Source organism: Streptomyces sp. NPDC018019 (assembly GCF_044327805.1).
Classification (GTDB): domain Bacteria; phylum Actinomycetota; class Actinomycetes; order Streptomycetales; family Streptomycetaceae; genus Streptomyces.
Map to the genome: position 1 here is coordinate 222,393 of NZ_JBIRGD010000003.1, position 229,046 is coordinate 451,438.

Sequence of the window (229,046 nt, forward strand, 5' to 3'; positions counted from 1 at the left end):
CGCGACCGGGTCCTGACGGCTCTCCGGGACCGCGACGGTCAGCCGCAGGATCTCGTACGCCAGGACGCCTTGGCGGTGCTCCGGGAGATGCACACCGACCGGCTGCACACCGCCGACCTGCTGGCCGGGCTCATCCGCTTGAACTCGGCCCGCTACGGCGACTTCACCCCCGAACGCCTCGCCGCCGAACTCAAGGCCGCCGGCGTCCGGCGCACCGTCCGTCAGATCTCCATCGGCGGCATCAACCGCTCCGGCTACCACCTGGCCGACCTGGACCCCGATGGCCCGCGGGCCCGTCCCGGGCGGCGCCACCTCAAAGCCCCGTTCTGACGCGGAGGAACCCCATGACCGAATCTCAGTACGGCTACGCCCTGGACACCGTCGTCCGGACCCGTAGTGACCGACTCACCGCCCGCCGGGCCGCCGACGGCCACGCCGCACGGAAGGCGTCATGAACCGGTTCCTGCGCGGCCCGGACGGCCGCCACTGGCAAGAGGCCGTCGGCCGCTTCGATGAAGAGTCCAAGCAGCGGGTGGCCGAACTGACGGCGGCGGTGCAGGACCCGGCCACCGGCCGCTGGACGGCCGACCGCCGCGGTGAGCGCATCACGGTGACCGGGATTCCGGACCGGGCCGGGTACACCGAGGTCTCCGCCGACCCGTTCCACGAGCCGTGCATCGCTCACCTGTACCGCCTCGCGGCCGAGGTGACGGCCGACTTCGAGCAGCAGACCGGCGCCCCGCACCCTCTCGCCGTTGACCTGGCCAATGCCCTGGAAGACGTGGCCATGCGCACGGAGCAACTGCGGCGGCGGCCCCGGCATCCGCCGCCGCGCCGCGGTCGTCGCTGACGACGGCGCGCAGTTCCAGAACCTTCGCACACACGAGGGCGGCCCCTCTCACGCCAATGAAGCGGGCCGCCCTCTCGCTCCCCAGCACAACTCAACAGAGCACTGGAGGTCTCCAGCATGACCCAACCCACCCCGATCCGGCGAGCCGTATCCCGGCCGCGGCTGCTGGATGCGTTCTGCTGCCAAGGCGGCGCCGGCATGGGCTACTACCGTGCCGCGTTCGACGTGACCGGCGTCGATATCGCCGCCCAGCCCCGCTACCCGCTCAGCTTCCACCAGGCGGACGCGATCGAGTTCATCCGCGAGTTCGGCGCGGACTTCACCCTCACCCCGCCCCCGCACCCGCCGCACACCGCCCCCCAGGCCAAGATGGGCCGCCCCGTCCCGCCCGGCCACTTCGGGCAGTACGTCGGCAACTTCTCCGGCGTCAACCGCGCGCGGCAGGTGATGGGTGTGCCGTGGATGAACCGCGACGGCATCCGCGAATGCATCCCCCCGGCCTACGCCCGCTGGATCGGCGAACGGTTCCTCGCCCTCGAAGGGAGGGCCGCCGCATGAGCGCACCTCTGGCCGTGGATCTTCCGCACGTGCCGCTGCTGGCCGCGGCGCTGGCCGCCGCCGACCGCGGCTGGCACGTCCACCCGCTTCGGCCCGGTGACAAGCGCCCGGCGCTGCACGGTGAGTCCCAGTGCCCCCGCACCGGCGAGTGCGCCGGCGGGCACCGCAAGTGGGAGCAGCGCGCCACCACCGTCCCCGACCGCGTCGAACGCGCGTGGGCCCACGCCCCGTACAACGTCGGCGTGGCCACTGGCCCGTCCGGGTTGCTCGTGGTGGACCTGGACGTTCCGAAGGACAAGGGCAAGAGGGACGCGCCTGACGGCGCGGCGAGCTTTGCGGCGCTCTGCGAGCGCGCCGGGCAGCCCGTCCCCGACACCTACCGGGTGCGGACCGCGAGCGGCGGGACGCACCTGTACTTCGCCGCGCCGGACGGGGTGCGGCTGGGCAACACGGCGGGCAGCCTCGCGCCGCTGGTCGATACCCGTGCGTGGGGCGGTTACGTCGTCGGCGCGGGCAGCAGCACGGCGGCGGGCGCGTACGAAGTCCTGGCCGATGCGCCGGTGGCTCCGCTGCCGGGCTGGCTGCTCGGTGCTCTCACGCCCGCGCAGCGGCCCGTACAGGCGCCTACGCCGGTCCTGGTGCCGCGCGGCGCGGCCCGCTGCGCCCAAGTAGCCCTGGAACGCGAGACGGCCGCCGTCGCCGCGGCAGTCGAGGGCGAGCGGGAAGCGACGTTGTTCACCAGCGCCCGCAAGGTGGGGCGCTTCGTGGCGTGGGGCGACATCCCCCGGCACGTGGTCGAAGCGGCATTTCAGTCGGCGGCGGAGTCCACCGGCCTGCCGCCGCACCAGTGCCGCTCGACGCTGCGCAGCGCCCTGAACTGGTCGATCCGCACCGCCCGGCCCCGGGAGACGGCATGACCCCCACCCCCTCCCACACTGAAATGCCCACTCGCACCGCCACCGGTCCCGGCCCCGCCAGGACGACCCCGGCCCCCGCCGGCCGTGGCGCGCCGAAGGGCGCCGCCCGTCAGGGCGCCGATTCAGCTTGTCGCCCTGACCGGCACACGCCCGCTCCGAGCAGCCCGGAACATCCCCCGTTCTACGGGCTGCACATCAGCGCCCCGCCGCATCCCCGCGCCCTGTGGGTGCCGCGCCGCTGGGCCACCACGCCCGCCGCCGCGGCCCGCTGCTCCTGCGGCGGCTTCCAGGCCACGGCCGCCGGCCCGGACCAGGTCCGGCGCCTGGTCGCCGCCTGGACCGAGCACCGCGAGACGGCGTGCCCCCGCATGCCGTCCGAGACGGCCGCCCTGGTGGCGCAGCGGCGCGAGGCCGCAGAGCAGGCGGAGCAGTGGGCACGAAAGAGGAAAGCAGCATGAGCGCACCCCCCGAAGAACAGCTTCCCCCGCCCTCCAACCCGCGGGCCGTTGCCCGCCGACTCCTGCCCGACTGGAAGACCGGCGACGGGCACCTGGTGTGCCGCCGCTGGCGCGGCTCGTGGATGCGCTGGACCGGTACCTGCTGGCGGGAGCTGGACGAAGAGCAGATGAGCGCGGCCATGTACGCCCGTCTGGAACACGCCCTCTACAGCGCCCCCGGCCCCGGCGGGCAGCCGGAACTGCGGGACTGGGCACCGACCAGACAGAAGATCGGCAACCTGCTGGACGCCCTTGGCGCTCTCATCCTGGTGCCTGCCGACGTGGACACTCCCGCCTGGATCGCCCCGGACGGCACGACGGAACCGGGCGGCAGCCCGATCGTGGCGTGCGCCAACGGACTGCTGCGCATCCAGGACCGGGCACTGCTGCCGCACACCCCCGGCTTCTTCAACATCGCATCCGTCCCGTTCACCTACGATCCCGCCGCGACCGCGCCCACCTGGGCGCGGTTCCTGGCACAGATCTGGCCGGACAACCCGGAAGCCATCGCCGCACTTCAGGAATGGTTCGGCTACGTCCTGTCCGGCCGCACCGACCAGCAGAAGATCCTGCTGATGGTCGGCCCCTCCCGATCCGGCAAGGGCACCATCGCCCGCGTGCTGAAGATGCTGGTCGGCAAAGAGAACCTGGCCGGCCCGACACTGGCCGGGCTGGGCACCAACTTCGGGCTGTCCACGCTGGTCGGCAAGCCGCTGGCGGTCATCTCCGACGCCCGGCTGTCCGGCAACGACAACAGTCAGGTCGTCGAACGGCTGCTGACCATCTCCGGTGAAGACACCATCGACGTGGACCGCAAGTACCGGCAGGTATGGACCGGCAAGCTACCCACCCGACTGATGATCCTGTCCAACGAACTGCCCTACTTCGGCGACTCCTCCGGAGTCATCGCCCGCCGCTTCATCGTGCTGAACATGACGGTGTCCTGGCTGGGCAAGGAAGACCCCGCCCTCACCGACAAGCTCGCCGCGGAGATGCCCGGGATCATCAACTGGGCACTGGACGGACTGGCCCGCCTGGAAAAAACGGGCCGGATCACGGAGCCGTCCTCCAGCCGGGAAGCGGTCACCACCATGCAGGACACCGCCTCGCCCACCTCCGCCTTCCTGCGCGAGCGCTGCACCACCGGACCCGCGTGCAGCGTGCCCGTGGACACCCTGTGGGCCGTCTGGCGCGACTGGGCCGAGGACAACGGCGTCCGCGCCGGCACCAAGCAGGTCTTCGGCCGCAACCTGCTCTCCGTCGTTCCCCAGCTCAACCGCACCCGGCCCCGCGACGCCTACGGCCAGCAGGTGGCCACCTACAACGGGATCACCCTCAACAAGGAGTCCCGCCCACATTGCCGTGAGTCGTGACTCATCGCGACTCAAAACCGGAATCCGAGGCTCTGAGTCGCGGTGAGTCGCGACTCAGAGCAATGTGCCCCCAACCTGCCGCGCCCGGCCGCCCCCCTGCCGGCCAGCCACGAAGGAGACCGCAGTGCCCGCCCCGAAGATGCTCAAACTCTCCGAAGTCCTCGAAGAGCTCGGCATGAGCCGCGCCGCCTACTACCGCATGCGCGCCCGCGGCCACGCGCCACGTCTCATCAAGCTCCCCAACGGTCAGGTCCGCGTCCGCCGGGCTGACCTGGATGCCTGGTGGAAGCAGCACGAGCAGCAGCACGCCGCCTGACCACTCACCCACCGTCTCACCGGGGCCCGCCGACACCGTTCGACGGGCCCCTTGCCGTACGGAGAATCATGCTGACCTTCGACGTAGAGATTTGGTCCATCCGCGCCCGAAAGGGCCGCCCGAAGCCGTTCGAACTCCGCTGGCGCGTGGGCTCAAGACCACACTCGAAGAGTTATAAGACCAAGTCTCAAGCGGATGGCCGGCGCGCAGAACTACTCACCGCGCTCCAAAACCGTCAGCAATTCGACGTAGAAACCGGACTGCCTGCGGCCGAGCTGGAAGCGCTCAACTGCCCGACATGGTACGACCATGCCGTTGCTTACGCGCTCATGAAATGGCCGAAGGCGGCAGCGAAGCAGCGGGCCAATATTGCAGAGACTCTTGCTGGGGCAACACCGGCTTTCATGTCGACCAGACGCGGCATGCCCGAATCCCGGGTGGTGCGCCGCGCGCTGCATTCGTGGGCCTTCCGTGCCGTCCGTACGAGCGACGGCACCCTGGTCAGCAGAGCCTCTGCCGAGGAGCCGCCTGCCGACGTTGCCGCGGCGTTGACCTGGCTCGCCAAGCACTCGTTGACGGTCACCGAGGCAGCTAACCCCGTTCACCTGCGGGCCGCGCTGGAAGCTTTGTCCCTCAAGCTCGACGGCACGCAGGCCGCAGAGACCACCATTCACCGTAAAGTCATGGTGCTGAGCAATGCATGGCGCTATGCCATGGAGACTGGCGCCATCACGTATCACCCCATGAAGCGAATCGACTGGTCGGCCCCACAGCTAGAGGATGAGATCGATTTCGAGTACGTGCCCGACCCACAGCAGGTGAAAAATCTTCTCAAAGCGGTGAAGGGTCAGGGTATTCGAGGAGAACACCTCTACGCTTTCTTCGGATGCCTGTATTACGCGGCCATGCGTCCATCCGAGATCGCGAACCTCAAGAAGCGCCACTGCACGCTGCCGGAAAGCGGCTGGGGGGAACTGGTGCTGCGAGGAAACCGGCCGGAGGTCGGCGGGGGCTGGACGGACGACGGCAAGCCGTACGAGGAGCGGGCGCTGAAGCGCCGGGCGCGCCGTACTACCCGCTCGGTCCCGATCCCGCCGGTTCTCGTAACGATGCTGCGCGCCCATATCGACCGCTTCGGCACTACCCCGGATGGGCGCCTTTTCTGGGCGGCTCGGGGCGGACGGGTGCGGTCCACGGAGTACACCGAAGTCTGGCAGGAGGCCCGGCGGCTGGCCCTCACCCCGGAGGAGGTGGAGGAAGGATTGGCGGAAAAGGCGTACTGCCTCCGCGCTGCCATCATCATGCTTTGGATCTTGTCGGGGGTGCATCCCGTAGAGGCTGCCCGTCGGGCAGGCCACAGCGTCGCCGTGCTGTACCGCTTCTACGCGAAGATCCTGCGAGGCTCACAGGTACAGGCCAACAAGCTCATCGAGCAGCGGCTGAGCGAAGCGGTGACCGAGCCGTCCGGCCCGGCGGGATGACGCGCCTCCGCGGAATCCTGGCCCGCGGCTGGCCCGCACACCCTGGTCAAAGGTGGGATACCGGCGAGTCAGGGTGAGACAGCCTCAACGCAGAAGGGGCACCCGATTCGCTCGGGTACCCCTTCTGACCAGCTAGTTTGCTGACCTCGGCGGAGGCTGTGGGATTTGAACCCACGGTGGCGTTGCCGCCACGACAGTTTTCAAGACTGTTCCCTTAGGCCGCTCGGGCAAGCCTCCCCGCGCACCGGTGGACGGTGCGCGGGGATCAGACTAGCGCGTCACTTGTCGCCCGTGCGCTGGCCCAGGGTGACCTGGGCGGTGTGCTCCTTGCCGCCGCGCTTGTAGGTGAGGGTCACCTTGTCGCCCGGCTTGTGCTGGTAGATGGTGCTGATCAGGGTGGGGCCGCTGTCGATGATGGTGTTGTCGAGCTTGGTGATCGTGTCGCCGGGCTTCAGGCCGGCCTTGTCGGCGGGGCCGTTCGGGGTGACCGAGGCGGAGCCGTCGGTGCCGCCGTCCTGGGCGATGGTCGCGCCGTCGCCGGTGTCGCGCATCAGGACGTGCGCGCCGATCTGCGGGTAGACCGGCTGGCCCTTCTTGATCAGGTCGTCGGCGACCCGCTTGGCCTGGTCGATCGGGATGGCGAAGCCCAGGCCGATGCTGCCGGACTGGCTCTCGCCGCCGAAACCGCCGCCGCCGTTGCCGGCGGACTGGATGGCCGAGTTGATCCCGATGACGCTGCCGGTGGCGTCCATCAGGGGGCCGCCGGAGTTGCCCGGGTTGATCGAGGCGTCCGTCTGGAGGGCGCTCATGTACGAGGGGCTGGTGCCGCCGCCGTCGCTGGAGGCCACCGGGCGGTTCTTGGCGCTGATGATGCCGGTGGTGACCGTGCCGGAGAGGCCGAAGGGCGCGCCGATGGCGATCGTCGCGTCACCCACCTGGACGTTGGCGGACTTGCCGAGCGGGAGCGGGACGAGATTGGCGTCGGAGGGGTTCTTCAGCTTGATGACGGCGACGTCGTAGCCCTGGGCCCGGCCGATGACCTCGGCGTCGTACTTCTTGCCGTTGGAGAACGTGGCGGTCAGCCTGCCGCCCTGGGCGGCGCTCGCGACGACGTGGTTGTTGGTGAGGATGTGGCCCTGCTTGTCGTAGACGAAGCCGGTGCCGGTGCCGCCCTCGCCGGTCGCGCCCTGCGCCTCGATCGTCACGACGCTGGGCAGCGCCTTCTGCGCTATCCCGGAGACGGAGGTGGGCTTGCGGTTGAGCGCCTCCGGGTCGCCGGAGGCGGAGACCGTGGTGGAGGCGGTGTCGCTGCGGTTCGCAGCCCAGAAGCCGATGCCGCCGCCGATGCCGCCGGCCACCAGCGCGGCGACCAGTACGGCAGCGATCAGGCCGCCGTTGCGGCGCTTCTTGGGCGCGGGCGCGCCCGGCGCTCCCCACACGTCGCCCGGGCCGCCGCCTCCGTAACCGGGCGGCGTGGGGCCGCCCCAGCCGCCGTCGGAGGCGCCGTGCGCCGTCGCGTACGCGGGCGGCGGCGCCTGGTGTGCGGCGGGTGCGCCCTCGCCGCCGGACTGGGGATGGGCGCCCATGTACGGGCCGCCCGCCTGGGGGTGCCCCTGCGGGTCGGCCGGCTTCGCGAACTGCTGCGTACGGTCCGGGGCGCCGTGCTCCGCACCCGTCCGGCCTGCGGTCGGCGCGAACTCGGGCGGCGGGGGCGCGGAGGGCGGGGTGGAGGCGGCGGGGGTGGGAGCCGCGGGCCGACCGCCTTCGGCGTGGGCCGAGGGCGCGGAGGGGGCCGTCTCCGGGGTGCCGGAAGCAGCCGGCGCGCCCGGCGCACCCTGCGCACCCGCCGTGCTCCCGGCCGCCGGCGCGTCCTGCGCCGTCTCCCGCGCACCTGGGCCGTCCGAAGTACGCGCACCGGACTCGGGTGCGCTGTCCGACGCCTGGGGCGCCGACGGCGGCTGGGCCTCCGGCGGTACGGCGGCGCCCTCGTTCTCGGTGCTCACGGCTCTCTCCTCAGCTTCGCGACGGTGCCGGGCCACGGCCCGGCCTCTCCTTCAGGATGCGGTGCGGTCTCCATGACGCGGCGCGGGGCCCTGGCGTACGGGCGACGGGCAGGCGGTACCGGCGGCCGGCCCGGGGGCAAGCCTTTCCCACCACGCGTCAGGGCGCCGTAAGCCGAGGCTGTGACTGTCTCCCCATCCTTTATCCCGGACAAAACGAACGCATCCGATGTTATGCGGATCAGGTAGTGCACAAGACGTCCCTCCCGCGAGCGATGGCACGATAACCCGGTGACCACCGCGTACCCGCTCCGGGACCGCACCCCGGGCCCTTCCCGCATTTCCGTCGTAGCCCATCGTGGCGCCTCCGAGGACGCCCCGGAACACACCCTGGCCGCCTACCGCCGCGCCATCGAGGACGGCGCCGACGCGCTGGAGTGCGATGTGCGGCTGACCGCCGACGGGCACCTCGTCTGCGTGCACGACCGCCGGGTCAACCGCACCTCCAACGGGCGCGGCGCGGTCTCCGCCCTGGAGCTGGCCGATCTGACGGCCCTGGACTTCGGCTCCTGGAAGGAGGACGAGGACGCGGCCGGCGAGGCGCCGGACCGCCAGCACGAGGACCCGGAGCGCACGTCCGTCCTCACTCTGGAGCGACTTCTCGAACTCGTCGCGGACGCGGGCCGCCGTGTCGAGCTGGCCATCGAGACCAAGCATCCGACCCGTTGGGCCGGCCAGGTGGAGGAGCGGCTCGTCGCACTACTGGAGAGATTCGGCCACACCAAGGCGTCGGCCGCGGGCCCGCCCGCAGTCCGTGTGATGAGTTTCTCGGCCCGGTCGCTGCACCGGGTACAGGCCGCGGCCCCCGACATCCCAGGCGTCTACCTGATGCAGTTCCTGACACCGCGCCACCGCGACGGGCGGCTCCCGCCCGGCGTGGGCATCGCCGGACCGGGTGTCCGCATCCTGCGCGCGCACCCGGAGTACGTCGCCAAGGCGCACCGCGCGGGCCATCAGGTGCACGTGTGGACCGTCAACGATGAGGCGGATGTAGAGCTGTGTGAACGCCTGGGAGTCGACGCAATCATCACCAACCGCCCCAAACAGGTACGGACCCAACTGGGCCTGGACTAGCGGCCGTCACAGGGAGTGCACCGGCGCATTCGACCCGTATACGGCCGTGGCGAGTGCGTCACCGCACCGCGCTTGGCCGGTTTCCGGTCCAGGCCATTGGGGCATTCATCCCGTGGCGTGGGGCGAAGGAGGTCTCGGGGGTGGCGTTGATGGTGGCACAAGAGGTGCCGACGGCGTCGGTCATGGCCGTACCCCATGGTCCGGCGGGGGTCGGGGCGGCCAGGCGGCGCATGCGGGAGGAGCTGCTGGCCAGCGGCGTTCAGGACACCGTCGTCGATGACGCGGTTCTCATCCTTTCGGAACTGCTGAGCAATTCGTGTCGGTATGCCCGTCCGATATGCGTGCAGGAGACGGCGGGTTCCGTACGGGTCCCCGCCCACGACATGACACCGGACGCGATACGGGCCGCGTGGCGCATCGACGCGCACGGCCAGCTGACCATCTCGGTCACGGACGGCGGTGGCCCGACCCGGCCACAACCGGCCACCCCTTCGGTCACCGCCAAGGGCGGCCGCGGGCTCGCCATCATCCGCTCCCTCGCCAAGGAATGGGGCGTGGAGGACGCGGGCGGCGAGGTGACGGTCTGGGCCCTGCTCGCCCTCCACGGGCTGCGCACTGCGTTCGCTACGCGCGTTGACCTCCCCGCCGAGCTGTCCGCCGACTTCACCGGCGGGCCGCGGAGCGGACGGACGAACCCCGTGGTCCCGGGGCTCGCTTCCGGCCTGCCGCGGACCGACCGCCTGCCGGAACCGGCCGGTGAGCAGACCGCCCGTCGCGGCGAGCCGGTTCCCGTACCGGAACCGGCCTCGGCCGGCGGGCGGGAGACGGGCGGCGGCCGGCCGGAGCTGGCCCTGGTGGAGTTCGACCGGCCGGGCAACTGAGGCGGGCGGCCCGCACCGCACGGGGCCGCGCGCAGTTCCGCCCACGTCCGCCCGGTGAGGTCCGGGACGTCCGGTGACGTCCGTACGGGATACGCGCCCGGCGGTCGGCCCGTGCTCACCGCAGCCGTAACAGCGCCGGGCGGGGCGGCGACGCGGCCGTACGGCGACGGGCGGGCGTACGGCACCAATTCCCTTGACCGGCGCGCTCACGGGCCGTGGACGGGCCGGCCCGGCGACGCGCGGCGGGCAGCCGCGCCCGCTCTCCCGGGCACCACGCGCCCGAGGTCCACAGCGCTCGGCGCGGTGCGCAGCCCCGTCGTCTAGGCTCGCGCCGGAACGCGTCCGTACGCCCAGGATCGACCAGGAGAACAGCTCGCCATGGCCAAGAAGCGCCGTCCCCAGACCAAGGCCGCAGCACCGCAGATCAAGGACGGCGAGGTGCCCGTCGTCGGGGCACGCGAGCCCTGCCCCTGCGGCTCGGGCCGCCGTTACAAGGCGTGCCACGGCCGGACCGCGGCGCACGCCGCGACCGAGCTGGTGCAGCGCCCCTTCGAGGGCCTCAAGGGCGAGTGCGACTGGGTGGCGCTGCGCGAGCTGGTGCCCGCCGCCACCGTCGAACTGACGCTCAAGGACGGGCTGCCGGAGGGCGTCCCGTCGGTGACGCTGGCGACCGTCCTGCCGATGGCCTGGCCCGCGCTGCGCCGGGACAACGGCGCCGTCCTGCTCGGCCTGCAGAACGACACCGCCTCGGGCGACCTCAGCCGCGACCTCGCCGACACGCTGCGGCGCTCGCTGGCCGCCGAGCCGGGTACGCCGGTCGCCGCCGAGCGTGCCGCGGCGGACGGCCCGCGCCTCCAGGACCTGCTGGACCCGGCCGCCCCGTTCGAGCCGCAGGTGCACAGCGGCTTCGAGTTCTGGGTGGAGGACGCCGAGAACGCGACGGGCGAGGTCGCCGCCTCTCTGGAGCGGGCGAACGCCGCGGCCATCCCGACCGAGCGGCTGGCCGGCCTGGAGGGCGCGTACTGGTGCGAGACGCCCGAGAAGAACCACCTGCGCTGGGTGATGGCCCACCCGGAGGAGAAGCTGCTGGACGCGCTGGCCCGGCTGCACGCCGCCGGCACCTCCTCGCTCGGCGAAGGCACCCGTCTGGTCGGGTCGTTCCGGGCGCACGGACTCGTCGTACCGGTCTGGGACCTGCCCTCCGGGATGGGCGCCGACGACGTGACCAAGCCGGCCGCGGCCTTCGCCGAGCGGCTCGCCGACGCGCTGGCCTCGGACGCCCCGCTGACGCCGGAGGAGCGCCGCGCCCGCGGTGGCCTCACCAACCGCCAGGTGACGCTGAGCTGATCGCGGTCCGCGGGGCGCGGAGCGGGCCCGCGGGCGTGACTCTGGTCACAGCCGTCCGTGCCGACCGGTAAATACGCGTCCGGAATTCCACGATCGAATTTGCGAACCGCGGATCTCTTGTTACCGTTCTAGGAGCCCGGTCGCTGGTGCATCCCCCGTCGCCAGCGACCGGGCGCTTCCATGTCCGCGTCCGGAGGACCGCAGGACACCGGCCGGCGGACTGCCGGACGCCCGGCCCGTCCCGCCGACGCGGACGCCACGGGCCCTCGAAGTCTCCGCGAAGGACTCCCCCGGACCTCACGCCTCCGCAGGTCACCGCCCGGCCGCGCAGCCGCCGCCCGATACCGCTGCCGCCCCGCCCAGGCATCGCCCCCGTACCGTCATTGGTCCGAACCACCGTCGTCCGGCGCCGCATTGCTGCCGGAGCGCAGCAGCTTGCGCTCGCCCTGCGCGTCGGCGACCTCCGCCACCGCGCTGTACGGCGCCGCCCCGCCGCCGGCCGTCGGCTCACGCGGGGTTTCGCAGGTCCCGGGCTCGTCACCGGCCGAAACATCGCAGTACGCCTGCACGGTCCGGCCGTCCGGCCGCAGCAGCGTGAGGACGACCCGCAGGGGCGCGCCCGAGGTGTTGCGGTAGTACGTACGCGCCCAGGACCGGCCACCTTCGGTGAGAACGCATGTCTGGGCTTCCACTCCTTCGGGTGAAGCCAGTTCCGGCCCGCAGCGGGCGGTCCGGCGGCCTTCGGCCGCATCCACCGGTCCGGGCCCCGGGAGTGCCGCACCGGAGCCCGCACGTGGGGCCGTGACGGGCCGCTCACCGCCCGGACCGGCCCCGGGAGCGGGCCGCTGCCCGCCGCCCGTACGCGGGGCCATGGGCGGCCCGGGGGACGGGCCCGGCGCCCCGGACGCGCCGGGACGTACCGGATCGCGCTCGTCCGTTTGTGGAGCAGTTGCGGAGCCGCCCGGGGCCGACCGGTCAGTTTCAGCCGGACCCGCGGTCGCCGCGGCCAGCGGCAGCGCGACGGCGAGCGCGACCGTGCTCGCCAGCGCGATCATGCGGAGGTTCGGCGCACGCTCCATGGGACCCACCTGCGGTTGTCAGGGCGACGGATTGACCGCCGGATTGACGGTGCGCCGAACATATCGGGCCGGAACGGGCACATAACGGGCCCGCACCCCCGAATCCCCGCCAACACCGGGCAGCTCACACCCGTACGAGTGAACCGCCCGCGCGTTCTTCATTCGCCGCGAGCGGTTCGGGAGGCCGTGATCTGCGGTGTCGCGGTCCGGGGTGCCGTGACCCGGGTGCCGGGAACCGGAATGCCGTGAACCGGGATGCCGGAGCCCCGGGCCCGGTGGCTCAAGGCGCCGGTGTTCGGTGGTGGGGGTTTCCGGGGGGGGAGCGGTGCGGATTGCCGGTGAAGAGAGCGAATCACCCGGGAAGGAAAACGCCGGGGAGCACGCGGGCCACCCGGCCCGCCGCCTCAGTACGCGAGGCGGCTGCCCCCGTCCGGAGCGCTCGTACTGGCGGTGACCAGCGCGTCCACAATGGTCTCCACCTGCGGCAGCCAGGGGGCGGCCGGGCCGGTGCCCGGTGAGCGCTCCCAGCGGACCTTGCCCGCGCCGATCTGCGAGGGCGGCAGGACCACGTAACCGCCCTCGCCGTGAAAGCGCAGCGAACTGGGCACCCAGTCCCGGGAGTGCAGCAACTCGCCCAGTTCCGCGAGGGAGTACGGGGCGACCAGCAACGACCAGCGGGTGGGTGTGGCGACGACCGGGCCGACCCGGACGCCGAAGTGGTCGAGGGCGGCCAGCGCCTGCGCCCCGGCGACGGCCGGCAGGCTCAGCGCGCAGGGCGCGCGACCGCCGGTGGCCAGGAGGACGGGCGCGGTCGGCCGGTTGGTCCACCACCAACGCACCATGCGGGCATCGGTGGTGGCCGCGAACAGTCCGGGGTCGAAGGGGTGCGCGCCGGGCACCACGCAGTCCGGGTCCGGGCAACTGCACGGGCGCGTCCCGCGCTCGGCGCGGTTCTGCCGCCCGCCGGACGGTTTGCCGCCCGCCTGTTTCCCGCCGGTCCGCAGCCCGACGCCTGGGAGTACGGGCCACTGCCACTCGGTGGCACAGTGGAGTGCCGCACCGAGCAGTGCCGACCTTCCGCCGCGCCGGAGCTGGAGCTTGCGTCGCCTTCCGAGGATCTCGCGCATGAGCGCTCGTTCCTTTCCGTTAACGCCGAGGGCTATGTCCATCGCACTACATGCCGGTTCATGCCGCTGCGTGGCGCGCCACGGCTCCTGCGAACCCCTGAACGCCACATGGATCTCTGGTCACTGCGTGTACGGAGCAGCGCATCACGCCATACGCCGAGCGTGGAACGTGGCGGAGGGTGGCGCACGCATGGCGCTTGCTTGTCCCGTGGAGCAGATCCGCCACTTGGGGGTGCGGTGCGGCGCGGTCGTCGACGTGTTAGACGCTCGTGCCCGTCGGAGAGTTCCGGCGCGGCTCCAACTGACCCCGCACCTTTCCGAGTACGTACCCGCCATGGTGGTGATGACGCACTGTCGAACGCCGCCAGTCGACCTCAAATTGACGTTCGGGGGGACATTTTCCAGCCAACTTCCCCGTCCCGTTGACACCACAAACCCCACGGGGACAATGCTGGACATCGTGTCACCAGGGCGTGTACATGTGGAGGCATTGATAGCGGAGCAGCATGACATGGGGGTTTGCGATGCTATTGAGGAAATTGAGCGGTTCGCAACACCACTCAACACCACTCAACAAAATGCCGCACTTCATCCCATCAAGTGGTCTGACCTGGGGTTTCACCCGGCACTACGTTAGCCGTCGGCCATGACCGCCCCCCACGTTCCGAAAGTGGCTGGAATCGAACCAGCACTTCCCGCTCCCACGCACACTGCCGAGTCCGCAACCGCACCCGCACCTGCGGACACCCCTCCCGAAGCCCGCCTCGCGGCCGTCCAGGGCCACCTCACCGACTGGATCTCCGACCTCACCACGCTGCACGGCCTCACGGAGCAGCTGGCCCGTACGCAGACCCTCGAAGCCGCTCTCCAGGAGCTGCTGCGCGCCGGCGCCTCGCTGGTGGGGGCCCGGCGCGGGCTGGTGGTCCTCGAACCGCGCGACGGCCGGGGCCCGGACACCACCATCGGCCTCGGACTCGGACCGGCGGACATCGGCCACATCGAGACCGTGCCGCGCAGCGCGCTGTCCTTCGGCCGGATCCTCGACGGGCCGCCCGAGCCCGACGGGCCCGGCCCCGAGCCGGCCCACGGGCGGCCCGAGGCGCCCGCGAACAACGGGCCCGCGGGCGGCGTTCCTCCGGCCGGCAGCCCCACGGGTGGCACCCGTGCGGACGGCTCCGGCTGTGTGGCCCGCGGCCGGGGCCACATCGCCCAGCCCGACATCCCCGGCGAGCCCGGCCTCGACCCCCGGCTGCGCGAGGTCGCCGCCCGCCTCGGATACGCGGCCAGCTACGCCGTCCCGCTGGACGCCGAACCGGTCGGCCGGTTCGGCGCCGCGGTCTGGCTGTACGACGAACCCGCCGAGCCCGGCGAGCGGCAGCGCCATCTCGTCGGCCGCTACCTCGGATACGCCACCGCGCACCTGGCCCGCCTTCTCGAACTGCACCGTCAGCGGCGGACCGTGGCGACGCTGCGCGAGGAACTGCTGCCCAGCAGGCTGCCCCGGGTCCCCGGCGTACGGCTCGCGGTGCGGCACAGCGCCGGGCCGCTCGGCGGCGGCGACTGGTACGACGCGCTGCCGCTGCCGGACGGCGCGCTGGGCCTGGCGGTCGGTTCCGTCACCGGCTCCGGTCCGGGCGCGGTGGCCGCCATGGGACGGCTGCGTGCCTCCTTGCGGGCGTACGCGGTCATGGAAGGCGAGGACCCGGTCGCGGTCCTCTCCGACCTCGAACTGCTGCTGCGGCTGACCGAGCCGGCCCGCAGCGCCACGGCCCTGTTCGCCTTCGCCGAGGCACCGGCGGGCGGGGTGGGCGGACAGGTCGGGCCGGTCGGGCCGGGAGCGGCGCCCGGAGCCGGTACGGGGCCGGCCAGGCCCCCGGGGACGGCGGCCGGATCGGCGGGCCCCGGCGCGTACGGAGCAGGCCACGGCGCGTACGGAGGTCCCGCCGGTGGCCCGTACGGCGGGACCGCCGGAGGTGGCACGGCCGGGCGCCGGATCGTGCTGGCCGGAGCGGGCCACTGCCCGCCGCTGATCATCGGTGACCGGCGCACCGAGTACGTGGAGACCACGCTGTCCGCGCCGCTGGGCATGCTGGCGTGCTGGGAAGCGCCGAGCGTGGAGCTGGCACCGGCGCCAGGAGAAACCCTTCTGCTGTACAGCGACGGACTGCTGCGCCGCACCGGCGAGCCGATGGACCGCGCCTTCGCCCGGCTGCACTCCGCCGCCGCGGGCGTCCCCCGGGCCGTACGCCACGATCCCGAGGCGCTCGTGGACCACCTGCTGCGCACGCAGCTGCCGGACGGGACCGACGACCCGGAGTCCCCGGAGGACGTGGTGCTGCTCGCGGCGTACTTCGAGTGAGGAGCCGCACCGGCCCCCGGGCTCCCGCCGGCCCCGCCCGGACTGTCTGATACCTCACCGCTTCCGACCCCTGGACCCCGTTCCCTTCGCACTTACGATGGAACGTGCAGTCTTAAAAGGAGGCATAGTGACCGACGAGCTCACGCCGGAGACCCCGGACAAGGACGAGCAGCCGATCAAGCAGCGCAAGAACGGCCTTTACCCGGGCGTATCGGAGGAGCTCGCCGCGAACATGAAGTCGGGCTGGGCCGACACCGAGCTGCGCGACCTGGCGCCGATCGAGCAGGCGCCGAACGCGGCCCGGCGGCGCGCGGCGCTGTCCCGCCGCTTCCCCGGTGAGCGCCTGGTGATCCCGGCGGGCAACCTGAAGACCCGCTCCAACGACACCGAGTACGACTTCCGCGCCTCCACCGAGTACGTCTACCTCACGGGCGACCAGACCGAGGACAGCGTGCTCGTCCTGGAACCGCGCGAGAACGGCGAGGGCCACGACGCGACGGTCCACCGGCTGCCCCGCTCCAACCGGGAGAACGGCGAGTTCTGGCTGGACGGCATGGGCGAGCTGTGGGTCGGCCGCCGCAACAGCCTGACCGAGGCCGAGGCGCTGCTCGGCGTGCCCTGCGCGGACGTTCGCGAGCTGGCCGACACGCTGCGCGAGGCGACCGGCCCGGTCCGCGTCGTACGCGGCCACGACGCCGGCATGGAGGCGGCGCTGACCGACAAGGTCACCGCCGAGCGCGACGAAGAGCTGCGGGTGTACCTCTCCGAGGCCCGCCTGGTGAAGGACGACTTCGAGATCGGCGAGCTGCAGAAGGCGGTCGACTCGACCGTGCGCGGCTTCGAGGACGTCGTGAAGGTCCTCGACAAGGCCGAGGCGACCAGCGAGCGCTACATCGAAGGAACGTTCTTCCTGCGCGCCCGCGTGGAGGGCAACGACGTCGGTTACGGCTCGATCTGCGCCGCCGGGCCGCACGCCACCACGCTGCACTGGGTCCGCAACAACGGCCGGGTCCGCTCCGGCGACCTGCTCCTGCTGGACGCGGGTGTGGAGACGAACACCCTCTACACCGCGGACGTCACCCGTACGCTGCCGGTCAACGGCACGTACAACGACCTTCAGCGCAAGATCTACGACGCGGTGTACGAGGCCCAGGAGGCGGGCATCGCGGCGGTCAAGCCGGGTGCCGCGTTCCGCGACTTCCACGACGCGGCGCAGCGCGTGCTCGCCGAGAAGCTGGTGGAGTGGGGCCTGGTCGAGGGCCCGGCCGACCGGGTGCTGGAGCTGGGCCTGCAGCGCCGCTGGACGCTGCACGGCACCGGCCACATGCTCGGCCTGGACGTCCACGACTGCGCCGCCGCGCGTACCGAGACGTACGTCAACGGGACGCTGGAGCCCGGCATGGTGCTGACCGTCGAGCCCGGCCTGTACTTCCAGGCGGACGACCTGTCCGTCCCGGAGGAGTACCGCGGCATCGGCGTCCGCATCGAGGACGACATCCTCGTCACCGAGGACGGCAACCGGAACCTGTCCGCCGCGCTGCCGCGCCGCTCGGACGAGGTCGAGGCGTGGATGGCCGGGCTGACCGGTCACCGGGCCTGATCAGGGCGGTGCCGGGACACCGGTAGCGCAGCCGCGGAGAGGCGGTCGGCGGCCCCCAGGGGGTCACCGGCCGTCTTCGCCGTTTCCGGGGCCCTCGCCGCCCGTGAAGACACCGGCCCGGGCCGCCGTCCAGGCGGCCTCGGCGGCGCGGTCTGCCAGGCGGAGGTCGATGGGCCGACGGGCGATCAGCAGGCGGTAGTAGAAGGGCGCGCCCAAGGCGGCCATGATCCCGTCCGGGTCGGTGTCGGCGGGCAGTTCGCCGCGTTCCACGGCGCGGTGCACCATGCGGCCGGCCAGCCGCAGCCGCTCGTCGAAGAACTGCCGCAGCACATCGGCGGCAGCGGGTTCGCGGGCGGCGGCGGAGACCACCGCCTCCAGCAGCCCGCGGTAGCGCGGTTCCGCGTAGAAGGCCGCGATCGCGCGGGCCAGCGCGCGCAGATCGTCCGCGAGCGCCCCGGTGTCCGGGAGCGGCACCCCGGCGCTGAGGTCGCCCATCAGCTCACAGACGAGCCGTTCGGTGGAGCGCCAGCGCCGGTAGATCGTCGCGGCGTGCACACCGGAGCGCTGCGCGATCCGCTCCACGGTGAGCGCGGCGTACCCGCCCTCCCCCAGCTCCTCGAAGACCGCGTCCAGTACGGCTTGTCTCGTACGCGCGGTACGTCCCCCCGGCCGGGCAGCGCCGGGAGGTGGCTGCGCTGTGTTCACGACGGCTCCGTATTGCAGTGCGAGTTCCGGCCACGTATCGTCCAGAACACGCTAACGCGAGTCACCTCGCGTTAGAGCTGGCGTGTGCGCGGGTTCCGCGGCAGTCGGGGACGCGGCGGGGGACGTCCTTCCCCTGCGGAACCGCGCCACCCGCCGTCCGCCGGGGCCGATGGGTGCCGACAGGTGTCGGCCGGCCGCCAGGCCGGACACAGACCGGACGCCGGTTCCCCGTACTTCTTCGGCACGTCGAGCCTTTCACGCACATCGAGCGTCCACGCACGCAGAAACGTCCCACGCACGCCGGACATCTCCCGTACGCCGGACCGTCTCCCGTCCGCCGAGGCCCCGGGCCGTCGGGCCGCCCCTCACGACGCCATCAACGGCACCTCCTCCTTCCACTTGAGGATCTTGTCGAAGCTGACCACCGCGCCGCGCCGGCCGGTGCGGTTGCGGTAGCGGACGTGATCGGTGAGGGCCTCGATCAGAAACAGCCCCCGTCCGTGTTCGGCCTGGGCCGGGGCGGGAGCTGTCAGGGGTGGGGGCGGCGCGGCGGTATCGGGCATGCCGCTCCGTCCGGGGCGCTTGGACCTGCGGGCCCGCTCCCGGAACCCGGGGCCGGAGTCGGTGACTTCGATACGGCAGGTGTCGCCGTGGATGAAGGCGGTGACCCGGTAGTCCTCCGTAGCGGCGTCGCCACCATGTTCGACGGCGTTCGCACACGCTTCGGAGAGGGCGACGGACAGGTCGTGGGACACGTCCGGGTCCACCCCGGCCGTCTCCATCGTGCCCAGCAGGAGCCGCCGGGCGAGCGGTACGCTCGCGGGCTCGCGCCGCAGATGCAGGGACCACCAGATGCTCATCGCTGCAGCCTCCTGGTCGCGGCTCGACATACCGATACGTATTGCCTGGGTGCATGGTCCGTAAGCGTGCGCGGGACGTGACTCCGCTCATTCGGCGGATGTACCGGCGACGGCCGCCGGTGTAACGGACCCGGGTGTGCGCCCGCGTGCGCCCCCGCGCCGGTGGTGACCGCGCCGGCGCCGCCCCCGGCGGGCCCCCGCCCCTGACCTGCCGGAACCGGAATGGCGTGATCCGCCGGGTACGGAGCGGCGGACCTGCCGTATGGGGACGGCCGGCGCAGTGGGATGATGGCGCGGCCATGACTGCTCCGTCCGACCCCGAAGAGCGCGCCGCCGCGGACCTGCGGCTGCTGAGGGCCGCGGTGTTCACCGCGGTCTGTGTCGCGCTGTCCGCGGCCGGGCACATGATCGGGTCCTGCGCCGCGGTGCCCGTGTGGACGCTGGGCGTCGGCTGTGCGGCGGTGTTCGCCGTCGCGGCGCCGCTGGCCGGACGGGAACGCTCGCTGCCGGGCATCGCCGTGGCGCTGGCCGCCGGGCAGCTCGCGCTGCACACCGTCTTCGCGCTGGGCCAGCACCGTATGGCCATGGCACCGGCGGCCGTACCGGCCTCCGGCGGCGGACTCTCCGACCAGGCCGCGATCACCCTCGCGCGGCACGTCACCTGCGGTCTCGGCGCCGGGCGGCTGGACGGCACCGAGGCGCGCCGCATCCTGCACACCTCGGCGATCGGCCCGGCGGGCCCCGGTGGCGCCGGGCACGTCATGGACCAGGCGGCCACCTCCGCCCCGACGGCGCACGGGCTGCTGCCCTCGCTGCCGATGCTGCTGGCGCACCTGCTCGCGGCGCTCGCCGCCGGCTGGCTGCTGCGCCGCGGCGAAGCGGCCCTGTGGCGGCTCGTACGCCTCTCCGCGCCCGCGGCGCGCGAAGCGGCGGCCCTGGCGGAAGCATGCCTGGGCGCACTGCGCGGCGCGCTCGCGCTCGTACGCGCCCTCTGCGCCGGGCTCCTGGGGGCGGCGGACGCCCGCCCCGTGGCTCGTTTTTCGTACGGGGACGACCAACCCCGCCCGAAGGAACTCGCACTCCAGCACAGTGTCGTCAGGCGGGGCCCGCCCGCCCCGGCCCTCGCGGCCTGACGACCACCCACCGCACGTCCCGCAGCAGGACCGGGCACGCCCCGGCGCACGGGAGGGACCGGTGTGCGCCGTCATCGCCGCACGCGCGCCGGCCGTTCCCTTCCTTCTTCCCTCCTGCCACTGGAGTGCTTTCCGCCATGTCCGAGAACACTGCCGTACCGTCACAGCCCACCACCGCCGCGTCACCGTCCGCCGCACCGGCCGGGAACGCCGGCCGCCGCGGCCGGCTCGCCCGCCGGCTGCCCGTCGCCGGCGCTCTCGCCGCGGGCAGCGTGCTGCTGCTCGCCGGTCCCGCCTTCGCCCACGTCAGCGTGCAGCCGGGCCAGGCCGAGCAGGGCGGCTACGCGACGATCAACTTCAAGGTCCCCAACGAGCGCGACAACGCCTCGACCGTGAAGCTCGAAGTGTCGCTGCCCACCGACCACCCGCTGGCGTCCGCGATGCCGCAGCCGGTGCCGGGCTGGAAGATCGACGTCACCAAGGCCAAGCTCGACAAGCCCATCGAGACGCACGGCAAGAAGCTCACCGAGGCCGTCTCGAAGATCACCTGGACCGCGGACGGCGGCAAGATCGAGCCGGGCCAGTTCCAGCAGTTCCCGGTCTCGGTGGGGCAGCTGCCCAAGGCCGACCAGCTCGTTTTCAAGGCCCTCCAGACGTACGACAACAAGGAGGTCGTACGTTGGATCGAGCCGGCCAAGGAGGGCGGGCCGGAGCCGGACAACCCGGCGCCGGTGCTCAAGCTGACCCCCGCGTCCGGTGACGGCCACGGCTCCGGCGCGGCCGGCGCGAAGAACACCGGCGGTGACGCGGACGACGCACAGCAGGCCGCCGCGGACGGCAGCGACACGACGGCGCGCGTCCTGGGCGGCGCCGGCATCGTCGTCGGCATCATCGGTGTCGCGTTCGGCGTGCTCGCCGGCCGGCGCCGCGGCGCCTGACCCGACCCCGTGCCCGTACCCGGCGCCCATCCGGCGCCGGGTCGGCACCCCCTTTGACACCACGGGACATATTGCAATGCGCAGCAGAAATCTGATCGCCGCCGCCGTCGCGCTGGCCTCGGCGCTGGCCCTGGCCGCCTGCGACGGCGGGGACGGCGCCGACAAGCCCGCCGCCAGCGTCTCCGGGGGCACCCGCTCCCAGCCGATCGTCACGCTCGATCAGCCCATGGAGAAGCCGGACCTGGTCCTGACCGACACCGAGGGCAAGAAGTACGACCTGATCGAGCAGACCAAGGGCCACCCGACCCTGGTCTACTTCGGCTACACCCACTGCCCGGACGTCTGCCCGCTGACGATGAACAACATCGACGTCGCGATGCGGCAGCTGCCCAAGGCCGAACAGGACGACCTGCGCGTCGTCTTCGTCACCTCGGACCCCGAGCGCGACACGCCGGAGGCCCTCAAGAAGTGGCTCGGCGGCATCAACAAGAAGTTCATCGGCCTGACCGGCTCGTTCGACACCATCCAGGCCGGTGCGCGCAGCGTGAACATCGGCATCGAGAAGCCCGTCAAGAAGAAGAACGGCGACGTGGTCTCCACGCACGGCGCCCAGGTGCTGCTCAGCTCCCCCAAGGACGACAAGATCCACTGGATGGGGATGCAGGACGCCGGCGTCGACCACTACTCCAAGGCACTTCCGAAGATCATCAAGGGGCAGAACCCGTGAACCGCCGCACCACCCTCGCCGCCGCCCTCGCCCTGACCGCCGGATTCGCCCTCGCGGGCTGCGGCGGGGACAGCGCGCCCCAGCTCTCGGTCTCCGGCGCCTATATGCCGCAGCCGGTCGACCGGAACATGGCCGGCGGCTTCCTTGTCGTCAAGAACTCCGGCGGTACGGCCGACAAGCTCACCTCCGTCACCAGCGACGTGGCCGAGAGCGTCACCCTCCATACGACCAAGGACAACAAGATGGAGGAGGTCAAGTCGCTGGACATACCCGCCAACGGCGAGCTGGAACTCGCCCGCGGGGGCAACCACCTGATGTTCATGGGCCTGAAGAAGAAGCCTGCCGAGGGCCAGCAGGTCACCATCGAGCTGCACTTCGACAAGTCGAAGCCGCTCAAGGTCGAGGTCCCGGTGAAGTCCGGCACCTACACCCCGAAGAACGGCGGGTCGACGACGGGCTCCGGCGGCGGGGGCGGGATGGACCACGGCTCGATGGACCACGGGTCGATGCAGCACGACGGGTCGGCGAAGCAGGACGGCTCGCAGCACGAGGGATCCACGAACGGCCACGCGCAGCACGACGCCGAGAAGTAGGGGGCGCCTCGCCATGTCCACCACCGTCCTCTGTGCACCGGGCTCCGGCGCCCGCCCCCCGGGCACGCGCCGCAACAGCGCCCCGCGCGCCCGCCGGTCGTCCGCACTGCGCCTCCTGGTGCTCGCGGCGGCGCTGCTCGGCGTGCTCCTCGGAGGCGCCGCGCCGGCCGCCGCGCACGCCGCGCTGACCGGCAGCACCCCCGCGCAGGGGTCGGTGGTGCAGAGCGCGCCCGAACAGGTCACGCTGACCTTCTCCGAGGGCGTCGCGATGGGCGACGACTCGATCCGGGTCCTGGACCCGCAGGGCAAGCGGGTCGACCGCGGCAAGCTGCGCGACCTGTGCAGCGGCGAGACGGTCAAGTACGGCGCGGGGCTGCCGCCGGGGCTGCCGGACGGCACGTACACGGTCGCCTGGCAGGCGGTCTCCGCCGACAGCCACCCGGTCTCCGGCGCCTTCACCTTCTCGGTGGGCGCGCCGTCCAGGACGAGCGCCCCGCTGCCCCAGCAGGAGGCCGGCGGCGGTGTGGTCGGCGCGCTGTACGGCATCGCCCGCTACGTCGCGTACGCGGGCTTCGTGGTCCTGGTGGGCGGCGCAGCGTTCGTCCTGATCTGCCGCCCGGCCGCCGCGCGCGTACGGTCGGTACAGCGCCTGGTCGCCCGGGGCTGGGCCGCGCTGACCGCCGCGACACTCGCGATGCTGCTGCTGCGCACCCCGTACACGACGTCCGGGGACCTCGGTGACGTCTTCGACCTCGGCGGGCTCCGGCAGGTCCTGGAGACCAAGCCGGGAGCCGCGCTGCTCTCCAGGCTGCTGCTGCTCGCCGCCGCGGCCCTGTTCGTGGCCGTCCTCTTCGGCGCGTACGCCCGCGCGCAGCAGGACGGGGGGCGTACGGGAGCGGAGCCCGCGGGTGACGCACCGCCGGGCGCCCCTGTGGGTGCGAAGTCCGCCGAAGGGGACCGGAAGGGCGACGGGGCCGGGCAGGCCGGCCAGGGCGAGCGGGCCGCGGGGCCGGCCGCTCCGGCCGACGCCGCCCCGGCCGCCGCCACCACTCCCGACGCCAAGCGGCGCAACGACCTCACCTTCGGCCTCGCCGTCGGCGGCACCATCGTGGCCGTGGGCCTCGCCGCCACCTGGGCGATGGCCGAGCACGCCTCGACCGGTCTCCAGACCGCCGTCGCCATGCCCGTGGACGTCCTGCACCTGCTGGCCGTCGCCACCTGGCTCGGCGGGCTGGCCGCGCTGCTGGTCTCCCTCTACCGGGGCCCGGTCGTGGCCCGTGCCGGTGTCCGGCGCTTCTCGCGGCTCGCGTTCGGTGCCGTCCTGGTGGTGGTAGCGACCGGTGTCTACCAGTCGTGGCGGCAGGTCGGCACATGGCAGGCGCTGACCGACACCTCGTACGGGCGGCTGCTGCTGATCAAGGTCACGCTGGTCGTCGTCCTCGTCGGCGCCGCCTGGTTCTCGCGGCGCTGGACGGCCCGGCTGGGCGAGGGCCCGGCGCCCGAGGCGGAGGCCGCCGCCGTACTGGAAAGCGTGGCGGCGCGCGCGGAATCGGCGCGGGAAGCGGGAACGGAACGGGCCACCGTGGCCGCGGGAACGGAAACCGACACCGTGACCGCGGGCAGCGGCGAACCGGCGCGCGGGACCGAGCCCACTCGCAAGGCCGCGCCTACGCCCGAGACCGATCCCACGCCCGAGACCGATCCCACGCGGGCCGCACAACTGGCCCGGCAGCGCGCGGCGCTGGCCACCGCCCGTACCAAGCGCATCCGCGACGCCGACCCGGAGCGCTCCGGACTGCGCCGCTCCGTCCTCACCGAGGCGTCGGTCGCCGTGGTCCTGCTGGCCGTCACCACCGTGCTCACCTCCACCGAACCGGCCCGTACGGAGGCGGCCGTGAAGGCGGTCGGCGAGGCCGGACGGTCGGCCGACGCCAACCAGCCGCAGGTGCTGAACATCCCCTTCGACACCGGCGGCCCGCGCGGCAAGGGCACCGCGCGCGTCGACCTGGACCCCGGCCGCAGCGGCAGCGGCAACGCCCTGCACCTGCGGATCGCCGACCCGGACGGCCGGACGCAGGACGTGCCGGAGGTGAAGGTCTCCTTCACCCTCAAGGACAAGAACCTCGGGCCGCTGCCGGTCACCCTCGACCACGTCAGCGAAGGCCACTGGAGCGCGCGCGACGTCCAGTTGCCGGTGCCCGGACAGTGGCAGCTCTCCCTGGTCGTGCGGACGTCCGACATCGACCAGGTCACCGAGACCAGGAACGTGAAGATCAACTGATGACGACCACCGCTTCTCCCTCCGGCGGCAACGCCGGTTCCGGCGACCGCACCGACTCCGGCTCCGGGCCCGACCGCCCCGAGTCCCTCGAACTGTCCCGCCGCCGTCTGCTCGGCACCGTCGGGGCCGCCGGCGCCGCGGGCCTGGTCGCCGGTGCCGCGGGCGGCGCGATCGGCGTCGCCGCCGCCCAGGACGACCCGCCCACCGCGCTGAGCAGCGTCGGCGCCACCTCGGTCGCCTTCCGCGACGAGCGCGCCAAGCACCAGGCGGGCATCACCACGCCCCTCCAGGCGCGCGGCCACCTCGTCGCCTTCGACCTGGCGCCGGGCGCCGACCGCAAGGCCGCGGCGGCCCTGATGCGCCGCTGGTCCCGTACGGCCGAGGAGCTGATGGCCGGGCGCACCCCGGCCGCGGACACCGGAGTCGCGCTGGACGCGGGCCCGTCCTCGCTCACCGTCACCTTCGGCTTCGGCCGCACCTTCTTCGACCGTACGGGGCTGGCCGCGCGGCGTCCGGTCCAGCTCGAACCGCTGCCGGACTTCTCCTCGGACGCGCTGGACGCCGGGCGCAGCAACGGCGACCTGTGGATCCAGATCGGCTCCGACGACGCGCTGGTCGCCTTCCACGCGTTGCGCGCCCTCCAGAAGGAGGCCGGGGACACCGCGCGGCTGCGCTGGCAGATGAACGGCTTCAACCGCACGCCCGGTGCCACCGCGCACCCGATGACCGCCCGCAACCTGATGGGCCAGGTGGACGGCACCAACAACCCCAAGCCCGCCGACCCGGACTTCGACGAGCGGATCTTCGTCGGCCGGGACGCCGGCAGCGGCCCGCACGCCTGGATGCGCGGCGGTTCGTACGCCGTCGTCCGCCGTATCCGGATGCTGCTGGACGACTGGGAGAGGCAGCCGCTGGCCAGGCAGGAGAAGGTGATAGGCCGCCGCAAGGCCGACGGCGCGCCGCTGACCGGCGGCGATGAGCACACGAAGATGGACCTGGACAAGAACGGCCCGGACGGGCTGCCGGTCATCCCGGCCGACGCGCACGCGCGGATCGCGGCGCCGGAGTCCAACCAGGGCGCGGCCATGCTGCGGCGGCCGTTCTCCTTCCACGACGGGTTCCGGGACGACGGGGCCCCGGACGCCGGGCTGCTGTTCGTCTGCTGGCAGGCCGATCCGCTGCGCTCCTTCATCCCCATCCAGCGCAAGCTGGACCGCGGGGACGCGCTCTCGCCGTTCCTGCGGCACGAGGCCAGCGGGCTGTTCGCGGTGCCGCCGGCGGCGGTGGCGGGCGGGTACGTGGGGCAGCCGCTGCTGGAGGGGTGACCGCGGCGACCGGTCACGACACCGGTCGCGGGGACGGACTGCTCACGGAGACGGACCGGTCACGAGGACCGCACCCGGAGGAGGACCGGTCACGAGGACCGCGCCCGGAGGAGGACCGGTCACGAGAGCCGCGCCCGGAGGTGTGCCGGCCGCCGGCTTCCGGTCGGGCCGGGCGGCCGGGCCGGGTAACGTGGCGAGCGGGTGATCGGTCGGGCGGTCCCCACCGGAGCGTGAGGGAGTCAGAGGGAATGTCGGTCAGCCGCTACACGTATCTGGGGCCCGCGGGCACGTTCACCGAGGCGGCGCTGCGCACGCTCCCGGAGTCCGCCACCCGGGAACTGGTCCCGATGGTGTCCGTACCGGCCGCGCTGGACGCGGTGCGGGCCGGTGAAGCGGCGGCCGCGCTGGTGCCGATCGAGAACTCGGTCGAGGGCGGGGTGACCACGACGCTGGACGAACTGGCCGCCGGCGAACCGCTGATGATCTACCGCGAGGTGCTGCTGCCGATCGCGTTCGCGCTGCTCGTACGGCCCGGCACGGACCTGTCGGACATCAAGACGGTCACCGGGCACCCGGTCGCCCAGCCGCAGGTGCGCAAGTGGCTCGCGGAGCACCTGCCGGAGGCGGTGTGGGAGTCGGCGGCCTCCAACGCGGACGGCGCGCGGCTGGTCCAGGAGGGCCGGTACGACGGCGCCTTCGCCGGGGAGTTCGCGGCGGCGACGTACGGGCTGGAACCGCTGGTCACCGACATCCACGACGCGCAGAACGCGGCCACCCGCTTCGTGCTGGTGGGCCGGCCCGCCCGGCCGGCGGCACGCACCGGCGCCGACAAGACCTCGGTCGTGCTGTGGCTGCGCGAGGACCACCCCGGTGCGCTGCTGGAGCTGCTCCAGGAGTACGCCGCCCGTGGCGTCAGCATGATGCGCATCGAGTCCCGGCCGACCGGTGAGGGCATCGGCCGTTACTGCTTCTCGGTGGACTGCGAGGGGCATCTCACGGACCGCCGGGTCGGCGAGGTGCTCATGGCGCTCAAGCGGGTCTGCCGGGAGGTGCGGTTCCTCGGGTCGTACCCGCGGGCGGACCGGGTGCGGGCGAACGTGCGCCCGGACACGGTGGACGAGGCGTTCACGGACGCGGCGGACTGGCTGACGCGCTGCCTGGACGGGCGGGCCTGACGGTTCGGTGCCCACCGGGCCCGACGGCTGGGCCGGTGTCGCGGTGGTGGCCGGGAACGCACGGGTGAAACGGTCCGGGCGGGCGTGAGCGGGCCGCGGGGCGGCTGTCACGGGGTTGCGCGGCGACCGCGCGGGGCCTGGGCTGGGGTGTTGAGGTTGTCCACAAAGTTATCCACAGGCCCGGTTCTCGACCTGGGGATAAGTCGACACGACGGCCACTCCAACTCGGGCAGAGTCGACATATTGCTCTACCGACCCACAGAGATCTCCACAGCGCCGCAGGCCGTCCGCGTCAGCGCAATTCACGCGAACAATCCTTTAGGGCGAGGAAATCCCACACGAAAGAGCGTCGACAAGGGGTTTGTTCGGTGAATCCACGGCAACGGATTCTTGATACGGAACCAGACCTTCCGACTTCCACAGTTCCCACACACAGCCTGTGGATAAGATTTCGGAACTCCCCCACCCCTGTGGACAACCCTGGGTACAACCGCCGTCGCGCTCCGCCCCGGCCCACCCCGTCAACTCCGGCCGTCCACAAGGGAAGCCGGTCCGCACAAGCGGTGCAAATACCCCCGTACCGGCGACGGCGCAAGATTTCCTTGACGATTTTTTCCGCCACTTTCCGGCCGCCCGTACCGCACCCGCACACTCCCTTCCACGCACCGCCCCGCCCCGCCCGCTTCCCGCACGCCCCTTATGCTCCCCTTACGCCCCGGCGTCACGCCGCCTTACCGGGCCGCATCGCCCGGAATTCTCAAAAAGAGATCAATACCCCCAAACCGGACAAAGCGCCACGCGGGAAATATGGCGTCGATCGTCGGTGCCGCACCCCGGTAGCCTGGTGGGGTGATTGACCTTCGCCTGCTCCGTGAGGACCCCGACCGTGTGCGCGCGTCCCAGCGCGCCCGTGGAGAGGACGTCGCGCTCGTCGACGCACTGCTCTCCGCCGACGAGCGGCGCCGGACCTCCAGCGTCCGCTTCGACGAGCTGCGCGCCGAGCAGAAGTCGCTCGGCAAGCTCATCCCCAAGGCCACCGGCGACGAGAAGGCCGCGCTGCTGAAGAAGGCCGGGGAGCTGTCCGCCGCCGTCAAGGCCGCGGACACCGAGCAGGACGAGGCCAAGGCGGAGACCCAGCAGCTGCTGCTCAGGCTGGGCAACCTGGTCCACCCCGACGTGCCCGTCGGCGGCGAGGAGGACTTCACGGTCCTGGAGACCGTCGGCACCCCCCGCGACTTCGCGGCCGAGGGCTTCGAGCCCAAGGACCACCTGGAGCTCGGCCAGGCGCTCGGCGCCATCGACGTCGAGCGCGCCGCCAAGGTCTCCGGCTCGCGCTTCTACTACCTGACCGGCATCGGCGCGCTCCTGGAGCTCGCGCTGGTCAACGCCGCCATCGCGCAGGCCACCGAGGCCGGTTTCACACCGATGCTCACCCCTGCGCTGGTGCGCCCGCACGCCATGGAGGGCACCGGCTTCCTCGGCCAGGCCGCGGAGAACGTGTACCACCTGGAGAAGGACGACTACTACCTCGTCGGCACCTCCGAGGTCCCGCTCGCCGCGTACCACATGGACGAGATCATCGACGCGGACCGGCTGCCGCTGCGCTACGCGGGCTTCTCGCCGTGCTTCCGCCGCGAGGCCGGTACGTACGGCAAGGACACCCGCGGCATCTTCCGCGTCCACCAGTTCGACAAGGTCGAGATGTTCTCGTACGTCGACCCCGAGGACGCCCAGGCCGAGCACCAGCGCCTGCTGGACTGGGAGAAGCAGTGGCTGACCGGCCTGGAGCTGCCCTTCCAGGTGATCGACGTGGCCACCGGCGACCTGGGCGCCTCCGCCTCGCGCAAGTACGACTGCGAGGCGTGGATCCCCACCCAGGGCAAGTACCGCGAGCTGACCAGCGCCTCGAACTGCGACGAGTTCCAGGCCCGCCGCCTGTCGGTCCGGATGCGTACGAACAAGGACGGCAAGCAGCAGGTCAAGCCGCTCGCCACGCTCAACGGCACGCTCTGCGCGGTGCCCCGCACCATCGTGGCGATCTTCGAGAACCACCAGCAGGCGGACGGCTCCGTGCGCGTGCCCGAGATGCTGCGCCCGTACCTGGGCGGCCGGGAGATCCTGGAGCCCGTCAACCGGTGACCACCGCCCCCGAGCCCGCCCACCGGCCCACGCCGGCCCGTCCGCTGCCGTACCGGCTCGTCGCGACCGACCTCGACGGCACGCTGCTGCGGCACGACGACACGATCTCCGCGCGCACCCGCGCCGCCCTGGCCACGGCCACGGCGGCCGGGGCCGCGCACATCGTCGTCACGGGCCGCGCCGTGCCGTGGACCCGGCACATCCTCGACGCGCTGGACTACGACGGCATAGCGGTGTGCGGGCAGGGCGCGCAGGTCTACCACGCCGGTGAGCACCGGCTGCTGACCTCGGTCACGCTGGACCGGCAGCTCGCCGGGCTGGCCCTGGCCAAGATCGAGGCGGAGGTCGGCCCGCTGTTCCTGGCCGCGAGCCGGGACGGCCTGGACGGCGAGGTGCTGGTCACCCCCGGCTACCGCATCCAGGAAGGCCCGCTGCCGCACCTGATGATCGACGGGCCCGGCGACCTGTGGGCGGCCCCCATCAACAAGATCTACATCCAGCACCCGACGCTGGGCGACGACGAGCTGGCCCGCGCCGCGCGGCAGGCCGCCGGCGACCTGGTCGGCGTGATCATGGCCGGCGAGGGCGTCGTCGAACTCCTCCCGCTCGGCCTCTCCAAGGCCACCGGCCTCTCCCTCGCCGCCCGCCGACTGGGCGTGAAGGCCGCGGACACGATCGCCTTCGGCGACATGCCGAACGACATCCCGATGTTCGGCTGGGCCGCGCACGGCGTGGCGATGGCCAACGCCCACGAGGAACTGAAGGCCGTCGCGGACGAGATCACGGCCGCCAACGACGAAGACGGCATCGCCGTCGTCCTGGAGCGGCTGTACGGCGCCTGAGGCGCCTGCGACGCCCCGGCCCGTTCGCGTCGGTCCTCTTTTCGGAACGTACGCGCGACCTCATGCCCGAGACGGGGTAACTGTACGTTTATCGACTCGTTGTCCCCTGTGCGTGGAGGCAACTGGAGTTCGAGGCGTCGAGAGACCGTGAAGTGCTGGGGTTTGCCGGTGACGGCCGTGAAGCGGTGCAACCGTACGGCTGAGATCCGGACATAGAGGTAGTGGCATCCGTGAGCAGCCTCCGCTCCTGAGCCCTGGATACGGGCGTTCAGTCCAGGGGGACGGCGTGTCCCTCTGGAACCGTTCCGGTTTGAGTGGAGGGCATTCCCATGCCACCCGAAGCTGTACTGCTGGAGTCGCGGGCGATGCGCGACAGTGTGATGGGCCGCACCGAGGTCCTCGACAAGGTGAAGGCGCTTGTGCTGCTGCCCGACGGGCTGCATGTCACGACGCGGATGGTCGCCGAGTACTTCGAGGTGGGCGACCGCGCCGTCAACAGCCTGATGCGAAGGCATCGGGCGGAGCTGTCCGAGAACGGGATGCACGTTCTCAAGGGCTCTGACCTGCGGGTTTTTGAAAGCTCCAACTTGAAGCTTTCAGCCGGGAGTTATCCACAGGGCCGCGCCCACCTCACCCTCTACACCCGCCGAACCATCCTCAACATCGCCATGCTCCTCCGCGACAGCGAGGTCGCGCGGACGGTGCGTACGTATCTCCTCGACGTCGAGGAGAGCGCGCGGGGGCGGGCCGAGGAGCCCCGGCAGGCCGAGCCGGCGCCGACCCTGGAGTCCCTCGACCACCGCCTCACCCGCGTCGAGTCCTCCCTCGCGGACGTCGGGCCCGTGCTCCGGGACCTCGGCCCGGTGATCGGGCGTATCTCCGTGCGGCTCGACCGGCTGGACCGGCGGCTGGACGCCACGAACCGGGTCGTGTGCGCGATGAGTGAGCGGCTCAGTGATCTGGCGGAGGATGTCCGGGAGTTGCGTTCCGGTCCGCGTCCGCTGCCCCGGCCGCACCGGCACCCGGGGTCAAGGGCCAGGCGGCGAGACCAAGGGTGAGCGCGATGGCGTGTCCGAAGTCGGTGAAGGTGGCGCCGGACAGGAGCGGGACGCCGAAGAAGCCGAGGACGGACGCGAGATAGAGGTGGCGCCAGGGCGGCGGCAGCCGGTAGGTGATCAGGCCGGCTGCCGCCGCCAGGCCGTACGAGACGCCGATGTCGACGACGTGCGTCATGGAGCGCGGCAGCCGGTGGCCCTCGATGGCGAGCAGGACCAGCTCCTGGCCGGCGAGGGTGGCGGTGATGTGGGCGACGCCGACGGTCAGCAGCCAGCGCCAGGTGCCCAGCCAGCGCTCGACGTTGGCGTGCACCAGCTCGAAGAGGACCGCGTACAGGAGGAAGGAGGCCGGGTTTTCGATCCAGAAGCCGCTGATGAGCAGGGAGGAGAGGGGGTGCCGGTTGAGTTCGTGGATGTTGCTGCTGGTGCGGTGGAGGAGGAAGTCGCCCAGCCCTTCGGTGGCGCCGGCGACGACGAGACTGGTGACGCCGATGACCAGCAGCCAGATGTGGGTGCCGGGCGCGGACCGTACCCAGGCCGCCACCCGGGCGGCCGGTGCGGAGGGCAGGACGGGCTTCATCGCGCGCGGGCCGGCGGTGGGGCGGCGGTGAACGGACCGGAGACGATCCGGCCCCTGCCGTGCGGGCCGGCTCCCTTGACGCGGCGGATCAGCGGTGACGACTCCATGTGCCGGACGCCGGGCAGCGCCGCGATCCGGGTGGTCAGGTACGTGTACAGGGCGCGCACGTCGGGGCACAGGACCGACGCGAAGAGGTTGTGCGGGCCGGTGGTCGCGCAGGCGAAGGCCACCTCGGGGTGCTGCGCCAACGCCTCCCCGGTATCGGCCAGTTCACTGGGGGCGACGGAGAGCCAGAGGGAGACCATGACGCCGAAGCCGAAGTGCCGGGCGTCGTAGTCGACGTCGTAGTAGAGGATGCCGTCGGCGCGCAGTTCGGCCAGCCGGCGGCGGACGGTGGACTGGGACCAGCCGGTGGCCGTGGCCAGGTCGGCGAGGCCGGTGCGGCCGTCCTCGGCGAGCGCGTCCAGGAGGCGCCGGTCGGCCGCGGTGAGTGTGACGGGCGACGTGCTCGCGGGCGGCGCGCCGGTCCGCCGGTCGGCCGCGGCGGACGCCGGGTGGCGCAGCCGCGCCGCCTGTTCCTCGGTCAGCGCGCCGGACTTGTTGACCAGGCCCAGCGGGCCGCCGAAGAACTCGTGCAGCATGCAGTGCGCGGTGACGCCGACGACGCTCGGGGTACGCGGCAGTTTCTGGAGGAGGAGCGCGTCGCTGTCCCGGCTGCCGGCGGCGCGGCAGACGGCGCCGATCTCGGTGCCGCCGGACATCAGGCTCACCCACGACGTGTCGGGGCGCCGGGCCAGCGCCTCGGCGACCGCGACCGCCGCGTCGGGCGTGCACTGGACCCGTACGAGCCACTCGGTCTCGCCGAGGGCGGGCGGGTCGGTGAGCCCCAGCACCTTGATCATGCCCGCGCCGCGCAGCCGGCCGTAGCGGCGGGCGACGGTCTGGTCGGAGACGCCGAGGACCTCGGCGATACGGCTGAAGGGCGCCCGGCCGTCGAGCTGGAGAGCGTGGACCAGACCGCGGTCCAGATCGTCGAAGCCGTCGGTTTTCACCAGGAAAGGCTAACCCGTGTCGGATTACGCCGCACAGGACGCCGTGGCTGGGAGCGACGGGGGCGCGGACCGGACTCTGGTGCGGGGGAACGGAACGAACGACGACACAGGTTTCAGCGAAACCTCACCGACCACAGAGGATCTCGATGCACAACGGGCGGAACAGATGGTGGCCCCTGGTCGCCATCACCCTGGGCAACTTCATGTTGCTCGTGGACGTGACGATCGTGAACACGGCGCTGCCACGGATAGCCGACGGCCTGCACGCCTCCTTCACCTCCTTGCAGTGGGTGATGGACATCTATGCGCTGGCGCTGGCCGCACTCCTGATGGTGGCCGGTTCGGCGGCCGACCTGTTCGGGCGCCGCAAGCTGTACCTGGCGGGGTTCGCGGTGTTCGCGCTGGCCTCGCTGGCCTGCGGCCTGGCGCCCGACGAGGGCGTGCTGATCGCCGCACGGGCGGTGCAGGGCCTGGGGGCGGCGGCGATGTTCGCCACCAACACGCCGCTGCTGATGGCCGCGTACCAGGGCCGGGACCGCGGGGTGGCCTTCGGCGTCTGGGGCGGTACGGGCGGCGCCGCGGCGGCCGTCGGCCCGGTGCTGGGCGGGGTGCTGACCCAGTACGTGGACTGGCGGGCGATCTTCCTGGTCAACCTGCCGCTGACGGCGGTGGCCGTGTGGATCACCCTGCGGTCGGTGCCCGAGTCGCACGGCGACCGCACGGGGCGCATCGACTGGCCGGGCGCTGGTGCGTTCACCCTCTGCGCGGGCGCACTGACGTACGGACTGATGCGCGGCGGCGAGGAGGGCTGGACGGAGTCCGGCACGCTGCTGTCGCTGGCGGTGGCCCTGCTGGCGCTGGTCGTCTTCGTGGCCGTGGAACGCCGTACGGACCAGCCGCTGCTGGACCTCAAGCTGCTGCGGCGCCCGGCCTTCGCCGTGCTGATGGCGGCGGCGCTGCTGCTCCAGGCCGCGGCGTTCCCGTACCTGACCTACGTGGGCCTGTGGGTGCAGAACATCCTGGGCCTGAGCCCGGTGATGGGCGGTGTCGCGGTGCTGCCGATGGCGGCGGCGTCGATGGCCGTGGGCATGTTCGGCGGCCGGTTCCTGCACCGCCTGGCGCCGCAGCTGCCCATCGGCATCGGGCTGCTGCTGATCGGCGCCGGTCCGCTGCTGCACGTCCTGCTGCTGGACGACGGCTCCGGCTGGGGGGTCCTGGTGCCGGGGCTGCTCATCAGCGGCGTCGGCATCGGCGTGGCCATGCCGGTGCTGGTCTCGGCGGCGCTGGGAGCGGCCCCGCCGCAGCGCGCCGGTATGGCCAGCGGCGCGGTGAACACCTTCCGCCAGCTCGGCTACGCGTTCGGCATCGCGATCCTCGGCACGGTCTTCACACAGGGCGTGCGGTCCGCGGGCGCCCACGCCGACTCCGGTGCCGGGTACGTCGCGGGCCTGTCCCGGGTGTCCCTGGTCGCGGGCATCGTGGCGGTGCTGACCGGCCTGCTGGTCCTGGCCGTCGTCCGCAACCGGCCCGCGGACCGGCCGGCTCCGGTCACCGCGGATACGACGGACAGCGGCGCGGCCCCGAAGGCCCCCGCCGGAACGGCCGGTGCCGAGCCGCCGGTCGGCGCGCACCGGGGGTGACGGCAGTAACGGACGGCCGCCCCCGGACGGCCGTCCGGGGGCGGCAGCGGCGAACCGCCAACCAGGGTGACGGCGGCACCGCACGACGGCGTCCCGCCGGGGCCGGTCCGGGCAGGCCCGGCCCGGCGGGGCGGCCCCCCGTCAGGCCGGCCCGCGGCGGTCGGTCCCCGGCAGACCGGCCCCCGGCGGGTCGGCCCCCGGAACCGTTCGGCGCCGAAGCCGGTTCCAGGTGGCCGCCCTGGCCGTACTCCGATCCTCCTCGCGCCCACGCACCCAAGTCAATCCGCGGGTTTTCTTCCAAACCTCTTAGCTGTAGCTTGGGTTGGTGACCCTTGACGACCTCCGTGTCTTCGTCGCCGTCTGCGACGCGGGCAGTCTCAGCGCCGTCGCCCGCGACCTGGGATGTACGCAGTCGGCGGTGAGCCAGCGCGTCAAGCGGCTCGAACGGGAGGCGGGCATCGGCCTGGTGGAGCGGCGGCCGCGCGGTGTGGCCCCCACCCAGGCCGGCCGCATCCTGCACCGCGCCGCGAGCGGTTCCCTCGGCGAACTCGACCTGGCGCTGCGCCGGCTGGCCGACCTGCGCCGGGGTGACGGCGGCACGCTCCGGATCACCACCGGAGCGACGACCGTACGGCACTTCATGTCGGCGGCGGTGGTCGCCTTCCGTGCCCGTCACCCGCACGTCGACCTGGAGTTCCAGACCGAGAACTCCGGCCGCCGCTGCTGCGAGGCGGTGGCCGACGGCACCGCCGAACTGGCCTGGATCACCATCGGCCCGCCCGTCCGCGGCATCGAGCAGCACCCGGTGCTGGAACTGCCGTGGGTGCTGGCCGTCCGCCGCGACGACCCGCTCGCCGCGCGCGACCACATCGAGCCGGGGGAACTGGCCGGCGGCCTGTCCGGAATCCGGCACATCCGGCTGCCGGAGAACTCCGTTTCCCGGATGCGGCTCGACGGGCACCTGGGACGGCCGGGGACCGGGCCGGGCGCCGCCGCCGCGCCCGCCAGCGTGGCCGACTGGGACACCGCGATGCTGCTCGCCGAACTGGGCGTCGGGCACGCGGTGGTGCCGGACCTGCCCGGCCGGCGCGGCGCCGACCACCCGGACCTGCGGCTGATCCCGGTCCCGGGACTGCCGCCGCTGGCGACCGGCTGGGCGGTACGGCGGTGGGCCGCGCTGAGCCCGGTGGCGGTGGAGTTCGCCGAAACGGTGAACGCCTCACTCGGCGGCTCCGGGCCGGTGCGCAAGAGCGGACACAGCCCCGTTCACGCACACTGAAGCACGCGCGCTTCCATGCGCCCCCTCGCGCTCCGGCGCACAGGAGGCGCACGGACCGCCCGCAGCCGGCGCTCACCGCGCGACGATCGGCTCCTGCAACTCGGTCACCCACCGCTCCCGGTCCGCCGGGCAATCGAGCGTCAGCTCCCGCGGGTACCCCGCGGAGCGGTAGGGACTGCCGGCGAGCCAGCGGGCCAGCGTCTGCGCGGTGGGCAGCACCCGTTCCATCGGGCCGCGGTGCACCACCGTGGCCGCCTGCTCGACGGCCGGCAGGACCACGACCTCGACGTCGCGGGGCGGCGGCACGGTGGCCGGGACCGTGACCGCCGCGTGCACCGTGATCCGGTCCCCGCCCTCCGGCGCGTCCTCGTAGTACGCGACGGCCGGCCCCGACGGCTCGACGCCCGCCGCGGCCAGCCGCCGGAACAGCTCGGCGTACAGCGGCTGGACGACCGGGCCGATGTCCTCGGGCCCGAAGCTCGCCGCGGTGCCGGTCAGTTCGGCGACCCGTACCGCCTCGATCCGCTTGACCACCACCTCCTCCTCGGCCGGCCGCCCCTCGTCCTCGATCGTCCGGAGCCTGGCCTCGACCCGGGCCAGCCGGGCGCCCGCCGCGGTGACCGCCGCCGCCAGCTCGGCCCGGCGCAGCCGCAGCATGCCGCGCAGTTCCGCCGCGCTCACCTGCTCGTCCAGGATGACCGCGATCTGCTGGAGGCTGAAGCCGAGGTCCTTGAGGGCGATGATGCGGTTGAGGCGGGCGAGCTGCCCGGCCTCGTAGGAGCGGTAGCCGGTGACCGGGTCCGTACGGGCCGGGCGCAGCAGGCCGATGGCGTCGTAGTGCCGCAGCATGCGGGCCGACACCCGGCCGTGGCCGGCGAAGTCTCCGATGGTGAACATGACGTCTCCAGTGCAGGGCTTGCCACGATGTGAAGGTCGAGGGGCGGGCCGGCGGACGGAACGATCCTCGTGGAAGACCGGCGGGAACGCGCCGCGAACGGGCCGATGCCGGGGCGTGGGCACGGGCCTGCGCCGGGTCGTGCGTCCTCGCCGTGCACCGGAGCGTGCGCCGGGGCACCAGCATCGCGTCAAGGGGCGTCCACGGGCCGTCAACGATGCGTCAGTACGCCGCCGAGCGCATGCCGGTACGGGCATAGCGTCGAGGAGGAGCCCCGGCACTTCTTCCCACCGGTCCGGGGCCAGTCCTGTGCGAGGAGCGACACCGTGTCCCAGCAGCACCTGTACGCGGAAGATCCCGAACCTGCCGAACGCGTCCCGGCCGGGCTGCTGTTCGTCCCCGTCCGGCCGGGCCCCGCGGGCTGTACGGCCCGCCTGTTCCGCACCCCGCTCGGCGGCCGTACCGCCGTCGGCTTCACCTCCCCGCAACGGCTCGCCGCGGCGCTCGGCGCCGACCAGCCGTGGATCAGGCTCGCCGAGCCCGCGCTGCGCGCCCTCGCCGAACCGCTCGGCGCCGGCGTCCTGACCGTGGACCCGCGCCTCGCCCCGGGTGCCTCCCGCACGCCGCTGCTGCGGGCCGTCTGAGAAGGGGCGTACGACCACCATGACCGTGACGACCACGACACCGCAGCAGCCCGTGGGACAGCGGACCGCGCCGCCCGGCGCCCGCGCCGCCGGCCTCTCCGTCTGGCCCGCCTCGGCGGCCGAGCTGCCCGACGCCGACCTCACCGTCGGCGGTGTCCGCCTCACCGAACTCGCCGCCCGCTTCGGGACCCCCGCCTACGTCCTGGACGAGGCCGAGGTCCGCGCCCGCTGCCGCGCCTACCTGCGCGCCTTCCCCGACGCGGACGTCCTGTACGCGGCCAAGGCGTTCCTGTGCCGGGCCATGGCCCACTGGGTGCGGGAGGAGGGCCTGGGCCTGGACGTCTGCTCCGCCGGCGAGCTGGAACTCGCCGTCACCACCGGCTTCCCGCCCGACCGGATCGTGCTGCACGGCAACGCCAAGAGCCCCGACGACCTGCGCGCCGCGCTGCGCCTGGGCGTCGGCCGGATCGTCATCGACAGCACCTCCGAGATCGCCCGGCTCGCCGCCGCGGTCCCCGCGGGCACCCGGCAGCAGGTCCTCGTACGGGTGGTGCCGGGCATCGCCGCCGGCGGGCACGCCAAGATCCGTACCGGCACCGACGACCAGAAGTTCGGCCTCTCCCTGGCCGACGGCTCGGCGCAGCACGCCGTCACCCGCATCCTGGGCCAGCCGCGGCTGCACCTGGTGGGGCTGCACTGCCACCTGGGCTCGCAGATCACCACCGTGAAGCCGTATCTGTCGGCCGTACGGCGGCTCGTCGGCCTGCTGGCCCGTATCCACGAGCAGCACGGCGTCACGCTGCCGCAGCTGGACATCGGGGGCGGCCACGGCGTCGCCTACCGGCCCGGCGAGGCAGATCTGGACATCGCGGCGCTGGGCGCCAAGGTACGGGCCGAGCTGGCCGGCGGCTGCGCCGCGGCCGGGCTGCCGGTGCCCCGCCTGACCGTCGAGCCGGGCCGCGCCATCGCGGGCCCGTCCGGCGTCGCCCTGTACCGGGTGCTGTCCGTCAAGCGGACCGGTGAGCGCACCTTCGTGGCCGTCGACGGCGGGATGAGCGACAACCCGCGGCCCGCGCTGTACGGGGTGCGGTACGCGCCCCGGCTGGTCGGACGCCGGTCGTCGGCCGCGCCGGCGCCGGTGAGCGTGGTGGGCCGGCACTGCGAGGCGGGCGACGTGCTCGCGGCCGACGTACCGCTGCCGGGTGACATCCGGCCCGGCGACCTGATCGCCGTGCCGGTGGCGGGCGCGTACCACCTGTCCATGGCCTCGGGTTACAACCTCGTGGGCCGCCCGCCGGTGGTCGCGGTCGCGGACGGGCACGCCCGGATCCTGGTACGGCGCGAGTCCCTGGCGGACATCCAGGAGCGCGACATCGGGCTGTGATCCGCAGGGGCGGGGCCCCGTCCGGACGGTGTGACATGCACGGAGCGACGAACTCCGTGCATGTTGCATCGATCGGTTGTAGGATGACAGGGCAACCGGCCGGCCGCCGGTTGTCCGCACTGTCGGCCAGGACCGGGTGGGAACGGGTTCGGACCGGATGAGACCGGATCGGATCAGCCCGCTCCGGACCGGCCCGTACCGGATCGAGGAGACGCGCATGGCGTTGCAGGCAGCGGGGCGGCAGTCCCTCGTGGACACCGTCGTCGACACCCTGCGCGCCCAGCTGGCCGCCGGCACCTGGCCGGTGGGCGAGCGCATCCCCACCGAACACGCGCTGGCCGAGCAGCTCCAGGTGGGACGGAACACCGTCCGCGAGGCCGTACGGGTCCTCGTGCACGCCGGCATGCTGCGCTCCCGGCAGGGCGAGGGCACCTTCGTCCGCTCCCAGGCCGATCCGGGCGACATCATGCGCGGCGTCCAGCGGGCCGGGGTCCGGGACGTGCTGGAGCTGCGCATCGCCCTGGAGGCCGAGGCCGCCCGCCTGGCGGCCCGGCGGCACCGGCCGGAGGACCTGGAGCGGATGCGGGCCGCGCTGAACGCACAGGCCGCGCTGGAGGCCGCCGACGGGCAGCCCTTCGGCGGCGACCTGGAGCTGTACGCCGACCACGACGTGGCCTTCCACCGGGCCGTCGTGGAGGCCGCGCACAACACCGCCCTGACCGCCACGTACGGCTGGTTCAGCAGCTCCGTACGCGAGGCCCTGGTCTCCTCGCTCGGCGACGAGCAGATGCCGCGCATGGTGCACGGCGATCACCGGGCCGTCCTGGACGCCATCGCGTCCGGCGATCCGGAGGCGGCGGAGAAGGCCGCCCGCGCGCTGCTGGAGCCGCCGAAACGGGCGGTGGAGAAGCTGCTCGCGGAGCGGTGAGCGGGGCCGGGAGGCCGGTGCGTACGGGCGGGGACGCGTTCCGCCGTGCGGAGCGGCGGCCACGCCCGCGGAGGCGTCCCCTCCCGTATCCCTCGCAGAAACGTTCCTTCGCCCTCACCCCACGGCCCCGGGCCGCCCCCGTACGACCGCCGCACCACCGCACGACCCACGCAAGGAGAGGTACGCACCCATGTCAGGGACCCGGTCCGAAGCACCACTGATCGACGCCGAGGAGGACCTGACCCCGGCGCCGCCGGTCGCCGCGGCCCGCCGCCGGCTGCGCGCACACCCGGCCCTGGTCCTGCTCGGCATCGTGCTCGCCTCACTGAACATGCGCGCCGCGCTGGCCGGTGTCTCGCCCCTGGTGAGCGAGATCGGCGAGCACTACCACCTGGCCGCCACCGCGAGCAGCCTCGTGACGACCATCCCGCTGGTCTTCATGGGGCTCGGTTCGATCGCCGCGCCGAAGCTGGCCCGCCGCTGGGGCACCGAGGCGGTGCTGTGCGGCGCGCTGGTCCTGCTGTGCGGCGGCATCCTGCTGCGCATCGCGCCGCCGGTGGTCGCGCTGTTCGTGGGCTGCGCGGTGGTCGGTACGTCCATCGCCCTGCTGAACGTCCTGATGCCCGGCCTGATCAAGCGGGACTTCCCGGAGAAGGCCGCGGGCATGACCGCCCTGTACTCGACGGCGATGATCCTCGGCGCCACCGTCTCGGCCGCCTCCGCCGTGCCGCTGGAGAACGCGCTGGGCGGCTGGCAGGGCTCGCTGGCCTCGTGGGCGCTGCTGGCCGCGGTCGCCGCCGTCGTCTGGATCCCGCAGGCGGTGCTCGCCCGGCGCGGTACGCGGCACGGGCAGGCCGCCGCGACGCCCGCGCACACCACCGAGGACGGGCCGAGGCTGAGCCGTTCCCCGCTGGCCTGGCAGGTCACGCTCTTCATGGGCTCGCAGTCGCTGATCGCGTACGTGATGATCGCCTGGATGCCGACGGTCTTCACCGACCACGGCATGAGCAAGGCCACGGCCGGGCTGGTCTTCGCCTTCAGCACGCTGGTGCAGATGGCCGGTTCGTTCGTGGTGCCCATGCTCGCCGGCCGGATGCGGCGGCAGCGGCTGCTGGCCGTCGCCGTCACCGCCCTGATGGCCTGCGGCATCGTCGGCCTGCTGGTGGCGCCGGTGGCCGGCGCCTGGGTCTGGGCCGTACTCCTGGGCATCGGGCAGGGCGGCGCGCTCGGGCTGGCGCTGACGATGATGGTGCTGCGCTCCGGCGACGCGCACACCGCCGCCCGCCTCTCGGGCATGGCCCAGACCTGGGGCTATCTGCTCGCCGCCGCCGGACCGCTGGTGCTCGGCGCGGTGCACCAGGCGACCCGTGGCTGGACGGTGCCGATCGTGCTGCTGCTGGTCGTCTGCGCGGGGCTGGTCATGCTGGGGATGGGCGCGGGGCGCGACCGGCGGATCGGCGCCTGACGCCCTGCCGTTGACGAAGGCCCCGGGGCCCCGCTCACCGTTTTCGCGGTGAGCGGGGCCGCTTCCGTAGTGGTCCGGCTTGACCTTCACGCCGACGTCAAGGTCGAGAGTGCCGTCATGGACAGTTCGGACCACCTCACCTTCAACCAGCGCGTCATCGCGGAGTTCCGGGCCAACCAGGGCCGCGTGGGCGGCGAGTTCGCCGGTCAGCCGCTGCTCCTCTTGACCACCACCGGGGCGCGGTCCGGTCTGCCGCGTACCACTCCGGCCCTCTACCTGCCGGACGGCGCGGACCGGCTCGCCGTCTTCGCCTCCAACGGAGGCTCGCCCACCGCGCCGGCCTGGTTCCACAACCTGACCGCCCACCCTCTGGCGACGGTCGAGGTCGGCACCCGTACCCACCAGGCGCGCGCCGCCGTAGCCGCAGGTGAGGAGAGGGACCGGCTGTGGGGCCGGCAGGTGGCGGCCCACCCGCAGTTCGCCGCCTTCCAGGAGCGCGCCGGGCGACGCATCCCGGTCGTGGTGCTCACTCCCTGGGAGGCCCGCGCCTGACTTTCACATCTGCGGCAGTGGATGCGACGGGGATTACGCTCCCTCCCGTAAGCGCTCGTCGGAAGGGAGCACCATGCGCATCGGGGAGCTGGCCCGCGCGACCGGTACGACGACCCGGGCCCTGCGCTACTACGAGGAGCAGGGCCTGCTGCGCCCCGACCGGTCGTCGAACGGCTACCGGCACTACGGAGACGGCGCGGTGCGCACCGTGGAGAACATCCGGCTGCTGCTGGCCTCCGGCCTCACCACCGACGACCTGCGCCGCATCGACGGCTGCCTGAGCGACGAGCCGACCGGGGGCCACGCCTGCACGGACCCCGCCCCCAAGGCCGAGGTCTTCGAACAGCGGCTCTTCCTGATCCAGCAGCGCATCAACGACCTCAGCGCCGTACGCGACCAGCTCCTCGACCGGCTCTCCGAGCTGCGCCGGCCGCCCGGCGCGAGCGGTCCGGCGCCCTCAAGGGCGGAGTCCGCGGCGCGTTGAGCGGCCGGCGCTTCCGGTGAACCCGTGATTCCCGGTGCCACCCGCCACGTGCCGCCGCCTGCCGGGCGGGGTGCTGCCTTACCGTGCCCCCATGAGCGATGTGCAGTACACGGGCCACAGGTCCCGCTCGCGGCTCACCCGCCGGGGCCGGCTCCTCCTGGCCGCCGGCCTCTGCGCCCTCCTGGCGCTCATCGTCGTCCTCGTGACGCGCCTGCTCGGCGGTCCCGGCCGTCCGCCCCTCACCATCCCGGAGGGCAGGCGCGCCACCCAGGTGTACGCGGCGGTCGACAAGGCCCTCGATGTCGCGCCCGGCACCACGGAGAAGGCCGCGAGGAGCGCCCGCCTGAAGCTGCCCGAGGAGGCCGGTGGCAATCCGGAAGGGTTCCTCTACCCCGCGACGTATCCGGTGGACGACGACACCACGCCCGAGTCGCTGCTCTCGTTCATGACCGACACCGCGGCCGACAAGCACGCCGCCGACGGCATCCGTACGTACCGCACGGTGATCATCGCCTCCGTCGTGCAGGCCGAGGCCGACCGGCCCGCCGACATGGGCAAGGTCGCCCGGGTCATCGAGAACCGGCTCGACCGGGGCATGCCCCTCCAGATGGACTCGACCATCAACTACGCCCTCGGCCGCAGCTCGCTCAACACCAGCCACGCGGACACCAGGCTCAACAGCCCGTACAACACCTACCGGCACAAGGGCCTGCCGCCGACCCCGATCGGCAACCCCGGCCAGGACGCGCTCCGGGCCGCGGCCCGGCCGCCCGCCGGTGACTGGCTGTACTTCGTGACGGTCGCGCCGGGCGACACCCGGTTCACCGCCGACTACGTGCAGCACCGCGCGAACGTACGGGAGTTCAACCGGCGGCAGGGGCGGTAGCCCCGCCGGACCGCCTCCCGCGGCCGGTCCGGGCCCGGTGTCAGTGGCGGCAGGTATAACTCCTGCCATGGCACTGACGTGGAAACTTGTCATCGACAGCACGGACGCGGCGGTCCTCGCGGACTTCTGGGCAGCGGCCCTGGAGTACGAGGTCGAGGACCCCAGCGCCCTCATCGGACAGCTGCTGGCCGCCGGTCACCTCGGCGAGAAGGCGGTGGCCGAGCACGGCGGCCGCAAGACCTTCCGCGGTTACGCCGCCATCCGCCACCCCGACGACCCGTACGACGAGACCAGCGGCGTCGGCCGCGGGAGACGCCTGCTCTTCCAGGACGTACCGGAAGGCAAGACGGTCAAGAACCGCCTGCACATCGACATCCACAGCGGCCCCGAAGGCCTGGAGGGACTGGTGTCCCGGTTGGAGGGTTTGGGAGCGACCCGCGTCCGCGAGGTGAACCAGGGCCCCGCCGGCCACTGGTGGCTCATGCAGGACCCGGAGGGCAACGAGTTCTGCGCGGCGTAGGGCGGGCGGTGGTGTTCGCGCGAGTGAACAGCGGCATCAGAACGCGCGAGATGCCTCGTCACGGCCCCTGAGACCTCGACGTGTGCGGACGCCGGGCGAGGCCGCACACGCACGGCGCCCGGCCGGGAACTCCCAGCCGAGCGCCTGCTTTTCGTGGACGTCGCCGCGCCTACTCCTCCCCCGCCAGCGTCAGCGCCCGCAGCTTGCGGGACGCGTACCAGGTCGCCAGGCCCGTGACGGCCACCAGGAGGACGACCGCCAGGGGCAGGCCCACCTCGGAGGTGACCGCCCCTTCCGCGCCGATCTTCTGGCCCACCGCGAGCGCCCACTGCTGCACGCTCAGCGTCCGCGCGCCCGGCACCAGGTTGCCGAACAGCGTCTCCCACACCAGGGCGTAGACCAGGCCGAAGACGACCGCGTGCCGGCTGACCGTGCCGAAGAAGAGGAACAGCGCGCTGTACGCGACGGAGGCGACGGCCGCGGCGACCGCGTACGCCACCGCGATCTGCTGGCTGTTGCCGTTCAGGATGAACCCGGCGATCAGCACCGGGATCGCCGAGAAGGCCGCCGTCACACCGATCGCCACCACCAGCTTGGTGATGATGATCGAGGACCGGCGCAACGGCTTGGCCAGCAGGTAGACGACCGAGCCGTCGTCGATCTCCGGGCCGATCGCGCCCGTACCGGCGATGACGCCGATCAGCGGCACCATCGTGGCGAGCGCGAACGTGCCCAGGACGCCGTTTGCGGTGGAGTCGTCGGCGCCGGTCAGGGCCCGTACGGCGACGGCGATGACGATCAGGAGGGCGGGCAGCGCGAACAGGATGAGCGCGCGGCGCCGGCCGAGCAGGGCCCGGTAGGTGAGCCGGGCGACGGTGGGGTTGAAGACCGCCGGGGCCGCCGAGGGGCCCGCGGCGGGCGCCGGGGACGGGTCCGGCCGGACCGATGAGGTCGCTGACATCGCTTCCAGGCTCCTTTCAGGCCGCGACGAGGTAGGAGAAGACCGATTCCAGGGACTCGTCGGAGGGCGAGACCGTCAGGAGGCGGATGCCGTGCTCGCGGGCGACCCGCGGCAGCAGGGCGGTGAACCGCGGGAAGTCGACGGCCTGGACGCGCAGGGCGCCTTCCTTCAGGTCGACTTCGATGCCGGCCGTGGACGGGTCGGCGATCAGGGCCGCGGCGAGCGCCCGGTCGTCGTCGGAGCGGACGAGGTAGCGGTGCGGCCGGTCCGTCATCAGGCGGCGGATCTTGCGGAAGTCGCCGGACGCCGCGTGCCGCCCGGCCACCACGACCTCGATGTGCGAGGCCAGCTGTTCGACCTCTTCGAGGATGTGGGACGAGAACAGGACCGTACGGCCCTGCTCGCCCATCCGCCGCAGCAGGTCCATCAGCTGCATCCGCTGCCGCGGGTCCATGCCGTTGAACGGTTCGTCCAGCAGCAGCACGGACGGGTCGTGGACCAGCGCCGACGCCATCTTCACGCGCTGGCGCATGCCCTTGCTGTACGTGGCGATCTTGCGGTCCTGCGCGTACTCCATCTCCACGGTGGCCAGCGCCCGCTGTGCGGCGGACTTCCCCAGACCGTGCAGTTCGGCGTTGGCGACGACGAACTCGCGGCCGGTGAGGAAGTCGTACATCGCCTCGCGCTCCGGGACGATGCCGATGTCGCGGTAGATGCCCTCGTTGCGCCAGACGGTGCGGCCGTCGAGGGTGACGGTCCCGCCGGACGGCGCGAGGAAGCCGCCCAGCATGTTGATCAGCGTGGACTTGCCCGCCCCGTTGGGGCCGAGGAGGCCGGTGACGCCGGGACCGATGGTCATGGTGATGTCGTTGACGGCAACGACGTTGCCGAACCAGCGGGAGACGTGGTCGATCTGGATGGTCGTCATGGGCGCGGCCCGTTCCTTCGGGGGGTTCGGAGGGCGGTGGCGGGCGTCGGGCGGGCCTTCGCGGGCCTCGGGGCTTCCGGGTCTTTCAGGGCCGAGGGGCGCGTACGGGCGGCCGTGCGCCGCGTGCGGGCGCTCACAGGCCCGCCTTCCGGTAGCGGCGCATCAGCAGCGCGTACGAGCCCGCGACGGCGCACAGGGTGACCAGGAGCGCCACCAGCCCCGCGGCGGTGGACGGCTGGACCCCGTCGGGGAACGACGCGGTGCCGCCGAGGAACGTCGCCTGCACGCTGTCCACGAGCGTGATGGGCGAGCACAGGGCGAGCCAGCCGACGACCTGCTCCTGGCCCTGGACGGCGGCGATGCCCTGGACGGCGCTCACCGCGGCGTACGGGATCGTCAGCGCGGCGATGACGGCGGCGACGCCGAAGCCGCGGCGCGGGGTCAGCGCGGAGATCACCAGGCCGAGGCCGGCGAACAGCAGCGAGAGCAGCGCCACCGATACCAGACCCTGGGCCAGTCCCTTGGTCTGGTCGGCGAAGTCCAGCTTGGCCAGCAGCGCGCCCACGTAGAGGATCAGCAGCGGCGCGGCGGTCAGGATGAACAGGGCGCTCGCCATCGCGGCGAACTTCGCCACCACGTAGTCGGCCCGCTCGATGGGGCGCGAGAAGTACAGCGGCACCGTCTTGAAGCGCAGGTCGCGGGAGACGGACTGGGGCGCCTGGGCGGCCAGGTAGAGGCCGATGACCGCTTGGAGGTAGATCGCGTACCTGGTGTACGCCACCGGCAGGTCGTTCATCTTCGTGAACACCGCGACCGCCACCATGATGGCCGCCGGCAGGCACATCACGGCGAACAGCAGCATCGGCAGGACCTTCGACTTGGCGGAGCGGCCCAGGCCGTAGGCGCCGCGCAGGCTCTGCGAGAACAGCGACCGGCGGGCGTAGGCGCGGCCGAGGCGGGGGCCGTCGAAGTGGCGGTAGCCGATGTCGTGGATGACGTCCTGCGCCGCGCCGGCGGTCGCGGGGGTCCGGGTCTCAGGCGGCATCGGGGGCGCCTCCGTCCTTGGGGGCTCGGTGGGCGGTCGTCGCGGAGGCGGCCGGGCGGGCCGCCGCGGGCCGCGCGCCGTCCGGGCTCCGGGGGTCCCCGACCGCCGGCGCGGACGCCGCGTCGTCGCTCTGGAAGACCTCGGATATGCGGTGCCGGCGCTGTTCCATCCGGACCAGGCCGAGCCCCAAGTCCGCGACGGTGTCGCGCAGCAGGTCGTACGTCTCCTCGCCGGTGGCCTCCACGTACAGCAGGTGGGCGGCGGAGGCCACGCCCTGCGAGCCGGGGGACGCGGTGGTCACCGCGACGCCCGCGCGGGCCAGTGCGGCACGCAGCGCCGCAGTGCCGTCCGGGTGTTCGTCGGTGTCCGTGACCTCGACGGCCAGGGAGGTGGTGAGCTGGGTGAAGTCGTCGGTGGCGGAGGAGCGCAGCAGCTTGCCGCCGTCGATGACGACGACGTGGTCGCAGGTGCGCTCCAGCTCGCCCAGGAGGTGTGAGGTGACCAGGACCGATATGCCGAACTCGGTGTACACGCGGCGGATCAGGCCGAGCATCTCGTCGCGGCCGACCGGGTCCAGACCGTTGGTCGGCTCGTCCAGGAAGACCAGCTGCGGGTCGTGGACGAGCGCCTGGGCCAGCTTGACCCGCTGCTTCATGCCCGTCGAGTAGCCCCCGATGGGGCGGTAGCGCTCCTCGTAGAGGCCGACGTGCCGCAGCGTGTCGGCGGTGCGCTCGCGGGCGGCGGTCGGCGGCAGGCCCGACATGCGCGCCATGTGGACGACGAACTCGGTGGCCGAGACGTCCGGCGGCAGGCAGTCGTGCTCCGGCATGTAGCCGACGCGCTCCCGGATGGCGCCGCCCTCCCCGGCCACGTCCAGGCCGAGGACGGTCGCGGTCCCCCCACTGGCCGGGGCGAGCCCCAGCAGCAGCTTGATCAGGGTGGACTTTCCGGCGCCGTTGGCACCCACCAGGCCGGTCACCCCGGGGCCGATGTCAACGGTGAGCCGGTCCAGCGCGGTCACCCGCGGGTACCGCTTGCTCAGGCTTTCGGTCACGATCACAGTCACGCCATCGACGGTAGTGGCGCGGGCCACACCGGTCGTCAGACCTGGCGGCTGGATCGGCGTCCGACCACAGGTGTAGGGGCCCGTAGGGGAGGTCGTGCTCCGGGACCCCTCCGTGTGGGTGGCGCAGCGACGTGGCGGGTCCGGCCCCGGGGCATGCGGCGGTGGGTTTTCCACAGGCGCGACCGACCCCTTGACGTCGCCGCCGGGCATTGTCACATTCATCAGTGTCAAGTTACGGGCACGTACCGCGATGATCGGCTCACGGACGGGACGGACGGTTGGCGATGACCTCAGCAACAGGGGTGGCAGCGGCCCGAAGGGGCGGCGGGACGCGCGAACTCGCCGCCGGGCTGCGGGGGTTCAAAGAGGTGCAGCGGCTGGCGTACGCCTGCGCCGAGGCGGTCGCGGCGCAGCTCCGGCCGGGGGTGACGGAGCGGGAGGCGGCGCGGATGCAGCGCCGGTGGCTGCGCGAGCGCGGGGTGCGGGACTGGTTCCACCTCCCCTTCGCCTGGTTCGGCGACCGTACGGCGTTCACGGGCTTCCGCATACCGTTGCAGTTCTTCCCCACCGACCGGCGCCTGGAGCCCGGGATGGCCTTCATCCTCGACATGGCACCGGTCCACCAGGGCTTCACGGCCGACATCGGCTACTCCGGCTGCCTGGGGCTCAACCCGGTCCACGACCGGCTGCTCGCCGATCTCGAAGCGCACCGCGAGCTGATCCTGCGCGAGGTGCGCGAGCGCCGCCCCCTGCGCGAGATCTACGAGGACGTCGAACGGCTCATGATCCGCCAGGGGTATGTGAACCGCCACCGCGCCTACCCCTTCGGCGTCATCGCCCACAAGGTCGACAGGGTGAAGGAGCGCCGCTGGTCGCCGACGCTCTTCGGGTTCGGCACCCAGTCGCTCAAGGGCCTGGCCTCGGATGCGCTGCACGGCCACCGCGACGGCTGGTCGCCGCTGTGGAGCCCGTACAAGTTCTCCGACCACCCGCCGCAGCCGGGCCTGTGGGCGGTCGAACCCCACCTCGGCTTCCGGGGCACGGGCGCGAAGTTCGAGGAGATCCTCGTCGTGACGGACTCCGCGGACCCGGAGGAGAGCGCCTTTTGGCTGGACGACGATCTGCCGCACGTGCGGCGCTGGCAGGAGGAGAGGGCCGCATGAGCGAGCAGACGCAGCCGGGGCTGGAAGGCGCGCGGGAGCGCTGGGTCCGTACGGGCGGCGTGGAACTGTGCGTCGCCGAGCTGGGCGACGCCACCCGCCCCACGGTGGTGCTGGTGCACGGCTATCCGGACAGCAAGGAGGTGTGGTCGGAAGTGGCCCGCGGTCTGGCCGACCGCTTCCACGTGGTGCTGTACGACGTGCGCGGCTGCGGCCGGTCCACCGCCCCCAAGCCGCTGCGCGGCGGTTTCACGCTGGAGAAGCTGACCGACGACTTCCTGGCGGTCGCGGACGCGGTCAGCCCGGATCGCCCGGTCCACGTGGTCGGCCACGACTGGGGCTCGGTGCAGGCGTGGGAGTTCGCCACGGTCCGGCACACGGAAGGCCGGATCGCCTCCTTCACCTCGATGTCCGGGCCGTCGCTGGACCACTTCGGCCACTGGATCAAGAAGCGCGCGTCCCGGCCCACCCCGCGCCGCGCCGCTCAGCTCCTCTCCCAGGGCGCCAAGTCGTGGTACGTCTACGTGCTGCACACCCCGGTCCTGCCGGAGCTGGCCTGGAAGGGTCCGCTGGGCAAGCGCTGGCCGAAGATCCTGCAACGGGTGGAGAAGGTGCCGCCGGGCAGCTACCCGACGCGGTCCTTGCCCACGGACGCGGCGCACGGCGCCTGGCTCTACCGCGACAACGTCCGGGCCCGGCTGCGCCGCCCGCGCGCCGACGCCTACGCCCACTGCCCGGTCCAGCTGATCACTCCGACCGGTGACGCCTTCCTGTCCCAGCGGCTCTACGACGACCTCGACCACTGGGCGCCCCAGCTGGTGCGGCGCACCCTTCCGGCCAAGCACTGGGTGCCACGGACGAGGCCGGACCAACTGGTCTCCTGGATCGGCGAGTTCGTGACGTCCAAGGAGGAGGGCGACCCGGCCAGGGAGATCGTCGCCGCCGGCCCGTACGCCGACCGGTTCGGCGGGCAGCTGGTGCTGATCACCGGCGCGGCCAGCGGCATCGGGCGCGCCACCGCCTTCGCCTTCGCCGAGGCCGGTGCCCGCGTCGTCGCGGTGGACCGGGACGCCGAGGGGGTGGCCCGTACGGCCGACCTCGCGCGGCTGGTCGGCGCCCCGCAGGCGTGGGCCGAGACGGTGGACGTGGCGGACGAGGCCGCCATGGAGAAACTGGCCGACAAGGTCGCCGCCGAGTACGGCACCGTCGACGTGCTGGTCAACAACGCCGGCATCGGCGTGACCGGTTCCTTCCTGAGCACCACCACCGAGGACTGGAAGAAGGTCCTGGACGTCAATCTGTGGGGCGTCATCCACGGCTGCCGCCTCTTCGGGAAGCAGATGGCGGAGCGCGGCCAGGGCGGCCACATCGTCAACACCGCGTCGGCCGCCGCCTTCCAGCCGTCCAAGGTCCTGCCCGCCTACAGCGCTTCGAAGGCGGCGGTGCTCATGCTCAGCGAGTGCCTGCGGGCGGAACTGGCCGGACAGGGCATCGGCGTCACAGCCGTCTGCCCCGGCATCGTCAACACGAACATCACCACGACGGCCCGCTTCACCGGAGTCTCCGCGGACGAGGAGAAGCGCCGCCGGGCCAAGGTGTCCCGGCTGTACGGGCTGCGCAACTATCCGCCGGAGAAGGTCGCCGACGCGATCCTGCGAGCCGTGGCGCGCAACGCGGCGGTCGTCCCCGTCACGCCCGAGGCCCGCGGCGCCCACCTGATGTCCCGCTTCGCGCCGCGCGCCCTGCGTGCCCTCGCCCGTATCGAACCGCCCGTGTGAGTGCGCTCGACGCGGTGCGGGCAGGCCGGGGCGGGGTGGGTGCGCCACCCCGCCCCGGCCCCTCCTTCCCTCCCTCACGTCATATGTCAGGAGCCCCAGCGTGAGCACGAACCCCACCGGACCGGAGGAGCACCACCCGATCGCCCCCCGCCGGGTCTCGTTCGACTGGCGCGAGACCCCGCTGCACTGGATACCGGACGAACCCACCGCCACCCACGTCATCAACGTGCTGCACCTGCTGCTCCCCGCGGGCGAGCGGTGGTTCGTCAAGGTCTTCAAGGAAGCCCTGCCACTGGTCCGCGACCCGGCCCTGCTCAAGGACGTCAAGGGCTTCATGGGCCAGGAGGCCACCCACAGCGTCCAGCACGCCTACGTGCTGGAACACCTCGCCCACCAGGGCCTGGACACCGCCCCGTACACCAAGCACGTCGACTTCCTCTTCGAGTACCTCCTGGGCGAGCGGCCACCGTTCGCCGCCCCCGTGCCCACCCAGGAGTGGCTGCGCTTCCGGCTGTCCCTCATAGCCGCCATCGAGCAGTTCACGGCCGTCCTCGGCAACTGGGTGCTGCACGCCGACGGGCTGGACCGGGCCGGCTCCGACCCGGTCATGCTCGACCTGCTGCGCTGGCACGGCGCGGAGGAGGTCGAACACCGCGCGGTGGCCTTCGACATGTATCAGCACACCGGCGGTCAGGGCCTGCCCCGCTACGCCCGCCGCATCCTGGGCATGGCCGTCACCGCCCCGGTGCTCCTGTACCTGTGGGCCTGGGGCGCGGCCTACCTCATCCGGCACGACCCGCAGCTGGCAGGCCGCCTGCGCTACTCCCTGCGTGAGCACAACAAAGCCGTACGCAAACAGCTCCTGCCCACCTGGCGCGAGCTGGGCGCCGCCGTACCGCGCTACCTCAAGCGGTCGTACCATCCCTCGCAGGAAGGGTCGCTGCGCAAGGCCGTCGCATATCTGGCGTCCTCACCGGCAGCCCGCTCCGCGGCGGGTGCGGTGGGCCGCGCGGCCATCTCGTAAGGAGCACCGCATTGACCGACCAGTCGCCGCCGCCGGCCGAGTACCGCATCGAAGACCTGGCCCACATCAGCGGCACCTCGGTCCGCACGATCCGCGCCTACCAGGACCGCGGACTCCTCCCCAAGCCGGAGCGCCGCGGCCGGGCCAACGTCTACGGCGACGAGCACCTGGAACGGCTGCGCCGCACCGCGGACCTGCTCGACCGCGGCTACACCCTCGCCAGCATCAAGGAACTCCTCGAAGCCTGGGACACCGGCCGCGGCCTCGGCGGCGTGCTGGGCCTGGTCGCCGAGATCGACGGGCCCTGGAGCGACGAGGAGGCGGCCCGCATCACGCGCGCCGAACTGGACGCCGCGTTCGGCGGCACACCGGACGAGGAGGCCCTGGCGGACGCCGTCGAGCTGGGCGTCCTGGAGCGCCTGCCCGGAAGCGACGACGCCTTCCGTGTCCCCAGCCCCCAGGAGCTGGCCGTCGCCGCCGAGCTGCACGCCGCGGGCGTCCCCCTCACCGCCATCTCCGGCCATCTGCGCGAGCTGCGCGGTCAGGTCGAGCACATCGCGGCCCGTTTCCTCGACTTCACCACCGAGTACGTCTTCCACCCCTACCTGGACCACCAGCCCACCGAAGCCGAAGCCACCGAGGCCGCCGGTCTGGTACGCCGCCTCCGCCCCCTGGCCCAGCAGACCGTCGACGCCGAACTGGCCCGCGCGATGCGCACCTTGGCCACCCGCTACATCCACCACCACCTGAGCGGCTTGAGCGGGAGGGGCGGGAGTGGGGGCGAGACCCGGGCTTCGGGGACGGAGCGGGAGGCACAGAAGGCAGGGGACGCGCCGGGCGTGGGAGCGACCGGCTCTCACCCCGTTGCGGTCAGCCCCGGCGCCACCAGCGGCGCCCGAGAAGTCGCGGCCACCGAGGTGTTCTGCGACGCCGCGCCCGGCACCATCTCGCCCACCGGTGCTGGTACCGGCGCCGACACCGGTACGGGGGCCACCGCGGGTCCAGGCGCAGGCGCAAACGCAGATGCAGCTCCAAACGCAGGCCCAGGCGCAGATGCGAGCGCCGAGCCGGTCATGATCGCGCTCCCCGCCGAGACCGTCCGGGCCGTACACGACCTGGTCGGCCGGGAGAACGCGGCGGCCTTCATCGCCGCGGCCACCCAACGCGAGGTCCACGCCCGCACCATGGACGAGCTAACCACCCGCCGTACGCCACCCCGCTGACCGCCCGACGGCCTGCCGCGCGGGGACGAGGCGCGCCAGCGGGGCCAGGGCGAGGAGGAACAGCAGCCCGGCGACCGGCAGCAGGTCGAGCGTGACGTTCACGGCCAGCGTGCCCACCACGATGGCCACGGGACGCCAGGCGCTGACCATCCGCAGCACGGCCAGTTGGGCCGTCAGCAGGATCAGGCCGACGTAGAAGAGCACCGGCACCACCGTGTAGACCACGGGCAGCACCCCGGGAACGCTCTGGACCTTGGCGAACAGCTCGCTCATCGCCTCGTGATCCGCCGAGCTGTAGGCGACGAGCAGGTCGATCCCCGCCTGCACCGCCACGGCCGCCGCCCCGACCACCCCCAACCCGGCCAACACGGTGCCCACTCTCCGCTGCGTCCCGCCCTGCCGCGCCACCAGGCGCCACAGCCCCAGCAGCACCGGCACGAAGAGCAGGACCCCCGCCAGCAGGAAGAGGTGCCCGATCGACCAGGCCGGCCCCGGCCCCCGTTCCGTGTCCATCAGCCGGACCAGCCCGTACGCCGCCATGCACCCCGGTCCGGCCACGAACGCCGATCGCCCCCGCGTCATCGTTGTCATGTACCGAGCCTCGGGGAGCGACGGACTCTCCGGCTTCCGGGAACACCCGGACACTTCCCTGAGCAGCCCCCGATGCTTCCCCCGGTCCCCCCTGGCCGCCCCCGGGGCGGCGGTTCGTCAGTCAAGGATCATGTCGCCGAAGACGACTTTGCTGTTCCAGTTCCCTCCTCCCCAGTTGTGCGAAGCGGCGGACGATGCGGAATGCTTCCGGTCATCGGCAGCCCCCACGCCCCGGCCATGGCGGCCAGGGTGTTCAGCGAAAACCAACTTCCCGGGCAGACCGAGCTGGATCACACGACCGGGCCTGCCGTCCCTGTCCGCCTTGCCGACACGGCTGTCGGCGGCGGCCGTACCGGCCGTGGACAGGGCGGCCGTGGCGACCATGGTGAGAATGCCGAGTGCGGCGCCGGTGCCTCTGCGCATCAGACTTCTTCCCTCATCAGGAGCCGTCCGGAGTGGACTCCCTCATCCGACACCGGCGCGCCACCGGCCGCCATTCGGTCGCGTGCACTCGGGGGACCAGGGGCGACCCCACATCTCCCCTTACTGGCCGGGCTCCGGGTCCGGCAGCCAGTTCCCGTGGAAGCCGTAGGGCACCCGCTGCGGCAGATGGATCGTGGCCACCGGGGCCTTGGATATGTCCTCCGCGTCGAGGATGACCAGATCGCTGGTGTCCGTGGCGGCGTCGTAGACGTACGTGAGCAGCCAGCCCGGCCCGTCCGGCCGGTCGTCCGCCGGGGCGAAGGACGCCTCGGCCGGAGTGCGGCCGGGCCCGAAGTCGTGCCGGGTACTGGTGCCGGCGTGCAGGTCGTAGCGGATCAGTGCGCCCGGAAGGGGGCCCTCACCGGGGCCTGCGGCCCGCGTGATGTGCCCGAACCGGGCGTCCAGCCCCGCCATCCGGTCGTCGATGCGCGGGAACTCGCCCACCTGGTCGTCCACTTGCTCCTCGGCGACCCGGCCCGAGGCGAGGTCGATGGTCCACTTCCAGAGGGTGGGCTGCGACCCGAACGCGAACGTCGGGTAGCGGGACACATGGAGCACGATGCGCCCTTGCCCGTCGTCGAACGCGTTGAGCGAGTGGAACACGTAGCAGGGGTCGATGGGGAACCAGCGGACCGCGCCGTACGGATCGTCGCGCCGGAGGACACCGAGCCGGGCGCCGTACTCCGGGTCCCACACGAACGGCATGCCCGCCGCCCGGTGGTCGAAGACCATCGGCAGGTCCATGAAGACGACGTGCTCAGCCGTCAGGTGGAAGTCGTGCATCATCGTGGGCGCCGGCACGTCGATGGGGCGACTCACCACCAAGGCCCCGGAGGCGTCGGCGCGGTGATAGGTCAGGTAGGGCGAGGCTTTGGCGGCGTAACCGAAGAAGTGCAGTTCGCCCGTGGTGGGGCAGGTCTTCGGGTGCGCCGTCATGGCCGTGGCCAGCCGGCCGTCGAAGTCGTACGGCCCGACGGTTTCCAGCTCGTGCCCCGGCCGGCAGTCGATCTCGTACGGGTAGGACGACTCGACCAGGGCGAAGGTGCGGCCGGCGTGACGGACCACGTGGGTGTTGGCGACACCGGCGGCCAGGCCGTGGGCGCCTCGCTCGTCACCGGGCCGTATGCCGTCGGTGAAGGTCACCGTGCGCACCCAGCGGTTGCGGTACGAGACGGCCTTGCCGCCCTCCAGCCGGACGCCGTGCACCATGCCGTCACCGAAGAACCAGTGCGCCGAAGCCGCATCGCGCGGGTTGGGGCCGTTGCGCAGGTACCAGCCGGTCAGCTCGGGTGGGATCGCGCCGGTGACGGGCAGTTCGTACGCGGTCAGCTCCTCCGTCACCGGGGCGAAGTTGCCCGCGAGGTGGGGGGCCGGCTCGGCAGCGGAGCCGGGAGCGTCTGTCGTTGTCATGCGGGACGAGCCTCCTGAACGTAGGAGCGTTCGCCGACCTTCTCCAAGAAGCGCGCTCGGGCGCGCTCCGGGTAGGTGGCGGTGAAACGCAGCGGGATGACGAAGGCGGCGACGTGGACGGCGATCAGAGCGGCCGGCCCCAGCCCGTAGGCCGTGACCAGGACCTGCCCCATCGCGGCGAGCGTGAAGGACGCCGCCCACGCCGCACTGAGCACATAGTTGATCCGCAGGAAGAGCGAGGTCTTCCAGACCTCGGGCGGGGCCTTGTGGCGGGCTATGGCGAGGGTGAACGGGTGGCGGACCGCCATCGAGCCCCACGTGATCAACGCCAGCCAGCCCGAGGACAGAGCGCCGTCGTAAGCCCGCAGTCCGCTGTCCGGGCGCAGGAACGCGAGCGCGGTGACACCCGCGAAGAACGCGAGAGTGCCGTACTCAAGGATCCGGAGCGAGGGGGACAACCCCTCGGCGCGGTCCAGATAGAGCAGGACGACACCGATCAGCAGCGCCGCCAGCGCACCCCACTGCCATGACACCCAGGCCACGGCTCCGTAAGCGATCCACGGGACGAATCCCCGCAAGTACGTCATGACGCTCGTCTCCCCCGTCATCGACATTCCAACTTCGACATGTCGAAGGTAGAAGGTCCGTCGTTGACGTGTCAAGACTGGAAGGTAAAGTGATGACCATGAGCCTCCGCCATGCCGTTCTGGGCCTGCTGGCCGAAGCACCCGCCAGCGGGTACGACTTGATGAAGACGTTCGACGCGTCGCTCGCGCACGTCTGGCCGGCCACCCAGAGTCAGGTCTACGGCGAGCTGAACAAACTCACCGAGGCACAGCTCATCGAGGTGGTGTCGCACGGGCCCCGCGGCCGCAAGGAATACGCCATCACCAAGGCGGGCCGGGCCGAACTGCAACGCTGGCTGATCGAGGTGGAACCCGTCGGCCCGCAGCGCCACGACGGCTTGCTGCGCGTCTTCTTCCTCGGCGTCCTCACGCCACTGGAAGCCCGCACGTTCCTCCTGCAACAGGCCGAGCGGGCGGCCCGCGCACACGCCGTCTACCAGGAGATCGCCGACAGCGGCCACTGGGACCAGGAAATGGTCGCCGTGTACGGGCGGATCGCCCTGGAATTCGGCCTGCGGCAGACCGCCATGATGGAGGACTGGGCCAAGTGGGCCGCCGACGAGATCAATTCGGACCGGGCACGCCGGGCCCGGGAGGCGGTCCTGGAGCAGGAAGAGAAGGCAGAGGAAAAGGGATAGGCAGCAGGAGTAGCCGGGACAAGAGCCGGTGAAGGCGGCCACGGAGAGGCGTTGAGGGCCGTCACGGCCTTCGGCTCAGCCCGTTCCCGCCCTCAGCCCTCGCGCTCCCCGCGCTCCCCGTCGAACACTCCGTACAAGAAGAGGTCCACCAACTCCCGGCCGCAACAGCATCTTTCCCCTGCGGAGCGCTCCCTTCGCCCGATGCCGTCGCCCGGCTCAGCGCCAGGAACACGTCGGCCAGCGTCTCCGGCGCCATCCGCAGCCGGTCCCGCTCGGGCTCGAACAGGCCGGGCGCGCCGCGCCTACAGCCCCGGCGCGCCCCACACCGGGAACCACCGGCTCAGATCCGGCTCGATCTGCAGATCGTCGGCGAGCAGCGCGCGGATCTCCAGTTCCAGGGCGTTGTCCCGCTTCTCGGTCGTCGCACCGTCCGGACCGGTTTGCGGGGCGAAGGGGTAGAACGTGCCGCGCTTGTAGAGGTAGACCAGCGCGAGGGAACGTTCCCGGTCGTCGCGGAAGCCCATCAGGGAACACAGCAGTTGGGGGCCGAAACCCGCGCCCTCCAGGGAGCTGTTGACCGCGTGCAGGTCGTTCACCAGGGCCGCGGTGTCGTCGGTGGGGTGCCGCGCGAGCATCCAGGTGTAGCCGTACCCGTCCTGGCTGAACTCGGCCGGGCTGCCCAGGAGGCCGCGTACCTCCTCCTGGATGCCGCGGAACGCGCCGCCCTCGACACTCGCGAAGCACACCGAGCCGAGGCCGGTGGGCCGGAAGCCGGCCGCGGCCTGGAGGGTGACGGCCGCGGCCGGGAGCGCGAAGAGCCGGTCGAGATCGGGGCGTACCGGCTTGCTGCGTCCGAGGATGGCATCCAGGAAACCCATGCGGTGCACTCTCCTTGATCACTCGTGTCACGGCCGCCCCAGCTGGGCCGAGATCCGTCCCAGCTGCTCCAGCCGCTGTTCCAGCGTCGGGTGAGAGGACAGCAGCTGTCCGAAGCTCTCCTTGGAGAACGCCGGCACGAAGAAGAACGCGTTGAACGGTTCGGCCTTGCGCAGGTCCCGCGTCGGGATGCGCGCCATCTGCCCGGTGACCTTGGTCAGCGCGGCGGCCAGCGCGGACGGCCGCCCGGTCAGGAGCGCGGCGGCCCGGTCGGCGGACAGCTCGCGGTAGCGCGACAGCAGCCGGGTCAGCAGGAAGCTGACGGCGTAGACGACGGCGCTGACCAGGGTGACGACCAGTACGGCGATCGCCGCGTTGTTGTCACGGTTGTTGCGGCCGACGCCGCTCCACAGGGCCGCCCGCGTGATGATCCCGGCCAGGACGCCCAGGAACGACGCGATCGTCATGACCGCGACATCGCGGTGCGCGACGTGCGACAGCTCGTGTGCGAGGACGCCTTCCAGCTCCTCCGGCTCCAGCCGCCGCAGCAGGCCGGTCGTCGCGCACACCATCGCGTTCTTCTGGTTGCGGCCGGTCGCGAAGGCGTTCGGTACGTCCGACTCGGCGACCGCCACGCGCGGCTTGGGCATGTCGGCCAGCGCACACAGCCGGTCGACGGCGCCGTGCAGTTCGGGCGCCTGCTCGGGGGAGACCTCGCGTGCGCCCATGCTGAAGGCCGCGATCCGGTCGCTGAACCAGAACTGCGCGATGAACATGGCGCCCGAGATGAGCAGCACCACCATCCACGCGCCCTTGAGGAGCACCACCAGCGCACCCACCACGACCACGTACAGCAGGCCGATGAAGAACATTGTCGTGACCATGCGGGAGGTCAGGCCGCGGTCGGGGGCGAATCGGGTTCGTGCCATGCCTCTCAGTCCTCCAAACCGCAGAGTCCGTAGAGCTCACCCGAGGAACCGCGCAGGTGCCTCTGACCCGATTCTCCCTCTTGCCGGCTTTTTACGGCGTAAAGCGCAGGCCATGGATGCGGCGGGGCGGGGGATCGGCGGGCTGGAGGACTGCCGTACCAGCACCTCCGTCGCTGGAGCGGCCCCCTACCGCTGGGCCTGCACCGTCCCCTCCGCGGCGTTCCGGCCGAGCTGTGCGAGCCCCTCCGTGGCGATCCGCTCGAACACCGCGAGGTCGGCCTCGAAGATCGAGCCAGCGATCGGCCAGTGCAGCACGATCTCGTCGATGCCCGCCTCGGCGTGTGCGCCGGCGAAGTCCACGAAGGCGTCCACGGAATCGAGCGGGCGGTCCGGCGAGAATCCGGTGAGCATGATCTTCGTCAGCTGCCCGGCATCCCGCCCGGCCTCGGCACACGCCTTCCCCAGACGTCCGACCTGCCCGCGTACCGCCTGCAGCGAGTCGGCCGCGGTGCCGGTCGCGGAGACCTTCGGGTCGCCGGTCGTCACCCACGCCTGCCCGTACCCGGCCGCCAGCTTCATCCCGCGTGGCCCGGTCGCCGCGACCGCGAACGGCAATCGGGGCCGCTGCACACAGCCGGGGATGTTGCGCACCTCGTGGGCGCGGTAGTGCACGCCCTCGTAGGAGACCACGTCGTTGGTCAGCAGCCGGTCCAGCAGCGGCACGAACTCGCCGAAGTGGTCGGCCCGTTCGCGGGGCGTCCACGGCTCCTGGCCGAGTGCGGTGGCGTCGAACCCGGAGCCGCCGGCGCCGATGCCCAGGGTGATCCGCCCGTCGCTGATGTCGTCGAGCGAGATCAGTTCCTTGGCGAGGGTCACCGGGTGCCGGAAGTTCGGGGAGGTCACGAGCGTGCCCAGACGCATCCGGGACGTCGCGGCGGCGGCCGCGGTCAGCGTCGGCACCGCGCCGAACCACGGACCGTCGCGAAAGCTCCGCCAGGACAGGTGGTCGTAGGTGTACGCGGTGTGGAAGCCCAGTTCCTCGGCGCGCTGCCACACCTCCCGGCCACCTTCGGACCAGCGGCGGACGGGGAGGATCACGGTGCTCAGTCGCATGCGTACGAGCCTAAGGCGGCACACGAACGGCCCTGCGAGCCGGATGGCGCTCCAACGCGCGGGGCGGGCACGCCCGGGCTCGGACGCGGGCCTGGTCCCCTCTGCACGGCTCATGCGCGCGACCCGCCGCACGCCTGTGCGCGCATATGCGCGAAGATGGACTCCGTGACTGATGCCTCCGCCGAGCCGACACCGGCTCCCCGGCCCGTCGAAAAAACGATCCGGCTGATTGCCACGGATCTCGACGGCACGTTGCTGCGTGACGACAAGACGGTATCCGGTCGGACGATCGCCGCGCTGGCCGCGGCCGAGCGGGCGGGCATCGAGGTCTTCTTCGTGACCGGGCGGCCGGCCCGCTGGATGGACGTGGTCAGCGATCACGTACACGGGCACGGCCTGGCCATCTGCGCGAACGGGGCGGCCGTCGTCGATCTCCACCGGGGGCGCCGCATCGTGGAGATCAGTCCGCTGGAGCGGCCCGAAGCGCTCGCGGTGGTGCACGCGCTGCGTGCCGCCGCTCCCGGCACCTCGTTCGCGGTCGAGCGGACCGGCGGCATCAACTACGAGCCTGAGTACCCGCCCTTCCACCTCGACCCGGCCGCCGTCATCGCCCCCGCGGAAAAGCTCCTCGCCGAGCAGAGCCCGGAGGAGGTCCGGTCCCCTCTGGACCGGGAGGCCACGCGTTCCGGGGAGAACGCACGGTACGTCGAGAGCCCGGAGGCCGGGGACGTCGCACGGTCCGGTGAGGACGCCGGGCCCCCACCGGCCTCCGAGGACATCGGCGCCGACCAGCCCGTACTGAAGCTCCTCGCCCACCACCCCGACCTGGATCCGGACGCCTTCCTGGACCTGGCCCGCGCGCGGGCGGGCGCGTACGCCTCCTTCACCCGGTCCAGCCCGACCGCGCTCCTGGAGATCAGCGGGCTGGGCGTGAGCAAGGCCGGCACTCTGGCGCGCTGCTGTGCCCAGCGCGGCATCGATCCGGACCAGGTCGTCGCCTTCGGTGACATGCCCAACGACCTCGAAATGCTGGCCTGGGCCGGCACCGCGTACGCCATGGCCAACGCCCACCCCGACGTGCTCGCGGCGACCCACCTGCACACGTACGGGAACAACGAGGACGGCGTCGCGGCCGTCATCGAGCGCATCCTCGAAGACCGCTGACCGCTGACCGCTGCGGCCCGGGTCTTGCCCGGCCGGGGCCTGGTCCGAGCCGGGCGGAAGGCCCCGGACGGACGAAAGAGCCCCGGTCGGGCGAGCCCCGCCGGGCAGTCGGCCGGCACTGCCCCGCCCGTCACAGCCGCACCCCGTGCCGCACCAGCCACGGCACCGGATCGACCCCCGTCCCCATCTGCGGCGTGCGGCGCACCTCGAAGTGCAGATGCGGCCCGGTGGAATTGCCGGTCGACCCCGACAGCGCGATCTGCTGGCCCGCCCGTACCTGCTGTCCCGGGTGGACGACCGCCGCCGACAGGTGCGCGTACTGCGAAAACGTTCCGGCACCATGCTGGACGACCATGCTGATCCCGAAGCTGTCGCCGCAGGTGAGGCTGGTGACCCGGCCCCGGCCCACGGACCGTACGGGCGTACCGACCGGCACCGCGAAGTCCTGGCCCGTATGGGCGTGCGCCCAGTGGCGGCCCGAGCCGCCGAAACCGGCGGACAGCCGGTAGCGCTCCACCGGCCGGGTCCACCTCCCGTCGGGCACCGGCGCCGGTGGTGGCCCCGGAGCGGAACGTTTCGCCGCCGCGGTCACCGCGCCCGGCAACCCGCCGCACCGGCCGCTCCGGGCCGCCTGCCGGGACACTTCGTGCAGCAGCCCGCGGGCCACGCCCAGGCGGCGGCTGATGCGTCGGCGCTCCGCGTCGAGCCGGGCCCGGCGGGCGTCGAGTGCGGCGGTGCGGGCGTCGGCGGCCACGCTGTCCACCGCCAGGGAGCGGCTTGTCCGCAGCGCGTCCCGCGTCTGCGCGGCCAGGAGGCGCTGGCGGCCCGCGGCGTCCCGGTAGGCGCTCAGCACCGCTTCAGGGCGGCCGTGCGGCCGGGCACTCAGCGCGAGCGGGAGCCGGCGGCCCGAGCGGTACTGCGCGGCGGCGATCCGCCCCGCCAGTCGGCGCAGCTCGGCCGACCTGCGCCGTTCCCGTTGCAGCGCCGTACGCAGCCGGGTGATCCGGGCGTGGCCGATCCGTGCCGCGCGCAGGGTCGCCGCGTACGACCGGCCGGCCCGGCTCGCGTCCCGGCCCAGCCGGATCACTTCAAGGCTCGCGGCGGCCAGCCGGTCCAGGCCCTGGTCACGCGCCCCAGAGGGCCGAAGGGGGGCGGGGAGCGGCGGTAAGTGCTCGACGGCACCCGGTTCGGCAGCGGCCGATACGGCGGCCGGGGGCCCGGCGGTGGCCGCTCCGGTGGCGACCGGCGCTGTCCCGGCCGTCGCCGACAACGCCACCACCAGCGTCAATGTCATCCGTGTGGTGCGCAGCACGGCTCCGCGGCGCCGGTGAGCCGGTCGTGCGGCCCGCGCGCCGGCACGCCGGCCGGGGCCCTGCCGCCCCCGGACCATCTTGCGCAACCAATCCGGCATACCTGGACACATGGGCAGATAATTGCCCGCATCACATCCACCGTCACGGAAACGTTTCTCCCAGCCCGCTCGCAACGCGCCGAACGGAGCAACCCGGCACCCGCGGAATGGCCGGAATCAGCCGGTCCAGCAACCACGACAGATCACTCGAATACCGGCTGAACCGTATGGACGCACCGCCACCGGCTGAAGCATATGGACGTACCGCGTCCGGAAGCCCGGCTTCGGACCGCGCGAGCAGAACCCGAACCGCTCGGACGCCTCCCGCCCCACGCCCCTCACTACGCAGCCCGGACCCGCCCGTCCGGCCACCCGCCCCTCAGAGCGGCGCTTCCCAGGACACCATCGTCCCGCCCCCGTCCTCGCCCAGCCCCGGCCCGTACGTGCTGGACCCGCCCAGCGACTCGGCGCGCTTGGCGAGGTTGCGCAGGCCGCTGCGCCGGCCGCCGTCCGGGATGCCCACACCGTCGTCGGCGACCGTCAGCCGTACGCCGTCCCGGCCGTCCGGCAGCGTGACCGTCGAATCGACGACGACCTCGATGCGCGAGGCGTCGGCGTGCCGGAAGGCGTTGGACAGCGCCTCGCGCAGCGCGGCGATCAGGTTCTTGCCGGTCAGCTCGCCGACACGGGCGTCCACCGGACCGACGAAGGTGGCGGACGGCTGGAAGCCGAGCGGTACGGCGGCCGTGCCGATCTCCCGCAGGACCCGGGTCCGCAGGCCGGACGGCGCCTCGGCCGGTCCCTGTTGCAGCGCGAAGATCGCGGTGCGGATCTCCTGGATGGTGACGTCGAGTTCGTCGACGGCCTTGCCGATGCCCTCCTGCACCTCGGGGACGACGGACCGGCGTTGGGCACTTTCCAGCATCATCCCGGTCGCGAACAGTCGCTGGATGACAAGGTCGTGCAGATCGCGGGCGATCCGGTCGCGGTCCTCGTAGACGGCCAGCCGTTCGCGGTCGCGCTGGGCGTCGGCCAGCACGAGCGCCAGGGCGGCCTGCGCCGCGAACTGGGTGGCCAGCGTCCGTTCGGCGGTGCTGAAGGGCCGCGCGCCGCGGTCCCGCGGTGTCGCCAGTGTGCCCAGCACCCGGCCGCCGCTCTTGAGGGGCAGCATCATGCTGGGGCCGAAGCGCGGCGCGACATCCGTGACCATGCGGGGGTCGGTGGCCGAGTCCTCGACGAAGACCGGCTCACCGGCGAGCAGTTGCGCGGCCACCGGGCTCTCGGGCGGCATGTGGGTGCCGATGAGGCCGGTGGGGTCGTCGGCCGACGCCGCGACGATCTCCAGCCCGCCGTCGTCCGTGGGCAGCAGGACGATTCCGGCCGCGGACTCCGCGAGCTTGCGGGCCTGTTCCGCGACGACCGCGAGCGCGTCGTCCACGTCGCTGCCGGCCAGCAGCGCGGTGGTCACCGCGACCGAGCCGTCGATCCACCGTTCGCGCTGCCGGGTCGCCGCGTACATCCGCGCGTTGCCGATCGCGATGCCCGCCTCGGTGGCGAGCACCCGCACCATGTGCAGGTCGCCCTCGCTGAACTCGCCGCCGCCGCGCTTCTCGGTCAGGTAGAGGTTTCCGAAGATCTCCCCCTGGACGCGGATCGGCACCCCGAGGAACGTCCGCATCGGCGGATGGCCCGGTGGGAAGCCCGCCGACCGCACGTCCTGGGTCAGATCGGCCAGCCGCAGCGCCTTCGGGTCGTGGATGAGCGCGCCGAGCAGGCCCTTGTGCCCGTCCGGCAGTGCACCGATCCGCGCCCGGTCCTCGGCGGTGACCCCGTACGTCACGAAGTCCGACAGGCCCTCGCGCGACTCGTCGATGATCCCGATCGCGGCGTAGCGGGCGTCGGCCAGCTCGGCCGCGGTCTCCACGATCCGGTCCAGCGTGATGTGCAGGTCGAGACCGGCGCCGACGGTACGCATCGCCTCCAGCAGCTGCGGAACGCGCGCGGTCAGCTCGGTCGACAGGCCCTGGAGGCTGCGGGTCGCCTCGGTGGCCGCCTCCATGGGGTCGGACGCGGCGGCGGACGCGCCGCCACCGGTACGCGCCCCGGTGCCCATGGGGTCTGAGGGTCCTGTCGTGACTGCCATGGGACGAGCCTAATGGCCACTTTTTCTGCTGAATGCCTTCTATACGGCAATTCGGACGCCGGACCGGACCACCCCGGACCGCCCCGGGCTGCCACGTCACCCCGGTCCGGGCGTCCGCCGCAACGGTACGCAGCGGTCACCCGCACCCGTCGTTCTTCAGCCGTTCACCGGACCGGCCCGCCCGGCCCGTTCACCGTCCCGCTCCCACGCCCGCCAGGCAGCCGTCCGCCGCGTGCTCCTCCACGGACCGCGCGCCCACCGCCCGCTCGCGCTCCAGCATGCGCCGGAACGGACCGTCGGCCGCCGCCAGCTCCGCGTACGTACCGCGCTGGACGGGCCGGCCCTCGCCCAGGACCAGCACCTCGTCGACCGCGGCCAGCCCCTCCAGCCGGTGCGTGATCAGCACGGTCGTCCGCCCCTCGGTCGCGGCCAGCAGGTCCGCGGTCAGCGCGTCCGCCGTGGCCAGGTCGAGGTGTTCGGCGGGTTCGTCCAGCACCAGGACGGGGAAGTCGGCGAGCAGCGCGCGCGCCAGCGCCAGGCGTTGCCGCTGGCCGCCGGAGAGCCGCGCACCGTGTTCGCCGACCATCGTGTCCAGCCCTTCGGGCAGCGACCGCACCCAGCCGTCCAGCCGCGCCTGCGCGAGCGCGGCCCACAGTGCGTCCTCGTCCGCGTCGGTGCGGGCGAGCCGCAAGTTCTCCCGTACGGAGCTGTCGAAGATGTGGGCATCCTGCGCACACAGCCCGACCTGCCGCCGCACGCCGTCGCCGTCCGCTGCCGCGGCATCCACACCGTTCAGCGTGTACGCACCCGACGCGCGGTCCATGAAGCGCAGCAGCACCTGGGCGAGCGTCGTCTTCCCGGAGCCGGACGGGCCGACCACCGCCAGGCGCCGCCCGGCGGTCAGGGTGAACCCGACACCGTCCAGCGCGGGCACCCGCTGACCCGGGTAGCGGGCCGTCAGATCCGCCACCACCAGCGGGAACGGCGTGTCCGGCACCTCCGCGACCGCCGCCCCGGCCGGTTCGCGGACCGGTTCCGGAGCGTCCAGCACCTCGAAGACCCGCTCGGCCGCCCGGCGCGTGCGCTGCCGGTACTGCACGGCGAGCGGCAGTCCCGCGACGGCTTCGAACGCGGCCAGCGGAACGAGCACCACCACCGCCAGGCACACGCCCGTCAGCCGTCCGGCGTGCACGGCCTGGACGCCGACGACAGCCGCTGCGGCCACCGTCAGGCCGCACACCAGCGCCGACAGCCCGGCACCGGCACCGGCCGCGGCCGCCGAGCGGGACGCGATCCGGGTCAAGTCGTGGTCGGCCCGCCGAGTCCGGTCGACACGGGAGGCGAGCGCACCCGACACCGTCAGTTCGGCCGCCCCGGTGAGCAGATCGACGACGTGGGCGGAGAGCACACCCCGCGCGGGGGCCAGCTGCCGCTCGGCACGCCGGGCCAGTACGGCGGAGAGCGCCGGCACCCCCACGCCCGCCAGCAGCAGCCCGGCGGCGAGGACGGCGCCCGCCTCCGGCAGCAGCCAGGCGGTGAAACCGACGGAGCCCAGGCCGACCACCACGGCCGCCCCGACCGGCAGCAGCCACCGCAGGAAGTAGTCCTGCACGGCGTCGACATCCGCCACCAGCCGCGACAGCAGGTCACCGCGGCTGCGTCGCCGCAGCCCCGCAGGTGCCAGCCGCTCAAGGCGCCGGAAGACGGCCACCCGGACGTCCGCGAGCATCCGGAACACGGCGTCGTGCGCCACCAGTCGCTCCGCGTACCGGAACACCGCCCGGCCGATGCCGAAGGCCCGGGTCGCGGTGACCGCCACCATCAGGTACAGCACCGGCGGGTGCTCCGCCGCCCGGGAGATGAGCCACCCGGACGTGGCCATGAGGCCCACGGCGCTGCCCAGCGCCAGACTGCCCAGCAGCAGCGCCAGTCCGAGCCGGCCCCACCGGGCCCGCGCCAGCCCCCGGAGCCGCGCCAACGCGGAGCCCCGGCTGCCGGGCACGACGCCCGGCTCCTCGTCCGACACGGCGTCCGGCCCATCAGCCGGCCCGGCCTCCGGTCCATCAACCGGTCCGGTCGAGGCAACACCGTCCCGTACGGCTGCCGCCGCATCCGCCTGTACGGCCGGCACGCCCCCGCTCCCGGCTTGCACGGCGCCTTCCGGCACCGGCCCCGCCGCGGCGGCACTTCCCGCGCCGACCGGCGGGGCCAGCCGCACCACCCGGTCCGCCACCGCCAGCAGCGCCGGCCGGTGGACGACCAGCAGCACCGTCCGCCCGGCCGCCAGGCGGCGTACCGCCTCGACGATGCCGGCCTCCGTCTCGCCGTCCAGGTTCGCGGTCGGCTCGTCGAGCAGCAGGACAGGGCGGTCGGCGAGGAACGCGCGGGCCAGGGCCAGGCGTTGGCGCTGGCCCGCCGACAGACCGGAACCGCCCTCGCCGAGCTGGGTCTCCGCCCCGTCGGGCAGTGCGGAGACGAAGTCCAGCGCGCCGGCGTTGTGGAGCGCGGCGCGGACCGCCGCGTCGTCGGCGTCGGGACGGGCCAGCCGTACGTTCTCGGCGATGGTGCCCGCGAAGAGGTACGGGCGCTGGGCCACCCAGGCGATCCGCCGCCGCCAGTCCTCCGGATCGATGCCGGCCAGGTCCCGGCCGCCGACCCGCACCCGTCCGGCCGCGGGCGCCGTGAAGCCGAGCAGGACGTTGAGCAAGGTCGACTTGCCCGCCCCGGAGGGTCCGACGAGCGCCACCGTCTCACCCGGCGCCACCTCGAACGAGGTCTCGGGCAAGGAGGGATCGGGGCGGCCCGGGTGGCGTACGACCAGTCCCTCGACGGACAGGTCCGTGCTCTCGGGGGCCGGTTCGTTCCCCGTCGTACGCGGCGGTGTCTCCAGCACCGCGAAGATCTCCTCGGCCGCCGCCAGCCCCTCCGCCGCGGCGTGGTACTGCGCACCGACCTGCCGCAGCGGCAGATACGCCTCGGGGGCCAGGATCAGCACCAGCAGGCCCGTGTAGAGGTCCAGGTCGCCGTGGACGAGCCGCATGCCGATGCCGACCGCGACGAGCGCGACCGAGAGCGTGGCGAGCAGTTCCAGGGCGAAGGAGGACAGGAAGGCGATCCGCAGGGTGCGCAGCGTGGCCCTGCGGTAGGCGCCGGTGATGGCGCGGATGGACGCCGCCTGCGCCTTGGCCCGGCCGAAGACCTTCAGCGTGGGCAGCCCGGCGACGACGTCCAGGAAGTGTCCCGACAGCCGTGCCAGCAGCTGCCACTGGCGTTCCATGCGCTTCTGGGTGGTCCAGCCGATGAGGATCATGAACAGCGGGATCAGCGGCAGTGTCACGACGATCGTCGCGGCCGAGATCCAGTCGCCGGTGACGATGCGCGCCAGCACCGCGACGGGGACGACGACCGCCAGGCCCAGTTGCGGCAGATAGCGCGCGAAGTAGTCGTCGAGGGCATCGATGCCGCGGGTGGCGAGGGTGGTCAGCTCGCCGGAACGCTGGGTGCTCAGCCATCCCGGGCCGAGACCGGCGGCAGCCTGTGTCAGCAGCCGCGTACGCAGCTCGGACTTGACCGCCGCGCTCGCCCGGTGCGCGGCCAGCTCGGTCAGCCAGGACACCAGGCCCCGGCCGACGGAGACCAGCGCGAGCAGCAGCACCGGTGTGCCCAGGTCGCCGAGTCCGAGGTCGTGCTGGAAGGCGCCGACGACGACTTCGGCGATGAGCATGGCCTGACCGATGACCAGGCCGGCGCCGGCCAGTCCGAGCACCACGACGGCGGCGAGGAAGAAGCGGGTGGCACGGGCGTAACGAAGCAGGCGCGGGTCGACCGGTTTCACGTGAAACAGCCCTTCCTCGGCGGAAGTTGATCAGTGGGGCCCCGGCCGGGGCCCCACCGGGTGGAGCCGCCCTAGTGGGCGTCGGCGATGTGCTGCGTACCGATCCGCTTGCGGAAGACCCAGTAGGTCCAGCCCTGGTACAGCAGGACGATCGGGGTGGCGATACCGGCACACCACGTCATGATCTTCAGCGTGTACGCACTGGACGAGGCGTTGCTGACCGTGAGGCTCCAGCTCTCGTTCAGCGAGGACGGCATCACGTTCGGGAAGAGCGTCAGGAACAGCATCGCGACCGTGGCCACGATGGCGACGCCGGAGAACGCGAACGACCAGCCCTCCCGCCCGAGCCGGTTCATCACCAGTCCCGCGGCCAGCGCCAGCACCACGACGATCAACGCGATCAGGCTGCTGGTGTCGCCCTTGTCGAGCTGGGTCCAGCCCAGGAAGCCGGCCGCGAGCACCACGGTGACCAGACCGAGCACGGTGGCCGTGCGGCGGGCCCGCTCCCGGATGTCCCCCAGCGTCTTGAGCGAGGCGAACACCGCGCCGTGGAAGGTGAACAGGCTGAGCGTGACCAGGCCGCCGAGCAGGGCGTACGGGTTCAGCAGGTCCACGACGCTGCCGACGTACTCCTTGTGCGCGTCGATCCGCACCCCGCGCACGATGTTGCCGAAGGCCACGCCCCACAGGAACGCGGGCAGCAGCGAACACCAGAAGATCGCGTGCTCCCAGTTGCGCTGCCAGCGCTCCTCGTTCCGCTTGGCGCGGTACTCGAACGCGACCCCGCGCACGATCAGGCAGAGCAGGATGACCAGCAGAGGCAGGTAGAAGCCGGAGAAGAGGGTGGCGTACCACTCGGGGAAGGCGGCGAAGGTCGCGCCGGCCGCGCTGAGCAGCCACACCTCGTTGCCGTCCCAGACCGGGCCGATCGTGTTGATCAGGACCCGCCGTTCCCCGCGGTCGCGGGCGAGCAGCTTGGTCAGGACGCCGATGCCGAAGTCGAATCCTTCGAGGAAGAAGTACCCGGTCCACAGCACGGCGATGAGTACGAACCAGATGTCATGCAGTTCCACGGTCGCCTCCTAGTACGAGAAGGCCATCGGCCGGTCGGCGTCCGTGTGGTCGCCGCCGATCTTGGTGGGCGGGTTGAGGTCGTCGTCCGTCAGCTCCGGCGGCCCGGCCTTGACGTACTTGACCAGCAGGCGGACCTCGACGACCGCGAGGACCGCGTACAGCAGCGTGAAGATCGTCATCGACGTGAGCACCTCGCCCTGCGAGACGCCGGGGGAGACCGCGGAGGACGTCTTCAGGACGCCGTAGACGACCCAGGGCTGGCGGCCCATCTCGGTGAAGATCCAGCCCCAGGAGTTGGCGATGAGCGGGAAGCCGAGGGTGACGAAGGCCAGCGACCAGTACGCCTTGGTCAACCGGGTGCCGAGCACCTTGTTCTTGGTGAGGGCCAGGTGGGGTGGTTCCTCGTCCCCCGTACGCAGGCCCGGGGCCAGCCAGAACTTCTTGCGGGTGAGCCAGAGGCCGGCCAGGCCGATGGCGAACGAGGCCATGCCGAAGCCGATCATCCAGCGGAAGCCCCAGTAGGCGACGGGGATGTTGGGCCGGTAGTCACCGGGCCCGTACTTCTGCTGCTCGGACTTGTTGACGTCGTTGATGCCGGGGACCGGCGAGGAGAAGTCGTCGTGGGCGAGGAAGGACAGCAGGCCGGGAATCTCGATGGCGACCTTGTTGTGCCCCTTGTCCACGTCCCCGTAGGCGAAGACGGAGAACGGGGCGGGCGCCTCCTTGTCCCACAGCGCCTCGGCGGCGGCCATCTTCATCGGCTGCTGCCGGAACATGACCTTGCCGAGCTGGTCGCCGCTGAGCGCGGTGAGCGCGCCGGCGATGACCAGGGTGATCAGGCCGAGCCGCAGCGAGGTACGCATCACCTTGACGTGCTTCTTGCGCATCAGGTGGTACGCGGCGATGCCGACCATGAACGCGGCGCCGGTCAGGAACGCGGCGGTCAGCGTGTGGAAGACGACGACGAGCGTGGTGTCCTGGGTCAGCACCTTCCAGAAGTCGGTCAGCTCGGCACGGCCGGTGGCGGCGTTGTACTTGTAGCCGACCGGGTGCTGCATCCACGAGTTGGCGGCGAGGATGAAGTACGCCGACAGGATCGTGCCGATCGAGACCATCCACATGCAGAAGCAGTGGATCTTCTTGGGCAGCTTGTCCCAGCCGAAGATCCACAGCCCGATGAAGGTGGATTCGAAGAAGAACGCGATGAGGGCCTCGAACGCGAGCGGGGCGCCGAAGACGTCACCGACGAAGCGCGAGTAGTCGGACCAGTTCATGCCGAACTGGAACTCCTGCACGATGCCGGTGACGACACCCATCGCGATGTTGATCAGGAAGAGCTTGCCCCAGAACTTGGTGGCCTTGAGGTACTTCTCCTTGCCCGTCCGTACCCAGGCGGTCTCCAGCCCGGCCACCAGGGCGGCGAGGGAGATCGTCAAGGGCACGAACAGGAAGTGGTAGACGGTCGTGATGCCGAATTGCCATCGCGCCAGGGTCTCTGGCGCCAACGCCAGGTCCACGTCGAGTCTCTCCTTAGGTCGCCGTGTGCTGACTACGGCTGCCGTGTGCTGACCACGGCTCCTTTGCCCCGTTTGTACCGATTGAAGCGGGACATAAAGGGCGCTTGTGAACGCGTTCACATTCACAAGCAATTATTACTCATGTCCGGATCCCGCTCTTGACCGGGGGTGCGTGACTACGGTCACGCACGGAAAAAGCGTGCGGGCCCCCTTCCCGCACGCTTCAACAAGTTGTTGAATTCGGCGCCATGGAGATACGCATCCGCCTCTCATGGCCGGCCGGCCACCTGACCGCCGTCCTCGGCGGCACCCCGTCCGCCACCGCGCTCGCCGCCGCCCTGCCGCTGGTCGCCACCGCCCGCACCTGGGGCGAAGAGGTCTACTTCGACACCGGGCTCACCCTCGCCCTGGAGGACGACGCACGACAGGTCGTCGAACCGGGCACCGTTGCCTTCTGGACCGAGGGCAGCGCGCTGGCGCTGCCCTACGGCCCCACCCCCATATCGAGGGGGAGGGAGTCCCGACTGGCCGCCCCCTGCAATGTGCTCGGCCGCCTCGACGGCGATCCGCGCGCGCTGGAGACGGTGCGGGACGGCGATCCCTTGCGTGTCGAGCGCGTGTGATCCGCTCAGCCGGGCTGAGCGCGTTCACCGGCTCGATCGAACGTGATCGAGCCGGTCCCGCCGCTGCACGGTCACCGGGCGGATCCGCCCGTTCTGATCACAGCTCCTTGCGGAACTGCTCGGCCGCCTGCAGGAACAGGTCCATCGCCGCCGTCTCGCCGATCGTCACCCGCACGCCCTCGCCCGGGAAGGGGCGCACCACCACGCCGGCCTTCTCGCACGCCGCCGCGAAGTCGAGCGTACGGTCGCCGAGCCGCAGCCAGACGAAGTTCGCGTGGGTCTCGGGCACCGTCCAGCCCTGCGCGGTCAGCGCCTCGCAGACCCGGGTCCGCTCCGCGACCAGCGCGTCCACCCGCTCCATCAGCGCGCCCTCGCTGCGCAGCGACGCCACCGCGGCCTCCTGCGCGAGCTGGCTCACCCCGAACGGCACGGCCGTCTTGCGCAGCGCCGCCGCCACCGGCTCGTGGGCCACCGCGAAGCCGATCCGCAGCCCGGCGAGCCCGTACGCCTTGGAGAACGTCCGCAGTACGCAGACGTTGGGGCGGTCCCGGTACAGGTCCAGGCCGTTCGGCACGTCCGCGTCGCGGTTGAACTCCTGGTACGCCTCGTCCAGGACGATCAGGATGTCGCTCGGCACCCGGTCCAGGAACGCCTCCAGCTCCGTCCGGCGGACAACGGTGCCGGTGGGGTTGTTGGGGTTGCAGACGAAGATCAGCCGGGTGCGGTCGGTTATCGCCGCGTACATGGCGTCCAGGTCGTGCACTTCACCGGAGGTCAGCGGCACCTGGACGGAGGTGGCCCCGGCGACCTGGGTGACGATCGGGTAGGCCTCGAAGGACCGCCACGCGTAGATCACCTCGTCGCCGGGCCCGGCCGTCGACTGCACCAGCTGCTGGGCCACGCCCACCGAGCCGGTGCCCGTCGCCAGGTGCTCGACGGGCACCGAGAAGTGCGCCGACAGCTCGGCCATCAGCCCCGTACAGGCCATGTCCGGGTAACGGTTGAACGCCCCGGCGGCGGCCACCGCACTCTCCAGGACGCCGGGCAGCGGCGGATAGGGATTCTCGTTGGAGGACAGCTTGTACGTGACGGGTCCGCCCGTCGCAGCCGGCTTGCCGGGCTTGTAGGTGGGGATGCCGTCCAGCGCAGCGCGCAGCTTCGGGCTCTTCTCGCTCACCGCAGGTTCCTCCTCGACCGTGCCGTCCGTCGCCAATACTGCACACCTTATGAGGATTGCCCCGTCAGGCGTAGGCCCTCGCCGATACGGAGGAGGCGATACCGGGGCGGAACAGGGGCGATGCCGCGGCGGAGCGGAGGACGTTGCCGGCGCGGAACGGAAGGCGTTGCCGGGGCGGGGCAGGTGGCGAGCTCACGCCGGAGCGATCGTACGAGCCGGGCGGGGACCGGCCGCCGACCACATGCCGGACGGCTCGCGCACGAGGGGCCGCTCGTCGCCGATCATGGTCCGGCCGGTCGCCGCCAGGTGACCGGCCGTTCCCGTCACCGCCCCGCCGCAAGATCACCCATCACCTCCGGCCCGGCCGCACAGGGCCTGGGGAGCGCTCCTCGCTGCGTTACGCGCCGGTGGCTCGCGCCGTGGCGCGCATCCCTCGTGAAGGTGACTTGAGACCTCTTCGAGACCTGGACCAATCGGCAGGCGACTCCCGGCGAAGGTCAACCAGACGCTGGTGGACGGCGACAACGCCCTTCATTTCCCAGGGAATTCAGACCTCATCTCCATGCAGAAACGTGCCTTTCCACTCCTGCACGCAGCGCCCCGCGAAAGGACCGCCCGAGCCCTACTATCGGCTCGCCATGACAGCAGCAGGGAAGCACCAGGTGAGCCGGTCTACCGGTCGCCGGCTGGGGCGGGCAGGCATCCGGGACGTGGCCGCCGCAGCCGGGGTATCCATCACGACTGTCTCCGACGCGCTCAACGGCAAGGGCCGGCTTCCGGATGCCACCCGTCGCCACGTCCGCGAGGTGGCCGACCGGTTGGGCTACCGCCCTTCCGCCGCCGCCCGCACGCTCCGTACCGGCAAGTCAGGGCTCATCGGCCTGACCGTCACCACGTACGGGGATGAACCTTTCACCTTCACCGAATTCGCGTACTTCGCGGAGATGGCCAGAGCCGCCACCTCGGCGGCGCTCGCCCGCGGGTACGCCCTCGTCATCCTGCCCGCGACCTCCCGCCACGACGTCTGGTCGAACGTCGCCCTGGACGGCACCGTCGTCATCGATCCGGCCGACGGCGACCCCGTCGTCACCGAGCTCGTCCGGCACGGCATCCCCGTCGTCTCCGACGGCCGCCCCGGCGGCACCCTCCCCGTGATGGGCTGGGTGGACAACGACCACGAGGCGGCCGTCCTGGGCCTCCTCGACCACCTCGCCGACGCCGGCGCCCGCCGCATCGGCCTGCTCACCGGCACCACCACCGACACCTACACCCGGCTCTCCACCACCGCGTACCTGCGCTGGTGCGAGCGGGTCGGCCAGGACCCGGTGTACGAGTCCTACCCCGCCCACGACCCGTGCGCGGGCGCGGTGGCCGCCGACCGGCTGCTGGCCCGCCCGGACCGCCCGGACGCGGTGTACGGCCTGTTCGACCCGAACGGCACCGACCTGCTCGCGGCGGCCAGACGCTACGGGCTGCGCGTCCCGGAGGACCTGCTGCTGGTCTGCTGCAGCGAATCCACGGTCTACGCCACGACCGAGCCGCCGATCACCACCCTCTCCCTCAAGCCCCGTCGGATCGGCACCGCAGTCGTCCAGCTCCTCATCGACGCCATCGAAGGGCTGGACAGCGGGCGGCCGGTCGAGCAGGTGATACCGACGGATTTGATCGTGCGGACCTCCTCGCAGCGCAGGTCCACGCGGACGACCGTCAGTCCGCCGCGGGGGCCCTCCGGGGCCTGACCGTCACACGTTCGAGCGGCCGTGCGGGCGCGATTGCCGTGTCCGTACGGCCGGAGGTCAGTGGAAGCGCTGCCGTGTCCGTACGGCCGCAGAGGTTTCTGGAAGCGCTTGCCGGATCCGTACGGGGCCAGAGGTCTGTCCTCAGTGGCGCGCGGGGGCGCGCCGACCGGCTCCGCACCTGCCGTTGTCGTCCCGGGCCCGCGCCCGGGACCGCGACGCACCGGCGTACCGCCACCTGCCGCACCCCGTCGCCGTACGGGAACGCCGCCCTCCTCCTCGCAACACCGGCCCACCGCCGCCCGCCCCCACGCCTGCCATCAGGCGCCGCGGCGGCGCGCCGCCGGGCCACTTCGTCATGTCGCGCCACCGCCGTGCCGTCGGCCGGACACCCCGCCGACCGGGATAAAATCGCCCCGAACCCGGAGAAATCGGCAGCGAACACCGGGCGTCGTGCGATTGACCACCCCCGGGTGCGTCACAAGCCGCGAGCGGCATTCCTATGATGGGCGCACGACACCACGGACCGCCGTCGACCAGGCAAGGTCCGCGAGGTGCACGGCGGCGCGACGGTGGAGGGGTCGATGACTCAGGGGGCCAGTGTGGGACCCATGGTGCGGACCATGCCGGCACAACCTCCGGCTCCGGTACAACCGCCTGCTCCGCCGATTCCCCCGGCGCCCGCGGTCCCGCCGCCCCCGGCGATGCCGCCGGCCGCCGTCGGCGCGCCCGATGTACCGCACGGCATGCCTCCCGAGTACACGCCCACCGAGCGCGCCCTCCCGGTGATCGGCGCCGGCGCCCCGGCCGGGCACGGCCAGACGACGGGCCGTGCGGATCTGCCGCCCGTCACCCGTACGGACACCCTCATCGACCGGCCGACCGTCGACCTGACGGCCGTACCCGAGTCGGCCGTACCGTCCGAGCAGCAGAAGGAGGGCGGCGGCCCCCTGTACGTGGTCGGCGACGTGCACGGCTACTACGACGAGCTGCGCGAGGCGCTCGCCGCCGAGGGCCTCATCGACGCCGACGGCCAGTGGGCCGCGGGCAACGCCCGTCTGTGGTTCCTCGGCGACTTCACCGACCGCGGCCCGGACGGCATCGGCGTCATCGACCTCGTCATGCAGCTGTCCGCCGAGGCCGCGGCGGCCGGCGGCTACTGCAAGGCCCTGATGGGCAACCACGAGCTGCTGCTGCTGGGCGCCAAGCGGTTCGGCGACACCCCCGTGCAGTCCGGCGCCGGCACCGCGTCCTTCCAGGCGGCGTGGCTCCTCAACGGCGGCCAGAAGTCCGACATGGACCGCCTCCAGGACCACCACCTCCAGTGGATGGCCCGCCTGGACGCCGTCATGGAGGAGGACGGGCACCTGCTCGTGCACTCCGACACCACCGCCTACCTGGAGTACGGCGACTCCATCGAGGACGTCAACGACACCGTCCACGAGGTCCTCACGCGCAGCGACGCCGACGAGGTCTGGGACCTGTTCCGCAAGTTCACCAAGCGGTTCGCCTTCCGCGACGAGGAAGCGGGCCCGCTGGCCGTACGCGAACTGCTCGACACCTACGGCGGCGAGCGCGTCGTGCACGGGCACAGCCCGATCCCGTACCTCCTCGGCGAGGTCGGCGGCGAGGACGACGAGGGCGAGGGCGTCGCCGTCGACGGACCGCACGTCTACGCCGACGGACTGGCCATCGCCATGGACGGCGGGATCACCATGGCCGGAAAACTACTGGTCGTACAACTTCCCCTGACTGGCTGACCGTTATCCGGGCAGGGGTAGCGGCAGGTAGGGAAGTGGTGCAGCGGGGTCCCAGCCGAACAGGAGCGGTCCCTATTTCCGCAAACACCCTGTCACCCCGTGCCGGAGGCGCTCTACCATCGGTCTATCCGTAGCAGGCTCTCCTCCGTTTCCGCCCACTGCCCGGCCCACGCCGGCCTGTACGGCCCTACGGAGCATCGGGGGATGCACATGAACAGCGCTCCGCACCTGCTGAACGAGGACCGCGCGGAATTCGCGCGGCTCCTCGACGAGGCGCTGCGCACCGCGGAATACCGGCCCGAAACGGCCTCCGCGGCGGTGAAGCACCTCAACACCGAGCAGTTGCGCACCATGGCGCTCAGCGCCACGTCCGCCATCGCCGCATGCGCGACGGCCGAATACCGACACTACGTACGGCTCCGCGACGAACTGCGCGCTCCGGCCCCCGCACCGGACGCCGGCGCCGTGGACGGCCGCGAGGAGAAGAGCACACCGTCGGACGCCCCGGGGATGGACCTCGCCGCGTCCGTGACCGAGGCGGCGGAGTCCGCCGGTGCCGGGCTGGCCGCGATGCTCGCGGTACTGGCACCGGTCCTGGCGGGGATCGCCGCCATCCTCTTCCTGGTCATCGGCTATGTCCTGCGCACGATCGGGACCGACCCGGCCGCCGCCCAGCCGATGATCAGCGTGGGCTGGGTCTTCGCGGCACTGACCGCCGCGGGGGCCCTGGTCGCCATGGCCAGCCTGGTCCACGCGGCCTGGCGCAACGGCTCGACCTCACTGCGCGCGCCACGCACCGGGGACGGCCGGGACGGCCGGTCCCGGGAAGTGGACCTCGCACGGGACGCCTGGCGCCAGGCGCTCCTGGAGCGCGGCATCCTGCCGTTCCTGCGCGAGGCCCTGACCGACCCGGCGGCCGTCAACGGCCGCGGCACGGCCCGGTACGTACCGCGCCGCGGCGTCGACGGCGGGCGTATCCCGACCCTGGGCTACACCCGCCCCGACTTCACCAGCCCGGACGGCGGCCCGCCCGCCGCTCCCCGGCCCCGCTTCACCAGCCCGGACTTCACCAGCCCGGATTACGGGGGTCCGGATCACCATCCTGAATAGCGCCCGCAGAGCCGGCACGTCGATGCCGCGGGGCCGGGGACCGGTCCCGCGGCGTCCTGCATGCACCTCCGCCCCCAATGGGTGAACTTGTGCGCAGATTCGCCTGGTTGGCCCAAACATGCCTTTACGTTCGGCGGTGGAGGTGATGCTCACCATGAGCACTCAGAACACGCCGCGCGGACGAGCGGCGAAACAGGACGCGATCGACATCAACGACTTCGTGTACGCGGCCACGGGAGCGCGGGTACGGAGGCTGACGTTGCCGGACGGGACACACTGGTTCCCGGCTGCTGACGTGGCCACCGAGTTGGGCTACGTGAACACACGCCAGGCACTTCTCTGGCACGTACCGAAGTCATGCTTCCAAACCCTCGGTGATCTCTGCCGAAGTGTCTACGGAGTAGACACTTCCCAGAAGTCCGCAGGTCAGGGGCTCAAGAAGTCGATGAACATGGTGAACCTCCAGGGGCTCATCCTGCTCGTGAACGCCTGCACCAAGCCTGAATCCGAGCCGTTCAAGGACTGGGTGACCGAGGTCATCGCCGCCGTACAGCGGGACGGTTCATACGCCTTGGAGAAGGCGCCCGTACAACCGGCACCCAGCGGCGCCGTGGCCTACGCCATGCCGCAGGAAGTCGCCGACGCCATCGTCCGCCTGGAGGAGCGCAACCTCCGCCTGGACGAGGAACACGCCACCCTGCGGCGCGAGGAGATGCGGGTGTTCGGCCGGATCGCCGACTCGCTGGACCGGATCGCCGACAGGCTGGGGTCCGCACAGCGCCCTGACGCGCCGCCCCGGCTGACCGCGGACGCCGTCCTCGCGGACTGGAAGAACCGGCACTTGGTGGTGACCGGGGACATCTGGTCCGTGGCCGCCTACATCCTCCCGGCCCTCGTCAACGACGGCGAGGCGGTACACCCGTTGGGGACCATCGCCCGGCGCACCGGCCTGACCGAGCACCGTGTGCACGACTCGCTGCGGATACTGCTGAAACGGGGCTGCATCCGGCAGACCGGCGTCACCGCCGACGGAACGCCGAGGTACGTCATGAACCGCTGACGGCCGCGCCAAGCGGACGGTTAGAGGGGCGCGCGGGCCCGAAGTCACATGCCGTAGGTGTGACTTCGGGCCCGCGCGCTGAGAACCTATCCTGCCGGAGCGTTCCGTTCCAGCGGGCCGTCCGTCACTCCGCGATCGGCAGATACACCCGGTTCCCCGCCGCCGCGAACTCCTTCGACTTCTCGGCCATGCCGGCCTCCGCTTCCGCCTCCGTGGCGGTCGCCAGATCACCGCCGTGTTCGCGGCGGATGTCCTGAGAGATCTTCATGGAGCAGAACTTCGGGCCGCACATGGAGCAGAAGTGCGCCGTCTTCGCCGGCTCCGCCGGCAGCGTCTCGTCGTGGAAGGCACGGGCCGTGTCCGGGTCGAGGGCCAGGTTGAACTGGTCCTCCCAACGGAACTCGAAACGGGCGTCGGACAGCGCGTCGTCCCACTCCTGGGCGCCCGGGTGCCCCTTGGCCAGGTCCGCCGCATGGGCCGCGATCTTGTACGTGATGACGCCGGTCTTCACGTCGTCCCGGTCCGGCAGGCCCAGGTGCTCCTTGGGCGTGACGTAACAGAGCATCGCGGTGCCCCACCACGCGATCATCGCCGCGCCGATGCCCGACGTGATGTGGTCGTACGCGGGCGCGATGTCGGTGGTCAGCGGGCCCAGCGTGTAGAACGGGGCCTCCTCGCAGATCTCCTGCTGGAGGTCGACGTTCTCCTTGATCTTGTGCATCGGGACATGTCCCGGGCCCTCGATCATCGTCTGCACGCCGTGCCGCTTGGCGATCGAGTTCAGCTCGCCGAGCGTCCGCAGCTCCGCGAACTGCGCCTCGTCGTTGGCGTCCGCGATGGAGCCGGGGCGCAGGCCGTCGCCGAGGGAGTACGTGACGTCGTATGAGGCGAGGATCTCGCAGAGTTCCTCGAAGTGGGTGTAGAGGAACGACTCCTTGTGGTGGGCCAGGCACCACGCCGCCATGATCGATCCGCCGCGCGAGACGATGCCGGTCTTGCGCCGGGCCGTCAGGGGCACGTAGCGCAGCAGCACGCCCGCGTGCACGGTCATGTAGTCCACGCCCTGTTCGGCCTGCTCGATGACCGTGTCCTTGTAGATCTCCCAGGTCAGCTCCTCGGCCTTGCCGTCCACCTTCTCCAGTGCCTGGTAGAGGGGGACGGTGCCGATCGGCACGGGGGAGTTGCGCAGCACCCATTCGCGGGTGGTGTGGATGTTGCGGCCGGTGGACAGGTCCATGACCGTGTCGGCGCCCCAGCGGGTCGCCCAGGTCATCTTCTCGACCTCCTCCTCGATCGAAGAGGTGACGGCGGAGTTGCCGATGTTCGCGTTGACCTTCACCAGGAAGTTCTTGCCGATGATCATCGGCTCGGTCTCCGGGTGGTTGACGTTGGCGGGCAGCACCGCCCGGCCGGCCGCGATCTCGTCCCGTACGAACTCGGGGGCGACGTTCTCGCGGATCGCGACGTACTCCATCTCCGCCGTGATCTCGCCGCGCCGCGCGTACGCGAGCTGGGTGACCGCGGCGCCGCCCCGGCCCCGGCGGGGCTGCCGGGGGCGGCCGGGGAAGACCGCGTCGAGGTTCTTCAGGCCGCCGCGCGGCGAGGTGTGCTTGAGGCCGTCGTCCTCGGGGCGGGGCGGCCGGCCCGCGTACTCCTCGGTGTCGCCCCGGCTGATGATCCAGTTCTCCCGCAGCGGCGCCAGGCCGCGGCGGACGTCCGTTTCGATGTTGGGATCGGTGTACGGCCCTGACGTGTCGTAGAGCGTCACGTCCTTGCCGTTGGTGAGGTGCACACGGCGGACCGGGACCCGCAGGTCGGGCCGCGATCCGGTGAGGTAGCCCTTGTGCCAGCCGATCTCCTTGGCGGAGCCCCGGCCGTTTTCGGGCGTGCGTGCATCCTGCAGAGTCATGAAGACCCACTCCCTACGCCGGCATTACCCGGTAACAGGTTCGGCGGTCGACGCAGCGATGTCCGTGACGGCGTCACCGGCTTCGGCCGGTCGTTCCGTACGGGGGTCAGCGCCCTCTCAGCCCGGTGCTCCGAGCTCCCGCGATTGCAAAGGTGCCACCACGGTAGCGGCCCGTGTGGCGCGGTGAACAGGGGGCCCTGCCGGTTCTTGCGATGATCGGGCGGTGACCAGCAACGAGCCCTCGCACTCCGCGCACCACCACGTTTCCGGTCCGGCGCACGGACACGGTGCCGGTCCTCGGCACGCCGTGCCGGGTGACGGCCGGGCCCCGGACGCCTCGGGTACCACGGACGCCCCGGACGGCCGTTCCGGTGACCGGCATGCCCACGCCCGCGCCCACGGACACGGCAACAGCCACGGTCATGGGCACGGGCACAGCCATGGCCACGGCCCCGCCGCCCCCGTCTCCCGGCATCTGCGCAAGGTCATCGCCGCCGTGCTGATCCCCTTCGCCGTCGCGGTCCTGGCCGGGCTGGTCGTGCTGTGGCCGGGCGGCGCGCCCGGCCACCAGCCGTCCGGTGTCGGTTTCGACCAGCCGACCGAGAAGGCGAAGGTCGTGAAGGTGGCGGAGGTGAACTGCGCGGACGTACACGCGCAGCAGCAACAGCAACCGTCGCAGCGGCAACCGTCTTCGCCCGCGGGCCCGTCGCGGCCCCAGCACTGCGAGCGGGCGGTCATCGAGGTGACCACCGGCAAGGACACCGGCCGGCGGTTCGAGTCGATCGTGACGCCGGACGCCACGCGGCACTACACGGTCGGTCAGGGTGTAGTGGTCGCGTATGCGCCCAAGGCGCCCAAGGATTTGCAGTATTCGGTCACGGATGTGGACCGGACCGTCCCGATGTGGGTACTGGCCGCCATCTTCGCCGCGGCGGTGGTCGTGGTCGGACGGCTGCGCGGGGTGCTCGCGCTCGTCGCGCTGGTGGTGAGTTTCGCGGTGCTCACGCTGTTCATCCTCCCCGCCATCCTCCAGGGCTCGAATCCCCTGGTGGTCGCCGTGATCGGAGGCAGCGCGATCATGCTGGTCGCCCTCTACATGTGCCACGGGCTGACGGCGCGTACGTCCGTCGCCGTCCTGGGCACGCTGGTCTCCCTGCTGCTCATCGGCCTGCTCGGCTCGCTCTTCATCGGCTGGGCCCTGCTCACCGGCAACACCGACGACCAGACCGGGCTGGTGCACGGCCTGTACCCGGACATCGAGATCCGCGGTCTGCTGCTCGCGGGCATCATCATCGGCTCCCTGGGCGTGCTCGACGACGTGACCGTCACACAGACCGCCGCCGTATGGGAGCTGAAGGAGGCCGACCCGTCGGCGGGCTGGCGCAAGCTCTACTCCTCGGCGATGCGGATCGGGCGGGACCACATCGCGTCCGTCGTCAACACGCTCGTCCTCGCTTACGCGGGCGCCGCGCTGCCCCTGCTCCTGCTGTTCTCGATCGCGCAGAGCAGCGTCGGTACGGTCGCCACGAGCGAGGTGGTCGCCGAGGAGATCGTCCGGACCCTGGTGGGCAGCATCGGTCTGGTCGCGTCCGTACCGCTGACCACGCTGCTGGCGGCGCTCGTCGTCTCGGCGGACCGGGGCGCCGGGGGTGTCGAGGGATCCGGTTCGGGGCAGGGCGCCGGGGCCGGGGACACGGACGCGGGGCGCGGCGCGGGCCGGCGGTCCGTGCGCGGCGGGCGCGGCAAGCGGCGGCGTGCACGCTGAGCCGGCCGGGCGGACGGCAACGGCCCGCCGACGCACGGAACCACCGGGCCTCCGGCCGCCTGTCATCCCGCCTTCTGCGCCTCCGAAAGAATGCGGTCCAATGTCGAGTCGAGCGTGTCGCACACCTCTTCCTCCCCGATCGGTACCAGTCGGTCCGTACGGTCGAGGAAGGCCACCAGCGGCGGCGCGCCGGCGCGGAACAACGCCCGTTCGTCACCCACCTGAAGGCCGATGAAGACGTCGCTGAGGTGCTCGGAGGAAGACGGGCCGATGCGCACGTCGCCCTCACCGGACGGCTTGCTCAACCCGTCGAGCAGCAGTTCCCGACTGAACGCCCAGGTCACGGGCACATCACCGGGAAGGTCGAAGGTGAAGCTGACCGCGTAGGGGTCCGCGGAGTCGAAGAACAGCTCCACCGGGATACGGAAAGCGAGCTCCTCGGACACGAGGAAGCTCATGATCACTTCTGCCTGAACTGTGTCGGTCATCAGCCTCTGCCCCGTACTTGGTCGGAGATGGCCAGGAATCATCCCTCTTGGCCCCATTGACGCCATCGTCGGTCACGTGCAAGCGGATCACAAGGAGTGATTTTTCAGATACTGATAGAGAAAGCGAGTGTCGTTAACGTCGCCTCCGCCATCCTGCGTAGTCGATCGGTAACGCAGTGTAGGCGTTGAGCGTCGCTCGCGGGAAGGGAAATCGCCATGGTCGCGGCCGCCGAACCGACCTGGATGGGAATGGCCGAGCATACTGTGCCCAAGGCATATTCCTGCTGCTCGTACGCGACTTGGGCGCGCCGCACGCTGTCCAGGCGGTGCAGCAAGTCGTCCTCGGACCGCACCGAATACGGCGTCAACGGCTGTACCGGATAACGCGCCAAATGGTCCTTCCTGGCCTGCTCGTCGAGCTGCGCCAGCAGGCACTGGCCGATCGCGTGCGCGTGCGCGGTCGTACGGAAGTCCGCCCACTCCGCCACCCGCGGCCGTCGCGGGTCGTCGGTGGCGGCCACCACCTCCACCTCGCCCGCCCGGTAGACGGCGAAGTAGACCGCGGCGTCGAGTTGTCTGCCCGCGGACGCCAGCGCGTCGCCCATCTCGGTACGGCGGCGGCGCTCGGCCCCCGCCCGCCCGATCGCGCCGGCGGCCTCACCGTAGACGAACACACCGTTCTCACGCCGCAGATAGCCCTCGTGCGTGAGGGTCCGCAGCAGGTGGTACGTCGTGGGAAGCGGCAACCCCGCCTCTCTGGCCAGCTGTTTGGCGGGCGCGCCGGCGGAGTGCCCGCCCACCGCCTCCAGCAGGCGCAGCGCCCGCTGCACCGAGCCGATCAAAGTCGGGTGCGAAACGGCTTCACCGTTCACCATCGCCAACGCCACCCCCTGGTCGGGTCGCCGGGGCGCGGGGCGGCCCCGACGGCGAAAGCCGCTCCCGCTTCGCCCGTGCCTCCCAGGGGGCCTCATCGTCGACGCCCGGCCCGGGCTTGCCTCACTCGTTATTTTCCGGAACGTCACCATCCGGAAGACGCCTGCGAACCGCACTCTAGCTTGGCCGCACGGGGTGGCAGAGGCTTTTGCCGCCCAGTCGACTCAGCCTGGGGGGGAGGAGGTGGGCGGCGGCACCGGTCGGAGGCCGGGAAGCGGAACGCCCCGCTCCGTGGAGGAGCGGGGCGGGGCGCTATGGGCAGGGGTTCGGTGCTCGGGCTCAGGGCCCGGGGCCGGTGGGGCCCAGGGATCGGTGTTCAGGGGCCGGGATCCGGGCTCGGGACCCACCGTTCGGGCTCGGGGCTGCGGGGCGCGGGCCCGAACCGGTCAGGCTCGGCCCGGCCCCCGGTGTACCGCTCGGTCGCCCCCGTCACCACTCGCTGCGCGAGGAGGAGGACGAGGAGCCCGTCAGCCTGCGCACCAGATAGACGACACCGGCGATCAGCGCCACCGCGACCAGGACCTTGAAGAGCAGGCCGATCAGGAAGCCGACCGCACTGGCGATCAGGCTGCCGAACACCACCAGGAGGACGACGGGCACCGCGACCCACGTCACCCACCACGGAAGTCCTGCGAACGTCCCCTTGCCGGCCATTGCTCTGCCCTGCTTTCTGCGTAGTCCTCGCGCTTGTCGCTGTGCCGATGTGATGCCTTGATCACGCGGTCCGCGGTCCGTGGACCTGTTCAACGTCCCGTATCCGTGGTGCGTGCCCGGCGCCGCGGGCCCGGGGGCTCCGAAGCTCTGTTCCCCCCTGCACCATCGATGCTAGGACGGCGTACGCCGGAACGGCGGCCGCGCGTCCCCGGCCCTCCCCTGAACCGTCCCCTACGGGTCCCCGGGGGTCCGCCTCAGCTCTCGGGCGGAGAAAAGACCACCATGACCCGCAGGTCCTCGCTGATGTGATGGAACTTGTGCGGCACTCCGGCCGGCACGTACACGATGCTGCCGCGCGCCACCGAGGTCGTCTCCATGCCGACGGTGATCGCCGCCCGGCCGCTGACGACCAGATACACCTCGTCCTGGTCATGCGGCTGCTGCGGGTCGACGCTGCCGGCGTCGAGGGCGTAGAGCCCGACCGACATGTTCCGTTCCCGCAGGAACTGCAGATACGCGCCGTCGTTCGCGGCCCGCTCCGCCTCCAGTTCGTCGAGCCTGAAAGCCTTCATCGCCGTTGGCACCCCTCGAAGAGTCCGTCTCGTCTGCGACGATCTCACCATGAAGAATTTCGTGGTCAAGACGATCGCCAATGCCGCGGCGCTTGCCGTGGCCATCTGGCTGCTGAAGGACATCACACTGACCGGTGAGAACACCGGGCGCAAGGCGCTGACGCTGATCCTGGTCGCGCTGCTCTTCGGTGTGGTGAACTTCGTCGTCAAACCCGTGGTGAAGCTGCTGTCCTTCCCCCTCTTCATCCTCACCCTCGGCCTCATCACGCTCGTGATCAATGCGTTGATGCTGCTGCTCACGTCGTGGCTGGCGGATAAATTCCACCTCGCCTTCCACGTGGAGGGTTTCTGGACCGCCGTACTGGGCGGCGTGATCATTTCGATCGTCTCCTGGGCGATGCACGTGGTGCTGCCCGACGACAGGGACTGAGTACGTGCACCTCCCGATAACCCCACCGGCCTCGGCGGCGGCAGCGCCGGCGCCGGACGCCGCGCCCCGTCCGCAGGCGGCCACGCCGTACCGCGTCTGCTTCGTCTGTACCGGCAACATCTGCCGCTCCCCGATGGCCGAGGCCGTCTTCCGCGCCCGGACCGAGGAAGCCGGCCTTGACGGGCTGGTCGCGGTGGACAGCGCCGGCACGGGCGGCTGGCACGAAGGGGACGGCGCCGATCCGCGTACCGTCGCCGTCCTGCGGGCCGCCGGCTACGAGGAGGACCACACCGCCCGGCAGTTCCAGGCCGACTGGTTCGGTTCGCGCGATCTGGTAATCGCCCTGGACGACGGGCACCTGCGCGCGCTGCGGCGGCTGGCGCCCTCCGCCGAGGATGCGGCCAAGGTGCGGCTGCTGCGCTCGTACGACGCGGCCGTGTCCTCCGGCGGCACGGACCCGTACTCCTTCGCGCCCTCCCACCATCTGGACGTCCCCGACCCGTATTACGGCGGTATGGAAGGGTTCGAGGAATGCCTGGAGATGGTCGAGGCCGCCTGCGAAGGGCTGCTGGTGGCCGTGCGGGAATCTCTGGCCCAAACCGGGCGTCTTGCCGACAGGGAGGCGCTGAGCGCCGGAACCGCGTCCTATGGGGCAGGCGGCAGCCCAGCCGTCACAGCGGCCTCGCCGTGACGGCGGCCTCGCCGTAAGCCCGGGGCCCCGACGCCGGAAGTCCGGAGCTCGCGGCCGGAAGCCCGGGGCCGTGAATCCGGAGAGCCCGGGGGCGTAGTTCCGGAATTCCGGCTTCCAGGTTCATCGGTCCACCCGTATTCACGAGGAGACAAGCGCATGACAGGAGACAGCACCAGAGCTGTACGGGCCGGGCTCCCGGCGGTCGAGGCGTACGAACCGTCCCTCCCCGGCCCGGTCTTCGCCGCGCACTACCACCTGCCCGGCGACCCCACCGGCCCGTACACCTACGGCCGCGACTCCAACCCCACCTGGACCCGGCTGGAGGCGGCCATCGGCGAGCTGGAGTCCCCGGACGAGCCCGCGCACACCGTGGCCTTCGCCTCCGGGATGGCCGCCATCTCCGCCGTCCTCTTCTCCTGCCTGCGCAGCGGTGACGCCGTCGTGCTCCCGAGCGACGGCTACCAGCTGCTGCCCGCGGTCCGCGAGCGCCTGGAGAGCTACGGCATCGAGGTCCGTACGGCCCCCACCGCGGACGACGCGCAGCTCGGTGTCCTCGACGGCGCCCGGCTGCTGTGGATCGAGACCCCGTCCAACCCCGGCCTGGACGTCTGCGACATCCGGCGGCTGGCCGAAGCCGCGCACGCGCGCGGCGCGCTCGTCGCCGTCGACAACACCCTGGCCACCCCGCTGGGCCAGCGCCCCCTGGACCTCGGTGCCGACTTCTCGGTGGCCAGCGGCACCAAGGCGCTGACCGGTCACGGCGACGTGCTCCTCGGATACGTCACGACCCGCGACGCGGCGCTCGCCGGCTCCGTACGGATGTGGCGCAAGACCGTCGGCGCGATCCCCGGCCCCATGGAGGCGTGGCTGGCCCACCGGTCGCTCGCCACGCTCGCCCTGCGGGTGCGCCAGCAGTCCGACGGCGCCCTCGCGCTCGCGACGGCGCTGCGCGAACGCCCCGAGGTGACAGGTCTGCGGCACCCCGGGCTGCCCTCCGACCCGGCGCACGAGCAGGCCGTACGGCAGATGCGCGCGGGCCGCTTCGGCTCCGTGGTCTCCTTCACGCTGCCCGGCCGCGCGCACGCGGAACGCTTCCTGGCGGCGCTGACACTCGTGGACGACGCGACGAGCTTCGGCGGCGTACGGTCCTCCGCGGAGCGGCGCGGGCGATGGGGCGGCGACGCGGTGCCGGAAGGATTCATCCGTTTCTCGGTCGGCGTGGAGGAGCCGGCGGACCTGATCGCGGATGTGGTGGGGGCACTGGATGCCGCTCTGGGCGGGGGGAACGGCGCCGGGCACGGCACGGGGAGCGGCGGGTCCTGACGGGCTCGTACCGACGCCGCTACGTAAAGCGGGCTGGCAGGGTATCCCCCCTCGGCACCCTGCCAGCCCCGGTTCGCAGCACTACGAACCGTGCAGACAAGGCTAGTTGACTCAGCGTCAGTGTCCAATCACGCTGACGACACAGCCCTATCGACAAATTTATAGTTGGCGGGCGCCGGCGGTGCCGGAGCGGAGGGAGGTACGCATGGATCTTGCTTTATTACGCACGTTCGTCACGGTGCACCGAGCGGGTTCCTTCACCCGCGCCGCCGCTCTGCTGGGCCTCTCCCAGCCCGCCGTGACCAGCCAGATACGCACCCTTGAGCGGCAGTTGGGGCGCCCGCTCTTCCTCCGCAAGGCCCGCGGCGTCACCCCCACCACCGTCGGCGAGGAACTCGCCCACAAGGTGGCGCCCCACTTGGACGCGCTCACCGAGATCACCGAAGCCGGGCTCGACGAGGAGTCCGCCATCCGTACGCTGCATCTCGCCGGACCGCCGGAGTTCACCTCCCAGCGCGCGTTACCGGCCCTCACCCCGCTCATAGACCAGGGCCTGTGCGTACGCACCGCGTTCGGCTCCGCGGAGGAGCTGCTGGCCGGTCTCGCCGACGGGCATCACGATCTCGCGATCACCACCACCCGGCCGCGCGGCGCCCTGCTCACCGCGACGCCGCTGTGCGACGAGGAGCACGTCCTGATAGCCGCACCCCGCTGGGCGGCCCGGCTCGGCGGCCCGGCGGTCGTCCGGGCCAAGGGGGTGCGCGCCCTCGATCCCGTACCGCTCGTCGAGGTCCACGAGAGCCTGCCGCTGATCTCCCGGTACTGGACCGCGATCTTCGACACCCCGCCCGCGGCTTCCGCCGCCGTCATCGCCTCGGATCTGCGGGCGGTACTGGCGTGCGTGACGGCGGGCGCCGGCCTGGCGGTGCTGCCCCGCTATCTGTGCGCCGACGCGCTCGACAGCGGCGAGGTCGTTGCCCTGCTCGATCCGCCCGTACCGCCCCTGCGCACGTATTTCCTGGCCACCCGGGCCGGAACGCTGGCGCTGCCGCACATCGCGCGCCCGCATGAGTGGCTGCTGCGGGCTGCGGTGAGGTGGTGACGCCGGGGCCGGTTGCCCAGGTCCGGGTTACGGCCGGACCGGAAGCCGGCCGGAGGCCGACTGGAAGCCAGGGCTCCGGGTACCCGGCCGCGTCCCCGCACACCACCCGGGCGCGCCTCGGCGGACTGGTGGGACGGTGGTTTCACCGAGCCCCTGCTGCGGCATCTGTCCCGTATGACCGTACGGCCAGTCGTCAAACGCACCGCCCGCGCGATCCTGCTCGACGGTGCGGACATCGTCCTGATCAAGCGCACCAAGCCGGGCCGGGCTCCGTACTGGATCACTCCCGGCGGCGGCGTCGAGCCGGAGGACGCCACGGTCGTGGACGCCCTCCACCGTGAGCTGCACGAAGAGCTGGGGGCCAAGGTCACCGACGTCGTCCCGGTCTTCGTGGACACCGTCGAGCACATCAGCGACGGCGGGGTGGACGGGGTCAAGGTGCAGCACTTCTTCGTCTGCCGGCTGGAGTCCATGGACCCCTCCCTGCGGCACGGTCCCGAGGTGGAGGAACCGTGCGGCCAGTACGAGATCGTGCGCGTGCCCTTCACCAGGGTGGGCATCGCGTCGGCCGAGGTGGTGCCGCTGTCCCTGCGCCACTACCTCGACGGCAACATCGAGGGCGTACGGGCGATGCATGCTCCTGATCTGGGGTGATGGGGGTCGGGGCGGGAGCCGGTGGCGGGGCGGGACGGTTGGCGGGTGACATGGGGGGCAAGCGGTGGCGTACTGGCACCAAGCCGTACGGGCCCAGCCCTGGTGGCACAGCCGTACTGGCGCAACCGTATGGCTCAGCCGTACTGACGCCGCCGTGCCGGCCCAGCTGTACTGACACCGTCCTGTCCTACCCGAACCAGCCCCCGAAGTCGCTGCCTTCGGCGTCCGCCGCCCCCCGGTGCTGAGCGCGGGCGAGCACCCGCTCGACCTCGCGCTTCACTTCCGCCCGCACCTCCCGGGCAGGAGCAACGTCGGGGACGGGTACGGTCTCCCGTTCCGGCTCTGCCGCAGCCTCCCGTTCCGGCTCTGTCACAGCCTCCCGTTCCGGCCCTGCCGCGATCTCGCGTTCCGGATCTCCCACGGTCTCCCGCCGGGAAGCCGCCTCCGCCGCCGCGCCGAAGAAGTCCCCACCCTTGCGCTTGGCGTCGTCCGTACCCCAGGCGCGCGGTCCGCTCGCCTGCCGGGGCACCTTCTGCAGGTGCGGGATGTGCTTGGCGCAGTGAATATACGTTTCCTCAACCGCGACCTCGACCCACAGCTGGGCACGTCGCCCGGGTACCGGGTCAACGGGCAGGTCCGGGTGGCGGGCCCGCATCTCGTCGTCCATGACGACCCGCGCCCGGCCGTTGACGTGCAGGCCGATGCGGTCGCGGGTGAAGTCGATCATCAGGATGCCGAGGTGCGGGTTCTCGGAGATGTTGCCGATGGACGCCATGACGCCGTTGCCGCGGTACTCCGGGTACGCGATCGTGCGCTCGTCCAGAACCTGGACGAACCCGGGCGGCCCGGCCCGGAACGTGGAGTCGCACTCGCCGTGCCGGTCGGCCGTCGCCAGGAAGAACATCTCCTGGCGGCCCACGAACTCCCGCATGCGCGCGTTGAGATGGTCGAGCACCTGGTCGTCATAGAAGCGGTCGGCGCGTTCGATCGTCCCCATCCGCTGCTGCACCAGGTGCTCACCGTCGCTGCCCGGCCGCGCCTCCCGCACGCCCACCGCGGGCTCTGCGTCCTCGCTCGGCCCGACCAGCCCGTATGCCCCGGATGTACCCCCAGGCGCGCTGGCCCCACCTGCCTCATCGAAGCCACCGGCCCCACCAGAGCCTTCCCAGGCTTCGGGTGCCCCGGCAGTGCCGTGCCCATCTGTGACACCGGGCGCCCCTACGGCCCCCTTCGCACCACCGTCGCCCCCGCTCGTCACCCCCGAGATTTCGGCCGCCCGCAGCTCGCCGTACGTCATCAAACCGTTTCCACCCTGTACCGCCGAGGCGTGTTCACCATGTGTCGTCAATGCTCAATCTCCCGCCGCGACCAGCTCTTCCACGGAGTCGTGCCGTATGCGGTCGGAGGGAATACCGACCCCCACCAATGCGTCCACGCCGTTTCGGATCATTCCGGGCGGCCCGGACAAGTAGGCGTCATATTCCCTCCACGGGCCGTACTGACGCACCGCGTCCGGGAGTTGGCCACTGAGGTTGTTGCGCGTTCCACCGGTCCGGCCGGAATCGACGACCGTGCGCACGGACAGCCACGGGTGGCTCTGCTCCATCCGCAGCATGGTGTCCAGGTCGTAGAGGTCGTGATCGCTGCGGGCGCCGTAGAAGACCTCCATCGGACGCCGGTGCCCCCGCTCGGCCACGTCCTCGACCAGGGCTTTGATCGGCGCGATGCCGGTACCGCCGCCGAGGCACAGCAGGCCGTTGTCAGTGGTGTGGTCTACGGTCATGGAACCGGATGGGGGACCGAGCCGGACGACGTCGCCGGGGCGGGCTCGATGAACCATGGCGTTGGAAACCCACCCGGCCGGTACGGCTTTCACGTGAAAGGAGAGCAGACCGTCGGAGCGGGGCGCCGCGGCGAAGGAGTAGTGCCGCCATACACGCGGCCACCAGGGGGTTTCCACACTGGCGTACTGGCCGGCCAGGAAGGGGTAGGGCTGATCGGGCCGGACGGACACGACGGCTATGTCCGGTGTACGCAGCTCGTGCGAGACGACCTCGGCCTGCCACCAGGCGGGGGCCACCAGCTCGTCCTCGGCAGCCGCGTCGATCATGATCTGCGAGATCTTGGTGTACGCCCGGACCCAGGCCGCCTCGGCCTCCGGGGCCCAACTGGTGTGAGCGTAACGGGCCAGCGCGGCGAGCAGGCACTCGCCGACCGCCGGGTAGTGCTCGGGCAAGGTGCCGTACTTGCGGTGTCCGCGCCCGAGGTGGGAGAGGTACTCGTTGAGGTAGGCCGTGTCTTCGACGTTCTTGACGGAGGTGAGCAACGCCTTGAACAACCGGTCGCGTTGGGCGTCCATCGCGGCGGGAAAGAGCGCGCGCAGGTCAGGGTGGCGCACGAACAGCAACGCGTAGAAGTACGAGGTGACCTTGTCCGCCACGGGCTCGATCTCATCCAGAGTCCGCCGGATGAGCGCCACGTCACCCGAGTCGCTCCGCCCTGCCTGAGCACCGCCGCCGACTGACGGGGCGGTACGGGCGGCGGTAGGGGCTGCGCCGGGACCGGCGGGCGTGGTGGGCACGTCGGCGGCCGACGGTACGGCCCCAGCCGACGAGGACCGGGCCACAGCTGCCCCTGCCGGGGACTGGCCTGGCCCTACCGGCGCGTGGGCCGATGTTGTGGTGGAGGCGGAGGTGGGCGGGTGGGTGGGGGGAAGGGGAGAAAGGCCCCCAGCCCCCGCCGCAGCCCCACCCCGTACGCCCTCGCCCGCCTGCCCCGGCCCCGCCGTCTGCTCAGCCGTGCGCCCGGCCGCGTGCCGGGGGCCATGACCGCCCGCCTGCCCGGGTGCGTGGCCGGTCACCTGCCCGGATGCACGGCCAGCCGTGTGTCCGGCGGCGTCCCCAGGTGCGCGTCCACCGGCGGGGACAGACGTATGCCCGAGTGCGTCCCCGACCCCGGGCTCAGTCGTGCGCCCGGCCCCGGGACCAACCGTCTGCTCCGTCCCCCGCTCGCGTTCCTCTGCCGTGCCCACAGGCCTTATGGAGCTGACCGGCCGGCTGGGTATCTGTGCCCGGTCCTCGTCGTACCGGGCACCCGCGTCGTCACGTACGGCCTGGCCGCTCGGCGCCCGAAAGCCGCCGGCCCGCTGCTCGTCCGCGCCGGGCGCGCTCCACACGTCCTGGACGCCGGATTCGTTACGGACGTGCGGTTCGGAGCGGTCCGCAAAAACGCCATGGCCGCCGGGAACCTCCGCACTCCGGCTCCCATTTCCAGCGGCCCGCTCGTCACGCTCCGCCTCACCGTGGCCACTTCCTTCACCGCTCGGGCTGTTTCCGCCGTCCCGGTCGTCCGTACGCCGCTGATGATCTTCGGCGGCCTTCTTCGACGGAGTGAACCATCCCCAATCGCCACTGCTGCCGTCAGAAGAGCCGTTATCGGCCGACGTGGTGGTCGGAGCGTCCATGGTCTGCCTCGCCTCGAACGTCTTACGATCGTCTTCGCACTTCCGCAGTTCGGAACGTGCCCGGAATTCCCCGCGCCCCACCGGAATTCTTAATCGATCAGAGCTATCCCGGCAACACCCTGCAAAGCGGACACACCTCAGTCCTTCCGGCACCGCGCGGATCTCGTTATCCGCAACATGCCACCCGCGCCCAGCGGACTGGACGAACAGCCGGAAACCCGGGCACCACAAGCGCGTTGCCACTAAGCTGCCGGGCTCCACACCCCGCAGCTGCCGTACGACCCGGACCCCGGAGGGCTTCTGACGTACTCCCGAAGCTCTCCTCCCGCTCGACCGGACTAGACCATACCCGCAGCGCTTGAATACACAACCCCTGAACCGGAAACACTTCCTCCGGCACGCCCGATTTCCGTGAGCCTTCCCACAGAACGCAATTCATCGGGCATGGCGTACGAATCGGCCGCGGGCAGCCGGGAATTACCCACCGGCCCGCGCCAGTGCGTATGCCTCACGCAGGTCACGGCCCTCGTACGCATATGAGGCCAGGCCGCTGACATGGTGGTCCGCATTCACCGCGACGGACGCGGGAACGGCCGCGAACAGGGCAGCGTCGGACAGGGAATCGCCATACGCCACGCAGTCGGCCCGTTGCAGTCCGAACTCGGCGCACAGTTCATCCGCAATCCTCACCTTTGCAGACGCGGAAAGTATCCCGTCCGGTTCCACCGCATCCCGAAAAGGAAGCGCGGGCCAGCGCGAGCCGTGTGCGGCGTCCGCTCCCCAGCCCGTCAGCCGCTCCACGAAGAACCCCGGCGACAAGGAGATCACCGCGCACCGTTCCCCCCGCGCCCGGATGTCGCCCCAGACCTCCCGGATGCCGGACAGCCACGGCGCACTCTCGAAGGCCGCCGCCACCAGCTCCTCGGTCAGCTCCGACCACAGATCGCACGCCAGCTCCGCGAAGCGCACCGGTGTCACCTCGCGGGCGGCGAAGGCACGTTCCAGCTCGGCGATCTCCCGGTCCAGCCCGAGTTGCCGGGATATCTCGATGGCGGCTGCCGAACCGTAGAGCAGCGTTCCGTCCATGTCGAAAAGATGTAGCTTCCCCATACGGGGAGCGTAGGACGTGCAGGCCTCCTGCGGCCCGCACGTCACAGCAAGCGCTTGCTGTGTACGGTCCATCCCCTGCTCGGCCACGCACCGGACCTCGCACGGCCCCCGCCCCGTAGACGGCGTTCGCCTCTCACATACCGGTCGCCTCACGCTCCCCAGCCGTCCCCCCCCCACATACTCAAGCGCGCGTACGACCGGATACTCCCGCCGTCAGATGTCACGCAGCCCGCCGGGCGCGACCGTGGAGCCCATGAAGCAGCTCAGCCGGCCCGCTCGCCGGGCCCACCTCGTCATCCATGTCGCGGTCTCCGTCGGCTGGCTCGGGCTGACGCTCGGCCTGCTCACCCTCAGCCTGACCGGGTATGTCTCGGGATCACCGGACACCACCGTGGCCGCCTACCGCGCCATGAAGATCTTCAGCGACTGGCTGCTCGTCCCCGTGGCGCTGCTGACGCTGGTCAGCGGGCTGATCCTCTCCTTGGGGACGCACTGGGGCCTGGCCCGCCACCGATGGGTCGTCGTCAAGTTCTGGCTGACCCTGGCGACCGTACTGATGACGGCCTTCTCCCTGCGTCCGGGGATCGACCGGCTCGCGGCCGACGCCGTGGCCGGCACCCCGGACACCGGGCTGAGCATGGTCGCCGCCCCTTCCGTGGCTACGGTCACGTACTTCTTCGTCACCGCGATCTCCGTGCTCAAGCCGTGGGGCCGCACCAAACGCGGCGGCCGACTGCGCGCCGCACAGTCGGCCGAGGTACGCGAGAGGGCACGTAAGCACCCAAGTACGTCCGTCAGTTGAGCCCCGCCGCCTCAATGGCGGTACGGGCGATGCGGTCGTCCTGCTCCGGCGCGCCGCCGCCCACGCCGATGGCGCCGACCAGGCGCCCGTCCCGGTGGACCGGCACACCGCCCGCGATGAACAGCAGCGGGCGGTCGAGCGCGGTGGGCAGCGTGTGGAAGAGCCCGTCGGGCCGTACGGCGTCGACGAGGTCGGCGGTCGGCGCGTCCAGTTGCAGGGCGGTGTACGCCTTGCGGGTGCTGGTCTCGCCCGAGATCAGCACGGCGGTGTCATCCCGCCGGAAGCCGAGCAGGTGCCCGCCCGCGTCCAGGACGGTGACGCTGCCCCGCACACCGAGGTCGGCGGCGGCGCGGCGGGCGGCGTCGATCAGGGCGTCCGCGTCGTGGGTGGTGAGGGGACGGACGGAGGGGGTGGTGCTCACGGGTGGTTCTCCTAGAGGAACGGATGGTGTTCGTTCGTAGTTCCGGGCAGTTGCCAGGTAGCGCGGCCCAGCGGTCTGTCGGATGGTCGGGGAGTTGTAGGCCCGGTCCTGATAGGTGCGCAGGTGAGGTGGTCAGGTCGGCCGGCAGGCGAGTACGGGGGCTGCGTGGATGGTCGGGGGCCCGGCCGGCGCCCCGCCTCGCTCAGCGGCGTACGGCTGTCGCACCGCCCTCTTCGGAACTGCCCGCCCCAATGCCGTCCCCGCTGCCAACGCCCGACGCGACAACCCGGCCGTTCCGCGCGTCCCGGCGATCCGAACCGTCCAGGCCGCCCCGACCGTCCCGGCCGCTCCGCCGCTCCAGTGCTCCGGCGATGACCGCGACGCCCAGCGCCAGGACGGTCATCCCCACCCCGACCCAGTTCGGCGCGGTCAGCCCGAACCCGGCCGCGATGACGATGCCACCGAGCCAGGCGGCCAGCGCATTGCCGAAGTTGAAGGCCGCGATGTTGCCGACCGAGGCCAGGGTGGGCGCGGCCGACGCCTGGTCCATGATCCGCTTCTGCAACGGCGGTACGGTCGCGAAGCCGAAGGCTCCGATCAGGGCGATGGTGACGGTTGCGACGATCTTGTTGTGCGCACCGAGGCCGAACGCGGCCAGCGAGAGCGCGAGCCCGACGAGGGACACGTACAGCATCGGCATCATGTAGCGGTCGGTGAACCGTCCCGAGACCAGGTTGCCGGCCACCATGCCCAGCCCGAAGACGGCCGTGAGCCAGATGACGGACGATGCCGCGAAGCCGGTGACCTCGGTCATCATCGAGGCGAGGTAGGTGACGGCCGCGAAGACGCCGCCGAAACCGAGGACGGTCATCAGCATCGCGAGCCCGACCTGCGGGTTGCGGAAGACCGCGATCTCCTGGCCCATCGGCGCGGCGGCCCGGACGCGCTGCGCCGGCACCAGCTTGGCGACGCCGAGCAGCCCGAGCACGCCCAGGAAGGCGATGGCGACGAAGGTGGCGCGCCAGTTGATCTGCTGGGCGAGCAGCGTGCCGGTCGGTACGCCCACGACGTTGGCGACGGTCAGGCCCGCGAACATCATCGAGATGGCGCCGGCCCGCTTGTGCGGGGCGACGAGGTCGGCGGCCACCAGCGATCCGATGCCGAAGAATGCGCCGTGGGTGAAGGACGAAACGATCCGCCCGGCCAGCATCACCGGGAAGGCCGGCGCCACTGCGGTGAGCAGGTTCCCCACCACGAACAGCCCCATCAGCAACATCAGCATCTGCTTGCGGGTCATGCGGGTGCCGAGGGCGGTCATCAGCGGGGCGCCGGCGACGACACCGAGCGCATAAAGGGTGGTCGCGTACCCGGCCAGCGGGATGGAGACGCCGAAGCCCGCGGCCACGTCGGGCAGCAGCCCCATCACCGCGAACTCGGTCATCCCGATCCCGAAGGCGCCGATGGTGAGCGCCAGGAGGGCGAGAGGCATGACGGATCCCTTCAAACGATTGCAGCCAGCTTCAACAAGCGCCGACAATAATTGCAGACGCGGGTTACTTGCAAGCGCGGGCTATTTCATCGGTGTCCTATCCTGGTTCGTACGACCTGTAAGGAGGTCCCTCGGATGACGCAGCAGACCCGGCAGGCGCCGCAGCCTGAGCAGCCGCAGACGCGGCAGGACCGGCGGCGTCGCCAGCAGCGGACGGCGGACGAGGCCACGGGCACAGCCACGCCGGGCCAGGGCTGCCCCACCGGTTCCGGGTCCGCCCCGGCCCTCGCCCAGGGCTGGTGCGCCCTCTCCGCCCTGCACGGCCGCATCGAGACGCACATCGAGCGCGCGCTGCAGGCCCGGCACGACCTGAGCGTGCGCGAGTTCTCCGTACTGAACGTGCTCAGCGAGCAGCACGACGGGCCGGGGGGCCACCTGCGCATGCACCAGGTCGCGGACTCGGTCGTCCTCAGCCAGAGCGCCACGACCCGCCTGGTCACCCGGCTGGAAGAGCGCCGCCTGCTCTCCCGCTACCTGTGCCCCGACGACCGGCGCGGCATCTACACCAACGTCACCGACGAGGGCCGCCAGCTGCTCGAAGAGGCACGGCCGACGCACGACGCGGCACTGCGCGAAGCCCTCCAGGACGCCGCAAAGCGCCCCGAACTGGCCCCCCTCGTCACGGCGGTGGAAACCCTCGCACCGCCTGCCTGAGGGGGAGTCGTAGGGTCCCGCTCATGAGCGAAATCGAGATCCGCCGGGCACGTGAGGACGACATCCCCGCCATCGTCGCGATGCTGGCCGACGACCCGCTGGGCGCCACCCGCGAGACCCCGGACGACCTGGCCCCGTACCACGCCGCGTACAAGCAGCTGGCCGCCGATCCCCACCAGCACCTGGTCGTCGCCGTCCGCGATCACCGCCCGGTGGGAACGCTCCAGCTCACGGTCGTGCCGGGGCTGTCCCGGCGCGGCAGCAGCCGCTCGATCATCGAGGCGGTACGCATCCACTCCGACGAACGCGGCGGCGGCCTGGGCACGCGCCTGATCGAGTGGGCCGTCGACGAGTCGCGCGCGCTCGGCTGCCGGCTGGTGCAGCTCACCTCCGACGCGACGCGTATCGACGCGCACCGCTTCTACGAGCGCCTTGGTTTCGAGGCATCTCACCTTGGATTCAAGATGCAGCTCTGACCTGCGGATTCATGGCCTGCACGCCCTCACGCCCCTTGGGAGTGGGGGCGTACTTGGTATGCACGCTCAGCGGTCCCGGACCGCCGCCACCCGGTCCCCGGTCGTCAGCCGCTCCGCTGGCTTCCGTTACGCGTACGTGCGCGAGTCCTGGCCCGGTGTGCCTTCTGCCGGCACGCCCCACCGCAGTACCGAGCAGGCCGCCCGGTACGTGCCGCGGGAACCGGCCCGCCACACTCCTCGCACACCCTTTCGTTACGTCCTGGCAACTGCCGGGGCAGTTTCGTCACGCCCTTGCGCTCGCGCAGCCCGTCGCACATCAGGGCCGTCATCCGCCCCTGCGGAGCCCCCGCAGAAGCGCGCCGCTGCTCCATCGCCAGGCACCCGACAAGCAGCTCCCGCACATCGTCAAGGCTGACGTCCTTCCTTACGCCACCCGCATGTTGAGCTCGTACGAGCAGTACGCCCAGGGCCTCGCCGAATTCCCGATCGGCCTGCGCTGAAGGCTCGTAACCACCCTCGGCAACCGCTTCCAGCGCATCACACAGCGCCTTGTTGCGTGACGCCAGCCGCACCACCGACGCAAGGAACCGGAAAAAGACTCCGACGGGGTCCGCCGCGTCCGCCAACTCCTCTGCCGTGTCGGTGAACAGCTGCACCCGGTCGGCGACCGTGGCCCTGAACAGGGCATCTTTGGACGGGAAATGGCGATAGACGGTACCCGCACCGACACCCGCCCGGCGCGCGATCTCTCCGAGCGGGACACTCAACCCCTGTTCCTCGAAAGCCGATCGGGCCGCCTGCAAGACCAGCGCTCTGTTACGCCGCGCGTCCGCCCGCGCAGGCGCGGACACCTCGCTCGCCACCTCCGAGCCTCCTGCAAACCGTCGACTTCCGGGCCGAGCGCTCCGTACGCCCCAACCGGGTTGATCATTCCGATTCTACGGGACCCTCAATCCATGATCCACAAAGGCGCGGTACCGCGGAGAGCGGAATGAATGGAGGAGCCGGGGCAGAGGCTGAGACGGGGGCGACGGAGGCCGGAGTGGCGACAGGACGGCATTCGGGTCTTCACCACTCAGCCTGCGCCCACCCGCCCTGGGCTGCCACCGGGGTACAGCCAACAGGGGATGGGCTGCGACGCCGCCACGCAGGAAGCACATCCCGCCGACGCATGACTGGTCGCCTACGACGCCGTCGTAGAGCTCAACTGACCTGACAGAGGCGCGAGTTACGCCTCACCTGCGGCGCGAAGGAGCCCCCTGGCACCCTTCCGCTCCCCCGTTTCACGTGAAACAGCACCCCCGATGGGCCTTATCGGGCCCACTGGCCCCTGGTGCAGCCTGAGCGCTGCATCCCCTGAGAATCGCCCTTCAAGGCGCTCACCCCTCGATGGCCTCATCCCAGGCAGCGCCGGCCGCCGCAGTCGCCCCGTCACCGTCCACCGTCACGCCGAGTACACGCAGGCCCGCCGCCAACGCCGCGACGGAAGCCAGCACCACACCGCGCTCCGCGGCCTGTCCGTAGTGGTTCACCCGGATCATTTCCTTGGCGAGTGCGCCCGCGGCAGCCTGCACGGGCACCGCGACCGGCCCCTCTGCCGCATCCAGCGCGGCGGCGATGATCTCGCGGGCGTCCAGGTCGGCGGGCGCACGCAGCGTCGTGGCTGCCGGAGCCGCGTCCTCGTCCCGGACGACGTAAGGGGACAGCGCGCCGAGCGCCCGCACACCTGCCCGTACCGCTGCGGCAGCCGCCCGGTGCCGGGTGATGACCGCGTCGAGCCCCTCGGCGTCAACGCGGTCCACGGCCTGCTCCAGTGCCAGCATCTCCAGCTGTGCCGGCGCATGCGGCAGCGCGGTACGGCCCCCGTCGATCCAGCGCTCCTTCCAGTCCAGGAGGGAGAGGTAGGAGCGCCGGGGAGCCTGCCCGTTGGCCGCGATGCGCTCCCAGGCGCGAGGGCTCACCGAGACGGCGGACACACCGGCCGGGCCCGCCAGCGCCTTCTGCCCACCGATCACGCACAGATCCACGCCCCACTCGTCGGTGAGCAGCGGCTCGGCCCCCACCGAGGCGACCGCGTCGAGCATCAGCAGCGCGCCGTGCTCACGTACGACGGCCCCGATCTCGGCGACGGGATTGGTGTTGCCGGTCGCCGCTTCGGCGTGCACCAGGCTCACGAAGTCGATGGCCGGGTGCTCCCGCAGGGCCTCGGCCACCTGCTCCGGGCGCACCGCGCCCGTGAAGGGTGCGCTGATCGTGATGACCTGGGCGCCGCAGGACCGCAGCCAGCCGCCGAAGGTCTCGCCGTACGGCCCGGTCACGATGTTGAGCGCGGTGCTCCCGGGGCTCACCGCAGAGCGGATGCACGCCTCCAGCGGGAGCAGTGCCTCGCCCTGTGTGGCCACCACATCGGCCCGGGTCCGCATCAGCGCCGCGACCTTGTCCTCGATCCGCGCGAAGTGTCCGGCGGTGAGCGGCGGCAGGTCGAGCAGGTCCGGGGCGTCGGAGGTCGTGTTCACGGCGGTCGCGTCAGTCACGGTGGCCTTCCAGCGGTAGCGGGCCGCGGTGCGGCGGCTCCTGATATCTGGCTCGACTGTACGTCCGGGGTGGTCACCCCCGCCCGTATGGGCTTGCCCAGCTCCCGCCGGGGCCGCTTCAGCGCTGAAACCCACCGCCGGAGCGGGCCCGACCCCGCCGTCAGCGTCCGCGCCAGCCCTCGGCGTCGACGCCCCCCGGCACCGGTCCGGCAGGCGCGTACGGGCCCCGGGTGAAGACGAAGGTGCCCAGATCCAGGTGGCTCACCGAGCCGTCCCCCTCATCCCGGACCGCGCTCAGCGTCTCGCCCGCGAAGTAGCCGTCCAGCCCGGTCCAGGTGCCGTCGGGCTCCGCCCGGAACCGCGAGGCACGGCCACCCGGCCCCGACATCAGCGAGAGCTCCAGGCCCCGATCGGCACATAGTCTCAGCACGTACGGGTGCGCACCCCAGTACCAAGGGCCGGTGAGAGCCAGCAGCTCTTCGTCCAACGGCCCGGACAGGGGGCGCCACGGCTCGGGGATGCGGGGCTCCCGGCGCGCGACGATTCCGGTCAGGTCGGCGGCGATGGTGCTGATGGCCGGGCCCGACGTGCAGTTCGCCAGCGCGATGCCGGCGACATCTTCCGCTGCGTCGATCCACAAGGAGGCCAGGAAGCCCGGCATCGATCCGGTGTGGCCGAACAGCACGCGTCCGTTCCGCCGTACGAGCTGGAGACCGAGCCCGAAGCCTGCGTCCCACTCCGCACCCTCGGGTGGTACGGCCGGCCTCCGCATCTCGGCCAGGGGAGCGGCACCGAGCACCCGGTCGTCTCCGTGCGCCAGGAACGCCACCCAGCGTCCCAGGTCCTCGACCGTGGACCACAGCTGCCCGGCCGGGCCCATCAGCCCGGTGTCTTCAGCGGGTTCCGGCAGCAGTACGTCCGCCCACGGGTGCACCGCCCAGCCCTCGGCGTGTGGCGCCTGCGGCTGGAGCGTCGTACGGCTCATGCCCAGCGGCTCCAGCACCTCACGGCGCAGCACCTCACCCCAGGACTGTCCGCCCCGCTTCTGCTCGATCAGCAACCCCAGCAGGGCGTAGCCGGGGTTGGAATAGTGGAACCGGCGCCCGACGGGCAGCCGGCGGGGGTCTTCTCCGAAGAGATCACCGGGCGCCTGCCGCAGCGTGCCGGACGTCCGTTCCCACCAGGGCCCTTGGGCCTCCGCCGCCAGCCCGGAGCTGTGCGAGAGCAGTTGGGCAACCGTCACGTCCGGGTCCGGGCTGTCCGGCAGGTGCACGCCGAGGCGGTCATCCAGCGTCAGCAGCCCCTCTTCGCGCAGCCGCATCACCAGCACCGCGACGAACGTCTTGGTGATCGACCCGATCCGGTACTGAACGTCCGCTCCACCGACCGCGCCCATGGCAGCGCTGTCCCGAGCCCCGGTCCAGGCCACCCGCCCACCCCGCACGACCGCTCCCGTCATCGATGGCGCGCGGCCCTCCGCCTGGCCGACCGCCAGCCGCCGCACCAGCGCCCGCCGCGTCTCCGGCAACAACGCCTCGAACTGCTCCGCACCGCGCCCCTCCGGGTCACCCACCTCTTCGACCGGCTCCAGCCCCTGGGATACGTCGGGCGATTGCGCGCTCATGGCACTCCTCGACAGCTCAACAATGATCACGGCACGAATGAACCCCATCCCATCACCCACCCCACCGAAACCGCACCGTTTCCCCGGACGTGCCACCGGTCTCCACAAGCACCGCGGTGCCGCTGTGACACTGCCGGCCCCCTGCAACCTCACACTCGCCGCGGAGGCCGAACCGGAGCCCACTCCCGTGGCCGGGTCTCCCAGCACTACGGTCATCGGTATGGCGTGCCCGGCCCGTACCGAACCGGGCCGGACGGGGGCGGAGATGCGAATCGGAGAACTCGCCGAGCGGGCCGGGACGACCACCCGGGCGCCGCGGTATGACGAGGCGCGTGGGCTGTTGCAAGCCAAGCGCACGCCGAACGGTCACCGTACCTACGGCGAAGCGGACCTTCGGCTGCTCCAGCAGATCCAGATGCTGCAACGCTTCGGGTTCGGGCTGGAGGAGACCCGGCCCTTCGTGGAGTGCCTGCGCGCCGGCCATCCCGCCGGTGACTCCTGCCCCGCTTCCCTCCGGGGGTATCGCCGCAAGCTCACCGAGCTGCATGCCTGTATCGCCCAGCTCCAAGAGGTACGGGAACAGGTCAGCAGCCAGCTGGCCCGTGCCGAACAGTCCCTCCACGAGTTGGCCTACGCCTCCGCTGAGCCTGGAGAACGCCGCCCTCGATGCGAGCTGGCCTCAAGCGACGACTGAGCCCGCCGCGCCGCACCCCGGCACCAGCCTCAGGTGGGCCCACGGATCGCGGGCACCGACTCTCCGGACTCACCCGGCCACTGCAGAGCCGGTCCCCTGCCCCATCGCTGTGATGGCTTCGCTCAAAATTGCTTGTTCCTCCCGCGGGAGCCATCGCGCCGCGTGCACCATGTGCAGCGCCGAGCGGAGCCGTGCCCGATCCTCCTCGGTCCCCAGGTCTGCCAGGTACGCGGGCAGAATCAACCCCAGCGCCTTGAGCTCGTTCCGCACACACAGCCGGGTCAGCAGGTCGGACAGCAAGGTGGTCGCCAGCTGGCTCCTCGCCCCCGCTCCCTCCCGGATTCCGGATGCGTCACCGGACGCCGGCAGGGCAGCCGTCTCCCGCAGCCCCTCCGCAATCGCGAAGCGGTTCCACATCCCGTAGTCCCCTTCGGGTACATCCGGCACCCGCGCGGCAGCCCGCGCGAAGTACTCGTGGGCCGCGGCGGTATCGCCCAACTCGCGGTGCGCGCGCCCCATGTTCGCGTACAGGGACGCGTAGAAGCCGCGTACGCGCTCGTCGCCCACCCGGTCGGCCCGGTCCAAACACTCCTGGTTCCACCGCAGCGTGCCCTGTGGCGTGGTCTGGTGCCGGGCCACGTAGTGGGCGGCGATGCACGCCTCGTAGTCATCGGCCGAGTCCTCCCAGGCCCGCAGGAACAGCCGTCGCGCCTCATCCTCCTCGCCCCGCGCTTCGGCCTCCATTCCCCGCACGCACAGCTGAACCACGTGGTTCTCCGGATCCATCGCCCGCCTTCCCTCAGGCCGTTTCACGTGAAACAAGCACCTGCACCGGCATCACCAACGTCGTGAAACTGCCTTGGTCAGCGGAACGCACGACAACCGGCTCAGCCGCGGAAGCGATCTCCAGCAGGACATCAGGCCCCACTCCCGCATCCAGCGCGGGTACGAGCACCGCCGGGTCGAAGGCCACGCGCAGCGACGGCCCCGTACATACGGCGCTCACCGTGACGGAGCGGCCTCCGCCCTCGCTGATGGCCACCTCCTGGGATTCCGGACGCACGGAGATCACGGTGCCCTTCTCCCGTTCGGCGAACGCCTCGCGCAGCGCCGCCCGGTCCACGATGACCCGATGTCGTACGTCCCCCAGCCCGTCCAGCACCAGTCGGTAGTCGGGAAACTCTTCCGCCCGTCCGGCGAAAGCGCGCCGTACCCCGTTCTCGCCGACCAGCCACCCACCCTCGTCGCCGTCCACCTCGACCTCGACGTACCGCTGGCGCAGCGCCCAGGACGCCATGTCCGCGAGTTCCCCGGCATCGACGAGAATCCGGCACGGACCGCCGTCCGACGTCCCGGCCCGCAACACCCTGGCCGCAAGCCGGTAGCGGTCGGTGGCGACCAACCGCAGCTCTCCCTCGTCCAGTTCGAGCAGCACACGACCGAGGACGGGGAACTCGTCCGCCACCTCGGCGATCGCAACAGCAGGCGCCACCTGCCGTACCGCGCTGGCCAGCTCCGCGCCTCCGACGCCGACCCGCCCCAGGGGCAGCTCCGGCGCTCCCACCGACAGGTCGCTGAGCAGCCCCTCCACCAGCACCCGTGCGGTATCGGCTGTTCGTCGCGTCCGGTCCAGGTGCGCGCGGAGCACCGCCCGGGCCTCCGCTTCATTCCCATCGAGAACGACCTTGGCGTCAACCAGCGGCAGCCCCGCCTCTCGCAACCGGCGCAGCAGTACGGCACGGCCTTCCTGCTCGGCTCCGTAGAAGCGGTATCCGCTCGCCGGATCGACCCTGACGGGACGCAGGACACCGCAGTCGTCGTAAAAACGCAGCGCGCTCGGGGTCAGGCCCACCCGCCGCGCGAACGCCCCGATGCCCAGCAGCTCATCGCTCTCGTCCATGCACGCGATTGTCGAGTCTCAAGCAACCTGAAGGTCAAAGCCACACAGCACCGGCCCCCAAGCAGTCCGACGACTCACTGATCAGGACAAGCCCAGCAACTCGGCCAGATTTCCGCCCAGCACTCGCTCGCGGACCTCCCCCGGGACCGTGACCCGTTCCACCGTCGTACGGGCGACGACCGGGTCCCCGTAGGGGGCGTCCGAGCCGAAGAGGGTTCGGGTGGGCAGTTCGCGGATGGCGAGGCGGACGGCGAAGATCAGGTGCGCCGTGGAGAGCTCCAGATAGATGTTGGATGTGGCCTGGGCCAGTTCGATCGCCTGCATCCAGTTCGTCCCGCCCAGTTGGCTGACCACCAGCGGCACCTTCGGGTAACGGGCGGCCAGGCCGGCCAGGGTGCACAGGTCCGCGGCGGTCGTAGGGGCGTAGCCATGGACGACCACAGGAAGGCCGGCATGGTCGGCTGCCGCTCGAAGCACCGGCTCGACCAGCGCCGCCCGGTCCGGTGACGGGGTGAGCTCCCCGATGCCGTACAGCCCACGGCCCATCACCTCGCGCTCCACCCAGGCCGCCGTCTCATCGGCGGTACGGTCCAAGGGGACCGAGCCGAAGCCCAGGAAGCGTGTCGGATGAGCGGCCAGTGCCGCATCCAGCTCCCGCCACGCCTTGGCGTACCCATCGTCTCCACCCGCACCCGTGCCTCCGGCGGCTCCCCCTGCCAATGCACGGTCCAACACACTCATCTCGTGACGGAGCGAAGCCAGGTCCGTGGCTCGTTCGGGGTGTGGCCGGGTGGGGAAGAGGACCGTACGGCCCACCCCCGCGTCGTCCAACGCGGACAGATGGGTAGCGAGCGGGTCGTGGACGTGACTGTGGGCATCGATGATCACGCGTGCGCCTTCCGGTGGTATGAGCCGCCCACGGAATGCGGGAGGCCGGAGCCAGTGTTGATCCCTGACATGGTTGGAAGGTCAAGCGAGAGGGCGGAGGGCCAGTGCTGATCGGGGAGCTGGCCGAGCGCACCGGGACCAGCGAGCGCCTGCTGCGCTACTACGAACGGGCGGGACTGCTACGGCCCGACCGGCTGCCCAACGGCTACCGCACCTACACCGAGTCCGACGCCACCGCCGTACGCCGCATCCGCGCTCTCCTCGCCGCCGGGCTGCCCACCCGCGTCATCCGGCAGGTGCTGCCCTGCACCACCGACACCGCTGCCGTGCACCCCTGCCCGGGCGTACTCGACGCTCTCCACGACCAACTGCGCGCTCTCGACCAGCAAGCCGGCGAACTCGCCGCAGCGCGCAGGGTGCTGCGCGAGACCATCGACGAGGCAACGGCCCGTCTGACACCGGCGAACACGAACGGCTAGCCGCCTACGTCTTGTACCAAGGCCGCGCGTTCGACCCGTTGTCAGACCTGGCGAGCGTCAGCGGCCGACCCATGCCACGAGGATGCCCATGCGCGCCCCGGAGGCTGACGGCGAACTGCGCAGCCTGCGTCCTCACTCCTGTCGCGTCTCGTCCGTCAACTCCGGAAGCAACGGGAACAGCCGGGTGATGAGAGCCACCGGCCGCGCGCCGTCGGGCCGGGCCAGGGGGCGTTGTTCGCGGTCCTGGTAAGGGGCCAGTGCGCGTCGCACGGCGTCCGCGACCCGGCTCATCTCCTCGGGTGTCAGGTAGGCGACGGCACTGAAGGCTTCGTCGTGGCGCCATTCGGCGGGTGCTCGGTCGCGTTGGGCCAGCCAGCGCTGCCAGCTCTCATCCTCCAGGCCACGGGCCAAGTCCCCGAACCGCTCCTCCTCGGACGCGCCGGAGGCGGAGACGCGCTGCGCCAGGCGCCAAGGACGGGCACGGCCCCCGCGGTGCGGAGCTTCCTCGATGTGGCCGTGGCGTGCGAGTTGCCGAAGGTGGAACGAGCAGAGCCCAGAGCTGTAACCCAGCCGTGCGGCAGCTTCGGTCGCCGTCACGGTGCCGACTTCCGCCAGCAGATCAAGCAGCGCCGTACGGACCTCGTGCTCGGGCAGCCCGGTGTCTGTGCGCTGGGCCCGAGCGGAGCGAGCGTTGAGATCATCTTCAGTCACTTTGCAAAGTCTGCTACTTTGCAAAGCTCCCGTGCAAGCGGATCTTGTGCGGAGACATCAGCCGCAGTGCCGTCCGCGGCTCTGTGACGTGCGCAAAGGGGAGACTGCGATGTCCGTGACCCACGACCGAGCCCGCTCCATGGACTGGCGCGTCCGGGTACAGGGCCAACCCGTCGACGCCTATCCCGCTCTGCCGCCGGAGGCCGACCGGGGTTCGGTGCGTCGGGTCACGGAAGTGGGTGAAGAGGTCCTGAGCCGTCCGTGCCAGGAGGTGACCGACTTCGGCACCGCCGAGCTGTCCGCGCTGATCGACGACATGTTCCTGACGATGTACGTGGCCGACGGCGCCGGCCTGGCCGCCAACCAGGTCGGCGTGGACCTGCGGCTGTTCGTTTACGACTGCCCGGACGACGACGGCATCCGGCATGTCGGCCACATCATCAACCCGGTCCTGGAACTGCCCGGCCCGGGTAGCCGCCGGCTCATCGACGCACCCGAAGGCTGCCTGTCCGTGCCCGGCGCCACGATGACGGTCCCCCGTACGGACCGCGCTGTCGTCCGCGGGCTCGACAAGGACGGAAACTCCCTCGTCATCGAAGGAACGGGCTATTTCGCGCGCTGCCTACAGCACGAGACCGACCACCTGCACGGCCACACCTACCTCGACCGCCTGTCCAAGCGGGACCGCAAGGAAGCACTGCGACAGATGGCAGACCGGCGCGAGCAGGTCTTCACACGACGCGCGAACAAGGCCGCAAGCCTGAGCCGATGACCGACACGGCAGGCGGTTGAGCCCGCGCCAGGAGGCCCTACGCGACCACCCCTCAGGTCTGCGCCATATCCACAAACCGCGAGTAATGCCCCTGGAACGCCACGGTGATGGTGGCCGTGGGGCCGTTACGGTGCTTGGCCACGATCAGGTCCGCCTCGCCTGCGCGGGGGGACTCCTTCTCATAGGCGTCCTCGCGGTGGAGCAGGATGACCATGTCCGCGTCCTGCTCGATGGAGCCGGACTCACGCAGGTCCGAGACCATCGGCTTCTTGTCCGTACGCTGCTCGGGGCCACGGTTGAGCTGCGAGAGCGCGATGACCGGGATTTCGAGCTCCTTGGCCAGCAGCTTGAGGTTACGGGACATGTCCGACACCTCCTGCTGACGGCTCTCTGCGCGCTTGGAACCGCCGGACTGCATCAGCTGGAGGTAGTCGATGACCACCAGTTTGAGGTCGTTGCGCTGCTTGAGGCGGCGGCACTTGGCGCGGATCTCCATCATCGACAGGTTCGGCGAGTCGTCGATGTAGAGCGGCGCGGCCGACACGTCCGGCATCCGTCGGGCCAGCCGTGTCCAGTCCTCGTCCGTCATGGAGCCGGACCGCATGTGGTGCAGGGCCACCCGCGCCTCGGCGGACAGCAGACGCATCGCGATCTCGTTGCGCCCCATTTCGAGCGAGAAGATCACGCTCGGCAGGTTGCTCTTGATGGAACACGCACGGGCGAAGTCCAGCGCGAGGGTGGACTTACCCATCGCGGGACGGGCCGCGATGACGATCATCTGGCCGGGGTGCAGGCCGTTGGTCAGGGAGTCCAGGTCGGTGAAGCCGGTGGGCACGCCGGTCATCTGGCCCTGGCGGGAGCCGATCGCCTCGATCTCGTCGAGCGCGCCCTCCATGATGTCGCCGAGCGGCAGATAGTCCTCGCTGGTCCGCTGCTCGGTGACGGCGTAGATCTCCGCCTGGGCGCTGTTGACGATCTCGTCGACGTCGCCGTCGGCGGCGTATCCCATCTGGGTGATGCGCGTACCGGCCTCGACGAGCCGGCGCAGCACCGCCCGTTCGTGGACGATCTCGGCGTAGTACTCCGCGTTCGCCGCCGTCGGCACGGACTGGACGAGGGTGTGCAGATACGAAGCGCCGCCGACCCGCGCGATCTCGCCGCGCTTGGTCAGCTCGGCCGCGATCGTGATCGGGTCGGCCGGTTCGCCCTTCGCATACAGGTCGAGGATCGCCTGGTAGATCAGTTCGTGGGCCGGCCGGTAGAAGTCATGGCCCTTGAGGACCTCGACGACGTCCGCGATGGCGTCCTTGGACAGCAGCATGCCGCCGAGCACGGACTGCTCGGCGTCCAGGTCCTGGGGCGGTACGCGCTCGAAGCCGCCGGAGGACCAGCCGCCCTCCTCGTCGCCGCGGTCACGCCGGTCGTCGCGGCCCCGGCCCTTGCCCTCGCCTCTGCGGGAGCGCGCGGCGGGCAACCGGTCGCTGGGGCCGGCGTCCGCCCAGGGGTCCTCCACGGGCTCGGGCATGCTCACCCCGGCACCTCCTCCCGTCCGCGGCGCGGACCTTGCTGTGCCCTACTTTCTTACGGCACGGCTCTGACAAACGAGACGCCCGACTCCGGTTACGGCGCGTCGAGTTCGGATGGGTTCTCGGACCGGAACAGGGGCCAGGCGCCGGACTACGGTAGGCCTGTCGGCACCGTCCGCCAATCTGGTTATCCACAGGCCATGTGGACGATGGCCCCGTTCCTGTGGAGAAGTCCGCCGATCCTGTGCACGGCACGGGGGACACCGCTGTGGACAAACACACAATCAGCCGACCGAATCCGCGCTGACCTGCACCTTTGTCATCCATAGGCTGTGGGGGAGAAAAACTTCGGGAACCTGTTCATGATCGACCCGAACGCCACGGAGGAGAACGCTCCGCCCGGCGCACAGTAAGGGTCGAATTGCAGTTGTGTCACTTACCTGTGGAAGATTAGATTGGCAGCATGACACAGGCTCCCGCGACACCGCGGCGTACCGACCGCCGCCACGACCGCGAGATCATCTCGCTCGCTCTGCCTGCCTTCGGCGCGCTCGTCGCGGAGCCGCTCTTCGTCATGGCCGACAGCGCCGTCATCGGCCACCTGGGCACCCGGCAGCTCGCCGGACTCGGTGTCGCCGCCCCACTGCTGACCACCGCGGTCTCCGTCTTCGTCTTCCTGGCGTACGCCACCACCGCCGCCGTCGCGCGGCGGATCGGTGCCGGAGACCGCTCCGCCGCCATTCGGCAGGGCATGGACGGCATCTGGCTCGCCCTCCTGCTGGGCGCGGCCGTCCTCGCCGCCGTCCTGCCCACCGCTCCCTGGCTCGTCGATGTCTTCGGCGCCTCCGCCACCGCGGCCCCGTACGCCATCACGTACCTGCGCATCAGCGCCCTCGGCATCCCGGCGATGCTCGTGGTGCTGGCAGCCACCGGTGTTCTGCGCGGCCTCCAGGACACCAGGACGCCGCTGTACGTCGCCATCGGCGGCTTCTCCGTCAACGCCGCCCTGAACGTCGGCCTGGTCTACGGCGCCGGGCTCGGCATCGCCGGCTCAGCCTGGGGAACCGTCATTGCCCAGTGCGGCATGGCCGCCGTCTATCTGTTCGTCGTGGTCCGGGGCGCGCGTCGGCACGGCGCCTCCCTCCGGCCGGACGTCGCCGGCATCCGCGCCAGCGCCCAGGCGGGGGTGCCTCTCCTGGTACGTACACTCTCGCTGCGCGCCGTCCTGATGATCGCGACCGCGGTCGCCGCCCGCCTCGGTGACGCCGATGTGGCCGCCCACCAGATCGTCATCACGCTCTGGTCGCTGCTGGCCTTCGCCCTGGACGCCATCGCCATCGCCGGTCAGGCGATCATCGGCCGGTACCTGGGAGCGGACGACGTGGCGGGGGCCAAGGCGGCCTGCCGCCGGATGGTGCAGTGGGGCATCGCTTCCGGTGTGGTGCTCGGCCTGCTCGTCGTGCTGACCCGGCCGCTGTTCATGCCGCTGTTCACCACCGACCCCGCCGTGAAGGACGTGCTGCTGCCCACGCTGCTGGTCGTCGCCCTCACCCAACCGGTCTCCGGCATCGTCTTCGTTCTCGACGGCGTGCTCATGGGCGCGGGAGACGGTCCCTACCTGGCCTGGGCCATGCTGGTGACACTTGCCCTCTTCGCCCCCGCCGCACTGCTGGTACCGGTCGTCGGCGGCGGCCTGACCGCCCTGTGGTGGGCCATGGCGCTCATGATGACGGTGCGGATGCTGACATTGTGGGCACGCACCCGGTCGGGGCGGTGGATTGTGACCGGAGCCTCGCGTTGAAGCTGCCCGAAACAAACCGCCCGTGTTGATAATGACCGTGTGCGCCCGCTTGCCAGGAAGATCATCCTGCCCCTGACGCTGTCCGTCATCGGGGCCGGCGTCATAGTGGGCTACGCCTCGCAGGAAGCCGACACCAGCAGCCGCGGCAGCGGTTCCATCAGGAGCGGGTTCGGCAAATCAGGGGAGGCGGACCAAGACCCCGAGGACCAGGACCCGTCCGCCACCGCACCCGCCGACGGCGGCCGCGCGTACACCCCGCGCAGCACCGAGCAGAACGCCCGGGTGGGGGCGATCTTCGAGAAAGACGACACCGGCGACCACTTCTGCACCGCCAGTGTGGTGCAGAGCCCCGGCCGGAACATGCTGATCACCGCGGCACACTGTGCTTTCGACGCCGAGACCGGCCAGCCGGTGGGGGACCTGGTCTTCGCGCCGGACTACCGGGACGGCAAGGAGCCGACCGGGCTGTGGAAGGTCCGGAAAGTCGTCGTCGACGACCGCTGGGCCAAGTCGCAGGACGAGGACATGGACGTCGCCTTCCTCGTCCTCGACAGCAAGGACGGCAAGCAGATCCAGGACGTGCTGGGCGGCAACACCCTCGGCATCGACCCCGGCTTCGACAACGAAGTGAAGATCACCGGATACCCCACCAGCAGCGAGACCCCGATCTCCTGCCACAACCGCACGACGAAGTTCAGCGACACACAGATGCGCGTCCAGTGCACCGATTTCGCGGGCGGTACGAGCGGCAGCCCCTGGCTGGCCGATTACGACCCCAAGAGCCACACGGGCACGGTGATCGGTGTCCTGGGAGGTCACGAGGGCGGCGGCGACGAGGACGACGTCTCCTACGCCGCGTACTTCGGTGACGAGGTCGCCGACCTCTACAAGCGGGCCCAGGACGAGGCCGAGGACTGACGAGCGCGCGAAAGGGCCGCACCCCGTTTCCGGAGTGCGGCCCTTCGGCGTGGTGCTACGACGCTGCGATCAGGCGGCGACGACCTCGACGCCGAGCTTCGCGACGACGTCGGCGTGCAGACGCACGGACACCTGGTGCGAGCCCAGGGTCTTGATCGGCGAGCCGAGCTCGATGCGGCGCTTGTCCACATCGGGGCCACCGGCGGCCTTGATCGCCGAGGCGACGTCGGCCGGAGTGACGGAGCCGAACAGACGGCCGGCGTCGCCGGCGCGCACGGCCAGCTTCACCTTGACGTCCTCAAGCTGGCCCTTGACCTCGTTGGCCTGCTCGATCGTGGCGATCTCGCGGATCTTGCGACCGCGACGGATCTGCGCGACGTCCTTCTCGCCACCCTTGGTCCAGCGGATCGCGAAACCGCGCGGGACCAGGTAGTTACGGGCGTACCCGTCGCGGACGTCAACGACGTCACCGGCGGTGCCGAGGCTGGAGACCTCGTGGGTGAGGATGATCTTCATGAGTCGGTCACCCTTCCCTTATCGCGCGGTGGAGGTGTAGGGCAGCAGCGCCATCTCACGGCTGTTCTTCACAGCCGTGGCGACGTCACGCTGGTGCTGGGTGCAGTTGCCGGTCACCCGGCGGGCACGGATCTTGCCGCGGTCGGAGATGAACTTCCGCAGCAGGTTCGTGTCCTTGTAGTCGACGTAGGAGATCTTCTCCTTGCAGAACACGCAAACCTTCTTCTTAGGCTTGCGAGCAGGCGGCTTCGCCATTGTCTCTCTCCAGTGAATTCAAGAAGTTTGTGCTGTCGCCCTCAGGCCCCCGGCCGTTTCACGCTGTTTCACGTGAAACAGCGTGCGTACGCGCCGGTCGTCGGACCTAGAAGGGCGGCTCGTCCGAGTAGCCGCCGCCGGAGCCGCCGCCCCAGCCACCGCCGCCCTGCTGGCCACCGCCGGCCGGGGCACCGGTCGCCCACGGGTCGTCGGCGGGAGCACCGCCGCCCTGGCCGCCGCCGGGGCCGCCGCCCCAACCGCCGCCACCCTGGCCACCGCCCTGCGGGCCGCCGCCGAAGCCGCCGCCCTGGCCACCGCGGCCCGAGGTCTTGGTGACCTTGGCCGTGGCATTGCGCAAGCTGGCGCCGACCTCGTCGACGTCGAGCTCGTAGACCGTGCGCTTGACGCCCTCGCGGTCCTCGTACGACCGCTGCTTCAGGCGGCCCTGCACGATCACGCGGGTGCCCCGCGTAAGGGACTCGGCGACGTTCTCCGCCGCCTGACGCCACACCGAGCAGGTCAGGAACAGGCTCTCGCCGTCCTTCCACTCGTTGGTCTGGCGGTCGAAGGTGCGGGGAGTGGACGCGACGCGGAACTTCGCGACCGCCGCACCGGACGGGGTGAAGCGCAGCTCGGGGTCGTCGACAAGATTGCCGACGACCGTGATGACGGTCTCGCCTGCCATTAGGGGAACCTCTCGGCGGGTGTGCTGCTGGCTGCTGGTGTTGCTACTCGGACCCGGTCACCGCTGACGCTGATGCGCTCAGTGGGTCTCGGGACGGAGGACCTTGGTCCGGAGGACCGACTCGTTCAGGTTCATCTGACGGTCGAGTTCCTTGACGACCGCAGGCTCGGCCTGCAGGTCGATGACCGAGTAGATGCCCTCGGGCTTCTTGTTGATCTCGTACGAGAGACGACGACGGCCCCAGGTGTCGACCTTCTCGACCTTTCCGTTGCCCTCGCGGACGACGGAGAGGAAGTTCTCGATCAGCGGGGAGACAGCGCGCTCCTCGAGATCGGGGTCGAGGATGACCATCACCTCGTAGTGACGCATGTAGAACCCACCTCCTTTGGACTCAGCGGCCACGGTCGTTCCGTGGCAGGAGGGTCATGATGCGTTCCGCACCCGGCCTGGCCAGGAGACCTGGGCAGACGTGGGCGCAGACTGTACAGAGTACCCGCCTCCGAGCTTCCGGTTGAAATCCGGAGGCTGATCCCCCCAATCTGGAACACAACGGGTGTGAGCGGCGTTACAGTTCGCCGCCTGTCATCGGAGGTGCCGCATGGCACAGGCAGTCCGGCCGCAGCACGGCCTCTTCTCTCTTCTGAACAGCGACGGCAAGGCCCATCCCGTCGAGAACACCTTGGTCGCCGTCACCCTGGTGTTCGGCTTGATCGCCTTCTTCACCGCCCACTTCCACCACCTTCACCTGCTCAGTTCCTGGACAGGACTGATCGGCATCGGCACCGGGGCGTGGGGTCAGTTCATCTCCGCGACCACCGGCGAGCGCTTCCTGCTGATCATCGGGCTCGGTGCCGCGGCGATCGGCTTCTTCCTCGGCATGGCCCACGGCGGTCTCTTCGGCGGCGTACTCGGCTAGCCGGACCGGCCGGGCACCGGGGGCTTCACCCCCCTTCGCCCAAACGGGGCGCTTCCCTGTCGCAGTAGGCTTCGGCGCGAGAGCCGGAGCCCCGACCCTGGGGACAAACCTGCCGAGGAGCGCCCCGCATGAGCCTGACCCTGAGGACCATCAGCCGAGAGCAGCATCTGGCGTACATCCAGAGTCTGCCCTCGGCGAGCCACATGCAGGTGCCGGCCTGGGCCGATGTGAAGTCCGAATGGCGCTCGGAGAACCTGGGCTGGTTCGACGCGAGCGGACAGCTGGTCGGCGCGGGTCTGGTCCTCTACCGCCAGCTGCCCAAGATCAAGCGATACCTCGCCTACCTGCCCGAGGGGCCGGTCATCAACTGGTTCGCGCCGAACCTGGAGGACTGGCTGAAGCCGATGCTGGCGCATCTGAAGCAGCAGGGTGCCTTCTCGGTGAAGATGGGCCCGCCGGTGATCATCCGGCGCTGGGACTCCGGCGCGATCAAGTCCGGGATCCAGGACCCGGACGTCAAGCGGCTGCGCGACATCCAGGCCACCCACATCGAGCCGCGGGCCTTCGAGGTGGCCGACAAGCTGCGCCGGATGGGCTGGCAGCAGGGCGAGGACGGCGGGGCCGGCTTCGGCGATGTGCAGCCCCGCTACGTCTTCCAGGTGCCGCTGGAGAACCGCTCGCTGGAGGATGTCCACAAGGGCTTCAATCAGCTGTGGCGCCGCAACATCAAGAAGGCCGAGAAGGCCGGCGTCGAGGTCGTCCAGGGACGCTACGAGGACCTCGCCGAGTGGCAGCGGCTGTACGAGATCACCGCGGAGCGCGACCACTTCCGGCCGCGGCCGCTCGGTTACTTCCAGCGTATGTGGACGGCCCTCAACACCGAGGACCCCAACCGCATGCGGCTGTACTTCGCGCGGCACAACGGTGTGAACCTGTCCGCCGCGACGATGCTGGTCGTCGGCGGCCACGTCTGGTACTCCTACGGCGCCTCGGACAACATCGGCCGTGAGGTCCGGCCTTCCAACGCCATGCAGTGGCGGATGCTGCGCGACGCCTACGCGCTGGGCGCCACCGTCTACGACCTGCGCGGCATCAGCGACTCGCTCGACGAGAACGACCACCTCTTCGGCCTCATCCAGTTCAAGGTGGGCACAGGCGGGCAGGCAGCCGAGTACCTGGGCGAGTGGGACTTCCCGCTCAACAAGCTCCTGCACAAGGCGCTCGACATCTACATGTCGCGCCGCTGACCACTTCTTCCCTGTACGACCGCAACGCAGCCACGAGAAAGGTTCCGGGCCCGGCCATGGCGCTCACCCTCTACGTCGACACCGCGCGCTGGCGGGCACACCAGCAGAGCGTTCTGCAGCAGTTCCCGGGGCTCGTCCCGGTCTGCAAAGGCAACGGCTACGGCTTCGGTCACGAGCGCCTCGCCGAGGAGGCGGCCCTCCTCGGCACCGATCTCCTCGCCGTCGGGACGACCTACGAAGCGGCCCGCATGAAGGACTTCTTCAGCGGTGACCTGCTCGTCCTGACGCCGTTCCGGCACGGTGAGGAACCGGTTCCGCTGCCGGACCGCGCCATCCGTTCGGTCTCCTCGGTCGAGGGCGTGGGCGGCCTGGTGGGCGCCCGGGTGGTCATCGAGGTCATGAGCAGCATGAAGCGCCACGGCGTCCTGCCCGAGGATCTGCCGAAGCTGGCCGCGGCCATAGAGGACGTACGGCTGGAGGGCTTCGCCATCCATCTGCCGCTGGACCGTACCGACGGCTCCGACGCGGTGGAGGAGGTCATCGGCTGGATGGACCGGCTGCGGGCCAACCGCCTGCCGCTGCACACCATGTTCGTCAGCCACCTCAAGGCCGATGAGCTGGCCCGCCTCCAGCAGCAGTTCCCGCAGACGCGGTTCCGCGCGCGGATCGGTACCCGCCTGTGGCTCGGTGATCACGACGCGACCGAGTACCGCGGCTCGGTCCTGGACGTCACCCGGGTCGGCAAGGGCGACCGCTTCGGCTACCGCCAGCAGAAGGCCGCCTCGGACGGTTACCTCGTCGTGGTGGCTGGCGGTACCTCGCACGGTGTGGGCCTGGAGTCGCCCAAGGCGCTGCACGGTGTGATGCCCCGCGCCAAGGGCGTGGCCCGGGCGGGCCTGGCCACGGTCAACCGCAACCTCTCGCCGTACGTGTGGGGAGGAAAGCAGCGCTGGTTCGCAGAGCCTCCGCACATGCAGGTCTCCATCCTCTTCGTGCCCGGGGACGCCCCCGAGCCGCGGGTGGGCGAGGAGCTGGTGGCGCACCTGCGGCACACCACGACGCAGTACGACCGCCTCGTGGACCGCTGAGCCACCGCACAACGGAACAGCTTCGGGCCCGGTGCCGCAGAGCAGATCTGCGGCACCGGGCCCGTTTCCTAAGTGTTCACCGGTGGCCGGAGTCGCCGGCCACTCCCCAGCGGACCTGCGTCGCCCCCTCGAACTGAACGGCGTGCCGTGACAGCTGGTGGGCCCGCCCCAGCACGAAGACATCGGGCGCGTGGGCCAGCACCCCGCCCGACGGGTCGTCGTCGCCGTCCCTGCGGACGACGTCCCGCTCCGGCAGCAGCACATCACGTACCACGACGGCACACAGGTACAGCGTCCCCAGAAGGTGGAGCGCTATGGCCAGTTGGTAGCCCTCCAACGGCAGCCCCTGGTGCTTGTCGCCATTTCCCGTGTAGGCGAGGTACATCCAGATGCCGAGGAAGTACATGACCTCGCACGCCTGCCAGATCAGGAAGTCGCGCCAGCGTGGCCGTGCGAGTGCGGCCAGCGGGATCAGCCACAGCACGTACTGCGGTGAGTAGACCTTGTTCGTGAGGATGAAGACCGCGACGACCAGGAAGGCGAGCTGCGCGAACCGCGGCCGGCGCGGCGCGTAGAAGGTCAGCAGGGCCAGGGCGCCACAGCCCAGGATCATCAGCAGGGTCGCGTAGGTGTTCGCGTCCTCCAGCGGGTTGCCGGTGCGCTGGGAGATGAGCAGCCAGATGGAGCCGAAGTCGATGGGCCGCTCTTGGCTGAACGTGTAGAACTTCGCCCAGCCTTCGCGGACGTGGAATCCCGACGCGTCGTGCGTGATCATCACCGGCACGTTGACCACCAGCCACGCGGCCACGGCTCCGAGCACGGCCTTGCCGTACGCACGCCACTGTCCGGCCCGCCAGCACAGGACGAGCAGCGGCCCGAGCAACAGCACCGGATACAGCTTCGCCGCGGTCGCCAGTCCGATGAACACACCCGTCGCGAGGGGCCGGCTGCGCGACCACATCAGCATCCCGACGGCGGTCAGCGCGACGGCCAGCAAGTCCCAGTTGATGGTGGCGGTGAGCGCGAGAGCAGGGGCGAGGGCGACCAGGAGGCCGTCCCAGGGTCGGCCACGGTGCGTCCGGGCCACGCACACGGCGAGGACCGCAGCGCATGCCATCAGCATGCCGGCGTTGACCAGCCAGTAGATCTGCTCGCGTTCCTGGATGGAGCCCCCGGTCGGGGTCATCCAGGAGGCGACCTCCATGAACACTCCGGTCAGCACCGGGTACTCGAGGTACTCCATGTCGCCGGGCAGCTTGTCGAAGTACGGGATCAGCCCGTCCGCGAAACCGCGCCCCGCGTACAGATGCGGGATGTCGGAGTAGCAGGCGTGGGTGTACTGGCTGGTGGCGCCGAAGAACCATCCGCTCTCGTAGCACGGCAGTTTCTGCACCATGCCGAGCGCGAACATCCCGATGGCGACCAGCGCGACGATGCGTACCGGGTTCCACCAGCCCGAACCGAAGACAGCGCGCCGTCCGGCAGGACCGCCGATCAGCTCGCTGCCGGCCGCCGCCACCTCGTCCCGCCTGGTCGGCCGTACGGGCTCGTCCTGTCGCACGCTCGTCATGCGCCCATCCTGCCGTACGGTCCCGGGCCGGACAGGGAGAAGCCCCCGGCCCGTATCCCTCGGGTCGGGGGCTTCGTCTGTCACGTTTCACGTGAAACAGTCAGCGGTCAGTAGCGTCGGCCGCCCGCCGCGGCGCCGTCGGGTGGGCCGCCGAAGATGCCGCCGTCATCGCCGCCTCCGGGACCACCCGTGCCCGGGTCGGGCGTTGTGGTGGTGCCGCCGGTGTTCCCGCCGCTCGGCCGTCCACCGGTCTCCCCGCCGCCGGTCGCACCGCCGTTCTGCCGGCAGTTGATGTCCCAGTCCGCGCAGGTCTTGGTCGGAGTGGGGCTCGCGGGCTGGCTCGGCTTCACCGTCTTGGAGGGGGTGGGCGACGGGGAGCTCGGCGGGGGAGAGGACGGGGTGGGCTTCGGGGAGGGGCTCATGCCGTCGCCGTAGACCGTCTGACCGATCGGCGCGGGGTCCGGGAAGGGTTCGAGCTTCTTGCCCTTCATCGCCTGCGTCATGAACTCGGCCCAGATGCGTGCCGGGAACGAAGCGCCGTGGATCTTCTCCTCACCGCCGACGCCGTACATCTTCAGGAACTGCTGCTGTTTGGCCTGGTCGTCCACCCGCCACATGCCGATCGTGGTGGCCAGCTGCTTCGTGTAACCGGCGAACCAGGCCGACTTGTTGTCGTCGGTGGTGCCGGTCTTGCCGGCCGCCTCGCGGCCGTCGGGCAGCTTCGCGGCCGTACCGGTGCCCTTCTCCACCACGGTCTTCAGCACGTCCGTGACGTTGTCCGCGACCGCCGCGCTGAAGCCGGTCTTGGGCTTCTCGGAGTGCTCGTACTTGATCTGCCCGTCCCGCTTGACGCTCTCGACCGAGTACGGGTCGCTCTGCTTGCCGCTGGCGGCGAAGGTGGCGTACGCACCGGCCAGCCGGATCGCGCTCGGTGCCGAGGTGCCCAGCGAGAAGGTCGGGGTGGTCTTCGCCATGCTCTGGTCGTCGCGCAGCCCCGCGGCGATGGCCGCTTCCTTCACCTTGTCACGGCCCACGTCCATGCCGAGCTGGATGAACGGCGTGTTCACCGAGAACTGCATGGCGGTGCGGAGAGTGATCTTCCCGCGGTTCTCGTTGCCGTCGTTCGCCTGGTGCCACTCCTTGCCGTCCTTGTCGTGCCAGACGGTCCCGTCGTAGTTCAGCAGCTTCAGCTTGTTGTCACCGTTGTAGATGCTGTTCGGCGAGACCCGCGTGCGCCGTTCGGGATTGTGCGGATCCCGTACGCCGTCGCTCATCGCCGCCGCCAGCACGAACGGCTTGAAGGTCGAGCCGACCTGGACACCGGTGTAGTCGGCGTTGTTCGTGTAGTGCTGGGTCGCGTCCTTGCCGCCGTAGATGGCGACGATCTTTCCGGTTCCCGGTTCGACCGAGGCGCCGCCGAACTGGACGTACTTGTCCACATCGCGCTTGTCCGGCTTGATGTGCTCCTTGGTGACCTTGTCCACGGACTCCGCGAGTTCATTGACCTTCTTCTCGTCGAAGGTCGTGTGGATCTCGTAGCCGCCCTTCTTCAGCATGACGTCCGTGATCTTGGTGTTCGCCGTGATGTAGTTGTTGGCGAGGTCGACGAGGTAGCCCTTCTGCCCCCGGAGGTCCATGGCCTTCTTGGGCTTCTTGGGCATCGGGAATTCCTTGATCTGGTCCCGCTCCTCCTTGGACATCCGCTTGACCTCGACCTCGCGGTCCAGCGTCCACTTCCAGCGGGCCTCGGCGCGCTTGAGGTTCGCGCCCTTGGTCTCCGTCGAGATGTACGGGTCGTAGAGGTTGGGGCCGTTGAGGAGCGCGGCCAGGAAGGCACCCTCGCTGGGGGTGAGCTTGTCGCAGTCCTTGCCGTAGTACGCCCGTGACGCGGCCTGGATGCCGTAGGCACCCCGCCCGTAATAGGCCGTGTTGAGGTAACCGGCCAGGATCGTGGGCTTCTTCTCCTTGATGCCCACCTTGATCGAGATGAACAGCTCGGTGAGCTTGCGCTTGATGGTCTGCGACTGGTCCAGGTAGGTGTTCTTCACGTACTGCTGGGTGATGGTCGAGCCACTCTGTGTCTCACCGCCCCTGGCCATGTTGAAGACCGCCCGCGCGATGCCCATCGGGTCGACGCCCGAGTCCTTTTCGAACGAGGCGTTCTCGGCGGAGATCACCGCGTTCTGCATCGACTTGGGGATCGAGGTGATCGGCACGATCTGGCGGTTGAGCTCACCGCCGCCGGCGACGACCATCGGCTTGCCGTTGGACCAGTAGTAGACGTTCTTCTGCAGCTGCGATGCCTTCTGCGCGTCCGGGATGTCCACATAGGCGAGGGCGAGACCGGCCGCGCCGACGAGCAGCGCCAGGAAGCCGATGCAGGTGGAGAGGACCTGCTTCCACGAGGGCACGAACCGCCGCCATCCGATCTTGCCGGACCGCGGGTAGTCGATGAGCCGCTTCTTGCCGGGCTTGCCGGCGCCCCGGCCCCGCCCGTGACCGCCTTCGCCACCACCGCCGCCACCGGTGCGCCGACCACCGCCCCGCCCGCCACGGCCACTGCCTGAAGCCATCGCCGCCGTATCGGAAGCGCGCCGTCGGCCACCGCGTTGCGCGGCGCGCCGGGCCTCGGCTCTGCCGCCGATCGGCCGCTCCTGCCCGTACGCCCCGGAGTCGGGAGCCGGGCCGGGGGCCGGGGCGGAGCCGCGGGAGGGCGCGGCGCGGCGCCCGGATGATTGCTGTGCGGCTCGTCGGGCCGCAGCACGTCCGCCGCCCTGCGGCTGGGGCGGTTTGCGACGGTGCTCGCTCATGGAACGAATACTCCTCGGGCAGGCGCGCTTTTTATCTCGTCGCCTGAAGGCGGCAGTTGACTTCAGGTCCCCCCGACGCACGACACCCATGTGGCGCATGGGGTCGCACTACACCGAGGACGGGGACGTCCCCTGCCGCCCCACGGTTCCCGGCAGTCTGCATGCCGCACAGACTACGCACGGCCAAAACCTGCCCACCGTTGAAATTCACTCCAAATCAGTCAGGTTGGCTAGAACGAAACGGTGATGTGACGGCGTTCACCGTCCCCCCTCTTGTTCCTCCCGCAGCCCCGACCTATCGTCTGGATGTATCGAATCGATACATCAGCTCGGCATAAAGAACGCACGAGGACAAGGAGGCGGGCATGAGCAGGCGGTCCGGCATCCTTGAGTTCGCCGTCCTCGGACTGCTCCGCGAGTCCCCCATGCACGGTTACGAGCTGCGCAAGCGGCTCAACACGTCACTGGGGGTCTTCCGTGCGTTCAGCTACGGCACCCTCTACCCCTGTCTGAAGACGCTGGTCGCGAACGGCTGGCTGACCGAGGAGACAGGAGCCGCTCCGGAGACCGCGCCCGCGTCCCTCACGGGGCGCCGGGCGAAGATCGTCTACCGGTTGACGCCGGAGGGGAAGAGCCACTTCGAGGAGCTGCTCGCCCACTCGGGCCCGGACGCGTGGGAGGACGAGCACTTCGGCGTCCGCTTCGCCTTCTTCGGGCAGACCTCGCGCGACGTACGGATGCGGGTGCTGGAAGGCCGCCGCAGCCGCCTGGAGGAGCGCCTCGAAAAGATGCGCGTCTCCCTGGCCCGTTCACGCGAGCGGCTGGACGACTACACCCTCGAACTGCAGCGGCACGGCATGGAGTCCGTGGAACGCGAGGTCCGGTGGCTCAACGAGCTGATCGAGAGCGAACGCGCCGGACGCGATCAACGCGCCGTGGACCCCGCCGAGCGGGACCAGAAGGACACGTCAGGAGATACGGGCGGCCTGCCCCGGCGTCGGGGTGGTTCCCGGCCGGATCCGTCCGATGACACCACCACATGAGGCCCCGCGGTCGCGGGGCCTTGTCGAGAACACAGGGAGCAACCGGAATGGGTTCGGTTCGCGTAGCCATCGCCGGCGTGGGCAACTGCGCCGCCTCGCTGGTGCAAGGCGTCGAGTACTACAAGGACGCAGACCCGGACAGCCGCGTGCCCGGCCTGATGCACGTGCAGTTCGGCGACTACCACGTGCGGGACATCGAGTTCGTGGCCGCTTTCGACGTGGACGCCAAGAAGGTCGGCCTCGACCTGGCGGACGCCATCGGTGCCAGCGAGAACAACACCATCAAGATCTGCGACGTGCCGCACTCCGGTGTGACCGTCCAGCGCGGCCACACCCTCGACGGTCTGGGCAAGTACTACCGCCAGACCATCGAGGAGTCCGACGAGGCGCCGGTGGACATCGTCCAGGTCCTCAAGGACCAGCAGGTCGACGTCCTGGTGTGCTACCTGCCCGTCGGTTCCGAGGACGCCGCGAAGTTCTACGCCCAGTGCGCCATCGACGCCAAGGTCGCCTTCGTCAACGCCCTGCCGGTCTTCATCGCCGGTACCAAGGAGTGGGCGGACAAGTTCACCGAGGCCGGTGTGCCGATCGTCGGCGACGACATCAAGTCGCAGGTCGGCGCCACGATCACGCACCGCGTGATGGCCAAGCTCTTCGAGGACCGGGGCGTCGTCCTGGACCGCACGATGCAGCTGAACGTCGGCGGCAACATGGACTTCAAGAACATGCTGGAGCGCGAGCGCCTGGAGTCCAAGAAGATCTCCAAGACCCAGGCCGTCACCTCGCAGATCCGCGACCGCGAGCTGGGTGAGGACAACGTCCACATCGGCCCGTCGGACTACGTCGCCTGGCTGGACGACCGCAAGTGGGCCTACGTGCGCCTGGAGGGCCGTGCCTTCGGTGACGTCCCGCTGAACCTGGAGTACAAGCTGGAGGTCTGGGACTCCCCGAACTCCGCGGGTGTCATCATCGACGCTCTGCGTGCCGCGAAGATCGCGAAGGACCGTGGCATCGGCGGTCCGGTGCTCTCCGCGTCCTCGTACTTCATGAAGTCGCCTCCGGTGCAGTACTTCGACGACGAGGCGCACGCGAACGTCGAGAAGTTCATCAAGGGCGAGGTCGAGCGCTAAGCACCGCGCCGTCCCTCCTTGCTCCGCAGGCCCCCGGAAATTCCGTCCGGGGGCCTGTGTGCTGTGTGAGGCTGGGCCTCATGTCCGTTGTGCGTGACCTCCGCGTACTGCTCCGGCTGCGCGACTTCCGCTCCTTGCTGGCCGTACGGCTCCTCTCGCAGGCCGCCGACGGTGTCTACCAGGTCGCGCTCGCCACGTACGTCGTCTTCTCGCCGGAGAGACAGGCGTCTCCTGCGGCCATCGCCTCCGCGCTCGCCGTCCTGCTGCTCCCGTACTCGCTGCTCGGCCCCTTCGCGGGCGTCCTCCTCGACCGCTGGCGCCGCCGACAGGTCCTGCTGTACGGCAATCTGCTGCGCACCGTGCTCGTCATCGGCACCGCCGCCCTGATCAGCGCACGGGCTTCCGACTGGCTCTTCTACGCCTCCGCGCTCTCCGTCATGGCCGTCAACCGGTTCGTGCTGGCCGGGCTCTCGGCCGCCCTGCCGCGCGTGGTCGCCGGTACGGAACAGTTGGTCATGGCCAACTCCCTGTCCCCGACCGCCGGCACACTCGCGACCACCGCGGGCGGTGGGCTCGCCTTCGCCATCCGGCTGGCGGGGGTTCAGTCGAACACCGTCGTCGTACTGCTCGCCGCCGTCCTCTACTTGTGCGCTGCCGGGATCTCGCTGCGGATGGCTCCGGGGTTGCTGGGGCCGGATCCGTCCCAGCTTCAATCGCGTGCCGGGACAGCCTTGTTGAGTACCGCACGGGGCCTGGTCGCGGGGCTGCGTCACCTCGCGGAGCGCCGCACCGCTGCGGCAGCGCTGACGGCGATGACCGCGTTGCGCTTCTGCTACGGAGCGTTGACGGTGATGGTGCTGATGCTGTGCCGGTACGCGTGGTCCGAGAGCGAATCGGACGGACTGGCGCTCCTCGGGGTCGCCGTCGGCGTGTCGGGGGCGGGTTTCTTCGCTGCCGCCGTCATCACCCCGTCGGTCGTGGCCAGGTTCACGCCGCTGGTCTGGATGGCGTACTGCGCGGGGGCGGCGGCGCTGCTGGCTCCGGCCTTGGGGCTGACCTTCGCCTACGTGCCGCTGCTGATCGCCGCCTTCGTGATCGGCCTCTGCACCCAGGCAGCCAAGATTTCCACGGACACGGTGGTGCAGTCGTCCGTGGACGACGCCTTCCGCGGTCGCGTCTTCGCTGTCTACGACATGCTCTTCAACGTCGCCTACGTCGGTGCCGCGGCAGTGGCCGCTGTGATGCTGCCGCCGGACGGCAGGTCCGGCGTTCTCGTCATCGCCGTGGCCCTGTTCTACGCGACAACCGCGGTGTCGCTGCTCCGCCTCGTGCGTCGGTAGGCAGCGCGAGACGATCGCGACCCGATACGGAAGCCCTTCATGACCATGCCGCCACCTCCGGGGCAGAACCCGTATGGCCAGACTCCCTACGGCCAGCCCCGCAACGCCTACTCGGAAGCTTCCGGGCCTCGGCACCGCAGCAAGGTCGTGCTCTGTCTCGAAGACATCAAGAAGGAGATCCGGTAGATCCACCGGCCGTTTCACGTGAAACACAGCGATGGTCGCCGTGTTTCACGTGAAACGACGCGCTCAGCTCTGCGCGGCCCACCACTCCTGGAGAGCGGCGACGGCTTCCTCCCGCGCCATCGGGCCGTTCTCCAGCCGCAGTTCGAGCAGGTGCTTGTACGCCTTGCCGACCTCCGGACCGGGAGAGATACCGAGGATCTGCATGATGTCGTTGCCGTCCAGGTCCGGCCGGATCGAGTCCAGCTCCTCCTGCTCCTGCAACCGCGCGATGCGCTCCTCCAGCCCGTCGTAAGCACGGGAGAGGGCGTTGGCCTTGCGCTTGTTTCGGGTGGTGCAGTCCGAACGCGTCAGCTTGTGCAGACGCTCCAGCTGCGGGCCGGCGTCCCGCACATACCGGCGGACCGCCGAGTCGGTCCACTCACCCGTCCCGTAGCCGTGGAAGCGCAGGTGCAGCTCCACCAGCCGCGAGACGTCCTTGACCATGTCGTTGGAGTACTTCAGCGCGGTCATCCGCTTCTTGGTCATCTTCGCTCCCACCACCTCGTGGTGGTGGAAGGAGACCCGGCCGTCGCTCTCGAAGCGGCGCGTCTTGGGCTTGCCGATGTCGTGCAGCAGCGCCGCCAGCCGCAGCACCAGGTCGGGACCGTCCTCTTCGAGGTCGATGGCCTGCTCCAGCACCGTCAGCGAGTGCTCATAGACGTCCTTGTGACGGTGATGTTCGTCACGTTCCAAGCGCAGCGCGGGCAGCTCCGGCAGCACCCGGTCGGCGATTCCCGTGTCGACCAGGAGCCGGAGACCCTTGCGCGGGTGGGCCCCCAGGAGCAGCTTGTTCAGCTCGTCCCGCACCCGCTCCGCAGAGACGATGTCGATGCGCTCGGACATGGCCTTCATGGCGGAGACGACGTCGTCGGCCACCTCGAAGTCCAGCTGGGAGGCGAACCGAGCGGCCCGCATCATCCGCAGCGGGTCGTCGGAGAAGGACTCCTCCGGCGTCCCCGGCGTCCGCAGAACGCGTGCCGCCAGGTCCTCCAGGCCGTTGTGCGGGTCGATGAACTCCTTCTGCGGCAGCGCCACCGCCATGGCGTTCACCGTGAAGTCCCGGCGCACCAGGTCCTGCTCGATGGAGTCGCCGTAGGACACCTCGGGCTTGCGCGAGGTCCGGTCGTACGCCTCGGAGCGGTACGTGGTGACCTCGATGTCGAACGAGTCCTTCTTGCAGCCGACCGTGCCGAAGGCGATACCGACCTCCCACACCGCGTCCGCCCACGGCCGGACGATCTTCAGTACGTCCTCGGGGCGAGCATCGGTGGTGAAGTCGAGGTCGTTGCCGAGCCGGCCGAGCAGGGCATCCCGTACCGAGCCGCCGACCAGGGCAAGCGTGAACCCGGCCTCCTGGAAACGGCGGGCCAGATCGTCCGCGACGGGGGACACCCGCAACAGTTCGCCGACGGCACGGCGCTGCGCCTGGCTCAGCGCGCTCGTCGACTGCGGGGACCGCTCGGGCTGCGGGGCGAGGAAGTCATTGTTGGCGTTCGGCACAACAGAACAGGGTACGTGTCCGCGTCGCGCGAGGCGCCCCATCGTCCAGGGCGCCGGGCATGCCAGGAAAAGGGGACAAGCTCTGCTCCCCGGTCGGCCGCTGCGCGATCTTGTGGAGCAGTCCCCAGCACTTCACCACAGCGGGTCTCGTTACCATGCGTGGACGCACATTCCGACGACCACTGACGACGACGAGGGACGGGCGAACGCGTGGCCGAGGCGGCAGGGTTCCAAGGGAGTGAACGGCCGCGCGGACGATGGCTGCGCCGGGCCGCGGCGCTGATCGCCGGAGTGCCGCTGCTGGCGGGAATGACGCAGCTTCCGGCCGCCCCTGAAGCCCACGCCGCCGGCCCGCGCACCGTCGACGTCTCGATCGACGCACTGACCCCCAACGCGCCGAAGAAGGACGACACCCTCACCGTCTCGGGGACGCTCACCAACAGCGGCAACGCCCCGATCACCGACGCGCACGTGGGCCTGCGACGGGGCCCCGCCCTCAGCAGTCGCAGCGCCATCGACACGGCCGCCAAGCGCACGGGCTTCTCCCCCGGCACCGACGGCCAGGAAATCGAGAACCGCACCCAGAAGATCGACACGCTGGCCCCGGGCGTCAGCCGTACATTCACCCTCCACGTACCGGTCAAGGACCTCGACCTCGGTGACGACGGTGTGTACCAGCTCGGTGTCTCCCTGTCCGGCCGGTCCTCGGGCTCCTCCTACGAGCAGGTGCTCGGCATCAAGCGGACGTTCCTGCCCTGGCAGACCTCCGACGTGGAGAAGAAGACCCAGCTCACGTACCTGTGGCCGCTGATCTCCTCGACGCACATCACCGCGGAGACCGACGCGGACGCGGAGCAGACACCGGTCTTCCGCAACGACGACCTGGCCGCGGAGATCGCCCCCGGCGGGCGGCTCCAGCAGCTCGTGGCGCTCGGCAAGGACCTGCCCGTCACCTTCGTCATCGATCCCGACGTGCTCGCCTCCGTCGACGCGATGACCAAGACGTACAAGGTCGAAGGCCCGAACGGCCCCACGCCGGGCAAGAACCAGGCGGTCGCCAAGCAGTGGCTCAAGCAGGTGGAGGAGGCGGTGAAGACCCACGAGGTCATCGCGCTGCCCTTCGGCGATCCCGATCTGGCCTCGCTCGCGCACCGCGGCAAGGAGGTCCCCAGCGCTCTCGGGCACCTCGGCCCCGCCACCACGCTGGCGGCCACGGCCGTGGAGACGGTCCTGGGCGTCAAGCCCCGCACCGACTTCGCCTGGCCCGCCGAGGGCGCCGTCGACTCCTCGATCGTCGATGTCGCTACCTCCGGCGGTGCCCACAACATCATCGCCCGCAGCGACAGCCTCCAGGAGAACAACCTCTCCTACAGCCCGACGGCGGCCCGTCCGATCGGCGGCGGCAACACCGCCATCGTCGCCGACGCCCGGCTGTCCACCGCGTTCGAGGGCGACCTGTCCAAGGCCGAGAACTCCACGCTCGCCATTCAGCAGTTCCTCGCCCAGAGCCTGATGGTCACCGGCCAGGAGCCCGGACGGCAGCGCAACATCGTCGTCGCACCACAGCGCACGCCGTCGGTCAGCCAGGCCCAGGCGATGGCCGCGGGCGTCAAGAACCTGGTGCCGGGCCGCTGGGCCGAGCCGTTGAACCTGGCGGGCGCCGCCAAGGCCGCACCCGACCCGGGAGCCAACCGCGAGGTGCCCGGCGCCGCCGAGTACCCGGCCTCGCTGCGCAAGCAGGAACTGCCGACCGAAGCCTTCGAAGAGATCCAGGAGACCCAGGCCGCGCTGGACGACTTCAAGCCCGTGCTGTCCCAGCCCCCACGCGTGGTGACGCCGTTCGGCAACGCCATCATGCGGGAGATGTCGACCGAGTGGCGGGGCGACGAAGCGGGCGCCGCGGCCTTCCGCAGCTCCGTGCGCACCTACCTGGACGGCCTGACGAAGAGCGTGCGCCTGATCCAGAAGTCGGACGCGACGCTCTCCGGGCGCAGCGCGACGATTCCGGTGACGGTACAGAACAACCTGGTCCAGGGCGTCAAGGGACTGACGCTGGAACTCACGTCCTCGCAGCCCAACCGGCTCGACGCGGGCGAGCCGCAGGAGATCACGGTCGACGGCGGCCACAGCCAGTCGTTCAAGTTCGACACGACGGCGAACGCCAACGGCCCGGTGCAGGTGACGGCGCAGCTCTACACCTCCGCCGGCAAGCCGTACGGACGGCCGATGACCTTCCAGGTCAACGTCACCGAGATCACCTCGACCATCATGCTCGTCATCGCGGGCGGCGTGCTGCTGCTCGTCCTCGCCGGTGTCCGCATCTACCTCCAGCGCAAGCGCGCGGCGACCGGGAGCGACGAGGAGGGGACCGGCGGTGACGGTGGGACCGACGGCGGGGCCGGCGACGGCAACGGGGATGGCGGTACGGACGGTGACGAGCCGGTGCAGCCGGGTGACCGCGAGCCGGACACCGGTTCGGAAAGCACGGACGCGTCCGGCTCAGGTGAGAAAGTGGACCGTTGATAGTTGGCGGGGCCGGATGGCCGGCGACGGATGAGGTGGGGCAGCGATGAATGCGCCGTACGACGGTGACCGCGGCAGGGGTGCGCGCGGCACCCCCGCGGGTCAGGGACCGCCGCCGCCCCAGGGGCAGCAGCCCCATGACCCGTATGTGCACGACGCGTACGCCAACGACCCGTACCGGTCACAGGACCCCACGGCCCAGGACCCGGTCGACGATGTCTTCTACGACCGGTCCGCGCACCCGCCACCGCCTCCCGGCCAGGCCCCGCACCCGCTCTACCAGCAGCCGCCCGCTCCACAGCACTCGCCCGACCCCCAGGTGTGGGCCCCGCCCCCGCCCCCCGAGCCGCAGGGTCCGACGCGGCACCTGCCCTACGGTGACGACGCCGCCACGACGCAGTTCGTGGGTGTGGACGACCTGATCTCGCAGGCCGCCGACGAGCGCCCGGAGCCGGACGCCTTCGCGCACCTGTACCGGGACCAGCAGCAGCCGTACGAGCCGCAGCGTCCGATGACGCCGCAGCAGGAGCCGGTGCCGCAGGCCGCCTCCGTACCGGAGCAGCCGCCGACACCCGCACCGGAGCCCGCGGCTCCCGCCAAGCGCTCCGGCGGGCGCGCGTCGTCGCTGCTTAAGTCCAGCGCGGTCATGGCCGCGGGCACCCTGGTCTCCCGCATCCTGGGTTTCGTACGCAACCTCGTCATCGCGGCGGCGATCGGCGTCGGCACCCTCAACGACTCGTACCAGGTCGCCAACACCCTGCCGACGATGATCTACATCCTCGTCGGCGGCGGCGCCCTGAACGCGGTGTTCATCCCGCAGCTGGTGCGGGCCATGAAGAACGACGAGGACGGCGGCGAGGCGTACGCCAACAGACTCCTGACGCTGGTCACCGTGCTGATGGCCGGCATCACCACGGTCTGTGTGCTGGCGGCTCCGGTCTTCATCAGCATGATGTCGCCGAAGATCGCCTCCGATCCCGAGCAGATGGACGTCGCGGTCGCCTTTGCCCGCTACTGCCTGCCGACCATGTTCTTCATGGGCGTGCACGTGGTGCTGGGGCAGATCCTCAACGCCCGCGGCCGGTTCGGCGCGATGATGTGGACCCCGGTCCTGAACAACATCATCGTGATCGCCACGTTCGGTGCCTTCATCTGGGTCTTCGGCAGCTTCTCGCAGAGCGGCGTGGGCGCGGGCAACGTCTCCGCCGACGCGATCCGGCTGCTCGGTATCGGCACGCTGCTCGGGCTGACCGTGCAGGCGCTCGCCATGGTCCCCTACCTCCGGGACGCCGGATTCCGCATCCGCCCGCGCTTCGACTGGCGCGGCCACGGGCTGGGGAAGGCCGCACGGCTGGCCAAGTGGACCTTCTTCTTCGTGCTCGCCAACCAGCTCGGTCTGGTCGTGGTGACCCAGATCGCCACCTGGGCCGGCTCGGTCGCCGAGGGCCAGGGCCACCCCGGTACCGGTATCACCGCCTACAACTACGCGCTCCAGCTGTGGCAGATGCCGCAGGCCATCATCACCGTCTCGGTCATGACCGCCGTCCTGCCCCGGATCTCCCGGGCCGCGCACGACGGGGACGTCACCGCCGTACGGGACGACATCTCCTACGGTCTGCGCACCTCGGCGGTGGCCATCGTGCCGTGTGCCTTCGCGTTCCTGGCGCTCGGTGTCCCCATGGCGACGCTGATGTTCTCCAGCGCGGGCACAGGTGCCACCAACATCGGTTACGTGATCATGGCGTTCGGCCTGGGCCTGATCCCGTACTCCGCGCAGTACGTCATCCTCCGCGGTTTCTACGCCTACGAGGACACCCGCACGCCGTTCTTCAACACCGTGATCGTCGCCGCCGTCAACGCCGCGGTCTCCGGCCTGTGCTTCCTGCTCCTGCCGGCCCGCTGGGTCGTGGTCGGTCTCGCCGCCGCCTATGGACTGGCCTACGCCGTCGGAGTCGGCGTGGCCTGGCGGCGACTGCGCAAACGGCTGGGCGGCGACCTGGACGGACCGCACGTCATTCGTACGTACGCCCGCCTCGCCGGGGCCTGCGTGCCCGCCGCGCTGGTCGGCGGCGCGGCCGCATACGGAATCACCCTGGGGCTCGGCAGCGGCGCCGTCGGTTCCCTGGCCGCCTTGGTCGGCGGCGGTGTCACACTGATCGCCGTGTTCTTCCTCGCCGCGAAGCGGATGCGGGTCGAAGAGATGAACGCCATGGTCGGCATGGTGCGCGCGAAGCTGGGGCGCTGAGCGCGCACAACCATCGGCCGCAACCGTGTGTCGTGCATAGTGGCGGACTGTGGGCACAATTGTCTTGGCTCGGAGAGCCTGCAACGGATGGGGAGGCAGGAACGACGGTGGCGGAACGGAGCACGGCTGCCGTCGACGTGGCCGACACGAGCGGTGAGCAACCGCTGACCGCCCAGGCGGGACAGGCCACGAACGACGGTGCGGAGGCCGAGAGCGTAACCGGCACGGACAAGGACACCGCACGCACCGACGATCAGCGTGCCGCGGTGACCGACGCCAAGCCGCCCGAACTGCACAGCGGCCACAAGCTCGCCAGACGCTACCGCCTTGAGGAGTGCCTCACCCGTCTGGACGGATTCAGCAGCTGGCGTGCGGTCGACGAGAAACTGCGCCGTGCCGTCGGCGTACACATCCTGCCCGCGGACCACCCACGGGCCCGCCCCGTGCTGTCCGCCGCACGCTCCGCCGCACTGCTCGGTGACCCCCGCTTCGTGCAGGTCCTCGACGCCGTCGAGGAGAACGACCTCGTCTACGTCGTGCACGAATGGCTGCCGGACGCGACCGAGCTGACCGCCGTGCTCGCGAACGGGCCGCTCGAACCGCACGACGCCTACCAGCTCGTCAGCCAGGTCTCCCAGGCCATGGCCGCCGCCCACCGGGAGGGCCTGTCCCATCTCAGGCTCAACCCCGGTTCGGTGCTGCGCACCGAGTCCGGGCAGTACCGCATCCGCGGCCTGGCGGTGATGGCCGCGCTGCGCGGCATCAGCAGCGAGCACCCGCAGCGCACGGACACCGAGGCGATCGGCGCGCTGCTGTACGCGGCCCTGACCCAGCGCTGGCCGTACGAGAGCGACGCGTACGGCCTGTCCGGGCTCCCCAAGGACGTCGGCATGATCCCGCCGGACCAGGTACGGGCCGGGGTGCACCGCGGCCTGTCCGAGCTGGCCATGCGCGCGCTGGTGAACGACGGCGCCACCGCGTCCCGCCAGGAGCCGGCCTGCACCACGCCGGAGGAGCTGGCGAAGGCCGTCACGGCCATACCGCGCATCCGCCCTCCGGAGACGTCCTTCACCTCACCGCCGCCCTACCAGCGCACCGGCTACCAGCAGGGCACGTACGGGCAGCCGCCGTCGCGTGCCGTCGGTGCGACGGCGCGGACCGCCGCTGTGCCCACCCCGCCGCCACCGCTGCAGAGCCGTACCGGCCGGGCCCTGAAGTGGTGCGTCTCCGGTCTGCTCATCGCGGCGCTGGGACTCGGAAGCTGGCAGCTGGCGGACACCCTGCTGCAGGGCGAGGGCCAGGACAACCAGGAGAACACCCAGCCGGAGAGCGGCCAGCAGAAGAAGCCTGCGCCGAAGCCTCTCGCGATCGACAGCGCCACCGAGTTCTCGCCGCGGACGAGCGCCCCCATCAGCGGCTCGGGGAACCAGCCCGCCAACGCGGTGGACGGGAACCCGGCTACCGCCTGGGTCACCAAGCAGTTCTTCGGGTGGGCCAACTTCGGCAACCTGGACAACCGCGCGGACGGCAGCGGTCTCATCCTCGACCTGGGGAGCGTGAAGGACGTCTCCAGCGTCGAGGTCAGCATGTACCGGCCCGGCCACACGGCCGAAGTGCTCGCGGCCGCCGCGGACGCCTCCAGCCCGACCACCCTCAGCGCGTTCCCGCAGCGGCTGTCCAAGCTGGAGAAGTCGGGCAACACCCTGTCCGTGAAGCTCGACAAGCCCATCAAGACGCGTTACGTCCTGGTCCACATCACGGAGCTGCCCAGTGACGGGTCGGGAGACGGCTACCGGGGCGGCATTTCGGAGATCAAGGTCAGTGGCTGACCCCTTCGAGTGCTCTTCGCGGGCGCTCGAAGGGCTCGACCCACCCCTGCTCCGGCGAGATCCGGCCGACTCACGAGGCTTGTTTACTTCCTGCGGGTGACCGGCTTCAATGGGGCCCAGATATCCGCTACCCGCACAGGGGGGCACGTGGAGGCGGGGACCTACGGGCCTCACGACGTGAGCGACAGCGATCTCCTCGCGCGCCACGTCAAAGGCGACCCCGACGCCTTCGGCGAGATAGTACGGCGCCACCGTGACCGGCTCTGGGCGGTGGCGCTGCGTACGCTCGGCGACCGGGAAGAGGCCGCGGACGCCGTGCAGGACGCCCTTGTCTCCGCCTACCGGGCCGCCCACACCTTCCGCGGTCAGTCCGCCGTGACGACCTGGCTGCACCGCATCACGGTCAACGCCTGTCTGGACCGGGCCCGCAAAGCCGCCTCCCGTCGTACCTCGCCGGTCGCCGAGACCGAGCGGCTGGAGCAGCTGCTGGAGCCGCACGAGTCCGCCGCGGTGCCGGCCGAGCGGCAGGACCTGCACCGGGAGCTGTTCCGTGCGCTGCGCACCCTGCCCGAAGAACAACGCGCCGCCCTGGTTCTCGTTGACATGCAGGGCTATCCGGTGGCCGAGGCCGCCGAGATCCTCGACGTGCCCACCGGAACGGTGAAAAGCCGCTGTGCACGGGGCCGGGCGCGGCTGCTGCCGATGCTCACCCATCTGCGTGCAGGTGAAGGGGATAGCAGACCCGTCAGCGGGGGAAGGAACCGGGCGCAGGGGACATCCGTCCCAGAGGCGGCAGGGCCGAAGGACACAGATGCCGTGAAGGGCGGAGGTGGGCGCTCGTGACTTCGACGACCGACACGGACGAGCACCCGGAGGTCTCCGAGATCTCCGCGCTGACGGACGGTTTGCTGTCGCCGTCCCGCAGCACTGATCTCCGCCATCACCTCGCGTGCTGTGAGCTGTGTGAGGACGTGCACGCTTCCCTGGAGGAGATCCGGGGGCTGCTCGGTACGCTCCCCGGGCCCACCCGGATGCCCACCGACGTGTCGGAGCGCATCGACGCCGCGCTGGCGGCCGAGGCACTGCTCGACTCCACCGCACCGGACCATGACTCCTCGGTTTCACGTGAAACCCCGCAGGCCTCGGTCGCAGCTGTTTCACGTGAAACAGCGCCGATGCCGGCGCCTTCCGGGCCCGGGACCCGGCCTGCGGGCCACCCCCGAGCCGCTTCGGGCCCGGGGCGTCAGACGCCGGGCGCCCGGCCCCGGAGGCGCCGCTGGCCGAAGGCGCTGCTCGGCGCCGCGGCGGCCGCGGCAGTCCTGAGCGTCGGCGGAATCGTCATCCAGAGCATCGGCACCGGCTCCGGACAGGAGGGTGTGCAGAAACAGCACACCGAAGCAGCCAAGAAGAGCGCCGGCGCCACGTCCACGCTGACGTCCGCCACCCTGGAGGCGCACGTCCACAGCCTGCTCACTTCGTCGGGCAGCAGGAAGACCCCGGACGTCGGCACACAGAGTTCCCCCGACACCCCGCTGCGCGGCGCGACGGACGCCCTCCCGTCCTGTGTCCAGCAGGGCACCGGACGGGCCGAGACTCCGCTGGCCTCCACCCGCAGCTCTTACGAGGGCCAGGACGCCTACCTCGTCGTCCTGCCGCACCCCACCGACCCCAGCCGCGTCTCGGCCTATGTCATCGCGTCCTCCTGCGTCTCGGCGTCGCCCCCGGCCCCCGGCAAGCTGCTGCTGAGCCACTCGTACCAGCGGGACTGAACCGGCGGCGAGGGCGCCGGGGCACCACGGGAATGCCTGCCCCGTAGGATCCGTTGGGTGGGGTGAGAGTTCACCGAGAGCCCCAGCAAGCAGTCGGCAGAGACAAGGAAGACACCCGTGAGCGACGTCCGCAACGTGATCATCATCGGCTCCGGGCCCGCGGGCTACACCGCCGCGCTCTACACCGCCCGTGCCTCCCTGAAGCCGCTGGTTTTCGAGGGCGCCGTCACCGCCGGTGGCGCGCTGATGAACACCACCGAGGTGGAGAACTTCCCCGGGTTCCGCGACGGCATCATGGGCCCCGACCTGATGGACAACATGCGCGCCCAGGCCGAGCGCTTCGGCGCCGAGCTGATCCCGGACGACGTGGTCTCGGTCGACCTGACCGGGGAGATCAAGACCGTCACCGACACCGCCGGCACCGTGCACCGCGCCAAGACAGTGATCGTCACCACCGGCTCGCAGCATCGCAAGCTGGGCCTGCCCCGCGAGGACGAACTGTCCGGCCGCGGCGTCTCCTGGTGCGCCACCTGTGACGGGTTCTTCTTCAAGGACCAGGACATCGCCGTGGTCGGCGGCGGAGACACCGCGATGGAGGAGGCCACCTTCCTCTCCCGTTTCGCCAAGTCGGTCACGATCATCCACCGCCGTGACACGCTGCGGGCGAGCAAGGCCATGCAGGAGCGCGCCTTCGCCGACCCGAAGATCAGCTTCGTCTGGGACAGCGAGGTCGCCGAGATCCACGGCGAGAACAAGCTCTCCGGCCTGACGCTGCGCAACCTTAAGACCGGCGAGACCTCCGAACTCCCGGTGACCGGCCTGTTCATCGCGATCGGCCACGACCCGCGCACGGAGCTGTTCAAGGGGCAGCTGGAGCTGGACGACGAGGGCTACCTCAAGGTGGAGGCTCCCAGCACCCGTACGAACCTCACGGGCGTCTTCGCGGCCGGCGACGTCGTCGACCACACCTACCGCCAGGCCATCACAGCGGCCGGCACCGGGTGCTCCGCCGCCCTGGACGCCGAGCGGCACCTCGCCGCCCTCTCGGACAGCGAGGACGTCCCCGAGCCGGAGAAGACCGCCTCCGCCTGACCCCGCCCCCCCCCGACGCCCCAACCCCACCCAGTAAGGAGACTGCCATGGCCGGTGCCACGGTGACCGTGACGGACGCCAACTTCGATGAGGTCGTCCTCAAGAGCGACAAGCCCGTACTCGTGGACTTCTGGGCCACCTGGTGCGGCCCGTGCCGCCAGATCGCCCCGTCGCTGGAGGCCATCGCCGCCGAGCACGACGAGATCGTCATCGCCAAGCTGAACACCGACGAGAACCCGACCACCACCGCCAAGTACGGCGTCATGTCGATCCCGACGATGAACGTCTACCAGGGCGGCGAGGTCGTGAAGACCATCGTCGGCGCCAAGCCGAAGGCGATGCTGGAGCGCGAGCTGGGCGACTTCCTCGCCTGATCGCCCTCCGCGACCCGCGTGAACGGGCCCGTCCCCCGAGGGGACGGGCCCGTTCACGTTGTGCTCGCGCGTCCCTAGAGCGGGCGCAGGGCGGGTTCTTTCTGGACCGCTCCCAGGAGGCGGTCCAGGGCCAGTTCCACGTCTTCCTTCCAGGAGATCGTGGTGCGCAACTCCAGCCTCAGACGCGGGAAGCGCGGGTGCGGGCGGACCGTCTTGAAGCCGACGGCCAGGAGGTGGTCGGCGGGGAGCACGCACGCGGGTTCCTCCCAGCGGGCGTCCCCGAACGCCTCAAGGGCCTTGAAGCCGCGGCGGATGAGGTCCTTCGCCACCGTCTGCACCATCACCCGGCCCAGGCCCTGCCCCTGGTAACCGGGCGTCAGCCAGGCCGTCAGAAGCTGTACGGCGTCGGGGGAGACGGGGCTCGTGGGGAAGGCCGTGGAGCGCGGCACATACGCGGGAGGGGCGTACAGCACGAAGCCGACCGGGACGTCATCGACATAGACGACGCGTCCGCAGGAGCCCCATTCCAGAAGGACGGCCGAGATCCAGGCTTCCTTCTCCAGTTCAGGACGGCCCGCCCTTACCGCGGCTTCCCCGCTGACGGGGTCGAGTTCCCAGAACACGCACGAGCGGCAGCGTTTGGGGAGATCCGGAAGGTTGTCCAGCGTGAGCGGTACGAGCCGACGGCCCATGAAGACAGGTCCTCACTTCCCTCGCCCGCCACACCGCGCGGTGCCGTCCGTACGCCTCGCTCCGCGAGCAGGCCACCGACGAAACCACCGACTGCTCCGAGGCCGAAGCCCGCTGCCAGCAGTCCGGTGCGGCTCACCGTTCGCATGGCTTACTCCTTGATGTGGGGGTTTCCCCGTGGATGTGCGCCATACCCGATCGCATCGTATCCACGGTCCGCGGATGCGGGTACCGCCACACAGCAAAGGGCGGGCCGTGTTCCGTAATCCGCTCGGAACACGGCCCGCCCTCGGGGCGGACGGCTCGGCTCAGTCCTTGTCGCCGTCTTCCTCGGCGAGGCTCTTGTCGAGCACTCTTCCCTCCCCGGGGGCCAGCGTGCCGAGGATGCGCTCCAGGTCGTCTATCGAGGCGAACTCAACGACGATCTTGCCTTTTTTCTGTCCCAGGTCGACCTTCACCCGGGTCTCGAAGCGGTCGGAGAGCCGGGAGGCGAGATCGGTCAGGGCGGGGGACACCCGGGTGCCGGCCCGCGGCTTCTTCGCCTTGGAGCCGGTGGGCTTGGAGCCAATGAGCGTCACGATCTCCTCGACCGCACGCACCGACAGCCCCTCGGCCACGATGCGGTGCGCCAGCCGGTCCTGCTCCTCCGCGTCGTCCACGGAGAGCAGGGCTCGGGCGTGGCCTGCCGAGAGCACGCCGGCGGCAACCCGGCGCTGGACGGACGGGGAGAGCTTCAGCAGCCGCAGGGTGTTGGAGACCTGTGGGCGCGACCGGCCGATGCGGTCGGCCAACTCGTCATGGGTGCACTTGAAGTCCCGCAGCAGTTGGTCGTACGCCGCGGCCTCTTCGAGCGGGTTGAGCTGCGCCCGGTGGAGGTTCTCCAGGAGGGCGTCCAGCAGCAGCTTCTCGTCGTCGGTCGCGCGGACGATCGCCGGGATCTTCTTCAGGCCGGCCTCGCGGCAGGCCCGCCAGCGGCGCTCGCCCATGATGAGCTCGTACCGCTCGGGTCCGGTCTGCCGGACGACCACCGGCTGGAGGAGACCGACTTCCTGGATGGAGGTGACCAGTTCGGCGAGGGCGTCCTCGTCGAAGACCTCACGCGGCTGCCGCGGGTTGGGCGTGATCGCGTCGAGCGGCAGTTCGGCGAAGTGCGCCCCGGCCACCTCCTCCACGCGGTCCTTGGTCGTTTCCGTCTCCTGCGGCTCATCCGTTTCACGTGAAACGGCCTTCGCGGCGATCGAGGTGACCTTCGCCGCCGCCACCCCCCGGTCCGGCGACAGGACCGGCACCGCGGACGGCGATGTCGTGCCCCGGCTCACCACGGGGCCGTTACTGTCCGCGGCTTGCGGTGCTGCGGGGATCAGGGCACCGAGCCCGCGGCCCAGTCCCCTCCGTCGTTCGCTCACTGATTCCCCTCCGACATGCTGTGCTGTGGTTCGTAGTTCACGGTGAGGCCCTGGGTACCGGTACCGGTCCGGGCGACTCCGCGCAGGGCGATCTCGCGGGCCGCTTCCAGATAGGAGAGCGAGCCGCTGGAGCCCGGGTCGTAGGTGAGGACCGTCTGTCCGTAGCTGGGCGCCTCGGAGATGCGTACCGAGCGGGGGATGCTGGTCCGCAGCACCTCGCTGCCGAAGTGGTTGCGCACTTCTTCCGCGACCTGGGAGGCCAGCCGGGTCCGTCCGTCATACATGGTGAGCAGGATCGTCGACACGTGGAGCTTGGGGTTGAGGTGCCCGCGCACCAGATCGACGTTGCGCAGCAGCTGGCCCAGCCCTTCCAGCGCGTAGTACTCGCACTGGATGGGGATCAGCACCTCGGCGCCCGCCACCAGAGCGTTCACAGTCAGCAGGCCAAGCGAGGGCGGGCAGTCGATGAGGATGTAGTCCAGCGGCTGTTCATACGCCTTGATGGCCCGGTCCAGCCGGCTTTCGCGGGCCACCAGTGAGACGAGTTCGATCTCGGCGCCGGCCAGGTCGATCGTGGCGGGCGCGCAGAACAGTCCCTCCACGTCGGGTACGGGCACCACGACGTCGGACAGCGGCTTGCTCTCCACCAGTACGTCGTAGATCGAGGGGACTTCGGCGTGGTGGTCGATGCCGAGGGCCGTGGAGGCGTTGCCCTGCGGGTCGAGGTCGATGACCAGGACGCGGGCGCCGTGCAGGGCCAGGGAGGCGGCGAGGTTGACGGTGGTGGTGGTCTTACCCACCCCACCCTTCTGGTTGGCGACCACCATGACCCGGGTCGCTTCGGGTCGGGGCAGTGGTTCTCCCGTGCGGCCAAGCGTCTGAACCGCCAGCTGAGCTGCACGACCGATCGGGGTGTCGTCCATCGGGGACGGCGTTTCACGTGAAACGTCATCCCCGAGCGACTCGCTACGGGGACCGGGGACCGGATCGGTCATCGGTCCCGCGATGTTGGCGTCGGACCGCAAGGATTCACTCTCCTCGACATCAGGCTCGCAGTGCTCAGAGCCTGCCATGCTTTCGGTGTCGTGAACCAGTGAGGTCCGGTCTCCTGTGGAGGAACCCACGTCTGTGGATACTTCCGTGACCCGTGTGGGTCTCCGGTTACGCGGCTCGGCAGCTGCGCGACCACGGCTGATGATTCCATGCAGCAGAGAACGACGTTTCACGTGAAACACGATGACAGCGTTGCGTCCGTTTTGGGCGCGACACTCCGCTTTATGTCGTTTTGTTGGTTTTCCCGGGCTACTCGACGAGTCCGCGGGTTTCGCTCAGCGCCGCCGCCCCCTCGCTGCCCGGCTCGGCCTGGCCGCCTTGGCCCGCTTGGCCGCGAAGCGCACACCGCCCGGGCTCTCGCCGACCTCCACACGCACCACGGTCGACATCGGGTCCACGATCCCTTCGCCGACCTGGACCACCGAGGTCTCCACGACCCCGAGCTTGCCCAGCGCGGCACGGGCGCCCTTCAGCTCCTCCTCGGCGGTGTCGCCCTTGAGGGCCAGCATCTCGCCGTACGGGCGCAGCAGCGGAACACCCCAACCCGCCAGCCGGTCGAGCGGCGCCACCGCCCGCGCGGTCACCACATGCACCTGCGGGAGCTTGCCCATGACCTCCTCGGCACGGCCGCGCACCACCGTCACGTGGTCCAGCCCGAGCAGCTCGACGACTTCCAGGAGGAAGTTCGTCCGGCGCAGCAACGGCTCCAGCAGCGTGATCTTCAGGTCCGGGCGCACCAGCGCCAGCGGAATGCCCGGGAGACCCGCGCCCGAACCCACGTCGCAGACGGTGACGCCCTCGGGCACCACCTCGGAGAGCACCGCACAGTTCAGCAGGTGCCGCTCCCACAGCCGCGGCACCTCGCGCGGGCCGATCAGACCTCTCCGTACGCCCGCGTCGGCGAGCAGCTCCCCGTAGCGCACGGCCTCCGGGAAACGCTCACCGAACACCTCGTGCGCCACATCCGGCGCCGGTGGGAGCTCCGCTGCTGCGTCCGTCACGGGAACCGCCTTCCTCTGGACTCTTATAAGGCTGACAAGACGTGGCCCCGCCTGCGAGCACAGACGGGGCCGGTTACATCAAGAGCTGTTCGGGGCTCGGGCCGTCAGGCCGGGAGAACCACCACACAACGCTGGGGCTCCTCGCCCTCGGACTCGCTGCGCAGCCCGGCCGCCGCCACGGCGTCGTGCACGACCTTGCGCTCGAAGGGGGTCATCGGGTTCAGCTTCACCGGCTCGCCGCTGCCCTTGGCCTCTTCGGCCGCCTTCGCACCCAGCTCCGCGAGTTCCTCGCGCTTGCGGGCCCGGAAGCCCGCGATGTCCAGCATCAGTCGGCTGCGGTCACCGGTCTCGCGGTGCACCGCGAGCCGGGTCAGCTCCTGGAGCGCCTCCAGCACCTCGCCGTCCCGGCCCACCAGCTTCTGCAGGTCACGGCTGGTCGAGTCGCTGACGATCGACACGGCGGCACGGTCGGCCTCGACATCCATGTCGATGTCGCCGTCGAGGTCGGCGATGTCCAGCAGACCCTCCAGGTAGTCGGCCGCGATCTCACCCTCCTGCTCCAGGCGGGTCAGGGTGTCGGTGCCCTCAGCGGCCGGGGTCCCCCCTGTCGACGACGAGGGGCGGGTCGTGTCCGTCACGGAAGGACTCCTTCTTACTTCTTGGACGGGTGCTTGGGCCGCTGCTGGCCCTTGCGCTGTCCGGACTTGGCGTTACGGGAGCCGGAGGCGGAGGAGCCGCCCTTCGGCTTGCTGTCCTGCGGTGCCTTCTTCTCCAGGGACTGCTTCTTGGAAGCGTCCGCGGTGGAGGCGTCGGAAGCGCTGGAGCCGGCCCCCGCGCGGGTACGCCGGGGCTGCTGGCCGCCACCGGCCGGCTTGCCTCCGGTGGGCTGGGTCTGGCGCTGGGACTTGGTCTGCCGCTTGGGCTGCTGCCGGTTCTGGCGCGCCTCCTCGACGGCCTTCCTGGCCTCGACCTCGGCCGGGTCCTCCTTGAGCTTGCCCTTGGCCCGCAGCCGCTCCTGGCGCTCCTGGAACGCCTTGCTGCCCGGGGTCGGGTTGCGGCGGATGACGAACATCTGCTGACCCATGGTCCACACGTTGGTGGTCAGCCAGTAGAGGAGGACGCCGACGGGGAAGCCGGGGAAGCCGATACCGAAGACGGCGAACATGATCGGGAAGACGTACATCAGCATCTTCTGCTGCTGCATGAACGGCGTCTTCACCGTCAGGTCGACGTTCTTGGTCATCAGCTGGCGCTGCGTGTAGAACTGCGACGCCGACATCAGGACGATCATGATGACGGTGACCACGCGGACATCGGTGACCGAGGCGCCCAGGGACTGGATCTTCTCCGGCGTGTCCAGGAACTTCGCGGCCAGCGGGGCACCGAAGATGTGCGCCTTCTGCGCGCTCTCCAGCAGCGACTGGTTGATGACGCCGACCGTCTGGTTGTTCGCGATGTGGCTGAGCACCTGGTACAGCGAGATGAAGAACGGCGACTGCGCCAGGATCGGCAAGCAGCTGGAGAGCGGGTTGGTGCCCGTCTCCTTGTACAGCTTCATCATCTCTTCGGACTGACGCTGCTTGTCGCTCTTGTAGCGCTCCTGGATCGCCTTCATCTTGGGCTGGAGCGCCTGCATGTTCCGCGTCGACTTGATCTGCTTCACGAAGAGCGGGATCAGGCAGATACGGATCAGTACCACCAGCGAGACGATGGACAGACCCCACGCCGCGCCACTGTTCTCGTCGAAGATGAGGCTGTAGAACGAGTGGAACTGGACGATGATCCAGGAAACTGCGTAATAGAGAGGACTGAGGATCGTGTCCACGAATCAGGCTCCTTGGGCGGTGGGCTGAGTCTCAGGCTGTGCGGCAGGCTCAGGGACGGTGGACCCGCCCAGACGGCTCCTCAGCCGCTGATGCCAGACCGGACGCTTCCGGGGTGGGACGTGGTCGACGCCACCTGGCGACCACGGATTGCAACGCAGGATGCGCCAGGCCGTCAGCGCGGTCCCTTTCACGGCGCCGTGCCGGTCGATGGCCGTATAGCCATAGTGGGAGCACGACGGGTAGTACCGGCAGACCGGCCCCAGCAAGGGACTGATGGTCCACTGATACAGCTTGATCAACAGCAGCAGCGGGTACTTCATCGCGGCACCCTCCCCTGACCTTCGGTTGGGGAATCTCCACCCAGCAGCCGCTGCAGCGCGGTGTCCAGGTCGCGGGCCAGCTGGTCGTGACCCGCATCACCCGCACCGGGCAGCGCCCGTACGACAACCAGGCTACCGGCGGGCAGCCGGTCCAGCCGGTCGCGCATCAGGTGGCGTAGCCGCCGCTTGACCCGGTTCCGGACGACGGCGACGCCGACGGCCTTGCTCACGACGAAACCCGCACGCGTCGGGGGAGGGCTCTCCCCCGCTGCGTGCGGGTCCGTTGCACCGCTGCGTAGATGGACGACGAGGAGCGGGCGCCCGGCCCTGCGTCCCCGGCGTACCGCGGTCGCAAAGTCCTCGCGCCGCCTCAGCCGATGCTCGGAAGGCAGCACGTCATGGACCTAGCTCAGGGCTCAGGCCGACAGGCGGGCGCGACCCTTGCCACGGCGGGACGCGAGGATCGCGCGGCCGGCACGGGTGCGCATACGCAGGCGGAAGCCGTGGGTCTTCGCGCGGCGGCGGTTGTTCGGCTGGAAGGTGCGCTTGCTCACTCGGGGGCTCCAGAGATGCTTGGTGTCTCCGGGGAGACAGGTGTGGGGCGTCGACTGGCTGTCACCGTGCGCCCACGAGTAGCTCGCAACGCCCGAGTGCACCGCTACTTCGATCACTAGAGCGCGATCTTTGCCCATCGGAGGCAGGCGGCAGCAGCCATCGACAACTCGACCTGGTTACGGTACGCGCGGCGGCGTCATCCGGTCAAACCGGCCCCCGGCCGGGACACACTATGCACAGCCTGTGGACAACAACTTGAATCACCACGGTCGCCCTGACTACCGTGGGTCAACTCCGATTCCTTCCCGCCCGTCCTGAGAATCACACATTCGTGGGACCTGTGAGAGAGCGTGCTCTGTGGCTGACGTACCTGCCGATCTTGCCGCAGTGTGGCCACGTGTACTCGATCACCTCCTACGTGCCGAGAGCGACAGCCTCAAGCCGAAGGACCAGGACTGGCTGAAGCGGACACAGCCGCTGGCACTGGTGGCCGACACGGCCCTGCTGGCCGTCCCCAACGAGTTCGCCAAGGGTGTGCTGGAGGGCCGGCTCGCGCCGCTCATCGGCGAGGCGCTGAGCCACGAGTGCGGCCGCCCGATCCGGATCGCGATCACCGTCGACGACTCCGCCGAGGAGCCGCAGTCCCAGCCGCCGCTGCCATCGGCCCCGCCGTCCCACGGACAGCAGCAGCGCCACCAGCCCCAGCAGCAGGGACAGCAGCACGACGCGTACGGCGGCTACGACAGCCGACAGAACGACGGCTACGACAACCGGCAGGGCTACGGGCACCAGGACGACGACCTGCCGCGCGTGCGCCCCGCCTACCCGGAGTACCAGCAGCAGCACCAGCAGCCCCGGCATGAGCCCGGCGCCTGGCCGCAGTCGCACTCCGGCATGGGCGGCCAGACCGGCCCCGGTCCGCGCGAGGAGTACGGATGGCAGCAGCAGCGCCTCGGCGGCTTCCCCGAGCGAGACCCCTATGCGACGCCGCCTCCCGCGCACGTACAGCAGCAGCATCAGCACCCTCAGCGTTCGCAGGGTGACTACCGTTCGCCGTCCTCCGAACACTCCGGCCCGCCGCAGCACCAGCACTCCGAGGGACACTCCCCGTACGAGCAGCAGCCGCCGCAGCGCCGTGACCTGGCCGAGCACCAGCCGCCCGCGCACATCCAGAACCCCGGCCCCGGCGGGCTGCCCGCTCCCAGCGGCGCCCCCGGCCCGCTCGCCGCGCAGCCCGCGCCCGCGACCGGCCCCGGCGAGCCGACCGCCCGGCTGAACCCGAAGTACCTCTTCGACACCTTCGTCATCGGCGCTTCCAACCGCTTCGCGCACGCCGCCGCGGTGGCCGTGGCCGAGGCGCCGGCCAAGGCGTACAACCCGCTGTTCATCTACGGCGAGTCCGGTCTCGGCAAGACACACCTGCTGCACGCCATCGGGCACTACGCGCGCAGCCTCTACCCGGGCACCCGGGTGCGGTACGTCAGCTCGGAGGAGTTCACCAACGAGTTCATCAACTCCATCCGCGACGGCAAGGCGGACGCGTTCCGCAAGCGCTACCGCGACATGGACATCCTGCTCGTCGACGACATCCAGTTCCTGGCCAGCAAGGAGTCGACGCAGGAGGAGTTCTTCCACACCTTCAACACGCTGCACAACGCGAACAAGCAGATCGTGCTGTCCTCGGACCGGCCGCCCAAGCAGCTGGTGACCCTGGAGGACCGGCTGCGCAACCGCTTCGAGTGGGGCCTGATCACCGACGTCCAGCCGCCCGAGCTGGAGACCCGGATCGCGATCCTGCGCAAGAAGGCCGTGCAGGAGCAGCTCAACGCGCCGCCGGAGGTGCTGGAGTTCATCGCCTCCCGTATCTCGCGCAACATCCGCGAACTGGAAGGGGCGCTGATCCGGGTCACCGCCTTCGCCTCCCTCAACCGCCAGCCGGTGGACCTGGGCCTGACCGAGATCGTCCTGAAGGACCTGATCCCCGGGGGCGAGGACGCGGCGCCCGAGATCACCGCGACCGCCATCATGGCCGCGACCGCCGACTACTTCGGGCTGACCGTCGACGACCTGTGCGGATCGTCGCGCAGCCGCGTCCTGGTGACGGCCCGGCAGATCGCGATGTACCTGTGCCGGGAGCTGACGGACCTGTCGCTGCCGAAGATCGGCGCGCAGTTCGGCGGGCGCGACCACACGACGGTGATGCACGCCGACCGCAAGATCCGGGCGCTGATGGCCGAGCGGCGCTCCATCTACAACCAGGTGACGGAGCTGACGAACCGCATCAAGAACGGCTGACGCGGCCCCGGCGAGGGGGCCGGCCCGTGCTTCGAGGGCGCCCCGGGACGTACGTACTCCCGGGGCGCCCTTCGCCGTTCGTACGGGAGAGCCCGGCGTGCGGGGAGCGCGCCCACCGGCTGGAGAGGCTCTGCCGTACGGAACGGCCCCGCCGTACGCGAGGCCGGCCGCACAGCCGAGCGTCCGCGGATCGCCGTACGGAACCGCTCCACAGCCGCCCCGAAGCCGCCGCAAGCCGTCCCAAGCCGCCTCCAGACCACCCGGAACCACGTCCGCGGCCGGTCTCGGACCGCGCTCAGGGCTCTCCCCGCCACCGCCCGCCGTCATCCCGAACCTGTGGAAGGACCCGCCTCTGTTCGATTCCGTGTCAGGTCACGGCCGTGCTCCACAGATTGGCCAAGATTCTTCCGTCCACATGCTGGGGACTGGGAAGTTATCCCTGTGGCTTCCACAGGGCAGCCGACCGCGGAGCCATCTGCCCAGGTCAGCGGCGTGTGGATTTGTGGCTAACACTCATCCACAGGGTGTGGACGAAAGATCGGCCCACAGCGGGCGGGACGCGTTGTCCACCGGCCGCCCACAGGTGACCCGCGCTTGTCCCCAGCTTCTCCACACCCCTGTCCACTGTTCGGCAAGGCGACACCCGTGCTCACTGGGGCGAGTGAAAGGCGTCACACCAAGGTGCCGGATTGGGCTGTGGGGAACCTGGGTAAAGCTGGGGACAGGACTGGGGAGAAGTAGGGCTCCCCTGTGTATGGGGTGTGCATGAACGGCGGCGGTCCACAGACACGGCCGCTTATCCACGGCTGCCACCCACAGGCCCGGTGGACAAAAAAACCGTGTTGACCTGCGCTGATTCAGTTGTCCACGGTTTCCACAAGCCCTACTACTACGACCACAGATAGCTACCGGGGAACTCGTTTCGAATCGGGTGCTGTGCACAACTTGGGGACCGGGCGTCCGACACCTCTCGACCCGACTTGACCCCGAGCAGCAACGGCTGTCGGTGACGTACGTCAGACTGGTCTCCGGCGACCCAGCCGACGAAGAAGGCCAGCAGGGCGAGAGCCAGCAACAGCAGGAGGCGGTTTCCGGTGAAGATCCGGGTGGAGCGCGATGTACTCGCGGAGGCAGTGGCCTGGGCGGCCAAGAGCCTCCCGGCCCGTCCGCCGGTGCCCGTCCTCGCGGGCCTGCTGCTGAAGGCGGAGGAGGGCAGCCTGAGCCTCTCCGGCTTCGACTACGAGGTCTCCGCGCGCGTGTCCGTGGACGCGGACGTGGAGGAAGAGGGCACGGTCCTGGTCTCCGGCCGTCTGCTGGCCGACATCTGCCGCGCCCTGCCCAACCGCCCGGTGGAGATCTCCACCGACGGTGTACGGGTCACCGTCGTCTGCGGCTCCTCGCGGTTCACCCTCCACACCCTTCCTGTGGAGGAGTACCCGGCGCTGCCGCAGATGCCGACCGCCACCGGCACCGTGCCCGGTGAGGTCTTCGCCGCGGCCGCCGCCCAGGTCGCCATCGCCGCCGGCCGCGACGACACCCTCCCGGTGCTCACGGGCGTACGGATCGAGATCGAGGGCGACACCGTCACCCTGGCCTCCACCGACCGCTACCGCTTCGCCGTGCGCGAGTTCCTGTGGAAGCCGGAGAGCCCGGACGCCTCCGCGGTGGCGCTGGTGCCCGCCAAGACGCTGCTGGACACCGCCAAGTCGCTCAGCAGCGGTGACAGCGTCACGCTGGCGCTGTCCGGCTCGGGCGCCGGCGAGGGGCTGATCGGTTTCGAGGGCGCGGGCCGCCGCACGACCACCCGGCTCCTGGAGGGCGACCTCCCGAAGTACCGCACGCTCTTCCCCACCGAGTTCAACTCGGTCGCCGTGATCGAGACCGCCCCGTTCGTCGAGGCCGTCAAGCGTGTGGCGCTGGTGGCCGAGCGGAACACGCCGGTGCGTCTGAGCTTCGAGCAGGGCGTGCTGGTCCTGGAGGCCGGTTCCAGCGACGACGCACAGGCTGTGGAGCGGGTGGACGCGGACCTGGAGGGCGACGACATCTCCATCGCCTTCAACCCGGGCTTCCTCCTGGAGGGCCTGTCGGCGATCGACTCCCCGGTGGCGCAGCTGTCCTTCACGACGTCTACGAAGCCGGCGCTCCTCAGCGGCCGCCCGGCCAAGGACGCCGAGGCGGACGAGGCGTACAAGTACCTGATCATGCCGGTGCGTCTCTCCGGCTGATTCCTCACAGGCTGTGGACGGCCGTGCACGGTGTTCGCCCCGTGCCGGCCGGCCGAGGCTCTTCCGCCCTGCCCCTGTCGCGCGCCGTCGGCCCGCGTCAGGGGCAGGGCTGTTTCTTGCCCGCCGCAGGGCGGAGGCTGTGGGCACCCGGTACGGCGGAGGCCCCCGCCACCTGGGCAAACGGTCCGGTACACAGCTCGCCCGAGCGGGCAGCCGCACATCCGGGACCTGACGCGGCCCGCCCGGCCCCCGGTTGTCCACAGCCCTGGGGGCCACGCCGCCGCGTCGTGGCTTCGCGCGTAAACTCGACGCGTAGGGCGGGGATGTGCCGTAACGCAACGTAAGGGGTACTGATGGAGCTCGGTCTCGTCGGTCTCGGCAAGATGGGCGGCAACATGCGCGAGCGCATCCGCCGCGCAGGCCACACCGTCATCGGATACGACCGCAACCCGGACCTGGCTGACGTCGACAGCCTCAAGGAACTGGTGGACGGCCTCAAGGGCCCGCGCGTGGTGTGGGTCATGGTGCCCGCCGGCGCCGCGACCCAGTCCACCATCGACGAGCTGGGCGAGCTGCTGTCCCCCGGTGATGTGGTCGTCGACGGCGGCAACTCCCGGTGGACCGACGACGAGAAGCACGCCGAGGAGCTGCGCGCCAAGGGCATCGGCTTCGTCGACTGCGGCGTCTCGGGCGGTGTCTGGGGCCTGGAGAACGGCTACGCGCTGATGTACGGCGGCTCCACGGAGGATGTCGCCAAGGTGCAGCCGATCTTCGACGCGCTCAAGCCGGAGGGCGACTACGGCTCGGTGCACGCCGGCAAGGTCGGTGCGGGCCACTTCGCCAAGATGGTCCACAACGGCATCGAGTACGCCATGATGCAGGCCTACGCCGAGGGCTGGGAGCTGCTGGAGGCGGTCGACTCGGTCACCGACGTGCGCGAGGTCTTCCGCTCCTGGCAGGAGGGCACGGTCATCCGTTCCTGGCTGCTGGACCTGGCGGTCAACGCGCTGGACGACGACGAGCACCTGGAGAAGCTGCGGGGCTTCGCCGCCGACTCCGGCGAGGGCCGCTGGACCGTCGAGGCCGCGATCGACAACGCCGTGCCGCTGCCCGCGATCACGGCGTCGCTGTTCGCGCGCTTCTCCTCGCGCCAGGAGGACTCGCCGCAGATGAAGATGATCGCGGCGCTGCGGAACCAGTTCGGCGGCCACGCCGTCGAGAACGCGAAGAAGTAAGCACCACGACGCAGTAAGCAAGCAGCAAGCAGTCCGGTAGCAGAAGTCCGGGACGGTAGCCGGGGGAGGTCGGCGCGCCACATGCACGTATCGCATCTCTCGCTCGCCGACTTCCGCTCGTACGCCCGGGTCGAGGTCCCGCTCGACCCGGGCGTCACCGCGTTCGTGGGCCCCAACGGGCAGGGCAAGACCAACCTCGTCGAGGCGGTGGGCTATCTGGCCACCCTCGGCAGCCACCGGGTCTCCTCCGACGCCCCGCTGGTGCGGATGGGGGCCGAGCGGGCCATCGTGCGGGCCGCGGTCGTCCAGGGCGAGCGGCAGCAGCTGGTGGAGCTGGAGCTGAACCCGGGCAAGGCCAACCGAGCCCGTATCAACAGATCGTCGCAGGTCAGACCGCGTGACGTGCTGGGGATCGTCCGGACGGTGCTGTTCGCGCCGGAGGACCTGGCGCTGGTCAAGGGCGATCCGGGGGAGCGCCGCCGCTTCCTGGACGAGCTGATCACCGCGCGGTCGCCGCGGATGGCGGGCGTGCGCTCGGACTACGACCGGGTGCTCAAGCAGCGCAACACGCTCCTGAAGAGCGCGGCGCTGGCCAGACGGCACGGCGGCCGGCAGATGGACCTGTCGACGCTCGACGTGTGGGACCAGCACCTGGCCAGGGTCGGCGCGGAGCTGCTGGCCCAGCGGCTCGACCTGATCGCCACGCTCCAGCCGCTGGCCGACAAGGCGTACGAGCAGCTCGCGCCGGGCGGCGGCCCGCTGGCGATGGAGTACCGCGGCTCGGCGGGCGAGGCCCTGGGCGGTGCCGCGACGCGCGAGGAGCTGTACGGGCTGCTGACCGAGGCGCTCGGCGCGGCCCGCAAGAACGAGATCGAGCGCGGTGTGACGCTGGTCGGCCCGCACCGCGACGACCTGCTGCTCAAGCTGGGCCAGCTGCCCGCCAAGGGGTACGCGAGCCACGGCGAGTCCTGGTCGTACGCGCTCGCGCTGCGGCTGGCCTCGTACGACCTGCTGCGCGGCGAGGGCAACGAGCCGGTGCTGGTGCTCGACGACGTGTTCGCGGAGCTGGACACCCGGCGGCGGGAGCGGCTGGCGGAGCTGGTGGCGCCCGGTGAGCAGGTGCTGGTGACCGCGGCGGTGGACGACGACGTGCCGGGCGTGCTGTCCGGGGCCCGGTTCGCGGTGTCCGAGGGCGCGGCGGAGAAGGTCACACCGTGAGCGGGCGACGGAGCCGGTGATGAGCGGCGAGCAACCGGACCGGTCCTCCGAGGAGTCCTCGGAGCGGCCGCCCGGCGCCGAGCAGCCCAAGCCCCCGGAGCCGTCCGGGATCGACCTGGCCCGGCAGGCGCTGGTCGCCGCCAAGGAGCAGGCGCGGGCGCGGGGCGCCGCCGCGCGGCAGAAGAAGCAGGCGCGCCGCGGCGGCCTGCGGTCCGGCGCGCGTGCCGACGGGCGCGATCCGCTGCCCCTGAGTGCGGCGATCAACCGGCTGATCACGGAGCGCGGCTGGGAGACCCCGGCCGCGGTCGGCGGTGTCATGGGGCGCTGGCCGCAGCTGGTCGGCCCGGAGGTGGCGCAGCACTGCGAGCCGCAGCGGTACGACGAGGAAGCGCGCGTACTGACGGTGCAGTGCGACTCGACGGTGTGGGCGACGCAGCTGCGGCTGCTCGCGCCCCAGCTGGTGGCCCGGCTGAACCAGGATCTCGGCCAGGGCACGGTCAAGCTGATCAAGGTGCTGGGACCGGGCGGTCCGGCGCGGCGGTACGGGCCGCTGCGCGCGCCCGGCAGCAAGGGCCCCGGGGACACATACGGCTGAGGTGTACGGGTGGGGCGGCTGAGACTCCGCTCACGGTAGCCGGAGGTTGACAGCCCGAAGCGCTGAACGCCCTCTAGAGCGTCCTGGGGGCCCGTCGCAGATATGGGGAGTCGGCCAACGGCACTTCAGGGCGGCACATGACGACTCAGGCGCCCGCAAACCCCCATTAGTGTCGGCGCTACCGGTAGACTGGTAGCAATCCCGCCCACTCGCGGAACATGTCGAACGACGCAGCCGCCCTGCTTCTGATGGAGGCGGCTCGTGCTGTGCCAGAAAGGGCGCTTCGTGGCCGACTCCGGCGACCTCAACGAGAACAAGACGGCTTCTACTGAAGGGGGGGTTCCTGCCGGCGCCAGTGGCGACTCTCCGGAAGAGAAGTCGTACGACGCCAGCGCGATCACCGTCCTTGAGGGCCTGGACGCGGTCCGTAAGCGTCCGGGCATGTACATCGGCTCGACCGGTGAGCGTGGTCTGCACCACCTCGTGCAAGAGGTCGTCGACAACTCGGTCGACGAGGCGATGGCCGGGCACGCGGACACCATCGACGTGACGATCCTGCCGGACGGCGGCGTGCGCGTCGTCGACAACGGCCGCGGCATCCCCGTGGGCATCGTGCCGTCGGAGAAGAAGCCGGCCGTCGAGGTCGTGCTGACGGTGCTGCACGCGGGCGGCAAGTTCGGCGGCGGCGGTTACGCGGTCTCCGGTGGTCTGCACGGCGTCGGCGTCTCCGTCGTCAACGCGCTGTCGCAGAAGGTCGCCGTCGAGGTCAAGACGGACGGCTACCGCTGGACGCAGGACTACAAGCTCGGTGTGCCGACGGCGCCGCTGGCCCGTAACGAGGCCACCGAGGAGACCGGTACGTCGGTCACGTTCTGGGCCGACGGCGACATCTTCGAGACGACCGAGTACAGCTTCGAGACGCTGTCGCGGCGTTTCCAGGAGATGGCGTTCCTCAACAAGGGCCTGACGATCACGCTCACCGACGAGCGCGCGGCCCATGTGGACGAGGAGGGCAATCCGCTCTCGGTCAAGTACCACTACGAAGGCGGCATCGTCGACTTTGTCACGTACCTGAACCAGCGCAAGGGCGAAGCGGTGCACCCCACCGTGATCGACATCGAGGCCGAGGACAAGGAGCGGTTGCTCTCGGTCGAGGTGGCGATGCAGTGGAACACCCAGTACACGGAGGGTGTCTACAGCTTCGCCAACACGATCCACACCCACGAGGGCGGTACGCACGAGGAGGGCTTCCGTGCGGCGCTGACCGGTCTGATCAACCGTTACGCCCGGGACAAGAAGCTGCTGCGGGAGAAGGACGACAACCTCACGGGTGAGGACATCCGCGAGGGCCTGACGGCGATCATCTCCGTCAAGCTCGGCGAGCCGCAGTTCGAGGGCCAGACCAAGACGAAGCTGGGCAACACCGAGGCCAAGACCTTCGTGCAGAAGGTGGTCCACGAGCACCTGACGGACTGGCTCGACCGCAACCCGAACGAGGCCGCGGACATCATCCGCAAGGGCATCCAGGCCGCGACGGCGCGGGTGGCGGCCCGTAAGGCCCGGGACCTGACCCGGCGCAAGGGGCTGCTGGAGACGGCGTCGCTGCCCGGCAAGCTCTCGGACTGCCAGTCCAACGACCCCACCAAGTGCGAGATCTTCATCGTCGAGGGTGACTCCGCCGGCGGCTCGGCCAAGTCCGGCCGTGACCCGCAGTACCAGGCCATCCTGCCGATCCGCGGCAAGATCCTGAACGTGGAGAAGGCGCGGGTCGACAAGATCCTGCACAACAACGAGGTGCAGGCGCTGATCTCGGCCTTCGGTACCGGTGTCCACGAGGACTTCGACATCGAGAAGCTCCGCTACCACAAGATCATTTTGATGGCGGACGCCGACGTCGACGGCCAGCACATCAACACCCTGCTGCTCACCTTCCTCTTCCGCTTCATGCGGCCGCTGGTGGAGGCCGGGCACGTCTACCTCTCCCGCCCCCCGCTCTACAAGATCAAGTGGGGCCGTGACGACCACGAGTACGCGTACTCGGACCGGGAGCGCAACGCCCTGATCGAGCTCGGCAAGCAGAACGGCAAGCGGATCAAGGACGACTCCGTCCAGCGCTTCAAGGGTCTGGGCGAGATGAACGCCGAGGAGCTGCGGGTGACGACGATGGACGTCGACAGCCGGGTGCTCGGCCAGGTCTCGCTGGACGACGCGGCGCGCGCCGACGACCTGTTCTCGGTGCTGATGGGTGAGGACGTCGAGGCCCGGCGTTCCTTCATCCAGCGCAACGCCAAGGACGTCCGCTTCCTCGACATCTGAGCCCTGTCGGCCCTCCCCCGCCCGGTGCGGGGCCCCAGCAGCCGCAGCTCGAAAGGACTTTGAACAGCAATGGCCGACGAGAATCCCCCCGTGACCCCGGACGGTGTGACCGTCGAGGGCACCGCCGCCGCCATCGAAGGCGTCGGTATGCGCGTCGAGCCCGTCGGGCTCGAAACGGAGATGCAGCGCTCCTACCTCGACTACGCGATGTCCGTCATCGTCTCGCGTGCGCTGCCGGACGTACGGGACGGCCTCAAGCCGGTGCACCGCCGCGTCCTGTACGCGATGTACGACGGCGGTTACCGCCCCGAGAAGGGCTTCTACAAGTGCGCCCGCGTCGTCGGCGACGTCATGGGTACGTACCACCCGCACGGTGACTCCTCCATCTACGACGCGCTGGTGCGCCTGGCCCAGCCGTGGTCGATGCGGATGCCGCTGGTCGACTCCAACGGCAACTTCGGCTCGCCGGGCAACGACCCGGCCGCGGCCATGCGGTACACCGAGTGCAAGATGAAGCAGCTCTCCATGGAGATGCTGCGGGACATCGACGAGGAGACCGTCGATTTCCAGGACAACTACGACGGCCGCAACCAGGAGCCGACGGTCCTGCCGGCGCGCTTCCCGAACCTGCTGATCAACGGCAGCGCCGGCATCGCGGTCGGCATGGCGACCAACATCCCGCCGCACAACCTGCGCGAGGTCGCCGCCGGTGCCCAGTGGGCGCTGGAGAACCCCGAGGCGTCCAACGAGGAGCTGCTGGACGCGCTCATCGAGCGCATCAAGGGCCCGGACTTCCCCACCGGCGCGCTGGTGGTCGGCCGCAAGGGCATCGAGGACGCGTACCGCACCGGCCGCGGCTCGATCACGATGCGCGCGGTGGTCGAGGTCGAGGAGATCCAGAACCGCCAGTGCCTGGTGGTCACCGAGCTGCCGTACCAGGTCAACCCGGACAACCTCGCGCAGAAGATCGCCGACCTGGTGAAGGACGGCAAGATCGGCGGCGTCGCCGACGTCCGTGACGAGACCTCGTCGCGTACGGGCCAGCGCCTGGTCATCGTCCTCAAGCGGGACGCCGTCGCCAAGGTCGTGCTGAACAACCTGTACAAGCACACCGACCTCCAGACGAACTTCGGCGCGAACATGCTGGCGCTGGTGGACGGCGTCCCGCGCACCCTGTCGCTGGACGCGTTCATCCGCAACTGGGTCAACCACCAGGTCGAGGTCATCGTCCGGCGCACCAAGTTCCGGCTGCGCAAGGCCGAGGAGCGGGCGCACATCCTGCGCGGTCTGCTCAAGGCGCTGGACGCGATCGACGAGGTCATCGCGCTCATCCGGCGCAGCGAGACGGTCGAGGTGGCGCGCGAGGGCCTGATGGGCCTGCTGACCATCGACGAGATCCAGGCCAACGCGATCCTGGAGATGCAGCTGCGCCGGCTGGCCGCCCTGGAGCGCCAGAAGATCACCGCGGAGCACGACGAGCTTCAGGCGAAGATCAACGAGTACAACGCGATCCTCGCCTCGCCGGAGAGGCAGCGGCAGATCATCAGCGAGGAGCTGGCGGCGATCGTCGAGAAGTTCGGCGACGACCGGCGCTCGAAGCTGGTGCCCTTCGAGGGCGACATGTCCGTCGAGGACCTGATCGCCGAGGAGGACATCGTCGTCACGATCACCCGTGGCGGCTATGTGAAGCGGACGAAGACCGACGACTACCGGTCGCAGAAGCGCGGTGGCAAGGGCGTACGCGGTACGAAGCTGAAGGAAGACGACATCGTCGACCACTTCTTCGTCTCGACCACCCACCACTGGCTGCTGTTCTTCACCAACAAGGGCCGGGTCTACCGGGCCAAGGCGTACGAGCTGCCGGACGCCGGCCGGGACGCGCGCGGCCAGCACGTCGCCAACCTGCTGGCCTTCCAGCCGGACGAGCAGATCGCGCAGATCCTGGCGATCCGCGACTACGAGGCCACGCCCTACCTGGTGCTCGCCACCAAGGGCGGACTGGTGAAGAAGACGCCGCTCAAGGACTACGACTCGCCGCGCTCCGGCGGTGTCATCGCGATCAACCTCCGCGAGACGGAGGAGGGCGCGGACGACGAGCTGATCGGCGCGGAACTGGTCTCCGCCGAGGACGACCTGCTGCTCATCAGCAAGAAGGCCCAGTCGATCCGGTTCACCGCCACGGATGAAGCGCTGCGTCCGATGGGACGCGCCACCTCGGGTGTCAAGGGCATGAGTTTCCGCGAGGGCGATGAACTGCTCTCGATGAATGTCGTGCGGGCCGGTACGTTCGTCTTCACCGCCACCGACGGCGGCTACGCCAAGCGCACCTCGGTGGACGAGTACCGCGTCCAGGGTCGCGGTGGCCTCGGCATCAAGGCCGCCAAGATCGTGGAGGACCGGGGCGAGCTGGTCGGCGCCCTGGTGGTCGAGGCGACGGACGAGATCCTGGCCATCACGCTCAGCGGTGGCGTGATCCGTACGCGGGTCAGCGAGGTCAGGGAGACGGGCCGTGACACCATGGGCGTCCAACTGATCAACCTGGGCAAGCGCGATGCCGTGGTCGGTATCGCACGTAACGCCGAGGCCGGTCGCGAGGCCGAAGAGGTCGACGGAGGCATCGAGCCCGAGTCGGCGGATGAGGCGGCGGGTACCGAGTCCGCGGTGGCCGAGGGCGGCGAGCCCACGGCGGAGTAACGCGAGGAGTAGGTCGTGAGTGGAGCCACGGGCGCTGCGGCGGGTGGATCGGGAGACAGGAAGAGCTCCCGGTCGGGACCCGCGACCGTGACGGAAGACAGCGCCCGTGGCTCCGCCACGTCCGGCGGCACCTCGTCCGAGGACTCCTATCAGGGGGGAACCGTGACCGACACCCGTCAGCCGTATCCGCAGCAGCCGCACTCCGCGTCCCAGCCGCAACCCCCTGCGCAGGGGAAGGCGTCCGGGAGCCAGGGCGGGGGAACCCAGGGCGGCGGAGCGCCGTACCAGCCGCCCCAGGCGTACCGCTCGGGTGCGGGACAGGGCGCGGGGGCGCAGCAGGGGGTGCGCCTGCCGCGTACGGGCGCCCGTACGACGCCGCGTACGCGCAAGGCCCGGCTGCGTGTCGCCAGGGCGGACCCGTGGTCGGTGATGAAGGTCAGCTTCCTGCTGTCCATCGCGCTCGGCATCTGCACGATCGTGGCGGTCGCGGTGCTGTGGATGGTGATGGACGCGATGGGGGTGTTCTCCACCGTCGGCGGCACGATCAGCGAGGCGACGGGTTCGGGCGACGGCGGCGGCTTCGACCTCCAGACGTTCCTCTCGCTGCCGCGGGTGCTGCTGTTCACGGCGGTGATCGCGGTGATCGACGTCGTGCTCGCCACGGCGCTGGCCACGCTCGGGGCCTTCATCTACAACATCTCGGCCGGGTTCGTGGGCGGTGTGGAGCTGACCCTCGCCGAGGACGAGTGACGGCCGCGGGTGTCCCGGAGGGGCCGTGCCGCGGCCCCGTCCGGGGGTGATCCCCGGACTCCGGGGACACGATTTTGGGAACGCCTCTGAAGTGCGCTAATCTTTCGGTGCAGCGCGGGGCTATAGCTCAGACGGTTAGAGCGCTTCCCTGATAAGGAAGAGGCCACAGGTTCAAGTCCTGTTAGCCCCACCAGCGCGAAGAGGTCCCACCGGAGACGGTGGGGCCTCTTTCGCGTTCGGGCGAGGTACCGGGGCCCGGGGCGGCCTGCGGCGGTCCGGGGCCGGCGCAGGCCGGGTGCGTCCGGCGGGCCGCTGTGGATTGGTCAGGGCCTAGGTCACCGAACGGTATCGACCGGTGTGTATCATCGGCCCCCAGAGGTCCCCTACGTCAACGAAAGACGAGGTCGCGCGGTGAAGAAGCTTCTCCTGGTCGCACTGGCCGCCATCGGCGGGCTCCTCGTGTACCGCCAGATCCAGGCGGATCGCGCCGAGCAGGATCTGTGGACGGAGGCGACCGACTCCGTGCCCGCAGGTTCGGGTGTGTGAGACGCAGCAGTTCGTCTTCCAACGTACGTACCCCGGCCACCGTGCGACGGTGACCGGGGTCTCGTGCGTCCGGGGGCGGGACGGCGCGCGGTAGCGGCGTGCGGTACGGGATGCGCCGTACGTCACGCGGGCGCGGCCGTACCGAACGGGTTTGCCATAGCACATACATAGCTTGCAGAAGCAAATGTCGTGAGGGGTGGCTCGTGGTGAGGGGGCGCACGGTCAGGGTCGGGCGTGCCAGGAGGCTGGTGCCGGTCCTGATGCCCGTGGTGATACCGGTGCTGGTCTCCGTGCCGGCCGTGGTGGCGGTACCGGTCCTGCCGGGGACCGCGACGGCGGCACCGGCGGAAGGTTTACGGGGCTCGCCACCCACCTACAGAACAGCGGCCGGCGCCCAGGCCGTACGGGGCACCGAAGGCCCGTCCGGCGCCCCGCGCATCGCCCCCGGCACCTACACCGACACCCTCGACCGCGGCGACGAGAAGTACTACGCCGTACACCTGGACGCGCGGTCCAGCGCCTACCTCTCGGCGGTGGCCGCACCCCGGCCCGGCAGCGAGGTCGCGGACCACACCGACAGCCTGATGGTCAGCATCCGGGACGCCGACGGCAACACCTGCTCCCCGGGCGGCAGTACGTCCTTCCGCGGCCGCGGGATGGCGTACCCGATCGCCGACTACGCCACCCGCCGCATCGACGGCCCCCGGACCAACTGCCAACGGGCGGGCCGCTACTACTTCGTGGTCAAGCGCGTCGCCAGGGCATCCGCAGCGGGCGCCGGCCGCTGGCCCGTCGAACTGCGCTTCCAGCGCGAGCCCGGCCTCACCGGCACACCACCTGCCCAGCCCGGCCCCGGCACCTGGTCCACCCAGGCGCCCGTGCCGCTCACCGGCGGTACGAAGAAGAACACCGAGGGCGGCACCGGCTTCAACGACGCCGCACCGATCGGCAAGGGCGTGTGGCAGGACCGGATCAGGCCGGGGGAGACCCGCTTCTACCGGGTGCCGGTGGACTGGGGGCAGCAGCTCAACGCCAGTGTGGAACTGCCTGCGGGAGAGCTGGAAGGGGCTGGTGGTGGTGCGGGCTCGGATGCGGGCCCAGGCAGCGGAGTTGGGGCGGGGCGCGGGGCTGTGCGGCAGCCGGGCGTGGTGGCCGGCTCGCGGCTCGTGGCCAGCGCGCTGGGGCTGGGGGTGTACAACCCGGCACGCGGCCCGGTCAGCGACACCCGCTTCGTCCCGTACGACGGCAAACCGGCCGCCGCCAGGGTCTTCACGGCCCCGGTGCACTACGGCAACCGCTACAACGCCGCCGCGCCCGTCAGCGCGATGCGCTTCGCGGGCTCGTACTACCTGGCCGTGTCGCTGCACCCGGACGCCGCGAAGTACTTCAAGGACGGAGCACCGATCACGCTACGCGTCGATCCCGTAGGCCGCCCGCAGCCCGGCCCCGGCTACCGGGAGAAGACCACAGACTTCTCCGTCACTCCACAGCAACGGGCGCCGGGCGGCGAGGAGCTGACTTCCCGGCAGTCAGCGCAGCATGGGGCCTTGCGGTTGGTGGGGTACGGGGGCATCAGTACCGGGACGGTGCTGCTGCTGGCGCTCGGGGCGTGGGCAGTGGTGGCGCGCTGGAGGGGCGGGCGGGGCTGAGTTGGGGGTGCGCCTGGTCCATGGACGTGCTCGGCCTGGGGCCGCGGGTCCGGCCAACTGCCGGTGGGCCATCAGCCGTCAGCCGCAGGCCCGATCAGCTGATGGATAGTGCCCAGACACCGACCGCGATGCACAGCAGCGCTACGACGATCACCGGTACGGCGATCTTCGGCGGTGGCCCCGGCCGCCGCTGTGGCGACGCCCGGTGACGGCGGGCCGCGGCACGTCCGGCGGGTGGCCTGGGCTGTGGCCAGTCAGGTGTGTACGGACGGGTGGCCGGGGGGTGCGGGATCGGATGCTGGGGCGCGGGTAAGCCGGTGGACGGGGGCGCGAGGGGGGAACTGCCGATGTCGGACACGTCCGTCGCGGGCGGCGGCGTAGCGAGCGGTGGCGGAGGCGTCGCGGGGAGCGGCGGTACGGAGGGGAGCCGTGGGGGTGCGTCGGCGCTCCGAGCCGGCGGGGCCGGCGGAACCGGCGGCGCCGCCTCGGAGGTACCTGAGCCCGCAGCCGTACCCGAGCCAGAGCCCGCCGAGGCCCCCGTTGCCGTGCCCTCACCCGAGTGTGAACCCGCTCCTACCTGTGCCCCCGCCCCTTCTCGTCCAGCCGCGCCTTCCTGCGCAGCCGCCCCTCCCGCGGCCCCCTTCCCCCGCAGCGGACCATCCGGCCCGTACCCGGCCGGCAGCGGGCCGATGTGGTCGAAGACCTCGACGATCTCGTCCTCGATCGTCGCTTCCGGCAGCAGTTCGGCCGCCGCGAGCAGCGCTTTGCGCGCCCCGGCAGCCGTCTTGAAGCGCGCCTCCGGGTCCGGTTGCAGCAGGGTCGCCAGCACCTGCCACAGCGGCTCCGTGATGCCCTCGGGCGGGTCCGGCGTCCCGTACTCCGCGAAGCGTTCGATCAGCCCCTGGGCGTCCGGCCTGGTGCCGGTCAGCAGGTGGACCGCGACCAGGCCGACGGCGAACAGGTCGCCGGGGAAGTCGGGATCGGCGCCCAGCAGTTGTTCCGGCGCGAAGTAACCGGGCGTACCCACCACGTAATTGGCGTCGGTCAGCCGGGGCTCGCCCTTGCGCATCGAGATGCCGAAGTCGGACAGCCGGACGTGCGGCCGGCCGGTGCCGGTGGCCTCCAGCAAGATGTTCGCGGGCTTGATGTCGCGGTGCACCACGCCTTCCGCGTGGACCGCGGTCAGCCCGGACAGCAACTGGTCGAGCAGGACGCACACCAGGCGCGGCGGCAGCGGCCCGTAGTCGCCCACCAGATGCGCCAGCGAACCGCCGTGCACGAGGTCCATGGTGAACAGGACCTTGTCGTCGTCCGCGGCCCAGCTCGCGGGAGCCACAACGTGCGGGTGGTCGATGCGTACGCCTTGCTCGCGTACGAACCGCAGCAGCGTGTGCGCGTCGCTCTGTTGCAGCACCTTGGCCGCCACGTAACGGCGGCGGCGCTGGTCCCAGGCGCGCCAGACCGCGCCCACGCCGCCCCGTCCGATCGGGTCGATCAGTTCGTACCGACCGGCGAAGACCTCACCCATTGCGCCCCGTCCGCCTACCGAACCACCGGACTGCCCGACTCCGGGAGGGCGCCGCGTGCGCCGCCCCGGCTGCTCGCCGCCTGAGAGCCTGTGTCTAGCTCTGGTGGGCCTCGTAGTGGGAGACCGCGTCGGCGGTGCGCCCCGCCCCGTAGACCCTGAGGAACTCTGCCAGTTCGGGGTGGGTGGGGGCGAGGGTGTTCGCCGCGTCGATGATGTCGCCGGCGGCCGAGACCGAGCGCAGCAGCGACTGGATCTCGCGGACGACGCGCCGTACGGTCGTCGCGCCCGTGGACGAGGCGGTCTGCGCGGTGTTGTTCAGCACCGAGCCGCCCGCGGTCTTCTTGATCTCGTCCATCCGGTCGGTGGCCTCGGCGGCGCTCACACTGCCGTCCGCGACCTGCCCGGCCAGCTCCTGGAGCGCCTGGACACGCTGGACGACGGCCGGGTTCCCGATCTTCGCCCGCTGCCCGCTCATCAGCTGCGACAGCATGGGCGCGGACAGACCGAGGACGGACGCGAGCCGGGCCTGGTTGAGACCGAGATCGTCGATGAGACGACGGAACAGCGCCCCAAGAGGCTCCCCGTACCAGCTCCGCTGCAGCTCCCGAGCACGCGCGGTGGCTTCTTGCTGTGCTGCGTCCATGGCGTCTCCCCTGTCTCCCCGATCGCGCTTCGCTGCCGCGAATCTCGCGGAGCATCCTACGGAGACCACCTGCGCGCGGCGATACCCGGTCGGGAAACCTCCCGGGCACCGGGTACCCTGGTTCGCGACGGGGCCTTAGCTCAGTTGGTAGAGCGCTGTCTTTGCATGGCAGATGTCAGGGGTTCGACTCCCCTAGGCTCCACTCGTCAAACCCCTCTGACCTGCGGAAACGTGGACGGAGGGGTTTTTGCGTGCCCGATTTGGGGTGCCCGATGGGGCAGTCGGAGGGACGGTGTTCCCGGGACCGGGCGCAGTGTCTGCGGGGCGGTCCCGGTGCGAACGGAGTGGCCCCGAGGCGGAGGCGGTTGCGTCCGGCGTGGGGGGCGACTGCGCGAACGGGCCGTGCCGCAGGTCCTCCAAGGGGACTGCGGCACGGCCCGGAGTGTTGCCGGTGGGGCGAGGGTCAGGGGGTGGGGCCCTTGGGGGGCTCCTCGGCTTCGGCCTCGGCCTGTTTGGCCTGGACCTCCGGGTCCAGTACGGCGGCGTCGACGGCGGTCAGCGTGGTGCGTTCGTTGACCTCGGTGGCGGCCGGCGGCTCGACCAGCCAGTCCGGGTTGGCCTGCTTGTCCCACCACTTCCAGGCGGCGTAGGCGCCACCCGCGAGGATGCCCACGATGGCCAGGCGCTTCGCGGCCCTACCGGCGCGCCGACGGCGGTCGTGCTTCTTGACGATCTTCTCGATCTCCTTGGCCGACACCTGGCCGCGCAGGGCGGCGAGGGCGGCGGTGCCGCGTGCCACGGCCTGGTCGCGGACCGGTTCGGCCGCGGCCCGCGCGCTCTGCACGGCGTGTTCCACGCGCGGCGCCGTGTAGTCGGCGGCCTGGCGGGCGGCCTTGCGGGTGCGCACGGCGGCCTGGCTCGCGGCCTTGTCGACCTTCGGGGGCAGGGCACCACGGGCGTGTTCGAGGCGGGGCTGCACATGGGCGTCGTACTGACTGCGTGCCTGGTGAGCGGCCTCGGCCACCTTGGGTGCCAGTCGCGTACGGGCCTCGTGCGCATAGTGCGCGGCGGTGTCCTTGGCCGTACCGGCATACGGAGCCACCACCTCCGCCGCGTGCCGCACGCTGTCCTTGGCCGAACTGGTCGCCGCGCGCACGCTGTCCTTGCGGGTCACGGGATCCTCCTCCTCGGTGGCGTGTCCGGGGGGCTCGGGGGTTGTCCCCCAATGTCTGCTGTGTCGCCTGTCCACCCGATTCAAGATCATGCCTGCCCATGCGACATACGGCATGTGCGGGCGGGCATCCGGGTCATTGGGGACCTTACGGAGCCTTGGGATGACAATGCCACGCTTTGCCGGAGCGTGCGCCGGTTCGGCGGTACCGATGGCCGAAAGGCGGGCGGGACGTGGGCCGGTGTCCGGGTGCGGGGCGGGCGTCCGTGCGAGGATCGGAGTTCGTCAGTGCAGACTATGGAAGGTAGATCGTGGCTGAGCAGCTCTACGCCACCCTGAAGACCAATCAGGGCGACATCGAGATTCGGCTTCTGCCGAACCACGCGCCGAAGACGGTCAAGAACTTCGTCGAGCTCGCCAAGGGTGAGCGGGAGTGGACCCACCCCGAGACCGGCAAGAAGACCATGGAGAAGCTGTACGACGGCACGGTCTTCCACCGGGTGATCAGCGGCTTCATGATCCAGGGCGGCGACCCGCTGGGCAACGGCACCGGCGGCCCCGGGTACGAGTTCGCGGACGAGTTCCACCCCGACCTGTCCTTCAACAAGCCGTACCTGCTCGCCATGGCCAACGCCGGCCCGGGCACCAACGGCTCGCAGTTCTTCATCACGGTCTCCCCGACCACCTGGCTGACCGGCAAGCACACCATCTTCGGCGAGGTCACCAGCGACGCGGGCAAGAAGGTCGTGGACGCCATCGCGGCGACCCAGACCAATCCGCGTACGGACCGTCCGGTCAACGACGTCGTGATCGAGTCGGTCGTCGTCGAGAGCCGCTGACGCGCGGCGCCCGGCCCCGAGCGGACTCAGGTGTGCGCGGGTGACGGGTGTGCGGGAACCATTGCGCCCCGCCCGGTCGTAGATCGGGTGGGGCGCGCACTTCGTTCGTGCGGTGACGTCCGCACGGATCGCAACGAGGGACCGAGGGGACCATGGACCAGGTGCCAGGCAGCCCACAGGAGCCGCGGGACGCGCGGGCGGGCGACGGCGCGCCCGGCTGCTACCGCCACCCGGACCGTACGACGGGCATCACGTGTACGCGCTGTGAGCGGCCCATCTGCCCCGAGTGCATGGTCAGCGCATCGGTCGGGTTCCAGTGCCCGGAGTGCGTACGCGGCGGCAGCGGTACGGGCAGTACGGCGCAGGCCGCCGCCCCCCGGACGATCGCCGGCGGCACGCTGACCGCGGACCCCCGGCTGGTCACCAAGGTCCTGCTCGGCATCAACGTCGCGGTGTTCCTCGCGGTGCTGTCGGTGGGCTCCGGTCTGGTGCAGGACCTGGAGATGATCGGCGGGGCTTTCGTCCCCGAGGACCTGAAGTTCATCGGCGTCGCCGAGGGCGAGTGGTACCGCCTGCTGACCGCGGTGTTCCTGCACGAGCAATTCATGCACATCGCCTTCAACATGCTGTCGCTGTGGTGGCTCGGCCCGCCGCTGGAAGCGGCTCTCGGCCGGCTCCGCTTCATCGCGCTCTACCTGCTCTCCGGCCTCGGTGGCAGCGCGCTGTCGTATCTGCTGGCCGCGCAGAACCAGCCCTCGTTGGGGGCGTCCGGCGCGGTCTTCGGGCTGCTGGGCGCGACGGCCATATTGATGCGCCGCCTGAACTACGACATGCGGCCGGTGCTGATCCTGCTCGCGCTGAACCTGGTCTTCACCTTCGCGTGGCCCAACATCGCGTGGCAGGCGCACGTCGGCGGGCTGGTCATCGGCGCCGCGGTGACGTACGGGTTGGTGCACGCGCCGCGCGCCCGTCGCGCGCTGGTGCAGGGCGCGACGTTCGCGGCGGCGTTCCTGGTGATCGTCGCGGTGGTGTGGGTGCGGACCGTCCAGCTCGTGGGCTGAGCCGCGGGCACGATGTGCGGCCGACCGGTTCCGGCCTGTGAAAAACCTGTGCGAGACGGGTTGTCCACAGTGTGTGTCGGATCTTGTGCACCGGGTGGGCAGCGCCGTTCGCGACCCGTACCGATGTGCGTTTTCCCAGGAAGCGCCGGGTGTGGCAGTGGCCCGGGGGTGGGGGTGCCAGTCACACCGGCGTCAACAGCCGGGAAGTTATCCACAGATCTTCTGAAGTTTTCCCCGGCTGTGGATAACCGTGTGGATGGCCTTGGGCAGGGCTTGCGCCAGGACGGGGGCGGGCCCACCGGATCGTGGCGATCCGGGGGCCCTCGCAGGTCCTCGCTCCCGGCCGGTGCCGGTCGGCTCGGCCGGGCCGGCTACCGGCCGGTCCGTACGGCCGTGGTCGCCCCGGCTGCGTCCACCGGTCCGGCTACTTCCACTGGGTGGACACGCCGAAGCCCACCGCGATGAAGCCGAAGCCGCACACGATGTTCCAGTTGCCCATCGCCTTGACGGGCATGTCGCCCCCCGTCACATAGAAGAGCACGATCCACACCAGACCGATCAGGAACAGCGCCAGCATCACCGGGGCCACCCAGCCCCGGCCGGAACTCATGCGCAGATTGGTCGTCTGCTTCGCCGGCGGCGGCGTGAAGTCGTCCTTCTTGCGGATCCGTGACTTCGGCACGAGGAACTCTCCTGTCGATGATCTGCGTGACCGCACTGGGGGCGGATGATGCGGGATGCGGGCCGGGCGGGAGGTGACGGGGAGCGGTTTCCCTCCCCGGGCGTCCGTTAGCGTAGTGCTTCCGCGGCGTCGTAAGGAGCAAGGGTACGTTGAGCACTTCCGCTGACTCCCCCGGCCGCCCGTCGCGCCGCCGTCTGCGGCCGGTGCGCCTGCTGACACTGGCCGTCTTCGCGCTGGCCGGACTGATCTTCTGGCTGAGCTTCGACACCGCGCGCGGTACCGACCTGCGGTCGGACGACTCGATGCTGCGCCTGTCCGACCTCATCCAGGAACGCAGTCACAAGAACGGCGCCCACGACGAGCGCAACGCCGCGCTGCGCGACGAGGTCGAGGCCCTCGCGCACCAGGACAGCGGCAACACGGAGGCCGAGGACGCCAAGCTGGCGGCGCTGGAGAAGAACGCGGGCACCAAGCCGGTCTCCGGCCAGGGGCTGACCGTCACCCTCACCGACGCCCCGCCGAACGCCACCGCCAAGATCCCCGGCGTGCCGGAGCCGCAGCCCAACGACCTGGTCATCCACCAGCAGGACCTCCAAGCCGTGGTCAACGCCCTGTGGCAGGGCGGGGCCAAGGGCATCCGGGTCATGGACCAGCGGCTGATCTCCACCAGCGCGGTGCGCTGCGTCGGCAACACGCTGATCCTCCAAGGCCGCGTCTACTCGCCGCCCTACAAGGTCACCGCCGTGGGCGACCGCGCCACGCTGAACAGGGCGCTGACCGCCTCGCCGGCCATCCAGAACTACATGCAGTACGTGAACGCCTACGGCCTCGGCTGGAAAGTCGACCAGCACGAGGCGGTGACTCTGCCCGGCTACTCCGGCACAGTGGATCTCCACTACGCACAGCCTGTGAAGCCGTGATCCGCCGGCCGCCCGCATCGGCGCCGGCGGCCGGGGAGGGGGCGGTCCGCCATGACGGTTCGGTCCGGTGCGGCGGCGCGGTACGGGGCGCGAGGCCGGGGCGGGGTGAAGGGGCGGCCGGGGGCGAAGGGGCGGTCCGGCGGGGCGGCGCGGCTGATCGTCCGGACGGTCAGCGAGGTGTGCGTGACCGTCGGCACGCTGATCGTGCTCTTCGTCGTGTATGTCCTGTTCTGGACGGGCGTACGGGCCGACAGCGCGATGGACGGGGAGATCGGCAAGCTCCAGGACCAGTGGTCCTACGGCCCGGCCGCCGCCGGCACTCCCGAAGGCGCCGCCGGGCAGCCGAGCGGGCCGACGGGGCAGCCGCCGTACGAGAACGGCCAGCCCTTCGCCGTGATGTACATCCCCCGCTTCGGCGCCGACTGGAGCAAGCCCGTGCTGGAGGGCACCGCGGTGGACGTCCTCAAGAAGGGGCTCGGGCACTACGAGCACACCGCGCGGCTCGGCGGGACGGGCAACTTCGCGGTCGCCGGCCACCGTCGCACCTACGGCGACCCCTTCAAGGACTTCCCGCGGCTGCGGCCGGGCGACGCGGTGGTCCTCACGGACGGGCGGACCTGGTTCACGTACCGGATCGACCGGCGTCCGTACACGACGCTGCCCACCGATGTCGGAGTGATCGACCCCGTACCGCATAAATCGGGATACAACGGACCGGGCCGGTACCTCACTCTGACGACCTGCGAGCCGGAGTGGGGCCACAGCCACCGGCTGATCGCCTGGGCGCACCTGGATTCCACCCAACCCGTAGAGCGCGGAAGGCCGTCGGCTTTGACCGGCTGACCCCCCGGTCCGTGCCCTCGCCCTTTAGTCTGGTGGGGCGATCGACATCGATCGGCACGGTCATCGTCATCGGCGAAGAGGGACAGCGACAGCATGTACGGCTGGATCTGGCGGCATCTGCCGGGCAACGCATGGGTGAAGGCGCTGATTTCACTCGTGCTCGTGCTGGCGATCGTCTACGTGCTCTTCCAGTACGTCTTCCCGTGGGCGGAGCCGCTGCTCCCCTTCAACGACGTCACGGTCGACCGGGGAACGGGCGCCGTCCGATGACCGCGCGGATTCTCGTCGTCGACAACTACGACAGCTTCGTCTTCAACCTCGTCCAGTACCTCTACCAACTGGGTGCCGAGTGCGAGGTCCTGCGCAACGACGAGGTCGAGCCGCGGCACGCCCAGGACTCCTTCGACGGGGTGCTGCTCTCGCCCGGGCCCGGCGCTCCCGAGCAGGCCGGTGTCTGTGTCGACATGGTGCGGCACTGTGCCGACACGGGTGTGCCGGTCTTCGGTGTCTGCCTCGGGCTGCAGTCGATGGCAGTCGCGTACGGCGGTGTCGTGGGGCGGGCCCCCGAGCTGCTGCACGGCAAGACGTCCCTGGTCTCCCACGAGGGAGCGGGCGTCTTCAAGGGGCTGCCCACCCCCTTCACCGCCACCCGCTACCACTCCCTGGCCGTGCAGCCCGGCACCGTTCCCGACGAGATGGTGGTCACCGCCTGGACGGGCGACGACGCCGAGACCGGGGTGGCGATGGGGCTGCGGCACCGTGAACTGCCCGTGGAGGGCGTCCAGTTCCACCCGGAGTCGGTGCTGACCGAATGGGGCCACCGGATGCTCGCCAACTGGCTGGTGGAGTGCGGGGATTCCGGCGCGGTGGAGCGTTCGGCGGGGCTCGCCCCGGTGGTCGGCAAGGTCGGCGCGTGACTGACCTCCGTCCCGAACGCGAGGATCGGTCCTACGGGCCGGCGCGCGACGCCGACGGCGCGTATGACCGGGAGGCGTTCGAGGCGGCCGTGGGGCAGCTGGCCGACCCGCTGATGGATCCGCTTCCGGGCCATCCCCCGGCGGAGCCCCGGACGGGCGCTGAGCGGAGTGGGCAGGGCGCTGGTCCCGGAGTTCCTGCCGCCGGGCGGGACGCGCAGGGCTCCGGTCCGGGCGTGCCCGACGCCGGACGGAACGCGCAGGGCCCTGGCCCCGGCGCGCCCGAGACCGGACGGGACGCGGCGCCTTCCCCGGCGCGACCCGCTTCCCCGGCGCGACCCGTTTCCGCGGGAAGCGGGTCGCCGTGGTTCCGCCCGCGGCAGGCCCCGGCCCCGGCCCAGGCCCAGGCGACCACCGCCCCGCCGCAGACTCAGTCCCAGGCCTGCCCGCAGCCTCAGGCCCCGGCGCAGCCCCGCCCCTACGGGGCTCAGCCCCGCCCGGACGCGAACCAGCCCCGCCCCGACGCGAACCAGCTGCGCCCCGACGCTGACCGGCCCCACCTCGACGCTGACCGGCCCCGCCCGTACGAGGCCCAGCCTGAACCACCCGCGTACAGCCCGGCGCAAGCTGCGCCGCCCCTATACCCCCCGGCGGCCGATCCGATACCCGGGCCGGACCCGGTCTCGTCCCGCACTCTCGCGGCGGAGGCCGCCGAAACGTCCCCGGCCCATGTGCCCGAGATGGTCGCCGACTCGGTCCCCGATGACGAGACCATGGCCCTCCGGCGGGCCGAGAAGGACGGCGACCACGGCGGGCCGGACGGTGTTTCACGTGAAACCGGCCCCTCTCCGACGACGCCACCGGCGACCGGTGGCCGTGCCGCCCGCCGTAAAGCCGCCCAGGAGGCCGCCAAACGCGGCAGCAGGCGTGGACGGCGTGGTTCCCCGGCGAATGCCGCCACGGCCTCGGACCCGGCCGCTGAGACGCCTTCCGCGCCCATGTCGCGGCTTGAGGCGCGCCGGGCCGAGCGGGCCCGCAAGGAGAGCCCCGGCGTCATCGCGAGCCGGGCACTGGGCGAGGTGTTCATCACCCTCGGCGTCCTGATGCTGCTCTTCGTCACCTACCAGCTGTGGTGGACGAACGTCCTGGCACACCAGCAGGCGGGCGGCACCGCCAGCAACCTGGAGCACGAGTGGGACGAGGGCGGCGAGGACCGCAAGCCGGACGCCTTCACGCCGGGCCAGGGCTTCGCGATCATGTATATCCCCAAGCTGGACGTGAAGGTCCCGATCGCCGAGGGCATCAGCAAGCCCGCGGTGCTGGACCGCGGCATGGTGGGCCACTACGACAAGAACAGCGTGAAGACGGCGATGCCCTGGGACAAGCAGGGCAACTTCGCCGTGGCCGGGCACCGCAACACCCACGGTGAGCCGTTCCGCTACATCAACAAGCTCACCAAGGGCGACAAGATCGTCGTCGAGACGCGCAGCACCTACTACACGTACGCGATGGAGAGCATCCTCCCGCAGACCTCGCCGCGGAACATCGGTGTGATCGGCCCGGTGCCCAAGGGCTCCGGGTTCACCGGCCCCGGCCGCTACCTCACGCTCACGACCTGCACGCCGGAATTCACCAGTACCTACCGGATGATCGTCTGGGGCAAGATGGTCGAGGAGCGGCCGCGGAGCAAGGGCAAGCCGGATGCGCTCGTCAGCTGAGCGAACGTAAGAGGGGTACCACGCGGTGACTGCCACGGGACACGACGAGGACACCGGCCCGGGGGCGGAGAAGCCGGCGTCCGCGCCGCCGCGCCGTCTGCGCAGGCGCATCGCCGCCGTCGTCAGCGTCTTCGGCGAGCTGCTGATCACGGTGGGGCTGATCCTGGCCCTCTTCGTCGTCTACTCGCTGTGGTGGACGAACGTCCTCGCCGACCGTGAGGCGCACAAGCAGGGGGACACGGTGCGCCGGAACTGGGCGAAGACGCCCACCGGCCCGGGTGCGCTCGACACCAAGGACGGCATCGGCTTCCTGCACGTCCCGGCGATGAAGAACGGCGAGGTGCTCGTCAAGAAGGGCATCGACGCCGACATCCTCAACGAGGGGGTGGCCGGCTACTACACGGAGCCGGTCAAGTCGGCCCTGCCGCAGGACAAGCAGGGCAACTTCTCGCTCGCCGCGCACCGCGACGGGCACGGTGCGAAGTTCCACAACATCGACAAGCTCAAGAACGGCGATCCGATCGTCTTCGAGTCCAAGGACACCTGGTACATCTACAAGGTCTACGCGTCGCTGGAGGAGACCTCGAAGTACAACGTGGACGTCTTGGACCCGGTCCCCGAGGAGTCCGGCAAGCGCAAGCCGGGCCGCTACATCACCCTGACGACCTGCACGCCGGTCTACACCTCCACATACCGCTACATCGTCTGGGGCGAGCTGGAGCGCACCGAGAAGGTGGACGCCAAGCGCACACCGCCGAAGGAACTGCGCTGACGGCGGCGCACGCCGCTCCATACGGCGAGGCCCGGCGCCTCGCGCCCACGGGAAAGCCCCGGCCCCTCCAAGGGCGCCGGGGCTTTCCCGTACGGCGATGCGTGCCGGTCAGTGGTGCTTGAGCCGCCCCCACCAGCCGCTGGGGCCGCCCCAGGAGTTCCCGTCGTCTCCGCTGTCCTCGTCACCGCTGGGGGAACCGCCCAGCGTGGTGAGCGTCACCGTCGTGGATCCGGGGTCGGACGGGGTGTTCGGCTGCGGGTCCTGGGTGACCACGCGGGCCTTGTCGTCCTGCGAGCTGCCGCCCGCGAACTGGATGTTCGTGAAGCCGGCGTCCTGGAGCGCCTTCTTGGCCTCCTTGACGGTCCGGCCGACGACGGACGGCACCGTCTTCTGCTCGGCGGCCTTGCCGACGGTCAGGGTGATCGTCGAGCCGTTCCTGGCCTGCGAGTTGCCGTTCGGGGACTGTGTGACGACCTTGCCGACCTGGTTCGGGTCGGAGGTCTCCTGCTCGTTCTTGGAGACCTGGAAGCCGAGGTCCGTCAGCTGCTTCTGCGCCGCGTTGAAGTCCTGGCCGGTCACCTGCGGCACCGTCGTGGTCGGCGACTTCTTGGCGACGACCAGCGTGATCTTGCTCTTCTTGGTGCCCTCGGTCTGGCTCTTGGGGTCCTGGTCGATGACCGTGCCCTCCGGGCGGTCGGAGACCCGCTCGGACTTCTGGACGTCCTCGAAGCCCTTCTTGTTCAGATCGTCCTTCGCCTTGTCGAAGGTCAGGCCCGTGACGTCGGGGATGGTCACCTTCTCCGGCCCGGTGCACATCGTCACCGTCACCGTTCCGTCCTTTTCGACCGTCTTGCCGGCGGCCGGATCCTGCTTGGTGACCTGGCCCTTCTCGGCGTTCTCGCAGGCGGTGCTGCCGCCCTTGACGACCTTGAAGCCGCCGTTGACGCCGCTCGACTTGGCCTGTTCGAAGGTCTGCCCGGTCATGTCGGGGACCTTGACGTCGCTGTTGGTGTTCTTCCCGTCGAACATCGCCTTGCCGATGAAGATCGCACCGGCCAGCACGAGGATGCCCGCGACGACGAGCAGGATCGTCGAGGTGTGCTTCTTCTTCTGGCCGCCGCCACCGCCCCGGCGCCGGTCGGGCCGCTCGTCGTAGCCGTAGGCGCCGTCGTCCGGGTTCATCGGCGGCAGCATCGAGGTCTGCCCGGCCGGGTCCTGCGGGCGCAGCATCGCCGTCGGCTGGTCCTGGTCGTAGCCGGCCGCGCCGAGGGCAGCGGTCGCCGCGACGGGCTGCCCGTCGAGCGCCGCCTCGATGTCGGCGCGCATCTCGTCCGCCGACTGGTAGCGGTAGTCGGGGTCCTTGACCAGGGCCTTGAGGACGATGGCGTCCATCTCGGGCGTGATCTCGGGATCGAACGCGCTCGGCGGCTGCGGCTCTTCGCGTACGTGCTGGTAGGCCACGGCGACGGGCGAGTCGCCGACGAACGGCGGCCGGACCGTGAGCAGCTCGTAGAGCAGACAGCCGGTCGAGTACAGGTCGGAGCGGGCGTCGACCTGCTCGCCCTTGGCCTGCTCGGGGGAGAGGTACTGTGCCGTGCCGATGACCGCGGCGGTCTGCGTCATCGTCATGCCGGCGTCGCCCATCGCACGGGCGATGCCGAAGTCCATGACCTTCACCTGGCCGGTGCGGGTCAGCATGACGTTGGCCGGCTTGATGTCGCGGTGGACGATGCCGGCCCGGTGGGAGTACTCCAGCGCCTGGAGCACGCCGATGGTCATCTCCAGGGACCGCTCGGGCAGCAGCTTGCGGCCGGAGTGCAGCAGTTCGCGCAGGGTGGAGCCGTCGACGTACTCCATGACGATGTACGGGATGGAGACGCCGTCGACGTAGTCCTCGCCGGTGTCGTACACCGCGACGATCGACGGGTGGTTCAGCGAGGCGGCCGACTGGGCCTCACGGCGGAACCGGGCCTGGAAGGACGGGTCGCGGGCGAGGTCCACCCGCAGCGTCTTCACGGCCACGGTGCGGCCCAGGCGGGTGTCATGGGCGAGGTAGACCTCGGCCATGCCGCCGCGGCCGAGCACCGAGCCCAGCTCGTACCGGCCGCCGAGGCGACGCGGCTCTTCCATAAGCTTCTCCAGCCCTCTCCGTCAGTCCCGACCGCACCCGTGTGTGGTCCGGCGGTGTGCTGTTCGGGCATACCGTACCCGGCACGCCGTGCGGGGCCCGGTCGCGACCGGCACCTGATATGCGACCGGTATTGGCGTGACCGGGGTCACTTCTTGCCGTCGAGTACCGCCTCCATGACCTTCTTGGCGATGGGGGCGGCCAGCTTGCCGCCCGCGATGTCGCCGCGGAGCGTGTCCGAGCCCTCGATCACGACGGCGACGGCCACCGGCGTGCCCTTGGAGGTCTTGGCGTAGGAGATGAACCAGGCGTACGGGTTGTCCTTGTTGTTCTCGCCGTGCTGGGCGGTGCCGGTCTTGCCGCCGACGGTGACGCCGTCGATCTGGCCGTTGGTGCCGGTGCCGTTCTTGACGACGCCCTCCATCATCTCCTGCAGCTTCTGGGCGTTCTCCGGCTTCATCGGCTGGCTCATCGCCTCGGGCGTGTGCTGCTGCACGACGTTGAGGTTGGGGGCCACCAGTTGGTCGACCATGTACGGCTTCATCAGCTTGCCGCCGTTGGCGATGGCCGCGGTGACCATGGCCATCTGCAGCGGGGTGGCGCGGTTGGAGGCCTGGCCGATGCCGGCCATCGCGTTCTGCGGCCGGTTGTCGGTCGGGTAGACGCTCTCGGCGGCCCGCACCGGGGTGTCGACCTCGTCGTTGTTGAAGCCGAACTTCTCCGCCTCGGCCTTCATCTTCTTGTTGCCGAGGTCGGCGCTGATCTTGCCGAAGACGGTGTTGCAGGACCAGCGCAGGGCTTCCTTGAGGCTGGCGTTCTCGCAGGGGATGTTGCCCTCGTTGTTCAGCGGCTGGTGCGCGGTGTCCGGCAGGTACCAGGGCAGCGGCGAGTCGGTCTTGGCGTTGATGTCCGGGTAAAGCCCGTTCTCCAGCGCGGCGGCGGCGGTGACGACCTTGAACGTCGAGCCCGGCGGGTAGGTCTGGCGCAGCGCCCGGTTGAGCATCGGGTCGTCCGGGTTGTTCTTCTTCAGCAGCGAGTTGTACGCCTTGGCGTCCTTGTCGGACATACCGGCGAAGGTGGAGGGGTCATACGACGGCGTGCTGGCCAGGGCCAGGATCGCGCCGGTCTCCGGGTTGATCGCGGCGACCGCGCCCTTGCTCTTGTCCAGGCCCTCGTAGGCGGCCTTCTGCGCCTTGGCGTTCAGGGTGGTGACGACGTCGCCGCCCTTCTGCTTCTCGCCGGTGAACATGTCGACCGTACGGCTGAAGAAGAGCTTGTCGTCGGTGCCGGACAGGATGCTGTCGTTGAGCTTCTCCAGCTGGTTGGAGCCGAACGCCTGGGACGCGTAGCCGGTGACCGGCGCCCACATCGGGCCGTCCTTGTAGGTCCGCTTGTACTTGAAGTCGCCGCTCTCGTTGGTGGTCGAGCCGGTGATCGCCTTGCCGTCGACGATGATGTTGCCGCGCGGCTGGCTGTAGCGCTCGATGGCCACGCGCCGGTTGTGCGTGTCGTTCTTCAGCTCGTCGGCCTGCACGAACTGCACCCAGTTGACACGGATGAGCAGGGAGAGGACCAGCAGGCCACAGAAGATCGCGACGCGGCGCAGAGGCTTGTTCACGGGCGGACCACCTGGGTCATCTCGGCGTCGGTGGAGGGGGCGGGGGCCGGGGCGGGGCGGCGCGCGGTGTCGCTGATGCGCAGCAGCAGCGCGACCAGGGCCCAGTTCGCGATGACGGAGGAGCCGCCCTGCGCGAGGAAGGGCATGGTCATACCGGTCAGCGGGATCAGGCCGGTGACACCGCCGGCGACGACGAAGACCTGGAGGGCGAAGGCGCCGGACAGGCCGACGGCGAGCAGCTTGCCGAACGGGTCGCGGGCGGCCAGCGCCGTACGGATGCCGCGCTCGATGAGCAGGCCGTACAGCAGCAGGATCGCCATCAGGCCGGCGAGGCCGGCTTCCTCGCCGACGGTGGCGAGGATGTAGTCGCTCTTGGGGGCGATGCCGCCGATCAGGCGGGAGTAGCCCTGGCCGAGGCCGGAGCCGAGGATGCCGCCGGAGCCGAAGGAGTACATGGCCTGGGCGGTCTCGGTGACGCCGCCGTTGAGCAGCTCCAGGGGGTTGAGCCAGTTGTGCACACGGGTCTGCACGTGCGACTCGAAGGTGGCCACGGCGACCGCGCCGCCGCCGCTGAGCAGCAGGCCGAAGACGATCCAGCTGGTCCGTTCGGTGGCCACGTACAGCATGACCACGAAGAGGCCGAAGAAGAGCAGGGACGTACCGAGGTCGGTCTCGAAGACCAGGATCATCAGGCTCAGTGCCCAGATGACCAGGATCGGGCCGAGGTCGCGGCCGCGTGGCAGGTACAGGCCCATGAAGCGGCGGCTGGCCAGCGCGAGCGCGTCGCGTTTGACCATGAGATAGCCCGCGAAGAAGATCGCGATGACGATCTTGGCGAACTCACCGGGCTGCAGCGATCCGACACCGGGGATGGTGATCCAGATGCGGGCGCCGAACTTGGCCGGGAAGAAGATCGGGGCGATCAGCAGCACCAGCGCGACGACCATCGAGATGTAGGTGTAGCGCTGCAGGACGCGGTGGTCCTTGAGGAAGATCAGGACGCCGAGGAACAGCGCGACGCCGAGCGTCGACCACATCAGCTGGCCGGGGGCCATGGCGCCGCCGAGCTGCTTGGTGGTGATCTGCGGTTCCTGGTCCAGGCGCCAGATGAAGACCAGACCGAGACCGTTCAGGAGGGTCGCGATGGGCAGCATCAGCGGGTCGGCGTACGGGGCCCACTTGCGGACGACGAGGTGGGTGACGCCGGCCAGCAGGCCGAGGCCGAGGGCGTAGCCCAGGACACCGGCCGGGACCGAGCCTTCCTTGGCCAGGCCGACGTTGATGTAGGCGAACACCGGGATGAGCACCGCGAAGACGAGCATGGCCAGCTCGGTGTTGCGGCGGCTCGGGGCACCGATGGTGCCGACGGTGGTCGTGGTGGTGGTACTGCTCATCAGTTCTACGGCCCCCTACGCCCTCACTGCTGGGTGCTGCAATTCTTTTCCAGCTTCTGCTGCTCCTCGGAGGGGGGCGTCTGGCTGGTGGTGGGAGTGGGCGTCGGGGTCGCCGGCTTCCCGGGCTTGCCCTTGTTCTTGCGGGCCTCTTCCTCGGCCTTCTTACGGTCCTCCGCCGCCTTGCGCTCCGCCGCTTCCCGCTGTTCCTTCGACCGGCAGGCGCCCGCCTGCCTGCCCAGCTCGGAGACCTTGTCGATGGCCTGGTTGCGGCTGTCGACGGCGATGGTCTCCTTGACCTGGTTGCGCTGGTAGACGGGGAGGTACTTGAGTTCGATCTCGGGGTGGTCCTCGTCGACGTTGTTGAGCTTGATCCAGGCGAGGTCCTGGCTGATGCCCCGGTACAGCGCGACGTGGTCGTCCTTGGCGCCGACGAAGTACTGCGTCTGCGTCCAGCGGTAGCCCGCGTACAGGCCGCCGCCGACGACGGCCAGCGCCAGCACGATGATCAGCGACCGCTTGATCCACCGGCCGCCGCGGCGCTCCGGCTTGAGGAAGTCCTCGTCGGTGAACGCGCCGAACGAGCCCTGTGGCGGGCCCGTGAGGTCGCTGTCGCCGCTGCCCGGCGGGCCGAAGGCACCACCCGGCGCGGCCTGCGGGGCGTCGCGGTGGCGGCCCAGTTCGGCGGCGCGGGCGGCCGGCGTCTGCAGGGTGCTGGGGTCGCTGAGCTGGTGCTGGTTCTCGGCGACCGCGCCCACGACGACCGGGGTGTCGTTGAGCCGGCCGGTCAGGGTGTCGCTCGCGTCGACGTCCAGGACGTCGGCGACGATGCAGGTGATGTTGTCCGGGCCGCCGCCGCGCAGCGCCAGCTGGATCAGTTCCTGCACGGTCTCGTGCGGGCCCTGGTAGCTGGCGAGGGTGTCTTCGAGAGTCTGGTGGCTGACCACGCCGGACAGGCCGTCGGAGCAGATCAGGTAGCGGTCGCCGGCCCGCACCTCGCGGATCGACAGGTCGGGCTCGACGTGGTCGCCGCTGCCCAGCGCGCGCATCAGCAGGGAGCGCTGCGGGTGGGTGGTGGCCTCCTCCTCGGTGATGCGGCCCTCGTCGACGAGCCGCTGCACCCAGGTGTGGTCCTGCGTGATCTGCGTCAGGACGCCGTCGCGCAGCAGGTAGGCGCGGGAGTCGCCGACGTGCACGAGGCCGAGCCGCTGACCGGTCCACAGCAGGGCGGTCAGGGTGGTGCCCATGCCCTCCAGCTGCGGGTCCTCCTCGACCATGACGCGCAGCTGGTCGTTGGCGCGCTGGACGGCCGTACCGAGGGAGGTGAGGATGTCGGAGCCGGGGACGTCGTCGTCGAGCTGGACGAGGGTGGAGATCACCTCGGAGGAGGCGACCTCGCCGGCGGCCTGGCCGCCCATGCCGTCGGCGATGGCGAGCAGGCGCGGGCCGGCATAGCCGGAGTCCTCGTTGCCCTCCCGGATCATGCCCTTGTGCGATCCGGCGGCGAAGCGCAGTGACAGACTCATACGCACCTCGCCCGTCGGCTCGGGGTACATCCGCACGGTGCCCACCCTCCGGTCGGGAGCGCGCTCGGGTCCGTCGAGTGGACCGCCGCGGCTCGCTCGCTCCGCTCGCTCATTGTCGTACTACTTCCGCAGCTCGATGACGGTCTTGCCGATGCGGATCGGGGCTCCCAGCGGAATCGGTGTCGGGGTCGTCAGTCGGGTCCGGTCGAGATACGTGCCGTTGGTGGACCCGAGGTCCTCGACGATCCACTGGCCGTCACGGTCCGGGTAGATCCTGGCATGCCTGCTGGAGGCGTAGTCGTCGTCCAGCACGATCGTGGAGTCGTGCGCGCGGCCCAGGGAGATGGTCTGCCCCTGGAGGGCGACGGTCGTACCCGTCAACGTGCCTTCGGAGACCACCAGCTTTGTGGGGGCACCGCGCCGCTGACGGTTGTTGCCGCGGCCCCCGTCCTGGCGGCGCTGCTGCGGCGGGGCGGCCTGCTGGCGCTGCTGCGAACGCGCCTCCTGGCCGCCGCGGCGGGCGGCCCCGCGCTGTGTGACGCGCGTACCGAACAGGTCGCTGCGGATGACCTGGACGGCCACGATGACGAACAGCCACAGTACGGCGAGGAAACCCAACCGCATGACCGTGAGGGTCAGCTCTGACATTGCCCCCGCTTCACCCTTCGGCTTGCCGGTAAACGATGGTGGTACTGCCCACGACGATCCGCGAGCCGTCGCGGAGCGTAGCGCGGGTGGTGTGCTGCCCGTCTACCACGATGCCGTTGGTAGAACCCAGGTCCTGGATCGTCGGCGGCGTTCCGACGCGGATCTCGCAGTGCCGGCGGGAGACGCCCGGGTCGTCGATGCGTACGTCGGCGTCGGTGCTGCGGCCCAGGACGAGCGTGGGCCGGGAGATCTGGTGGCGGTTGCCGTTGATCTCGATCCAGCGCCGCGTCTGCGCGCCCCGGTCCGCGCCGCCCCGGCCCTGGTACCAGCTGTCGGGGGCCGCGCCCGGCTGCGGGCCGGCGCCGGGCACGCCCGGCCGGGCCGCGGGCTGGGCGGCACCGGGCGGCGAGGTGGGCATGGGGGGCGGGCCCACGTGGCCGCCGTGGCCGGGGGGGCTGCTCCGGGGCGCGGTGGGGCGCTGGGCCACGGCGGCGGCGCCCGGGTGCTCCTGGGACGTGCTGGACGCGAGGGTGCGGCTGCGGACGCGGTACAGGCCGGTGTCGAGGTCGTCGGCCTTCTCCAGGTGGACCTTGATCGGGCCCATGAAGGTGTAGCGCTGCTGCTTGGCGTAGTCGCGGACCATGCCGGAGAGCTCGTCTCCGAGCTGGCCGCTGTACGGGCTGAGCCGCTCGTAGTCGGGGGTGCTCAGTTCGACGATGAAGTCGTTGGGGACGACCGTGCGGTCGCGGTTCCAGATGGTGGCGTTGTTGTCGCACTCGCGCTGGAGCGCGCCGGCGATCTCAACGGGCTGCACCTCGGACTTGAACACCTTGGCGAAGGTGCCGTTGACGAGACCTTCGAGACGCTGCTCGAAGCGCTTCAGTACTCCCACGGGGCACCTCCTTCCTCAGTCTTCGTCAGGTCGGTCTTCGACAGGGTCGTCCTGATACTGCTTACTGATCGTATCCACGCGCCGGGAAATCGGCTGGTTCCCCTTTCCCGCTGTGAGGACGAGTGTCGCCCCTCACAAGGTTGCTCACGCGTGCTTGCCGGTGCGTCACTCCGGTGCCACCGCGATGGGTCCGCGGTGCCGCCGTGGTGGGTCGTGCCGTGTCACCGCCTCCGGGGCGGGCCGTGGCACCGCGATGGCTTCGCGATGTGACCGCGCCGGCGTTGCGATGGCACTGCGATCGTAGATGTGCCCCACTCACAGTGTCCCGCAACCGCCGGGTTCGCCGACCGGGCGGGGCAGCGGTCGCCCGGGCGTCATACGGGTGGACCGGCCGGGCCGCCGCGGTGCTGTGGCGGACGGGGCTGCTCGCGGGGCCGGTGCGCGCGGCCGGGGGAGCGGCAGACGGGGATGGCGGGTCACGCGGCGGCCTGCGGAGGGCTTCGGGAGCGGGCTGCGGAGAACGGATGTGATTGCACCCCGGACAGCGTGCTAATGTTCTGGATGTCGGCAGGCGAGAGCGCGAGACCCGGACAGAACAGCCCGGATCACGTGAGAGAATCTGACGACACACCCAATGCGCGGGTGGCGGAATAGGCAGACGCGCTGGATTCAGGTTCCAGTGCCCGAAAGGGCGTGGGGGTTCAACTCCCCCCTCGCGCACAGATGAGACCCCCGGTCCGAATTTCGGACCGGGGGTCTTTCGTCGTTCCGTCCCGTGTCCTCCTCCTGTGGGACCGGCCCGCCGGCCGCTTCCGCGACTCTCCGCCCGAAAAGCGATGGTGAGGGCTACGTCACATCGGTGACGGCGGCGCGGAACGCGCGGGTGCGCGCGGTCTCCCGGTCCTGGTGCCAGACGAGTCCGAGTGCGGAGTCCGGCAGGCCGGTGACCGGGACGAACGCGAGGTCGCGACGGCCGTGGTAGTCCGCGGTGGGGCGGCAGAGCAGCATCGCGCCGCGGCCGGCGGCGGCCAGGGTCAGGCCCTCCTGGAGGGTGCGGACGGCGGGGCCGGGCGGGATGGGGCGGCCGCCGGGGGTGCCGGTGGGGGCCTGTGCGTAGCGCCAGTAGTCGGGGGCCGGGCCCTCGATGGTGATGAGGGGGCCGTCGGCCAGGTCCTCGGCGTCGAGGGACGTACGGGACGCGAAGGGGTGGCGTACGGAGACCGCGAGCGTCTGCTGCTGCTCGGAGAAGACCGCCCCCAGGACGAGGCCGGGCTCTTCGACGGGCAGCAGGACGACGGCGGCGTCGACCTCGCCGCGGTGCACCGGGCCGAAGGGGTCCTGGAGGGGGATCTCGGTGATCTCCGTGGCACAGCCGGGGTGTCGGGCGTGGAAGGTGTCGATGGCCTGCATGATCCGGTCGTCGGCGGTGCCCTGGAAGCCGATGCGCAGCCGTCCCTCGATGCCGCGGGCGGCGGCGACGGTGGCGTCGACCGTGCCGCGCAGCGCTTCGTAGGCGGGGCGGAGGGCGGCGAGGAAGTCCGTACCGAGCGGGGTGAGGCGGACCCGGCGGCTGGTGCGCTCCACGAGGCGGGCGCCGACGCGGCGTTCCAGGGCGCGCACGAGCTGGCTGACGCGGCTCTGGGAGACGTACAGGCGTGCGCCGGCGCGGCCGAAGTGCAGTTCCTCGGCGAGGGCGAGAAAGCACTCCAGTTCGCGGATCTCCAGGCCGCCGGAGGGGACGGGCACGGTGTCGCGCTGGGCGGGTGGGGTACTCCGGGTACTCCGGGATCGATGAGCCACGCTCATGGAAGCGTGAGGGGTTCGCCGTTGTTCCCGCAGGCGGCTGCGCATTGGCTGGGGGCCATGACGACGATCGAGGAAACGACGGGCCGCGACGGCGGCTTGCGGCGGGACAGGGGTACGGGGTGGCTCGCGGTGGGGGCGCTGGCGGCGGCCACGTTCACGGTGGTGACGTCGGAGATGCTGCCGGTGGGGCTGCTGACACCCATCGGCGGCGCGTTGGGGGTCACGGACGGTACGGCGGGACTGACGCTGACGGCGACCGGTGTGGTCGCGGCGCTGGGGGCGCCGGTGCTCACGGTGGCGGTCGGCCGGGCGGACCGGCGGAGCGTGTTGTGCGGGCTGTTGACGATGCTGGCGGTGGCCAATCTGCTGGCCGCCTACGCGCCGAACTTCGGGGTGATGCTGGCGGCGCGGGTGCTGATCGGGCTGGGGATGGGCGGTGTGTGGGCGCTCGCGGCGGGGCTGGCGGTGCGGCTGGTGGCGGCGCGGTCGGTGGCCGCGGCGACGTCGTTGATCTTCAGTGGGGTGGCGGTCGCGTCGGTGCTGGGGGTGCCGGCGGGGACGCTGATCGGGCAACTCGGCGGCTGGCGTGCGGCGTTCGCGGTGGTGGGCGCACTGTCGGCGCTGGTCGCGGTGGCGCTGGCCGTACTGCTGCCGCCACTGCCGACCGAGGGGGCGGTGCGCCTGGACGGGGTGCTGCGGCTGTTCCGGGACGCCCGGGTGCGGACGGGGCTGGTCGTGGTGGCGTTGCTGGTGGGCGGGCATTTCGCCGCATACACGTATGTGCGGCCGGTGCTGGAGGAGGTGTCCGGGGTCGGGGCCGGGGTGATCAGCACGCTGCTCCTGGTGTACGGGGCGGCGGGGGTGGCCGGGAACTTCATGGGCGGCGCGGGGGCGGGACGGTCGCCGCGCGGCACGTTGCTGGTGATCAGCGGGGTGCTGGCCGGGGCGGTGCTCCTGGTGCCCGTCCTGGGGGTGGGGGTGCCGGGTGCGGTGGCGCTGCTGGCGGTGTGGGGACTGGCGTACGGAGGGGTGTCGGTCAGTACGCAGACATGGCTGATGGTGGTGGCGCCGGAGGCGCGGGAGGCGGCGTCGGCGCTGTTCGTGGGGGTGTTCAACGCGGCGATTGCGCTGGGGGCGTTCGGTGGGGGCCGGGCCGTGGACGGCTGGGGGCTCACCGGGGTGCTGTGGCTCGGGGGTGTGCTGGCGGCGGGGGCGCTGGTGGCGGTCGCGGTGGGGCGGGGGCCGGGAGCGGCTGCGGGGTGAGGGGCGCCGGCGTGTGCGATCAGCGACTTTCGTCGCGGCAGGGAACGACGAACGGTGACTGCGCCGGCCGGTGGGGCTTTCCTACGCTCATCACGTGAACATCACGGGGAAAGTACAGGTGGCGGCCCGGGGAGCGGCGGTCCGGGACGCGGGCGGGCGGGCTTGGCGGGGGCTGGTCCGGCCGGAGGAGTGGCCGCCGTACCGCGTCGTCGGCGAACTGCTGCTGGCCCTGCTGCTGGGGCTGATCGCGCTCGGCGCGGAGAAGGTCACCGGCAGCAGCGGGGCCCGTACGTGGCTGGTGACGGTGGCGGTGATGGCACTGTCGCCGCTGCGGCGGGCCCTGCCCGGTGCGGTGCTGATCCTCGCGGCGTCGCTGAGCTGGCTGTTCGTGGGGATATCGGCGCTGCTGATCGTGGCGGGCTGGTCGGCCGGGCGCCGGATCGCGGGCAGTGCGCGGGCGCTGGTGGTGTTCGCGGTGGCGCTCGTGCTGGGCATGGCGGTGCCTGTGGTGCAGGACCTCCCCCGGGTGTCGCCGGAGAAGCTGATGGTCCTGGCGGTGTCCTTCCTGGCGATAGTGGCCATGCCCGGCATCGCGAGCCGCTACTGGTCCCAGCACCGCACCCTGGTGGACACGCTCCACGCACAGCGCACCCAGCTCCTTCGGGAGAACGCGATGATCGCCCGTCAGTCGCGGCTGCGGGAGCGGCAGCGCATCGCACAGGACATGCACGACAGCCTGGGCCACCAGCTCACGCTGATCGCCGTGCACACGGGCGCGCTGGAGGTGGACTCCGCGCTCAACGCGCAGCAGCGGGAGGCGGTCGGTGTGCTGCGCGGGGCGTCGGTGGCGGCCATGCGCGAACTGCGCGAGGTGGTGGGGCTGCTCCGGGACGAGACGGAGGACACGGCGGTGGTGCACCCGGCGATCGGCGCGGGCACGGCTTCGGACGCGGGGCAGCGCGGGGTCGCCCAGGTGGACGGGTTGGTCGAGGCATCGCGCGGTGCGGGGGCGCGAATATCCGTGTCCCGTTCCGGGGAGCCGCTCCCACTGGCCCCGGCCGTCGACCGGGCCGCGTACCGGATCGTGCAGGAGGGGCTGACCAACGCGCACAAGCACGCTTCGGGGGCGCCGGTGACGGTGGCGCTGCGGTACGAACCGGACTCGCTGCTGGTCGAGGTGGTCAACGGGCCGGTGCCGCCGGGTTCGGCCGCCGGTCCCGCGGTCAGTGGCGGGCAGGGGCTGACGGGGCTGCGGGAGCGGGCCCGGCTGGTCGGCGGCATGGTGCACAGCGGCCCGCTGCCGGACGGCGGTTTCCGGCTGGCCGGGGTGCTGCCGTACGGGCCGGTGACGGTGGCGGCGACCGCGGTGGAGCCGGTGCCGCCGCCGTCCGCGGTGGAACCGGTGTGGGTGGCGGGGCCCGGCGGCGGGTCCGCGGAGACCGTCCGCGGGCGTCCCGCGGTGCGCGCCGGCAAGGACGGCCAGCCGGTCATCGACTGGTCCCGGGTGTATGCGGCTCCGGACACGGCGATGTTCCGCGGCGAGGCGCGGCGCGACGGGTTCGCCGTCGGGTGCGGCCTGGCGGCGGGTGTGGTCGTGGTGCTGGGGGTGCTGGCCGCCTGGGGGACGGTGGAGTTGTTCAGGGCGGTGGAGGACGCGTCGGTCTCGCCGGGCACGTACGAGCAGCTGCGGATCGGCCGACCGGAGGCAGAGGTGCGCGAGCAGTTGCCGCCGGGGTCCTTCGTGAACAGCGACCTGAACGGCCAGGGGCCCGCGAAGCCGGCGGGCGCGCGGTGCGAGACGTTCACGTCCACCGAGCCGTCGTCGGGCTGGGACGAGGAGCGGGCGTTCCGGTTCTGTTTCAGGGACGGGAAGCTGGTGGAGAAGCGGACCTTCATGGGGAAGGTCTGAGGGCGGCCGGACGGACCGGCGCGGGAAAGGGGGGATGATGGCGCTGTCCGTGGGAACAGCCGACCGAGCCGGTGCGGGGGTCCGAGTGATCAGGGTGATCGTCGCCGATGACGAGCCGCTCATCAGGGCCGGCATCCGGATGATCCTCACCTCTGCCGGGGACATCTCGGTGGTGGCGGAGGCGGGGACCGGCAAGGAGGCGGTCGAGGCCGCGCGTGGCCATGGCGCGGACGTGGTGCTCCTGGATATCCAGATGCCGGTGATGGACGGGCTGACGGCACTGGCCGAACTGCGCCGCGTGGCACCGTCCGTACGGGCCTTGATCCTGACGACGTTCGGCGAGCGGGAGAACGTGCTGCGCGCCATGGGCGAGGGCAGCGCGGGCTTCCTGCTGAAGGACTCCGCGCCGGACGAGTTGATCCGTGCGGTGCGTGCCGCGGCCGACGGCCATGCCTATATGTCGCCGGTGGCGACGCGGCATGTGGCCGATTCGCTGGTGGCCCGCGACGGTGGGATCGGCGGGGAGAGCGCCGCGGCCCGCACGGCGCGGCGCGCGGAGGAGGCCCGGCGGCGGCTCGGGGTCCTGACGGAGCGGGAGTTGGAGGTGCTGTCCCTGCTCGGTGAAGGTCTGTCGAACGCCGACGCGGGCGAGCGGATCCACATGAGCGAGGCGACGGTGAAGACGTACGTCAGCCGCATCCTGGCGAAGCTGGGCTGTGAGAACAGGGTCCAGGCGGCACTGCTGGCCCGGGATGCGGGGTTGGGGGGCTAGACGGGCGCGGGGTGAGAGCGGCGGTCTGCCTGCGCCGGGGCAATGGATGGCCCGGCCCAAGGGGGCCGGGCCGGGCGTCGAGCCGGTGGACCGGGCGGCGCCGTCAGGCGGCTAGGCGTTCGGCGAGGGCCTTGGCCTTGGCGGCAGCATCCTTGAGGGCCTTGTCGCGTGAGGCCTCGTACAGCGGTATGAGCTCCGCCATCGCGGGGTTGGTGGGCGCCATCGTCAGCTCGGGGACGATGAAGTCGACGTCCATGGCGAGCAGGGTGCCCAGCACGGCTTCCAGGTAGTTCTGGACGTAGTCGAAACCCTCGCGGGGCGTGCCCGGCGCGTACGAGCCGCCGCGGCTGGCGACGACGGTGACCGGCTTGCCCTTCAGGGACGACTCCGGTCCGGCGGTGCGGTCCATGATGATCACGTGGTCCAGCCAGGCCTTCAGCGTGGAGGGGATCGTGATGTTGTACATGGGGGCGCCGATGAGGACCGCGTCCGCCTTCTCCAACTCCTCGACCAGTTCCAGGCGGCGTGCGAACGCGGCCTGCTGCTCGGGGGTGAGGGCGTCCGGGGCGGCGAAGGCCGCGGAGAAGCCGGCGGCGTCGAGGTGGGGCAGCGGGGACGCGGCGAGATCGCGGTAGACGACGGTGCCGCCCGGGTGCTCCTCCTCCCAGGCCGTGCGGAAGGCGGCGGTCACCGTGCGGGAGGCCGAACCATCGGTGGTGAACAGGGAGGAATCGAGGTGCAGAAGCGTGGCCATGATGCGGTCCTTCGTTCGCGGCCGCCGCGCGGCCTGATGAAGAGTTCCGTGCGTTCCTATGTTTAGCACAGTAGCTTACTTTTTCGCAGTACCAAACGGTAAGGCAGTACGCTGGGCACATGGCGGATCACGGCGAAGGAGCATGCAGGCAGGTCGACACCGGTATGGCGCGGGTCTTCGAGCTGTTCGGCAAGCGGTGGACCGGCATGATCGTGTCCGTCCTGCTCGGTGGGCCGGTGTTCTTCGCCGAACTGCGGCGCGCGGTCCCCGGCATCAGTGAACGCATGCTTTCGGACCGGCTCACGGAGCTGGCCGAGGCCGGTCTGGTCGTGCGGGAGGTCGAGGGAGGCCCGCCGCTGCGCGTCTCGTACCGGCTGACCGAGGCGGGCCGGGCGCTGGAGCCCGCGCTCAAGGAGCTGGGCCAGTGGGCGGAGACGTATCTCGCGGACGGCGGGAAGTGTCCGGCGCGCTTCCGCAAGTGAGGGAGCGGGGCGTGCGGCGCCCGGAATCGCCGGGCGGGCAGGACGTCCGGGGAGCCTGGGGCGCCCAAGGCCGTTGAGGCGAGCGGGCCTCGGTGACGCGGCTCAGCCGTGGCGCGCCTGGGCGGCGTTGTAGCGCAGCAGGTAGGTCGCGAAGCGGTCCAGGTCCTCTTCGTCCCAGTCGGCGAGCCGTTCGTGGAACGCCTGGCGGCGGCTGGCGGTGACGTTGGCCAGCATCTGCGCGCCCTTGGCCGTGGGGTGCAGCACCTGGACGCGGTGGTCGTCCGGGTCGACGCGGCGCTCGACGAAGCCGAGCTTCTCCAGGGCGGAGATCTGCCGGCTGACCGTGGACTTGTCCAGCATGTAGTGGGCCGCGAGGTCGGTCGCGCGGCATCCCTGCTGGTCGTCGAGGTGCGCCAGCAGCGTGTAGGAGACGAGCGACAGCTCGGGGTGCATACGCGCGGCGGTGGCGCGTGCCCGGCGGGCGAACGCGGTCATCTCCTGCTGGATGGTCTCGACGGATGCGTCTCTGCGGGCCACGGAACTTGCCTTTCGTTGAAGTAGTTGTATAGTACAACGTGGAATGAGAGTTGTATAAGCCAACTACTCGAAGCGAGCGACTAGCTTGAGAAGGCACGACGCATGAGTTCGGTCCGACGTCCCGACCACCACCACCGCCCTGACCACCGAGCCGATCTGCGGCACGTTCTGACCCACCTGGTCACCCCGCTGCTGATGTGCATCGGCATGGGCCTGGCCTACCTGGGCGCGTTCGCGCACCCCGAGCCGCACCACCTGCCGGTCGCGGTGGTCGGATCGGGTTCCCAGGCGCAGGTCCTCGCCCAGTCGCTCAACGACAAGGCGCACGACGGCCTGGACGTACGCACGGTCGGCACCCGGGCCGAGGCCGTGGACCAGCTCAAGCACCAGGAGATCTTCGGTGCGTACGTGCTGGACACGCACGCCTCCGGCGACGCCGGTACCGCGAAGAACTCCACCGCACCGGGCGCGAAGGCGAGCGGCGCCGCGCCGTCCGCGACCGCGGCCAAGGCCGGCGGGGCCAAGGCGGCGCCCGAACTGGTGGTCGCGTCGGCCGGGTCCGACACCACGGTGTCCGTGGTGCAGAAGATCTTCACGCCCATCGCGGCCCAGCAGGGCGTACCGCTCAAGGTCACCGATGTGGTCCCGCCGGCCGAGAACGATCCGACGGCGCAGGGGCTGTTCTTCCTGATGGTCGCGATCAGCATCGGCTCGTACGCGTCGGTCGCGGTGATCGGCGGCGCCGGTGCCGTGCTGCCGATCCGGATGCGCGCGATGCTGGCGGTCGGCACCTCGTTCGTGGTCAGCATCCTCGGGACGCTCTTCGCGGGGCCGGTCTTCCACCTCGTCGACCACGGGCTGTGGGGGCTGTGGGGCATGGCCTGGCTGTACTCGGCGGGCATCCTGCTGATCGGCACCGGGCTGCACACGTTCCTCAAGCGCTGGACCACGCTGGGCGTGATGGCGCTGTTCGTGATGCTCAACTTCACCTCGGCGGGCGGCGTCTTCCGCCCCGAGCTGCAGAACGGTTTCTTCGCCTCCCTCCACGCGTTCTGGAACGGCGCCGGGTTCGTCGAGGGCACCCGTAGCCATGTCTACTTCGACGGCAACGGACTGGCCGGGCACGTCTGGGCGCTGGTGCTGTGGCTCGTCGTGGGCTGCGCGATGGTCGGTGTGGCGGCCCTGGCCGAGGCGCGCCGGCGGCGTGCGGCCGAGAACGCCGCAGCGAACGCGACGGCCGTGGCGGCCGCCGCGGTGGCGGCGACGGTGCCGGAACGCCGCCCGTCCCACGCCGCGACCAGTGGAAACGAGCACAGCTCGGCAGCCGCCGAAGAGGAGATGGAAGAGGCGGTCGGCGTCTGAGCCGACTCCGCCCGAGGCGGGTGCCACACCGTCCACAACTGCGTCACCCAGAGTTATCCACAGGCCCTGCCACGAGGCGGGGCCTGTCTGTACCGTCGTGCACACGCGGCGGAGACAGCGCCCCGGCGACCAGCGATCGACGGGATTCTGTCGGCTTCCCGGCGTGGCCGGACGACGGGGTCCGGGATCGGTGCACGGGACGAAGGGGGAGGTGGCACGCGATGTCGCGGTTGCCGTACGTACCGGGATTCGCCAAGCCGGACGAGCGGGGCACCTCGCCGAAGGCGGTGGGCAAGGCGCTCCGCGAGCGGGCACCACGCTCCGCACAGGGCCGGTTCACACCTGACGCCGGACGGCCCGACGCGGTGACGGCGGTCGAGGAGTCCAATGCCGGGCGGCTCCCGGAGCTGGTGCCGATACGGGTCGGGCGCATGGCCGCCGGCCCCTTCGCCTTCCTGCGCGGCTCCGCCGGTCTGATGGCGTACGACCTCATGAACAGCCCGGTGACCGGCATCGGCGCGCAGATATGCGGGGACGCGCACGCGGGCAACTTCGGTCTCTACGGTGACGCCCGCGGCAAGCTGGTGATGGATCTCAACGACTTCGACGAGACCTTGTACGGGCCCTGGGAGTGGGACCTGAAACGGCTGGCGGCCTCGCTGGTGCTGGCCGGGCGCGAAGCCGGGGCCGGTGAGGAGCGGTGCCGGGAGGCGGCCCGGGACGCGGCCGGGGCGTACCGGCGCACGATGCGGCTGTTGGCGGCCATGCCGGCGGCCGACGCCTGGAACGCGATAGCCGACGAGCAACTGGTCTCGCACGCGGACGCCCGGGACCTGCTGGGCACGCTGGAACGGGTGGCGACCAAGGCGCGCAAGAACACGAGCGCGCGCTTCGCGGCGAAGTCGACGGAGCGGATACCCGGGGGCGGGAAGCGGTTCGTGGACGCCCCGCCCGTACTGCGCCGCATACCGGACGCGGAGGCCGCCGCGGTCGCTGCGTCGCTCACCGGTTACCTGGACACCCTGCCGGAGGACCGGCTCCCGCTGCTGGCCAGGTATGAGGTGCAGGACGTGGCGTTCCGGGTGGTGGGCACGGGGAGCGTGGGCCTGCGCTCCTACGTGGTCCTGCTGCTCGACCACCGCGGCGAGCCCTTGGTGCTCCAGGTGAAGGAGGCACGCAGCTCGGCACTGGCCCCGTATGTGGAGAAGGCCGGCTTCCCGGTTCCGGCGGTGGGGCACGAGGGCCGAAGGATCGCCCGAGGCCAGCGGCGCATGCAGGTCGTCAGCGACAGCTTGCTGGGGTGGACGACGGTGCCTGAGCCGACGGGAAGCAGGAGCGCAGAGGGAGGCGCTGACGCGCGCACCGAGGCAAACCCTGGGGCACGGGCTGCTGGGCGGGGACAGAAGCGTGCCGAGTCGGGGGCTGGGAGCCGCGCTGAGCCGCGGGCTGGGAGCTGCGCTGAGACGCGGTCCGGGAGGCGGGGCGAGGGGTGGGGGGAGGGGGCGGGGAGGCCCCACCAGGTGCGGCAGTTCCGGAACCGTAAAGGCAGCATCGACCCCGCCGCCCTGGCCGGTGATCAGATCGACGATTACGCACGGATGACGGGCGCTTTGCTGGCGCGCGCTCATGCGCACAGCGCCGACCCGCGCCTGGTGGCGGGCTACTGCGGCAAGGGCGAGGCGTTGGACGAGGCGCTGGCCGCGTTCGCGGTGGCCTATGCGGACCGTACGGAAGCGGATCACGCGGAGTTGGTCGCGGCGATCCGGAAGGGGCGGATAGCCGCGGAGACGGGAGTCTGACCAGGAGCGCACCGGGCCGTAGGGTGGCCGGGTGACGAACTCGCAGGCGGAGAACGCGCAGGACGGCCAGGACCCACACGCTGCCCACGGGACCGCGGGCTATGCGGGTTCTGTGGGACGGGCCGACCGGGGAGGTCAGGCTTCCCAGGTCGGTCAGGGGCATGAAAGCTACGCTCATCACGCGGGACCGGGGCATAACGATTCTGGGTCGTACGGCACGCAGCAGAGTGATGGTTCGGCGCACCCCGCCGCCGACCCCGACGCGCAGGCGGCCTCCACGCGGCGGTTGGCGCAGGCGGTGGAGGCTGCTGAGCAGGCGCTGATCGAGTTCGAGATCGCGGTGGAGACCTTCCGGGTGGAGGTGGAGAACTTCTCGCGGCTGCACCATCAGCGTCTCGGTCCGATGTACGCGCGGCTGGACGAGTTGGACGCGCAGATCGCCGAGGCGGTCGCGGCCCGTACGGGTGACCCCGAGGACGTGCGCAAGGCCCGGGAGGCGCGGGCGGCGGTGCTGCCGATGCCCGACGTGGAGGAGCTGTTCCACGGCTGGGTGGGGTCCGAGGGCCTGTACCCGGAGGCCCAGGCGATGCTCAACGAGCAGCCGGTCCTGCCGCCGCAGAAGGTGCGGCCCAGTGAGGAGGCCCGCCGGATCTACCGTGACCTGGTGCGCAAGGCCCACCCGGACCTGGCGCGGGACGAGGCCGAGCGTACGCGCCGGGACGCTTTCATCGTCCGGGTCAACGCCGCCTACGGAGCCGGGGACGAGGCCACGCTGAGCGAACTGGCCCGCGAGTGGGAGGCCGGGCCCACCCCGCAGGAGCAGCGGCCGAGCGAGAGCGAGGAGCTGTACGCGCGCTTGGAGTGGCTGGCGGCGCGCAAGGAGATGCTGGCGGCGATGGTGACCGAGATGGAGCAGAGTGCGATCGGCGCGATGATCAAAATGGCGCCGGACGACCCGGACGCGCTGCTCAACGAGATCGCCGAGAAGTTGCTCGCGGATGTCGCCGAGCGCGAGGCGTACCTCGCGCAGCTGGTCGGGTAGCGTCGGCACCATGCACTTTGGTTCTCTGCCCACGATCGGTGTCGACGCTCTCACGCCGGAGGACTTCCTCCTGGACGTACGCGAGAACGACGAATGGGAGGCGGGGCACGCCGAGGGCGCGCTGCACATTCCGATGAGCGAGTTCGTCGCCCGGTACGGCGAGTTCACCGAGCAGGCGCCCGACGGCGGCCGGATCTACGTGCTCTGCCGGGTCGGCGGCCGGTCCGCGCAGGTCGCCCAGTACCTGATCCAGCAGGGCATCGACGCGGTGAACGTCAACGGTGGCATGCAGGCGTGGGAGGCCGCTGGCCGCCCGGTGCGCAACAGCAAGGGTGAACCGGGCACGGTCGTCTGACCTGCCGTGTTTCGGGTCGCTCAGCCCAGGGGGTGGGCGGCCAGCAGGTCGCCCAGCGCTTCTTCGTGGGACGCGGCCGGGCCCAGGGACAGTTCGAGCTGTTTCGCCCAGGCGTGGTAGCGGTGGAGTGAGTAGTCCGTGTCCGCGCCGAAGCCGCCGTGCAGGTGCTGCGCGGTCTGTACGACGCGCCGCACTCCTTCCGCAGCCCAGATCTTGGCCACCGCCACGTCCCCGGCCGGGGGCAGCGCGCCGTTCGCGGAGCTGCTGATGCGCCATGCGGCCTGCCAGAGGGTGGCTTCCATGGCGCGCAGGTCGATGTAGCGGTCGGCGGCCTGGACGGCGACCGCCTGGAAGGTGGCGACGGGGAAGCCGAACTGCTCCCGCTTGGACGTGTAGGCGCTGGTCATGGCCAGGACGGCTTGGCCCAGGCCGAGCGCCAGCGCGCAGGTGCCGGTGGTGAGGAGGTTGCGCAGCCACTCCCAGGCACCAGGGTCGGTGATCATCTCGTCGGGGGCCGTCCGTACGGAGTCCAGGCGGATCTCCGCGAGGCGTTCGCCGTTGGTGGAGACCTGATCGTGGAGGCTGACGCCATCCCGGAGGCGGGGGACGAGGGCCAGTACGGCGGTTCCGTCCCCGGTGTGGGCGGGGACGAGGATGCGGTCGGCGCTCTGGGCCCAGGGCACGGTGGTGTGGATGCCGTCGAGCACCCAGCCGCCGTCCTCCTGCCGCGCGGACACGGCGAGTTCGGCGGGGTCGTGGCCGGTACGCCCGGCGGCAGCAACCGTGAGGACCAGCTCGCCGCGCCCCGCGCCGGGCAAGATGTCGGCGCGCAGCTCGCTGCCCGCGTAGTTCTGCACCGCGAGGGCCGCGGCGCTGTTCTCCAGCAGCGGTACGCGGGCGAGCACCCGGGCGGACTCGCGCAGCACGAGACAGAGCGCGATCGGGTCCAGGCCCGCGCCGCCGTACTCGGGCGCGAGCAGCAGGCTCAGCAGGTCGGCGTCGGCCAGCTTGCGCCACAGGGGGCGGTCGAAGTCGTCGGCCACGGCTCCGGCGGTCAGCGCGTGGCTGGGCACGCCGTCGGGTACGACATCCGCGAAGACGGCTTGCGCCGCTTCGACGGCCGCCTGCTGCTCCTCGGTGAAGGTGAAGTCCACTGGCCTGTCCTCCCGCGTGCCCGCACGGCGACTACCTGACGGGTCGTCAAGTTAGAACAGGTTGCAGCGAATGTGAATGGGTCAGCGGTCGAAGTCCAGCTCCACCTTCTCCGTCACGGGGTGGGACTGGCAGGCCAGCACATATCCCGACGCGACTTCCTCGTCCTCCAGCGCGAAGTTGCGGTCCATCCGTATCTCGCCGGACACCAGGAACGCGCGGCAGGTGCCACAGACGCCGCCCTTGCAGGCGTACGGAGCGTCGGCACGGTTGCGCAGCACCGCCTCCAGCAGCGATTCGCCGTCCAGGACCGGCCAACTGCCTGCCCGGCCGTCCAGGGTCGCGGTCACGGTGCTGTGCGCGGGGGCACGACGGGACAGTACGGCGTCCGCAGTGCTCCCCGTGCCCGTGGTCTCGGCTATGTGGAAGATCTCTTCGTGGATACGGCCGCGCGGGACCTGGAGGCCGCGCAGGGCACGTTCCGCGGACTGGACGAGGCCATACGGGCCGCACAGATACCAGCCGTCGATCGATCCGACGGGCAGCAGGGCGGGCAGCAGCTCCCGCAGTCGCGCCTCGTCCAGCCGGCCGGACGGCAGGCCCGACTGCTGTTCCTCGCGGGAGAGGACGGAGACCAGCTGGAAGCGGTCCGGATAGCGGTCCTTCAGGTCGGCGACCTCCTCCAGGAACATGGTCGAGGCCGCCGTACGGTCGCTGCGGATCAGGCAGAAGCGGGCGTCCGGCTCCCGGTCCAGCAGCGTCGCGGCGATGGACAGCACCGGGGTGATGCCGCTGCCGCCGACGATGCCCACGAAGCGCCCGGGGCGGGGCTCCAGCACGAACCGGCCGGCCGGTGCCATGACCTCGACCGTGTCACCGACGGCCAGTTCCTTGAGCGCGTACGTGGAGAACTCGCCGTCCTCCACCAGCCGGATGCCCACCCGCAGCCGGGGGGCGTCCTCGCACGCCGGGGTGCAGATCGAGTACGTACGGCGGATCTCCCGGCCGTCCACCGTGCGGCGCACCGCGATGTGCTGGCCCGGGACGTGCCGGAAGGTCCGGCGCAGCTCGGGCGGCACCTGGAAGGTGACGGCGACGGCGTCGTCCGTGAGCCGTTCGATTTCCTCGACCCGGAGCGGGTGGAACATCACAACTCCTTGAAGTGGTCGAACGGTTCCCGGCAGGACTCGCAGCGGCGCAGCGCCTTGCAGGCGGTGGAGGAGAAGCGGCTGAGCAGGGTGGTGTCGGTCGATCCGCAGTGCGGGCAGCGGATCGCCAGGGCCACCGGCACCGGTCCACCGGCGGCCGGCCCGGTGGGACGTGGCGGGGCTATGCCGAACTCGGCCAGTTTGCGGCGGCCCTCGGCCGTGATCGCGTCGGTCGTCCACGGCGGGCTGAGGACCGTCCGCACCTCGACCTGGGCGATGCCGTGGTCGTGGAGGACGCGCTCTATGTCGGCGGACATCGCTTCGATGGCGGGACAGCCGGTGTACGTCGGCGTCAGATCGACCTCCACCTGGCCGGGGCCGGTCATCCGCACCTCGCGCAGGACCCCCAGCTCGGCCAGCGTCACCACCGGCAGCTCCGGGTCGGGCACGGAACCGGCCAGTTCGCGCAGGCGCTCTTCGAGGGGGGTGGTCACCATGACGCCCCCGGGTGACTGCGGTGCAGATGCTGCATCTCGGCCAGCATCCGGCCGAACGGCTCGGTGTGCAGCCCCTGGCGCCCGGCTCCCGCGGTCCAGGCACCGCGGCTCGGGCCCTGGGGGACAGTGAGGGTGGCGCGGGTGAGGACGGAGGCGATGCGCGTGATCCAGTCGTCGTGCAGGGCGGTCAGGTCCAGGTCCAGCCCCACGACCGGTTCGAAGAGCTCGCCGGTGAAGCGCCACAGGGCGTCCAGGCCGCGCTGCATGCGCTCGTGGCTCTGCTCGGTGCCGTCCCCGAGGCGCAGGGTCCACTGCTCGGCGTGGTCACGGTGGTAGGCGACTTCCTTGACCGCCTTGGCGGCGAGCGGGGCCAGGGGGCCGTTGCCGGCGGCCAGCCGGCCGTACAGCAGCTCCTGATACGTGGAGAAGTACAGCTGGCGGGCGATGGTGTGGGCGAAGTCGCCGTTGGGCTGCTCGACGAGCTGGCAGTTGCGGAAGGAGCGCTCCTCGCGCAGATACGCCAGTTCGTCCTCGTCGCCGACGAGGGAGAGCAGGACGCGGGCCTGGCCGAGGAGGTCCAGCGCGATGTTGGCGAGCGCCACTTCTTCTTCGAGGACGGGGGCGTGCCCGGCCCACTCCCCCAGCCGGTGGGAGAGGACGAGGGCGTCGTCACCGAGGGCCAGCGCCGGGGCAGCGGCGGCGACGTCCCGGGCGAGGGAGCCCGCGGGGGCGGGGGCCGCGGTGCTGTCGGCGGCGGCCGGGGCCGATGCGGTCGGTACGGGCTTCACAGGTGCTGCACCCCCTCCGGGATCTCGTAGAACGTCGGGTGGCGGTAGGGCTTGTCGGCGGCCGGTTCGAAGAAGGAGTCCTTCTCGTCCGGGGAGGAGGCGGAGACCGCGGTGGAGGGGACCACCCAGATCGAGACGCCTTCGGAGCGCCGGGTGTAGAGGTCGCGGGCGTTGCGCAGGGCCATCTCGGCGTCCGGGGCGTGCAGGCTGCCGGCGTGGGTGTGCGACAGACCGCGCCGGCTGCGGACGAAGACCTCCCACAGGGGCCAGTCGGTGGGGCCTGCCGGAGCTCCGGCGGTCGCGCCCGGGGCCGTGGCAGTCGGGCCAGAGCCCGGCGAGCCCGTTTCCGGCAGGCTCTCGGGGAGCGCATCGCCTCCGGTGCCGTTCGTGGTCATCGGTTTCCCTCCCCGTGCTTGGCCGCGTACGCCGCCGCGGCGTCGCGCACCCAGGCGCCGTCCTCGTGGGCCCGGCGGCGCTGGTCGATGCGCTGTTCGTTGCAAGGGCCGTTGCCCTTGAGGACCTCGCGGAACTCGTTCCAGTCGATGGGGCCGAAGTCCCAGTGGCCGCGCTGCTCGTTCCACACCAGGTCCGGGTCCGGGAGCGTGAGGCTGAGGGCCTCGGCCTGGGGGACGCAGATGTCCACGAAGCGCTGGCGCAGCTCGTCGTTGGAATGCCGCTTGATCTTCCAGGCCATGGACTGCGCGGAGTGCGCCGATTCGTCGTCGGGCGGGCCGAACATCATCAGCGACGGCCACCACCAGCGGTCCACCGCGTCCTGTGCCATGGCGTGCTGGGCGTCCGTGCCGCGGCTCAGGGCGAGCAGGAGCTCGTAGCCCTGGCGCTGGTGGAAGGACTCCTCCTTGCAGACGCGGACCATGGCGCGGGCGTAGGGGCCGTACGAGCAGCGACAGAGCGGGACCTGGTTGGTGATCGCGGCGCCGTCCACCAGCCAGCCGATGGCTCCGACGTCGGCCCAGGTCAGGGTCGGGTAGTTGAAGATGGAGGAGTACTTCTGGCGGCCGGAGTGCAGCTTGCCGAGCAGGTCGTCGCGGCTCGCGCCGAGGGTCTCGGCGGCGCTGTACAGATACAGGCCGTGACCCGCTTCGTCCTGCACCTTCGCCATCAGGATCGCCTTGCGGCGCAGGGACGGCGCGCGAGTGATCCAGTTCGCCTCCGGCTGCATGCCGATGATCTCGGAGTGGGCGTGCTGCGCTATCTGGCGCACCAGTGACGAGCGGTAGCCGTCCGGCATCCAGTCGCGCGGCTCGATGCGCTCGTCCGCGGCCACGGCCGCCTCGAAACCGGCCTCCAGGGCCGCAAGGGACTCGGTGTCCGGCGCGATCGTCGTCATGTGATCCCCCTAGCTCCCGACCGACCGATCGTTCGGTTCAATGGTGTGGTGCGGCGCACGGGGTGTCAAGCCTGTGGATAACTCGGGGAAGGGTGTGCCGGGTGGGGCTGCCTAGGTACGGTTCCGGGGCGGTGAAAAGCCGCTCGGGAACTGGGAACGGGGCAGGAATGCAGCCATACGGGGACGAATCGCGGCCACCCGCCGCGCTCTCGCTGCCGTCACGCATCGTGATCACCGCGGCGGCCGGCGCCGTCGCACTGGCCGTCGCGGTCCATCTGGCGATGATGTTCCTGCACGTCGCCCCGTCGAACACGCTGAGCAAGCAGCACGGCGAGCTGATCAACGACTACGTGTTCCCGGAGTACGAGCAGAACTGGAAGCTGTTCGCGCCCAACCCGCTCCAGCAGAACATCGCGGTACAGGCCCGCGCCCAGCTGCGGACGAAGGCCGGTGACCGGCTGACCACCGGCTGGACCGACCTGTCCGCGGTCGACGGCCGGGCGCTGCTGCACAACCCCGTACCGAGCCACACCCAGCAGAACGAGCTGCGTCGCGCCTGGGAGTACTACCTGAACACCCATGACGCGCAGAACCGCGCCTCCGGGCTGCGCGGCGAGCTGGCCGAGCAGTACGTCCGGCGGATCGCCATGCAGCGCATGAGCGGGCAGTGGGCGCAGCGCGGCACGGTCGAGCAGGTGCAGGTGCGTTCGATGACGACGGTCGTCAGCCCGCCGCCGTGGAGCACGGAGAAGATCAGCGACAAGCCCAGGTACCGCGAGGTGCCCTGGTGGCCGGTCACCGCAGCCGACCTGCCCGAAGGAGCGACGATCCAGTGACAGCGCACAGGGTGCCTCCGCAGACGGCACGCGAGGCCGCGGCTGCCGGTTCCCCGGCGAAGGTGCCGGACGTGCCGGGCCCCACCGCTCCGATGGACGCGGCAGCCGCGGCGGACACCGGCTCCCCGACGACCACCGGCCGGACCGGCGCCTCGGCGGAAGCGGCCACCGTATCCACGGAAGCGGCCACCGTATCCACGGAGGTGGCCACCGTATCCACGGAGGTGGCCACCGCATCCACGGAACCGCCCACCCCCTCCGCGGAACCCACCGCGGCTACGGACCCCTCCACAAAGAGCGCCTGGCCCCCCGTCACGCCACCCCACGGACCAGACGGAACACCCGCCCCGCTCCGCACCCGCCCCGACGAGACGCGTATAGAGCGCGCCTTCGGCCAGGCGTTCCGGCGCGTCACGGGCAGTGCGCTCGCCCCGTACCAGTCCGCCGTCATCCGTATCGGGTTCGCGGCCACCTGGCTGCTCTTCCTGCTGCGGGAGTGGCCGAACCGCCAGGAGCTCTACGGGCCCAACGGTCCCTGGAGCGGCGACATGGCGCGCCGGCTCCTCGACGTCAACCAGGCGTTCTCGATCCTGACCTGGTCCGACAGCCGTGGCTGGTTCGAGCTGGTCTACGGCCTGGCGATCATCAGCAGCGCCCTGCTGCTGGTCGGCTGGCGCACCCGCACCATGTCGGTGCTGTTCATGGTGGGTGTGCTCTCGCTGCAGAACCGGAGCATCTTCATCGGGGACGGTGGCGACAACGTCATCCACCTGATGGCCATATACCTGGTGCTGACCCGCTGCGGGCAGGTGTGGTCGCTGGACGCCCGGCGCGCGGCGAAGCGGGCGCAGGGACCGGCCGGTGTGCCGGAGCGCGACATCACCGGTGTCGTGTTGTGGGCGGTCCTCGGGCTGTGTCTCGCCGCCGCCCAGGTCCTGGGCATGTCCGGCCTCAGCTGGTTCGGGCCCGGGCCGTTCCCGCAGGTGGGCTGGGGTCTGACCCTGTGGGTCCTGTGGCTCGCGCACGGCGCCTGGTGGGCGGTACGGCGGTACGCGCCCGGCGAGCCGCGCGTCGTCCTCGACATGATCGGCAAGCTGGTGCACAACGGCGCCATGCTGGTGATCGTCGTCGAGGTGTGCCTGATCTACGCCACCGCCGGCTGGTACAAGATCCAGGGTTCCCGCTGGCAGGACGGCACCGCGGTCTACTACCCGATGCACCTGGACTACTTCTCGCCCTGGCCGGAGCTGTCCCGGGTGCTCGCCGACAGCGGCCTGCTGATCATGCTGATCACCTACGGCACGGTGATCGTCCAGGTCGCCTTCCCCTTCACCCTCTTCAACCGCCGCCTGAAGAACGTGCTGCTCGTCGCGATGATCTGCGAGCACCTGTCGATCGCGTTCCTGCTGGGCCTGCCGTTCTTCTCGCTCGCGATGATCACGGCGGACGCGGTGTTCCTGCCGACGGTGTTCCTGGTCTGGCTGGGCGGCCGGTCCTCCGCCGTACGCGACCGGGTGCTGCCACGGCGTACGCGCGGTCCGGAGCGCGGGAGGCCGGCCGCGGCGGGTGTCCGCCCGGCGGACAGTTGAGATAGTGGGGAAATGATCGAGAACGGGACCTCGGACGATCCGGTACGGCGCTGGCGCGCGAGCGCCGGCGACCCCGCCTCGGTCCTCCTGGACGGCTTCCACGCCCTGAAGCACGCGCTGCGCTTCGGCGGGGCCGTGCGACAGGTGCTGACCAGCGACAAGGCCGCCCTGCTGGCGCTCGCCGACGAACTCGCCGAGGACCTGACCGGCGCCCTCGACGCGCTCGCGGAAGAGGTGCCCGCGACCGCGCTGCGCACGCTCCTGTCGAAGGTCCACCCCACAGGCGTCGCGGCCCTCGCCGTACGCCCCGACGCCGCGGCGAATCTGGCCCGGCTGCGCGCGGCGCCGCGGCCCTCTCCCGTCGTCCTGCTGGAGAACCCGCGCAACCTGGGCAACATCGGCGCGGTCGTCCGCCTGGCGGCCGGCTTCGGCGCGACCGGGGTGGTCACCACGGGCTCGCTCGACCCCTGGCACCCCAACGCGGTACGCGGCAGCGCCGGGCTGCACTTCGCGAGCGCCGTGGAGCGCCTGACACTGCCGGAGCTGCCGCCCGGCCCGGTCTACGCCCTCGACCCCGAGGGCGCGGACATCCGTACCGTCACCTTCCCCGACAACGCGATCCTGGCCTTCGGGTCCGAGCGCCAGGGCATCTCGGACGAGCTGCGGGAACGGGCGGCCGCGCTGGTCGCGGTGCCGATGCAGGCGCGGGTCTCCAGCTTCAACCTGGCCACGAGCGTGGCGATGGGGCTGTTCCACTGGATGTCCCGGGGCTCGGCGGCACCGGCCGCTCCGGCGGACGTGACCGGAGCGGCCGGTCCGGCGATCTGCTAGTTCTCCTGGGCGGGCCTGCGCACCTCCACCGTCCGGAACCGGTTCGCCACGAACGCGCCGTCGCACAGTGCCGCGTTCGCGGCCGGGTTGCCGCCCGAGCCGTGGAAGTCGGAGAAGGCGGCGGTCTGGTTCACGTACACCCCGCCGGTCAGGTTCAGCGAGAGCTGCGCGCACTCCTCCAGGCACGCCTCCTCGACCAGCTTCTCCACCTCCGCCGAGGTGGTGTACGCGCCGACCGTCATCGCGCCCTTGTCACGGACCGTGCGCCGCAGCAGGTCCACGGCGTCCGCCGCGGAGTCGACGGCCACCGCGAAGGAGACCGGGCCGAAGCACTCCGAGAGGTAGGCCGCGTCGGCGCCCGCGCCTTCCCAGAGCTTGCGAGCGCCGTCCATCTTGACCATCACGGGGGTCCGGACCGTGGCGTCCGGGAAGTCGGGGTTGGCGACCGCGCGGGAGGCCAGGGCCACCTCGCCCAGTCCCGCCGCCGCCTCGATCCGCTCCTTGACCTGCGGGTTGACGATCGCGCCCAGCAGGGCGTTGGCCCGTGCGTCGTCGCCCAGCAGCTTGTCGACCGCGGTGGCGAGGTCGCCGACCACCTCGTCGTACGACTTGGGGCCGGCATCCGTGCTGATGCCGTCGCGGGGGATGAGCAGGTTCTGCGGGGTGGTGCACATCTGGCCGCTGTACAAGGACAGGGAGAAGGCCAGGTTGCCGAGCATGCCCTTGTAGTCGTCCGTCGAGTCGATGACGACCGTGTTGACGCCGGCCTTTTCCGTGTGGACCTGGGCCTGGGGCGCGTTGGCCTCCAGCCAGTCGCCGAACTCGGTGGAGCCCGTGTAGTCGATGATGCGGACCTCGGGGCGGACCGCGAGGGTCTTGGCCAGGCCCTCGTCGGGGCGGTCCACGGCCAGGGCGACCAGGTCGGGGGAGAAGCCGGTCTCGGCCAGCACCTCACGCGCCACCCGGACGGTGAGCGCGAGCGGCAGCACGGCCCGCGGATGCGGCTTGACCAGGACCGGGTTGCCGGTGGCCAGGGAGGCGAACAGGCCCGGGTAGCCGTTCCACGTCGGGAAGGTGTTGCAGCCGACCAGCAGGGCGACGCCGCGGGGCACGGCCTTGAAGGTCTTGGTCAGCTCCAGGGGATCGCGCTTGCCCTGCGGCTTGGACCACGCGGCCTCGCCCGGGGTGCGGGTCTGCTCCTCGTAGGCGTACGCGACGGCCTCCAGGCCGCGGTCCTGCGCATGCGGCCCGCCCGCCTGGAACGCCATCATGAACGCCTGGCCGCTGGTGTGCATCACGGCCTGCGCGAACTCATGGGTGCGCGCGCTGATCCGCGACAGGATCTCCAGGCACACCAGGGCCCTGACCTGCGGACCGGCGTCGCGCCACGCGGGCATCGCGGCACGCATGGCGGGCAGCAGCACGTCCGGGTCCGGGTGCGGATAGCTGATGTCCAACGCGATCCCGTACGGGGAGACTTCGGCGCCCGTCCAGTCGTCCGTGCCGGGCTGGTCCAGGTCGAACCGCTTGCCGCGCAGGGCCTCGAAGGCGGCCTCGCCGTCCGCCGCGGCGGTCTCGCCGTACGCCTTCGGGTGCTCCGGGTGCGGGGACCAGTACGCCCGGCTGCGGATCGCCTCCAGCGCCTGGTCGAGCGTCGTGCGGTGCTTTTCGAGCAGCTGTGCTGCGGTCAGTTCGGCGGCCATCGAAGACCAACTCCTCGTCGGGCGGGGCTGGGGCCTGCCGGCACGGGTCACCCGCCCCCACGGGCGCGGACGCCACGCCGGGGAAGCGACGCCGCTTCACGGACAGGTCCGAGGACAGGGCTGGGAACACATTCGGCGACGGGGCTAGAGTAACCGAACGATCGGTCGGGGCAAGAGGGTCCGGCGAACCTGTGGACAACTCCGTCGGGAGGATCAGCCGTCATGACAGCCATCGAAGCGGGACGCACCGTCGCGGTCGTCGGCACGGGCACCATGGGCCAGGGAATCGCGCAGGTCGCGCTGGTCGGGGGCCATCCGGTCCGGCTCTACGACGCCCTGCCGGGGCGGGCCGCGGAGGCCGCCGAGTCGATCGGGCGCCGCCTGGACCGCCTGGTGGAGAAGGGCAAGCTGCCGCCCGCTGAGCGCGCGGCGGCCCGCGCGTGCCTCCTTCCCGCCACCACGCTTCCCGAACTCGCCGACGCGGCACTCGTCATCGAGGCGATCGTGGAGGAACTGAGCGCCAAGCGGGCGCTGTTCGCCGCCCTGGAGGACGTGGTCGGCGAGGACTGCCTGCTGGCCACGAACACCTCGTCCCTGTCCGTCACGGCCGTCGCGGGCGCGCTGCGCCTCCCCGGGCGCTTCGTCGGCCTGCACTTCTTCAACCCGGCGCCGCTGCTGCCCCTCGTCGAGGTCGTCAGCGGCTTCGCGACGGACGAGGCGGCGGCCACCACCGCGTACGAGACGGCCGCGGCCTGGGGCAAGTCCCCCGTACGCAGCGCCGACACGCCCGGATTCATCGTCAACCGCATCGCCCGCCCCTTCTACGCCGAGGCCCTGCGCGTGTACGAGGAGCGGGCCGCGGAACCGGCCACCATCGACGCCGTGCTGCGCGAGTCCGGCGGCTTCCGTATGGGGCCCTTCGAGCTGATGGACCTCATCGGGCAGGACGTGAACGAGGCCGTCACACGCTCGGTGTGGGAGGGCTTCTTCCGCGACCCGAAGTTCACGCCCTCCCTGGCGCAGCGGCGCCTCGTGGAGGCCGGACTGCTGGGGCGCAAGGCGGGACGGGGCTGGTACGACTACGCCGAGGGCGCCGCCGGGCAGCTGCCGCACACCGCGGAGCCGTGCCCCGCGCCGGCCGCGGTGGCGGTGCACACCCGGCTCGCCGGGCCCGCCGCCGTCCTCCAGGAGCTGATGGAGGAAGCCGGCATCAAGGTCACCACGGAGCGCACACCAGGGGAGCACGAGGGCTGCATCCGGTTGCCGGGCGGCGCGCGCCTGGCCCTGACCGACGGCCACCCCGCCACGGGTGACACGACCGGGCCGACCGTCCGCTTCGACCTGGCGCTGGACTACCGGACCGCGACCCGCGTCGCTCTCGCGCCCGGAGCGGAGGCGGCACCTCAGGACGTACGGGAGGCGGTGGGCCTCTTCCAGGCGCTCGGCAAGAAGGTCAGCGTCATCGAGGACGTACCCGGCATGATCGTCGCCCGTACGGTCGCGATGATCGTGGACTTCGCCGCGGACGCCGAGGCGCGCGGGGTGGCGAGCCGGGAGGACATCGACACGGCCATGCGGCTGGGCGTGAACTACCCTGGCGGCCCCTCCGAGTGGGCCGCGCGCCTCGGCCGTCACTGGCTGTGGAACCTCCTGAACACCCTGCACCACCAGTACGCCAACGGGCGCTACGGCCCCTCCTGGGCCCTGCGGCGCAGTTTGACCCCGGACCACGGGATGCTTCAATCATGACCATGGCCAAGCGCGACACCTACACGCCCGATTCGCTGCTCGCGGTCGCCGTCGAGGTGTTCAACGAGCGCGGGTACGACGGCACCTCCATGGAGCACCTCTCCCGGGCGGCCGGCATCTCCAAGTCCTCGATCTACCACCACGTGCGCAGCAAGGAAGAGCTGCTGCACCGCGCCATAAGCCGGGCGCTGGACGGGCTCTTCGGGGTCCTCCAGGAGCCCGGGGCGCGTACGGGGCGGGCCATCGAGCGCCTGGAGTACGTGACCCGGCGCGAGACGGAAGTCCTGATGGAGGAGCTGCCGTACGTGACGCTGCTGCTGCGGGTGCGCGGCAACACGGACACGGAGCGCTGGGCCATGGAGCGCCGGCGGGAGTTCGACGGCGAGGTCACCGAACTGCTCAAGCAGGCCGCGGCCGACGGCGACCTGCGCCCGGACGTGGACGTCCGGCTCGCGACCCGGCTGCTCTTCGGCATGGTCAATTCGATCGTGGAGTGGTACCGGCCGGGCCGGGGCGGCTCGGCGACCAGCGAAGAGGTGGCGGACGCCGTGGTGCGGACGGCTTTCGCGGGGTTGCGGAAGTAGCCCCGCGGCAGAGTCGCGGGCCCGGCGGAAGCGCCCGTCCTAGCCCTGCTCGGCCCCCAGGTCGGTCTCCTCGAAGACGAGCAGCGTGCGGGTGCTGAGCACCTCCGGGATCGACTGGATGCGGGTGAGGACCAGTTCCCGCAGCTCCTGGTTGTCCTTGGTGTGCACCAGCAGCAGGACGTCGAAATCGCCGCTGACCAGGGCGATGTGCGCGGCCCCCGGAAGCGCGGTGAGCTGGGCGCGCACCGTCCGCCAGGAGTTCTGCACGATCTTGAGCGTGACGTACGCGGAGGCGCCCTGACCGGCCCGTTCCTGGTCGATGCGGGCGCTGAAGCCGCGGATCACACCGTCGTCGATCAACCGGTTGATCCGCGCGTAGGCGTTGGCGCGCGAGACGTGTACACGCTCGGCGACGGAGCGTATCGAGGCCCGTCCGTCGGTCTGGAGCATGCTCAGGATCGCGCGGTCGATGGTGTCCAAGGGGCGTGCGGGGCGGTGTCCTCCGCTGCTGGCCATCTGTTCGTCCGGCATACCGCCTCGCCTCCCCTTCGTGGACGCACTGCCCTCATCACAGGCTGTGGAGAACCGATTGTCCACAGGCTGAGCCCGCGTGTAGCCAAAATGTGCCGACGACCGAACAATCGGTAGGTACGGGCCGCCGCCCGCCCCATCGCATTGCTTACCCGCCCGTCGCCCTTCACCGCCTTCGGCGAGGAGATCGGCGCCACTCTTTCCGAAGTTCAAGGAGGTGCTCGCCATGACGGTTCTCGAACAGCGCGGCAGCAGCAGGAGCGAGAACCACCGGCCCGCTCCGCCGCCCGCCTGGCGCCCCCGCGTCGACCCCGCGCCCCTCCTGCCCGACGCGGAGCCGTACCGGCTGCTGGGCACGGACGCCGCCGGCCGGATCGACGCCGGGCTGCTGACGGAGCTGTACGGGCACCTGGTGCGTGGCCGCCGGTACAACGCCCAGGCCACGGCCCTGACACGACAGGGCAGGCTGGCGGTGTACCCGTCCTCCACCGGCCAGGAGGCGTGCCAGGTCGCCGCCGCGCTGGCGCTGAAGGAGCGGGACTGGCTCTTCCCCAGTTACCGGGACACCCTCGCCGCCGTGGCCCGCGGGCTCGACCCCGTTCAGGCCCTCACCCTCCTGAGGGGCGACTGGCACACGGGATACGACCCGCGCGAGCACCGCATCGCACCGCTGTGCACCCCGCTGGCCACCCAACTCCCGCACGCGGTGGGCCTCGCGCGCGCCGCGCGCCTGAAGGGGGACGACGTGGTCGCGCTGGCCCTGGTCGGTGACGGCGGCACGAGCGAGGGCGATTTCCACGAGGCGCTGAACTTCGCCGCGGTGTGGCAGGCCCCGGTGGTCTTCCTCGTGCAGAACAACGGCTTCGCGATCTCCGTGCCGCTCGCCAAGCAGTCGGCCGCGCCGTCCCTGGCCCACAAGGCGGTCGGGTACGGCATGCCGGGCCGCCTGGTGGACGGCAACGACGCGCCCGCGCTCCACGAGGTCCTCACCGAGGCGGTGGAGCGGGCGCGCCGGGGCGGTGGCCCGACGCTCGTGGAGGCGCTGACGTACCGCATGGAGGCGCACACCAACGCCGACGACGCCACCCGCTACCGCACCGACGCCGAGGTCGAGCAGTGGCGCGGCCACGACCCGATAGCCCTGGTGGAGCGCGAGTTGACGGAGCGCGGGCTGCTCTCGGACGACTTCGCGCGGCAGGTGCGGGACGGCGCCGAGAAGCTGGCCGCCGGCCTCCGGGACCGGATGAACCAGGACCCCGCGCTGGACCCGATGGACCTGTTCGCCCACATCTACGCGGAGCCCACCGGCCAGTTGAAGGAGCAGGCGGCGCAGCTGCGGGCCGAGTTGGAGGCGGAGGCCGCGGGCACCGAGGAGAGCGCGTCCGCCGGGGGCGCGCAGGACACGAACGGGGAGGCACGGCCATGACGGCGACCGTCACGGAGAGCGGGCGCAAGCCCGTCAGCATGGCGCAGGCGCTGAACCGGGCGCTGCGCGACGCGATGGCCGACGATCCGGCCGTCCATGTGATGGGCGAGGACGTGGGCGAGCTGGGCGGGGTCTTCCGGATCACCGACGGCCTGTCGAAGGAGTTCGGCGAGGAGCGCTGCGGCGACACGCCGCTCGCCGAGGCGGGCATCCTCGGCACGGCGGTCGGCATGGCCATGTACGGGCTGCGGCCGGTCGTGGAGATGCAGTTCGACGCCTTCGCGTACCCCGGCTTCGAGCAGCTGATCAGCCATGTCTCGCGGATGCGCAACCGTACCCGGGGCGCGATGCCGCTGCCGCTGACCATCCGCGTCCCGTATGGCGGCGGGATCGGCGGGGTGGAGCACCACAGCGACTCCTCGGAGGCGTACTACCTGGCCACCCCCGGCCTCCAGGTCGTCACCCCGGCCACGGTCGCCGACGCGTACGGGCTGCTGCGGGCCGCCATCGCCTCCGACGACCCGGTGGTCTTCCTGGAGCCGAAGCGGCTGTACTGGTCGCGAGCCGACTGGTCCCCCGACGACCCGGCGCCGGTGGCCCCGCTGGGGCGCGCGGAGGTCCGGCGGACCGGCCGCAGCGCCACGCTCATCACGTACGGGCCGTCGCTGCCGGTCTGTATGGAGGCCGCCGAGGCGGCCACGGCGGAGGGCTGGGACCTGGAAGTCGTCGATCTGCGCTCGCTGCTGCCCTTCGACGACGAGACGGTCTGTGCCTCGGTGCGCCGTACGGGGCGCGCGGTCGTCGTGCACGAGGCCAGCGGTTTCGGCGGGCCCGGCGGGGAGATGGCCGCGCGGATCACCGAGCGCTGTTTCCACCACCTGGAAGCCCCGGTGCTGCGGGTCGCGGGTTTCGACATCCCGTATCCGCCGCCGATGCTGGAGCGACACCACCTGCCCGGCGTGGACCGGATCCTGGACACCGTGGGCCGCCTCCAGTGGGAGTCGGACTGGACCGAGGGGAGCGGTGACTGATGGCCGTGGTCCGTGAGTTCACCCTGCCCGACCTCGGCGAAGGCCTCACCGAGGCGACGGTCGTGCGGTGGCTGGTCGAGGTCGGCGAGGTGGTCGCCGTGGACCAGCCGGTGGTCGAGGTGGAGACCGCCAAGGCGCTGGTGGACGTGCCGTGTCCGTACGGAGGCGTGGTCACCGCGCGGTTCGGCGACGAAGGCGCGGAACTGCCCGTCGGATCGCCGCTGCTGACGGTGGCGGTCGGTGCCACCGCACCGGCGGAGCAGGGAGCAGGAGGTGACCGGGCGCCCGCGGAGGGGATGGGCGACGCGGACGCCGGGGCCCGTGCGGCAGCGCCGGACGCACCGTCCCGCGAGGGGGGCGGCGCGGAGACGGGCGGCGCGGCCGAGGGGTCGGGGAACGTGCTCGTCGGGTACGGCACGAGCGCCGCGGCCGCGCGTCGGCGCCGGGTGCGCCCGGCGGGGAAGGCGGAGGCTGCGGAGCGTTCCTCCGAGGTGGCTGAGGAGGGGGTGGACGCAGGGCCTGGGGGTGGTAGGCCTCGCGCCGGGGTGACCGGGGGTGGGGAGTCCCGCGCCGGGGTGCCCGGGTCCGGGTCGTCTTCCGGTGGGCCAGAGGCCGGCGTGGCGAGTGGGCAAGGGCGTGGGGTGGAGGGGCCGGTGCCGGTCATTTCTCCGTTGGTGCGGCGACTGGCGCGGGAACACGGCCTGGACCTGCGGGAGATACGGGGGTCGGGCCCGGAGGGGCTGATCCTGCGTACGGATGTGGAGCGGGCGGTACGCGCCCGGAGCGCGGCGGGAGCGGGCGCCGGGGCCGCGGCGGAGGCCGGCATGGCGACGGCGGGGCCGGGGCATGCGTCCGGCCTGCTCGTCGGGGCGCCGGGGGCCGCTGAGGTGGTGGGGGCGTCCGGTGCCTCCAGTACGGGTGGTGCCTCCGGTACGGCCGGTGTGGAGAGCGGATTCGTGGCGTACGGCGGGCTTCCCCGGGAGGCCGAGCGGATACCGCTGCGGGGTATGCGCGGGGCCGCGGCCGAGAAGTTCCGGCGCAGCCGGCAGGAGATCCCCGACGCGACGTGCTGGGTGGACGCCGACGCGACGGAACTGCTCACCGCCCGGCGGGAGATGAACGCGGCCGACGGCGCGAAGGTCTCGCTGCTCGCACTGCTGGCGCGTATCTGTACGGCGGCGCTCGCCCGGTTCCCGCAGCTCAACGCGACCGTCGACACGGCGGCCAACGAGGTCGTGCGGCTGCCCGCCGTACACCTGGGCTTCGCGGCGCAGACCGAGCGCGGGCTGGTGGTGCCGGTCGTACGGGACGCGCACCGCCGCACCGCCGAGGGGCTGACCGCCGAGATGGCCCGGCTCACCGAGGCCGCGCGGGCCGGTTCGCTGAGCCTCGCCGAGCTGACGCACGGGACCTTCACCCTGAACAACTACGGCGTCTTCGGTGTCGACGGCTCCACGCCGATCATCAACCATCCCGAAGCGGCCATGCTGGGAGTGGGCCGAATAACGGCGAAGCCGTGGGTGCACGAGGGAGAGTTGGCCGTACGCCAGGTCGTACAGCTGTCGCTCACCTTCGACCACCGGGTGTGCGACGGCGGGGTCGCGGGCGGGTTCCTGCGGTTCGTGGCGGACTGTGTGGAGCGGCCGGCGGTGTTGTTGCGCACGGTGTGAGCGGGCCCGGTCGGTGATCGGTGCGGTGACGGCGGTGGTGCGCGGTGGTGATCGGTGCGGTCCCGGCGATACTCGTGGAGTGACCGACCAGCAGCCCGCTCAGGACCGGGGCCCGCGTGCGGACGACAGCGCGGAGCGCGATCCCGCACGGTCCGATCCGGCCCGGCCCGATCCGGCCCGGACCGAGCCCTCACGGTCCGATCCGGCCCGGACCGAGCCCTCACGGCCCGATCGCGTCCCAGGTGATCGCACCCGGTCCGATCGTCCCCGGGGCGATCACACCGTGGTCGGTTCCGCGTCGGCCGGTTCCGTCGTGCCGGGTCCCGTTGCGCACGGCGCTGCCGCGTCCCTTCCCGGCGGCACCGGTACGGCGTACGACGTCGTCGTGCCGGCCGGGGGTGCCGCGCGGCGGCTCGGCGGGGTGGACAAGCCGGGGCTGTCCGTCGGGGGGCGCTCGCTCCTGGACCGGGTGCTCGATGCTTGTCCGGACGCGGTGACCGCCGTGGTCGTCGGTCCGCCGCGGCCCACCGTGCGGCCGGTCGTCCAGGCCCGTGAGGACCCGCCCGGCGGCGGCCCGCTCGCCGCGCTGGAAGCGGGACTGCGGCACACCACCGCCCCGGTCGTCCTCGTCCTCTCCGCCGACCTGCCGTTCCTGACGGGCGCGACGGTACGGGCCCTGCTCGCGGGGGCCGCGGGGGCCGACGGCGCGCTGCTGCGGGACGCGGAGGGCAAGGACCAGCCGCTGGTCGCCGCGTACCGGGCCGAGCCGCTGCGGCATGCGCTGGACGCCGTACGGGCCGAACGCGGCACGCTCGCCGGGCTGCCGTTGCGTGCCCTGCTGACGCGGCTGTCACTGCGCCGGGTGCCCGACCCGACGGCCACCGCCTCCTTCGACTGCGACACCTGGGAGGACATCGAAGCGGCACGCGCCCGTATCAGGGAGCATGGAACCGTGTTGGACGAATGGATCACCGCAGCCAAAGCCGAACTGGGCATCGAACTCGATGTGGACACGGCGGCCCTCCTCGACCTCGCGCGCGACGCGGCGCACGGTGTGGCGCGGCCGGCGGCGCCGCTGACCACCTTCCTGGTCGGTTACGCCGCCGCCCAGCAGGGCCGGGACGTGTCCGCGCTGGCCGACAAGGTGGCCGCGCTGGCCAACCGCTGGGCCGCGGAGGCCGCCGAGAACGCCGACGCCACGCCGGAGGCCGCGCCCGAGGCCAAGCCGAAAGCGAAGCCGGCGGAATGACGGACGGGGAGTTCGACGACGCGTTGGCGCTGGCCAACGGCGGTTCCATCGTGCCGCCGCGGCCCGACGCACACCGGGCCCCGGGTCGCCGCACCGACGACCACCGTGCCCGGGGCCTCGGTGACGGGCACACGTCGGCCGTGGGCGGCGACGGGCACACACCGGTACCGGGCGGAGACGGCCATGCGCCCGCACCAGGCGGCGACCGCTCGGGGCCGTATCCCGGCCATGACGCCACACCGGCCCCCGACGGCGGTTCCGTACGGGCCCATGGCAGCAACGGCCCCGCACCCGCTCCCGGGCACGACGGCTCCGCGGCACTCCCCGGTGAGGGGCATGCCTTGGACTCCGGCCCAGGTGAGGGGCACGTCTCGGCCTCCGGCCCCGGTGAGAGGCACGCCTCGGCCGCCGACGCTCACACGCCGGTCTTCGGAGACCCTCACACGCCGGTCTTCGCCGACCGTCACGAGCCGGCCTTCGACGACGGTTACGCGTGGATCTTCGACGACCGGGAGCCGATCCGCTCCACCGGCCGGTCCGGTAAGGCGCCGACGGCCGGTACGGGCCTGGACGCCGACTCCCGCCTCGGGCCTTACACCCCGTGGGACGCCGCCCCGACCCCGGCGCAGGCGCCGGACGAGCCGTCGTCCGCAACCGGCGGCCCCGCCGAACCCCGTCCCCCACACCCCTCCCACACGCCACCCCCACCCCACACACCACCCCCACCCCACACACCACCCCCGCCACGCCCCGCCGGAGCCGCGGCCGGCAACGAGCCGCCGCCCCGGCCATCGTCCACACCCCCGCCCGGCCCGCTGCCCGCACCGGCGTCCACATCACCGCCCTCCATGACGGACACCCCCGGCCCCGCCCGCCACCCCCAGGGCCCGCACCACCACGGCCGCCGCACCCAGCACGACCGTCCCGCGCCCACCCCGTGGCGTACGGCCCGCGGGCTCGCCGCGCGTGCTCCGCGGGGCCCGCTGCCGCCGGTCGCCTGCCCGCTCGGCGGCGCGGCCCTCGGGCGTACCCTCGCCGAGCCGCTGACCGCGCTCACCGACCTGCCGTCCTTCGACACCTCCGCGATGGACGGCTGGGCGGTGGCCGGGCCCGGCCCCTGGCACCTCGCCGCCCGCACCGGTCCGGACGGCCACGAGCACGGCATCCTGGCCGGTCACGAGCCGTCCGGTGCCGTCGCCGACGGCGACGCGGTGCCGATCGCCACCGGCGCCCGCATCCCGCCCGGTGCCACGGCCGTGCTGCGCAGTGAACACGGCGAGGTACGGCGGCGGCCGGACGGCGGCGCGCAGTTGTACGCGCCCGCTCCCGTGCCGCCCGGCCAGGACATCCGGCCGCGCGGCCAGGAGTGCCGCCGCGGCGAACAACTCCTGCCCGCGGGCGCCGTGGTGACGCCGGCCGTGCTCGGTCTGGCCGCGGCGGCCGGGTACGACGAGCTGGTCGCGTACGCCCGGCCGCGGGTGGAAGTCCTCGTCCTTGGAGACGAGTTGCTGCACGCCGGGCTGCCCGCCGAGGGCCGTATCCGGGATGCGCTCGGCCCGATGATCGCGCCCTGGCTGCGCGCGCTGGGCGCGGACGCCGGGGCGCCCCGGCACCTCGGCGACGATGCCGACGCGCTGTACGACGCCCTCGCGTCCTCGACCGCCGACCTGGTGATCACCACGGGCGGTACGGCGTCCGGGCCCGTCGACCATGTGCATCCCACGTTGCGCAGGATGGGGGCGGAGGTGCTGGTGGACGGCGTGGCGGTACGCCCCGGGCACCCCATGCTCCTCGCCCGTCTCACCCCCGCCCGGCTCCTCGTCGGGCTGCCCGGCAACCCGCTCGCCGCCGTGTCGGGGCTGCTGACCCTGGCGGAGCCGGTGCTGCGCACGCTCGCCGCGCGCCGCCGGTTCCCCGCCTACCGGGCGCCGCTGACCGCCGCCGTGTCGGGGCACCCGCACGACACGCGGCTCGTCCCGGTCGCCTTCCGGGAGGGGGCGGCCGATGACGGGGACGGCGGCGCGGTCGTACCGCTGCGCTTCAGCGGCCCCGCCATGCTGCGCGGCATCGCGGCGGCCGACGCGATGGCCGTCGTACCGCCCGGCGGCGCGGCGCGCGGCGTCGACGTCGAACTCCTCGACCTGCCCTGGACCGGCGACGGTGCGGCGGACGCGGTGGCGGACTGGACGGCCGGCGTACCGGACGACTCCGGCCCAGGCCCCCACGCCGACCCCGCCCCCGCTCCGGCCGCCCCCACCACCCCGTCCCCCTGCTCGAACGTTTCCCCCACCGACCTGACCGGCGGAGGCGCCGAGTGAAGCTGCCCACCCACGACGCCGCGGCCCGTGAGGTCCCGGAGGACTTCAGCCACCGCGTCGTGCTGCCCCGCCGCGCCCCCGTCGCCCCGCTGCGCCAGGTCGTGCGCCGGCTGATGATGGCCCTGCTGGTGCTCGTCGCGACGGTGGCCATCGTCTGGATCGACCGCGACGAGTACCACGACAACGCCAACGGCTCCGTCGACTTCCTCGACTGCGTCTACTACGCCACCGTCACGCTCTCCACCACCGGTTACGGCGACATCGTCCCGTACGGGGACGGCGCGCGGCTGCTCAACATCCTGCTCATCACGCCCCTCCGGGTCCTCTTCCTGATCATCCTGGTCGGCACCACTCTCGAAGTCCTCACCGAGCGCACCCGCGAGCAGTGGCAACTGAACCGCTGGAGAAACGCCTTGCGCGACCACACCGTCATCGTCGGCTTCGGTACCAAGGGCCGGTCCGCGGCCCAGACCCTGCGCGCGACGGGCCTGACCCGCGACCGCATCGTCATCGTCGACCCCAGCCCCAAGGTCATCGACACGGCGGTGGCCGAGGGCTTCGCGGGCGTGGTCGGGGACGCGACGCGCAGCGACGTCCTCGTACGGGCCGAGATCCAGCGCGCCCGCCAGGTCGTCATCGCCACCCAGCGCGACGACACCGCCGTCCTCGTCTCGCTCACCGCCCGCCAGCTCAACAAGAAGGCCAACATCGTCGCGGCCGTACGGGAGGAGGAGAACGCGCCGCTGCTGCGCCAGTCCGGCGCGGACATGGTCATCACCTCGGCCAGCGCCGCGGGCCGCCTGCTGGGCCTGTCGGTGCACAGCCCCAGCGCCGGTACGGTCCTGGAGGACCTGATCCAGCAGGGCAGCGGCCTGGACCTGATCGAGCGCCCGGTGGTGAAGGCCGAGGTCGGCAAGTCGGTACGGGAGACCGACGACCTGATCGTCTCGGTGCTGCGCGGCCACCGGCTGCTCGGGTACGACGATCCGGCGGCCAGCCCGTTGCAGGCCGCCGACCGGGTGATCACCATCGTGCGGGCGGCGCCCCCGGAGGAGCCGGACGGACCGGCCAGGCCCGGCACGAAGCCGATGATCCCCGGCACGGGGGTCTCCCCGATGGCACCCGCCCGCCGGGACGACTAGGTCGTGTCTTTTGGATCAGCCGGGTCCAGGACGATCCGAAAGACACGGCCTAGCGCGCGGAGACGGCCCGGCCACCACCGTTCGCGGGCGTTCACGGGCGTGCGGAGGCGGCCCGGCCCCCACCTCCGTACGCCGCGCCCCGGGGGCGAGTAGCCTCGCGGCCATGCGTGCGATCACCATTCCCGAACCCGGCGGCCCCGACGCCCTCGTATGGGCCGAGGTGCCCGATCCGCAACCGTCCGAAGGGGAGGTCCTGGTCGAGGTGGCGGCCACCGCCGTGAACCGTGCCGACCTCCTCCAGCGCCAGGGCTTCTACGACCCGCCGCCCGGCGCGCCCCCGTACCCCGGCCTGGAGTGCGCCGGCCGGATCAAGGCCCTCGGCCCGGGGGTCAGCGGCTGGTCGGTCGGCGACGAGGTGTGCGCGCTGCTCGCGGGCGGCGGGTACGCGGAGCAGGTCGTCGTCCCCGCGGGCCAGCTGCTGCCGGTGCCGAAGGGCCTCGACGCGGCCGCCGCCGCGGCGCTGCCCGAGGTGACGTGCACCGTCTGGTCGAACGTCTTCATGATCGCGCACCTGCGGCCCGGTGAGACGCTGCTCGTGCACGGCGGCTCCAGCGGCATCGGCACGATGGCGATCCAGCTGGCCAAGGCGGTCGGCGCGCGGGTCGCGGTCACCGCGGGCAGCGCCGACAAGCTGGCGCGCTGCGCCGAACTGGGCGCCGACATCCTGATCAACTACCGGGAGCAGGACTTCGTGGAGGAGGTGCGCAAGGCCACCGACGGCAAGGGCGCGGACGTCATCCTGGACATCATGGGGGCCAAGTACCTCGACCCGAACGTCAAGGCGCTGGCCGTCAACGGGCGGCTCGCGATCATCGGCCTCCAGGGCGGCGCCAAGGGCGAGTTGAACCTCGGCGCGCTGCTCACCAAGCGGGGCGCGGTCACCGCGACGTCGCTGCGCGGCCGTCCGCTGGCCGAGAAGGCGGCGATCGTCGCGGCGGTACGGGAACACGTCTGGCCGCTGATCGAGAACGGCCGGGTCCGGCCGATCGTGGACCGTACGCTGCCGATGCGGGAGGCGCCCGAGGCTCACCGGATCGTGGACGCCAGCAGCCACGTGGGCAAGGTCGTGCTGTCGGTCTGACCCCGGCTCGTGGGGGCGCGGCGCGGTGGTGCCACCACCCGGGACACCACCGCGCGCCGCCCGCCACCAACCGGACGCGCCGCTCCGTCACCGCACCGACAGGCCGGTCCGCCACCGTCCGTGTGCAGGCCCCACACCCCCGCTCCGCCCGAGATGCCGGGCCCCTCCCCTCGTGTGAGGCTGAGGAGATCAGGGCGACCACTCCGCAGGTACGGGAGGTCATGAGCGTGGCATCGGAACGCGTGACCCCGGAATGTGCGGCCTCGGAACGTGTGCCCCCGGAATCCGTCACTCCGGCCTCTGTGCTCCCGCCGTCCGCGACCACGGCAGCGGACCGGCAGCGCCGCCCCCGCTTCTCCCGGCCCCGGCCGCGCATCGTGGCCTGCCTGCTGCTGGCCACCGCCCTGCTGCCCCTCCCGTCCGCCACAGCGGCCTTGGCCACCCCGCTCGAGGGCGTCCTGAAGGGCAGCACCGCGGGTCGGGCCCGTACGTACCCGGACGGCTACCGGGCGGCCAACCGCCCGGACGGCAACCAGCCCCCCGCCCGCCCGGACGGTCGCAACCGCCCGGACGACCCCGACCGCCGGGAGCCGCCGGGCCACAGCCAAGCTCCCGGCTCCCCGGCCGGCACCGCCCCCGCCCCCGCCGACGCCTCTCCCATCGACCCCCTCGACGTCCTGGGCCGGCTCATCCCGATCGGTCCCGTGCTCCCGTCCTCCTCCGCCGGCGATCACGCCCACCCGGCCCGCCCGCCGGCGCCCGGCCGTACCGCCCCGCACGACTCCTCGGCCGGTGCGGGTCCGCAGAACGGCGACGCGTCCCGGCCCCCGTCCCCCGCGGCGTCTCCCGAGCGCCCTGGGACGGCCTCTCCCGCTCCCGCGCCGTCCCGCCGGGGTGATCTGGCCGGGCGGCTCGCCAACCGGCCCTACGTGCCGCTGCCGCCCCTCCAGGCGCCTGCCTCGTCGGCGGCCCCGGCCCGGCCGCACGGCCCCTCCCGTTACGCGCCCGGCGCGGTGCCCGGCGCCGCCTCCGCCACGACGCGCACCCCGCACACCGCGGCCGACCAGGGCAACGGTGTCCACCGGGTGCTGCCGCTGGGCGCGGGCATGGCCCTGACCGGTCTCGGGCTGGGCTTCATCGCCTTGCGGCTGAGACGCTCCTGAACCGGTCCGCCGTCCCGTCCGCACCCCCGCGCCGAGGCCCCCGCAAAGCTCACCCCAAAGCTCATGCCCCTCCGGAGGTTGGATCACCTTTCTCCCAGGGCACAACCGTTCCTAGTCAGCTGTACGAGAGAATGGCGGCATGGATATGCCGATGAACGAACGGTCGCAGGAGAGCCCGCACGTCCTGGTTGTCGGCCCGGACGGGATGGCTCTCGGCAGCGCCGGCTCCGGTGGCGGGGACGGCGACGACGAGTCCCGCGAGGTTCCCGTGACGGACATGGTGGAACAGCCCGCGAAGGTCATGCGCATCGGCAGCATGATCAAGCAGCTTCTCGAAGAGGTGAAGGCCGCGCCGCTGGACGAGGCGAGCCGGGTCCGCCTGAAGGAGATCCACTCCAGCTCGGTCAAGGAGCTGGAGGACGGCCTGGCGCCCGAGCTGGTCGAGGAGCTGGAGCGGCTGTCGCTGCCGTTCACCGACGACTCGGTGCCCACGGACGCGGAACTGCGCATTGCCCAGGCCCAGTTGGTCGGCTGGCTGGAGGGGCTCTTCCACGGCATCCAGACCGCGCTGTTCGCCCAGCAGATGGCGGCCCGCGCCCAGTTGGAGCAGATGCGCCGCGCGCTGCCGCCCGGCGCGGTGCCGGCCGATGACCTGGACCAGGCCAAGCCCGGCCAGGGCGGCGCCCGCTCCGGTCCGTACCTTTAACCGACCCACCACCTGCCGCACCCGCCACCACAAGAGGGCCCGCCGCGCACCCCGCGCGCCGGGCCCCTCTTCATGTCTTCATGCCGCGCCCGGCCGCGGCACGGCCACCGGAGCGCCGGTCCTACGAACGGCCACCGGAGCGCCGGTCCTACGAACTGCGCCCCGTCGACACGGTCAGGTGAATCTTCTCGCCCGACTTCGGGTCCCACAGGGAGATCGGCGACTGGCTGACGACGGTGTTCTTGCCGTAGAGGGAGCTGCTGCGCTCGGAGACGTCGTACGCCCAGCCCGCCGCGTCCATGCACTTCTTCACCGAGTCCAGGTTCTTGCCGTAGAAGGACGGCAGGAAGATCTTGCCCTTCTGGCTGTAGCTCTGGACCGGGTCGGTGCACCGGGTGGTCGAGATCGTGGCCGTCCGGTCCTCGGGCTTGACCGAGTCCGTGGGCGACGGCGAGTAGGAGTACGCGCGGGTGGGACGCGGGTTCGGGCTGTCGCCGCCGCTCAGGCCGATGCCGATGGCGATCGCGGTGACCACGACCACGCCGACCACGGCGGAGACCACGACCACCGGGGTGTTGCTCTTTCCGGAGCGGTTGCCGCCGGGCCCCGGGCCGACCGGCGCGGGCCCGGGTGCGGGCGTGGCCGGGCCCGCGTACGGCGGCGGCGTCTGGAAGCTGTTGCTGAACGGGGCCGGGCCCTGCGCGGGGATCGGCGCCGGCGGCTGGTAGGCGTTGACCGGCGGCGGAGTGGCCGGTGCCGTGGGCCCGAAGCCCGGCCCGCCGGTCGCCGCCGGGCCGGGGCCCAGCTGCGGGCCTGCCTGGGGCGCGGCCTGCGTCGGCTGGTACGGCGTCTGCACGTTCGGCGGCGCCGGGGTCTGCGGGCCCGCGGCGTTCGCGGAGGCGGCCGGGAAGACCGCGGAGGACACCGAGGAACCGCTGGTGCGGGCGCGCGGGCCCTCGCTGATGATGAGCGGCGTCGCGCCGGGCTGGCCCGACCCGGCGACGCGCAGGCACTCGTCGCGCATCGCCTCGGCGGTGGGGAACCGCTCGTTGGGGTTCTTCTTCAGCGCGCGGGCGACCAGCGCGTCCACGGCGGGCGGCAGCGACCGGTTGATGCCGGAGGGGACCGGCGGCTCCTCCTGGACGTGCGCGTACGCGATGGCCAGCGGCGAGTCCGCGTCGAAGGGCAGCTGCCCGGTCAGCAGCTCGAAGAGCATGATGCCGACCGAGTACAGGTCCGAGCGGGCGTCCACGCCGCGGCCCAGCGCCTGCTCGGGGGAGAGGTACTGCGGGGTGCCGACGACCATGCCGGTCTGCGTCATCGAGGTGACGCCGGACTGCATGGCGCGGGCGATGCCGAAGTCCATGACCTTGACCACGCCGCGCTTGTTCAGCATGACGTTGCCGGGCTTGATGTCCCGGTGGACCAGGCCCATTTCGTGGCTGACCTCCAGGGCGGCCAGCACATCGGCGGTGATCTTCAGCGCCTTCTCGGTGGGCATCGCGCCGTGCCGGGCGATGTCGCCGTCCAGGTCGGAGCGGAGCGGCTGGCCCGCCACGTACTCCATGACGATGTACGGCACCATGCCGCCGTCCAGCTCGTCCTCGCCGGAGTCGAACACCGAGACGATGTTGGTGTGCGTGAGCTTGGCCACGGACTGGGCCTCGCGCCGGAAGCGCTCGCGGAACGCCTGCTCGCGGCCCAGCTCGGTGTGCAGGGTCTTGATCGCGACCTCGCGGTCCAGGACGCTGTCGTAGGCGAGGTGCACGGACGCCATGCCGCCGGCGCCCAGAAGATCACGGAGCTGGTAGCGTCCACCGCCGACCGAACGGCCCTCGTATCGGCCCTGAGCGCCGTCCTGGCTCATGGTTCCGCTTCCCCCTTGGCGCGCTGTTCCTGCGCACGTGTTGCGGCGCGCCGCGCCTCGTGGCTGTTGCTGTGCCCGTCCGTGCGGCGCCGTGACGTGATGATGTGTACAGACCGTACTCAACGTCGTGGGGCCGCGGCTCGTGCGCCTGCGGACGTGCCGAGATCAGTATGGGTTGTGCAGCGATCGGTATCCGAATCGGAGCCCAGTCTGCCCCAGGGCCGGGACACGTCAAGCCGTGTGCCCGTTCCGTGACCAGATGCGCAAGATCCCATTACGGTCCCGAACCGGCCGGACCACCGATCGGCCCGTGATTACCCCGGGTTAACTTGCGACAATGGGGCCACAGAAGGTGTGATGACCGGTCCATCACGGGACCGGCGTGTGTCGCGGAGCCTGTAGCGTGCTCTAGCGAAGACCGAGACCTTACCGCTGTGATGCGGATCGATACGACGGCGAGGACCGATGGCACCGACGCAGAGCCCCCAGGGCCCGTCCGATCCTGATGCCACCGGCTCCCACTCTCCCGATGCGAATCTCTCCGATGCGCCGGAGATGTGGGGCAATGGCGGTTTGGTGGGCGACGGACGCTACCGGCTCACGCGCCGGCTCGGCCGCGGCGGCATGGCGGAGGTGTTCGCCGCCGAGGACGTGCGCCTCGGCCGCACCGTCGCCGTCAAGCTGCTGCGGGCCGACCTCGCGGAGGACCCGGTCTCCAAGGCCCGGTTCACCCGTGAGGCACAGTCCGTCGCGGGGCTGAACCACCACGCGGTGGTGGCGGTGTACGACTCCGGCGAGGACTACGTCGGCGGCAGCACGGTGCCGTACATCGTCATGGAGCTGGTCGAGGGCCGCACCATCCGCGACCTGCTGCTGAACGCCGACGCCCCGCCGCCGGACCAGGCGCTGATCATCGTCTCCGGGGTGCTGGAGGCGCTGGCCTACAGCCACCAGCACGGCATCGTGCACCGCGACATCAAGCCCGCGAACGTGATCATCACGCACGGCGGCGCGGTCAAGGTGATGGACTTCGGCATCGCCCGCGCGCTGCACGGCGCGCAGTCGACCATGACGCAGACCGGCATGGTCATGGGCACGCCGCAGTACCTCTCGCCCGAGCAGGCCCTCGGCAAGACCGTGGACACCCGCTCCGACCTGTACGCGACCGGCTGTCTGCTGTACGAACTGCTGGCGCTGCGCCCGCCGTTCACCGGCGAGACCCCGCTGTCGGTCGTCTACCAGCACGTCCAGGACATGCCGGTGCCGCCCTCGGAGGTCTCCTCCTCGGTGCCGCCGGAGCTGGACGGCCTGGTGATGCGCTCGCTCGCCAAGGACCCGGACGACCGCTTCCAGACCGCGGAGGAGATGCGCGGCCTGGTCCAGTACGCCCTCCAGATGCTGCACGAGCAGGGCGGCCACTCCGGTACGTGGAACACCGGCCCGGTCGCCGTGCACGACGGCGGGCACACCCCGGCCATGGGCTCGGTGGCCGCCACCACCGCCCTGCCGCACCCGGACCACGGGCAGACCACGGCGCAGCCGATACTGCCGCCCGGCATGCGGGACGGGGACGGCGGCTACGAGGGCGGGTCCCGGCCCGGCAAGGGCGGCCGCGGCAAGATCTGGCTGATCGCGGCGCTCGCGGTGATCGCCATCGCGGTCGGCGTGGCCATCGCGCTGCAGAGCGCGGGCGGCGACGGGAAGAAGGACCCGCAGCCGTCCAAGAGCCCGTCGGCCTCCCAGAGCAGCGAGAAGGAGAGCTCTGAGACGCCGTCCGGCGAGCCGTCGACCCCGTACACGCAGCCCGGCGGCACGGGCGGCGACTCGGGTTCGTGGAACCGTCCCTCGACGCGCCAGCCGACCACGCCGCACACGTCCGCGCCGCCCACCTCGCACCCGCCGACGTCCAAGCCCCCGACGTCCGCGCCGCCCACCAAGCCGTCCACCGGCGGTACGAACAACGGCGGTACGAACCAGGGCGGCACGTCGAGCGGCAACAACGGCGACGCCAACGGCGGCACGTCGAACGGCAACACGTCCACCGGCAACACGAACACGGGCACCAGCGCCGGCAACGCCGGCCCGGCCGGCACCGGCGCGATCGGCGACACGGACGGCTGACCGCCCCTGCCCCACAGCGACCCACCCCGACGGGCGGCCGGATCACCGGCCGCCCGTCGCGGCGTTCCGCGGCCTCCATGCCGCGCGGGCGCCGTCCGCGGCCCTCACTCCGTGAAGGCCGCCCGCACCGCCGCGTACTCCCGCGTCCACCACACCGCCAGCGCGGCGGCGGCCGGGAACTGCGGGTCGGCCCGCCGGTCGCCCAGCCGGTAGCGCCAGTCGAGCATCCAGAAGTCGTTGAGCCGCTCCCACCACACCCGGTGCACGGCGGCGGCCAGTTCCGCGGCGCCGGCGCCGGACGCGCCGCGGTAGGCGCCCGCGTAGGCCCGTACCTTCGGCAGGTCCAGGGTGCCCGCGGGCTGCACGAAGAAGATCGCGGCGGCCCGGACGGCCTCTTCCGCGCGGGGCTGCACGCCCAGCCGGTCCCAGTCGACGATGGCGGCCGGTTCGGCGCCCCGGTACAGCAGGTTGAGCGGGTGGAAGTCGCCGTGCACCCAGCCGGTGGCCGGCACCTGGGCCGCCGCGGGGCGCCGGTGGGCCTCCCGTTCCAGCAGGGCGCGGCGCTCCAGCAGCCGGTGCTCGGCCAGCTCGTCGAAGCTGCTGCGGGGGCGGGACCGGCGGGCGAGCGCGAGCAGTTCGTCGATCATCTCGAAGGTGCGCGCGGGGTCGGCCCCCGGGTGCTCGTCCGGGGGCCGGGACCCCGCCGGATCACGCGTTATGACCTGCTCCAGCGCGGTGTGCACCTGCCCCAGCAGGGTGCCCAGGCGGCGGGACTGGGGGCGGGTGAGCGCGGCGCCGTCGCGGTGCCGGCCCTCGACCCACGGGTGCAGCGCGTAGCAGCGCCCGCCGAGGACCGTGACCGTACGGCCGTCCGCGTCGGCGAGCGGCGGGGCGACGGGCAGGCCGAGGGCGCCCAGGCGGCGTGTGGCACGGTGCTGGCGGGCGATGGCGGCCTGGTCGCCGTCGAGGTGGTGCTTGAGGAAGTAGCGGCCGTGCGTGGTGGCGAGGCGGTAGCCGCGGTTGAGCAGGCCCTCGGCGACCGGCTCGCACGCCAACGGCTCCCCGGCGCCGTAACGGCGCAGCAGGGAGCCGAGGGTGTGTCCGTCGGGCGGGGCCGCCGTCCGGACATCGCATGAGCGCAACACGCGCCAGATGTTAGATCACCGGGTCACGCTGAGTGGGCGTATCGGAACACAGGGACATCGGAGAGGTGGTGAACCTTGACAAACTCCGGTTCTATGCGGAGGAAAACCGGGTCGAAGGGCTCCCCGTCGGCCAGCCGGGGGGTGCGGCCGAACAGCTCGTACTCGACCGGCGTCGGCACGATGGCGCGGGCGGTACCGGTGAACTGGACGGACCAGGTGTCGGCCGCACCGGAGTTGGCGTTGTCGGCCTCGTAGGCGACGACGTTGCCGTCCAGGGCGCGGTGGTAGCCGTAGCCGCGGTGCAGTCGCAGCAGGAGCCGGCCGTCGGCCACGACATGCCGCGTGACGGTGGTGAAGGGCAGTGCCCGCAGGCTGGCCGACACCCGTCCGTAGGGGGTGCGGCTCAGCAGCTCGATGGCGCGGTAGTCGTCGGTGGGCATGGCTACACCCTGCCGTGCCGGGGCGCGGGAAAGTAGAGACACCCGCCCTGCGGAAACGGGACGTTGGTCCTGAAAAGGGCGGGATTATGTCAGGTCGGGGGGTGTGATGCGGGGTCCGGGACGGTGCGGGGTGGCCGGATTCCTCACGGTGACCGAATTCCGGCCGAGGGCTTTCGCCCGGGACTTCCGGCCGGGGCGGGCGGTCGTTTCCACCCGGACGTGCCCCGCGCCTCAGTGCCGCTCCGCCTGCATCCGCGCCACGTACGCCGCCGCCTGCGACCGCCGTTCCATGCCCAGCTTCGACAGCAGGCTGGAGACGTAATTCTTGATCGTTTTCTCCGCGAGGTGCAGCCGCTCGCCGATCGCCCGGTTGGTCAGCCCCTCGCCGATCAGGTCGAGGATCTTGCGCTCCTGGTCGGTCAGGCTCGCCAGCCGTTCGTCGCCGCGGGTGGTGTTGCCGTCCCGCAGGCGCTCCAGTACGCGGGCGGTGGCCACCGGGTCCAGCAGCGACTTGCCGGCCGCCACGTCCCGTACGGCGGTCAGCAGCTCGTTGCCGCGGATCGCCTTGAGCACGTACCCCGAGGCACCCGCCATGATGGCATCGAACAGGGCTTCGTCGTCCGCGAAAGAGGTGAGCATCAGGCACTTGATGCCCTCGTCCTGGGAACGGATCTCGCGGCAGACCTCCACCCCGCTGCCGTCCGGCAGCCGGACGTCCAGTACGGCCACGTCGGGACGGGTCGCAGGGATCCTGACCAGGGCATCTGCGGCGGTTCCCGCCTCGCCGACCACCTCGATGTCCTGCTCCACGGAGAGCATTTCGTGGACGCCGCGCCGGACGACCTCATGGTCGTCCAGCAGGAATACCGTGATTTTTCCGTCTTCGCGCACCTGCTCAGTCTCACACACGAACTCTTCCCGTGCTCCTGGTCACCGATATAACGTGCCGTTGTCCCGGCGGGCTGCAACGCTGAGAACAGGGGATAGCCGACTGACCGGAACTTGCTCGGAAATCCAAGCAAAATACTTGGAACCCCAAGCAAAGTCGCAGGTCAGGCCCCCTTTCGCCTAGGCTCCGGAAATAGGGCACAACGCCCGCCTTCCGGCAGGCCGTGGCCGGGGCACCTTGTTCCACCCGGACCGGCCGTGCCGCACACACCCCGTGCGCCGAATCGGATACCGGGTGAGCCGCAATACGGCCGCCGGCGGACCCCGGGGGCCGGACAGACGGAGGAGCAGCACGTGACCGTGGAGAGCACTGCCGCGCGGAAGAACACCCGTGGTGGCGGGAAGCGCACCACCGCAAAAAAGGCGGCACCCGCCAACAAGGGGAAGGCGGCGGCCCCGGCCCCGGCCGAGGCCGAGCAGGACCAGCTCGTACAGCTGCTGACCCCGCAGGGTGAGCGGATCGAGCACTCTGAGTACGCGATCGACCTGTCGGCCGAAGAACTCCGCGGGCTGTACCGGGACATGGTCCTCACCCGGCGTTTCGACGCCGAGGCGACCACCCTCCAGCGCCAGGGCGAGCTGGGCCTGTGGGCCTCGCTGCTGGGCCAGGAAGCCGCGCAGATCGGCTCCGGGCGCGCGCTGCGCGACGACGACTACGTCTTCCCGACCTACCGGGAGCACGGGGTGGCCTGGTGCCGCGGTGTGGACCCGACGAACCTGCTGGGCATGTTCCGCGGCGTGAACAACGGCGGCTGGGACCCCAACAGCAACAATTTCCACCTGTACACGATCGTCATCGGCTCGCAGGCGCTGCACGCGACCGGTTACGCGATGGGGATCCAGAAGGACGGCGCCGACTCGGCGGTCATCGCCTACTTCGGTGACGGTGCCTCCAGCCAGGGCGACGTGGCCGAGTCCTTCACCTTCTCCGCGGTCTACAACGCGCCCGTGGTCTTCTTCTGCCAGAACAACCAGTGGGCGATCTCCGAGCCGACCGAGCGCCAGACCCGCGTCCCGCTCTACCAGCGCGCCCGCGGCTACGGCTTCCCCGGCGTCCGGGTCGACGGCAACGACGTGCTGGCCTGTCTGGCGGTGACCAGGGCGGCCCTGGAGCGGGCCCGGGCGGGCGAGGGCCCGACCCTGGTCGAGGCGTTCACGTACCGGATGGGCGCCCACACCACCTCCGACGACCCGTCGCGCTACCGCCGGGACGAGGAGCGCGAGGCGTGGGAGGCCAAGGACCCGATCCTGCGGCTGCGCACCTACCTGGTGAACGAGGGCTTCGCCGACCAGGCGTACCTGGACTCCGTCGAGGAGGAGAGCGAGGCGCTCGGCAAGCGGGTGCGCGAGGTGGTCCGCTCGATGCCGGACCCGGACAACATGGCGATCTTTGAGAACATCTACGCCGACGGGCATGCGCTCGTCGACGAGGAACGCGCACAATTCGCCGCGTACCAGGCGTCGTTCGTGGACGCGGAGGAGAACTGACCATGGCCGTCTTCGAGAAGATCACGCTGTCCAAGGCGATCAACGAGTCGCTGCGCGCCTCCATGGAGGCCGACCCCAAGGTCCTGGTCATGGGCGAGGACGTCGGCAAGCTCGGCGGCGTCTTCCGCGTCACCGACGGCCTCCAGAAGGACTTCGGCGAGGAGCGGGTCATCGACACCCCGCTCGCCGAGTCCGGCATCGTCGGCACCGCCATCGGCATGGCGCTGCGCGGCTACCGGCCCGTCGTGGAGATCCAGTTCGACGGGTTCGTCTTCCCCGCGTACGACCAGATCGTCACCCAGCTCGCCAAGATGCACGCCCGGGCGCTGGGCAAGGTCAAGGTGCCGGTCGTCATCCGCATCCCGTACGGCGGTGGCATCGGCGCGGTGGAGCACCACAGCGAGTCCCCCGAGGCCCTGTTCGCGCACGTCGCGGGCCTCAAGTGCGTCTCCCCCTCGAACGCCTCGGACGCGTACTGGATGATGCGCCAGGCCATCGAGAGCGACGACCCGGTCATCTACTTCGAGCCCAAGCGCCGCTACCACGACAAGGGCCGCCTGGACACCGAGGCGATCCCCGACCCGCTGCACAAGGCCCGGGTGGCACAGCCCGGTACGGACCTGACGCTGGCCGCGTACGGCCCGATGGTCAAGGTCTGCCTGGACGCGGCCAAGGTCGCGGCCGAGGAGGGCCGGTCGGTCGAGGTCCTGGACCTGCGCACGATCTCGCCCCTGGACTTCGACGCGGTCCAGGCCTCGGTGGAGAAGACCCGGCGGCTGGTGATCGTCCACGAGGCGCCGGTCTTCCTCGGCACCGGCGCGGAGATCGCCGCCCGCATCACGGAGCGGTGCTTCTACCACCTGGAGGCGCCGGTGCTGCGGGTCGGCGGCTTCCACTCGCCGTACCCGCCGTCCAGGCTGGAGGACGAATACCTGCCGGGTCTCGACCGGGTGCTCGACGCGGTCGACCGTGCGCTGGCGTACTGAAGGGCTTGAGGAGTAGTGACCATGACTGCAACCGAGCAGCGCTTCCGCGAGTTCAAGATGCCCGACGTGGGCGAGGGACTCACCGAGGCCGAGATCCTCAAGTGGTACGTCCAGCCGGGTGACACCGTCACCGACGGGCAGGTCATCTGCGAGGTGGAGACCGCCAAGGCCGCCGTGGAGCTGCCCTGCCCGTACGACGGCGTGGTGCACGCGGTGCACTTCGAGGAGGGCACCACCGTCGACGTGGGCACCTCGATCATCGCGGTGGACACCGACCCGGGCGCCGGGCCGGCCGAGGCGCCCGCCGCGGCGGCCGAGGCCCCGGCGGCGGCCGAGGAGGACGCCGAGCCGCAGGGCCGGCAGGCCGTCCTCGTCGGGTACGGTGCGGCACCCTCGTCCACCAAGCGCCGGGCGCGCAAGCCGCAGCCGGGCGTGCCCGCGCAGGAGCCGGCCGCCGCGGCGGTCCAGGCGGAGCTGAACGGGCACGCGGGGGCGGCGGCGCCCGCGGCCGAGGCCCCGGCCGCTCCGGCCGCCTCTGCCGCTCCCGCTCCGGCCGCGGGGCGGCCTCTGGCCAAGCCCCCGGTCCGCAAGCTGGCCAAGGACCTGGGCATCGACCTGGCGACGGTCACCCCGACCGGCCCGGACGGTGTGGTCACCCGCGAGGACGTGCACGCGGCGGCGTCCGCCGCCTCCGCGCCCGCCGCCGAGGCCCCGGCTGCCCAGCCGGCCGCCACCGCGGCCACCGCAGGCTCCGAGGCCGTCCGCGCCCGGGAGACCCGCATCCCCATCAAGGGCGTGCGCAAGGCCACCGCGCAGGCGATGGTCAACAGCGCCTTCACCGCGCCGCACGTCACGGAGTTCATCACCGTCGACGTGACGCGCACGATGAAGCTCGTCCAGGAGCTGAAGCAGGACCCCGACATGGCGGGCCTGCGGGTCAACCCGCTGCTGCTCGTCGCCAAGGCACTGCTGGTCGCGATCAAGCGCAACCCCGACGTCAACGCCGCCTGGGACGAGGAGAACCAGGAGATCGTCCGCAAGGACTACGTGAACCTGGGCATCGCGGCGGCCACCCCCCGCGGTCTGATCGTCCCGAACATCAAGGGCGCGGAGGCCAAGACGCTGCCGCAGCTGGCCGCCGCGCTCGGCGAGCTGGTCAGCACGGCCCGCGAGGGGAAGACCGCGCCCGGTGACATGGCGGGCGGCACCGTCACCATCACCAACGTGGGCGTCTTCGGCGTGGACACCGGCACCCCGATCCTCAATCCCGGGGAGTCGGCGATCCTCGCCTTCGGCGCGGTCAAGCTCCAGCCCTGGGTCCACAAGGGCAAGGTCAAGCCCCGCCAGGTCACGACGCTGGCGCTGTCCTTCGACCACCGCCTGGTCGACGGCGAGCTGGGCTCCAAGGTCCTCGCGGACGTCGCGGCGATCCTGGAGCACCCCAAGCGGCTGATCACCTGGGCGTAACCTCTCGGGCTCCGCATACGGGCGGGCCCGGGACGACCTCGTCGGTCGTCCCGGGCCCGCCCGGTGGCATGTCTGCGTCTTCTCTCAGCCCCGGATGATCTCCACGGCGCGGCTGAGGTGCCCCACGGGCCCGCCCGGCGCGTTGTGGTCGGCCTGTGCCGCGCCCCTCGTCAGCGCGATCCCGCCCCACAGCGTGGCCACGAGCAGCGCGACCATGACGGTGGTCCGAGCACGTCGGCCGGCGTTCGTCCTGGACTGCATGGTGGTCTCCCCTTGCGTACGGTTCGGAGCCTGCCCGGCCCCTCCCTTCCATTACGTCACGGGAAAACGCCGATGTCGTACGCGCCAGGTACCGACTCACGTCAGCCTTAAGTCGGACAGGCGGTCCTTCCTTCGGCAGAGATCACCGCCCGCGACGGGGCCGCCGGGCGGGGGCCGCCGGAAAAGGAGTTGCCCCCTCCGCCTCCGCTGCCTAGCGTCGGCCGGATGAGCAGCGCGACGATCATCCGCCCCTACCGTCCGGCGGACGAGCCGGCCGTCACCGACCTGTGGTCCCGTGCGGTCCAGCAGGCCCACCCCTTCATCGAGGGCGAGGGTACGGGTGAGCGCGCCCGCCAGCTCCGCGAGGTCTACCTCGTACAGGCGGACAACTGGGTCGCCGAGGACGAGGCCGAGGGCAAGGTCATCGGCCTCCTCGGCCTGCTCGGCCCCGAGGTCGGCGGCCTGTTCGTCGCCCCCGAGGCGCAGGGCCGGGGCATCGGCGCCCAACTCCTCGAACACGCCGCGTCGCTCCACGGCGCCCTCACCCTGGAAGCCTTCGAACGCAACACGGCAGCGCGCACCTTCTACGCCCACCTCGGCTTCACGGAGCGCGGGCGACGCACCGACGAGGCCACCGGCGAGACCCTGGTCGCCCTCGACCGCCCGGCGCCCCTCCGCTCCGTCGGCTGGCTGCACCTGCGAGACGGCCGCCTGCTCAGCGTCCGGACCCGCGGCAACGACACGTTCTACCTGCCCGGCGGCAAGTACGAACCGGGCGAGACCGCCGCCGAGGCCCTGTCCCGCGAACTCTCCGAGGAACTGGGCCTGACCATCCCGGCGGATGCTCTCCAGGAAGCCTTCACCATCCACGCCACCGCCCATGGCGCGAACGAGGGCCGCCGCCTCCACATGACCTGCTTCACGGGCGGCCCCCAGGCCATCACCCCCACCCCCGGCCGGGAGATCGCCGAATACGCCTGGTTCGACCGCCAGGAGGCACGCGAACGCTGCGCCCCGGCACACATGAAGGTCGTCAACCGCCTGATCGCCCAGGGACACATGGCCGCATAACGGCGGCCCGCAACTCCACCTCGGCCCACACGGTCTTACCGACGGTGCGGGGCTCGGTCCCCCACCGGTCGGCAAGCCCGCCCACGAGCACGAGCCCGTGCCCCGACGTGGAGACCACCCCGCGCCTCTTCCGCGGCACGCGCTCCCCTCGCGGATCACTCACCTCGACCCGCAGCATCGACGCGCTCATCACCAACCGCACCCGGAACAACCGCCCCCGCAGCGACCCGTGCAACAACGCGTTGGTCGCCAACTCCGAAACGATCAGCGCCACGTCCCCCGCCGCTTCCTCCCGCCCCCACTCCGCCACCAGCCGCGCCGCCCGCCGCCGGGCGAGGGAGACGCTGCGCGCGGTGGGCGTGTAGTCGAGCTGGTCTTCGTAGGTGAGTTGGGGAACGGGCATGGCTGATCGCCTCCGTCGGGGTGCCAACGTTCTGTTCACTCTGCGAGCGAGTGGACACAGACGGTAGTCTTGCGGTGCGCGACGCGGCAAGTCGTACGCGCAGAAATTTTTACTCCGAGTAGTCCGGGGCAACACGACAGTGAGGGGCGGGAGATGGCGGGTGATCGGCCCGAACGCGGCACCTCGGTTTCCACGGTGCTGGGCCGCAGACTGGGCGGCGAACTCCTCCGCATGCGCGAAAGCCGGGGCATGCGCCAGGCCCAAGCGGCGGAGGCGCTGACCGCCTCGGTCCCCAAGGTCGCGAAGATGGAACGCGGGCTGGTCCCGATGCGGGACCCGGACGTCCGTGCGCTGTGCCATCTGTACGAGACGGATGATGCCGATACGGTGGCAAGGCTGCTGGGGTTGGCGAAACTGGACCGGGAGCGGCGGAAGGCGAAGGGGTGGTGGAACGAATACCCCGCCCTTCGGGACATGGTCGAGTACGTGGCGCTGGAAGACGCTGCCAGCGGTGTGCGTACTTGGCAGCAGGCCACTGTGCCCGGCCTCCTGCAGACCGCCGACTACGCACGTGCCCTCGCGGTGGGGAACGGAGCGTGGAGCGACCTCACCGAGATCGAGTCGTTCGTCGACGCGCGGATGGCGAGGCAGGCCCGACTCGACGGGGAGAGCCCGCTCCACCTCTGGGCCACTGTCCACGAGGCGGCCCTGCGCCAACTCGTCGGCGGCCGCCACGTGATGCGCGCTCAACTCGGCTGGTTGCTGGAAAGGGTCGAGCAGCCGAACATCACGTTCCAGGTCCTGCCCTACTCGGCCGGCGCGCATCCAGGCGTGACCAATGCCTTCACGATGGTTTCCTTCGAAGGGCCTGGCGCTGTCGACGTGGTGCACATGGATACGACCTCGGCTACCGTCTGGCTGGAGAGCGAACCCGACGCCGTGCACCACCGGGCGATCTTCAACCGCATCACGCGCCTTGGACTCGCGCAGCGCAGCTCGACAGAATTGATCGCCAGTATCCGCAAGGAGATGTAGGTCGACGTGTCCGAATTCGTCTTCGTCAAGTCCAACTACAGCGGCGGGGCCCCTGGCCAGGAGTGCGTCGAGGTGGCGACCAACGTGCCCGCCGTCGTGGCCGTGCGCGACTCCAAGGATGCGTCGGGGCGCACCTTGCTGTTCGGGGACCGGGAGTGGCTGGCGTTCCGGGCCGCCGTGGTCGACGGGCGGATACGCGCGGCGTCCCTCACCGCGTAACAGAACTGGCGCTCCGGGCCTCGTTGTACACGTCGCGGATCTCGTCTATGGCAGTTGCTCCCTCTCGTACCGGAATGGACCGAGTATCGCGTCCGGGAACCGGGGACGGCATACCCCCCACGATCCTGGGCAGGCGCGCCCGGCACGGTTGAGTGTTGAGAGGAACGTGTGATGCAGAGCAAGTGGGTCAAGCGCCTGGCGGTTGCTGCCAGTGGGGCGGTGGCGGCGGGGGTGCTGCCGATCGCCGTGGCGAGTCCGGCGCAGGCGTGGTCGTGGGACTGCCAGAAGTACCTGCGGAGCAAGGGCTACAGCGTGCCCGCCGGTGGCGAGGCAGCCAAGGCGTGTTCGATCGCGGAGGACGGCAGCGGGTCGGCGACCTCGCTGGACATCTGCCGGACGCGGCTGGAGTCGCTGCACGTGAAGAACAAGCACGCGGTGCCTGCGTGCAAGAAGGGTGCTGCGAAGTAGAGGGCGGCTACGCAAGGGGCCCCGGCGATGTGCGTCGCCGGGTCCCCTTCCGTTAGGGCCTCAGGCGTCGGCGGCCAGCCCCACCGCATCGGCCAGGGTGCCCATTTCGAGGGTGAGGAGCGTGCCGGCGTCGTGGCCCATGCCCTGGAAGCTGCCCTGGACTTCGAGGCTGACGATGCCGTGCATGCGGGTCCAGGCGAGTACGGAGGTGGCGAGGGCGGGGACCGGGTCGGCGGCTGCCGGGGCGTAGGCGGCTGCCCACTCGGCGACCGAGGGGGTGGCCGCCGTCCAGGCACGTACCTCCTCGTACAGCGGCTCGGCGGCCGGCCACGGCCTGCCCTCGGCCAGGACCGCGAGGAACGGGCCCATGACCGCGCGGGCGCTGTCCGTGGTGTGCGCGGGCGCCTCGTACGCCGTGGCGGGGGTGCCCGCGAGGAGCAGATAGCGGTGCGGCTGGGCGAGGGCCCAGTCGCGGTACGCGTGGGCGAGGGCGAGCAGCCGGTCGCGGGGTGACCGGTCGGCGGCCCGGTGTGCCGCCGTACGGATGGCCTCGGCGGCGTCCTCGTAGCCGTCGCTGATCAGGGCGGTGAGCAGGTCGTCCCGGTTGCGGAAGTACTTGTAGAGGGCGGGGCCCGACATGCCGAGGGTCTTGGCGATGGCGTTGATGCTGAGTGCCTCGATGCCGCCGGCCGCGATCTGCGTCAGCGCGGCCTCCTTGACCTCCTGCTGGACCTGGGCGCGGTAACGCTGGCGCGGTGTCTGGGCGGCGTCGGCTGCGGTCGGCGGCATGGGGCGGCTCCATCCGGGGCGGAAGACGGGTTCTCCGGGAGGGCCAGGATATCGGCCGTAGATTTGGTTAGAGGCTATAGCTATAGTGATGGTCGCTAGCCGGTCGTGCCGGGGCTTCGTGCCCCGTGCCGTCGCGCTCCGCGTTGTCGCATTCCTTCGAAGACAGAGGTTCCGCATGTCTGCTGCCACGTCCTCCCGCCCGCTGCACGTCGTCCTCGGCACCGGCCCGGCCGGGACCACGCTGGCCGGGCTGCTGCTGCGGCAGGGGCACCGCGTACGGACCGTCGACCGCTCGGGACGGCAGCCGCTGCCCGGCGCGGAGGCCGTCACCGCCGACCTCGGATCGCCGGACGCGGCGCGGGAGGCGGTGGACGGGGCCGAGGTCGTCTACCACTGCGTCAACGTCGCCTACGAGCTCCAGGTCGAGGTGATGCCCACGCTCCAGAAGGTGATCGTGGACGCCGCCGCGGCGGTGGGAGCACGGCTGGTGGTGATGGACACCCTGTACCCGTACGGCCCGTCCGGCGGCGAGCCGCTGACCGAGGACTCCCCGTGGCGGGCCACTTCCCGCAAGGGCCGGATGCGGGCGCGGCTGGACGAGGCGTACCTGGCGGCCCACGACGCGGGTCGGCTGCCGGTGGTGCTGGCCCGCGCGGCCGACTTCTACGGACCGCGCGTCCTCAACTCGACGCTGGGCGCGGCGACTTTCCCGGCGGCCCTGACCGGCGGCACGGTCATGGCCCTCGGCAGCCTGGACCTGCCGCACAGCTTCACGTACATCGGTGACGTGGCCCGCGGTCTGGCCCGGCTCGGCCAGGAGCCGGACGCGTACGGGCGGGTCTGGCACCTGCCGACGGCCCCCGCGCCGACCGTGCGCGAGGTGCTCGCCCTCGTCCAGGAGCGCACCGGACTCCCGTTCACCACGGAGGTGCTGACGGAACCGCGCGCCTGGGGGCCGTTCGACGACGCCTTCATGGCGGAG

The 229,046-nt window shown here is 71.3% G+C and carries 207 protein-coding genes, 4 tRNA genes and 1 riboswitch (2 of these 212 cut by a window edge); of the genes, 123 read left to right on the forward strand and 88 right to left on the reverse strand.

What is annotated here, in order from left to right; genetic code table 11:
• The 8 genes from ACH4FX_RS06900 to ACH4FX_RS06935 form a co-directional block, all read left to right on the forward strand.
• Positions 1–330 carry the final stretch of a hypothetical protein gene (locus ACH4FX_RS06900; protein WP_398475908.1) on the forward strand. It extends 393 nt beyond the left edge of the window, so the window shows 330 of its 723 coding nt (coding positions 394–723); its start codon lies off the left edge, out of view; the stop codon is at positions 328–330.
• Between the two features lie 121 nt (positions 331–451).
• Positions 452–850, forward strand: a complete 399-nt coding sequence (locus ACH4FX_RS06905; RefSeq protein WP_398475909.1) for a hypothetical protein — start codon at positions 452–454, stop codon at positions 848–850.
• 117 nt (positions 851–967) lie between these two features.
• The gene (locus ACH4FX_RS06910) at positions 968–1,408 is read left to right on the forward strand and encodes a hypothetical protein (protein WP_398475911.1); all 441 of its coding nucleotides are present in this window, start codon (positions 968–970) and stop codon (positions 1,406–1,408) included.
• Positions 1,405–2,325, forward strand: a complete 921-nt coding sequence (locus ACH4FX_RS06915; RefSeq protein ID WP_398475913.1) for a bifunctional DNA primase/polymerase — start codon at positions 1,405–1,407, stop codon at positions 2,323–2,325. The genes ACH4FX_RS06910 and ACH4FX_RS06915 overlap by 4 nt, the downstream gene beginning before the upstream one ends.
• A gap of 23 nt (positions 2,326–2,348) precedes the next feature.
• Positions 2,349–2,783 (forward strand): hypothetical protein, encoded by a 435-nt coding sequence (locus tag ACH4FX_RS06920; protein WP_398475915.1) that lies wholly within the window; start codon positions 2,349–2,351, stop codon positions 2,781–2,783.
• Complete coding sequence (locus ACH4FX_RS06925) at positions 2,780–4,195, forward strand: phage/plasmid primase, P4 family (RefSeq protein WP_398475917.1); 1,416 nt, start codon at positions 2,780–2,782, stop codon at positions 4,193–4,195. The genes ACH4FX_RS06920 and ACH4FX_RS06925 overlap by 4 nt, the downstream gene beginning before the upstream one ends.
• 124 nt (positions 4,196–4,319) lie before the next feature.
• Complete coding sequence (locus ACH4FX_RS06930) at positions 4,320–4,511, forward strand: helix-turn-helix transcriptional regulator (RefSeq protein WP_398475919.1); 192 nt, start codon at positions 4,320–4,322, stop codon at positions 4,509–4,511.
• A gap of 68 nt (positions 4,512–4,579) precedes the next feature.
• Positions 4,580–5,992 (forward strand): tyrosine-type recombinase/integrase, encoded by a 1,413-nt coding sequence (locus tag ACH4FX_RS06935; RefSeq protein WP_398475921.1) that lies wholly within the window; start codon positions 4,580–4,582, stop codon positions 5,990–5,992.
• A gap of 150 nt (positions 5,993–6,142) precedes the next feature.
• Here the strand turns inward: ACH4FX_RS06935 and ACH4FX_RS06940 are convergent.
• Positions 6,143–6,229: transfer RNA gene (locus ACH4FX_RS06940), tRNA-Ser, on the reverse strand.
• Between the two features lie 41 nt (positions 6,230–6,270).
• On the reverse strand, positions 6,271–7,995 hold the full coding sequence (locus ACH4FX_RS06945) for a S1C family serine protease (RefSeq protein WP_398475923.1): 1,725 nt from the start codon (positions 7,993–7,995) through the stop codon (positions 6,271–6,273).
• A 288-nt stretch (positions 7,996–8,283) separates the two neighbouring features.
• Between ACH4FX_RS06945 and ACH4FX_RS06950 the strand changes: the two genes are divergently transcribed.
• From ACH4FX_RS06950 to ACH4FX_RS06960, 3 genes are all read left to right on the forward strand, one after another.
• Positions 8,284–9,126: a glycerophosphodiester phosphodiesterase gene (locus ACH4FX_RS06950; RefSeq protein WP_398475925.1), complete on the forward strand. Its 843-nt coding sequence runs from the start codon at positions 8,284–8,286 to the stop codon at positions 9,124–9,126.
• Between the two features lie 53 nt (positions 9,127–9,179).
• Positions 9,180–10,007 (forward strand): ATP-binding protein, encoded by an 828-nt coding sequence (locus ACH4FX_RS06955; protein WP_398475927.1) that lies wholly within the window; start codon positions 9,180–9,182, stop codon positions 10,005–10,007.
• 378 nt (positions 10,008–10,385) lie between these two features.
• Complete coding sequence (locus ACH4FX_RS06960; protein WP_398475929.1) at positions 10,386–11,354, forward strand: DUF5926 family protein; 969 nt, start codon at positions 10,386–10,388, stop codon at positions 11,352–11,354.
• A 380-nt stretch (positions 11,355–11,734) separates the two neighbouring features.
• On the opposite strand, the gene ACH4FX_RS06965 is transcribed toward ACH4FX_RS06960, so the two are convergent.
• Both ACH4FX_RS06965 and ACH4FX_RS06970 read right to left on the reverse strand, forming a co-directional pair.
• A complete protein-coding gene (locus tag ACH4FX_RS06965; protein WP_398475931.1) occupies positions 11,735–12,046 on the reverse strand; it encodes a hypothetical protein in 312 nt (103 codons plus the stop codon).
• A 791-nt stretch (positions 12,047–12,837) separates the two neighbouring features.
• The gene (locus tag ACH4FX_RS06970; protein ID WP_398475933.1) at positions 12,838–13,560 is read right to left on the reverse strand and encodes a bifunctional DNA primase/polymerase; all 723 of its coding nucleotides are present in this window, start codon (positions 13,558–13,560) and stop codon (positions 12,838–12,840) included.
• Between the two features lie 670 nt (positions 13,561–14,230).
• Here ACH4FX_RS06970 and ACH4FX_RS06975 point away from each other — a divergent pair.
• Positions 14,231–15,919, forward strand: coding sequence for a PP2C family protein-serine/threonine phosphatase (locus ACH4FX_RS06975; RefSeq protein WP_398475935.1), 1,689 nt, complete (start codon positions 14,231–14,233; stop codon positions 15,917–15,919).
• 127 nt (positions 15,920–16,046) lie between these two features.
• A complete protein-coding gene (locus ACH4FX_RS06980) occupies positions 16,047–17,519 on the forward strand; it encodes an aminopeptidase P family protein (RefSeq protein ID WP_398475937.1) in 1,473 nt (490 codons plus the stop codon).
• A gap of 63 nt (positions 17,520–17,582) precedes the next feature.
• On the opposite strand, the gene ACH4FX_RS06985 is transcribed toward ACH4FX_RS06980, so the two are convergent.
• On the reverse strand, positions 17,583–18,224 hold the full coding sequence (locus ACH4FX_RS06985; protein WP_398475939.1) for a TetR/AcrR family transcriptional regulator: 642 nt from the start codon (positions 18,222–18,224) through the stop codon (positions 17,583–17,585).
• A gap of 365 nt (positions 18,225–18,589) precedes the next feature.
• Positions 18,590–19,084: an ATP-binding protein gene (locus tag ACH4FX_RS06990; protein ID WP_398475941.1), complete on the reverse strand. Its 495-nt coding sequence runs from the start codon at positions 19,082–19,084 to the stop codon at positions 18,590–18,592.
• Between the two features lie 299 nt (positions 19,085–19,383).
• On the opposite strand from ACH4FX_RS06990, the gene ACH4FX_RS06995 reads away from it, so the two are divergent.
• The 10 genes from ACH4FX_RS06995 (at position 19,384) to ACH4FX_RS07040 (ending at position 31,295) form a co-directional block, all read left to right on the forward strand.
• Positions 19,384–20,217: a hypothetical protein gene (locus ACH4FX_RS06995; RefSeq protein WP_398475943.1), complete on the forward strand. Its 834-nt coding sequence runs from the start codon at positions 19,384–19,386 to the stop codon at positions 20,215–20,217.
• A 137-nt stretch (positions 20,218–20,354) separates the two neighbouring features.
• Positions 20,355–21,155: a YcnI family protein gene (locus tag ACH4FX_RS07000; RefSeq protein ID WP_398475945.1), complete on the forward strand. Its 801-nt coding sequence runs from the start codon at positions 20,355–20,357 to the stop codon at positions 21,153–21,155.
• Between the two features lie 76 nt (positions 21,156–21,231).
• A complete protein-coding gene (locus ACH4FX_RS07005; RefSeq protein ID WP_398475947.1) occupies positions 21,232–21,882 on the forward strand; it encodes an SCO family protein in 651 nt (216 codons plus the stop codon).
• Positions 21,879–22,475, forward strand: coding sequence for a copper chaperone PCu(A)C (locus ACH4FX_RS07010; RefSeq protein ID WP_398475948.1), 597 nt, complete (start codon positions 21,879–21,881; stop codon positions 22,473–22,475). The genes ACH4FX_RS07005 and ACH4FX_RS07010 overlap by 4 nt, the downstream gene beginning before the upstream one ends.
• 13 nt (positions 22,476–22,488) lie before the next feature.
• Entirely contained in the window at positions 22,489–24,756 is a 2,268-nt protein-coding gene (locus ACH4FX_RS07015) for a copper resistance CopC/CopD family protein (protein ID WP_398475950.1), read from the forward strand.
• Positions 24,756–26,081 (forward strand): iron uptake transporter deferrochelatase/peroxidase subunit, encoded by a 1,326-nt coding sequence (gene efeB / locus ACH4FX_RS07020; RefSeq protein WP_398475952.1) that lies wholly within the window; start codon positions 24,756–24,758, stop codon positions 26,079–26,081. The genes ACH4FX_RS07015 and efeB overlap by 1 nt, the downstream gene beginning before the upstream one ends.
• A 248-nt stretch (positions 26,082–26,329) precedes the next feature.
• Positions 26,330–27,256 carry a prephenate dehydratase gene (pheA, locus tag ACH4FX_RS07025; protein WP_398475954.1) on the forward strand — a complete coding sequence of 309 codons (927 nt, stop codon included), beginning with the start codon at positions 26,330–26,332 and terminating at the stop codon, positions 27,254–27,256.
• 849 nt (positions 27,257–28,105) lie between these two features.
• Positions 28,106–29,395 (forward strand): serine--tRNA ligase, encoded by a 1,290-nt coding sequence (gene serS, locus ACH4FX_RS07030; RefSeq protein ID WP_398475956.1) that lies wholly within the window; start codon positions 28,106–28,108, stop codon positions 29,393–29,395.
• Complete coding sequence (locus tag ACH4FX_RS07035; RefSeq protein WP_398475958.1) at positions 29,392–30,237, forward strand: HAD family hydrolase; 846 nt, start codon at positions 29,392–29,394, stop codon at positions 30,235–30,237. The genes serS and ACH4FX_RS07035 overlap by 4 nt, the downstream gene beginning before the upstream one ends.
• A 329-nt stretch (positions 30,238–30,566) precedes the next feature.
• Positions 30,567–31,295 carry a hypothetical protein gene (locus ACH4FX_RS07040; protein ID WP_398475960.1) on the forward strand — a complete coding sequence of 243 codons (729 nt, stop codon included), beginning with the start codon at positions 30,567–30,569 and terminating at the stop codon, positions 31,293–31,295.
• Here the strand turns inward: ACH4FX_RS07040 and ACH4FX_RS07045 are convergent.
• Together ACH4FX_RS07045 and ACH4FX_RS07050 are read right to left on the reverse strand one after the other, a co-directional pair.
• A complete protein-coding gene (locus ACH4FX_RS07045) occupies positions 31,189–31,872 on the reverse strand; it encodes a rhomboid-like protein (RefSeq protein WP_398475962.1) in 684 nt (227 codons plus the stop codon). The two genes, ACH4FX_RS07040 and ACH4FX_RS07045, sit on opposite strands and share 107 nt — an antisense overlap.
• Positions 31,869–32,924, reverse strand: a complete 1,056-nt coding sequence (locus ACH4FX_RS07050) for an Lrp/AsnC family transcriptional regulator (RefSeq protein WP_398475963.1) — start codon at positions 32,922–32,924, stop codon at positions 31,869–31,871. Before ACH4FX_RS07050 ends, ACH4FX_RS07045 begins: the two co-directional genes overlap by 4 nt.
• Before the next feature lie 146 nt (positions 32,925–33,070).
• On the opposite strand from ACH4FX_RS07050, the gene ACH4FX_RS07055 reads away from it, so the two are divergent.
• Both ACH4FX_RS07055 and ACH4FX_RS07060 read left to right on the forward strand, forming a co-directional pair.
• Positions 33,071–34,564, forward strand: a complete 1,494-nt coding sequence (locus ACH4FX_RS07055; RefSeq protein WP_398475965.1) for an MFS transporter — start codon at positions 33,071–33,073, stop codon at positions 34,562–34,564.
• Between the two features lie 325 nt (positions 34,565–34,889).
• Complete coding sequence (locus tag ACH4FX_RS07060; RefSeq protein ID WP_398475967.1) at positions 34,890–35,843, forward strand: LysR family transcriptional regulator; 954 nt, start codon at positions 34,890–34,892, stop codon at positions 35,841–35,843.
• A gap of 72 nt (positions 35,844–35,915) precedes the next feature.
• On the opposite strand, the gene ACH4FX_RS07065 is transcribed toward ACH4FX_RS07060, so the two are convergent.
• Positions 35,916–36,740 (reverse strand): MerR family transcriptional regulator, encoded by an 825-nt coding sequence (locus tag ACH4FX_RS07065; protein WP_398475969.1) that lies wholly within the window; start codon positions 36,738–36,740, stop codon positions 35,916–35,918.
• Positions 36,741–37,064: 324 nt separating this feature from the next.
• Here ACH4FX_RS07065 and ACH4FX_RS07070 point away from each other — a divergent pair, with 324 nt between their 5' ends.
• The 8 genes from ACH4FX_RS07070 to ACH4FX_RS07105 all read left to right on the forward strand — a co-directional run bounded on the left by ACH4FX_RS07070 (position 37,065) and on the right by ACH4FX_RS07105 (position 43,601).
• Positions 37,065–37,382: an SAV_915 family protein gene (locus ACH4FX_RS07070; RefSeq protein WP_398475971.1), complete on the forward strand. Its 318-nt coding sequence runs from the start codon at positions 37,065–37,067 to the stop codon at positions 37,380–37,382.
• A 19-nt stretch (positions 37,383–37,401) separates the two neighbouring features.
• Entirely contained in the window at positions 37,402–38,766 is a 1,365-nt protein-coding gene (gene lysA / locus ACH4FX_RS07075) for a diaminopimelate decarboxylase (protein WP_398475973.1), read from the forward strand.
• 217 nt (positions 38,767–38,983) lie between these two features.
• Complete coding sequence (locus ACH4FX_RS07080; protein WP_398475975.1) at positions 38,984–39,694, forward strand: FadR/GntR family transcriptional regulator; 711 nt, start codon at positions 38,984–38,986, stop codon at positions 39,692–39,694.
• Between the two features lie 190 nt (positions 39,695–39,884).
• Entirely contained in the window at positions 39,885–41,159 is a 1,275-nt protein-coding gene (locus tag ACH4FX_RS07085; protein WP_398475977.1) for a CynX/NimT family MFS transporter, read from the forward strand.
• 117 nt (positions 41,160–41,276) lie between these two features.
• On the forward strand, positions 41,277–41,711 hold the full coding sequence (locus tag ACH4FX_RS07090; RefSeq protein WP_398475979.1) for a nitroreductase family deazaflavin-dependent oxidoreductase: 435 nt from the start codon (positions 41,277–41,279) through the stop codon (positions 41,709–41,711).
• Between the two features lie 73 nt (positions 41,712–41,784).
• Entirely contained in the window at positions 41,785–42,195 is a 411-nt protein-coding gene (locus ACH4FX_RS07095) for a MerR family transcriptional regulator (RefSeq protein ID WP_398475980.1), read from the forward strand.
• A 100-nt stretch (positions 42,196–42,295) separates the two neighbouring features.
• Entirely contained in the window at positions 42,296–43,081 is a 786-nt protein-coding gene (mltG, locus tag ACH4FX_RS07100; protein WP_398476408.1) for an endolytic transglycosylase MltG, read from the forward strand.
• A gap of 67 nt (positions 43,082–43,148) precedes the next feature.
• Positions 43,149–43,601, forward strand: coding sequence for a VOC family protein (locus ACH4FX_RS07105; protein ID WP_398475982.1), 453 nt, complete (start codon positions 43,149–43,151; stop codon positions 43,599–43,601).
• Positions 43,602–43,770: 169 nt separating this feature from the next.
• Here the strand turns inward: ACH4FX_RS07105 and ACH4FX_RS07110 are convergent, their stop codons facing one another.
• The 4 genes from ACH4FX_RS07110 to ACH4FX_RS07125 all read right to left on the reverse strand — a co-directional run bounded on the left by ACH4FX_RS07110 (position 43,771) and on the right by ACH4FX_RS07125 (position 47,595).
• On the reverse strand, positions 43,771–44,562 hold the full coding sequence (locus ACH4FX_RS07110; RefSeq protein WP_398475984.1) for an ABC transporter permease subunit: 792 nt from the start codon (positions 44,560–44,562) through the stop codon (positions 43,771–43,773).
• A 16-nt stretch (positions 44,563–44,578) separates the two neighbouring features.
• Entirely contained in the window at positions 44,579–45,490 is a 912-nt protein-coding gene (locus tag ACH4FX_RS07115) for an ABC transporter ATP-binding protein (RefSeq protein WP_398475986.1), read from the reverse strand.
• Positions 45,491–45,623: 133 nt separating this feature from the next.
• Positions 45,624–46,535 carry an ABC transporter permease gene (locus ACH4FX_RS07120; RefSeq protein ID WP_398475988.1) on the reverse strand — a complete coding sequence of 304 codons (912 nt, stop codon included), beginning with the start codon at positions 46,533–46,535 and terminating at the stop codon, positions 45,624–45,626.
• Entirely contained in the window at positions 46,525–47,595 is a 1,071-nt protein-coding gene (locus ACH4FX_RS07125; RefSeq protein WP_398476410.1) for an ABC transporter ATP-binding protein, read from the reverse strand. Before ACH4FX_RS07125 ends, ACH4FX_RS07120 begins: the two co-directional genes overlap by 11 nt.
• Before the next feature lie 290 nt (positions 47,596–47,885).
• On the opposite strand from ACH4FX_RS07125, the gene ACH4FX_RS07130 reads away from it, so the two are divergent.
• The 4 genes from ACH4FX_RS07130 to ACH4FX_RS07145 all read left to right on the forward strand — a co-directional run bounded on the left by ACH4FX_RS07130 (position 47,886) and on the right by ACH4FX_RS07145 (position 52,786).
• Positions 47,886–48,764, forward strand: coding sequence for a M24 family metallopeptidase (locus ACH4FX_RS07130; RefSeq protein ID WP_398475990.1), 879 nt, complete (start codon positions 47,886–47,888; stop codon positions 48,762–48,764).
• Positions 48,761–50,539, forward strand: coding sequence for an SDR family oxidoreductase (locus ACH4FX_RS07135; protein WP_398475992.1), 1,779 nt, complete (start codon positions 48,761–48,763; stop codon positions 50,537–50,539). Before ACH4FX_RS07130 ends, ACH4FX_RS07135 begins: the two co-directional genes overlap by 4 nt.
• A 100-nt stretch (positions 50,540–50,639) precedes the next feature.
• Positions 50,640–51,563, forward strand: a complete 924-nt coding sequence (locus tag ACH4FX_RS07140; RefSeq protein WP_398475994.1) for a metal-dependent hydrolase — start codon at positions 50,640–50,642, stop codon at positions 51,561–51,563.
• An 11-nt stretch (positions 51,564–51,574) separates the two neighbouring features.
• Positions 51,575–52,786 (forward strand): MerR family transcriptional regulator, encoded by a 1,212-nt coding sequence (locus tag ACH4FX_RS07145; protein WP_398475996.1) that lies wholly within the window; start codon positions 51,575–51,577, stop codon positions 52,784–52,786.
• On the opposite strand, the gene ACH4FX_RS07150 is transcribed toward ACH4FX_RS07145, so the two are convergent.
• From ACH4FX_RS07150 to ACH4FX_RS07165, 4 genes are all read right to left on the reverse strand, one after another.
• Positions 52,757–53,377, reverse strand: a complete 621-nt coding sequence (locus ACH4FX_RS07150) for a hypothetical protein (protein WP_398475997.1) — start codon at positions 53,375–53,377, stop codon at positions 52,757–52,759. The genes ACH4FX_RS07145 and ACH4FX_RS07150 overlap by 30 nt on opposite strands.
• 117 nt (positions 53,378–53,494) lie before the next feature.
• Positions 53,495–53,800 (reverse strand): hypothetical protein, encoded by a 306-nt coding sequence (locus ACH4FX_RS07155; protein ID WP_398475998.1) that lies wholly within the window; start codon positions 53,798–53,800, stop codon positions 53,495–53,497.
• Between the two features lie 120 nt (positions 53,801–53,920).
• Positions 53,921–55,270, reverse strand: coding sequence for a carotenoid oxygenase family protein (locus ACH4FX_RS07160; protein ID WP_398475999.1), 1,350 nt, complete (start codon positions 55,268–55,270; stop codon positions 53,921–53,923).
• Positions 55,267–55,857: a hypothetical protein gene (locus ACH4FX_RS07165; protein ID WP_398476001.1), complete on the reverse strand. Its 591-nt coding sequence runs from the start codon at positions 55,855–55,857 to the stop codon at positions 55,267–55,269. The genes ACH4FX_RS07160 and ACH4FX_RS07165 overlap by 4 nt, the downstream gene beginning before the upstream one ends.
• A gap of 98 nt (positions 55,858–55,955) precedes the next feature.
• Here ACH4FX_RS07165 and ACH4FX_RS07170 point away from each other — a divergent pair, with 98 nt between their 5' ends.
• Positions 55,956–56,534, forward strand: a complete 579-nt coding sequence (locus tag ACH4FX_RS07170) for a PadR family transcriptional regulator (protein ID WP_398476003.1) — start codon at positions 55,956–55,958, stop codon at positions 56,532–56,534.
• 302 nt (positions 56,535–56,836) lie between these two features.
• Here the strand turns inward: ACH4FX_RS07170 and ACH4FX_RS07175 are convergent, their stop codons facing one another.
• The 3 genes from ACH4FX_RS07175 to ACH4FX_RS07185 all read right to left on the reverse strand — a co-directional run bounded on the left by ACH4FX_RS07175 (position 56,837) and on the right by ACH4FX_RS07185 (position 59,452).
• On the reverse strand, positions 56,837–57,412 hold the full coding sequence (locus tag ACH4FX_RS07175) for a hypothetical protein (RefSeq protein WP_398476004.1): 576 nt from the start codon (positions 57,410–57,412) through the stop codon (positions 56,837–56,839).
• Between the two features lie 27 nt (positions 57,413–57,439).
• Complete coding sequence (htpX, locus tag ACH4FX_RS07180; protein ID WP_398476006.1) at positions 57,440–58,339, reverse strand: zinc metalloprotease HtpX; 900 nt, start codon at positions 58,337–58,339, stop codon at positions 57,440–57,442.
• 186 nt (positions 58,340–58,525) lie between these two features.
• The gene (locus ACH4FX_RS07185; protein ID WP_398476008.1) at positions 58,526–59,452 is read right to left on the reverse strand and encodes an LLM class flavin-dependent oxidoreductase; all 927 of its coding nucleotides are present in this window, start codon (positions 59,450–59,452) and stop codon (positions 58,526–58,528) included.
• Between the two features lie 156 nt (positions 59,453–59,608).
• Between ACH4FX_RS07185 and ACH4FX_RS07190 the strand changes: the two genes are divergently transcribed.
• The gene (locus ACH4FX_RS07190) at positions 59,609–60,616 is read left to right on the forward strand and encodes an HAD hydrolase family protein (protein ID WP_398476010.1); all 1,008 of its coding nucleotides are present in this window, start codon (positions 59,609–59,611) and stop codon (positions 60,614–60,616) included.
• 130 nt (positions 60,617–60,746) lie between these two features.
• Here the strand turns inward: ACH4FX_RS07190 and ACH4FX_RS07195 are convergent, their stop codons facing one another.
• From ACH4FX_RS07195 to ACH4FX_RS07215, 5 genes are all read right to left on the reverse strand, one after another.
• A complete protein-coding gene (locus tag ACH4FX_RS07195; protein ID WP_398476012.1) occupies positions 60,747–61,928 on the reverse strand; it encodes a peptidoglycan DD-metalloendopeptidase family protein in 1,182 nt (393 codons plus the stop codon).
• 418 nt (positions 61,929–62,346) lie between these two features.
• The gene (locus ACH4FX_RS07200; RefSeq protein ID WP_398476411.1) at positions 62,347–64,026 is read right to left on the reverse strand and encodes a GAF domain-containing protein; all 1,680 of its coding nucleotides are present in this window, start codon (positions 64,024–64,026) and stop codon (positions 62,347–62,349) included.
• A 274-nt stretch (positions 64,027–64,300) separates the two neighbouring features.
• Positions 64,301–67,945 (reverse strand): thiol reductant ABC exporter subunit CydD, encoded by a 3,645-nt coding sequence (gene cydD, locus ACH4FX_RS07205; protein WP_398476014.1) that lies wholly within the window; start codon positions 67,943–67,945, stop codon positions 64,301–64,303.
• A 71-nt stretch (positions 67,946–68,016) separates the two neighbouring features.
• Positions 68,017–69,018, reverse strand: a complete 1,002-nt coding sequence (gene cydB / locus ACH4FX_RS07210) for a cytochrome d ubiquinol oxidase subunit II (protein ID WP_398476016.1) — start codon at positions 69,016–69,018, stop codon at positions 68,017–68,019.
• Between the two features lie 9 nt (positions 69,019–69,027).
• Complete coding sequence (locus tag ACH4FX_RS07215) at positions 69,028–70,536, reverse strand: cytochrome ubiquinol oxidase subunit I (RefSeq protein ID WP_398476018.1); 1,509 nt, start codon at positions 70,534–70,536, stop codon at positions 69,028–69,030.
• A gap of 248 nt (positions 70,537–70,784) precedes the next feature.
• Here ACH4FX_RS07215 and ACH4FX_RS07220 point away from each other — a divergent pair, with 248 nt between their 5' ends.
• Positions 70,785–71,159: a cyclophilin-like fold protein gene (locus tag ACH4FX_RS07220; RefSeq protein ID WP_398476020.1), complete on the forward strand. Its 375-nt coding sequence runs from the start codon at positions 70,785–70,787 to the stop codon at positions 71,157–71,159.
• Positions 71,160–71,256: 97 nt separating this feature from the next.
• Here ACH4FX_RS07220 and hisC read toward each other — a convergent pair whose 3' ends face one another.
• Positions 71,257–72,336 carry a histidinol-phosphate transaminase gene (gene hisC, locus ACH4FX_RS07225; RefSeq protein ID WP_398476022.1) on the reverse strand — a complete coding sequence of 360 codons (1,080 nt, stop codon included), beginning with the start codon at positions 72,334–72,336 and terminating at the stop codon, positions 71,257–71,259.
• A 638-nt stretch (positions 72,337–72,974) separates the two neighbouring features.
• Here hisC and ACH4FX_RS07230 point away from each other — a divergent pair.
• The 4 genes from ACH4FX_RS07230 (at position 72,975) to ACH4FX_RS07245 (ending at position 78,002) form a co-directional block, all read left to right on the forward strand.
• A complete protein-coding gene (locus ACH4FX_RS07230; protein WP_030178622.1) occupies positions 72,975–74,075 on the forward strand; it encodes a LacI family DNA-binding transcriptional regulator in 1,101 nt (366 codons plus the stop codon).
• Between the two features lie 608 nt (positions 74,076–74,683).
• The gene (locus ACH4FX_RS07235; protein ID WP_398476024.1) at positions 74,684–75,832 is read left to right on the forward strand and encodes a metallophosphoesterase; all 1,149 of its coding nucleotides are present in this window, start codon (positions 74,684–74,686) and stop codon (positions 75,830–75,832) included.
• A gap of 204 nt (positions 75,833–76,036) precedes the next feature.
• Positions 76,037–76,942: a hypothetical protein gene (locus tag ACH4FX_RS07240; RefSeq protein WP_398476026.1), complete on the forward strand. Its 906-nt coding sequence runs from the start codon at positions 76,037–76,039 to the stop codon at positions 76,940–76,942.
• 154 nt (positions 76,943–77,096) lie between these two features.
• Complete coding sequence (locus ACH4FX_RS07245; protein WP_398476027.1) at positions 77,097–78,002, forward strand: Bro-N domain-containing protein; 906 nt, start codon at positions 77,097–77,099, stop codon at positions 78,000–78,002.
• 124 nt (positions 78,003–78,126) lie between these two features.
• On the opposite strand, the gene thiC is transcribed toward ACH4FX_RS07245, so the two are convergent.
• Complete coding sequence (thiC, locus tag ACH4FX_RS07250) at positions 78,127–79,911, reverse strand: phosphomethylpyrimidine synthase ThiC (protein WP_398476029.1); 1,785 nt, start codon at positions 79,909–79,911, stop codon at positions 78,127–78,129.
• A riboswitch (TPP riboswitch) is annotated at positions 79,905–80,063 on the reverse strand. Its footprint overlaps the gene before it by 7 nt.
• Positions 80,064–80,134: 71 nt before the next feature.
• On the opposite strand from thiC, the gene ACH4FX_RS07255 reads away from it, so the two are divergent.
• Positions 80,135–81,676, forward strand: a complete 1,542-nt coding sequence (locus ACH4FX_RS07255) for a YibE/F family protein (RefSeq protein ID WP_398476031.1) — start codon at positions 80,135–80,137, stop codon at positions 81,674–81,676.
• A 62-nt stretch (positions 81,677–81,738) separates the two neighbouring features.
• Here ACH4FX_RS07255 and ACH4FX_RS07260 read toward each other — a convergent pair whose 3' ends face one another.
• From ACH4FX_RS07260 to ACH4FX_RS07275, 4 genes are all read right to left on the reverse strand, one after another.
• Positions 81,739–82,164, reverse strand: coding sequence for an SsgA family sporulation/cell division regulator (locus ACH4FX_RS07260; RefSeq protein WP_398476033.1), 426 nt, complete (start codon positions 82,162–82,164; stop codon positions 81,739–81,741).
• Positions 82,165–82,268: 104 nt separating this feature from the next.
• Complete coding sequence (locus ACH4FX_RS07265) at positions 82,269–83,039, reverse strand: IclR family transcriptional regulator (RefSeq protein WP_398476413.1); 771 nt, start codon at positions 83,037–83,039, stop codon at positions 82,269–82,271.
• 487 nt (positions 83,040–83,526) lie between these two features.
• Positions 83,527–83,751 carry a DUF5326 family protein gene (locus ACH4FX_RS07270; protein ID WP_398476035.1) on the reverse strand — a complete coding sequence of 75 codons (225 nt, stop codon included), beginning with the start codon at positions 83,749–83,751 and terminating at the stop codon, positions 83,527–83,529.
• A gap of 254 nt (positions 83,752–84,005) precedes the next feature.
• The gene (locus ACH4FX_RS07275; RefSeq protein ID WP_398476037.1) at positions 84,006–84,323 is read right to left on the reverse strand and encodes a cupin domain-containing protein; all 318 of its coding nucleotides are present in this window, start codon (positions 84,321–84,323) and stop codon (positions 84,006–84,008) included.
• A 49-nt stretch (positions 84,324–84,372) separates the two neighbouring features.
• Between ACH4FX_RS07275 and ACH4FX_RS07280 the strand changes: the two genes are divergently transcribed.
• From ACH4FX_RS07280 to ACH4FX_RS07300, 5 genes are all read left to right on the forward strand, one after another.
• Positions 84,373–84,753 (forward strand): phage holin family protein, encoded by a 381-nt coding sequence (locus ACH4FX_RS07280; RefSeq protein ID WP_398476038.1) that lies wholly within the window; start codon positions 84,373–84,375, stop codon positions 84,751–84,753.
• Positions 84,754–84,886: 133 nt separating this feature from the next.
• On the forward strand, positions 84,887–85,444 hold the full coding sequence (locus tag ACH4FX_RS07285) for a low molecular weight protein-tyrosine-phosphatase (protein WP_398476415.1): 558 nt from the start codon (positions 84,887–84,889) through the stop codon (positions 85,442–85,444).
• Positions 85,445–85,600: 156 nt separating this feature from the next.
• Positions 85,601–86,767, forward strand: coding sequence for a cystathionine gamma-lyase (locus ACH4FX_RS07290; protein ID WP_398476040.1), 1,167 nt, complete (start codon positions 85,601–85,603; stop codon positions 86,765–86,767).
• 205 nt (positions 86,768–86,972) lie between these two features.
• Complete coding sequence (locus ACH4FX_RS07295; protein WP_398476042.1) at positions 86,973–87,869, forward strand: LysR family transcriptional regulator; 897 nt, start codon at positions 86,973–86,975, stop codon at positions 87,867–87,869.
• A gap of 174 nt (positions 87,870–88,043) precedes the next feature.
• Positions 88,044–88,523, forward strand: coding sequence for an NUDIX domain-containing protein (locus ACH4FX_RS07300; RefSeq protein ID WP_030599099.1), 480 nt, complete (start codon positions 88,044–88,046; stop codon positions 88,521–88,523).
• A gap of 187 nt (positions 88,524–88,710) precedes the next feature.
• On the opposite strand, the gene ACH4FX_RS07305 is transcribed toward ACH4FX_RS07300, so the two are convergent.
• The 3 genes from ACH4FX_RS07305 to ACH4FX_RS07315 form a co-directional block, all read right to left on the reverse strand.
• Positions 88,711–89,520 (reverse strand): pyridoxamine 5'-phosphate oxidase family protein, encoded by an 810-nt coding sequence (locus ACH4FX_RS07305; RefSeq protein WP_398476417.1) that lies wholly within the window; start codon positions 89,518–89,520, stop codon positions 88,711–88,713.
• 354 nt (positions 89,521–89,874) lie between these two features.
• Complete coding sequence (locus tag ACH4FX_RS07310; protein ID WP_398476045.1) at positions 89,875–91,383, reverse strand: globin domain-containing protein; 1,509 nt, start codon at positions 91,381–91,383, stop codon at positions 89,875–89,877.
• Positions 91,384–92,463: 1,080 nt separating this feature from the next.
• Positions 92,464–93,096: an HAD family hydrolase gene (locus ACH4FX_RS07315; protein WP_398476047.1), complete on the reverse strand. Its 633-nt coding sequence runs from the start codon at positions 93,094–93,096 to the stop codon at positions 92,464–92,466.
• A 253-nt stretch (positions 93,097–93,349) separates the two neighbouring features.
• Here ACH4FX_RS07315 and ACH4FX_RS07320 point away from each other — a divergent pair, with 253 nt between their 5' ends.
• Positions 93,350–93,898 carry a DUF2269 domain-containing protein gene (locus ACH4FX_RS07320; RefSeq protein WP_398476049.1) on the forward strand — a complete coding sequence of 183 codons (549 nt, stop codon included), beginning with the start codon at positions 93,350–93,352 and terminating at the stop codon, positions 93,896–93,898.
• Here ACH4FX_RS07320 and ACH4FX_RS07325 read toward each other — a convergent pair.
• Positions 93,891–94,319 carry a heme-binding protein gene (locus ACH4FX_RS07325; protein WP_398476051.1) on the reverse strand — a complete coding sequence of 143 codons (429 nt, stop codon included), beginning with the start codon at positions 94,317–94,319 and terminating at the stop codon, positions 93,891–93,893. The genes ACH4FX_RS07320 and ACH4FX_RS07325 overlap by 8 nt on opposite strands.
• Positions 94,320–94,521: 202 nt before the next feature.
• Complete coding sequence (locus ACH4FX_RS07330) at positions 94,522–95,808, reverse strand: MFS transporter (protein WP_398476053.1); 1,287 nt, start codon at positions 95,806–95,808, stop codon at positions 94,522–94,524.
• A gap of 135 nt (positions 95,809–95,943) precedes the next feature.
• Here ACH4FX_RS07330 and ACH4FX_RS07335 point away from each other — a divergent pair, with 135 nt between their 5' ends.
• On the forward strand, positions 95,944–96,522 hold the full coding sequence (locus ACH4FX_RS07335) for a MarR family winged helix-turn-helix transcriptional regulator (protein WP_398476054.1): 579 nt from the start codon (positions 95,944–95,946) through the stop codon (positions 96,520–96,522).
• Between the two features lie 23 nt (positions 96,523–96,545).
• A complete protein-coding gene (locus ACH4FX_RS07340) occupies positions 96,546–96,998 on the forward strand; it encodes a GNAT family N-acetyltransferase (protein ID WP_398476056.1) in 453 nt (150 codons plus the stop codon).
• A 104-nt stretch (positions 96,999–97,102) separates the two neighbouring features.
• On the opposite strand, the gene ACH4FX_RS07345 is transcribed toward ACH4FX_RS07340, so the two are convergent.
• The 3 genes from ACH4FX_RS07345 to ACH4FX_RS07355 form a co-directional block, all read right to left on the reverse strand.
• Positions 97,103–97,861 (reverse strand): TetR/AcrR family transcriptional regulator, encoded by a 759-nt coding sequence (locus ACH4FX_RS07345; protein ID WP_398476057.1) that lies wholly within the window; start codon positions 97,859–97,861, stop codon positions 97,103–97,105.
• Between the two features lie 516 nt (positions 97,862–98,377).
• A complete protein-coding gene (locus tag ACH4FX_RS07350) occupies positions 98,378–99,532 on the reverse strand; it encodes a pyridoxal-phosphate-dependent aminotransferase family protein (RefSeq protein ID WP_398476059.1) in 1,155 nt (384 codons plus the stop codon).
• A gap of 160 nt (positions 99,533–99,692) precedes the next feature.
• Complete coding sequence (locus tag ACH4FX_RS07355) at positions 99,693–101,060, reverse strand: serine hydrolase domain-containing protein (RefSeq protein WP_398476419.1); 1,368 nt, start codon at positions 101,058–101,060, stop codon at positions 99,693–99,695.
• A gap of 361 nt (positions 101,061–101,421) precedes the next feature.
• Here ACH4FX_RS07355 and ACH4FX_RS07360 point away from each other — a divergent pair, with 361 nt between their 5' ends.
• Positions 101,422–101,850, forward strand: coding sequence for a MerR family transcriptional regulator (locus ACH4FX_RS07360; RefSeq protein WP_398476061.1), 429 nt, complete (start codon positions 101,422–101,424; stop codon positions 101,848–101,850).
• A gap of 69 nt (positions 101,851–101,919) precedes the next feature.
• Here the strand turns inward: ACH4FX_RS07360 and ACH4FX_RS07365 are convergent, their stop codons facing one another.
• From ACH4FX_RS07365 to ACH4FX_RS07375, 3 genes are all read right to left on the reverse strand, one after another.
• Complete coding sequence (locus ACH4FX_RS07365; RefSeq protein ID WP_398476063.1) at positions 101,920–102,636, reverse strand: hypothetical protein; 717 nt, start codon at positions 102,634–102,636, stop codon at positions 101,920–101,922.
• A 13-nt stretch (positions 102,637–102,649) separates the two neighbouring features.
• Entirely contained in the window at positions 102,650–103,750 is a 1,101-nt protein-coding gene (locus ACH4FX_RS07370) for a MerR family transcriptional regulator (protein ID WP_398476064.1), read from the reverse strand.
• Positions 103,751–103,831: 81 nt separating this feature from the next.
• Complete coding sequence (locus tag ACH4FX_RS07375; RefSeq protein ID WP_398476066.1) at positions 103,832–104,638, reverse strand: amidohydrolase family protein; 807 nt, start codon at positions 104,636–104,638, stop codon at positions 103,832–103,834.
• Positions 104,639–104,742: 104 nt separating this feature from the next.
• Here ACH4FX_RS07375 and ACH4FX_RS07380 point away from each other — a divergent pair, with 104 nt between their 5' ends.
• Positions 104,743–105,117 carry a MerR family transcriptional regulator gene (locus tag ACH4FX_RS07380; protein WP_398476068.1) on the forward strand — a complete coding sequence of 125 codons (375 nt, stop codon included), beginning with the start codon at positions 104,743–104,745 and terminating at the stop codon, positions 105,115–105,117.
• Between the two features lie 132 nt (positions 105,118–105,249).
• Here ACH4FX_RS07380 and ACH4FX_RS07385 read toward each other — a convergent pair whose 3' ends face one another.
• A complete protein-coding gene (locus ACH4FX_RS07385) occupies positions 105,250–105,828 on the reverse strand; it encodes a helix-turn-helix domain-containing protein (protein ID WP_398476070.1) in 579 nt (192 codons plus the stop codon).
• A 109-nt stretch (positions 105,829–105,937) separates the two neighbouring features.
• Between ACH4FX_RS07385 and def the strand changes: the two genes are divergently transcribed.
• Positions 105,938–106,600 carry a peptide deformylase gene (def, locus tag ACH4FX_RS07390; protein ID WP_398476072.1) on the forward strand — a complete coding sequence of 221 codons (663 nt, stop codon included), beginning with the start codon at positions 105,938–105,940 and terminating at the stop codon, positions 106,598–106,600.
• Between the two features lie 52 nt (positions 106,601–106,652).
• On the opposite strand, the gene dnaB is transcribed toward def, so the two are convergent.
• The gene (gene dnaB, locus ACH4FX_RS07395; protein ID WP_398476074.1) at positions 106,653–108,125 is read right to left on the reverse strand and encodes a replicative DNA helicase; all 1,473 of its coding nucleotides are present in this window, start codon (positions 108,123–108,125) and stop codon (positions 106,653–106,655) included.
• A 464-nt stretch (positions 108,126–108,589) separates the two neighbouring features.
• On the opposite strand from dnaB, the gene ACH4FX_RS07400 reads away from it, so the two are divergent.
• Together ACH4FX_RS07400 and ACH4FX_RS07405 are read left to right on the forward strand one after the other, a co-directional pair.
• The gene (locus tag ACH4FX_RS07400; protein ID WP_398476076.1) at positions 108,590–109,927 is read left to right on the forward strand and encodes an MATE family efflux transporter; all 1,338 of its coding nucleotides are present in this window, start codon (positions 108,590–108,592) and stop codon (positions 109,925–109,927) included.
• Between the two features lie 39 nt (positions 109,928–109,966).
• Positions 109,967–110,845, forward strand: coding sequence for a trypsin-like serine peptidase (locus tag ACH4FX_RS07405; RefSeq protein WP_398476078.1), 879 nt, complete (start codon positions 109,967–109,969; stop codon positions 110,843–110,845).
• 69 nt (positions 110,846–110,914) lie between these two features.
• On the opposite strand, the gene rplI is transcribed toward ACH4FX_RS07405, so the two are convergent.
• The 4 genes from rplI to rpsF all read right to left on the reverse strand — a co-directional run bounded on the left by rplI (position 110,915) and on the right by rpsF (position 112,670).
• Positions 110,915–111,361 (reverse strand): 50S ribosomal protein L9, encoded by a 447-nt coding sequence (gene rplI, locus ACH4FX_RS07410; RefSeq protein ID WP_398476080.1) that lies wholly within the window; start codon positions 111,359–111,361, stop codon positions 110,915–110,917.
• A gap of 18 nt (positions 111,362–111,379) precedes the next feature.
• On the reverse strand, positions 111,380–111,616 hold the full coding sequence (rpsR, locus tag ACH4FX_RS07415) for a 30S ribosomal protein S18 (RefSeq protein ID WP_003978893.1): 237 nt from the start codon (positions 111,614–111,616) through the stop codon (positions 111,380–111,382).
• Between the two features lie 106 nt (positions 111,617–111,722).
• The gene (locus ACH4FX_RS07420; protein ID WP_398476082.1) at positions 111,723–112,301 is read right to left on the reverse strand and encodes a single-stranded DNA-binding protein; all 579 of its coding nucleotides are present in this window, start codon (positions 112,299–112,301) and stop codon (positions 111,723–111,725) included.
• Between the two features lie 78 nt (positions 112,302–112,379).
• The gene (gene rpsF, locus ACH4FX_RS07425; RefSeq protein ID WP_003978891.1) at positions 112,380–112,670 is read right to left on the reverse strand and encodes a 30S ribosomal protein S6; all 291 of its coding nucleotides are present in this window, start codon (positions 112,668–112,670) and stop codon (positions 112,380–112,382) included.
• 229 nt (positions 112,671–112,899) lie between these two features.
• Here rpsF and ACH4FX_RS07430 point away from each other — a divergent pair, with 229 nt between their 5' ends.
• The 3 genes from ACH4FX_RS07430 (at position 112,900) to ACH4FX_RS07440 (ending at position 115,552) form a co-directional block, all read left to right on the forward strand.
• Entirely contained in the window at positions 112,900–113,217 is a 318-nt protein-coding gene (locus ACH4FX_RS07430; RefSeq protein WP_398476084.1) for a hypothetical protein, read from the forward strand.
• Positions 113,218–113,345: 128 nt separating this feature from the next.
• Positions 113,346–114,464 (forward strand): lipid II:glycine glycyltransferase FemX, encoded by a 1,119-nt coding sequence (locus tag ACH4FX_RS07435; protein WP_398476086.1) that lies wholly within the window; start codon positions 113,346–113,348, stop codon positions 114,462–114,464.
• A 56-nt stretch (positions 114,465–114,520) separates the two neighbouring features.
• Positions 114,521–115,552 carry an alanine racemase gene (locus ACH4FX_RS07440; RefSeq protein ID WP_398476088.1) on the forward strand — a complete coding sequence of 344 codons (1,032 nt, stop codon included), beginning with the start codon at positions 114,521–114,523 and terminating at the stop codon, positions 115,550–115,552.
• Positions 115,553–115,628: 76 nt separating this feature from the next.
• On the opposite strand, the gene ACH4FX_RS07445 is transcribed toward ACH4FX_RS07440, so the two are convergent.
• Both ACH4FX_RS07445 and ACH4FX_RS07450 read right to left on the reverse strand, forming a co-directional pair.
• Positions 115,629–117,122, reverse strand: a complete 1,494-nt coding sequence (locus tag ACH4FX_RS07445; RefSeq protein ID WP_398476090.1) for a glycosyltransferase family 87 protein — start codon at positions 117,120–117,122, stop codon at positions 115,629–115,631.
• Between the two features lie 107 nt (positions 117,123–117,229).
• A complete protein-coding gene (locus ACH4FX_RS07450) occupies positions 117,230–119,932 on the reverse strand; it encodes a transglycosylase domain-containing protein (protein WP_398476092.1) in 2,703 nt (900 codons plus the stop codon).
• A gap of 365 nt (positions 119,933–120,297) precedes the next feature.
• Here ACH4FX_RS07450 and ACH4FX_RS07455 point away from each other — a divergent pair, with 365 nt between their 5' ends.
• From ACH4FX_RS07455 to ACH4FX_RS07465, 3 genes are all read left to right on the forward strand, one after another.
• Positions 120,298–120,975 carry a helix-turn-helix transcriptional regulator gene (locus ACH4FX_RS07455; RefSeq protein WP_398476094.1) on the forward strand — a complete coding sequence of 226 codons (678 nt, stop codon included), beginning with the start codon at positions 120,298–120,300 and terminating at the stop codon, positions 120,973–120,975.
• 47 nt (positions 120,976–121,022) lie between these two features.
• Entirely contained in the window at positions 121,023–122,105 is a 1,083-nt protein-coding gene (locus ACH4FX_RS07460) for an inositol-3-phosphate synthase (RefSeq protein WP_398476096.1), read from the forward strand.
• An 80-nt stretch (positions 122,106–122,185) separates the two neighbouring features.
• The gene (locus tag ACH4FX_RS07465; RefSeq protein ID WP_398476098.1) at positions 122,186–123,445 is read left to right on the forward strand and encodes an MFS transporter; all 1,260 of its coding nucleotides are present in this window, start codon (positions 122,186–122,188) and stop codon (positions 123,443–123,445) included.
• Between the two features lie 249 nt (positions 123,446–123,694).
• On the opposite strand, the gene ACH4FX_RS07470 is transcribed toward ACH4FX_RS07465, so the two are convergent.
• Positions 123,695–125,170: a CCA tRNA nucleotidyltransferase gene (locus ACH4FX_RS07470; protein ID WP_398476100.1), complete on the reverse strand. Its 1,476-nt coding sequence runs from the start codon at positions 125,168–125,170 to the stop codon at positions 123,695–123,697.
• Positions 125,171–125,380: 210 nt separating this feature from the next.
• Between ACH4FX_RS07470 and ACH4FX_RS07475 the strand changes: the two genes are divergently transcribed.
• The 7 genes from ACH4FX_RS07475 to trxA all read left to right on the forward strand — a co-directional run bounded on the left by ACH4FX_RS07475 (position 125,381) and on the right by trxA (position 135,002).
• Positions 125,381–127,693, forward strand: coding sequence for a DUF6049 family protein (locus ACH4FX_RS07475; RefSeq protein WP_398476102.1), 2,313 nt, complete (start codon positions 125,381–125,383; stop codon positions 127,691–127,693).
• Positions 127,694–127,739: 46 nt separating this feature from the next.
• Positions 127,740–129,938, forward strand: coding sequence for a murein biosynthesis integral membrane protein MurJ (gene murJ / locus ACH4FX_RS07480; RefSeq protein WP_398476104.1), 2,199 nt, complete (start codon positions 127,740–127,742; stop codon positions 129,936–129,938).
• 107 nt (positions 129,939–130,045) lie between these two features.
• Entirely contained in the window at positions 130,046–131,767 is a 1,722-nt protein-coding gene (locus ACH4FX_RS07485) for a protein kinase family protein (protein ID WP_398476106.1), read from the forward strand.
• Between the two features lie 177 nt (positions 131,768–131,944).
• Positions 131,945–132,610 (forward strand): RNA polymerase sigma factor SigM, encoded by a 666-nt coding sequence (gene sigM, locus ACH4FX_RS07490; protein WP_398476108.1) that lies wholly within the window; start codon positions 131,945–131,947, stop codon positions 132,608–132,610.
• Positions 132,607–133,536, forward strand: coding sequence for a hypothetical protein (locus ACH4FX_RS07495; protein ID WP_398476110.1), 930 nt, complete (start codon positions 132,607–132,609; stop codon positions 133,534–133,536). The genes sigM and ACH4FX_RS07495 overlap by 4 nt, the downstream gene beginning before the upstream one ends.
• A 117-nt stretch (positions 133,537–133,653) precedes the next feature.
• Positions 133,654–134,628, forward strand: coding sequence for a thioredoxin-disulfide reductase (trxB, locus tag ACH4FX_RS07500; protein ID WP_398476112.1), 975 nt, complete (start codon positions 133,654–133,656; stop codon positions 134,626–134,628).
• 47 nt (positions 134,629–134,675) lie between these two features.
• Positions 134,676–135,002, forward strand: coding sequence for a thioredoxin (gene trxA, locus ACH4FX_RS07505; RefSeq protein ID WP_398476114.1), 327 nt, complete (start codon positions 134,676–134,678; stop codon positions 135,000–135,002).
• A 74-nt stretch (positions 135,003–135,076) separates the two neighbouring features.
• Here the strand turns inward: trxA and ACH4FX_RS07510 are convergent, their stop codons facing one another.
• From ACH4FX_RS07510 to rpmH, 9 genes are all read right to left on the reverse strand, one after another.
• Positions 135,077–135,694, reverse strand: a complete 618-nt coding sequence (locus ACH4FX_RS07510; protein WP_398476116.1) for a GNAT family N-acetyltransferase — start codon at positions 135,692–135,694, stop codon at positions 135,077–135,079.
• Between the two features lie 306 nt (positions 135,695–136,000).
• Positions 136,001–137,098, reverse strand: a complete 1,098-nt coding sequence (locus tag ACH4FX_RS07515) for a ParB/RepB/Spo0J family partition protein (RefSeq protein ID WP_398476118.1) — start codon at positions 137,096–137,098, stop codon at positions 136,001–136,003.
• A complete protein-coding gene (locus tag ACH4FX_RS07520; protein WP_398476120.1) occupies positions 137,095–138,171 on the reverse strand; it encodes an AAA family ATPase in 1,077 nt (358 codons plus the stop codon). The genes ACH4FX_RS07515 and ACH4FX_RS07520 overlap by 4 nt, the downstream gene beginning before the upstream one ends.
• Positions 138,172–138,426: 255 nt before the next feature.
• Positions 138,427–139,152 carry a 16S rRNA (guanine(527)-N(7))-methyltransferase RsmG gene (gene rsmG / locus ACH4FX_RS07525; protein ID WP_398476122.1) on the reverse strand — a complete coding sequence of 242 codons (726 nt, stop codon included), beginning with the start codon at positions 139,150–139,152 and terminating at the stop codon, positions 138,427–138,429.
• Positions 139,153–139,256: 104 nt separating this feature from the next.
• Positions 139,257–139,790 (reverse strand): protein jag, encoded by a 534-nt coding sequence (locus tag ACH4FX_RS07530; RefSeq protein WP_398476124.1) that lies wholly within the window; start codon positions 139,788–139,790, stop codon positions 139,257–139,259.
• Positions 139,791–139,804: 14 nt separating this feature from the next.
• Complete coding sequence (yidC, locus tag ACH4FX_RS07535; RefSeq protein ID WP_398476126.1) at positions 139,805–140,977, reverse strand: membrane protein insertase YidC; 1,173 nt, start codon at positions 140,975–140,977, stop codon at positions 139,805–139,807.
• A 3-nt stretch (positions 140,978–140,980) separates the two neighbouring features.
• Positions 140,981–141,298, reverse strand: a complete 318-nt coding sequence (gene yidD, locus ACH4FX_RS07540) for a membrane protein insertion efficiency factor YidD (protein WP_073765378.1) — start codon at positions 141,296–141,298, stop codon at positions 140,981–140,983.
• A complete protein-coding gene (gene rnpA, locus ACH4FX_RS07545; RefSeq protein WP_398476127.1) occupies positions 141,295–141,693 on the reverse strand; it encodes a ribonuclease P protein component in 399 nt (132 codons plus the stop codon). The genes yidD and rnpA overlap by 4 nt, the downstream gene beginning before the upstream one ends.
• 21 nt (positions 141,694–141,714) lie before the next feature.
• A complete protein-coding gene (gene rpmH / locus ACH4FX_RS07550; RefSeq protein ID WP_003949374.1) occupies positions 141,715–141,852 on the reverse strand; it encodes a 50S ribosomal protein L34 in 138 nt (45 codons plus the stop codon).
• Between the two features lie 358 nt (positions 141,853–142,210).
• Here rpmH and dnaA point away from each other — a divergent pair, with 358 nt between their 5' ends.
• The 11 genes from dnaA to ACH4FX_RS07605 all read left to right on the forward strand — a co-directional run bounded on the left by dnaA (position 142,211) and on the right by ACH4FX_RS07605 (position 157,376).
• A complete protein-coding gene (gene dnaA / locus ACH4FX_RS07555; RefSeq protein ID WP_398476128.1) occupies positions 142,211–144,148 on the forward strand; it encodes a chromosomal replication initiator protein DnaA in 1,938 nt (645 codons plus the stop codon).
• A gap of 1,094 nt (positions 144,149–145,242) precedes the next feature.
• A complete protein-coding gene (gene dnaN / locus ACH4FX_RS07560) occupies positions 145,243–146,373 on the forward strand; it encodes a DNA polymerase III subunit beta (protein ID WP_398476130.1) in 1,131 nt (376 codons plus the stop codon).
• A 353-nt stretch (positions 146,374–146,726) separates the two neighbouring features.
• A complete protein-coding gene (gene gnd / locus ACH4FX_RS07565; protein WP_398476132.1) occupies positions 146,727–147,608 on the forward strand; it encodes a phosphogluconate dehydrogenase (NAD(+)-dependent, decarboxylating) in 882 nt (293 codons plus the stop codon).
• Positions 147,609–147,689: 81 nt separating this feature from the next.
• Positions 147,690–148,826 carry a DNA replication/repair protein RecF gene (recF, locus tag ACH4FX_RS07570; protein WP_398476134.1) on the forward strand — a complete coding sequence of 379 codons (1,137 nt, stop codon included), beginning with the start codon at positions 147,690–147,692 and terminating at the stop codon, positions 148,824–148,826.
• 19 nt (positions 148,827–148,845) lie between these two features.
• Positions 148,846–149,421 carry a DUF721 domain-containing protein gene (locus ACH4FX_RS07575; RefSeq protein WP_398476136.1) on the forward strand — a complete coding sequence of 192 codons (576 nt, stop codon included), beginning with the start codon at positions 148,846–148,848 and terminating at the stop codon, positions 149,419–149,421.
• 261 nt (positions 149,422–149,682) lie between these two features.
• Positions 149,683–151,737 (forward strand): DNA topoisomerase (ATP-hydrolyzing) subunit B, encoded by a 2,055-nt coding sequence (gene gyrB, locus ACH4FX_RS07580; RefSeq protein WP_398476138.1) that lies wholly within the window; start codon positions 149,683–149,685, stop codon positions 151,735–151,737.
• A gap of 69 nt (positions 151,738–151,806) precedes the next feature.
• Positions 151,807–154,431: a DNA gyrase subunit A gene (gyrA, locus tag ACH4FX_RS07585; protein WP_398476140.1), complete on the forward strand. Its 2,625-nt coding sequence runs from the start codon at positions 151,807–151,809 to the stop codon at positions 154,429–154,431.
• A 15-nt stretch (positions 154,432–154,446) separates the two neighbouring features.
• Positions 154,447–155,181 (forward strand): DUF3566 domain-containing protein, encoded by a 735-nt coding sequence (locus ACH4FX_RS07590; RefSeq protein ID WP_398476142.1) that lies wholly within the window; start codon positions 154,447–154,449, stop codon positions 155,179–155,181.
• A 116-nt stretch (positions 155,182–155,297) separates the two neighbouring features.
• Positions 155,298–155,374, forward strand: a tRNA-Ile gene (locus ACH4FX_RS07595).
• A 218-nt stretch (positions 155,375–155,592) separates the two neighbouring features.
• Positions 155,593–155,727 carry a DLW-39 family protein gene (locus ACH4FX_RS07600; protein WP_003958712.1) on the forward strand — a complete coding sequence of 45 codons (135 nt, stop codon included), beginning with the start codon at positions 155,593–155,595 and terminating at the stop codon, positions 155,725–155,727.
• Positions 155,728–155,987: 260 nt separating this feature from the next.
• Positions 155,988–157,376, forward strand: coding sequence for a hypothetical protein (locus ACH4FX_RS07605; protein ID WP_398476144.1), 1,389 nt, complete (start codon positions 155,988–155,990; stop codon positions 157,374–157,376).
• 94 nt (positions 157,377–157,470) lie between these two features.
• On the opposite strand, the gene ACH4FX_RS07610 is transcribed toward ACH4FX_RS07605, so the two are convergent.
• Together ACH4FX_RS07610 and ACH4FX_RS07615 are read right to left on the reverse strand one after the other, a co-directional pair.
• Positions 157,471–158,904 carry a serine/threonine-protein kinase gene (locus tag ACH4FX_RS07610; RefSeq protein WP_398476146.1) on the reverse strand — a complete coding sequence of 478 codons (1,434 nt, stop codon included), beginning with the start codon at positions 158,902–158,904 and terminating at the stop codon, positions 157,471–157,473.
• A 94-nt stretch (positions 158,905–158,998) separates the two neighbouring features.
• A complete protein-coding gene (locus tag ACH4FX_RS07615) occupies positions 158,999–159,547 on the reverse strand; it encodes a DNA-binding protein (protein WP_125046046.1) in 549 nt (182 codons plus the stop codon).
• Between the two features lie 129 nt (positions 159,548–159,676).
• Between ACH4FX_RS07615 and ACH4FX_RS07620 the strand changes: the two genes are divergently transcribed.
• Positions 159,677–159,749 (forward strand) — tRNA-Ala (locus ACH4FX_RS07620).
• A 261-nt stretch (positions 159,750–160,010) separates the two neighbouring features.
• Here ACH4FX_RS07620 and ACH4FX_RS07625 read toward each other — a convergent pair.
• Positions 160,011–160,721 carry a DUF5324 family protein gene (locus ACH4FX_RS07625; protein WP_398476148.1) on the reverse strand — a complete coding sequence of 237 codons (711 nt, stop codon included), beginning with the start codon at positions 160,719–160,721 and terminating at the stop codon, positions 160,011–160,013.
• A 308-nt stretch (positions 160,722–161,029) separates the two neighbouring features.
• On the opposite strand from ACH4FX_RS07625, the gene ACH4FX_RS07630 reads away from it, so the two are divergent.
• On the forward strand, positions 161,030–161,557 hold the full coding sequence (locus ACH4FX_RS07630; RefSeq protein WP_398476150.1) for a peptidylprolyl isomerase: 528 nt from the start codon (positions 161,030–161,032) through the stop codon (positions 161,555–161,557).
• A gap of 152 nt (positions 161,558–161,709) precedes the next feature.
• Complete coding sequence (locus tag ACH4FX_RS07635) at positions 161,710–162,618, forward strand: rhomboid family intramembrane serine protease (protein ID WP_398476152.1); 909 nt, start codon at positions 161,710–161,712, stop codon at positions 162,616–162,618.
• A 424-nt stretch (positions 162,619–163,042) separates the two neighbouring features.
• On the opposite strand, the gene crgA is transcribed toward ACH4FX_RS07635, so the two are convergent.
• Positions 163,043–163,300 carry a cell division protein CrgA gene (gene crgA, locus ACH4FX_RS07640; protein ID WP_398346694.1) on the reverse strand — a complete coding sequence of 86 codons (258 nt, stop codon included), beginning with the start codon at positions 163,298–163,300 and terminating at the stop codon, positions 163,043–163,045.
• A 149-nt stretch (positions 163,301–163,449) separates the two neighbouring features.
• On the opposite strand from crgA, the gene ACH4FX_RS07645 reads away from it, so the two are divergent.
• From ACH4FX_RS07645 to ACH4FX_RS07670, 6 genes are all read left to right on the forward strand, one after another.
• Positions 163,450–164,220, forward strand: a complete 771-nt coding sequence (locus ACH4FX_RS07645; protein WP_398476154.1) for a DUF881 domain-containing protein — start codon at positions 163,450–163,452, stop codon at positions 164,218–164,220.
• A 51-nt stretch (positions 164,221–164,271) separates the two neighbouring features.
• On the forward strand, positions 164,272–165,063 hold the full coding sequence (locus ACH4FX_RS07650) for a class E sortase (protein ID WP_398476155.1): 792 nt from the start codon (positions 164,272–164,274) through the stop codon (positions 165,061–165,063).
• A gap of 93 nt (positions 165,064–165,156) precedes the next feature.
• Positions 165,157–165,333, forward strand: coding sequence for a hypothetical protein (locus ACH4FX_RS07655; protein ID WP_398476157.1), 177 nt, complete (start codon positions 165,157–165,159; stop codon positions 165,331–165,333).
• Positions 165,330–165,980, forward strand: a complete 651-nt coding sequence (locus tag ACH4FX_RS07660; RefSeq protein WP_398476159.1) for an aminodeoxychorismate/anthranilate synthase component II — start codon at positions 165,330–165,332, stop codon at positions 165,978–165,980. Before ACH4FX_RS07655 ends, ACH4FX_RS07660 begins: the two co-directional genes overlap by 4 nt.
• 233 nt (positions 165,981–166,213) lie before the next feature.
• Complete coding sequence (locus tag ACH4FX_RS07665; protein WP_398476421.1) at positions 166,214–167,695, forward strand: class E sortase; 1,482 nt, start codon at positions 166,214–166,216, stop codon at positions 167,693–167,695.
• 25 nt (positions 167,696–167,720) lie between these two features.
• Positions 167,721–168,467, forward strand: coding sequence for a class E sortase (locus ACH4FX_RS07670; protein WP_398476161.1), 747 nt, complete (start codon positions 167,721–167,723; stop codon positions 168,465–168,467).
• Positions 168,468–168,575: 108 nt separating this feature from the next.
• Here ACH4FX_RS07670 and pknB read toward each other — a convergent pair whose 3' ends face one another.
• The 6 genes from pknB to ACH4FX_RS07700 all read right to left on the reverse strand — a co-directional run bounded on the left by pknB (position 168,576) and on the right by ACH4FX_RS07700 (position 176,670).
• On the reverse strand, positions 168,576–170,597 hold the full coding sequence (pknB, locus tag ACH4FX_RS07675) for a Stk1 family PASTA domain-containing Ser/Thr kinase (protein WP_398476163.1): 2,022 nt from the start codon (positions 170,595–170,597) through the stop codon (positions 168,576–168,578).
• A gap of 146 nt (positions 170,598–170,743) precedes the next feature.
• Positions 170,744–172,213, reverse strand: coding sequence for a peptidoglycan D,D-transpeptidase FtsI family protein (locus ACH4FX_RS07680; RefSeq protein WP_398476165.1), 1,470 nt, complete (start codon positions 172,211–172,213; stop codon positions 170,744–170,746).
• On the reverse strand, positions 172,210–173,607 hold the full coding sequence (locus ACH4FX_RS07685; protein ID WP_398476167.1) for an FtsW/RodA/SpoVE family cell cycle protein: 1,398 nt from the start codon (positions 173,605–173,607) through the stop codon (positions 172,210–172,212). Before ACH4FX_RS07685 ends, ACH4FX_RS07680 begins: the two co-directional genes overlap by 4 nt.
• 23 nt (positions 173,608–173,630) lie before the next feature.
• On the reverse strand, positions 173,631–175,130 hold the full coding sequence (locus tag ACH4FX_RS07690; protein WP_398476169.1) for a PP2C family protein-serine/threonine phosphatase: 1,500 nt from the start codon (positions 175,128–175,130) through the stop codon (positions 173,631–173,633).
• A gap of 120 nt (positions 175,131–175,250) precedes the next feature.
• Complete coding sequence (locus ACH4FX_RS07695; protein ID WP_398476171.1) at positions 175,251–175,778, reverse strand: FHA domain-containing protein; 528 nt, start codon at positions 175,776–175,778, stop codon at positions 175,251–175,253.
• 10 nt (positions 175,779–175,788) lie between these two features.
• Complete coding sequence (locus tag ACH4FX_RS07700) at positions 175,789–176,670, reverse strand: FhaA domain-containing protein (RefSeq protein ID WP_398476173.1); 882 nt, start codon at positions 176,668–176,670, stop codon at positions 175,789–175,791.
• 636 nt (positions 176,671–177,306) lie between these two features.
• Between ACH4FX_RS07700 and ACH4FX_RS07705 the strand changes: the two genes are divergently transcribed.
• Positions 177,307–177,390 (forward strand) — tRNA-Leu (locus ACH4FX_RS07705).
• Between the two features lie 126 nt (positions 177,391–177,516).
• Here ACH4FX_RS07705 and ACH4FX_RS07710 read toward each other — a convergent pair.
• The gene (locus ACH4FX_RS07710; RefSeq protein WP_398476175.1) at positions 177,517–178,416 is read right to left on the reverse strand and encodes a LysR family transcriptional regulator; all 900 of its coding nucleotides are present in this window, start codon (positions 178,414–178,416) and stop codon (positions 177,517–177,519) included.
• A 117-nt stretch (positions 178,417–178,533) separates the two neighbouring features.
• On the opposite strand from ACH4FX_RS07710, the gene ACH4FX_RS07715 reads away from it, so the two are divergent.
• The 3 genes from ACH4FX_RS07715 to ACH4FX_RS07725 all read left to right on the forward strand — a co-directional run bounded on the left by ACH4FX_RS07715 (position 178,534) and on the right by ACH4FX_RS07725 (position 182,420).
• On the forward strand, positions 178,534–179,739 hold the full coding sequence (locus ACH4FX_RS07715; protein WP_398476177.1) for an MFS transporter: 1,206 nt from the start codon (positions 178,534–178,536) through the stop codon (positions 179,737–179,739).
• A gap of 94 nt (positions 179,740–179,833) precedes the next feature.
• The gene (locus ACH4FX_RS07720; RefSeq protein WP_398476179.1) at positions 179,834–181,648 is read left to right on the forward strand and encodes a sensor histidine kinase; all 1,815 of its coding nucleotides are present in this window, start codon (positions 179,834–179,836) and stop codon (positions 181,646–181,648) included.
• Positions 181,649–181,733: 85 nt separating this feature from the next.
• Positions 181,734–182,420: a response regulator gene (locus ACH4FX_RS07725; protein WP_398476180.1), complete on the forward strand. Its 687-nt coding sequence runs from the start codon at positions 181,734–181,736 to the stop codon at positions 182,418–182,420.
• Between the two features lie 103 nt (positions 182,421–182,523).
• Here ACH4FX_RS07725 and ACH4FX_RS07730 read toward each other — a convergent pair whose 3' ends face one another.
• Entirely contained in the window at positions 182,524–183,174 is a 651-nt protein-coding gene (locus ACH4FX_RS07730; protein WP_398476181.1) for an FMN-dependent NADH-azoreductase, read from the reverse strand.
• A gap of 119 nt (positions 183,175–183,293) precedes the next feature.
• Between ACH4FX_RS07730 and ACH4FX_RS07735 the strand changes: the two genes are divergently transcribed.
• A complete protein-coding gene (locus ACH4FX_RS07735; protein WP_398476183.1) occupies positions 183,294–183,656 on the forward strand; it encodes a winged helix-turn-helix transcriptional regulator in 363 nt (120 codons plus the stop codon).
• A gap of 102 nt (positions 183,657–183,758) precedes the next feature.
• On the opposite strand, the gene ACH4FX_RS07740 is transcribed toward ACH4FX_RS07735, so the two are convergent.
• Positions 183,759–184,193, reverse strand: coding sequence for a MarR family winged helix-turn-helix transcriptional regulator (locus tag ACH4FX_RS07740; RefSeq protein ID WP_398476185.1), 435 nt, complete (start codon positions 184,191–184,193; stop codon positions 183,759–183,761).
• 102 nt (positions 184,194–184,295) lie between these two features.
• On the opposite strand from ACH4FX_RS07740, the gene ACH4FX_RS07745 reads away from it, so the two are divergent.
• The 4 genes from ACH4FX_RS07745 (at position 184,296) to ACH4FX_RS07760 (ending at position 188,751) form a co-directional block, all read left to right on the forward strand.
• Positions 184,296–185,555: an ABC transporter permease gene (locus ACH4FX_RS07745; protein ID WP_398476187.1), complete on the forward strand. Its 1,260-nt coding sequence runs from the start codon at positions 184,296–184,298 to the stop codon at positions 185,553–185,555.
• 221 nt (positions 185,556–185,776) lie between these two features.
• Positions 185,777–187,354, forward strand: a complete 1,578-nt coding sequence (locus ACH4FX_RS07750) for a DUF2252 domain-containing protein (protein ID WP_398476189.1) — start codon at positions 185,777–185,779, stop codon at positions 187,352–187,354.
• Between the two features lie 31 nt (positions 187,355–187,385).
• Positions 187,386–188,396, forward strand: coding sequence for a hypothetical protein (locus ACH4FX_RS07755; protein WP_398476191.1), 1,011 nt, complete (start codon positions 187,386–187,388; stop codon positions 188,394–188,396).
• Between the two features lie 10 nt (positions 188,397–188,406).
• Complete coding sequence (locus ACH4FX_RS07760; protein ID WP_398476193.1) at positions 188,407–188,751, forward strand: rhodanese-like domain-containing protein; 345 nt, start codon at positions 188,407–188,409, stop codon at positions 188,749–188,751.
• Positions 188,752–188,771: 20 nt separating this feature from the next.
• Here ACH4FX_RS07760 and ACH4FX_RS07765 read toward each other — a convergent pair whose 3' ends face one another.
• The 6 genes from ACH4FX_RS07765 to paaA all read right to left on the reverse strand — a co-directional run bounded on the left by ACH4FX_RS07765 (position 188,772) and on the right by paaA (position 193,687).
• A complete protein-coding gene (locus ACH4FX_RS07765) occupies positions 188,772–189,905 on the reverse strand; it encodes an acyl-CoA dehydrogenase family protein (protein WP_398476195.1) in 1,134 nt (377 codons plus the stop codon).
• 81 nt (positions 189,906–189,986) lie between these two features.
• On the reverse strand, positions 189,987–191,051 hold the full coding sequence (locus tag ACH4FX_RS07770; RefSeq protein ID WP_398476197.1) for a 2Fe-2S iron-sulfur cluster-binding protein: 1,065 nt from the start codon (positions 191,049–191,051) through the stop codon (positions 189,987–189,989).
• Complete coding sequence (gene paaD / locus ACH4FX_RS07775) at positions 191,051–191,548, reverse strand: 1,2-phenylacetyl-CoA epoxidase subunit PaaD (RefSeq protein ID WP_398476199.1); 498 nt, start codon at positions 191,546–191,548, stop codon at positions 191,051–191,053. The genes ACH4FX_RS07770 and paaD overlap by 1 nt, the downstream gene beginning before the upstream one ends.
• A complete protein-coding gene (gene paaC / locus ACH4FX_RS07780; protein WP_398476201.1) occupies positions 191,542–192,336 on the reverse strand; it encodes a 1,2-phenylacetyl-CoA epoxidase subunit PaaC in 795 nt (264 codons plus the stop codon). The genes paaD and paaC overlap by 7 nt, the downstream gene beginning before the upstream one ends.
• Positions 192,333–192,731: a 1,2-phenylacetyl-CoA epoxidase subunit PaaB gene (gene paaB, locus ACH4FX_RS07785; protein WP_398476203.1), complete on the reverse strand. Its 399-nt coding sequence runs from the start codon at positions 192,729–192,731 to the stop codon at positions 192,333–192,335. Before paaB ends, paaC begins: the two co-directional genes overlap by 4 nt.
• On the reverse strand, positions 192,728–193,687 hold the full coding sequence (paaA, locus tag ACH4FX_RS07790; RefSeq protein WP_398476205.1) for a 1,2-phenylacetyl-CoA epoxidase subunit PaaA: 960 nt from the start codon (positions 193,685–193,687) through the stop codon (positions 192,728–192,730). The genes paaB and paaA overlap by 4 nt, the downstream gene beginning before the upstream one ends.
• A gap of 167 nt (positions 193,688–193,854) precedes the next feature.
• Between paaA and ACH4FX_RS07795 the strand changes: the two genes are divergently transcribed.
• The 3 genes from ACH4FX_RS07795 to ACH4FX_RS07805 are packed head-to-tail and all read left to right on the forward strand — an operon-like array spanning position 193,855 to position 196,943.
• The gene (locus ACH4FX_RS07795; protein ID WP_398476207.1) at positions 193,855–194,523 is read left to right on the forward strand and encodes a DUF5819 family protein; all 669 of its coding nucleotides are present in this window, start codon (positions 193,855–193,857) and stop codon (positions 194,521–194,523) included.
• Entirely contained in the window at positions 194,520–196,112 is a 1,593-nt protein-coding gene (locus ACH4FX_RS07800) for an HTTM domain-containing protein (protein ID WP_398476209.1), read from the forward strand. Before ACH4FX_RS07795 ends, ACH4FX_RS07800 begins: the two co-directional genes overlap by 4 nt.
• A 12-nt stretch (positions 196,113–196,124) precedes the next feature.
• Positions 196,125–196,943 carry a TrmH family RNA methyltransferase gene (locus tag ACH4FX_RS07805; RefSeq protein ID WP_398476211.1) on the forward strand — a complete coding sequence of 273 codons (819 nt, stop codon included), beginning with the start codon at positions 196,125–196,127 and terminating at the stop codon, positions 196,941–196,943.
• Here ACH4FX_RS07805 and paaN read toward each other — a convergent pair.
• The gene (gene paaN, locus ACH4FX_RS07810; RefSeq protein ID WP_398476213.1) at positions 196,940–198,646 is read right to left on the reverse strand and encodes a phenylacetic acid degradation protein PaaN; all 1,707 of its coding nucleotides are present in this window, start codon (positions 198,644–198,646) and stop codon (positions 196,940–196,942) included. The genes ACH4FX_RS07805 and paaN overlap by 4 nt on opposite strands.
• 222 nt (positions 198,647–198,868) lie before the next feature.
• On the opposite strand from paaN, the gene ACH4FX_RS07815 reads away from it, so the two are divergent.
• Together ACH4FX_RS07815 and ACH4FX_RS07820 are read left to right on the forward strand one after the other, a co-directional pair.
• Positions 198,869–200,395, forward strand: a complete 1,527-nt coding sequence (locus ACH4FX_RS07815) for a 3-hydroxyacyl-CoA dehydrogenase (protein WP_398476215.1) — start codon at positions 198,869–198,871, stop codon at positions 200,393–200,395.
• On the forward strand, positions 200,392–200,979 hold the full coding sequence (locus tag ACH4FX_RS07820) for a TetR/AcrR family transcriptional regulator (RefSeq protein ID WP_398476217.1): 588 nt from the start codon (positions 200,392–200,394) through the stop codon (positions 200,977–200,979). Before ACH4FX_RS07815 ends, ACH4FX_RS07820 begins: the two co-directional genes overlap by 4 nt.
• A gap of 39 nt (positions 200,980–201,018) precedes the next feature.
• Here the strand turns inward: ACH4FX_RS07820 and ACH4FX_RS07825 are convergent, their stop codons facing one another.
• Positions 201,019–201,510, reverse strand: a complete 492-nt coding sequence (locus ACH4FX_RS07825; protein WP_398476219.1) for an Lrp/AsnC family transcriptional regulator — start codon at positions 201,508–201,510, stop codon at positions 201,019–201,021.
• 226 nt (positions 201,511–201,736) lie between these two features.
• Between ACH4FX_RS07825 and pdhA (ACH4FX_RS07830) the strand changes: the two genes are divergently transcribed.
• The 9 genes from pdhA (ACH4FX_RS07830) to ACH4FX_RS07870 all read left to right on the forward strand — a co-directional run bounded on the left by pdhA (ACH4FX_RS07830) (position 201,737) and on the right by ACH4FX_RS07870 (position 213,356).
• Entirely contained in the window at positions 201,737–202,936 is a 1,200-nt protein-coding gene (pdhA, locus tag ACH4FX_RS07830) for a pyruvate dehydrogenase (acetyl-transferring) E1 component subunit alpha (protein ID WP_398476221.1), read from the forward strand.
• Positions 202,933–203,967: an alpha-ketoacid dehydrogenase subunit beta gene (locus ACH4FX_RS07835; protein ID WP_398476223.1), complete on the forward strand. Its 1,035-nt coding sequence runs from the start codon at positions 202,933–202,935 to the stop codon at positions 203,965–203,967. Before pdhA (ACH4FX_RS07830) ends, ACH4FX_RS07835 begins: the two co-directional genes overlap by 4 nt.
• Positions 203,967–205,637 carry a dihydrolipoamide acetyltransferase family protein gene (locus ACH4FX_RS07840; protein ID WP_398476225.1) on the forward strand — a complete coding sequence of 557 codons (1,671 nt, stop codon included), beginning with the start codon at positions 203,967–203,969 and terminating at the stop codon, positions 205,635–205,637. The genes ACH4FX_RS07835 and ACH4FX_RS07840 overlap by 1 nt, the downstream gene beginning before the upstream one ends.
• Positions 205,638–205,950: 313 nt before the next feature.
• A complete protein-coding gene (locus ACH4FX_RS07845; protein WP_398476227.1) occupies positions 205,951–206,886 on the forward strand; it encodes an NTP transferase domain-containing protein in 936 nt (311 codons plus the stop codon).
• Positions 206,887–207,452: 566 nt separating this feature from the next.
• Complete coding sequence (locus ACH4FX_RS07850; protein WP_398476423.1) at positions 207,453–209,204, forward strand: molybdopterin molybdotransferase MoeA; 1,752 nt, start codon at positions 207,453–207,455, stop codon at positions 209,202–209,204.
• Positions 209,201–210,346 (forward strand): potassium channel family protein, encoded by a 1,146-nt coding sequence (locus ACH4FX_RS07855; protein ID WP_398476229.1) that lies wholly within the window; start codon positions 209,201–209,203, stop codon positions 210,344–210,346. The genes ACH4FX_RS07850 and ACH4FX_RS07855 overlap by 4 nt, the downstream gene beginning before the upstream one ends.
• Positions 210,347–210,509: 163 nt before the next feature.
• The gene (locus ACH4FX_RS07860; protein ID WP_398476231.1) at positions 210,510–211,487 is read left to right on the forward strand and encodes an NAD(P)H-quinone oxidoreductase; all 978 of its coding nucleotides are present in this window, start codon (positions 210,510–210,512) and stop codon (positions 211,485–211,487) included.
• 302 nt (positions 211,488–211,789) lie between these two features.
• Positions 211,790–212,650 (forward strand): hypothetical protein, encoded by an 861-nt coding sequence (locus tag ACH4FX_RS07865; RefSeq protein WP_398476233.1) that lies wholly within the window; start codon positions 211,790–211,792, stop codon positions 212,648–212,650.
• A 139-nt stretch (positions 212,651–212,789) separates the two neighbouring features.
• The gene (locus tag ACH4FX_RS07870) at positions 212,790–213,356 is read left to right on the forward strand and encodes a bacterial proteasome activator family protein (protein WP_398476235.1); all 567 of its coding nucleotides are present in this window, start codon (positions 212,790–212,792) and stop codon (positions 213,354–213,356) included.
• Between the two features lie 148 nt (positions 213,357–213,504).
• Here ACH4FX_RS07870 and ACH4FX_RS07875 read toward each other — a convergent pair whose 3' ends face one another.
• Positions 213,505–215,223: a protein kinase gene (locus ACH4FX_RS07875; RefSeq protein WP_398476237.1), complete on the reverse strand. Its 1,719-nt coding sequence runs from the start codon at positions 215,221–215,223 to the stop codon at positions 213,505–213,507.
• 465 nt (positions 215,224–215,688) lie between these two features.
• On the opposite strand from ACH4FX_RS07875, the gene ACH4FX_RS07880 reads away from it, so the two are divergent.
• The gene (locus ACH4FX_RS07880; RefSeq protein ID WP_398476239.1) at positions 215,689–217,344 is read left to right on the forward strand and encodes a protein kinase; all 1,656 of its coding nucleotides are present in this window, start codon (positions 215,689–215,691) and stop codon (positions 217,342–217,344) included.
• Positions 217,345–217,448: 104 nt separating this feature from the next.
• Here the strand turns inward: ACH4FX_RS07880 and ACH4FX_RS07885 are convergent, their stop codons facing one another.
• From ACH4FX_RS07885 to ACH4FX_RS07895, 3 genes are all read right to left on the reverse strand, one after another.
• Entirely contained in the window at positions 217,449–218,489 is a 1,041-nt protein-coding gene (locus ACH4FX_RS07885; RefSeq protein WP_398476240.1) for a phosphotransferase, read from the reverse strand.
• Between the two features lie 23 nt (positions 218,490–218,512).
• A complete protein-coding gene (locus ACH4FX_RS07890) occupies positions 218,513–218,929 on the reverse strand; it encodes a pyridoxamine 5'-phosphate oxidase family protein (RefSeq protein ID WP_398476242.1) in 417 nt (138 codons plus the stop codon).
• Between the two features lie 231 nt (positions 218,930–219,160).
• Positions 219,161–219,820, reverse strand: coding sequence for a response regulator (locus ACH4FX_RS07895; RefSeq protein ID WP_398476425.1), 660 nt, complete (start codon positions 219,818–219,820; stop codon positions 219,161–219,163).
• Positions 219,821–220,171: 351 nt separating this feature from the next.
• Between ACH4FX_RS07895 and pdhA (ACH4FX_RS07900) the strand changes: the two genes are divergently transcribed.
• The 3 genes from pdhA (ACH4FX_RS07900) to ACH4FX_RS07910 are packed head-to-tail and all read left to right on the forward strand — an operon-like array spanning position 220,172 to position 223,818.
• Positions 220,172–221,365, forward strand: a complete 1,194-nt coding sequence (gene pdhA, locus ACH4FX_RS07900) for a pyruvate dehydrogenase (acetyl-transferring) E1 component subunit alpha (RefSeq protein ID WP_398476244.1) — start codon at positions 220,172–220,174, stop codon at positions 221,363–221,365.
• Positions 221,366–221,367: 2 nt separating this feature from the next.
• Positions 221,368–222,351, forward strand: coding sequence for an alpha-ketoacid dehydrogenase subunit beta (locus tag ACH4FX_RS07905; RefSeq protein ID WP_398476246.1), 984 nt, complete (start codon positions 221,368–221,370; stop codon positions 222,349–222,351).
• Between the two features lie 21 nt (positions 222,352–222,372).
• Entirely contained in the window at positions 222,373–223,818 is a 1,446-nt protein-coding gene (locus tag ACH4FX_RS07910) for a dihydrolipoamide acetyltransferase family protein (RefSeq protein ID WP_398476248.1), read from the forward strand.
• A gap of 84 nt (positions 223,819–223,902) precedes the next feature.
• Here ACH4FX_RS07910 and ACH4FX_RS07915 read toward each other — a convergent pair whose 3' ends face one another.
• Complete coding sequence (locus ACH4FX_RS07915; RefSeq protein ID WP_398476250.1) at positions 223,903–224,079, reverse strand: hypothetical protein; 177 nt, start codon at positions 224,077–224,079, stop codon at positions 223,903–223,905.
• A gap of 225 nt (positions 224,080–224,304) precedes the next feature.
• On the opposite strand from ACH4FX_RS07915, the gene ACH4FX_RS07920 reads away from it, so the two are divergent.
• Positions 224,305–225,150, forward strand: a complete 846-nt coding sequence (locus ACH4FX_RS07920) for a GNAT family N-acetyltransferase (protein ID WP_398476252.1) — start codon at positions 224,305–224,307, stop codon at positions 225,148–225,150.
• On the opposite strand, the gene ACH4FX_RS07925 is transcribed toward ACH4FX_RS07920, so the two are convergent.
• Positions 225,113–225,553 carry an ATP-binding protein gene (locus ACH4FX_RS07925; protein WP_398476254.1) on the reverse strand — a complete coding sequence of 147 codons (441 nt, stop codon included), beginning with the start codon at positions 225,551–225,553 and terminating at the stop codon, positions 225,113–225,115. The genes ACH4FX_RS07920 and ACH4FX_RS07925 overlap by 38 nt on opposite strands.
• 153 nt (positions 225,554–225,706) lie before the next feature.
• Between ACH4FX_RS07925 and ACH4FX_RS07930 the strand changes: the two genes are divergently transcribed.
• The 3 genes from ACH4FX_RS07930 (at position 225,707) to ACH4FX_RS07940 (ending at position 227,275) form a co-directional block, all read left to right on the forward strand.
• Positions 225,707–226,588 carry a helix-turn-helix domain-containing protein gene (locus ACH4FX_RS07930; protein WP_398476256.1) on the forward strand — a complete coding sequence of 294 codons (882 nt, stop codon included), beginning with the start codon at positions 225,707–225,709 and terminating at the stop codon, positions 226,586–226,588.
• A 6-nt stretch (positions 226,589–226,594) separates the two neighbouring features.
• A complete protein-coding gene (locus ACH4FX_RS07935) occupies positions 226,595–226,807 on the forward strand; it encodes a DUF397 domain-containing protein (RefSeq protein WP_398476257.1) in 213 nt (70 codons plus the stop codon).
• Positions 226,808–226,978: 171 nt separating this feature from the next.
• Positions 226,979–227,275: a hypothetical protein gene (locus ACH4FX_RS07940; RefSeq protein ID WP_398476259.1), complete on the forward strand. Its 297-nt coding sequence runs from the start codon at positions 226,979–226,981 to the stop codon at positions 227,273–227,275.
• A gap of 60 nt (positions 227,276–227,335) precedes the next feature.
• Here the strand turns inward: ACH4FX_RS07940 and ACH4FX_RS07945 are convergent, their stop codons facing one another.
• The gene (locus ACH4FX_RS07945) at positions 227,336–228,064 is read right to left on the reverse strand and encodes a TetR/AcrR family transcriptional regulator (RefSeq protein WP_398476261.1); all 729 of its coding nucleotides are present in this window, start codon (positions 228,062–228,064) and stop codon (positions 227,336–227,338) included.
• 175 nt (positions 228,065–228,239) lie between these two features.
• On the opposite strand from ACH4FX_RS07945, the gene ACH4FX_RS07950 reads away from it, so the two are divergent.
• Positions 228,240–229,046 carry the 5' portion of an NAD-dependent epimerase/dehydratase family protein gene (locus ACH4FX_RS07950; protein ID WP_398476263.1) on the forward strand. Its footprint extends 162 nt past the window's final position, so only the first 807 of its 969 coding nucleotides appear in the window; it begins with the start codon at positions 228,240–228,242; the stop codon falls past the right edge of the window.

Coding starts and splice junctions, on each gene's coding strand:
- ACH4FX_RS07150 (WP_398475997.1), bottom strand. CDS start 53,377: ATGACAACGATGACGCGGGGGCGATCGGCGTTCGTGGCCGGACCGGGG.
- murJ (WP_398476104.1), top strand. CDS start 127,740: ATGAATGCGCCGTACGACGGTGACCGCGGCAGGGGTGCGCGCGGCACC.
- ACH4FX_RS07430 (WP_398476084.1), top strand. CDS start 112,900: ATGGCACAGGCAGTCCGGCCGCAGCACGGCCTCTTCTCTCTTCTGAAC.
- ACH4FX_RS07795 (WP_398476207.1), top strand. CDS start 193,855: ATGCAGCCATACGGGGACGAATCGCGGCCACCCGCCGCGCTCTCGCTG.
- ACH4FX_RS07880 (WP_398476239.1), top strand. CDS start 215,689: ATGGCACCGACGCAGAGCCCCCAGGGCCCGTCCGATCCTGATGCCACC.
- ACH4FX_RS07445 (WP_398476090.1), bottom strand. CDS start 117,122: ATGACGAGCGTGCGACAGGACGAGCCCGTACGGCCGACCAGGCGGGAC.
- ACH4FX_RS07080 (WP_398475975.1), top strand. CDS start 38,984: ATGGCGTTGCAGGCAGCGGGGCGGCAGTCCCTCGTGGACACCGTCGTC.
- ACH4FX_RS07715 (WP_398476177.1), top strand. CDS start 178,534: ATGACGACGATCGAGGAAACGACGGGCCGCGACGGCGGCTTGCGGCGG.
- paaB (WP_398476203.1), bottom strand. CDS start 192,731: ATGACCACGAACGGCACCGGAGGCGATGCGCTCCCCGAGAGCCTGCCG.
- ACH4FX_RS07905 (WP_398476246.1), top strand. CDS start 221,368: ATGGCCGTCTTCGAGAAGATCACGCTGTCCAAGGCGATCAACGAGTCG.
- ACH4FX_RS07520 (WP_398476120.1), bottom strand. CDS start 138,171: ATGGCAGGCTCTGAGCACTGCGAGCCTGATGTCGAGGAGAGTGAATCC.
- trxA (WP_398476114.1), top strand. CDS start 134,676: ATGGCCGGTGCCACGGTGACCGTGACGGACGCCAACTTCGATGAGGTC.
- yidD (WP_073765378.1), bottom strand. CDS start 141,298: ATGAAGTACCCGCTGCTGCTGTTGATCAAGCTGTATCAGTGGACCATC.
- ACH4FX_RS07115 (WP_398475986.1), bottom strand. CDS start 45,490: ATGACGACCATCCAGATCGACCACGTCTCCCGCTGGTTCGGCAACGTC.
- ACH4FX_RS07240 (WP_398476026.1), top strand. CDS start 76,037: ATGCACATGAACAGCGCTCCGCACCTGCTGAACGAGGACCGCGCGGAA.
- ACH4FX_RS07105 (WP_398475982.1), top strand. CDS start 43,149: ATGGCACTGACGTGGAAACTTGTCATCGACAGCACGGACGCGGCGGTC.
- ACH4FX_RS07435 (WP_398476086.1), top strand. CDS start 113,346: ATGAGCCTGACCCTGAGGACCATCAGCCGAGAGCAGCATCTGGCGTAC.
- ACH4FX_RS07615 (WP_125046046.1), bottom strand. CDS start 159,547: ATGGACGCAGCACAGCAAGAAGCCACCGCGCGTGCTCGGGAGCTGCAG.
- ACH4FX_RS07270 (WP_398476035.1), bottom strand. CDS start 83,751: ATGGCCGGCAAGGGGACGTTCGCAGGACTTCCGTGGTGGGTGACGTGG.
- ACH4FX_RS06925 (WP_398475917.1), top strand. CDS start 2,780: ATGAGCGCACCCCCCGAAGAACAGCTTCCCCCGCCCTCCAACCCGCGG.
- ACH4FX_RS07190 (WP_398476010.1), top strand. CDS start 59,609: ATGGACTCCGTGACTGATGCCTCCGCCGAGCCGACACCGGCTCCCCGG.
- ACH4FX_RS07760 (WP_398476193.1), top strand. CDS start 188,407: ATGCACTTTGGTTCTCTGCCCACGATCGGTGTCGACGCTCTCACGCCG.
- ACH4FX_RS06910 (WP_398475911.1), top strand. CDS start 968: ATGACCCAACCCACCCCGATCCGGCGAGCCGTATCCCGGCCGCGGCTG.
- ACH4FX_RS07230 (WP_030178622.1), top strand. CDS start 72,975: ATGACAGCAGCAGGGAAGCACCAGGTGAGCCGGTCTACCGGTCGCCGG.
- thiC (WP_398476029.1), bottom strand. CDS start 79,911: ATGACTCTGCAGGATGCACGCACGCCCGAAAACGGCCGGGGCTCCGCC.
- ACH4FX_RS06990 (WP_398475941.1), bottom strand. CDS start 19,084: ATGAGCATCTGGTGGTCCCTGCATCTGCGGCGCGAGCCCGCGAGCGTA.
- ACH4FX_RS07135 (WP_398475992.1), top strand. CDS start 48,761: ATGAGCGAGCAGACGCAGCCGGGGCTGGAAGGCGCGCGGGAGCGCTGG.
- ACH4FX_RS07185 (WP_398476008.1), bottom strand. CDS start 59,452: ATGCGACTGAGCACCGTGATCCTCCCCGTCCGCCGCTGGTCCGAAGGT.
- ACH4FX_RS07815 (WP_398476215.1), top strand. CDS start 198,869: ATGACAGCCATCGAAGCGGGACGCACCGTCGCGGTCGTCGGCACGGGC.
- ACH4FX_RS07440 (WP_398476088.1), top strand. CDS start 114,521: ATGGCGCTCACCCTCTACGTCGACACCGCGCGCTGGCGGGCACACCAG.
- ACH4FX_RS07940 (WP_398476259.1), top strand. CDS start 226,979: ATGCAGAGCAAGTGGGTCAAGCGCCTGGCGGTTGCTGCCAGTGGGGCG.
- ACH4FX_RS07305 (WP_398476417.1), bottom strand. CDS start 89,520: ATGGGGACGATCGAACGCGCCGACCGCTTCTATGACGACCAGGTGCTC.
- rpsF (WP_003978891.1), bottom strand. CDS start 112,670: ATGCGTCACTACGAGGTGATGGTCATCCTCGACCCCGATCTCGAGGAG.
- dnaB (WP_398476074.1), bottom strand. CDS start 108,125: ATGCCCGAGCCCGTGGAGGACCCCTGGGCGGACGCCGGCCCCAGCGAC.
- ACH4FX_RS07130 (WP_398475990.1), top strand. CDS start 47,886: ATGACCTCAGCAACAGGGGTGGCAGCGGCCCGAAGGGGCGGCGGGACG.
- ACH4FX_RS07750 (WP_398476189.1), top strand. CDS start 185,777: ATGTCGCGGTTGCCGTACGTACCGGGATTCGCCAAGCCGGACGAGCGG.
- ACH4FX_RS07290 (WP_398476040.1), top strand. CDS start 85,601: ATGACAGGAGACAGCACCAGAGCTGTACGGGCCGGGCTCCCGGCGGTC.
- lysA (WP_398475973.1), top strand. CDS start 37,402: ATGACCGTGACGACCACGACACCGCAGCAGCCCGTGGGACAGCGGACC.
- ACH4FX_RS07745 (WP_398476187.1), top strand. CDS start 184,296: ATGAGTTCGGTCCGACGTCCCGACCACCACCACCGCCCTGACCACCGA.
- ACH4FX_RS07915 (WP_398476250.1), bottom strand. CDS start 224,079: ATGCAGTCCAGGACGAACGCCGGCCGACGTGCTCGGACCACCGTCATG.
- ACH4FX_RS07360 (WP_398476061.1), top strand. CDS start 101,422: ATGCGAATCGGAGAACTCGCCGAGCGGGCCGGGACGACCACCCGGGCG.
- ACH4FX_RS07635 (WP_398476152.1), top strand. CDS start 161,710: ATGGACCAGGTGCCAGGCAGCCCACAGGAGCCGCGGGACGCGCGGGCG.
- ACH4FX_RS06905 (WP_398475909.1), top strand. CDS start 452: ATGAACCGGTTCCTGCGCGGCCCGGACGGCCGCCACTGGCAAGAGGCC.
- ACH4FX_RS07465 (WP_398476098.1), top strand. CDS start 122,186: ATGTCCGTTGTGCGTGACCTCCGCGTACTGCTCCGGCTGCGCGACTTC.
- ACH4FX_RS07455 (WP_398476094.1), top strand. CDS start 120,298: ATGAGCAGGCGGTCCGGCATCCTTGAGTTCGCCGTCCTCGGACTGCTC.
- ACH4FX_RS07400 (WP_398476076.1), top strand. CDS start 108,590: ATGACACAGGCTCCCGCGACACCGCGGCGTACCGACCGCCGCCACGAC.
- ACH4FX_RS07005 (WP_398475947.1), top strand. CDS start 21,232: ATGCGCAGCAGAAATCTGATCGCCGCCGCCGTCGCGCTGGCCTCGGCG.
- ACH4FX_RS07770 (WP_398476197.1), bottom strand. CDS start 191,051: ATGTTCCACCCGCTCCGGGTCGAGGAAATCGAACGGCTCACGGACGAC.
- ACH4FX_RS07840 (WP_398476225.1), top strand. CDS start 203,967: ATGGCCGTGGTCCGTGAGTTCACCCTGCCCGACCTCGGCGAAGGCCTC.
- ACH4FX_RS07015 (WP_398475950.1), top strand. CDS start 22,489: ATGTCCACCACCGTCCTCTGTGCACCGGGCTCCGGCGCCCGCCCCCCG.
- ACH4FX_RS07200 (WP_398476411.1), bottom strand. CDS start 64,026: ATGGAGGCGGCCACCGAGGCGACCCGCAGCCTCCAGGGCCTGTCGACC.
- pheA (WP_398475954.1), top strand. CDS start 26,330: ATGTCGGTCAGCCGCTACACGTATCTGGGGCCCGCGGGCACGTTCACC.
- rpsR (WP_003978893.1), bottom strand. CDS start 111,616: ATGGCGAAGCCGCCTGCTCGCAAGCCTAAGAAGAAGGTTTGCGTGTTC.
- ACH4FX_RS07265 (WP_398476413.1), bottom strand. CDS start 83,039: ATGGTGAACGGTGAAGCCGTTTCGCACCCGACTTTGATCGGCTCGGTG.
- rplI (WP_398476080.1), bottom strand. CDS start 111,361: ATGAAGATCATCCTCACCCACGAGGTCTCCAGCCTCGGCACCGCCGGT.
- ACH4FX_RS07335 (WP_398476054.1), top strand. CDS start 95,944: ATGACGCAGCAGACCCGGCAGGCGCCGCAGCCTGAGCAGCCGCAGACG.
- ACH4FX_RS07315 (WP_398476047.1), bottom strand. CDS start 93,096: ATGGGGAAGCTACATCTTTTCGACATGGACGGAACGCTGCTCTACGGT.
- ACH4FX_RS07890 (WP_398476242.1), bottom strand. CDS start 218,929: ATGCCCACCGACGACTACCGCGCCATCGAGCTGCTGAGCCGCACCCCC.
- efeB (WP_398475952.1), top strand. CDS start 24,756: ATGACGACCACCGCTTCTCCCTCCGGCGGCAACGCCGGTTCCGGCGAC.
- ACH4FX_RS07160 (WP_398475999.1), bottom strand. CDS start 55,270: ATGACAACGACAGACGCTCCCGGCTCCGCTGCCGAGCCGGCCCCCCAC.
- ACH4FX_RS07605 (WP_398476144.1), top strand. CDS start 155,988: ATGCCCGTGGTGATACCGGTGCTGGTCTCCGTGCCGGCCGTGGTGGCG.
- ACH4FX_RS06970 (WP_398475933.1), bottom strand. CDS start 13,560: ATGCGCGAGATCCTCGGAAGGCGACGCAAGCTCCAGCTCCGGCGCGGC.
- ACH4FX_RS07365 (WP_398476063.1), bottom strand. CDS start 102,636: ATGGATCCGGAGAACCACGTGGTTCAGCTGTGCGTGCGGGGAATGGAG.
- recF (WP_398476134.1), top strand. CDS start 147,690: ATGCACGTATCGCATCTCTCGCTCGCCGACTTCCGCTCGTACGCCCGG.
- ACH4FX_RS07170 (WP_398476003.1), top strand. CDS start 55,956: ATGAGCCTCCGCCATGCCGTTCTGGGCCTGCTGGCCGAAGCACCCGCC.
- ACH4FX_RS07945 (WP_398476261.1), bottom strand. CDS start 228,064: ATGCCGCCGACCGCAGCCGACGCCGCCCAGACACCGCGCCAGCGTTAC.
- paaN (WP_398476213.1), bottom strand. CDS start 198,646: ATGGCCGCCGAACTGACCGCAGCACAGCTGCTCGAAAAGCACCGCACG.
- ACH4FX_RS07295 (WP_398476042.1), top strand. CDS start 86,973: ATGGATCTTGCTTTATTACGCACGTTCGTCACGGTGCACCGAGCGGGT.
- ACH4FX_RS07875 (WP_398476237.1), bottom strand. CDS start 215,223: ATGAGCCAGGACGGCGCTCAGGGCCGATACGAGGGCCGTTCGGTCGGC.
- ACH4FX_RS07065 (WP_398475969.1), bottom strand. CDS start 36,740: ATGTTCACCATCGGAGACTTCGCCGGCCACGGCCGGGTGTCGGCCCGC.
- ACH4FX_RS07220 (WP_398476020.1), top strand. CDS start 70,785: ATGGAGATACGCATCCGCCTCTCATGGCCGGCCGGCCACCTGACCGCC.
- ACH4FX_RS07055 (WP_398475965.1), top strand. CDS start 33,071: ATGCACAACGGGCGGAACAGATGGTGGCCCCTGGTCGCCATCACCCTG.
- ACH4FX_RS07245 (WP_398476027.1), top strand. CDS start 77,097: ATGAGCACTCAGAACACGCCGCGCGGACGAGCGGCGAAACAGGACGCG.
- ACH4FX_RS07370 (WP_398476064.1), bottom strand. CDS start 103,750: ATGGACGAGAGCGATGAGCTGCTGGGCATCGGGGCGTTCGCGCGGCGG.
- ACH4FX_RS07660 (WP_398476159.1), top strand. CDS start 165,330: ATGACCGCGCGGATTCTCGTCGTCGACAACTACGACAGCTTCGTCTTC.
- pknB (WP_398476163.1), bottom strand. CDS start 170,597: ATGGAAGAGCCGCGTCGCCTCGGCGGCCGGTACGAGCTGGGCTCGGTG.
- ACH4FX_RS07165 (WP_398476001.1), bottom strand. CDS start 55,857: ATGACGTACTTGCGGGGATTCGTCCCGTGGATCGCTTACGGAGCCGTG.
- ACH4FX_RS07320 (WP_398476049.1), top strand. CDS start 93,350: ATGAAGCAGCTCAGCCGGCCCGCTCGCCGGGCCCACCTCGTCATCCAT.
- ACH4FX_RS07040 (WP_398475960.1), top strand. CDS start 30,567: ATGCCACCCGAAGCTGTACTGCTGGAGTCGCGGGCGATGCGCGACAGT.
- gnd (WP_398476132.1), top strand. CDS start 146,727: ATGGAGCTCGGTCTCGTCGGTCTCGGCAAGATGGGCGGCAACATGCGC.
- ACH4FX_RS07235 (WP_398476024.1), top strand. CDS start 74,684: ATGGTGCGGACCATGCCGGCACAACCTCCGGCTCCGGTACAACCGCCT.
- ACH4FX_RS07930 (WP_398476256.1), top strand. CDS start 225,707: ATGGCGGGTGATCGGCCCGAACGCGGCACCTCGGTTTCCACGGTGCTG.
- ACH4FX_RS07685 (WP_398476167.1), bottom strand. CDS start 173,607: ATGAGCAGTACCACCACCACGACCACCGTCGGCACCATCGGTGCCCCG.
- ACH4FX_RS07275 (WP_398476037.1), bottom strand. CDS start 84,323: ATGAAGGCTTTCAGGCTCGACGAACTGGAGGCGGAGCGGGCCGCGAAC.
- ACH4FX_RS07655 (WP_398476157.1), top strand. CDS start 165,157: ATGTACGGCTGGATCTGGCGGCATCTGCCGGGCAACGCATGGGTGAAG.
- ACH4FX_RS07805 (WP_398476211.1), top strand. CDS start 196,125: ATGATCGAGAACGGGACCTCGGACGATCCGGTACGGCGCTGGCGCGCG.
- ACH4FX_RS07285 (WP_398476415.1), top strand. CDS start 84,887: ATGGCCGAGGCCGTCTTCCGCGCCCGGACCGAGGAAGCCGGCCTTGAC.
- ACH4FX_RS07085 (WP_398475977.1), top strand. CDS start 39,885: ATGTCAGGGACCCGGTCCGAAGCACCACTGATCGACGCCGAGGAGGAC.
- ACH4FX_RS07650 (WP_398476155.1), top strand. CDS start 164,272: ATGACGGTTCGGTCCGGTGCGGCGGCGCGGTACGGGGCGCGAGGCCGG.
- ACH4FX_RS06995 (WP_398475943.1), top strand. CDS start 19,384: ATGACTGCTCCGTCCGACCCCGAAGAGCGCGCCGCCGCGGACCTGCGG.
- ACH4FX_RS07450 (WP_398476092.1), bottom strand. CDS start 119,932: ATGAGCGAGCACCGTCGCAAACCGCCCCAGCCGCAGGGCGGCGGACGT.
- ACH4FX_RS06915 (WP_398475913.1), top strand. CDS start 1,405: ATGAGCGCACCTCTGGCCGTGGATCTTCCGCACGTGCCGCTGCTGGCC.
- ACH4FX_RS07925 (WP_398476254.1), bottom strand. CDS start 225,553: ATGCCCGTTCCCCAACTCACCTACGAAGACCAGCTCGACTACACGCCC.
- htpX (WP_398476006.1), bottom strand. CDS start 58,339: ATGGCACGAACCCGATTCGCCCCCGACCGCGGCCTGACCTCCCGCATG.
- paaD (WP_398476199.1), bottom strand. CDS start 191,548: ATGGTGACCACCCCCCTCGAAGAGCGCCTGCGCGAACTGGCCGGTTCC.
- ACH4FX_RS07870 (WP_398476235.1), top strand. CDS start 212,790: ATGGATATGCCGATGAACGAACGGTCGCAGGAGAGCCCGCACGTCCTG.
- ACH4FX_RS07690 (WP_398476169.1), bottom strand. CDS start 175,130: ATGAGTCTGTCACTGCGCTTCGCCGCCGGATCGCACAAGGGCATGATC.
- def (WP_398476072.1), top strand. CDS start 105,938: ATGTCCGTGACCCACGACCGAGCCCGCTCCATGGACTGGCGCGTCCGG.
- ACH4FX_RS07920 (WP_398476252.1), top strand. CDS start 224,305: ATGAGCAGCGCGACGATCATCCGCCCCTACCGTCCGGCGGACGAGCCG.
- ACH4FX_RS07090 (WP_398475979.1), top strand. CDS start 41,277: ATGGACAGTTCGGACCACCTCACCTTCAACCAGCGCGTCATCGCGGAG.
- ACH4FX_RS07835 (WP_398476223.1), top strand. CDS start 202,933: ATGACGGCGACCGTCACGGAGAGCGGGCGCAAGCCCGTCAGCATGGCG.
- ACH4FX_RS07155 (WP_398475998.1), bottom strand. CDS start 53,800: ATGCGCAGAGGCACCGGCGCCGCACTCGGCATTCTCACCATGGTCGCC.
- ACH4FX_RS07460 (WP_398476096.1), top strand. CDS start 121,023: ATGGGTTCGGTTCGCGTAGCCATCGCCGGCGTGGGCAACTGCGCCGCC.
- ACH4FX_RS07120 (WP_398475988.1), bottom strand. CDS start 46,535: ATGCCGCCTGAGACCCGGACCCCCGCGACCGCCGGCGCGGCGCAGGAC.
- ACH4FX_RS07340 (WP_398476056.1), top strand. CDS start 96,546: ATGAGCGAAATCGAGATCCGCCGGGCACGTGAGGACGACATCCCCGCC.
- ACH4FX_RS07575 (WP_398476136.1), top strand. CDS start 148,846: ATGAGCGGCGAGCAACCGGACCGGTCCTCCGAGGAGTCCTCGGAGCGG.
- ACH4FX_RS07820 (WP_398476217.1), top strand. CDS start 200,392: ATGACCATGGCCAAGCGCGACACCTACACGCCCGATTCGCTGCTCGCG.
- ACH4FX_RS07420 (WP_398476082.1), bottom strand. CDS start 112,301: ATGGCAGGCGAGACCGTCATCACGGTCGTCGGCAATCTTGTCGACGAC.
- gyrA (WP_398476140.1), top strand. CDS start 151,807: ATGGCCGACGAGAATCCCCCCGTGACCCCGGACGGTGTGACCGTCGAG.
- ACH4FX_RS06935 (WP_398475921.1), top strand. CDS start 4,580: ATGCTGACCTTCGACGTAGAGATTTGGTCCATCCGCGCCCGAAAGGGC.
- ACH4FX_RS07695 (WP_398476171.1), bottom strand. CDS start 175,778: ATGTCAGAGCTGACCCTCACGGTCATGCGGTTGGGTTTCCTCGCCGTA.
- ACH4FX_RS07910 (WP_398476248.1), top strand. CDS start 222,373: ATGACTGCAACCGAGCAGCGCTTCCGCGAGTTCAAGATGCCCGACGTG.
- ACH4FX_RS07860 (WP_398476231.1), top strand. CDS start 210,510: ATGCGTGCGATCACCATTCCCGAACCCGGCGGCCCCGACGCCCTCGTA.
- ACH4FX_RS07825 (WP_398476219.1), bottom strand. CDS start 201,510: ATGCCGGACGAACAGATGGCCAGCAGCGGAGGACACCGCCCCGCACGC.
- ACH4FX_RS07610 (WP_398476146.1), bottom strand. CDS start 158,904: ATGGGTGAGGTCTTCGCCGGTCGGTACGAACTGATCGACCCGATCGGA.
- ACH4FX_RS07300 (WP_030599099.1), top strand. CDS start 88,044: ATGACCGTACGGCCAGTCGTCAAACGCACCGCCCGCGCGATCCTGCTC.
- ACH4FX_RS07735 (WP_398476183.1), top strand. CDS start 183,294: ATGGCGGATCACGGCGAAGGAGCATGCAGGCAGGTCGACACCGGTATG.
- ACH4FX_RS07095 (WP_398475980.1), top strand. CDS start 41,785: ATGCGCATCGGGGAGCTGGCCCGCGCGACCGGTACGACGACCCGGGCC.
- paaA (WP_398476205.1), bottom strand. CDS start 193,687: ATGACGACGATCGCGCCGGACACCGAGTCCCTTGCGGCCCTGGAGGCC.
- ACH4FX_RS06960 (WP_398475929.1), top strand. CDS start 10,386: ATGGCCAAGAAGCGCCGTCCCCAGACCAAGGCCGCAGCACCGCAGATC.
- pdhA (WP_398476221.1), top strand. CDS start 201,737: ATGACGGTTCTCGAACAGCGCGGCAGCAGCAGGAGCGAGAACCACCGG.
- ACH4FX_RS06920 (WP_398475915.1), top strand. CDS start 2,349: ATGCCCACTCGCACCGCCACCGGTCCCGGCCCCGCCAGGACGACCCCG.
- ACH4FX_RS07330 (WP_398476053.1), bottom strand. CDS start 95,808: ATGCCTCTCGCCCTCCTGGCGCTCACCATCGGCGCCTTCGGGATCGGG.
- ACH4FX_RS07045 (WP_398475962.1), bottom strand. CDS start 31,872: ATGAAGCCCGTCCTGCCCTCCGCACCGGCCGCCCGGGTGGCGGCCTGG.
- ACH4FX_RS07175 (WP_398476004.1), bottom strand. CDS start 57,412: ATGGGTTTCCTGGATGCCATCCTCGGACGCAGCAAGCCGGTACGCCCC.
- ACH4FX_RS07510 (WP_398476116.1), bottom strand. CDS start 135,694: ATGGGCCGTCGGCTCGTACCGCTCACGCTGGACAACCTTCCGGATCTC.
- ACH4FX_RS07260 (WP_398476033.1), bottom strand. CDS start 82,164: ATGACCGACACAGTTCAGGCAGAAGTGATCATGAGCTTCCTCGTGTCC.
- ACH4FX_RS07280 (WP_398476038.1), top strand. CDS start 84,373: ATGAAGAATTTCGTGGTCAAGACGATCGCCAATGCCGCGGCGCTTGCC.
- ACH4FX_RS07730 (WP_398476181.1), bottom strand. CDS start 183,174: ATGGCCACGCTTCTGCACCTCGATTCCTCCCTGTTCACCACCGATGGT.
- ACH4FX_RS07000 (WP_398475945.1), top strand. CDS start 20,355: ATGTCCGAGAACACTGCCGTACCGTCACAGCCCACCACCGCCGCGTCA.
- ACH4FX_RS07110 (WP_398475984.1), bottom strand. CDS start 44,562: ATGTCAGCGACCTCATCGGTCCGGCCGGACCCGTCCCCGGCGCCCGCC.